This is a genomic window from Corallococcus sp. AB011P, from assembly GCF_003611605.1.
GTDB lineage: Bacteria > Myxococcota > Myxococcia > Myxococcales > Myxococcaceae > Corallococcus > Corallococcus coralloides.
In genome coordinates this window covers 578,694-809,379 of the sequence record NZ_RAVX01000001.1, presented here as the reverse complement: position 1 = coordinate 809,379, position 230,686 = coordinate 578,694, and the positions used below count along the sequence as shown (strand labels likewise).

The window sequence follows — 230,686 nt, the reverse complement described above, 5'->3', positions numbered from 1 at the left end:
CTACGCGGGGGCGCGGCTGTCCGTCTTCGTCTCGGGCGCCTTGCAGCTGCTGCTCTTCGCCACGGTGATGCTCGTGGCCGCCTTCTTCATGTTCCGCAACGGCCGCAAGGAGGCCGCCCTCGCCGCGAGAAAGGAGTCCGCGCCCGTACCCGAGCCCCGCAAGGCGTCCTTCCCCGTCATGGCCCTGGCCGCGCTCGGCGTGGGCGGGCTCACGGGGCTCGTCGGAGTGGGCGGCGGCTTCCTCATCGTCCCGGCGCTGGTTCTCCTGGTGGGCCTCCCGATGAAGCAGGCGGTGGGCACGAGCCTGCTCGTCATCGCCCTCAACTCCTTCGTGGGCTTCGCCGGCTACCTCGGCCACGTCCAGGTGCCCTGGCTCTACCTCGGCATCTTCACGGCCATCGCCGTGGCGGGCATCCTCATCGGCACCTGGGCCACCCACTACGTCTCGCAGGCGGCCCTCAAGCGGGCCTTCTCCCTCTTCCTCGTCGTGATGGGCGCCTTCATCATGTTCAAGAACCGGGAGGCGTTGGCGCGAGGTGGCGATGAGCCCGCGCCCCGCTCCAGCCACACCTCCTCAAAACGAGAGCAGTCAGGGGCGCTCCGGGGAGCGCTTTCCCCGCCGCTCCAGCAGCATCGCCAGGACAAGCAGTAACAGGATGAGGAGGACGGGGCCCAGCACGAGGCCCCCGAGCAGACCCGCCGCCGCCCAGCCGATTCCGGATCCGAAGCCCCAGACCGCCCCCGTCACACCTCCAATGACGGCGCCCACGAGCATGATGGGTTCAATGAGAGTCATTGGGGATTCGCGTCGCAGTACACGTACTTCGTGCCGGGGGAGCAGCCCATGACGGCGCACTGCGGATCCTTCTTCGCCTCCTGGTCCTTCTGGATGAGGGCCTGGAGGTCGTCGCCCTTCGCGCAGGACAGACACTGCACCTCCGGCTCCACTCCGCCGCAGCAGCCGCAACCACAAGCGACGTAGGTGGCGTTGCAGTCCAGGGGCGCCTTCGCTTGCGCCTTATCCCCGGCGGCCTGGCAGCCCCACCCCAGCGCGCCCGCCAGGAACAACCCCATGAGCATTCGCATGGAGTGAAGATAGGCGATGCATGCCACCCTGGCAGCCCGCCTCAGCTCACGCAACCATGATAGACTTTCAATCCCTGAAAGACGGGCCAACTCCAACCGGGGCGGACAATGCGAAAGCGCATCATCGGCGGACTTCTGTCGTTGGGACTGCTGGCGGGCTGCGGCGGTGTCGAAGCGGACGCGGACGTGGGAGAGGAGACCCCACTTTCGACGCGTGAGGATGCGCTGGACCTCTGCGCGGCCACCTACCACGTCAAATACTACAGCGATGCCACCTATACGACGCAGGTGGGCAGGGAGATCTGCCTGGTCTGCAATCGGCAGGTGGGCCGGAGCGGCATCCGGACCCAGTTCCGGGAGTGGATCATGGAGCTGCAGGTGTGCGAGCCGTACGACCCCTAGCCCACCGGAGCGGTAGCCCGGCCGCGATGCTCCGCGGCCGGGTCACTCGCGAAGCTAGACGCGCCCTTCGGCCTTCTGCGCGCGCTCGATGCTCTCGAACAGGGCGCGGAAGTTGCCGCCGCCGAAGCCCTGGTCGCCCTTGCGCTGGATGATTTCGTAGAAGAACGGGCCCGCGTCCGCCTGCTTGTAGAGGCTCGCCGCGTCCTTCATGAAGATCTGGAGCATGTAGCTGCGCTCCTTGTCACCGTCGATGAGCACCTCCAGGTCGCGCAGGACGTTGATGTCCTCGTCGATCTTCTTGATGCCCATGTTCTGGATGCGCTCCGGCAGCGCGTCGTAATACGAGCCCGGCGTGGGCATGAACTGGATGCCCGCGTTCTGCCGCATGTCCTTCACCGAGGACAGGATGTCCTTCACCGTGATGGCCAGGTGCTGCACGCCGTCACCGCGGTGGTCCTCGTTGAAGATGTTGATCTGGCTGGCCTTGAAGAACGGGAACTTGGGCTCGTTGTTCGCGAACTTCACGCCGCTCTTCGGATCCCACATCACCTCCGACTTCAGGCCGCTGCCGTGGTCGCGCTTCTGCTGCGACGCCACGTCGTCCGTGTGGAACTCGATGTGCCAGAACTTCTCGAAGCCCATCACGTGCTCCATCCACAGGAGCATGGGCTTCATCGTCTGGAAGTTCGACGTGACGTGGTCCAGCTTGTCGAAGCCGTACTTGTTCTTGCCGCCCTTGGGCTGCGCGTGCACCTGGAAGCCCGGGTAGATGGACTTGTAGTTGTCCCGCTGCAGGAAGCGGAACGTGGTGTCGCCAAACGGCGTCGTGATGGAGAAGAACGCCAGCTTGCCGCCCGCGTCGTCCGTGAAGCGCTGGATGTCCGTGATGAACGTGGCGCCGCGCTGCTCCAGCAGCTTGAACGCCTTCTCCACGTCCTCCACCTCGAAGTTCAGCGTGCCCACGCCGTCCGGGTGCTTGCGCAGGTAGCGCCACGCGCGGCCGCCCTCGCCCACGGGCTGGCTCACGACGAGGGCAATCTCACCCGCCTGGAACAGCGCGGACTTCTGCTTGCCGTGCGCGTCCAGCTCCGGCCCGGACACCGCCACCTCCGCGAAGTCCAACCCCTTCGTGTAGAACTGGCGGCTGCGCTCCAGGTCATGCACGTACCAGTGGATGCTCTCCAGGGCCTTGATGCCCAGCGATTCCTGCTTGGCCATGTCGCTGACTCCTCGTGGTGATGAAGAAGATATTTCGTGACTACACCGGCTGCGCGTCGGGCTGCCGGTCCGGCTGCGCCGCCTGGAAGGCGGGGAGTTCGTTGCACGCCGCTTCAATCCGCAGCAGCGTGGGATAGGGCTTCAGGTCTACACCGAACCGGCGGGCCCCGTAGAGCTGGGGAACGAGCAGGACGTCCGCGAACGACACTGCGTCTCCCACACAATAACGCCCCGCCGTCGCCTGCACCGCCGCCTCCAGCGCCGTCAGCCCGTGCACGTTCCAGTGCGCCGCCCAGGCCTTCTCGTCCGCCTTCAGCTCGTTCTTGATGCGCAGCGTTACCGACGTGTTCTGCAGGGGCTGCATGCCGGCGTTCACCATCTCCGCCAGCATGCGAGCCTTCGCGCGGAGGTACGCGTCGGTGGGCAGGAGGGCGGGCGAGGGCACGCGCTCCTCCAGGTACTCCAGGATGGCCATGGACTCGGACAGCTTGCGCGCCTGCCCGTCCGCGTCCGTCCACTCCAGGGTGGGCACGCGGGCCATGGGGTTCACCGCGCGGTAGTCCGCGGAGTTCTGCTGGCCGCCGTCCTTGAGCAGGTGCACCGCCAGGTACTCGAAGGGGAGCCCCTTCCAGTTCAGCGCGATGCGCGCGCGCCAGGACGCGGAAGAGCGCCAGTAGCTGTGCAGCTTGAGGTTCTTCATGGCGCCTTCACCACCGTCTGGGAGATGCGGCCGAAGAGGCTGTGCCCCTCGCCATCCAGCATCTCAATCTCGATGGTGTCGCCGGGCTTCATGAAGGACGTCTTCGGCTTGCCCTCGTCGATGGTCTCAATCATCCGGCGCTCGGCGAGGCAGGAGATGCCGCGCGAGCGGTCCTCGTTGGACACCGTGCCGCTGCCCAGGATGGTGCCCGCGGTGAAGGCACGCGTGCGCGCCAGGTGCTGGATGAGGTCGCGGAAGGAGAAGTGCATCTCCGGGCCCGCGTCCGCGTCACCCACGAGCTGGCCGTTGAGCGTGCTGCGCATGCGCAGGTGCACGCGGCCGTCCTTCCACGCCGCGCCCAGTTCATCCGGCGTCAGCGCGAAGGGGCCGAACGCGGTGGCGGGCTTGCTCTGGAAGAAGCCGAAGCCCTTGGCCAGCTCCTCCGGGATGAGGTTCCGCAGGGACACGTCGTTGGCGATCATCACCAGCTTGATGTGCTTGTCCGCGTCCTCGGCCTTCGTGCCCATGGGCGTGTCACCCAGCACGACGCAGACCTCGCTCTCGAAGTCCAGGCCCCACGCCTCGTCGCGCAGCGGGATGTCCTGCGTGGGCGCCAGGAAGTCGCCGGAGCCGCCCTGGTACACCAGCGGATCCGTGCGCAGCGTGGCCGGCGGCTCCGCGTTGCGCGCCTTGCGCACCAGCACCACGTGGTTGATGTACGCGCTGCCGTCCACCCATTCGTAGGCGCGCGGCAGGGGCGCGTGCAGCGCCTTCACGTCCAGCGGGCGGCTCTGCACCGCGCCGGCTTCCAGTTGCTGCGCCAGCGCGCGCAGCTGCGGCTCCTTCACGGCCCAGTCATCCAGGGCCGCTTGCAGCGTGAGGGCCACGTTGGTGGCCAGCGCGTAGGCGGAGTTGTCCCGCTTGACGACGATGAGCCGCCCATCGCGGGTTCCGTCCTTGAGCGTCGCGAGCTTCAATTTCGCGCTCCCTCGGCGGCCTGTGGGGGAGGAAGGGGGAGGCCGCCTGACCCGACGGGCTTTTCCGCCGGGCCACCAGGCGAGTCAAGCACGCCTGTTGAACGCGGCGCGGCATCCTTCCTCCCTCCAGCAACGTTGCTGGCCGCTCGCATTCGCGTGGCTGTCGGCTGAAGGACGAAGCGCGGACCTCCCACGCCGGGGCGTCGTGGAAACCCACGTGTTCGCCTGTCGGGCCGCCTGCTCCACGAACGGACAGGGGGCACCCGGGGACGGGGGCGGGAAGTAGGAGCGTGCCGACTGTTCAAATCCCGAGCAGCGCGCGCACGGCGCGGGCCGCTCCCCCCTGGCAGGGACCCGGGCGGCAACCCAGCTTGTGGAAGAGGGACATCCGGCCGACCACGCCGCCGGGGCGACGCGGTTGGGGGGCTCGCGAGGGCACTGAATGGCGCAAGGCTTCCAACAGGCCGGCGACACCCCAAAGGAGCCACACCCGGGCCAGCGGCTGGGCAACCGCTACGAGCTGCGCCAGCGGGTGAAGGCGGGCCGGGGCATCTCCACGTGGCAGGGGCTGGACCTGCTCACGCACGAGCGCGTGCTCGTGAAGGTCACCGCCCTGTCCGCCTTCGTCCCCACGGCCCGCCACCGGCTGGAGCACGAGGCGGAGGTGCTGTCGCGGCTGCACAGCCCCGCGCTGGTGCCCGTGCGCTACCTGGGCACGTTCGACGAACTGCTCTACCTGGTGACCCCGTGGGTGGAGGGCGAGACGCTGAAGGAGCGCCTGCGGCGCGGCCCCCTGTTGCTGCCGGAAGCCATCGTCCTGGGGCAGCGCCTGCTGAAGGCGCTCTCGGAGGCGCACCGAGAGGGCGTCCTCCACCGCGACGTGAAGCCCTCCAACATCCTGGTGCGCGACTTTCCGCTGTCCGTCGCGTGGCTCACCGACTTCGGCCTGTCGCGCAGCGAGCGGTTGGACCCGTCCCTGCGCGATTTGCCCGTGGGCACCGCGCGCTACATGTCCCCGGAGCAGGCGGGGCTCATCAACCGGCCGGTGGAGGCGCCGTCGGACCTGTACGCCGTGGGCCTGGTCCTCTTCGAGGCGCTGTCCGGCCGCCCCGCCCTGGAGGGCGCGACGGTGGGCGAGGTGCTGCGCCTGCACCTCGCCGCGCACCCGCGCCTGAGGCCCGTGGGCGTGGAGGTGCCGCTGGCGATGGAGGAGCTCATCGCGCGGCTGAGCCAGACGGATCCGGGCGACCGCTACCAGTCCGCGGACGCCGCGCTCGCGGACCTGAACGCGCTGGAGGCCGCGCTGTCCCGGGGTGAAGCGGAGCCCGCGCTCGTCACCGGCGCGCACGACCACCGCCAGAGCCTCACCGAGCCGTCCTTCGTGGGCCGCCGCGAGGAGCTGATGACGCTGGAGCGCGAGCTCGAGCACGCGCGCGAGGACGGCTCGCGCGCGGTGGTGGTGGAGGGCGAGTCCGGCGGCGGCAAGAGCCGGCTGTTGGAGGAGTTCTCCGCCCGGGCCTCGGGCCAGCGCGCGTGGGTGCTGCACGGACAGGCGCAGGACCAGGCCGCGCAGCGCCCCTTCCAGCTCTTCGCGGGCGTGGCGGAGGGCATCGCCGCCCAGGTCCGCGAGGAGCCCGCGCTGGGCGCGCTCCTGCGTGAACGGCTCGCGGGCCAGGAGGCCGGCCTGTGCACGGTGCTGCCCCGGCTCACGGAGGTGCTCCTCCCGGACTCGCGGACGCCGCGGTCGCAGGGGCTGGGGCCGGAGTCCCTGAGCGAGAGCCGCAGCGTGTGGAGCCTCACCGCGCTGTTGAACGCGCTGGGCACGCCGGACGCGCCCGCGGTGGTGGTGCTGGAGGATTGCCAGTGGGCGGACACACTCACGCTGCGCGCGCTGGAGGCGTGGTCGCAGGGCCGCCGCGCCGGAGACGGACGGCTCCTGCTCATCGTGTCCTTCCGCAGCGAGGACATCCACGCGGACCACGTGCTGAAGCGCCTGGCCCCGGGCGCGCACCTGAAGCTGTCCGCCTTTGGCGCGGCGGAGGTGGCGCTGCTGGCGGAGTCCATGGCCGGCGTGCTGCCGCCGGAGGCCGTGGAGCTGGTGACGCGGCTGGCGGAGGGCAATCCGTTCATGGCCTCCGCGGTGCTGCACGGGCTGGTGGAGGACGGCGTCCTCATGCCCGGCCCGGAGGGCTGGTGGGTGCAGCCGGAGGCGATGGCGCACGCGCGCTCGTCGCGCCAGGCGGCCACCTTCCTGGTGCGGCGCCTGCGCCTCTTGCCACCGGAGTCCCTGCACGTGCTCAGCGTGGGCGCCGTGATGGGCAAGTCCTTCGACACGAGGGCGGTGGCGGCCCTCTCCGGCACGCCGCTGGAGGCCGTCAACACCGCGCTGGAGCCCCCGCGCCGCCGGCACATGCTGTGGACGCAAGGAACGCGCTCCACCTTCGTGCACGACAAGCTGCGCGAGGTGCTGTTGGATTTGCTCTCCCCGGAGGAGCGCCGGGAGCTGCACCGGCTGGCCGCGCGGGCCGCCCAGCAGTCCGTGCCCACCGACCCGTTCGAGCTGGCCTACCACTTCGACGCGGCCGGTGAGCGCGCGCAGGCCCTGCCCTACGCGCTGGTGGCCGCGGAGCAGGCGCGCCAGCGCTTCTCATTGGACAGCGCGGAGGTGAACTACCGCATCGCCGAGCGCGGCGCGGAAGGCGCGGACGCGCACACCCGCTACCGCATCGCGTCCGGGCTGGGCACCGCGCTGATGATGCGCGGACGCTACGACGAGGCGCAGCGGCAGCTGGAGGCCGCGCAGGCCCTGGCGCGCGACCGGCTGGAGCAGGGCCGCACGCTGGGCCACCTGGGCGAGCTCGCCTTCAAGCGCGGCCAGACGGTGCAGGCCAACGCCTACCTGGAGCAGGGCCTGAAGCTCCTGGGCCGCTGGGTGCCGCCCGGCATGCTGACCACCGGCGCCAGCGCGGCGTGGGAAATCCTCACGCAGGCCGCGCACACCGTGGCGCCGCGCCTGTGGCTGGGCCGCAAGTCCCTGGCGCGGGGCGAGGAGGACCTGCTCGCGGTCAACCTCTACAGCCGGCTCGCGTACGGCTACTGGTACCAGCGGGGCCGCGCCGCGGTGCTGTGGGCGCACCTGCGTGACATGAACCTGGCGGAGCGCTACCCGCCCACGCCGGAGCTGGCGCAGGCGTACTCCGCGCACTCGCCCGCGCTCACCACCCTGCCCTGGTTCCAGCGCGCGTACGCCTACGCGGAGAAGTCGCTGGCCCTGCGTCAGCAGCTGGGCGACGTGTGGGGCCAGGGCCAGTCGCTGCACTTCTACGGCCTGGCCCTCTATGCGTCATCGCGCTTCAAGGACTGCATCGAGAAGTGCCGGGAAGCGGTGCGCCTGTTGGAGCGCACCGGCGACCCGTGGGAGGTGAACAACGCCACCTTTCAAATCGCCATGTCGCTCTACCGCCTGGGCCGCCTGAAGGAGGCCGCGGCGGTGAGCCAGAAGCTGCACGCGGCGGCGCTCGCGCTGGGGGACCGGTACTCGCTGCGCCTGGGCCTGGAGGCGTGGGCCAAGTCCACCGGAGGCCGCATCCCCGCGGCGCTTCTGGAGACGGAGCTGGCGGCGCCCACCGCCACCGACCCGCAGTCCTTCGCGGGCGTGCTCCAGGCGGAAGGCCTGCGCCTGTTGCGCGAAAACGAACCCGCGCGCGCCGCGGAGGTGCTGGAGCGCGCCGAGCGCGTGGTGGAGGACGCGCACCTGCGTCAGGAGTACGTGGCCCCCATCACCCCGTGGCTCGCCACCGCGCGAAGGCGGCTGGCGCAGCAGGCCAGCCCCCTCAACCCCAGGCAGCGCGAGCGGCTTCTGAAGGAGGCGGATGGCGTGGCGAAGCGCGCCCACGACGTCGCGCGCACCTACCGCAACAACCTGCCCCATGCGCTGCGCGAGCGCGGCCTGATGTGCGCGCTGCGTGGCCGGCCCGCGCGGGCCCGCACGCACCTGGACGAAGCCCTGCGCGTGGCCGAACAGCTGGAGATGCGCCAGGAGCGCGCGCTCACGCTCCAGGCCCGCGGCGAGGTGGGCCGGGTGCAGGGCTGGCCCGGCGCCGCGCGCGACCTGGAGATGGCGGCGCGCGAGCTGGTGGCCATGGAGGACGGCCTGCACCGGGAGGCGGAGCACGCCACGGCCGGCGTGGAGACGCTGTCGTTGGTGGACCGCTTCCCGCGCGTGCTGGAGGTGGGGCGCAGGCTCGCCTCCGCCCTGTCGCGCGAGGCCGTCTTCGAGACCGCGCGCCAGTCCATGCAGGAGCTGCTGCGCGCGGAGCGCTGCGCCGTGGTGGACCCTCGCGCGGTGGTGTCCGAGGAGGACGCGAGGAACCAGGGCCTCAGCCGCACCGCGCTCGCGCGCGCGCTGGAGACAGGCCGCATCACCGTGCTGGGCCAGGGGCTGCCCGGTGGCATCAGCGAGAGCATGGAGCTGCTCGGGGTGCGCTCGCTCCTGTGCGCGCCCCTCCAGGTCCGCGGCAAGACGGTGGCGTGCGTGGTGGCCAGCCACCGCAAGGTGGGCGCGCTCTTCGGCGAGGACGAGGAGCGGCTGGCCTCCTTCGTGGCCATCCTCGCGGGCGCGGCGCTGGAGAACGCGGAGAACTTCGAGCGCGTCGCCGCCCTCTCCGAGGAGCAGGGCCGCCTGTACCGGGAGGAGCAGGAGGCCGTGCGCCGGCGCGACGACTTCCTGTCCATCGCCGCGCACGAACTGAAGACGCCGCTCACGTCGCTGCAGCTGCACATCCAGGGGCTCCAGTCCAAGGCGAAGGGCGCGCCCATGCCTCCGGAGAAGCTGACCGCGAAGCTGGAGTCCGCCTATTCGCAGACGCAGCGGCTGGGGAAGCTGGTCAACGACCTGTTGGACATCTCCCGCATCGCGCAGGGCCAACTGCACATCAAGCGCGAGGACGTGGACCTGGTGGCGCTGGTGCGCGGCCAACTGGAGCGCAGCCGCGAGGCCCTGGTCCGCGCCGAGTGCGAGGTGCGCTTCCACGCCAGCGAGCCACGCCTCATCGGTCACTGGGACGCGCTCCGGATGGAGCAGGTGGTGGGCAACCTCTTGACCAACGCCATGAAGTACGGCGCGGGCAAGCCGGTGGAGGTGACGCTGGACGGGGACGCGACAGGCGTGCGCCTGGAGGTGCGCGACCACGGCATCGGCATCGCGGAGGAGGACCGGGCGCGCATCTTCGAGCGCTTCGAGCGCGCGGTGTCCGTGCGCCACTACGGCGGCTTCGGGCTGGGGCTCTGGATCGTCCGCGAAATCGTCCAGGCGCTGGGCGGCAACATCGACGTCGCCAGCGCCCCGGAGCAGGGCTCCACCTTCACCGTCACCCTGCCCCGCTCCGGCTCACCGATGCACTGACTAGCGGCGCGTCACTTCCAGGTAGATGACGTTGTCCTGCGAGTCGCGGAACAGCCGCACGTTGTCCACCTGCTCCAGCGGCGTCTCCGCCAGGAGGTCGCGCATGCCGTCCTCGTCCCGGTAGGTGAGCCACCAGTCCATGAAGGCCTCCATGTAGCCCGTCTCCGGCGGGTGCACCGCGAAGTTGGCCACCAGCAGGCGTCCGCCCGGGCGCAGCATCTGGAAGAGCAGCGCGGTGAGGCGGGCGGCCACGGAGTCCGACAGGTAGTCGTACAGCCCGGCGGAGTACGCGAAGTCCAGGTCCGCGAACGCCGCCTTGCCTGCGAGCAGCGAGCGGACCGAGCCACACACTGGCCGCACGATGCCGCCCGGATGCAGGCGCGAAATCTCCGCCAGGCTCACCGGATCCTGGTCGAACGCGATGAGCTCCTGGAGCCGGCGCTCCGCCACCGCGCGCGACGCCTCCGCCTCCCGCAGGTGCCCGCACGCCACCGACAGCACGCGCCCGTCCGGCCGCCGCCCCGCCGTCTCGTCCATCATCCGCGCGAGCAGCTCCCGGCGCTCGCGCACGCTCCGCGCGGAGGGCTGCCCGTGCATGTAGCGGTAGATTTCGCGGCCCGCGTGCAGCTCGTCCGCCGCGTGGTCCATGTAGAGGTAGTCGATGAGCGCCGCGTCCCCCGCGTAGCCGCGCGGCCGCTCGAAGGCGTGCCGGGTGAAGGGACACTGATGCAGGAAGGGGCGCATGGGGTGCTTGCGCGCCAGCTCCTGACAGAAGCGCTTCCACACCTCCGGGCTCCACTGCCGCCGCCGCTTGATGAGCCCCCCGTGCAGGGCCGTCATGCCGGCATGCAGCGTGTCGTCCGGGCCCTGCATCATCCGGGAGTGCAGGCTGTCCAGCCACTCCCGCGCCTCCATGAACGATTCCTCGGGTGGAGGCGCCTCTTCCCGGGGGGCATTCACCAGGATGAGGTGGTTGGCTTCAGGCGCGACCGGAAGAGCCGCGCCGTGGACCGACAAGATGGGTTGGCGCATAGGCATCATCCTGACAACCGGGGAGCGGGGGGCATCCACTTCCCGCGCCCCCGCCCTTCGCCAGGCCCGGCTCCAGCCATCCGGCCGAGCCACCCTGCACCACCCGGCCCACACCGGGCGCACGTGGCGTGACGCCCCGGGTCCGCGGGGCCCTCCGGGCGCGGTTCTACCCGCGAGGTCCGACAATCCCCGCTCCGGGGGGAGGGATTGCGGGGGGCGCGGTATCCGGCGACAGGCACTGCGGTTAGGATGGCGCGCCCCGCCTGGAAGAGAGCCGCAAGCCGCGCATGAAGATTGAAATCGCCCACCTGCCCCACGACATCATCGAGATCATCTATCCCTCGGAAGTGACGCCGAAGGACGTGACCGAGTACGTCGAGCAACTGAAGAAGGACATCACCGCCCGCGGGGGCACGGAGTGGTCCGCGCTGGTGGACCAGTCCAAGCTTCGGGTGATGCCCGCCACGGTGGTGGGGGAGATGGCCCGGCTGAACGCCTACGCCCAGCAGCGCGGCATGAAGCGCTCCGCGCGCGTGGTGAGCGACCCCGGCAGCGGCCTGCAGGCGTGGCGCATGACCAAGAACGCCGGCCTCACCATCCCGGCGAAGACCTTCGAGTCCCGCTCCGAGGCCCTGTCCTGGCTCGAAGCCCCCGACGCGGACTGAAAGCAGAACCCCCGGCATCCCCTCCCCCCGGTCCTTCCATGCGACCGCACGGGTCCGCCTACGTCTTCCAGTAACACCCCCTTTCTTCGCTGTGTCTGTCGCCGTACCCGTCAGGAGTCACCCCGCATGTCCGTGCCCGTCCCCGCCCGCCGCGCGAAGCTGCTCGGCACCCTGTTCTGTACCCTCACCGCCCTGGCCTGCGGGCCGGCCCCCGAGTCCGGCGCGCCGGAGCAGCAGCCCGCGCTGACCGAGTCCAGCGCGCCGGTCGTCTACGGCAACGACGACCGCTACGACGTCTACGCGCACCCCAACGCGGCCCTGCGGGACCTGGCGCGTCAGTCCACCGTGATGCTGACGGTCCCGGACTTCCTCGACATGAGGGACCCGAACAACGTCAAGGTGGACCCGCTGACGCTGGGCGAATACGAGGAACTCTGCTCGGACCAGCGCTTCTACGACGACCCCATCCCGGCCCTCTGCTCCGGCACGCTCATCGACGATGACCTGGTGCTCACCGCCGGCCACTGCGTGGGGCCCGCGACGCCCAACGACGACTTCATCGAGTGCAAGGACGCGCGCTTCGTCTTCAACTTCTACAAGACGGCGGACGGCCAGCTGCAGAACATCACCAGCCAGGACGTCTTCTCCTGCAAGAGCATCGTCGCGCGGCACCTGAGCACCGGGAACGAAGCCAGCATCCTGGACTACGCCATCATCCGGCTGGACCGCTCCGCGGCGCCGCGCTTCAAGCCCGCCCCGGTGCGTCCGGGCAACGCGGCCCTGACGACGGGCCAGAACGTGGCCGTCATCGGCAGCGGCAGCGGCGTCCCGTTCAAGATCGACTCGGGCGGCTCCGTGCGTGAGAACAACGCCGAGTACATGGACTTCTTCGTCGCCAGCACGGACACCTTCGCGGGCAACTCCGGCTCCGGCGTGTACGAGACGGCCAACAACACGGTGGCGGGCATCCTGGTGCGCGGCGACGAGGACTACAAGCGGCGCGCGGGCGCCAGCTGCTACGAGGTCAACGTCTGCGCGGAGAATGGCTGCAACGGTGAGGAGATCACCTACGTGCACCACGCCATCCAGGGGCTGTGCACGGCCACCACCAACCTGCGCCTGTGCGGCACCACGCCGCCGAACTTCACCTTCACCGCGACCAACACCTCCAGCGCCACGCGCAACACCGTCAACGGCACGGTGACGCTCAAGGCGGGCGACAAGCTCACCGTGGGCACCTGCGGCGTCAAGGACGCGGCCCTCACCAGCGGTGACTCCTGGGTGCGCCTGCGCGGCCCGTCCGGCACGGAGGTCGCCTCCAACGACGACGGCTGCGGCAGCGGCTTCGGTTCGAAGCTCACCTACACCGCCAGCGTCGCGGGCACCTATGAAGTCCGCGCCGGCTGCTACCAGAACGGCAGCTGCGCCGGCACGGTGGCCTGGGAAATCACCTCGGGCGGCACGACCACGCCCACGGGCGGCACCCAGGCCTTCAGCGTCAGCGACACCGCCAACGCCACGCGCAACACGCAGAACGTGAACGTGGACATCGCGCCCGGCCAGACGCTGACCTTCGGCAGCTGCGGCGTGGGGAGCGCGACGGGCACGGGTGACACGGTGGTGCGCCTGTTCAACGCCGCCGGCCAGCAGGTGACGTTCAACGACGACGCCTCCGGTTGCGGCTCGCTGTCCCGCGCGACCTACACCGCGCCGGCGAGCGCGGGCGGCGCGTATGTGATCCGCGTGGGCTGCTTCGGCGGCGATGCGTGCAGCGGCACGCTGGCCTGGACCCTCCAGTAGCCTTTCGCTTCCCTGTTTCCCTTCCGGGCCCGTCCCTCCCCACCGTGGGGAGTGGCGGGCCCGGTGTCTTTCCGGCTTCCTGCCGCCCCGCCAGGAAGGCAGGCGAGAAAGGCAGGCGGAGGCACGGGCCCCGCGCAGGCAGGGAACAACCGCGGACCTAACTTGAAGGACTCATCCCAGTCCCTTCGAGGCCGCGCGTGCAGTCACCGGACGCCCGACAACAGGAACTCTGGCGCCGGGCACGCCGGCTGTCGTCCGCCGTGGCGGGGCTGACGCTCGTGCTGAGCGCGGCGGTGCTCCTGGGGTGGGCGGTGGGCAGCGTGACGCTGACGCAGCTCGTTCCCGGCCTGCCAGCGATGGTCCCCCTGACGGCCTCGGCCCTGATGCTCACCGCGGGCGCGGAGCTGGCGCTGGGTGGACGGCGGGCCGCGGCGCGGCGGATGGGCGTGCTCATGGCCCTGACGGTCGCGTTGTGGAGCGTGCTGCTGCTGGGCACCTACGTGGGGGATTCCCCCCGCTGGGACGCCCTCTTCCAGGCGCTGGGCGGGCGCACGTCGCCGCAATCCGCGTCGCTGCTGCTGCTGCTCGGCCTGGCCCTGGCGCTCCGGGATGCACGAAGCCGGTGGGGCGCGCGGGCCTTCCAGGGGATGGCGCTGGGGGCCCTGGTCCTGTCCTTCAGCGTGCTGGTGGCCTACTCGTTCCAGGAGCCGCGGTTCTACTGGTTCGCCGGCCGGGGGGGCGTCGGCATCGCGCTGCACACTGATGTGTCCCTGCTGCTGCTCTCCCTGGGAGCGTTGCTCCTGCGTCCGGAGCAGGGCGTGGTGGGTGCGTTCCTGCACGCGGGCGCGGGCGGGATCATGGCCCGGCGGCTGCTGCCCGCGCTGCTCGTGCCCCTGGTGGGCGGCGTGGCGGCGCACCAGATGCTGCGCCACACGCGGATGGAGCCCCACCTGGTCTGGTCGCTGCTGGAGGTGGCACAGGCGGCGGTGCTGACCTGGGTGGTCTGGCGCGCGGCCACGCGCCTCAACGCCCTGCATGCCGAGCAGCTGCGGGCCGAGGAGCGCACCCGGGAGGACGCGCGGGCCCAGCGGCGGCTGGCGGAGGAGAACGCGCGGCTCTACGCGGAGGCGGAGGCGTCCTCCCGCGCGCGCGAGGACGTGCTGGCCATCGTGTCCCACGACCTCAAGAACCCGCTCTCCACGGTGCGGATGGGGACAGGCTTGCTCACGCGGCGGCTGGACACCCTGGCGGGAGGGGCGGCGCTCCAGCGGCAGGTGGACGCCATCGACCGGGCGGCGGCGCACATGCAGGACCTCATCACCCGGCTCCTGGACGCCGCGCGGATGGACGCGGGGCACCTCCTCATGCTGGACCGCCGCTCCGAAGCCGTGGAGCCGCTCGCCCAGGAGGCGCTGGCGATGGTGGAGCCCCAGGCCCGGGACAAGGGCGTCCGCCTGGAGCGCCGGCTCTCCCAGGGGCTGCGCGCCTCCTGCGACCGCCCGCGCATCCTCCAGGTGCTGGCCAACCTGCTGGGCAACGCCGTCAAGTTCACCCCGCCCGGGGGCACCGTGACGGTGAGCACCACGCAGGACGCGGGGACCGTGCGCGTGAGCGTGCGCGACACCGGCCCCGGCATCCCCAAGGCCCACCAGGCCCGGCTCTTCCAGCGCCACTGGCAGGCGAGCGACACCGCCCACCAGGGCAGCGGCCTGGGGCTCTACATCGCCTGCGGCATCGTCACCGCCCACGGGGGCCGCCTCTGGGTGGACAGCGACGAAGGGGCAGGGACGACGTTCACCTTTACCTTGCCGGAGTCTCCCCCCGACCATCCGCCCCTTGACACCTTGGAGGGCGAGGTCTAACGCAAGGCGCCATGAGCACACCCCGCTTCCCGCCGTCGCCCCGCCGCCCCGTGAGCAACGAGGGTCCGCTGCGAGTCCTGCTGCTGGAGAACATCCACGCCTCGGCCCAGGAGATGCTGAAGGCGGAGGGCTTCGAGGTGGAGCGGCTGTCCGCGGCGCTCAAGCCGGAGGACCTGGCGGAGCGGCTCAAGGGCGTGCACCTGCTGGGCATCCGCAGCAAGACGACGGTGCCGGAGGAGTCGCTGAAGTACGCGGAGGACCTGCTGGCGATTGGGGCCTTCTGCATCGGCACCAACCAGGTGGATCTGCTCGCCTCCAGCGTGCACGGCGTGCCGGTGTTCAACGCGCCGTTCAGCAACACGCGCAGCGTGGCGGAGATGGTGCTGGCGGAGGTGGTGGTGCTGACGCGCCAGCTCTTCGACCGCAGCCGGGAGGTGCACACGGGGCAGTGGCGCAAGGTGGCCACGGGCAGCCACGAGGTGCGCGGCAAGACGCTGGGCATCATCGGCTACGGGCACATCGGCTCGCAGCTGGGCGTGCTGGCGGAGGCGCTGGGCATGCGCGTCCTCTACTACGACGTGATGACGAAGCTGCCCCTGGGCAACTCGCGGTCGGTGGCCACGCTGAACGCGCTGCTGGCGGAGTCCGACTTCGTGACGCTGCACGTGCCGGCGCTCGCGTCCACGCACTTGATGATGGGCGCGGAGCAGCTGGCGGCCATGAAGCCGGGCGCGTGCCTCATCAACGCCAGCCGCGGCACGGTGGTGGACATCCCGGCGCTGGCGCAGGCGCTGCGCTCCAAGCACCTGGGCGGCGCGGCGGTGGACGTGTACCCGGAGGAGCCGGAGGGCAACTCGGACGGCTTCGTGACGGAGCTGCAGGGGCTGCCCAACGTGGTGCTCACGCCGCACATCGGCGGCTCCACGGAGGAGGCGCAGGCCTCTATTGGCAAGGAGGTGGCCACGTCGCTGCTCAAGTTCGTGAAGGGCGGCGCGACGACGGGTGCGGTGAACTTCCCCAACGTGGAGACGCCCATCAACCCGGGCACCCACCGCATCATCAACGTGCACCGCAACACGCCGGGCGTGCTGCGTGACATCAACCGCATCGTGTCCGACATGAACGCCAACATCCACGCGCAGGTGCTGAGCACGGACGCGAACGTGGGCTACCTGGTGATGGACCTGGACCAGGACGTGTCCCGCCAGGTGTGCGAGGCCATCGCCGGGCTGGAGACGGACATCAAGACGCGCATCGTGTCCTGATGTGCCCGGCCCAGGCCCGGACGGCCTGGGCAACACCCCATGCGGCCCGCTCCAGGAGCAGGCCCTGGACGAGGAAGCCCAGGGCCCAGAACAGGGGCGCTCCCACGGGATCCCAGTTCACGGCGTACGTGGGGAAGAGCCCGGTGAGGAAGTACAGGACGCGCACGGGGATGCCCAGGAACACCATCCCCCAGCGGTGCTGTCCGAGTCCGGCATCCCCCAGCAGCGTCGCCAGGCCCATCCACAGGAGCAGCGGCAGCACCGCCCACGCACCCACCCGCATCAACCACTTGAAGACCTTCATGTCCCCCGCCTTCCGGCTCCGTGTTTCACCGGACCGAAGCTAGCGGGGACCGCCGCGCGAAGCTGCTCCGGCCCGCCGACACTGTCTGTCGTTGCCGGGCCTGCTCAGGCGTCCAATATCTTTCCCGGGTTGAGGATGCCCGCGGGGTCCAGCGCGCGCTTGAGGGTGCGCAGCAGCTCCAGCTCCCCGGGCGCGCGTGTGTAGTCCAGGTAGTCCTTCTTGAGCAGGCCGATGCCGTGCTCGGCGGAGATGCTGCCGCCGTGCTTGCGCACGAGGTCGAACATGGCGTGGTCGGACTGCTTCGCGTGGGCGAAGAAGTCCGCCTTCTCCACCGCGTCCGGCTTCATCACGTTGACGTGCAGGTTGCCGTCGCCAATGTGGCCGAAGAGGCAGATCTCCCAGCCCGGGTAGCGGCTGGCGAAGATGGCATCCAGCTCCGCGCAGAACGCCTCCAGGTTCGCCACCGGCAGGGAGATGTCGTTCTTGTGCAGCACGCCCGTGGCGGAGAGGCTCTCGCTGATGGACTCGCGCAGCGACCAAAGCTCCTGCGCCTGCGCCGCGCCTTGCGCCTGGGTGCCGTCCGTGACGAGCCCGCGCTCGAAGAGGGAGCCGAGCCACGCCTCCACCGCCGCCGGGTCACCGCCCTCGGACTCCAAGAGGACGTAGCAGCCGCTGGGGGCCTCGAAGGGCGAGCGCAGCTTGCGGTGGCGCTGCACGCGGGCCAGGCACTTGTCGGTGAAGAACTCGTAGGCGGACAGCACCAGCGGCGCCTGGCGCGCGTCGCGGAACAGCCGCAGCACGGCGGCCACGTCCGGCACCGCGAAGAGGAAGACGTCCTGCTTGCCGGGCAGCCGCGTCAGCTTGAGCGTGGCCTCCGTGATGATGCCCAGCGTGCCCTCGCTGCCGATGAAGAGCTGGCGCAGGTCCGCGCCGGTGTTGTTCTTCTCCAGCGCGCCGTTGAGCTCCAGCACCTGCCCCTGCGCCGTCACCACCTGGAGTCCCAGCACCCACTGCCGGGTGAGGCCGTAGCGGATGACCTTCACGCCGCCCGCGTTGGTGGCGATGTTGCCGCCCACGGTGCTGCTGCCCTTGGACGCGAAGTCCACCGGCCACGTAAGCCCGTGCGGCGCGCAGTGCTGGTGCACGGCCTCCGTCACCGCGCCGGCCTGCACGCGCACCGTGTTGCCCAGCAGGTCCACGGGCTCCATGCGGGTCATCCGCTTGAGCGACAGCACCACCTCGCCGCGCATGGCCACCGCCCCGCCCGCCAGGCCCGTGCGCCCGCCGGAGGGCACCACCGCGACGCGGTGCTGGTGGCACAGCGCCACGAAGCGGGCCACCTCCTCCGTGGTGCGAGGGAAGACCACCGCACCCGGAGCAGGGGCGTACACGCGCGTCCAGTCGCGGCCGTACTCCTGGAGCTCCGCAGGCTCCCGGGTGAGGAAGTCGGCGGGGAAGGACTCGGCGATGGCGCGGAGGAAGTCGGCGGGCAGCGCGGCGGTGGACATGGGTCCAAGGCGTATTGCAGCCCCCGGGGCCTGACAAGCCCGGCGGCGGCCCGGCGCACGGCCCCCGACGCATGCCGGGCCGGGAAAGAGCCAAGGGTTCCAGCTCACCCCGTATAGGGCTCGGACGCCGCGCCCCCATCGCGGCCCTGCCCTTTCGAGGAACATCCATCATGTCGTCGCTCCGCGCACTCGCCCTGCTGGCCGCCCTGTCCCTTGCCCCGAGCACCGCCGGGGCCGAACCGGAAGTGCCCGTCTCGGGCGAGACCTATGTCTTCACGTCGGTGGATGCCTACTCCGTGGGCCCCACCACGTTCGACGTCACCGGGACCCTCGTGGGTGAGAGCACACCACGCACCTTCAGGTTCTGGTCCGGGGGCGACTACGCCGTCGAGGCGTCGCGGTGTGATCGGCTGGCGCTGCTCGCCATGACCCGGCCCGGGCGCTATCTGTTCTCGTGGAGCCACGAGATTGCCTACATCACCCCCCCGACCTGCACGCTGACCCGTCAGTAGCCCCGGCTCCTTCCATGAAGACGCGGGTGCGCATGATGCGGGCATGGGTGTGGCTGGCCCTGGGACTCCAGCTGGGCTGCGGTGGCGTGGCCCCCAGGGACCTGGACGGCGACGGCCATCCGGCGGCGCTGGACTGTGATGACACGAACCCCACCTTGTGGCGGTCCGTCACGGGGTACGCGGACACGGACGGGGATGGCCACGGCGACGCGGCCCAGCCCGTCATCTGCGTGGGCGACACGACGAAGGGCTGGACGCAGGAGGCGGGCGACTGCGCCCCCGGGGATGCCACCCGCTGGCGCTCCGTGCCGGGCCTGTACCCGGACGCGGACGGGGACGGGGCCACGGGCAAGGGGCCGGTGACGGGCTGCGTGGGGGACTCGCTCCTGGGCTACCGGGAGCAGGCGGGCCCACCGGACTGCGATGATGGGGACGCCACGGTGTCGGCGCTCGCCCAGGCGTGGGTGGATGCGGACCTGGACGGCGTGGGCGCGGGCGACGCCATCACCTGGTGTCCGAGCCAGGGGCGCTCGCCGCCCCAGGGGCACGTGCTCACTTCGGGCGACTGCGCCCCTCGGGACACCCGCTTCTGGCAACAACTGCCCTTCACGCACCGGGACGAGGACGGGGACGGCTTCACCGTGGCGCAGGAAGGCACCGTGTGCGCGGGCGAGCACCTGCCCGCGGGATACGACACCGTGTCCGGCCCGGCCGACTGCGACGACCACCATGCCCTGCGCACCGTGAGGGTCGAGCGCTGGTGGGATGCGGATGGGGACGGCTACGGCGACGGAGCATCGATGCTTCGCTGCGTGGGTCCGGAGGAGTCCGTGCCGGGAGAGACCTTCCGGGGAGGGGACTGCGCGCCGGGTGACAGCACCCGCTGGCAGCCCCGGGCCTACGCCTCGCGGGATGCTGACGGCGACGGCTACTTCTCCCTGGCGACGGGCGAGGTCTGCAGCGGCTTCTGGCTGCCCCAGGGCTGCTCCCAGGCGGTGTGGAATGACGACTGCGATGACGGGAACCAGACGCGGTTCCGCGCCTGGAGCGTCCACGCGGACGTGGATGGGGACGGCGTGGGTTCCGGCGCGGCGACTTCCGTCTGCGGCACGGCGGCCGTGCCCACGGGCTACTCCACGCAGGCCACCGACTGCGCGCCCCAGGACGCCACCGTGTGGCGGATGCTGGGCTTCACCCGCCGCGACGCCGACGGCGACACGTACACCGTGGCGCAGACGGGCGAGCTGTGCGCGGGCTCCAGCCTCCCCGCGGGCTACGCCTCCCAGCCGCTGTCCGGCGAGGACTGCGACGACACGAACGCCGCCGCCTTCCGGAACGTGGCGGCCTACGAGGACACGGACGGGGACGGAGTGGGGGCGGGAGCATCGACGCTCCTCTGCACCAACGGCCAGGTCCCCAGCCCCTGGTCCGCCAGCGACACGGACTGCGACGCGCAGGACGCGGCGCGCTGGCAGGACCTGGAGGCCACCCACGCGGACCACGACGGGGACGGTTTCACCGCGCCCATCCCCGCGCAGCGCTTCTGCACGGGAAAAGCCCTGCCCCCGCCCTACTTCGCCAAGGCCGTGGGCAACGACTGCGACGACTCGGACGCGGACCGCTACCGGTGGCTCTTCCTCTACCGCGACCAGGACGCCGACGGCGTCGGCGCCCCGCCCCGGCAGATGACGTGTCTGGGCCCGGCGGTACTCGCCGGCTGGTCGCGGTACGGGGATGACGCGGATGACAACGACACCGCCGTCCAGACGGATGAAGCCATGGACGAGGAGCTGAGCCTCATCCTGGACCTGTGAGCCCCTATTCCTCGAGGAAGGCCAGCAGTGCTTCGTTGACGACGTCCTTGTTGACGGAGCACATGCCGTGGCTGAAGCCTGGGAAGACCTGGAGCTTCGCGCCCTTCACGAGCGTGGCGGTGATGCGCGCCGAGCCGTCGATGGGGACGAGCTGATCATCATCGCCGTGCATCACCAGCGTGGGCACGTCGAAGCGGGCCAGGTCGGCTCGGAAGTCCGTCTCGGAGAAGGCCTTGATGCAGTCGTACTCGGCCTTGAGGCTCCCCATCACCCCCTGGAGGCGGTAGCTCTCGAGCAACCCCTCCGACACCCGCGCGCCGGGACGGTTGAAGCCGTAGAACGCCAGGCTCAGCTCCTTGAAGAAGCTGGAGCGATCCCCACGCACTCCAGCGCGAAGGTCGTCGAAGACCTGCATGGGCAGGCCATTGGGGTGCCAGTCCGTCTTGATCAGGATGGGCAGCACGGCGCCGATGAGCACCACCTTGGCCACGCGAGAAGTGCCGTGGCGCCCGATGTAGCGCGCCACCTCGCCGCCGCCCAGGGAGTGGCCCACGTGCACGGCCTTGCGCAGCGCCAGCGCGGAGGTCAGCTCCGACAGGTCGTCCGCATACGTGTCCATGTCGTGGCCGTCCCAGGGTTGCGACGAGCGCCCGTGCCCCCGGCGGTCGTGAGCGATGGTGCGATACCCATGCTCGGACAGAAACAGCATCTGGTCCTCGAACGCATCGGACGTGAGCGCCCAACCGTGTGAGAAGACGACGGGCTGTCCGTCCTTGGGTCCCCAGTCCTTGAAGTAGAGCTGGGTGCCGTCCTTCGTGGTGAGGAAGGTGCCGGAAATCCGTTCCAGGTGCGGGGAGTCCGTCTGCGTTTCGCTGGTCATGCGCCCGTCCTTCGCGATGGGGAGTCCCACCGCTCGCGACGGTGCGCATCACCTCCGGGGCCGGGCATTGCCCCCGGGGGTCAGGTCAACGCTCCTGGAGCGCCGCGCCCTCAGTGCTGTTGGCCAGGCCCCGCGTGGCCGTCATCCCCGATGACGTAGGTCCGCAGCTCGCGCACCCGCTCCGCCTCGCCCGCCAGCCACACGAAGCCATCCCCCGGCGGAGGCGTGAACTTCGCCAGCTCGCGCCGCGGCAGCGCGCCGTCGCCCGGCCCCGGCGCTCCTCGCACCACCCAGGCCGGCTGCCAGGAGGCCTTCGTGACGAAGGTCTGCTTCTCGGACGCGTTGGCCACGACCACCACGGTCGTCACGGGCACGCCCGGACGCAGCAACTCCACCCGGCGGCCGAGCGCGGGCAGCGCGCTCTCGTCGCCCATCATCAGGTACCAGTCGAAGTCATCGGGCACGAGCTGCGAGCCCTTCGGTCCGCCAATCTCCAGCGTGGAGCCGACCTTCGCGCCCGCCGCCCACTCCGTGGCGGGTCCGGAGCCGTGCAGCGCGAAGTCGATGGTCAGCGTCTGGCCTCGGTTGTCGTAGGCGCGAGGCGTGAAGTCGCGCATCACCTGCTCCCCCGCCTGCGGGAAGAACAGCTTGATGTGGTCATCCGTCGACGGGCTGTGGAAGTCCGCCAGGTCCGGCGACGCGAAGTGGATGCGCCGCATGCGAGGCGTCACGGACTCCACGCCGCTGACCAACAGCCTGCGCCGCCGCAGCTCGTGGCGCACGCGAACGATTTTGATGCGGGTCCTGGGTGCTCATGAGCGGAGCCTCTCGATCTTCTGCGCGGCCTCGTCGATCAACGCCGCCACGTCGAGCACGACCTTCTTGTCGACGCCGGGCGACAGCGTGTCGAACAGCACGCTCTTCAGGTTCTGCATCGCGCGACGGGCGGGAGCCGCGTCCGTGCGCTCGCGAATCTCTCCGGCCTCTCCCAGCCGCCGCAGCAGCCCCTCCACCGTCTTCGCGTTCTCCGCGAGCAGCGCCTTGCCCTGCTCCGTGATGGCGAAGAGCTTGCGCTGCGTGTCGGTCGTGTCCGGCTCACCCACCAGCGCCATGTCCTTGAGCAGGGTGAGCGTGGGGTAGATGCCCCCGGGACTGGGGGGCGTACACGCCCCGGCCTGGCTGATTTGTCAGGGCCGGCGGCTATGAACGGGCGCTGCACGCCGCACCGGAGTGCAGCCAGGAGGCACGAGCGATGGGCAACCGCGGGTGGGCGGTGCTGTGGCCGCGGCGCAGTTCCCGGAGCGGTCGGTGAAGGGCCTGGGGGTGGACAATGCGCGCTGACGTCCTGCTCGGGTGCGTGGCACTGCTCCTCACCGGCTGCGCTTCGTTGCCTCCCGGGCCTGGAAGGACGCTGAGCTACACGTCCCGCACGGAGACTGACTCCCCTGGAGTACGAGCGTCGAACGACGAGGCGCCGCGTGCATCCGCCCCGGTACCGGGTGTCACGCCCCGTGAGGAAGCGCCTCCCCTGTACCGCCGCAAGACCGTCCGCGAAGCGGTGACGGGGGCGCGCCCCGTTCGTGCGGTGACCCTGGCGGACGTCACCCGCTCCGACGACGTGCAACCGGATGCCTGGGAGCAGTTGCTGACGAACGCGGGGCTGGAAGCGAGAGACGAACGCCCTCTGGGAGGTGCGCTGACGCCCACGCAAGCGGCGCGGTTGCTGGGAGCTCTTCTGGGCAAGCCCGTCACGTTGAGCACCTTCCCGCCACGCATGGCCGCGGGCTTCATCCTGCGCGAGGTGATGGAGGGAGGCGAAGTCACGCGGGAGGAGCTATCGCGGCGGGTGGAGCGCTTTTCCCGGGAGCGGGTCGCGGTGCTGCGACCCGACGGCTATCTGGCGTGGGCACTCACCGGACGAACCCAGCAGAAGGTGGCACCTGTCGAGTGGAAGGACGGCGCCTTCCGTGCCCATGGCTTCGAGCTGGGCCGCTTCTACAGCGGCAAGGGCGGCGTCTTCCGGACCGTGGACGTGCAGCTCCAGTCCTCGGATTGGCGGCCCCTGGCCGAGGTGTACGACGACGCGGACGTCATCAGCCGCACCCTGGATGGCGCCGAGGATGCCGTCGCGGAGCTGTACCACGCGTTGGGACAACTGCTCACGCGTCCCGTGGACAGCATCGCGGGGCTGAGCCACCTGCCAGCGGGCGTGGCGGCGCTCATCGCGGCATCCCCCATGTACTGGGAACGCTTCCAGTCCATGACCCGTGGCGAGCAGATCCGCGAAGTGTCACGGCTGACGACGGGCCTGTTCATCACCGGGGGCGCGGCCTCGGCCACGACACGGATGATGAAGGGGATGTCCGTGGGCGCGGAGGCCACGGTGCCGGTGCTCTCGCTATCAGCGAAGGGCGCGCTGGCGCTGGAGCGCGTCGCGGTGCCCGCGGGGCGGGCCGCGGCAGTGCTGAGCGGCGGACCTGGGGCAGTCATCATCCTCCAGCGTTCGAATGCTTCCGGTTCAGGACCCGCGCCATCCAATGGGCCCGGACAGTGGGCGCCTGCCAATGAGTCCATGTCCCCGCGCGCCCGGCAATACCAGGAGCAGATCACCGGACACTCGGCGGATGAGGCGTACTGGGTCGGCGGCACGAGCACGAAGGATGGCGGGCTCAAGTTCGATGGATTCAAGGATGACGCGCTACTGGAGGCCAAAGGGCCCGGCTACGCTGAATTCTTTGAAGCCAACCTCGCACCCAAGCGCTGGTTCGACGCATCGGGCAAAGCTCGCGAACTCGTGAATCAAGGCCGGAAGCAACGCGATATCGTCCGTGGAATGGGCATCCGTATTGAATGGCACGTCGCGGAGAAGCATGCGGCAGACTCCATTCGGAAACTGCTGAGGGACAATGACATCCCGGAGATCATCGTCATCCCCACTGCGATGCGCCCGTTGAAACCTTGAGAACATCACCTCATGACACCCCCCGCCGATTCCCAGACCCATCCCGAAACCTACTACGCCGGGGCCTACTGGGGCCCGCGACGGGAATCCCCCGAAGAATGTGCCCAGCGAGCGGCGGCCTTCCTCAACATGCTGGCCACGTGTGACCCCCTGCTGGCGAACTGGAACAAGATTCCCAAGCCGCGCGGCAGGGGACGCAAGACCCCCCTCATGCCTCCCGACCTGCCCACCCTGACGGAGGCGTTCCGGCGTGGCGTCAACCGCGAGCCGGGGGGACCGCCCATTGAGCATCTGGGCTTGAGCGTCTCGGCATACAATGACGGGACCAGCCAGGACCATGCTTCCGTGAACATGAACTGCGGGAGTTACGCGAAGCACCGCTCCGCCAACGTATGCGTCCTGTCACTTCCGTCGAAGGGAGAGGCGGCGGAGCGCATCCTCACGGCCTCCGTGCTGAAGGAAGTGATTCGCAGCATGGCGCTGGCCTGGGAACCAGACTGGGCCGTGGCCATGTCTCACTCACATCGGGACATGGATGAGGGAGGAGACAAGGCTGACATCTGGCTCGGCTGGGTGACCTACCTGTCCCGCCACCGGGGCACGGTGCCGCCACTGCCCGCCCCTGTACGCATCGAGCCCGTGGAGGACAGAGGCACGTTGCTCATCCTGACCCCCGAGCGCTTCACGGTGGCCAACCCCGAGCACGTCGCACTGGCGCGGCAGGTACGTGAGCTGCTGGCCCGGGCAGGGCTCATGCGGTCCGCGGCGCTCTGAAGCGCAGCCCACGGTCTGAAGTCCCGACACTCAGTCCCGGAAGAACTCGGAGGGATGCGAGTCGACATAGCGCAGGAAGCAGGCCTTGAGCTTCACCTCGCCTTCGCATCCTTCCCAGACACCCATGGCGCCTCCCGTTCACGGCCCAGGCCGTACGGGTTCCTCACATATCAGGCGTCCGCGAGCGCTACGACCAGCGGCCCGGACAACAGGTGCCCGGGCCGCCGAGTGTCTTCCGCTACGGGTGGCTGGCGGGGTCCGCCGGGTTGGTGCCCGCGGCCCGCTCATCACCGTCCAGGAAGCCGTCCAGGTCCCGGTCGATGCCCACGCGCTGACCGGAGCCCGGCGGCGTGCAGGTGTACGTCAGCACGCCCTGGTTCGCGGCCACGCCCGAGCGCAGCGACGCGGACGGCACCAGCGGCAGCGCCGCGCGGTCCGCCTTGAACTGCCCGCTGCCCAGGTAGCGGAAGCCCATCTCGTACGTGCCCGCGCGGCCCTTGGCCACCAGGTCGCACTCGCCCGCGTCCGCGCGCGCCATCAAGAGGTCGATGCGCGTCCCCACCACCGTCGCGTTGGTCGCGGTGAGCGTCACCTGCTGCCCGACGATGGGCGCTAGGTTGGTTTCGAAGGCGAACATGTATTCCTCCATGTCCTTCTTCGCCTGGAAGCCCGCGGGCGTGTCCGGGATGCCCACCTGGTTGAAGATGGGGTGGAAGTCGAAGCCGCTGTTGAAGAGGAACAGCGTGGGGATGGCGCCGTCGCTGTTGAAGCCCGTGCCACGCACCTGGTCCCCCAGGAACGGATCCACCGGCGTGTTGCCGAAGGGGAAGCCGGCGCCGAACATGCCGACCTTCTGGTACAGGTTCCGCAGGTGCGGGACCTTGGGGAACAGCGGCTCCGCGTCGAAGGAGCTGCGGCCGTCCGTGCCGAAGAAGCCCTTGAAGGGGCCCTCGCCCGGGTTCGCGTTCACGTCCACGCGGTGGCAGGACTCGCACGACCCCGGGAAGAAGCTGGTGGTGTTCGTGAAGAAGTCCTTGCCCGCCTGCTGCGAAGCCGTGAGCGAGTTGTCCAGCTTGCGGATGGGGTTGGGCGGGTAGACGACCTGGAGGATGAAGTCGGAGAACTTCTGCATCTCCACTTCCGACAGCTGCGAGCTGCGGCCCAGCAGGTCCTTGAACGCGGGGTTGAACTGCTTGAAGGCCGCGACCTCGTCGAAGGTGCCGCTGTTGGGCTGCACGCTGGGCGCGCTGTCGCCGCCGGTGCGGTCCCCGCGCCAGTGCATGGGGCCCTGGTTGGCCATGCCGCGCAGGCTCTGCGTGGACAGGGGGCCCTTCAGCGGGTGGAAGGACGTGTCCTGACCGAACGTGGGGTCCGTGCCGAACTCCGGCAGCACCGGCACGATGGGGTTGTAGCTCGCCTTCACGTCACCGTCCGGGTTGCCCAGGTCCCAGGTCGTGCTGTCGAAGTCGCCGAAGATGTGGCAGCTGCCGCAGGACGAATCGCCGTGGCTGGAGCTGCTGCGCGCGTCGTAGAGGAACGGGCGGCCCTGCACCACGCTGGCCGGCTCCGGGTTGAACATGGGCAGGTGCGCGACCTCCGTCTTCGTCGCGGTGTTGACGACGGAGATGGCGTTGTCGAAGCGGGTGAGCACGTACAGGCGCCCCCGGGCTTCATCCAGCACCAGGCCGGTGGGGCCTCCGCCCGTCAGCGCGACCTGGTTCGCGGTGGAGGGCGTGAAGGTGCCGGACTCCAACTGGGACGTGGCGTACACGCCCAGCTTCGACGAGCCGAACGCGGCGACGTAGAGCGTGGCGCCGTCGGACGTCACGGCCATGCCCGTGGGCTGCGCGAGGCTCTTCTCGCTCTCCGTGTTGGGCGTGGCCGCGCAGCAGGCCGCGTAGTTGATGTGCGTGTTGAGGTGGCGGGGCGTGACGGAGGGAGCGCTGGGGCCGCCCAGCACGGTGATGCGGCTTTCGTGCAGGTGGCCGCGCAGGGTGTTGCCCGTCATGGTGCCGGGGCCCTCGAAGCGCAGGTCGTTTCGCGCTTCGGTGTTGCTCACGTAGACCTTCCCACTCACCGGGTTGACGGCCATGTTGAACAGGATGGTGCCCACGCCAGCGTAGGTGCCCGCCGCGCCGGACACCTGCACGGGCGGGTTGGCGGTGGCGGAGATGGCGAAGACGTCCTTGTCCGGCAGGGAGAAGCGGACGTAATCGGTCCACGGGCGGTTGAGCACGTCCACCCAGTCCTCGCCGTTGTACTTCACGATGACGGAGACCTCCGGGGCGGGGATGCCCTGGTGGTTGACGTTGGGGCCGGGGACACCGCCCACGGACTCGCCGCCGTTGGGGACCAGGCTCTCGTGGACCACGGAGGTGCGGTTGCCGGAGTGGAACGCGGCCGCGTACACCCGGCTGCCGTCCGGCGTGGCCGCGAGCGCGCGAGGCGTATCACCGAACAGGGTGAGGCGGGTGAGCGGCGTGCCGCCCAGCGTCGTGCCCAGGTTGTCCGAGTCGAACACCCAGACGTCCGCGCGGCCTACACCCGGCGTGGTGAGCTGCGGGTCGAACCCGGTGTTCTGGCCACGGTGCGCGGCGGTGATGAACGCGCGCTTCTTGCCGGTGCCCGCGAAGACGATGTCGCGGGGCTCGTCGCCCACGAGCAGCGTCCGCGTCACGCTGCCGCCCTGCCCGTTCGCGTCCACCTTCACGACGCTGACGCTGTCGGACAGGTGGTTGACCACCCAGACCTCGTTGTTGGTGCGCGCGGCCACGGCCACGGGCTCCAGACCCACGGGCACGGAGCCCTTGTGGGTGAGGCCGCTGGTGCCCACCTGGAAGATCTCCAACCGGTTGTCCGGCGTGTTGACGGCGTAGAGCCACTGGCCGTTGGGCGACAGTGCCAGGGGACGCACCTGGCCACTCTCGAAGACGGTGAAGTGCTGCGCGTGCGACGGGCTGCCCATGGCGAGGCCCAACAGCAGCGTCGCCGCGGACGCGGTGCGCTTGAAGACACGGCGCACCACCGGGTGTCTGACTTTCATGGATGTCTCTCGGGAAAGGGGGATGGGGACCCCGGCTTCACTGTAGGTGTGGCGTCTGACATTGAGGAACGGGTGAACCCGGACCCGGTGGAATCGTTGCGCGGCGCAAAGACTCCATCCCTGTGTACGCAGTGAAGGGCGTTCCCTGGTCGGACCGCCGTCAACGAGGCCAGTCGCGCAGGAGCCGTTCGGCGGCGTCCTGCTGGTCCCACTCCACGCGGCCGGTCAGCGTCAGGCCCCCGCGCTCGATACGGATTTGCCGCCACACCGGAGCGCCCGGCACGTAGCGCGCCTCCGAGCGGGCCCATGCCGCGCCGCCGGTGGCCTCCACCATGCGCATCACGCAGGCGTCGAACTCCGCCTCTGGCAGCCAGCGCAGCGCGTCCAGCACCTGGTCGGACTCGAAGTCGCGCAGCGCGGACGGATGGCCGGTGACGGCCCTCAAGGCCTGGGGGCCCCTTCCTTCCGGGATGAAGGAGAGGCCCTGGGGTCCCAGCACGCAGAAGCCCGTGCGCTTGCCGAGCTTCGCGGGAAACACCGCCACGCTGTCCAGGCGCACGCCCGTCCGGGCCGCGCCGCGCAGCGGGGGCTGACGGTGCAGCTCCACGAGCAGGGCGACCGCCGTGACCCCGCGGACGGAGCGTGCATGGAGCCGCCGATCTCCCTCCACCTTGAGGTCCACGTTCTGTTCCAGCCGGAAGCCGTCAGGGGAAATGGTTCCCAACCGCACCTCCTGCGGTTCACCGAACATCGGCACCCAGATGAGCCGCTCGCTGGTGAGCCGGAGCCGGCCAGCGCGCAGGAACTGTGCCGCCAGGATGCCAAGGGTGCCCGATACCAGGCAGGCCACCACCGGGACATCCATCGACCTGGGGACGACGAGCAACAGCAGGGAGCACAGCGCGGTCAGCACTCCCCAGGCGAACACCATGCGCGGCGACACTTCCTGCCGCAGGGACATGGGCACGAGGCTCGGGTCCGACCTTCGCCGGGTGTCGTCCTCGAAGACGAGCACCTCGCCCGGCTTCAGCGCCCAGCTCGCGGGTTGGCGCACCAGCGAATCCAGCCGCGTCAGCGCCTCTTCGAGTGACACGCCCTCGGGAGCCACCGTCAGCACATCCAACCTGCGCCAGGCCAGCCGCGTCAGCCGCTCCCGCCGCGCCGACAACTCCCGGGCCGCCTTCAACACAGGCGTGTCGTCCGGCCAGGCCGCCTGCGCCGCGCGGCGCTGGACGCGCTCCAGCGCCTCCTCCACCGCACGCGCTTCGGCCACGAGCGCGGGCACCAGCTCCGGACGCCGCACCAGTGCGCGCCGCCACCGCCGGCCGGACAGCGCCTTCTCCAGCTCCGCGTACGGCCGCCGCGCCGCCGTGAGGACCTCCGCGCGGCCCTCCAACTGACGCTCGACGTCGGCCACCGTGAGGCCTGGCAGGGCAGTGCTGGGACGTGACCGCTCACGCATCGCGCGGGACAGCATAGCCCCGCGCGCGACAGGCCGCCGGATGCATGCCCCCGCCGTTACTCCACCGGCGGCTCCAGCTCCAATCGCTCACACTGACGCAGCATCTCCGCCGCGTCAGCGGGTTCGTCGGGCGAGGGCGGTACCGCCTCCGACCAGGGCACGGACGGCTGGGCCGGCGTTCCCATCGACTCCTTCAGGAGCGCGATGAGGTCCCTCGCGGGGTCCCTGGGAAACGACGTCACCGCCTGCAACGGCCGAGGCGCGACGGGCGGCAGCTCCGACAGGTCCTCGCAAGGAAGCGCGGCGGCCTGGAGCAACAGCGCGGGCGACGGTGGCGGGGCCACCACCGCCACGGGCTCCGTGGGCAGCAGGTCATCCGGGTCGAAGCCGAAGGGCACCTGGGGCACCACCTGGAGCGACACGGCCTCGCGCTCCACGTCCGGCACGTCCCCCTCCGTCGGGATGCACCGCAGCGTGTTCAAGCGGGGCGTGGGCGCCTCCGCGAGCGTCTCGGTGGACACCGCGTCCGAACGCACCGGCGACAGGGGCTCGCCCCCCCTGGGAGGCCACAGGGGCACCGGCAGCAGCACCACGGCCGGCTCGCGCAGGGGCAGCGAGCGCACCCGCGCGCCTCCCAGCTCCACCGCCGCCTTCGCCACCGCGGCGGCGTGCTCCGCGAGCACCCGCTCCGCCCAGGCCTTCACCCACCGCGCCAGGGACAGCACCCAGGCGAGGTGCCGCCGCGCGCGGGGCCGCGCCACCAGGGCCTCGGCTGGCGGAGCCGCGTGCATCGTCAGTCCTCCTTCACCGGCATCCGGATGATCAACGGCGACGTCCCGGTGGCCAGCCCCTCCGACTCCACCGACAGCAGCTCTCCTTCCGCGCGCACCTCCAGCCGGCCCAGCGACTCTCCCTGCGGCAGACGGGGGAAGTGGAAGTGCCCCTCCGCATCCGTGCGCGTACTCAACTGCAGCGAGGGCAGCGCCACCCACGCGTCCCGGATGGGCACATCACCGGGCCCCACCACCCGACCCAGCAGGGGGGCCGGCGCGGACGCCGCGTCCACCAATGACAGACATCGCCCCTCCGCCTGGGGTTTCTCCTTGCGCACCTGCACCCGCAGGCGGAAGGCCGGACGCGGCACCGAACGCAACCCCGCCCACAGCGCCGCCGGCAACGGACTCAGGTCCACCTCCAATTCCTTGTCGCCCATGGCCGCGAAGACCAGGTCACCCAGCAGCCGGTGCGCGCGCTCGGGCGTCTCCGCGCCCACCGTCACCAGATAGCATACGGTGAACTGCAGGGCGCCCCGCTTCCCCGCCCGGGTCAGGGGCGCCGGACCCAGCTCCAGGAGGTAAAGACAGACACCCCGGTCCAGGGCCTCACGGTCGGGCACGCCCAGGTGCACCGGCGCATCCGTGGCAATGCGTCCCACCCACGCCTTCATGCGCAGATCGACTTCGTCGATCATCCTTGGCCCCCCGGTTCCCGGCCTTGAATGCCACGCCACCGTTTCCCTTCATCATACGCTCTCATTGAGCGGTTTGGCTGGACATCACCCAGGGGATTGAACAGGACGTCCTTGATTTGACAGGCATTGCACGCATTTCCAGGCTCTGAGGGACTACGCAGCGTGTCGGGAACCGGGCAGTCCCTCCACCGCGGGTCGTGGCATCCCGGAAAGCCCGTACGGGTTTCGCGTGAAGCACTTCATTTCCCGCTCGCCTTCCGCGAAGAATGCCCACTGGGCCGGCATTCACCGTGGAACTTTCGTCATGACGATGGACTCTTCTTCCTTGAGACGACGACACCCTTCCCTTCTCTCCTCCGGCATCGCCCTGGGGTGCCTGGCGGTGTTGGGCACCGCCACCCCGGCGCTCGCCCAGGACGACGCGCCCCACAAGGTGGGCCTGCTGCTGGACGCGGGCGCTCCGCACGGCATCGGTCTGTCCGCGGTGGTGCGCCCCACGAACTGGCTGCGGCTGCAAGCGGGCCCCACCACGAACACGCTCAGCATCGGCGTGCGCGGCGGTGTGACCCTCCTGCCGATTGACACCTTCATCGCGCCGACCCTCAACGTGGAGGCCGGGCACTACTTCGGTTCGGAGTACAGCGAGGTGCTGGACTGGCTGGGCCGTGAGCCGAGCGCCGCGTCGGAGGCCATCCGCGACGTCACCTACAACTACGTGACGGGCAGCGTGGGCCTGGAGGTGGGCACCAAGAGCCGCTTCAACTTCTTCCTGAACGTGGGCCTGAGCTACGTGGCGCTCACCGTGCCGGAGCCCACGCCGCTCATCCAGGACGCCTCCGGCGACGACAGCGTCACGTCCGGACCGCTGCACCTGCGCGCCACCATCCCGTCGGTGAAGCTGGGCTTCATCGTCTACTTCTTCTGAGCCAGGAGACCTTCCACCATGCGAACGAAATCCTTCCGCACCCTCCTGCTCGCTGGCGCCGTGACCCTGTTGGGCACGGGCTGTGATTCGCTCTTCACCATCGAGGTGGAGGCCGAGCGCATCTGCAAGACCGAGAACGACCTGTCCTTCCCCGCCTCCCCGCCCATCGCCGGCTCCGTGGAGCAGTCCTTCACGATTCCGCTGGGTGACTTCGCCAGCGCGCTGCCCGAGGACGCCGACGTGGAGACGGAGCTGCGGCTGAAGCTCTTCGACGCCACCGCCAGCACGGACATCAGCGGCATCGAGCGCGCCAGCCTCGCCGTGCGCAAGCCGGGCTCCGCGGAGTACGTGGTGCTGGGCGAGTTCCGGCGCACCGGCAGCGGAGGCTCCACGAACAAGCTGGAGCTCACCAGCAGCGGCGCGGTGGACGTGCTGGACCTGGCCAAGCAGGAGGAGCTGGAGTTCCGCTTCCAGGCCACGGGGTCGCCCCCCACGCAGTCGTGGACCGCGGACGTCGAGGTCTGCGTGGGCGCCAAGGCGAGCGCCAACTACTTCGGCCTGCTGTTCTGATTCCTCCACTCCCGCCCCGGCGCAGGACGCCGCCGGGGCGGCGAGCCGGCCGGAAGCTGGACGGGAACACCTGGCGCCCTTAAGTGGGGAGGGTGGGACGCAAGCGGGCCGTGGGCGGCATCGAGATTCCGGGATGGGCGTGGCTGGTGCCGTGCGCGCTGGTGCCCGTGGTGCTGCTCAACCTGGGCGTGGCGTGGCTGGGCGGGACGCACGTGTCGCCCCTGTCCTTCTCCTTCCTCCAGACGAAGGCGCGCGCGCTGGGGGCCTACGTGGCGCACCGGCCCGAGTGCGTGCTGGATGGACATCCCCCGCTGGAGCCGCTCATCGAGGACACGGAGCGCCGCCACGGGATTCCGCCAGGGCTCTTGAAGGCGCTCATCCAGGTGGAGTCGGAGACGCGGGTGCACCGCATCTCGCCCGCGGGGGCCATGGGGCCCGGGCAGCTCATGCCGGACACGGCGGCGCTGATGCGGGTCGAGGACCCCTTCGACCCGGCGCCGTCCGTCGACGCGAGCGGGCGCTACCTGGCCGAACAGCTGCGCAGGTTCCGCGACGTGCGCCTGGCGGTGGCCGCGTACAACGCGGGCCCGGGGTCGGTGAACGGGCGCGTGCCGCGCAACGGAGAGACGGAGTTCTACGTGGCCAAGGTGCTCGCGGCCTATGAGCACACGCGGCCGAAGGCGCCGGTCGTGGCGAAGCGCCCGGCCGTCTCCGCGACTCCGGTCAAGGCGGCCGCCGTGAAGGCCCCCGTCGCGCGGAAGGCCCGTCCGCCGGATGCGACCGCGAAGCCGGCCGCCGCACCGAAGCGGACGGCCCCCGTGAAGCCCGCGTCCCGTCCGGCGGCGGGCAGCAAGCCTCCCGCGAAGCTCGCCTCCGCGACGCGTTAGGGTCGAAGCCCGGGTGGGCCTTCTGCCTCACGGCGCAGCACGAAGAAGTAGGGCGCCATGTCCCGTGCATCCATCAGCCCCAGCAGCGTGTCCCGGTCCACCTTCCGGAACACGTCGAGGATGGGCCGGTCGTCGTAGACCATCGTCGCGCTGAGCCGCCCCCGGAACTCCAGCATGCGCAGCCGCGCCTTGAACTGCCCGGTCGCCACCGCGGCCCGGTGCGGCGCCACGGGCCCCGGGAGCTCCGGGGATGGCCACTTCCGCGGATCCACCGGGAACACCTCCTTGCGGTCCTCCGTGTAGAAGAGCAACGGGTGCACGCTCTCCGCGTCGATGAACTGCTTGCCGTACCAGCCGGTCGAAGCGAGCAGTCCGTCCAGCGGGTGTCCCGTCTGGAACTCGCGCCCCTGCCACGTGCCGCGCATGAACCCGACGTCCACCGCGGGCAGGCTGTCAAACAACGCGAGCGCATCCTCCACATGGATACGCCCGGCCTTCACTGCTTCGTCGAACATCATGTCGTTCCGCCTCCTGGCATCCGCAGCACCGGTTTGACCGCCACGCGCGCCTCCATGTCGTGAACCGCGTCGTTGATGGCTTCGAAGGGATAGGCGCGGCTCAGCTTCTCCAGCGGGAAGCGCCCCTCCGCGTTCAGCGCGACCAGCCTGGGGATGAAGGCCTTGGGGTCCACGTTGCCTTCCAGGATGCCCACCAGCCTCCGGCCCATGAGCAGCGCCGTCATGGAGAGCGAGACCTCCGCGTCCCGGCCAGGAAGCCCGAGCAACCCGCACGTGCCCAGGGGCCGTGTCACGTCGAACGCCTGCCGCAACACCTGGGGCGACCCGACGCACTCCAGCGCGAAGTCCACGCCTCCCCGGGTGAGCGTCACCATCGTCTTCGTGAGCCCGGGCTCATCCGCCAGGAACGTGTCCGTGGCCCCCAACTCACGTGCGAGCTCCAGCCGCTCCGCGCTGAGGTCCACCGCGAGGATGCGCGCCGCGCCCGCGACCCGGGCCGCCATGATGGCCGCGAGGCCGACGGAGCCCGCCCCGAAGACAGCGAGCTGCTGCCCCCGCTGGAGCCGGAACGCCTCCAGCACCGCGCCCGCTCCCGTCTGGAACCCACAGCCCAGCGGAGCAATCCGCTCGAGCGGCACCGAGCCGTCTACCTTCACCGCGTTGTGCTGATGCGCCAGCACGTGCGTGGCGAACGACGACTGATGGAAGAAGCTCGAACGGACGGGCTCGCCGCGCCAGCGCATGGGGAACGAGCCGTCCGGCCGCGAGCCGGAGAAGTTCCCCGCGTAGCCCCGCTCGCAGTACGGAAAGTGTCCGCCCGCGCACGTGCGGCAGCCACGGCACGAGAAGTAGCTGAGCACCACCGCGTCGCCGGGCTGGAAGCCCGTCACGCCCTCCCCCACCGCCTCCACCACGCCCGCGCCTTCGTGGCCCAACACCACAGGCAGTGGGAAGCGGCCCGCTCCCGCCCGGTACGTGAGGTCGGTGTGGCAGATGCCACTCGCCGCCACCCGCACGCGCAGCTCTCCCTCCCGCGGCGCATCGAGCTCGACCTCGTCGATGACGAAGGGACCACCCACTTCCCGCAACAGCGCGGCTCGCACTGGAAGACCCATGGCCACATACTATTGGCAGTCCGCCAATAAAGTCACATGCCCCGGGCCTTTTGGGGTCGCACATGCCTTTCCGGGTCAGGTCCGGGCTGCTTCCAGCTTGCGCCCGAGCAGGCCGCTGGCCGCGCCCGTGTCCAGCCACAGCTCCACGTCGCGGTGGAGCTGGAGGAACGACGCGGGCCACCGGGGTGTGAGCGGTCCATGCACCATCGCCGTCACCGCCGCGGCCTTGTTCACGCCAAACGCCAGCACCACCACCTTGCGCGCCTGGAGCACCGCCGCCATGCCCATCGTCAGCGCCGCCATGGGCACCTTCGACGGATCATCGCCAAATGCCATCACGTGAGACAGCCGCGTCTCCCGCGACAGGCGCGCGCGGTGGCTCGTGGCCGTCAGCACCTCGCCGGGTTCGTTGAACGCGATGTGCCCGTTGGGCCCCACGCCCAACAGCAGCAGGTCCAGCCCCCCGGCCGCCGCGAGCGCCGCGTCATAGCGCGCGCATTCCGCCTCCGCGTCCGGCGCGCACCCGTCGAAGAAGTGGATCCGTTCCGTTGACAGATTCACATGCCGGAACAGGTGCCGGTCCATGTACGCGCGGAAGCTGCCAGCGTCCTCGGGCGGCAGTCCCAGGAACTCGTCCACGTTGAACGTCGTCGCTCGCGACAGGTCCAGCGCCCCCCGGGCCGCCAGCTCCACGAGGTTCCGGTACACGTTGAGCGGCGAGCGCCCCGTGACGAGCCCCAGCACCAGCTCCGGCGTGTGACGCACCGCCTCGGCGATGCGCGCCGCGCAGGTGGCGGCCGCCTCCTGCTCCGTCTGGAACACCCGTAGGTTCATGTGTTGGCCAGCATATGCCGGCCTCCCCGCCCCGGTCGCCGGTCCCCCAGCCGCCCGGTGCGTGGCGCCGCGCGGCAAGGCCCCACGCTTCCGGGAATGACACGTGAGCGCCGCGGACGATTGACAAGCCCGGTCCCCCGCACGCCCGGGGACCGGGGAAGGTTTCCCACGGGCGTTCCGTGCAATCCGTCCTCACGCGCGGAGGCCGGGTCGCGCTAGAACCGGACTCATGAAAGTCGCCGTGCTCACCGGCGGGGGTGATTGCCCCGGCCTCAATGCGGTCATCCGCGCCATTGTCCGCCGTGCCAGCGAGCACGGCTTCGAGATGATGGGCCTGCGTGATGGATGGAAGGGCCTGCTGGATGACAGCCACTTCCGCCTCACGCGGGAGACCACCTCCGGCATCCTCCACCGGGGTGGCACCATCCTGGGCACCTCGCGCGTCAACCCGTTCAAGGTGGAGAACGGCCTGGAGCGCGTGAAGCGCTCCATGGAGCGCAATGGCATCCACGCCGTCATCGCCATTGGCGGCGAGGGCACCCTGTCCGCCGCCACGCGCATGTCCCAGGAGGGCCTGCGCATCGTCGGTGTGCCGAAGACCATCGACAACGACCTCAACGGCACGGACTTCACCTTCGGCTTCGACACCGCGGTCGCCATCGCGACGGAGGCCGTGGACCGGCTGCACTCCACCGCGGAGTCCCACAAGCGCGTCATCGTCTGCGAGGTAATGGGCCGTCACGTCGGGTGGATCGCCACCTACGCGGGCATCGCCGGCGGCGCGGACGTCATCCTCGTCCCGGAGATTCCCGCGGACCTGGAGGCCGTCGCGCAGCACCTCCAGCGCCGGCACGCGGGCGGGCGCACCTTCTCCATCGTGGTGGTGGCGGAGGGCACGCGCATCAAGATGTCCGCGGAGCAGAACGAGCAGCTCGTCACGACGGGAGCCCTGGACGAAGCGGGCCGTCCGCGCCTGGGCGGCGTGGGCAACATCGTCGCGTCGGAGATTGAGCGGCGCACCGGCTTCGAGACGCGTGTCTCCGTGCTGGGCCACATCCAGCGCGGCGGCGCCCCCACGGCGCACGACCGCGTGCTCGCCACCCGGTTCGGCGTGCATGCGTGCGACATGGTGGCCCGCGGCGAGTTCGGCAAGATGGCCGCCCTGCGCGGCAACGAAATCGTCAGCGAGCACCTGGCGGAGGCCACCCGCGAGCTCAAGCGCGTGCCCAAGGAGTTCTTCGAGGTCGCGCAGGTTTTCTTCGGCTGACATTGACGTAATGCGCCATGCCTGCCCCCACCGGGAGTGGCAGGCATGACGCCGCGCATCCGGTAGCATCCGGCCCTTCCCCCTCTCCCGAAGGGATGGTGCCGATGCTCACCGGTCGCATGATGGACTTCCCGCTCACCCTGACGCACTTCCTGGAGCGGGCGCGCTCCTATTACGGCGCGCAGGAGATCGTCAGCCGCAAGCCGGACAAGTCCCTGCACCGCTACACGTACGCGGACTTCCACAAGCGTGTCTGCCAATTGGCGAACGCGCTCACGCGGCTGGGGGTGAAGCCCGGGGACCGCGTGGCGTCGCTGAGCTGGAACCACCACCAGCACCTGGAGGTGTACTTCGGCGTGCCTGCGATGGGCGCGGTGATGCACACGCTCAACCTGCGGCTGCACCCCAACGACCTGGGCTACATCGCGCGCCACGCCGAGGACACGGTGGTGGTGGTGGACCGCTCGCTGCTGCCTTTGGTGGAGAAGTTCGAGAAGGCCGCCGGCAGCATCAAGCACGTCATCGTCATCCCGGATGACGGGCCGGTGCCGGAGGGGCGGCTGGACTACGAGAAGCTGCTCGCGGCGGAGTCGCCCACGTTCGAGTTCCCGCGCCTGGATGAGAACAGCGCGGCGATGCTCTGCTACACGTCCGGCACGACGGGCAATCCGAAGGGCGTGCTCTTCAGCCACCGCTCCATCGTGTTGCACACGCTGGTGTGCTGCCTGCCAGAGGTGCTGGGGCTGAAGGAGTCCGACACGGTGCTGGCGGTGGTGCCCATGTTCCACGCGGCGGCGTGGGGCCTGCCGTTCGACGCGTTGCTCACGGGCGCGAAGCAGGTGCTGCCGGGGCCACACCTGGATCCGCAGTCACTGCTGGAGCTGATGCAGAACGAGAAGGTCACGGTGGCGGGCGGCGTACCCACCATCTGGCTGGGCATCCTGGCGCAGCTGGACCGCGAGCCGGGCAAGTGGGACCTGAGCCGGATGCGGCACATGGTGATTGGTGGCTCCGCGGCGCCGCCGGCGCTGATTGACGGGTTCCGCAAGCGGCACGGACAGAACGTGCTGCACGCGTGGGGCATGACGGAGATGAACCCGGTGGGCACGCTCGCGCGGCTCAAGGGGGACCTGCACACGGCGTCGTCGGAGACGCAGTTGGATGCGTACGCGTCACAGGGCTACTCCGTGCCGTTCGTGGAGACGCGCCACGTGAGCGACACGGGGGAGATTCTTCCCTGGGACGGCAAGGCCATGGGTGAATTGGAGGTGCGCGGGCCCATGGTGGCGGCGTCGTACTACGGGGACGAGGGCAAGGACCGGTTCACGAAGGACGGGTGGTTCAAGACGGGCGACGTGGTGACCATCGACCCGGCGGGCTACCTGCACATCACCGACCGCAGCAAGGACGTCATCAAGTCCGGCGGCGAGTGGATCAGCTCCGTGGCGCTGGAGAACGCGCTGATGGCGCATCCGTCCGTGCTGGAGGCGGCGGTGTTCGCGGGGCGGCACCCGAAGTGGGACGAGCGACCGCTGGCGGCGGTGGTGTTCAAGCCGGGGCAGGAGGCGACAAAGGCGGAGCTGACGGCGCACCTGGAGAAGCAGTTCGCGAAGTGGTGGCTGCCGGATGACATCCTCTTCGTGACCCAGATTCCGCGCACGTCGACGGGGAAGTTCCTGAAGATGAAGCTGCGAGAGGATTACGGCGACCACCTGATGAAGGCGGCTGTCGCGTCCTGAAGTGGTTGGAGGGACCGCCGGGCAGCTGACACTGGGAGTCCGTGGCTCGCACCGGGGCGGGGCTGGGGGTAACGTGGGGGCGTGATGCCCTCCGTCCAACAGCTCCGCCCGTTCGCCTACGCGCCCGTCCAGGCGTTCCTGCAAGCCTCCGGACCGGTGGTGCTGATCCAACAGCCGCCAGAGCCGGTGTTCCAGCAGGTGGCGCTGCGGTTGGCGGAGGCGCGCACGGTGGGCATGGCGCACCGCTCACGGCTGGTGGACCGGCTGCTGGTGATGCTCCAGGCGTTCGACTCGCTGGAGGTCCACTTCCTGGGGCCGGAGCAGGACGGGCAGGAGCTGCGGGTGGGGCGGATGGAGGGGTGCACGCTGATGGTGCACGACCCGTCCGTGTCGAAGCATCACGCGGTGCTGCGCTGGCACGCGACGCAGGGGACGTGCTCGGTGAAGGACCTGGCGTCCATGAACGGCACCTGGCTGAACGCCGCGGAGCTGGGCGAGGGCGAGGAGCGGATGCTCACGGACGGGGACGCGCTGGCCTTCGGGGATGCGCAGTTCCTGTACCTGCGCGCGGAGACGCTGCACTCGCACCTGCGGCTCGCGAGCCCGGGTGGAGGGATGTGATTACTCCGCGGGGAGTTCGCGGTAGTGCACGTCGCTGGGGCCGAGGCGCTGCACGGTTTCGACGAAGCGCTCGCTGACAACGTGCAGGCATGCGCCTTCGACACCGAAGACGTCGAGCCCTTCGGGCACGGTGGAGCGTAAGAGCCAGCGCTTTGGTGGCAGAGAGAAGGACTCCGGGCGGCCGCAGATGTCGCACGCTGGCGTCTTCCATTCACCGATGCAGTCGGGGTGCAGCTTCGCCAGGGGCCGGTCTTCCAGTTCGTAGAGCGCAGGCATGTTGCTCCGGCGGGACTTGAGCTCCATCCGGACAGCGATGACGCCTTTCAGGCCTTCAGCCTTGAGCAATTCGACCGCGTCCTCGCGGAGGAGCACCACCCAAGAAGGCCAGCAGGTCACAGGGCCGAACTTGCCTTGGGCGGTTCCGACCATGGGACCGAACGAGCCACCTGCATGAACGGGCAGTTCAGGAGGCACAAAGGGACGTACCAGTGCCACCAGCCGCTTGTACTCCTCAAGGGATGTAGGGCCCTTTGGATTCGCGAGCACCGGTTCATCCACGGCTGAGAGGTCCACTGAAGGAAATGCACCTATCCGTGACCAGATGCCGTAACGAGGACAGTCGACGCCAGACAGGTGCCAACGGTGGCGTGCCCGGTATTTCCCGCTCCATTGTCCCGGCTCGTCGAAGTTCGGTTTCTCGATAGAGAAGTAGCGCATGGCTCATTCCTCGACGGATACGGGCGCGAGTTCTACCTGCTGCCAGTACGTCATCGTCAGCCCAAAGAGTCCGTACTTCTGAATCATCCAGGAGGCATGCTCAAAGTACGTCGGTATCGGTACGTCACCTTGGTCCCGCTGGATGAACGCATCCCAATCCTGGTTCCAAGGCCCACCGTCCTTGCCCCGATGGATGCGCGCATGAACTTCCGCATCAATCGCGATGACGTACTTGTGGATGTCGATGCGCTTGTCATCGAAGTGCTCCTTGAACGCCTGCGGGAAGATGTGGTGCCGCTCCTTCGGCCGCCTCGCCCACTCCTGTTGCGCCTTCTCGCGACGAAGCTCGCTGGGCAGCTTTTCCCGTGGATGCCAGCGGAAGACCATGACGGGCACCGCGTCTCGCGGCAGGCCCTGCGCGCTTCCCCACGTCCGCTGCGGCCCACTGCCGGGCGCAACGAAGATGGGTGCCACCGGCAGGGCCCCACGCGTCCGCACGATGCGCTTCGGTGCCAGGTCCTCGCACCGGAACAGCGCGCAGACGTCGTCCTCGCAGACTTGCGTGAGTCACTGGTCCTCGTCGCTGGCCTCGCATTCCCGTGATGACTCCGTCTCTGCCCATGCCTCTTGGGGCGAAGACACTGGCGCTGATGCACACCCTGCCAGCAAGACAACCCAAAGCCACCACCACGCGCGCATTACGCCTCCGGTTTCGCTCCTCTACTTCCTGCCCGCTGACTCCACGTTCTTCAACTGGAAGCCCAGCGGGCCGAGACACGGCACTCGCACCTGCGGCTCGCGAGCCCGGGTGGAGGGATGTGACGCGGTTCAGCCGACGGGTAGCTCCTGGTAGTGCACGTCGCTGGGGCCGAGGCGCTGCACGGTTTCGATGAAGCGCTCGCTGACGACGTGCAGGTTCGCGCCTTCGACCCCGAAGACGTCGAGCCCTTCGGGCACGGTGGAGCGCAAGAGCCAACGCTTCGGCGGTAGGTCGAATGACTCAGGCCGCCCGCAGATGTCGCAGGCGGGTGTCTTGAACTCGCCGATGCAGTCCGGGTGCAGCTTCGCCAGTGGCCGGGCTTCCAACTCGTACAGCGCGGGCATCGTGCTCCGACGAGACTTGAGCTCCATTCGGACCGCGATGACGCCTTTCAGTCCTTCGACCTTGAGCAGTTCGACCGCGTCCTCGCGGAGGACCACTTCCCACGAAGGCCAGCAAGTCACCGGACCGAACTTGCCTTGCGCGGTTCCAACCATGGGGCCGAACGTACAACCCGCGTAGAGGGGAAGTTCAGGGGGAACGAAGGGGCGCACAAGCGCAGTCAATCGTTTGTATTCAGGGAGGGACATGGGTCCCTTCCACTCAGAGAGCGCGGGCTCCGCGACCTCGGCCAAATCCACCGAGGGGAAGGCATCCATCCCCGCCCAGACGCCGAACCTGGGACACTCGACCCCGGAGATGTGCCATCGGTGGCGAGCACGGTACGAACCCGTCCAGTGCCCTGCTTCATCGCCCTTCAGGCTCTCGACAGAAAAGTAGCGCATGGTTCAGTCCTCGGCTGGAAGGGGCAGAAGCTCCACCTGCTGCCAGTACGTCATCGTCATCCCAAAGAGCCCGTACTTCTGAATCATCAGGGAGGCATGCTCAAAGTATTCGGGCATCAGGGCTCGTCCTCGCCGCCGCTGGATGAACGCATCCCAATCCCGGTTCCATGGCCCACCTCGCTCGCCCCGGTGGATGCGCGCATGCACTTCCGCATCAATGGCGATGACGTATTGGTGGATGTTGATCCCTTTTTCCTCGAAATGCGCCTTGAACGCCTGCGGGAAGATGTGGTGCCGCTCCTTCGGCCGCCTCGCCCACTCCTGTTGCGCCTTCTCGCGGCGAAGCTCGCTGGGGAGCTTCTCTCGGGGATGCCAGCGGAACACCATGACGGGCACCGCGTCTCGCGGCAGGCCCTGCGCGCTTCCCCACGTCCGCTGCGGCCCACTGCCGGGCGCGACGAAGATGGGTGCCACCGGCAGGGCCCCACGCGTCCGCACGATGCGCTTCGGTGCCACGTCCTCGCACCGGAACAGCGCGCAGACGTCGTCCTCGCAGACGTGCGTGAGGCACTGGTCCTCGTCGCTGGCCTCGCACTCCCGTGATGATTCCCCCGGTGAGGGCCCGGGTGCGGATGCACACCCCAGCAGCAGCACCAGCCACAGCCACACGACGCGGAGAGCGGATCCGGAGTCTCTTCTAATTTTCCCGTTATTCCACGTTAAGTTCCGTGAAGCCCAGGAGGCGAGCAACCCGGTGACGGGACACGGCGCGCGGTCAGGGGGTCCGTTATCCTGGGGGCTCCTCACGACACCGAGAGCGCGCACACCATGGGAAGGCTGTTGGTCCTGCTGTTCGTCTACCTGGGCGCGTACCTCGTGCTGCGCAGGCTGTTGCCCGCCGTCACCCGGGGCTGGCGCCATGGCGTGCTGGTGGGCCTCTCTGTCTTCGCCTTCGCGGCGTGGACCGTGCCCGCGGTCACCGGCTACGGCCTGCACCACACGCCTCCGGCGCTCGTGCCGGTGAAGCTGTTCGCCGTGGTGTGGAGCATCGCCGCGCTGATGGTGATGCTGATGGGCCCGCCGTTCCTCATCCTCAAGCTGCGCGCGGAACGCCGAAAGCAGGCCGCGCCTCCCGGCGTGGACCTGGGGCGCCGGGACCTCCTGGTGAAGGCCGGTCAGGCCATGCCCGTCCTCGCCATCAGCGCCAGCGGCGTGGGCGTCGTGGGCGGCAGCCTGGGCTTCACCGTTCGCGAGGTGGAGGTGAAGCTGCGCGGCCTCCCCGCGGCGCTCGACGGCTTCCGCATCGGGCAGATCACCGACGTGCACGTGGGCCCCTTCATCTCCCCTGAGTACCTGCGCGGCGCCGTGGAGGTGATGAACACCGCGGGCGTGGATCTCCAGGTGATGACCGGTGACCTCATCGACGACGTGAACCAGGTCGACGAGACGATGGCCGCCCTCGCCTCCACGACGGCCCGCCACGGCATGCTCGCGGTGCTTGGCAACCATGAGCACTGGCGCGGGCTCGAGGAAGTCCTGGGCGGCTACGAGCAACTGTCACAGCGTGGCGCGCCGGTCCGGCTGCTCGTGGATGAAGCCCATGTGTTGGAGCACGGTGGTCAGCGCGTGCGCGTGGTGGGCGTGGACTACCCCATGTCCGGCCCCAGCCGCACCGGGCGCGACCGCCGCTGGCAGCGCTCCGCGGAGACGGCCTTCAAGGACGGGAATCCGGACGACGTGGTGCTCTGCCTATCCCACCACCCGGACTTCTTCCCCTACGCCGCCGAGCGCGGCGCGCGCCTCACGCTCGCGGGCCACACCCACGGCGGACAGGTGGCCTTCCTGGGGATTCCCCTGTTCGGCTTCGCCTTCAAACACATGCTGGGCCGCTACCGCTTCAAAGACAGCCACCTCTACGTCTCCGGCGGCACGGGGCACTGGCTCCCCTTCCGCATCGGCGTCCCGCCCGAGGTGACGCTGCTCACGCTGCGCAGCGCCTGAAGCGCGGGCTACTGCCGCGAGCCCCCTTCGAGCAGCCGCAGCGGCGTATCCCGCCCCATGGCGATGAAGGGCGCCCAGTAGTGCGGATGGGGCTGCGCCCTTCGCAGCTCCCGCATCGCTTCACGCAGCGCCGTGGCCAGACCTTCACCACCGAGCAGGTGGCGATAGTAGGTCTCCATCAACGTGCGCGTGGTCGCGTCGTCCACCTTCCAGAGGCTCATCACCACCGTCTCCGCGCCCGCCACCAGGAAGGCCCGGCGCAGACCGTAGACGCCCTGGCCTCGCCGGACCGCGCCCCGCCCGGTGTCACAGGCCGACAGGACCACCAGCTGCGTGCCCCACAGGTCCAGCCCCGCCAGCTCCAGCGCCGTCACCAGCGCACTGTCGGACGTGCTCTTCTTCTCCGTCTCTCCCGCGAGCAACAGGCCGGAGCGCAGCAGTGGATCCGGCGGGCGCGCGGCCTGCGGATCCTCGCCCAACGCTCCGAAGGTCGCGACGGCTCGCGCGTTCTCCGGCGCGGCGGCGTCCTCCAGGAAGAAGCCGTGGGTCGCCAGATGGAGGATGCCCGGCGTGCGCAGGTGCAGCAGCCGCTCCTTGGTCGCCTTCGGTCCCAGGAACAGCTGCGCCTGCGGGAACAGGCGCTGGATGGCCTCCGCCTCCTCGCGCGAGCCCGGCAGCGGCACCGGCGCCCAGTCGCGCGCCACCAGGTCCTCGCGCCGCAGCGAAGGCGAACGCTCCGCCACCACGGACGCGCCTCCCACAGAGGCTTGCAGCGTCGTGTTGAACGCGGGATCCGCCAGCACCACCACCGAGGATGCCGGCCGCGGCTGCTGGGGCCGGGGCAGCAGGTCCTTCCCGGAGGTGACGTAGGTGAAGTCGTAGCTGTCCACCAGGTACTGACGCCCGTCGTGCAGCGCCGCGAAGGGCACCAGCGCCAGCTGACCATCCGGTGAGAGGAAGAGGCGGCGGGCCTTCCCCAAGAGCGGGAGCAGCGGCTGGAACGCGAGCTGGTAGAGCGCGTGCGCGGAGCCCTCGAAGGCGGCGTCCCGGCGGGCCAGCGCGTCCCGCAGGCTGGAGGCCGCGGCTTCGATGGGCGCCGCGGGCCCCAGGTCCAACGCGCGGATGTCCCCGTCGGGCAGGAGCACCAACGCCAGACAGCGGAGCTGGGCCGTGCCCGTTCCCAGCACGAGGGGACGGTCCTCGTAGGTGATGAACTCCACGAGGGCACTATCGTCCGGCAGGGAGCCAGCGACACGGTCGACGATGTCACCCGGCGCGGGCAGCGCGGCCAACGCGCGCAGCGGCGCGGAACGGCTGGCGAGCGTCGCCTCCAATGCATCGCCCTGCTCGGTCAGCGCCGTGAGCTGCCGCTGATAGGCGGACGGCGTGAGCGCGCCGGGCCCGTGCAGCGAGAGACTGGCCAGCTGGGTGCGCAGCTTGCGCAGCCGCTCGAAGGTGCCGCGCTCCTCCGCGCCCAGGCTCCGGTAGACCGCTCGGGAGATGTCAGCCGTCTCCTCCACGGAGCGGCCCTTGAGCAGCAACGCGGCGCTCAATGCCAGACGCCGGACGTTGACGGAGTCCGGGTGCGTGCGCACGAGCGCGTAGAGCTGCTCCTCGTCCGCGCGCAGGTGCTGGAGGAAGCTGGCCAGCCGCGCTTCGGAGAACTCGAGCGCCTCGCGGCGCAGGCGCTGCTCGGAGACTCCGAAGGCGCGCGTGAACAAGGGCACCGCGTCGTCCAGCCGGTGCTGCGCCAGCCGCAGGAGCGCCAGGTTGTTGAGCGACGCCGCGAGGTCCGGATGGTTCCGGCCCAGCACCGCTTCACGAATCGCCAGCGCGCGCTCATAGAGCGGCTCCGCCTGGCTGTACTTCCCCTGGTCCCGGTAGAGCGTGGCCAGGTTGTTGAGCGAGCCGGCGACGTCCGGATGCCTCTTGCCGAGCACCTCCTCCCAGATGGCCAGCGACCGCGCGTAGAGCGGCTCCGCCTGGCTGTACCTCCCCTGCTTCCGGTACAGGGTGGCCAGGTTGTTGAGCGAAGCCGCCACGTGCGGATGGTGCTTGCCGAACGCCTTCTCCCAGAGCCGGAACGCCCGCGCGTAGAGCGGCTCCGCCCGGTCGTACTTCCCCTGCGCATGATAGAGCGTGGCCAGGTTGTTGAGCGCGGCCGCCAGGTCCGAAGGGCTGCCGTCCGTCGCCGCCTCACGGATGCCCAGCGCCCGCGCGTAGAGCGGCTCCGCCCGGTCGTACAGCCCCTGGTCCTGATAGAGATTGGCCAGGTTGTTGAGCGAGTCCGCGACCAGCGGATGCTCCTTGCCCAGCGCCTCCTCCCGGATGGAGAGCGCGCGCAGCCCCAGCGGCTCCGCCCGGCCGTACTGCCCCTGGTCCTGGTAGAGCGTGGCCAGCGTGTCGAGCGAGTCCGCGACCAGCGGATCCTCCTTGCCCAGCGCCGACTCGCGCAGGGCGAGCGCCCGCACGTAGAGCGGCTCCGCCCGGCCATACAGCCCCTGCTCCCGGTAGAGCAGCGCAAGGTTGTTGAGCGAGTCCGCGACGGTGAGGTGGTGCTTGCCAAGCACCGTCTCCCGCAAATCCAACGCGCGCGAGTAGAGCGGCTCCGCCCGGCTGTAGAGCCCCTGCTGCTGGTAGAGGTTGGCCAGGTTGTTGAGGGACTCGGCGTAGGCGGACTGGTTCTCGCTGAGGGTCACCTCCTGGCTGGCGAACGCGCCCATGCGGCGGCGCTTGTCCAGGCTGAACAGGTTGTTCGTCCGCCGGGACAACGCGTGCCCATGGTCGTAGAAGCCCCCGGCCTGCCGGTCCGTCTCCATGGTGGGGGAGGCGGCGAAGCCGAGCAGCGTGGCCACCGTGACGGCCTTCACCGCGTCGTCGTTCACCACCGCTTCCCGGATGGCCAGCGCGCGCTCGTGGACGACGCCCGCCCGGGCGAAGCTCCCCTGGAGGCGGTACACCTCTCCCAGCAGGTTCAGGCAGTAGGCGACGTCCGGATGCGAGCCCCCGAGCACGGCCTCCCGCAGCGCCAGGGCATGCTCACCGGGCGCCACGGCCTCCGCGTACCGGCCCGCCTCGTAGAGCGTCGCGGACTGCTCATAGGCCTGGAGTGCGTCCGCCAGCCGCGGGTCCGAGGGCTCCCGCCCCACCGGCATGAGCGAGGCACACCCCAGTGCCATCATCACCATGCACCCGAGAACCCACCGCATGCCAACTCCTCCTGGAGACCGAGGCTGACCCAGCCGCCTCCCCCCTGTCCGACTTAGAGGCAGGGACCCCAGGAATCATGCAGGAACGTGTGCGAGGAGCACTTCCTACTGGCCATACCCCCGGAATTGCTGGAACACGTGCTCCATTTCCGCGTCATCCAGCAGCACGGGCTCGCCCAGTTGGAGCGCGCGCCAATACATGGCCGCCAGCGTCTCCACCTCCACCCCCAGCTTCCAGGCCGCTGCCAGGTCCCCGCCCATGGCGACCATGCCGTGGTTGGCCAGCAGGCACGCCTTGCGGCCCTCCAGGGCCACCATCATGTGCCTCGCCAGCTCCGGCGTGCCGAAGGTGGCGTACTCCGCGCACCGGATGTCCGTGCCGCCCGCCGCGGACACCATGTAGTGGAAGGCGGGGATGCCCCGGCGCAGACAGGCCAGCGTGGTGCTGAACATGCTGTGCGCGTGCAGCACCGCGCCCACCTCCGGCCGCGCCTGGAGGATGTCCCGGTGCAGCTGCCACTCGGTGGAGGGCTTGCGGTGGCCCTCGTGCGAGCCGTCGAAGCGCATGAGGACCAGGTCCTCCGGCGTCATCGTCTCGTAGTTCATCCCGGACGGCGTGAGGAGGAAACCGCCCTCCACCCGCTGGCTCAGGTTGCCGGACGTGCCCTGGTTCAGCCCGGACGTGTTCATCCGCCGCGAGGTGGCCACCATCGCCTCGCGCAGTGCCTGGTGGCTCCCCACCCCGCTCACTTCGCCGGACTCCGCGGGGCGCGCCGCTCCGGGAAGAGGGACAGCATCCCCTCCTCCGTCGCCGGACACACGCCGCGCTCCGTGACGAGCGCCGTCACCAGCCGCGCGGGCGTCACGTCGAACGCGTAGTTGGCGGCGGGGCTCCCCGGAGGGGTAATCCGCACCGTGGCGATGTCCCCTGACGGCAGCCGGCCCGTCACGTCGCTGAGCTCCGCGCCGTCGCGCTGCTCGATGGGGATCTCCTTCACGCCGTCCTGGATGGTCCAGTCGATGGTGGGCGACGGCAGCGCCACGTAGAACGGCACGCCGTTGTCCTTCGCGGCCAGCGCCTTCAGGTACGTGCCAATCTTGTTCGCCACGTCCCCGTGCGCCGTCGTGCGGTCCGTGCCGACGATGCACAGGTCCACCTCCCCGTGCTGCATCAGGTGGCCGCCCACGTTGTCCGCGATGACCGTGTGCGGAACGCCGTGCTGCCCCAGCTCCCACGCCGTCAGCACCGCGCCCTGGTTGCGCGGGCGGGTTTCATCCACCCAGACGTGCAGGGGGATCCCCGCGTCGTGCGCCAGGTACATGGGCGCCAGCGCCGTGCCCCAGTCCACCGTGGCCAGCCAGCCGGCGTTGCAGTGCGTGAGCACGTTGAGCCGCCCCTTGCGGCCCTTCTTGTCCCACGCCTCCTGGAACAGCTTCAGCGCGTGCTCGCCGATGGCGCGGTTGATGGCCACGTCCTCGTCGCACAGCGCCGCCGCGTGCCGGTACGCCGCCGCCACGCGCTCCGACGGCTTCAGCGGCGCGAGCACCTGGCGCATCCCATCCAGCGCCCAGTGCAGGTTCACCGCCGTGGGCCTCGTGGCCCGGAGCATGGTCAGCGCCTTCTCCAGCGCTCCATCGGACGCGTCCTGACGCATGGCCAGACACACGCCGTACGCCGCCGTGGCGCCGATGAGCGGCGCGCCGCGCACCAGCATGCTGCGGATGGCATGGCCCGCTTCGTCCGCCGTGGACAGCGTCACCTTCACGAACGCGTGCGGCAGGCGCGTCTGGTCAATGACGCCGACGCTCCAGCCGTCGGACTCGACCCAGATGGAGCGCATCGGAACGCCTTGGACTTTCATCGCCGTGTCTTCCTTGTTCGGCCGTTCAGCGCTTGAGGACGCGGCCCGCCACCGCGGAGAGCTTCTCCACCATGGCCGGGTCGCGAGCGTCGGGCGACGTCATGATGGCGTGCTCCAGCGCCGTCTGGCAGCCGGCGTGGCACGGGGTGGAGTGCTGGCCCACGAGCGGCGCGATGTTCTTCACCAGCCCGCGCGCCTTGCCCGCGTTGCCCAGCAGCACCGCGATCACCTGATCCACCGTCACCGCGTCGTGGTCCGGATGCCAGCAGTCGTAATCCGTGACCATCGACACGCTCGCGTAGCAGATCTCCGCCTCACGGGCGAGCTTGGCCTCCGGCATGTTGGTCATGCCAATCACATCGCAGCCCCACTGCCGGTACATCTTGCTCTCCGCCAGCGTGGAGAACTGCGGGCCCTCCATCACCAGGTACGTGCCGCCGCGCACGATCTTGATGTCCAGGCCCTCGCACGCGGCCATCACCGCGTCGCCCAGGCGCGAGCACGTGGGCTTCGCCATGGACACGTGCGCCACCAGCCCCTGCGAGAAGAAGCTCTTCACGCGCGCGAAGGTGCGGTCCACGAACTGGTCCACCACCACGAAGGTGCCCGGCGGCAAATCCTCCCGCAGGCTGCCCACCGCGGAGACAGAGAGGATGTCCGTCACGCCGCTGCGCTTGAGCGCGTCGATGTTCGCGCGGAAGTTCAGCTCGGACGGCGGGATCTTGTGCCCACGCCCGTGGCGCGGCAGGAACACCACCGGCTGGTCGCCGATGCGCCCGAAGCAGAACTCGTCCGACGTCTCACCGAACGGCGACGACACCCGGCGCCACGAGACATCCGTCAGGCCGTCAATCTGATACAGGCCGCTGCCGCCGATGATGCCCAGCACGGGCGTGTTGGAACTCGACATGGGGGAGGCTCCGCTCCGGGAAAGCTCGGGATGAAGAATCAATTCAGGGCACGTGCGCGAACGGGTCGAGCGACGTGAAGTCGTGGAACACCGGGTGCCCGTGGCCCGGCGGCAGGGCCACCTCGCCCCGGTCCAGGGCCGCGGTGCGCAGGCCCGCCTGCTTCGCCGCGTCCAGCTCCGCCGTGTTGTCGGAGAGGAACAGGATGTCGCCGGGCACAAGCTCCAGCGCCTGGGCAATCTTCGTATACGACAGCGCCTCCACCTTGGGTCCGGTGGTGGTGTCGAAGTAGCCGGAGAACACCGGCGTCAGGTCCCCCTCCATGCTGTAGCCGAAGATGAGCTTCTGCGCGGCGATGCTGCCGGAGGAATAGACATACAGGCGCAGGCCCTTGGCGTGCCATTCGCGCAGGGCCCGGGCCGCGTCCGCGTGGACGTGGCCCTTGATTTCGCCGCGCGCGTAGCCGTCCGCCCAGATGAGCCCCTGGAGCGTCTTGAGCGGCGTGGCCTTGCGGTCCTCGTCCAGCCAGCGCTGGAGCAGGGCGACGGTGCCCACGTCGCCCAATGCCGGCTCACCTGCGAGCGTGCGGGCGTCGGACAGGCACTGGCGCACGGCGGCCTGCTGCCCGTGCGTGGCGACGTACTCCGCCAGGTGCTTCCGGGCGAAGGGGAAGAGCACGTCCTTCACGAAGGCGATGGAGCTGGTGGTGCCTTCGATGTCCGTGACGACAGCCTTGGGGGCACTCACGGCGCGTACTTGGGGAAGCGCTCGGCGATGGTCTCGCCGGTGAAGTGGCCCACCCAACCGTCCGGGCGGATGAAGAAGCGGATGGCGGCGAACCGGGGCGCGGCGCCCATGTCGAACCAGTGCTTCATGCCTTCCGGCACGCTGATGAGGTCACCGCGCGTGCACTCCACCTGGAAGACCTTGTCGCCCGCGTGCAGGTAGAAGCAGCCGCTGCCCTCCACCATGATGCGCGACTCGTCCTCCGTGTGGGCGTGCTCGGAGAGGAACTTCGCGCGGGCGGCCTCCACGTTGGGGACGTCCGGCTTGATGCGCGCCACGTCCACGGTGTTGTAGCCGTGGGCCTTCATCTCCGCGTCCACCACGTGTTTGTAGGCCGCGAGGACCTCGTCCTGGCCCGCGCCATCCGGCAGGTCCACGGACGCGTCCACGCGCTCGAAGCGCACGCCCGCGGGCTTGAGCTCGCGACGGATGTCCTCGGGTTCGGTGAAGACGCCCAGCGGCGCCTCCGGCTGGTGGTCGTTGTAGACAATCAGCTTGCTCATCGCCGCACCTTCATCTTCTCGAGTTCGTACGTCAGCAGGTGTTCCAGCGCCACCACGTGGCGGCGGGCCTCGGCCATGCTCCGGCCCCAGGTGTACAGCCCGTGGCCGGCAATGAGATACGCGACCAGGTCCGTGCGTTTCGCGAGCATCGCGGTCACCTTGTCCGCGAGCCGGGGGATGTCCTGGTCGTTGGGGAAGATGGGGATGGACACCGCCGCCTCGTGCGTGCGCGTGTCGCCCAGGGCCTTGAGCAGCTCGAAGTCCTGGAGCACCAGCTCGCCCTCCGGCAGCCGCAGGTTCGACAGGAGCGCGGCCACCACGGAGTGCGTGTGCAGCACGGCCTGCGCCTCTGGCCGGTCTCTGTACAGCTGCAGGTGAAGGGGCGTCTCCGCGGACGAGCCCTTGGGCGGCGGCGCGTGGATGTCCGCGACCAGGATGTCCGCCTCCACCAGCTCGCCCTTGTCCACGCCGGAGCGGGTGACGGCGGCGGTGCGGGCATCCAGCCTGCGGGAGAAGTTGCCGCTGGTGGCGGGAACGAAGTTGCGCACGCTGAGGAAGCGGCCCACTTCGACGATTTCACGGGCCGCTTCGGACAGGGTCGCGGCGGGGGCCGGGTCGATGCTCATCCATCCCTCGGGGGCGCTTGAGGACGCGACGAAACATCGCGTTGATGACACGGAGCATAATCCGGCGCTCACCGGTAGGCGCAAGGGAACGCAACGCAGGACGTCATGCGTCCTGTCACTCCTGCCGGGCTGCTCAGGTCCCGTCGAGCGCGAACGTGGCCAGCCGCGCGAACTCCTGCTGCCCGTCCCGCTCCAGCACGTCGTTGTGGCCCGCGCCCGGCACGGTCACCACGCGCGCGTGCGGGAAGCGCTGGCCCAGCGTGCGGCCCATGTCCACGGGGACCACTTCGTCCTGCTCACCATGGATGATGAGGACGGGGATGGGGATGTCAGGGGCCTTGTCGAACGACAGGTAGCGGTCGCGCATCAGCAGCGACGCGGGCAGGAAGGGCACGGTGCGCTGGCCCATGGCGACCATGGACGTGTACGGGGACACCAGCACCATGCGCGCACCGTATCCGCGCCGGGCCATCTCCACGGCGACGCCGGTGCCCAGGCTGCGTCCGCTGAGCACGACGTCCTCCGGCTTCACGCCCTGCTCGCGAAGGAACTGGAGCGCGGCCTCCGCGGACGCGTACAGGCCCACCTCCGACGGGCTGCCCGGCGACGCGCCGTAGCCCGGGTACTCCACCGCGAGGAAGCCCAGCCCCGCGTCCCCAAGCGCCTGCCCCAGGCCCTGCTGCCACAGGAGCTGCTCGCCGTTGCCGTGGAAGTGCACCACGGTGGGGGCTCCCGGAGGCGCGGGCAGATAGAAGCGGTCCACGTTGAGACCGGTGGCCAGCGGCACCACGCCGAAGCCGGGCTGGTCACGCAGCTTCGAGGGCTCCGTGTGGGGCGCGGGGTAGATGAGGGAGCGCTGCGCGGCGAAGAGGACCGCGCACAGCGCGAGATACAACATGCCGGTGATGAGGACGAAGGCCATGAGGAGGCGGCGGAGGCGTTGCACGCTGGCACTCCATCACACCGCGCGCTCCCAGGGCGACAGGCTCAGTGCAGCATCGCGCCGAAGAGCGACAGGCCCAGGTTCACCGCCGACGCGATGACCAGGCCCGCGCCCACCAGGCCCGCCGCCATGAGGGCCATGGGGTTGCGGTCCGCGGCGCGCAGGCCCTTGTGCAGGGTCTTCTTCAGCATCGTGCGCTGGCAGTGCACGTGGATGCGGCCCTCCAGCGCGGCCTGCAGCTGCGCCACCATGTCGTCCACGGACTCGAAGCGCTCCTTGGGGTCCTTGCTCATCCCCTTCTTCACGAACCACATCAGCTCCGCGGGCACCGGGCCCTGCGCGCTGTGCTTGTGCATGGACCCCATGCTCAGCTCGCGCGTCTGCACCGCCGTCATGATGTCCGGCACCGACTGGAGGCCCTCCAGGTAGTGCGACAACGACAGGAGCTCGTGGAAGAGGACGGACAGGCTGTAGACGTCGCTGCGCGCGTCCATCGTGTCGTGCTCGCCGCGCGCCTGCTCCGGGGACATGTAGAGCGGCGTGCCCACCACGGAGCCCAGCTCCGTCTGGAGCGGCCGCGCGGAGTGCAGGTCCGTCGGCGTGCCTTCCGGGAGGCTCGGAGTGGAGGACTTGCCCACGCGGCGCGCGAGGCCCCAGTCCAGCACCGTCACCTCGCCGAAGGGGCCCACCATGATGTTCGCGGGCTTGATGTCGCGGTGGATGAAGCCCTTGCCGTGCGCGTACGACACCGCGTGCAGCACGCCCAGGAAGATCTGCACCCGCACCTGGAACGGATAGCGCACCAGCGCGTCCAGCTCCGAGTGGCGCAGCCGGGAGATGATGGACTCCAGCGTCTCTCCCTTCAGGTGCTTCATCAGGAAGTAGTACCGGCCCTGCTCATCCACGCCCACGTCGTGCACGGGCGCGATGTTCGGGTGGTCCAGCATGCCCACCGTGCGGATCTCCTCCACGAAGCGCAGCACGCGGTCCAGGTCCGCGCCCGGAGGCAGCCGCTTGAGCGCGACCTCCCGCTCGATGTCGTGGTCGCGGATGAGCACCACCTCGCCCATGCCGCCCTGCCCCAGCGGGCGCACTTCTTCAAAGCGCTCGCGCTGCAGCGGAATCACGCTGGGCTGCTGCCCCTTCCACTCCACGCGCGGCAACACCGTGTTGCGCCGCTGGGTCGTGGACCCACCGGGCGCCAACGTGGGCGCCAGCGCGGCGGCTCCCGAGTTCGGAGAAATGAGCGTGTTTTCCAGGCCGGCCGCGAGCGATTGACTCATGGGACGCCAGGAATAGCAGGCACTCCCCGCGCGCGCCCACTAACGCGCAGTCCATGACGCAACCACGCGAAACCACTGGGCCAGCAGGCGGCCAGGCATCACCCCGCCGGGGTGAAGGGCACGTCCAGCACCGGCAATTTCGTAGCGCCGGGCAGGTCGTAATGCCACCACTCCATCCGGTTGCGCTGGAACCCGGCGCCCTCCATGGCCTTGCGCAGCACCTCGCGGTGCTTGCGGGAAGCCGGGGTGCCGCCGGTGTAGCCGTGGTGCGCCGCGGGGGTGAAGTCGTCGAAGGCGGTGGGCATCTCCACCTCCGCCCCGTCCTTCGTCACCAGGGTCAGGTCCACCGCCCCGCCCCGGTTGTGGTTGGAGCCCTTGCGCGGGTCCGCCACGTAGCCGGGCTTCGGCAATATCTTCCACATCTCGTACTGCACCGCGCGCGGCCGGTAGCAGTCGTACACCTTCAGCCGGTAGCCCTGGGGGCGCAGCACGTCCGCGGCCTGCGTCAGGCGCTTCACCGAGTCCGGCAACAACAGACACCGCGCGCCGTCCGGGTACACCTGCCGCTTGAGGAAGTTGTCCTTCGTCGCGTAGCGCAGGTCCAGCACCAGGTCCGGGATGACGGTGGTTGCGTCCACCAGCTCCGCCTTCGGCGCGGCGGGCTTCGGCTTCGCGGCCGGCTTCGCATCCTGCGCGAGGACGGGAGTGCTCCCGAGCAGCACCAGGGACAGCGTGAGGCCGGCCGCGGCGCGCATCAGCGCACCCCGTCCGTGTACACGGTGGGGTCCGGCACTCCCGCTTCCTGGAAGCCCTTGGCGCGCAGGAGGCAGCTGTCGCAGCGGCCACACGCGCGGCCCTGGGCGTCCGGGTCGTAGCAGGAGTGCGTCATCCCGTAGTCCACGCCCAGCTTCACGCCGGCCTGGATGATCTGCGCCTTGGTGAGGCCGGAGAGCGGCGCGTGCACCTTGAAGGTCGCGCCCTCCACACCCGCCTTGGTGGCCAGCTGGGCCATGGTCTCGAACGAGCGGATGAACTCCGGGCGGCAGTCCGGGTAGCCGCTGTAGTCCACCGCGTTGACGCCGATGTAGAGGTCCGTGGCGCCCACCACCTCCGCCAGGCCCAGCGCCATGGAGAGGAACAGCGCGTTGCGCGCGGGCACGTAGGTGACGGGCACGTCGTGGGACATGTCGTCCTCCGAGCGGTCCTTGGGCACCGGGATGTCGTCCGTGAGGGCGGAGCCGCCCACCTGCCGCAGGTCCACCGTCACCACGCGCACGTCGCGCACGCCCATGGTGGCCGCGACCTTCTTCGCCCGCTCCAGCTCCACCGAGTGGCGCTGTCCGTAGGCGATAGAGAGGCACACCGGCTCGAAGCCGTCCGCCTTCGCCATCGCCAGGCACGTCGTTGAGTCCAGGCCTCCGGACAGGAGCACCACCGCACGCTTCGCCATTCCATCCTCCACTTCGGGGCGGCGCACGTTACACGACGGGGACAGGCCCCGGGTGTTTCAGTCGATGCGGTCGCCGCTCACCGTGTACACGGTGGTGCAGGTGACCGGGTTGCATTTGCAGCTCGCTCCCTTGCCCGGCAGGAAGACGTCCGTGAGCGAGCCACACGCGAGCGACACGTCGTAGCCGTTCTCCGTGGGCGCGGGGATGTCGCCCTCCGGCACGCCGCCGTCCAGGCGCTTGCAGTCGCGGGCCACGTTGCGCGCCTGGCTGTCGCTCAGGAGCATGACGTTCATGGACTCCTCGATTTCGGAGTCCTCGCAGCCGGTGCCGCACGAGTCGCGGCGCGCGATGGCGCGGTGGGTGGAGGACACGCTCTGGCCGGTGTAGCCCGCGTCGCGTGAGAAGCCCTGCACGGTGAAGAAGCCCGTGCCCGCGTCGGTGTCGCGGGAGAAGGTGCCCTCGAAGTAGAAGCTGCCCGCGTCGTCCAGCTGCGCGAAGTCGCGCGCGCCCGCGTCACACGTGGTGCGCGCCGCGTCCAGCTTCGCCTGGAAGCGGAACGTGCCCATCACCTGGTCGCCCGGGTAGACGGGGTCGGAGAAACAGCCCACCGCCACGGCCAGGGCCGCCGCGGGGAAGAGCGCCACTGCCAGTCGCTTCAGGTGCATGACGCGCTCCAGGTTAGGCGTCCAGCGACGCCAGGGCCAGTTGGCGGAAGGCCTCGCTGCGGGACAGCACCGCACCCACATCCACGCTGGCCGGGTCACCGCCACGCACGTCCGAGTCCAGCCGCGCCAGCACGCGCCCCGCCGCCAGCGACGCGGGCATCGCGCGCCAGGCCGCCACCACCGCGTCCTCCCACGCCAGCACCGCGCCGGGACGGGTGAGCTCCACGCCCTCCAAGCCCAGCGCCAGCGCCAGCGCGCACAGCCAGCCCAGCTCCACCGCGCCGAAGCAGCCGAGCGCGCCCGCTCCCAGCACCAGCGCGTCCGGCGACGTGAGGTACGCCTCCACGCCGCCGCGCGGGTCCACGGACACGCGCACGCCTTGGGCGCCCAGCGACTCGAGCACCGGCTTCAGCGCGACGTGCAGCCGCGCGAGGCTCTGTTCCGTCACCGGCACCAGGCCGTCAGGCTCCGGGTGATGGAAGTCCTGCGCGGGACGCTCCAACCTGGACACGGGCGCGCGCGGCGCGGGGGCTTCACTGCCCACGAGCGCGGCGCCGATGCCGTCCGTGCGCTCCGCCTCCGGACGTCCCAGGGCGTGCAGCGCTTCCGCGTACAGCGTCCAGCCGTCCACGTCCGGCCACTTCTCACGCAGGAGCGCGGGCCAGAAGCGCACCGCGAGCACCGCGCCATCCGGGGACGGAGAGAAGCGCTCGGTCACCCACCGCGTCAGCGCGGGCGTGAGCTGCTGCGCGTCCGCGAGCCGCTCCGCCAGGCGCACCGCCGGGCCCACGAGCTGCGCGTCCAGGTAGCCGCGGAGGATGACCTCCAACTCCGCGGGGTCCTGCGTGAGGCGCTCGCGCAGCCGCAGCGCTTCGCCCACCAGGCCGCGCGCCTCGGCGAACTTCACGCGGCGGGCCAGCCGCTCGTCCGTGTCCGGGAGCTGCTCCAGCTGCGTGGCCGCTTCAGCCCAGCGCTGCTGCGCTTCGTAGGCGTCCGCCAGGCGCTCGCGGTACGGCGCCCACGCTTCGGCGCCCGCGAGCTTCGCGAGGGTGTCCGCCAGCGTGAGGAAAACCGTGGACTCGCGCGCCTCGTCCACCAGCGCGAGCAGCGACTGCACGGCGGCGAGGCTGTCCGCGTCGTCGGTGAGGGCGGCCTCGAAGGCCTCGCGCGCCTCGGCGGGCTGGGCCAGGGGGCCCTGCAAGAGTTCGCCGCGCTCCAGGTGCAGCAGCGCGCGCGCCTTCGCGTCCTTCGTGTCCTGGGCGATGAGCGCCAGCGTGCGCTCCGCGGACTCCAGGCGGCCCAGCTCGCGCTCCAGGGTGTAGCGCTCGCGCAGCAGCTCTTCACGGCGCGCGGGCCAACCATCCGCGGCGAAGGCCAGGGACTCCAGCCTCGCGGGCTCCGGCAGCGCGCGCACGCGGACGAGCACCGCTTCAGCCAGGGCTTCCGGCTCCAGGCCCAGCTCCGGCAGCAGGAGCATCAGGCGCGCGCCGAGGCCGGGCTCTCCGCCCACCTCTTCCAGGGCGCGCAGACGCGCGAACACCGGGGCCGGACGGGCGCGCAGTACTTCGTCGCGCAGCGCCACGGCGAAGGCGGCGTCACGTTCGTAGGACAGTGCCGCCAGCTCCAGCAGGCCTTCCCACTCCGCGTCCTCGCGCAGTCCGTCCGCCAGCGCGGAGGCGTGGGCCGGGTCCGCGTCCGGCATCGCGACCAGGGCCCAGAGGGCCACGCGCGTGCGGGCCACGTCGCCCGCCTGCGCGGCCATGGCCAGCGCGTCGGTGTACTCGCCCGCGGCCATGGCGGGCGCGAAGCCCACGTCCAGGGCGCGCGCGAAGGCACCCAGACGAGCGAAGCGCTCGGCCAGCTCCGACGCGGACAGCATGTCCGGCGCGTCGGTGGCGATGCGCTCGACGACCTCCAGCGCCTCGCCCATCTCGCCCGCCTTCTCCCAGAGGCCGGCGGCCTCCAGCAGCAGCGGGGGACGCTCCTCTGGCGCGGCGAGCCGGGCCGCCTGCAACAGCGCGCGGGCCGCGCGGGGCGCGTCTCCGGAGGCGCGGTGCAGGTGCGCGACGAGCAGCGCGGCGCGCAGGTCCGGCTCCGTGGCGACGGCGGCCTTCGCGGCCTTCAGCGCGTCTTCCAGCAGGCCTGCCTTCTCGAAGGCGCGCGCGGCGGCCACCAGCAGCGACACGCGCTGCTCGCCCGACACGAGCTCCGCGCGGGCCACGCGCACCTCGGCGCGGCGCGCGTGCGCATCACCGAGCAGCGGCTCCAGGGCCTCCAGCGCATCGGCGTAGCCGGCACCGGAAGCACCCCGAGCCACCACGGCCTCCAGCGCGTCGCGAGCGGCTTCCTCGCGGGCCGAGCCCTTCGCCAGCTCCGCGAACTCCAGCCGGAGCACCGCGGACTCGTCCGCGTCGTCCGTGAGCGGAATCAGCCGCTCCAGCGCGGCGAGCAGCTCCGTGGACTCCTTGCGCGCACGCAGGCCGTCCACCAGCGCGCGCAGGGCGGCCGGGCTCTCCGGATCCGCCTCCGCCGCGCGGCGCGTGAGGGCCCACGCCGTGTCCGCGTCCGACAGCGACTCGTTCGCCACGGACGCGGCGGCGAGCAGCAGCTCCGCGGCGCGCGAGCCACCCGCGGCCTCCGCGCCCGCTTCGTAGATGCCCAGCAGGTCGCCGTGGCGGCCCAGGGCGCGCAGGCCCTCCACCGCACGGTCGATGACGCCCGCGTCCGCCGGGCGCAGCCGGGCCAGGGGCACCAGCGCGTCGATGGCCTCGCGAGGGTCGTCGAAGAGGTCGGCCGCGCGGCGCAGCAGCACCTCTTCCGTCGCCGCGTCCTGGGCCCTGCGCGCCAGTTGCAACGACGCCCGGTACAGGCCGGGGCCGTTGCCCGTGCGCGAGTGCACCTCCGCGAGCAGCGACAGCGCCTCACCGCCGCGCGCGCCCTCCGGCTCCAGCGACACCACGGCTTCAAAGGCATCCGCCGCGTCGTGGAACGCGCCCGACGCGAGCGACGCATGGCCCAGGCGCAGCCACGTGCGAACGCGCACCGGCACCGGCAGCGAGTCCCCGCCCAGCGCGAGCACCCGGCGGTCATACGGCTGCGCGGCGGCGGGGCCTCCGCCCTGGGCGGCCAGCTCGGCGCGCGCGCAGAGAGCGTCCACGTCACCGCCCGCGCGGCCCAGGTAGTCGTCGAAGGCCTCCGCGGCCTTGAGCGCTTCGCCTGCGTCCAGCAGGCGCTGGGCCCGCTCACGCAACAGGGGCAACGCGTCCTCGGGGGTCACGGCCTCCGCGCGCTGGCCCAGCAGGTCCGCCAGCCGGCGCACGTCTCCGGCGGCGCGCTCGCGCACGTGCTGGAAGGCCTCCGCGTTGGCGGGATCCAGCTCGAAGGCGCGGTCCTCGCAGAGGATGGCGCGCTCGCGGGCACCTTCTTCGCGGAAGGCGCTCGCGGCGGCGAGGTAGCTCGCGGCGGCCTCGGCGGGCGCCTGGCGCTCGGCGCGGCGGAGCATCAGCTCGGCCAGGGCCTGACGCTCCCCGCTCTCCTCCAGGTAGGCGCGGTGGCGCGTGAAGACGGGCTCCCGGAACGGGTCCGCCTCCAACAGGATGGCGTCGAACTCGGCGGCGTCCGCGGGGCGGCGCACCTGGTGCAGCAGCTCCGCGGCCTGCGCGGTCAGGTTCAGGTCGTCCGGCTTCGCGGCGCGCGCGGCGATGAGCGCGGCGGCGGCGGCCTCCGGCTTGTTCGCGCGGTCGCGGTAGAGGACCGCGGCCTGGTACAGCAGCGCCGCGTGACGGTCGGCGTCGAGCTCCGACTCCGCGCACTCCTCGTACCAGGCGGCCAGCTCCGCGAGCCGGCCGTCGCGCTCCAGCAGCTCCGCGAGCAGACCCTCGGCTTCCGTGAGCCACCGGTCCTGGCGCAGGGCCTGGCGCAGGAAACCCTCCGCCTTCGGCGTGTCCGCGAGCTCGCCCAGGTTCAGGCGCGCGAGGCGCAGCAGCACCGCCGCGCCCTCGCGCGTGCCCGTCATCCGGGGCAGCCCGCGCTCCCACCAGCGCGCCTCGGCGGCCGCGTCGTCACGGCGCTCGGCCAGGGCCGCGCCCATGCGCGCGGTGTCCAGCTCCGCGGCCAATTCGAAGGCACGCTCCAGCGAGGCCTCCGCCGCGTTCAGGTCCAGCTTCACGTCGCGCAGCAGCTCCGCGCGGCGGCGCTCGCACGCGGCGGCCTCGGCGTTGCGTTCACCGGCGGCGAGCAGGTCACGGGCGTTGGCGAGCGAGCGCAACGCTTCGTCCGTGCGGCCCATCGCCTCCGCGAGCCGGGCCTCCTCGTCGTAGGCCGCGAGCGCGGCGTCCACGTCCCCGGCCTGGAGGCTGAGCGCGGCCACCGGCTGGAGCTCCGCCATGAGCTCCGACGTGCGGCCCGTCTCGCGATAGAGGGCGACGAGCCGGCGGCGCAGCGGCAGGGGCTCCTTGGCCATCTGCGCCGCGTGGGACAGCAGCGATGCGGCGATGGCCGCGTCCGCCAGCGCCTCGCGCGCCCGCTCCGCCAGCGACACCAGCCGCGCGACGGTGTCCTCGGACGGCGCCAGCACGCGCGCGTGGGCGACGCGCACCTCGAAGGCACCGCGCGGGTCGTCGCGCTCCAGCAATGCGGAGAGCCGCTCCACTGCGCGCTCGCACAGCGGACGCTGCGTGAGCAGGTACCGGTACGCGGCCACCGCGCGCTTCACGTCGCCGGACTGCTCGGCCAGGTCGCCCAGGCGCAGGCTCGTGGCCTCCGCCGCCTCCGGGGCCGCGCGGAAGTCCGCCGCCTGGACCAGGGCCTCCTGCAACGGCAGGGCTTCGCGCACCGCGCCGCGCAGGTAGAGCAGGTCCGCCAGCGTGGCCAGGTCTTCGCCCTTCGCGGGCACCCGCTCATGCGCGCGACGCGCCAGGGCCAGCGCCCGGTCCAGCTCCTGGGCCTGCCGCGCGTAGGTGACACCCTCGCGCAGCAGCGCAGCGGCCTCGGCGGCGTCGGCGTCCTCCGCCGCGGCCTCCAGCAGGCCCGCGGCCTCCAGCAGCTCTCCGCGACCGGCCACCAGCGACACCAGCCGGCGGCGCACCGCCGCGTCCTCCGGAGCCAGCCGCAGCGCCTGGCGCAGCGCGGCCTCGGCGGGCGCGCCCTGCCCCAACCGGTCGAGGTAGAGGCTCGCGAGCTCCGAGTACAACGACGCGGCGGCGGCGGGCGGCGCGTGGGGCGCCTCGGCGGCGAGCAACTCCGCGAGCCGGGCCCAGTCCTCCAGGTCGCGCAGCACGCGCTGCAACGCGAGCGTGGCTTCCTCGTGGCGCGGTGCCAGGCCGAGCGCGGCTTCCAGGTCGCGCGCGGAGTCCTCGCGGTCCCCCTGGCCTTCGAGCAGCGCGGCGCGCATCAGGAGCGCTTCCACGCGGCGGGCGATGGGCCCCTGGCGCGCGGCCTCGGCCAGCGCGGCGGCTTCGTCCGCGGGCTTGCCGTCGCGGCGGGCCAGCTCGGCGAGTTGGAAGAAGGCATCGCACCGCGCGTCGGCGGGCGGCTCCAGCGCGATGGCGGCGCGCAGCGCGTCTCCGGCGGAGGCGCGCTCGTCCTTCTCCAGCAGCACGGTGGCCAGGGCCAGCAGCCGCTCGCGGGCACGGGCGCCCAGGGTGGCGTCGGCGGCCACGGCGCGGCGCCACGCATCCAGCTCCGCGGGCGCGTCCGACGCTTCACGCGCCAGCTCCGCCAGCATCAGCAGCAACGGCGCGGGCCGGCGCGACAGCTTCGCGGCCTGGGCGCAGTCGTCGCGCGCGGGACCCGTGCGGCCGGCGCTCCGGTGCAGCATGGCCCGGCGCGCGAGCAGTTCGGAACGGGCCTCACCCGACGCGGCGGACACCAGCGTGCCCAGCAGCTCCAGCCGCTCGGACTCTTCTTCCGGGGTGCCCGTGCCGGGCGGAGGCAGCAGCTCCAGCAGCGCCTGCGCCGCCCACGCGTCCTGCGGCTCCTCCGCCAGCAAGCTGCGCAGCGAATCCGCCGCGGCGCTCGCGCGGCCCAGGGAGAGGCACAGCTCGGCCAGCTCGCGACGGGCCTGACGGCGGGCGTCTCCGGCGAGGCGCGGCCACAGCTCCACCAGCAGGTCCGCCAGGGCCTCGCGGGCGCCGGCCTTGCGGTGCAGCGAGGCCAGCTCCAGCCGCGCGTCCAGGTCCTCCGGCGTGCGCGCGGAGAACTCCGCGAGCAGGCGCCGCGCCGCGTCCGTGCGGTTCGCGCGCACGGCGGCGGTGGCGGCCTTGCGCGTGAGGGCCACACGCTCCGCTTCGCGCGGGGCATCCACGTCCGCGGGCGGCAGCGCCAGCACCGCCTCGAAGTCCTCCAGCGCGGCGCGGGCATCCGTGGCCAGCCGCAGCTCGCCCCGGCGGATGCGCGCGGGCGCGAACGTCGCGTCGCGCTCCAGCGCCTCGGCGAGGAAGGCCTCTTCGCGGCTCGTGCCCGCGGCCAGCAGCGACGCGCGGAAGAGCAGCTTCGCGCCCGCCCGCTCATCCAGCACCAACGTGGCCCGCCGCGCGTACAGCCGCGCCGCCTCCAGCTTCTCGCCGCGCTCCAGCTCCAGCTCGGCCAGGGCCTCCAGCACTTCCGCGGCGAGCGGTCCCTCGGGGCTCGCCTCCAGCGCGGAGGCCAGGCGCATCAGCGCGGCGGCCTTCTCTCCGCGCTCCAGCAGGGCACGAGCGCTCTGGAGGAACAGCGGCGCCGCCTCCTCCGCCCGGTCCGCGCCCGCCAGCGCCTGCGCGCGCGTGGCCCACAGCTCGGCCAGCGCCTGCGTCTCGCCGGCCTCCGTGTAGAGGGCCTCCAGCCGCGTGGCGAGCACGTCGTCCAGCCGCCGCAGCGGGAACGCCTGCGCGTACGCGGCGATGGCGCCCTCGCGGTCACCCAACAGCTCACACGCTCGGCCCAGCCGAGCGCGCACGTCCGCCAGCTTCTCCGGCGCCGCGGTGCGCGGCAGCGTGGCCAGCAGCGACTCCAGCGCGCGACGGGCGTGCTCGGGCCGCTCGCAGCGCAGGCTCAGGTCCGCCAGGTCCAGCAGCACCGCCGCGTCCGGAGCGAGCCGCGCCGCCTTCTCCAGCGCCACCAGCGCGTCACCCACGCGACCCAGCCGCGCCTCCAGCACGCCAGCCAGTTCGCGCAACGCCGCCGCCGCCAGCCGCTTGTCGCCCTGCGCTTCCGCCACGCGCGCGCGGTCCTCCAGCGCGGTGGCGAGCCCCGCCAGGTCGGAGCGCTTGCGCTGCAACGCGCACAGCTCGCCCAGCGCCGGCAGGTCGTCCGGCTCCGCGCGCAGCACTTCCTGCAACGCGTGCACGGCGAGATCCAGATCGAAAGCCAGGTCGCGCGCGGCCACCGCGAGGCGGCGGTACTTCTGCGCCCGCTCCTTCTGCTCCGTCGTCAGCCGCGCCAGCGCCGCGAGGCAGCGGGTGAGCTGCGCGCCGTCGCGGCGGGCCTCGGCCAGCGCGAGCAGCGACTCCAGCGCGGGCCGGTGGTCGCCGTCCGCCTCCAGCGCGAGCGTGAGCAGCTTGTCGGCCTTGTCCGCCTGCTGGAGCTTGCCCCGGTACAGCTCGCCCGCTTCGGCCCACAGCGCGGCGCGGGCCTTCGGCTCCTCCTTGAGGGCGGCGGCCTTCTCCAGCGCCTCGGCCAGCTCCTGCGAGCGGCCGGTGACGCGGAAGTACGGAATCAGTTCATCCAGCGCCACCGCGTCGCGCGGATCCAACGCGAGCGCCGCTTCCAGGTGCTCGCGCGCCCGCGCCGGGTCGCCCAGTTTCGTGCGCGACAGGCGCGCCAGCGCGTGGTGGCTCTCGTGCGCGGCGTGACGGACGCTCTCCGAGCGCGGCGCCGGCCCCGCCAGCTCCAGCGCCTGCTGGTAGCCGCTCAGGGCCTCCTGCAACCGGCCCAGGCCTTCGGCCACGCGCGCGGAGGCGAACAGCGGCTCCGGCTCACCGGGCAGCAGCGACACCGCCTCGCGGTAGCGCAGCAGCGCGTTCTCCGGCTGCTTCAGGCCCTCTTCCCACACCCGGCCCGCGAGCAGGTCCGCCTGTCCCACGCGGTCCAGCTCATGGCGCGCCATGGACACTTCGCGCAGCCGGTCCAGCGCCTTCAGCGCGCGCAGGTGCTCACCGCCGCGGTGGCACAGCTCGCCCAACAGCAGCAGCGCGTCCGGCTGATCCGGCGACAGGCGCAGCGCGGCCTCGCAGTGCAGCCGGGCCCCCGCGATGTCGTCCTCCGTCTGCGCGCACAGCCGCGCCAGATGCACGTGCGCGTCCGCGGCCTCCAACGGATCGCGAGCCAGGGCCGCGAGCCGCCGGTACGCCCGCACCGCGCCCGCCCGGTCGCGCGCCTGATCCGACGCGCGCGCCAGTGCCTTCAACGACGGCAGGTGGTCCGGCTTGAGGCCCAGCAGCTCATGCAGCGCCTTCACCGCCACCTGGGGCGCGGTGTCTCGCGAGGAGCGCGCGGCGGCCTCGGCGGCGAAGAACGCGGCGGCCTCTTCCGACGTGCGACGGGCCAGCGCGCACAGCGCCAGGTAGCGCTCCGCCGCGCGGGCACCTTCGCCCCGGCGCTCGCGCACCACGGCCTCGCCCCACAGCGCCGCGGGGCTGCGGTCGCGCCGGCGAGACAGCGTGGCCGCCACGTCCAGGGCCAGGTCGTGCGCCTGCGGATCCGCGACCAGCAGCGCCAGCAACCGCTCCGCCGCGAACGGGTGCGCGTCCTGCGCGTCACCCGCCTGGAGGTACGCCTGCCGCGCCTCCGCGAGCCGTCCCTGCGCGACCAGTCCCTCCGCGTCCGCGAAGGCCCGAGCGCCCTCCAGCGACAGCATCAGCTCCTCGTCCGGCGCGGCGGGCGGCGGCAGCCCTCCGGCGGCGAAGCGTAGGCGCAGGCCGGTGCTGGAGACCTCCGCCGCGGACAGGCGCGCGGTGTCCAGCGTGGGCACCTTGTAGCCCCGGCTCAGCGCGGCCAGCTCACACAGCGCGGGAAGGACGCGGGTGGAGAAGCCGGTGGCGCCGCGCACCTCCACGTCCGGCAGCAGGCCCAGCGCGCCCACGGCCTCGGACAGCAGGCCCGGCAGCTGCACCGACGGCGTGGCGGAGAAGCCATACAGCCGCACGTCGTAGACGTAGACGGCCAGCCGGTCCCCGTCCGCGTCGAAGGCGATCTTGAACGTGAACGGCGTGCGCTCCGGCGCCGGCAGCCGGCCCTGGCCTTCCAGGTAGCCGGGGCGGAAGTGCAGCCGCAGCTCCTCGATGCCCGCGAGCCGCCCGGCCAGCTCCGCCACCTTGCGCGTGATGAGGTCCGCGTCGACCGTCAGCTCCAGGAAGCCGAAGAGCAGCTTCTTGCGCTGGTAGCGCGTGGCGCCCGCACTGACGTTGAACGGGAAGCTGACGTCCGGAATCTGGAGCGCGAAGTCGGCGATGCGCAGCCCTGGCTGGACCTCCAATGCCGGAAAGCCCACGAACGCACGCCGATCCAACAGGCGAAGCTCGGGGGCGGCGCCAGAAGCAGGCGCGACGGGCTTGGGGGACTCGCTATCAGTGGCCATCGGAGGAGGCTGGGGAGGCTACCATGACCCCTAAGCCCTGGAATTTTTAGGCAAACCCCCGCCTGGAAGGCAGGCGGCGGGGCACGGCGTACCCAGGCGTTGCCCAGGTGATTCCGTCCTGGAGGAACGTCATGCGCCCAAAGCGGAAGCCGTGCAAGATGCCGCGCCGTGCTGGCCCCCGACGCACTGGTTCTCGACGGTCGTTTCCGGGTTCTCAAGCCCCTGGGCTCTGGGGGCATGGGTGAGGTGTACCTGGGCGAACAGGTCTCCCTGGGCCGCAAGGTCGCCATCAAGGTCCTCCACCACGATCTGCACGCCCAGGCCGGCATGGCCGAGCGCTTCAAGCGCGAAGCGCGCCTCCTCTCCGCGGTGGAGCACCCGGCGGTGGTGCGCATCGTGGACTTCGGCCAGTCCGGCGACGCCGCGTGCCTCGTCATGGAGTTCGTGGAGGGGCAGAGCCTCTACGACGCGCTCCAGGGCGGCCCGCTGCTCGCGCCCCGCGGGCTGGCGCTGCTCCAGCAACTGGCGGAAGGGCTGGCCGCCATCCACGACAAGGGCATCATCCACCGCGACCTGAAGCCGGAGAACGTCCTCATCTCCCCGTCCGCGCGAGGAGAACAGGCGCGGCTGTTGGACTTCGGCATCGCGCGGCTGGTGGAGCCGGAGGCGGGCAGCGCGCTCAGCCAGGTGGGCGTGGTGCTGGGCACGCCGGAGTACCTGTCCCCGGAGCAGGCCGTGGGCGCGAAGGTGGACACGCGCAGCGACCTGTACTCCTTCGGGGTGCTGGCCTACCGCGTGCTGTCCGGGCGGCTGCCGTTCGACGGACCTTCGCCGCGCCACTTCCTGTCGCAGCACGCCTCGCACGCGCCGCTGCCCCTGGACCGCGCGGCGCCGCAGCTGTCGCGCTACGTGGGGCTGCTGTCGCTGGTGATGCGGCTGTTGGACAAGGATCCGGCGAAGCGTCCGCAGACGGCGAACGAGCTGGCGGACGCGCTGGGACTGGCGCACGCGGCGCTGATGGCGTTCACGCCCAGCCAGGGCACGCCCATCGTCCATGCGAACACGACACCCTCCGCCGGCACTGCGGCCTTCGGGATGAACCCGGCGGCGCCGGCCGGCCCGGGTTCGGGCACGGCGGCGTTTGGTGTGAATCCCGCGCCCGCGGGCCCGGGCGCTGGCACGTCGGCGTTCGGCGTGGCGCAGGCTGCGCCCTCGGTGACGGCGCCTCCAGTGCAGGCACAGCCGCGCACGGGCACGGCGGCGTTCGGCACCACGGGCCTGCTGTCGGGCGCGCTGGGAGCGGTGACGGGCGGCGCGGCGGTGACGAAGGCGCAGAACGTGACGGTGATGCTCACCGACATCCAGGGCTTCACCGACCGGATGAGCCGGCAGACGCACGAGGAGAACGCGCGGATGCTGGACACGCACGACCGGCTGCTGATGCCGCTGGTGCGCGAGCACGACGGGAAGCTGGTGCAGAAGCGCGGAGACGCGCTGGTCGCGGTCTTCCGGGCCCCCAGCGCCTCCATCCGCTGCGGCATGGCGATGCAGCAGGCGCTGTGGCGCTACAACCAGACGGTGTCCGAAGAGCACCAGCTCCACGTCCGCGTGTGCCTGCACGCGGGCGAGGTGCTGGTGACGAACGACGCGGTGCTCGGCGAGCCGATGGAGGTCGTGAAGGCGGTGGAGCACGTGGCCGCCGCGGACGAGGTGACCTTCACCGAAGCCGTGAACATGGTGCGAAACCGCGCCGAGGCCGCCGCCGAGCCCTGCGGCACCATCCCCCTGCCCGGGCGCGATGAGAAGGTGCAGCTGTACCGGGTGACACGCGCGACGGAGGGCTCTCCGTTCGGCGCGGCGCTGGGCATCCCCGACTCCGGGACGAAGGTGTCACCGCTGGACAGGCTGCGCACGAATGTGCGCGAGGGCGTGGCCCTCCTGCGTCAGCGACCACGCGCGATGGCTGGCGCCGTGGGAGCGCTGGTGCTGCTGGGAGCAGGCGTCGCCTGGACGGTGCACGCGATGGATCCGCTGGTGCAGGCGCGCGCGCTGCTGGATGACGGCAAGCCCAAGGAAGCGCTCCAGCGGCTGGATGCGCCAGACGTGCAGAAGGGCGCGGAGACGACGCTGCTGCGCGCGGCGGTGAAGCACGCGTTGAAAGCGCATAAGGACGAGCACAGCCTCATCCAGAGCCTGGGCAAGGAGAGCCAGGAGGAGCCCGAGACGATCCTCCTGGACGGACTGGCGGCGGATTACGGCGACTACGACGCCTCCGCACGCACGGCCCTGGACGTCCTGCCCGCCCCCACGGTGCGTTCCCGCCTGGAGTTCCTGGCCCGGGGAGAACCCTCATCGAAGCAGTGGGGCGCGCTGCGCTACCTGGATGCGCGGGACTCCGAGGGCCTGGACCTGGTGGGGCTCTATTCCAGGTCGTTGGAGTCCAGCGACTGCAATGTGCGCGCGAAGGCCGCCGTGCGACTCGTGAGCCTGGGCAACATCGCCGCCCTCCCCGCCCTCACGCGCGCGGCGGAGCAGGCCTCCCGTGAGAAGCCGTCCGGCGGAGGCAAGGCCTGCGGCACGCAGGTGTTCAACCGGGCCATCGAAGAGCTGAAGAAGAAGTCCGCGCAGTAGCGTGGCTCCACGGACGCGCGTGTGTCATGGAGGCCACGCGATCCACGCGGATCCGCTGTGCATCCATCTTGCACTCGTGGCGGACCTCCCATGCGTTCCCCTCCCTGGAGCCTCATGAATCCACTGCGCCACGGCCCCCTCCTGTTCCTCCTCACGGCCTGTGCCTCCACGCCCTCCGTGCCTCCTCCCCTTTCCCAGGAGGAGTTCGTGCTCGCGAAGGACGTGCGTGTGCGGCGCATGGCACCTGGCGTGTGGATGCATGTCACGGAAGCGGGCGGGGACTGGGCGGGTGTGACCGCGAACGGGCTCCTCGTGGAGGACGGTGACGCGTCCATCCTCGTCGACACCGGCTGGACGCCGGAGCACTCCCAGGCGCTGCTCACCTGGGCCCGCGACACACTCCACCATCCGGTGCGCGCCGCGGTGGTGACGCACTTCCACCTCGACCGGACCGGCGGCATCCCCACGCTCGACGCGCAGGGCATCCCCGTCCACGGCCGGGAAGACACCGCGCTCCGTGCGGGCAAGCAGGGCAACCCCGTTCCCTCGAAGCGGCTGGCGGATGCACAGGACTTCGGACCGCTGTCGGTGTTCTTCCCCGGCGCCGGTCACTCGCCCGACAACCTCGTCGTCATGCACCCGGCGTCAGGCATCCTCTACGGCGGCTGCTTCATCAAGGACGCCCACGCGAAGAGCCTGGGCAACCTGGAGGACGCGGATGTCGCCGCGTGGCCCTCGAGCATCCAGCGCGAGCGCGAGCACTTCCCCAACGCTCGCATCATCATCCCCGGTCACGAGCAGCCCGGCGGACCGGAGCTGCTCGACCACACCGAGGCCCTGCTGAAGCGCTGAAACGCGCGGTGCCTCAGTCGTCCCGGTGCGCGTGGCCCTTCTTCTTGCCACGCCCCGGGCCGTCCCAGTCGTCGTCCCAGTCGCGGCCCTTGTCCTTCACCTTGTCGTTCACCTTGATGAGGTTGCGCGAGTACGCGTCGTAGTCCAGGTGCAGGTGGCCCTTCTCGCCCCGGCCATTCACGCGAAACTTCACCTTCCACACGTTGTTGCCGGTGAGGTGCGCCTCCTGCAGGTCGCAGCGGTAGCCGCGCGAACGGCACTGGTCAAACCCGCGCCGCACGGCTTCGTCGTAGCTCATCGCCACGGGACGTGACGGCGGCGGGGGCCTCGGATGCGGACGCGAAGGACGCGTCTCCGCCACGATGCAGCCGGACGACAGCAACAGGCTTCCCAGGAGCAGGGGCAGTCTCATGCGCGGGATGACGCCACACCCGCGTCTGGATTCAAACGCGCTCGCGGTGCGAGCGAGCCCTTGAGACTGCCGTGAGACTACAAACCTCCAGGTGAAGCGAACGCGACGAACAGCTCCCCCGCGAGGTACGCGCGCATCCCCTTGCTCGCCGGTCGGATGAAATCGTTGAGCAGCGCACCGGAGTTCAGCTTGTGCACCGTGGGGCGCGCCAGGTTCATGCGGCTGCGCGCCACGCCCTTGCCGCCGCGGTGGATGAACGTCACGGTGCCGTCTGGCGCCACGGACTCCACGACCGCGATGTGCGTCATGCCGTCGTTGCGCTTGCCGTCGCGGTTGCGGTCGTACGTCTCCTTGAAGAACGCCAGGTCGCCCGGACGCGGGTTCAGCCGGTGCACCGCGTTCGCGGCCTGCGCGCGACGGAAGATGCCCGTCACCGCGTTCTCGCCCGCGAGGAAGCCGTGCGCCACCAGGTCGATGCCGGCCTGCAGGTACGCCAGCCGCACCAGCCCCGAACAATCATTGGGCACCGAGCGGTCCAACCGCCGCGCGCCCACCAGCTGCGCCGCGCGCGCCACGATGCCGCGCGCCAGCTTCGACGGCGGCAGCAGCTCGTCCCAGAAGGCGCCCGGCCCCTGCGTGGGACCGGTGAAGAGCGCCGCGGCCTCCAGCGCCGCCGCGATGACGCCCGCCTCCTCCGGCACCGGGTGCGGATCCGCCTCCAGCAGCGCCGCCAGTCCCGCGCTGCCCTCCGGCATCACGAAGGCCAGCGGCGGAGGCGCTTCGGCCTTCACGCCGAGTGCACCGGCCGCGCCCACCGACGCGACGCTTGGGGCTTCAACGGAGGGCCGCGCGACGGGCGCGGCCGGCAGTTCCACCGCCATGCGAGGCGCGGCGTCCGGGACGTGCGCACAACCCACCAGGCTGCCCAACGACATCAGGGTGACGAGCGACGAACGGCGCAGCAGCAACAAGTCCTCCGGGGGTGAAAGCGGGCGCATTCAACCCCGGATTCGTTTTACGTCAAACTGGGATCATCCCTCCCAGGTCGCGAGCAGGTCGCGCACCCGGGCGTACTTCTGGAGCAGGGCTGCGCGGTGGGCGCTGAGCACCACCATGAATCCCACCACGAGCAGTCCCAGCATCGACAGGAACAGGGCGCCGATGCGGTGGTCGCGCATGCCGAAGCGCACCAGGTTGGCGGCCACCGCCGTCACCAGGAACGCCGAGCCCAGGTACACGTAGGAGCGGATCCGCAGCGCGATGCCCGCCCCCACGCCCACCAGGCAGAGGAACACGCACAGGAGCATCGCTTCACCGTCGTTGAAGAGCAGCGGCTTCCACGCGCCCGCGACGTAGATGCCCGTCACCGCCAGGGCGCGCAGCTGCGCGTAGGCGTCCCGCGACAGGCTCTTGCGGAAGACACGCAGGAGCAGGAGCAGGGAGAGTCCCGCGGGGATGACGTAGTACTGCGGCTCGCCGGAGCCGGTGCCCAGCCACACGAGGTACAGCGCCGTGTTGAAGGCGGCGACGGACATCGTCGACGCGGCGCCCTTCTGCTTCGTGCACGCCGCGAGCGCCGCGAAGTGCGCCGCGTAGCCCACGAGCAGCGCCATCGCCACGAACGGCTGGCTCCAAGGCACCGTCAAGAGACCCGCCAGAGGGAAGAGCCACGCGCCCGCCACGGCGGGACGGCGGAAGGCCTTGAGGCCCGCGCCCTCGCGCCGCACGAAGAGGTACAGGCCGGTGAAGGCAGCGCCGCCCACGATGGACACCAGGCTGTCCGCGGCGCCGGGGTGCGCGTCCAGGCCGATGAAGCGCACGCAGAAGTAGCCCATTGCCACCACCGCCTGCGCGAGCCACGCCGCGCCTTCGTCCTCCTCGCGCGCCGCGTGGCGCACCAGCGCGAACAGCAGGAACACGAGCCCACCGCACGCCACCCACGCCTCGCGTGCCGCGCCACCGGGCAGGCGCACGGCCAGCACCGCGAACAGCACCTCTGTGAGGGCGATGATGGAGAACGCCCGCCCCATGCGCCCGCGCACCGCCTTGCCCGCCACGGACAGCACCAGCGTGGCGAGCAGCGCCGTCGCCGCGCCGAAGTACGGGAGGAGGAACTGCGCGCCCCGGCCCGTGGAGTGCGTCGCGCCGTAGTTCAGGAGGAAGGCGTGCACGGCGAAGAGGGACGCCAGCCACCCCACCCACTCGCGGTCGCGGCGGCGCAGCACCACCACCCACGCCGTGGCCCACGCGAAGAACACGCACAGCGGCATGCCCGGGTGCGTGAGCGAGCGCAGGCCCGCGAGTGACAGCAGCGCCAGCATCGCGCCACCGTGGTGCAGCGCCGCGCCCACCGTCACGCCGCGCTTGTCCAGCGCGAAGCCCACGACGGCCAGCAGCAGGCCCGTGCCCGCCACCACCGAGGGCGCCCAAAGCGGCGGCACGGCGGCGACCAGCACCAGGCCCAGCAGCGCCGTGGCGGCGTTCATCATCAGGCGCTCGCGCGTCACCATCAGCGTCAGCGACGCGGCGCCCGCGACCAGCGCCACGGACAGGGGCAGCTCGCCCGGCCCCGCGTCCAACAGCCGCAAGCCCACGAGCAGCGCCACGGTGCCGACGCCGCCGGCCCACAGCGGCTCGCTCCAGGTGCCCTCGATGCCGGGCGTCAGGCGCGCGGTGACGTTCGTCAGCGTGCGCTGCACGGCGCCGGACTGGCACAGCGCGGACAGCAGCGCGGAGGCCAGGCCCACGAGTGCGACGAGCACGGCACCTTCCGGACGCCACTCGCCGACCGCGAGGGTTCCCGTCTGGCCCAGCGGCGCCAGCGCGAACGCCGCCACCGCCGCCGTGAGCAGCCAGCGCTGCGACAGCAGGAACGCGGACATCCCCACCACCGCGCCCAGCACGGCCAGCGCGCCAGGAGTCGGAGACATCAGCGTGGACATCGCCGCGATGGCCAGGGCCGACGCCGTGGCGGAGGTGCGCAACGCCATGTCACGCGGGCCACGGAAGAAGGAGGCCAGGGCCTGGGGTACGTGGTGCTCCGCCAGCGCCAGGGCCAGCAACAGGCCGGTGGCCCAGGGCCGCGCCGCCGGGATGAACATCAGGATTCCGGACGCGGCGATGACTCGGACGGAGGGCAGCGGGCCCGTCATGGGCACCAGCGCGATGGCGCAGAAGAGGGCCGTGCGCTGGCTCAGGTCCTGTTCCGGAACCAGCAGCGCCAGTCCGCCCAGGCACGCGAGCGCCACCTGCATGCTCATCGACAGCTCGTGGCGTGGGCGCTCCTCCCGCGAGCGCAGGAGCAGCGAGGCGGCGGCAGGCACGTGCTCCACCACGCGCACCACCAGCAGCGGGAACAGCGGCAGCAGCGCGGTCCACCCGAAGGGAGGGTGCCACGCCATCAAGGTCACCACGCCGTAAGGCACCATCAGCGCCGCGGCGAAGGGCCGGTGCAGCGAGCGCGTCCACAACAGCGGCAGCAGCGCCGGACCGATGAGCGCGAGCTGCGTGGCGCCGCGAATCTCCGACAGCACGTGCCCGTCCCACGACAGAGAGGCGTCCGCCAGCACCACCATCGCGCCCAGCGTGGCGACGATGCGGAAGGACTCGCCGCCCGCGGCGATGCGCCGCACCGCGGGCACGTCCTCCAGGAGGGCCAGGACGCTGAGGAACGTGGCGAGCCCCAGCAGGGCCAGCGGGCCGGACGAGTGCAGCGCGAAGACGGCCTCGATGGAGGCCAGCATCAGCCCCAGCGTCACGGGCAGCGTGCGGGCGGTGAAGAGCGCCGCCAGCGCCGCGCCCATCAGGAACAGGGTCTGATCACTGGAGCGGGCCAGGGCCACCGGCACCAGCGGCAGGATGAGCGCGAGGATGCCCGCGGTGGTGGTGCTCGCGCTCTTGCCCTTGCGCGCGGCGACGATGGAGCCCACGAGCGATCCGGTGACGAGCAGCACCAACGACAGCCCCGGCGACAGACCCCATACGGTGTAGACGTGCGGCACGTCCGGCAGGAGCGCGAAGCCCACGAGCACGACCGCGAACGGCCGCACGCCGGGGAAGCTACGGGAGGCCACCGCCACCGTCGCGGCGGCGGTGAGGAGCACGGGGCCCATGAAGGTCTGGTCGACCAAGCCCCACACCACCGCGAGCCCCGCGTACAGGAGGCCCGGCACGCCGAACCGCTTGAGCAGGCCTCCGCGCTCGCCCAGGAGCGCCAGCACCAGCGAGCCGCCCACCATCGCCGCGACCAGCGCCTGCGTGGAGTGGGCCGCGGCCAGCTTCGGCAGGATGGCGCCCGCGAGGAAGGCGCCGTAGGCCAGGTAGTTCTCGTCGCGCAGCCGGTACGCGGCCAGCAGGACGCCCGCGGCGCCCAGCGTCATGCCCACGACGGGCGCGGCGACGGGGGTCGTGCCCAGCGCGATGGCGAACCCCGCCGTCGCGATGACGCCCACCACGGCGGAGATGAAGCGCCGCGTGCGCTCGTCCGTGAGCCGCCACGTGAGGCCCGCGAGGCCCAGGGCGAGCACGCCGGACACGACGGCCGCGGGGGCCGCGCCGTAGACGCGGAAGGCGCTGTAGGGCAGCAGGCCGAAGAGCACCGCGCCCACGGCGGACAGCGGGAAGCGCTTGAACAGCAGGCCCGCGCCCAGGGACAGCACGGCCAGGGCGAGCGTGGCGAAGAAGGAGGGCCGCGAGTCGGGCCCCAGGTGGGAGTAGATCGCGAACGCGGGCGCGGCCCAGGTGGTGCAACGCAGCAGCACGTCCGCGAGCCCCAGGGAGCGAGCGTCGCCGGTGCGCTCGCCGCGCTTCTGGGCGAAGTACGCGAGCACCAGGCCCGCGAGCACGAACGGGACGGCCGTCAGCGCGCCGTACTGCAAGGGCAGCGGCGCCGCGGGCGGGTAGCCCATGCGCGTCTTGATGGCATTGATGAGGAGCGTGAGGGCGTGCGGGATCAACTGCGCGCTGGACGCATAGCTGAAGTAGGCGCCCGCGTACGCCGGGTAGAGCCACGGCAGGCGGTTCAGCGGGCCGCGCGACAGCGACACGAGCGTGCCGGTGAAGATGGCGGCGGTGAAGAAGAAGGCAGGCTTGGTGCCGACGATGGCGCCCGCGAGGCAGGCCACCTGGAGCGCGATGGTGAGGACCGCGAGCGGATCCGCGGCGCGCTTCTCATCGAGCGTGCGGAAGCGCAGGCAGGTGGCGAGCAGGAACGCCGCGAAGGGCGCGTAGGTGCCAGGAGGAACGGAGGTTCCGGCTGCGCCCAGGGCCAGGTGCAACCGGATGGCGAACATCGCGGTGAGGAACAGGGGCGCGGCGAGCGCGAAGGTGAGCGCACCGCCCTTCCGAGGGGTCTCGGTGGCCTTGCTCGACAGCAGGAAGAAGAGGATGCACGGCAGGGCGTTGAGCCACACCGCCGGGACGCCCACGCGCGCGGCCACGGGGGCCAGGCCCATGATGAGCGTGACGCCGACGAGGCCCAACTGGATGAACGGGCGCGAGGGCGCGTCGAAGGACTCCACGGGCTTGCGGGCGAGCCACGCGGCGACGCCGGACCAGGCGAAGAGGAGCGGCACGAGCAGCAAGGGGCGCACGCCATCGAGATGGAGCGCTTCACCGAAGCCCAGGGGCCCCAGCGCGACGCCGCCGAGCGGGGCTACCGCGGAGCCGATGAGGCCGAGGATGCGGCCCGGCTTGCGCAGGGACTCGCGGCGGGCGAGGTAGCCGCCCCACACGGAGAAGCCGACGGAGTAGCCCACGGTCATGAGGAAGACGGTGAGCGAGCGGGTGACGGACGTCATCCCGTCCCAGGACTCGAAGACGAAGTAGAGCGTGCCGGAGAGGATGAGGAACGCGCCAATGAACCACGCGATGCTCTCGTAGAGGAACGGCCGCCACACGCGGCTCCACGTCGAGGCCTCCTCGACGATGCGGGCGGTGCGGCTGTTCGGAGCGGGAGGCTCCACGAACGGTTCGCCCGGATTCGGAGGCAACTGGCGAGCAGTCCACTGTTCGTTGACGGCCCGCGCGCGGGACTCGGCGGAGGCACGGCCCGCGTTCAACCGGCGAGCCGCGGAGCCATCCGACAGGGAGGCAATGCCCAGGCACGCGATGAGGTCGAGCGAGTTGAAGTGGAAGGAAGCGCCCGTGGAACCAGGGGTCGAGGCGGCGTCGGGGACAGCGGCGGAAGTATCCGAAGCGGTGGCGGCGTCGGTGACAGCGGTATCAGCAGCAGCAACGTGAGCGACGGGGGAATCGACGACAGCCGCGTGATCAGTGGAGGCAGAGACCTCCGCGACGACATTCGCGGCGACCTGCTCGACGGGAGCCACATCGGCGACCGCGTCCACGGTGGGAAGCGTCACGAGGCCGAGGGCGACGGCGCCCTCCCCCATCGGCTGAGACGTCACGGCTTCGTTGTGAAGCTCTACGGGCGCGGACGGCAGCGCGTCGATGGGCGTCTCGGTGAGGACGGAGAGGAGGACGCGGGCCTGGCGCTCGTAGCGCTCGGTGAGGCGGCGGGCGACGTTGGGCGGCACGTCGTGGACGTCCCAGCGGCGCACCTCGTCCAGGAGGAAGTGGACATGCGCGAGCTCGGCCTCGATGGCGGAGCGGGCGCGGGCGGCGAGACGATTGCCACAGACGACGCACTGGGACGCGCTTCCCAGGCGTTCTTGTCGGCAGGCAGGACAGTACATGGAACTCCCCCTCTACAACGACCGTGCCACGGAGAATGCCCTGGAAAGGCGCAGGATTGAAATCCACCGGGGTGCGTCGGGCGAGTGGCGGTTGTGCAGGGCGCTGCACACGTGCACACCCGGCGCCGCTGGCCGGCGGTCATGAGTCATGGGACCGTGGAGGTCATGAGCACGGAACTGACGTTGAGGCCCATTGAGGCCCGGGACGACGCGGCGATGGCGGCGGTCATCCGCGCGGTGATGCCCGAGTTCGGAGCGGACGGCCCGGGGTTCGCGATCCACGACCCGGAAGTGGACGCGATGACCGCGGCCTACGGCCGTCCCCGGCACGTGTATTTCGTGGTGGAGCATGGGGGCCAGGTGGTGGGAGGCGCGGGCATCGCGCCGCTGGACGGAGGAGCACCGGACGTCTGCGAACTGCGCAAGATGTACTTCCTGCCCAAGGCCCGGGGCCACGGCGTGGGCGAGCGCTTGTTGAGACACTGTCTGGACTTCGCGCGAAGCGCCGGCTTCCGGCAGTGCTACCTGGAGACGCTGGCGGGCATGGATCAGGCACAGAAGCTCTACCGCAAGGTCGGCTTCGAACCGCTGAGCGCCCCCATGGGCCGCACCGGCCACTTCGGCTGCGACCGCTGGTACGCGATGAACCTGCCCCAGGGGACGTGAGCGCTACGGCATGAGCGCGCGTCGCCCAAGGACCTTGCCCTCGGGCGACACCGCGTACAGCTCGAACCAGTCGAACTCCAGCTGACTGCCCACGGGCCATCCACACCGGTCGAGCCGCCGGTCGACCCGGACGAAGTAGACGCCGCCCTCCAGGCCCACGACCACGTCCAGCGACCGGGCGGACGACTCACAAGCCCCCGCGTCCTGCTTGGGAAAGCTGGCAAGGACGCGCTGGAGCGCGGCATGGGCCGCGAGGACCGCGGGCCCATCCAGCGTCGCGAGCGGACGCAAATCCGTGGGCCACTGGATGCCTGCGTCCGAAGCTCCGGCCACGACGCCCCCATCCGGCTTCGCAGGAACCCCGGCATCGGGCCGAGAGGGCGTGCTTCCACCGTCCGCCACGAGCGACACCAGCAGCAGGACGTGATGAGGCTTCAGCAAAAGGCACCTCGCCCGTGGAAACGATGAACCTGCATCATCGTGGGTAGCACTTCGGAGGAGAAAGGGTCGAACCGATATTGCTGGGAGGCGCAGGCTCGCAGTGGGCCTCGAGCCGCCAGCTTCGCTCCGGCTCGCTCCAGTGGAAGACATCCCCCTCGAAGTTCCATTTCAGGAATCGAGGCGCGTCCGCACGTCCTGTCGCCAGCCAGGCCCAGGCAGGAATGGGGCGCCCTCGGGAGTCCCGAGCAGGCTTCCCTCCAGGAGACACGGCGTATTCAATCATCGTCCAGCGTGCCTCGCCGAGTCTGACGGCCGGGAACACCCGCAGGTCCGCGCTACTCATGTCCGTTCCACACGGATGGTTGTGAGCGAAGCCAAAGATGGGCAGGTCACTTCCGAAATCCTGGTCCACGACACCGCCCATTGGAGGCTGACAGCCTCCCCGCTCCCCCGTCTGTTTCCGGACGGGCCAGGAGACGCGCCAATCCTTCGGCGTCCGGTATACGGCGAGGCAATACTCGGTGGCATCGGGTCGCGGGCGTCCCGTGTTCGCGTCACACGCATCCGTGGCTCCTGGAAGCGCCATCAAGGTCTTGAGCGCGGGGAGGACCAGGTCATCAGGAACAGCGCCCATGTCCGCGTAGACCACGGGGACATCCGGATGCTCCCAGGGTCCAGGCGCGACAATCAGCTTCGAGTTGTTCTCCAACTGCTGCAGCTCATTGCTCAGGAAATAGAGCCTTGGACTCGCGCAGGCGAGCGCTAGCAGCAGGACGGTCCAGAAGGGATGTGGCCTCATCAGCCTGACAGCCTGACCGCCCGCCCACCGGCCCGGCAAGTATGCCCGGCCAGTCACATCCTCCGGACCCAACTTCCCAGGTCAGGAGGCCCGCATGGCGGTCAAGAAGCAGACGACGACAGGTCCACGGCGGGCGCCGCGCACCCAGAGCACCCGCACCGTGCACGCAGCTCCGTCAGACACGGACAAGCTCCCGTTCGACATCGAAGAGGTCCTCCGCCGCGTGCGCCACGAAGTCCGCTCCTTCGCGGACGCCGCCATGTTCGAGCTCGCCGCGAAAGGCCACGGCTCCCTCTTCGAACAGCTCATCGCGTGCATCCTCTCCATCCGCACGCTCGATGAAGTCAGCCTCCCCGCCTCCCTCCGGCTCCTCTCCCGCGCGCACACGCCCGAAGCCCTCGCGCGCCTCACGCCCGCCGAAATCGACACCCTCATCCGTCCCGTCACCTTCCACGAAGGCAAGGCCCACCAGGTCCACACCATCGCCGTGCGCACGCGTGACGAGTTCCAGGGCCAGCTCCCCGCGGATCCAGACGTGCTCCAGTCCTTCAAGGGCGTGGGCCCCAAGTGCGCGCACCTGGCGCTCGGCATCGCCTGCGGCCATGAAGTCATCAGCGTGGACATCCATGTCCACCGCGTCACCAACCGCTGGGGCTATGTGAAGGCCTCCACTCCGGAACGCACGCTCGCCGCGCTCGAAGCCGTGCTGCCCCGCCCCTACTGGGTGGAGCTCAACCGGCTCCTCGTCCCCTTCGGCAAACACGTGTGCACCGGCACCCGCCCGAAGTGCTCCACCTGCCCCGTGCTCCCCTACTGCCGGCAGGAGGGCGTCACCTCCCACCGCTGAAGCCTACCGGTCGTGCCCCGCCCACTGCGTGGCCCGCCGCGCGAACCTCCGCCACGGGTTCGTCCTGCCGCCGTTCTCCAGCGAGATCTCCTTCGAGTGCCGCACGTCCTTCTCCCAGCACGCCTCCAGCTTCGCGGCGATCTCCCGGTCCTCGAACACCAGCGACCCTTCGCTCAACTTGTTGAGCGACAGTGAATCCAGGTTCGTGGAGCCCACGACACACAACCAGTCGTCCACCAGCATCGTCTTCGAATGCAGCATCGCCGGCTGGTACTCCCAGATGCGCACCCCCGCCGCCAACAGCCGCTCATACGTGGACCGCTGCGACGCGCGCACCACCGGCACGTCGTGCATCGGCCCCGGGCCCATCACCCGCACGTCCACGCCCTGCCGGACCTTCACCTCCAACTGCTCCAGGATGTCGTTGGGCGGCGTGAAGTACGCGTTCGCGATCCACAACCGCTTCGTCGCCGCCGCCACCACCAGCCGCACCATCCGCTCCGCCTCGGTGATGCCCAGCCGCCCGGCGCTGTCGATGAACGCCGCGCACCCGCCTCCGTCCGCCTTCAGCTCCGGGAAGCACTCGCGTGGAAGGAACCCTCCGCCTGACTCAATCCAGTGCTTGGAGAACGTCACCTGGATGCGCCGCACCTCCGGCCCCTCCACCCGGATGTGCGTGTCCCTCCAGTTGTCCTCCTTCAACCCGTCCCCCTCCCACACCTTCCAGATGCCGAAGCCGCCCGTGTACGCGATGCGCCCGTCCACCACGACGATCTTCTGGTGCGACCGGCTCAACAGCCGCCCCAGCACCTTGCCCGCCAGCAGCCGGTAGTAGTGCACCTCCACACCCGCGTCCGTCAGGCGCTTCTCGATCTGCTGATCGAAGTCCTTGTCCCCGGTCGTCTCCTCGCTGCCCACCGGATCCACCACCACGCGGCACTGCACACCCGCGCCGGAGCGCTCAATCAGCGCCTCCACGAACCGGTCCGACAGCTCGCACGGCCGCCAGATGTAGACGAGCATGTGCACGCTGTGCTTCGCGGCGCGGATGTCCTCCAACATCCGGTCGAAGACCTGGCTGTTCTCCAGCAGGTGCATCCGGTGCCCCGGTGACAGCCCCACGCCCGTGGTCTGGTAGAGCGCGAACGAGAAGCCCTCGGGTCCCGGTGGCAGCTCGAACGGGCCCTGCATCTCGTGCTTGCGCGTCTCGTCGCCGCCGTCGAACCCATGCGCCCCCGGCTGGGGCAGCAACTCGTCCGTAAGCTCGCTCATGGTCCCAGCAACGTAGGGACGCCCGCCCTCCCCCGGGAGTCACCGGCTACCTCCCGCTCCGGACGGTGAACAGGACCCCATTCCATCGTTGCCGGAGCCTTTCACCGTGGCGACACTGGCCGGGTTCCGTTCCCTCGTCTGGAGAGTCCGCATGCTCGACGCCCCATCCCGCCCCTCCGCCCGGGAGCTCCTGTCCCTGTCCAGCCTCGCCCCGCTGGTCCCCATGCTGTACGTCGCCTGGACGGACGGCGAGCTGACGGGCGACGAGCTCCGCGCCCTGGGCTCCGCGGCCCGCTCCCAGCCCTGGCTGGACCTCAAGTCCAGCTCCGTCCTGGCCCTCTGGGTGGATCCGCTGCGTCCGCCCCCGCCCCGCGAGCTGGCCCTCGTGCGCGAGCACATCCGCGCCACCGCGGAGCAGCTGGCCACCAGCCAACAGCAGAACCTGGCGGAGCTGGGCGTGCAGCTGGCCCAGGCGCTCGCGGGCGAAGCGCCCCTGAGCATCCCTCCCGCGGAGCTGGCCAGGGCCCTGGCCTCCATCGAGGCCACCCTGGGCGTGGACGGCAAGGAGGCGGTGCGCTCGCTGGTGCCCAGGGCGTCGCGCGTCCCGCACGCGGAGCCCCGCTCGCACACGTCGTCCTTCGACCCGGCGGCGATGACGGCCGTGCTGGACCGCACCTACGCGAACGTGCGCCAGCAGGTGCGCGGTTGGCTGGAGGACGCGGACTTCCGCTACAAGGAAGGGCTCGGCACCACCGCCTACCGCGACCAGGTCTTCGACTGGCTCAAGCACCTGGCCAATGACGGCCTGGGACAGCTCGCCTTCCCCAAGGGCCGCGAGGGCGGCGGCGACCTGGGCGCGTTCATCGCCGCGTTCGAGACGATGGCCTTCTTCGACCTGAGCCTCGTCATCAAGGCGGGTGTGCACTTCGGCCTGTTCGGCTCCAGCATCCTGTTCCTGGGCACGAAGCGGCACCACCAGCAGTACCTGCCCAGGGTCGCCTCGCTGGAGCTGCCCGGCTGCTTCGCGATGAGCGAGCTGGGCCACGGCTCCAACGTGCGCGACTGCGAGACGGTGGCCCGCTACGACGCGGCCACGGGCGAGTTCGTCATCCACACGCCGTCGGAGACCGCGCGCAAGGACTGGATTGGCAACGCCGCCCGCCACGCGCGCATCGCCACCGTGTTCGCGCAGCTGGAGGTGGACGGGGAACGCCTGGGCGTGCACGCGCTGCTCGTCCCGCTGCGCGATGAGCACGGCAAGGTCCTGCCGAACATCCGCATCGAGGACTGCGGCGAGAAGATGGGCCTCAACGGCGTGGACAACGGCCGGCTGTGGTTCGACCACGTGCGCGTCCCGCGCGACAACCTGCTCGACCGCTACGGCCAGGTGACGGAGGCCGGCGAGTACACCTCCTCCATCACCGGCGACTCCAAGCGCTTCTTCACCATGCTGGGCGCGCTGGTGGCGGGCCGCGTGAGCGTGGCGTGCGCGTCCCTGTCCGCAACCAAGAGCGCGCTGACCATCGCCGTGCGCTACGGCGACCTGCGCCGCCAGTTCGGCCCCCAGGGCGCTCCCGAGGTGCGCCTCCTGGACCACCAGGTGCACCAGCTGCGGCTCCTGCCGCTCGTGGCCAAGGCGTACGCGGTGGACTTCGCGCTGGAGTACCTGGTGGACCGCTACGTCCACCGCACGGAGGACGACGCGCGCGAGGTGGAGGCGCTCGCCGCTGGCCTCAAGGCCTACGCGTCGTGGAACGCCACCGCCACCATTCAGGAGTGCCGCGAGGCGTGCGGCGGCCAGGGCTACCTCACCGCGAACCGGTTCGCGTCGCTCAAGGCGGACACGGACGTGTTCACGACGTTCGAGGGCGACAACACCGTGCTCATGCAGCTGGTCGCCAAGGGCCTGCTCACGGGCTACCGCCAGCGCTTCGAGGACGACCGCGTCTTCGCCGTGCTGCGCCTCATCGTCGATCAAGCCGCCACGGTGTTCACGGACAGGAACCCCATCGCCGGCCGGCGCACGGACACGGACCACCTGCGCGACAGCGACTTCCAGCTGCGCGCCCTGCGCTTCCGCGAGGAGGCCCTGCTCGCGTCGGTGTCCAAGCGCATCCGCAAGCGGCTCACCGCGGGCGTGGAGGCCTTCGAGGCCTTCAACCAGGTGCAGGCGCACCTGCTGGCCCTGGCGCACGCGAGCGTGGAGCGCATCGTGCTGGAGCAGTTCCTGCGCGGCGTGGCGGAGGTGAAGGACGAAGCGCTCAAGCCGGTGCTGGGGCGCCTGGCGGACCTCTTCGGCCTGTCCTGCCTGGAGTCCGCCAGCGGCTGGTTCCTGGAGCACGGCTGGCTGACGGCCCCCAAGGCCCAGGCCATCCGCAAGGAGCGCGTGAAGCTGTGCGAGGAGCTGCGGCCGGATGCGGTCGGGCTGGTGGACGCGTTCGGGATTCCCGACACCTGCCTGGCGGCGCCCATCGGCCTGGGGCGGCTGGCGCCCGGCGGTGAACGGTTCGACGACACGGCGGCTGACAGCGCCCGTGCGGGCCCGGCAGATTCCCGCGCGTCATGAGGACCTGTGTGTCGTGGGTGGTGTTGGGGCTCGTGGGGCTCACCGGTTGCGCGACGGTGTCCCCGGCGGAACGGGCCCGTCAGGTGGGCGAATCCAACAAGGAACGCGCCCGCCTGTTCACCGAGGAGATCTACAACCAGAAGCGCCTGGAGCGCCTGCCGGAGTACATCGCGGCCGACTACGTGGACCGCTCCGAGGGCGCCCCCCAGGACCTCCGCGGCCCGGAGGTGGTGCGCACCCAGGCGGAAGCCGGGTTCACCCTCTTCCCGGACCTGAAGTTCGAGCTGCTCCACGTGATGGCGGAGGACGACTGGGTGATGGTGCGCTGGCGCGCGACGGGCACGGACACCCAGGGCCCGCCCACCGTGGACGGTAGGTCCCGCCCGCTCACGTTCCACGGGGACTCGCTGTACCGCCTGCGCGACGGCCGGCTGGTGGAGTCGTGGGACCTCACGGACCGGCTGGACCCGCTGCTCCAGCGCGGGTTCAAGGTCGTGCCGCCCGAGTCCTGAAGTGTCCTGACCCGGGAGCAGGGTGAACGGCCACGGGTCGGGCTCGACGCCGCCGGAGTCAGGAAAAACCGGGGCGTAGCGGGATGTCTCCCCATTGACACCTACGCACCGGACCCATCAGGGTCCGGGGATGAGGATGAACGCGGGACCCATGCGGGCCGCGGACAAGGCCCGACAGAAGGCCTTCCGCACGGCCTTTCCCTCCTACGGCCAGCGGCCGTCCTGGGGCGGCAGGTTGTTGCGCCTGTTCGGATGGGGCCTGCTCCTGCTGGGTGCCGTGATGCTCGTCGTCGTCATCGACGGGTGGCGTGCGTTCGGCAAGGTGCCGGAAGGGGCGCGGCTGGAGCGGATGACGCGCTCGCCGCAGTGGCTGGACGGAGGGTTCGAGAACCCGCAGCCCATCCTGAACAACTGGGAGCGGACGCTGTCGGAGCTGTTCAGCTCGAGCGAGGAGAGCACGCCCCGGATGCCGGTGGTGGTGGACCGCATCGACCCGAAGCGCTTCGCCACGCCGCCCGAGGACGGGCTGCGCGTCACCTGGATGGGACACTCGTCCACGCTGGTGGAGGTGGACGGGCACCGCGTGCTCACCGACCCCGTGTGGGGCGAGCGCACGTCGCCGCTGGGGTGGATTGGCCCGAAGCGCTGGTTCCCCGCGCCCATCGCGCTGGACGCGCTGCCGCCCATCGACGCGGTGGTGATTTCCCACGACCACTACGACCACCTGGACTTCGCCACCATCGAGGCGATGAAGGACTGGGACACCACGTTCGTGGTGCCGCTGGGCGTGGGCGAGCACCTGGAATACTGGGGCGTGCCGGCCAACCGCATCGTGGAGCTGGACTGGTGGGAGCGCACGAAGGTGAAGGGGCTGGACATCGTGTGCACGCCCGCGCGGCACGCGTCGGGCCGGTTCCTCCAGCAGAACAAGACGCTGTGGGCGGGCTGGGCGCTGGTGGGGCCCAAGCACCGCGTCTACTACTCCGGCGACACGGGCCTGTTCCCCGCGATGGAGGAGATTGGCGCGAAGCTGGGGCCGTTCGATTTGACGATGATCGAGACGGGGCAGTACGGCGCGGGCTGGCCGGACTGGCACCTGGGGCCGGAGCAGGCGGTGCTGGCCCACCGGCTGGTGCAGGGCCGGTTGATGCTGCCGGTGCACTGGGGGCTGGTGACGCTGGCGTACCACGGCTGGACGGAGCCGATTGAGCGCTCGCTGGCCGCCGCGAAGCGCGACGGCGTGGGCATCACCGCGCCCCGGCCCGGGCAGGACTTCCTCGCGCTGGCGCCGCCGCCCATGGAGCGCTGGTGGCCCGACCGTCCGTGGAAGACGGCGGAGGAGGCGCCCATCGTGGCCAGCCAGATTCCGCCCAAGCTGCGGGAAGGGCACCCGGCGCTGCCGTTGCTTCCGGTGCCCGCGGCCGCGAGCCCGCAGGCCGCGAAGCCGGCGACCCCGAAGCAACAAGCCGCGCCGAGCGCGAATCCTCCCGCGATGAACGCACCGCCCGCGGCTCCGCAGGGTGCGGGTCCGACCGCCGCGACTCCGCCAGTCGCTCCGGCGAACACGACGCCTCCGTCGCCGGCTCCGCAAGGCGCGGGGACGACGCCCGCTGTCCCCGCGGCCGTGGCCACTCCCATCCCCAATCCACCGGGAGCGGGAGCCGCGGTCGCGACGCCGCATGAGTGACACGCGGCGCGTACCCGGCTCGCAGTCACATGAGTGACGCACGGCGGGCCGCGCTGCACGGGGCCTTCAAGGCCACGGGCTATGTCGTGCGCCCGCATCCACTCGTCGGCGACCGCAAGCACGTGCTGCGCGTGGAGGCCTTGCATCCAGGGCTCGACGCCGCGCTCGCTGCTCACGGCTTCACCACCTGGGCCTTCCTCACCGCGTGGAACCCGCGCGCGCACGCGCGCCCGCTCCGCACCAACGCGCGCCTCCAGCAACGACTGCTCACGCTGCTTGAAGCACAAGGCCACCCGAGCGTGTCCGCAGTGGGCGTGGCGGAGGACCGTCGCTGGTCCGAGGAGAGCCTCTTCGTCCCCGGCTTGTCCCGCGACGAAGCCCTGCGCATGGGCCGCCTGTTCGACCAGGAGGCCGTGCTCTGGGGTGCCGTGGGCGGCGCCGCGGAGCTGGTGATGTGCCGGGAGCCCGCGCGCGCCTGAGCCCGGTATCGGCCACGTCACATCCGACGGGACGACACGGATTCGGAACCCGGCCCTCACCTCGCCGCGAAGAGCTCGGAGGCCGCGCCGCTCCAGGCCCCCGCGCTCGACCGCATCACGCGGCTGCCGTAGCCCTTACTGGGGGCCCGAGCCGCCCGTCGCGGGGCTCGATTCGCTGGGCAGGGAGGTCCTGGGGATGGGCAGCAAGGAGGGGTTGATGTCGATGACCCGCTCCCTCGTCACGCGCTGGGCCAGCTCGTCGAAGTCCAGCTCCAGGAACTTCCCGGAGCCCTCCTCCGGGAGCGCGAAGCGGACCCGCCAGTAGTTGGGGCGGATCCGCACCGCCTGGCCCGCTTCCGCCAGCACCATGCCGTTCTGCCGGGCGTATTCCGCGCCCGCGTCGACGACGTTGCGCTCCCCCAACTCCTCCTGGACCGGCTGGGAGCTGGGGGGCACGGGCAGGCGTCCCGTGGGGCCAGTGGCACAACCCACACCCGCCAGGAAGGCAGGCAACAGAGCGGCGGCGAGGAGGCGGGGCAGCATGTCCAGACGTTGGACACGCTCCCGTCAACCTGCACCGTGGGGCGGCTTGCGAAACCACCACCCGTCGGATGCTCGCCCGGAGCAGCGGCACGGGGCCTGCTCCTCCGGTCCCTGCTGGAATGAAAGCTACTTGGGCGCCGGCACGCCCGAGGCGCGCTCCACGACCTCGTCGATGAGGCCGTACTGCCGGGCCTCCTCGGCGCTCATGAAGTAGTCGCGCTCGGTGTCCTTCTCGATGCGCTCGATGGTGTGGCCCGTGTGCTTCACGAACAGGCCATTGAGGTACGTGCGCAGGCGGAGGATCTCCTTCGCCTGGATGTCGATGTCCGTCGCCTGGCCCTGCGCGCCACCCAGCGGCTGGTGGATCATGATGCGGCTGTTGGGCAGGGCGTAGCGCTTGCCCTTGGAGCCCGCCAAGAGCAGCAGCGCGCCCGCGGAGGCCGCCTGGCCCACGCAGATGGTGGACACGGGGCACTTGACGTACTGCATCGTGTCATACATCGCGAGCGCCGCCGTGACGGAGCCACCGGGCGAGTTGATGTAGAGGTTGATGCCCTTGTCCGGGTCCTCGGACTCCAGGAACAGCAGCTGGGCGACGATGAGGTTGGCCACATCGTCGTTGATGGGCGTGCCCAGGAGGATGATGCGGTCCTTGAGCAGACGGCTGTAGAGGTCGTACGCCCGCTCGCCGCGGTGCGTGGTCTCAATGACGAAGGGGACGTTCATGGCCCCCGTACCCTAATCGTCCCCCTTCCCGCGCGCTCCCCCCTTCTTGCAGGAGCGTGCGCTGTCCCACGCTTGGGCGGGTCGGAGGCGGGCCTACAGGTTGCCAGTCATCTTCTCCGGGCGCACCCACTGGTCGAACTGCTCGGCGGTGACGAGCCCCAGCTCCACCGCCACCTCCTTCAGCGTCTTGCCCTGCTTGTGGGCCGTCTTGGCGATCTTCGCCGCGTTGTCGTAGCCGATGTGCGGGTTGAGCGCGGTGACGAGCATCAGGCTGCGCTGGAGGTTCTCCTGGAGGCGCGGGAGGTTGGGCTCGATGCCCACCGCGCAGTTCAGGCGGAAGCTGCGCATGCCGTCCGCGAGCAGGCGACAGCTCTGCAGGAAGTTCTGGATGATGAGCGGCTTGAAGACGTTGAGCTCGAAGTTGCCGGACGCGCCGCCCAGGGAGATGGCCACGTCGTTGCCCATCACCTGGGCGGACAGCATGGTGAGCGCCTCGCTCTGCGTGGGGTTCACCTTGCCCGGCATGATGGAGCTGCCCGGCTCGTTCTCCGGGATGTTGATTTCCCCAATGCCCGAGCGCGGCCCGGACGACAGCCAGCGGATGTCATTGGCCACCTTGAACAGCACCGCCGCCAGGCCCTTGAGCGCGCCGTGCCCCTGCACCAGCGCGTCGTTGGCGGCCAGCGCCTCGAACTTGTTGGGCGCGGTGACGAAGGCGTGGCCGGTGAGCCTGGCGATTTCGGCCGCCACGCGCTCGGAGTAACCCGGAGGCGCGTTGAGGCCGGTGCCCACGGCGGTGCCGCCCAGCGCCAGCTCCAGCATGTGCGGCAGGGCCGCCTCGATGTGGCCCTTCGCGCGGTCCAGCTGCGCCACGTAGCCGCTGAACTCCTGGCCCAGGGTGAGCGGGGTCGCGTCCTGTAGGTGCGTGCGGCCAATCTTCACGATGGACTGGAAGGCCTGGGACTTCTGGGCGAGCACGTCGCGCAGGGCGACCAGCTCCGGCAGCACGTGCTTCACCACGGCCTCCACGGCGGCCACGTTCATCGCGGTGGGGAACACGTCGTTGGAGCTCTGGCCCTTGTTGACGTCGTCGTTGGCGTGGACCTTCCGGCCTTCGCCGCGCTCGCCACCCAGCAGCTCGGAAGCGCGGTTGGCCAGCACCTCATTGCAGTTCATGTTCGTCTGCGTGCCGCTGCCCGTCTGCCACACCAGCAGGGGGAACTCCTCGTCGTGCTGGCCGGCGAGCACTTCATCCGCGGCCTTCACGATGGCCTGGGCCTTCTCCTTGGAGAGGGAGCCGTTCTCCTGGTTCACGAGCGCGGCGGCCTTCTTCACCAGCACCAGCGCGTGCACGAGCGCCGTCGGCATGCGCTCGGAAGAGATGGCGAAGTTCTGGCGGCTGCGCTGGGTCTGCGCGCCCCAGAGCCGGTCGGCGGGGACTTCGATGGGACCAAAGGTGTCCTTCTCGATGCGAACATTCTTCGTGCTCACGGTGCTGCCTCCGCGGAAAGGAACGATGTCCCGCGCGATTAACACCGCCGGGCCGCCACGGCAGGCCCGAGTGAAGGGCCGCCCCCTCACCGAAGGGGCCCGCCGGCGTTAGTGTCACGTCGTGAGCACCGCAGGCACCATCCGAGCCCTCTTCCTGGCCCAGGAGCGAGGCACCCCCATGCGCCGCGTCCCGGAGGCCCGGGCCGTGGAGCAGCACGGCTTCGAGGGCGACCGTCACCAGCGCAGGGCGGTGGGCCACAAGCGCCAGCTCCTGCTGCTGGACGAAGCGCAGCGCGCGGCGCTGGACGTGCCTGAAGGCGTGCTCAAGGAGAACGTGCTGGTGGAGGGCCTGCCCCTGGACGCGCTGCCACCGGGACAGCGTCTGGCGCTGGGAGGCGAGGTGGTGGTGGAGCTGACCGAACCGTGCGTGCCCTGCTGGAAGCTGGACGCCCTGCGCCCCGGGCTCTTGAAGGACAGCTGGGGCCGCAGGGGTCAGCTCGCGCGAGTGCTGGAGGCAGGCACCGTGCATGAAGGAGACACCGTGCGCCTGCTGGACGTGAACCCGGACGCACCGCGCATCATCCGTCCCAAGCTGCCCTGAATCGTCACCGGCTCCAGAGCCTGCCCAGGTTCAAGGGCACCGCATCGAAGGGAGCGGCGTTCACGGATTCACTTCCCAGGTGTACCTCGTGCAAACGCCACTGGCCGTCCTGGAGGCGGTGGATCTCCAACCCCTCCGCCAGCGGGTCGATGAACCACAGCCACTCCACGCCCGCGCGCGCATAGACGCGCATCTTCGGGCCTCGGTCCCACCGGTAGGTGGACGGCGACAACACCTCGCAAATCCAATCCGGCGCCAGGGAGAAGACAGGCGTGTTTGGCATGCGCGGCATCCGCTCGCGACGCCATCCCGCGAGGTCCGGCACCAGCGCATCCCCCGTCCCCGCGAAGCGCAGCTCCGGCTCATACAGGATGAACCACCCACCGGGCCCATTGCTGCCCTCGTCGAACGGCCCATCCAGCCATCCAGCGAGCTTTGTCGCCGCCCGCGCGTGGGGAGACGCCGGCCTGGGACTGACGACCAGCTCCCCTTCGATGATCTCCCCCACCTTCGTCGGCGGCACGTCCTCCAGGACGGCATACGACACCGACTTCCCCTTCCCACTCCCGTTACCATCGCCCATGCGCGCAAGGATGCCTCCTACCCCTGACATCCTCAAGCCAAGGGCCGACCGGTGCCGGTGTACGGAGGCAGGAAGACAGGCCCGTGCAGTGCTGTCTGCCCTGAACCCGATGAAAACAAGCTTAGCTTGAATTATTCAAATCACGCCTGCCTGGGTGACGCCGCCAGCAGGTCCGTGACACACTTTTCTCAATCGTTCTCACGGCTCCTGGGGGCGCCTGGATGTCCATGCAATGGCTGGGTTTGGCGCTGGCGGCCTGGGGGCAGCTGCCGCCGGACGGCGTCGCGCAGCTCCAGAAGGTGGACAGCGTGATGCCCCACCTGCGGCGCCTGGCCGAGGACCCCGAAGTGGTGCGCGCCCTGCGTGCCCAGAACGCGCGCCGCACGCCGCTCGCCACCATCCAGGGGCTGGACGCGGAATGGGTGGCGACCCCGTCGCTCACGCCCCACAAGCAGCGCGTGCTGGACGGCCCCTGCACGGGCGCGCTCCGCCGCTTGAGGAAGCACCTGGGCCCGGCGATGGCGGAGGCCTTCGCCATGGATGATCAAGGCGCGCTCGTCTGCGCCAGCCGGCGCACGTCCGACTACTGGCAGGGCGACGAGGACAAGTGGCGCCTCACCTACGCCCAGGGCCGCGGCGGCCCCGCGCTGAAGGAGGCCCCCTTCTTCGACGAGTCCTCCCAGGCCTACGTCATCCAGGTGTCCCTCCCCGTCCGCGACGGCGCCCGGGTCATCGGCGCGCTCACCGTGGGCCTGTCCCTGCTCGACCTGTGACACCGACCGTTCCCGTTCCCCACCGGGGTCCTCACGCATGCGACTGCTGTCCGGATTGAAGTTGCGGGGCCGCCTCACGCTGTGGATCTGCCTGCTGCTCGTCGCCGCCCTCGTCCCCGCCGTCGGGGCCGGGGTCCACACCATCCGGCGCAACCTGGAGCAGCAGGTGCACGGCGTCCTCCAGGTGGAGGCGGACGGCCTGCAGGACCTCATCGAAGCCTCGCTGCACGAGCGCGAAGCGAACGCCCGCGCGTGGACCGAGGACGCCATCGTGCGCGGCGCGCTCCTCTTCGACACCTACGCCAAGAGCGACGCGGTGCTCGCCTCGCTCAACGGCCGGCACACCAGCTTCGCCGGACTGGTGCTGTTCACCCCCGACGGGCGCGCCGTCTCCGCGAGCCGGCCAGAGCTGCGCCAGGCCTTCGCCGGCCGCGAACAGGAGGTGCGCGCCTCGCCCTGGTTCCAGACCGCGCTGGAGGACCGGCTGGACCCCGCCACCCTCACGGACACCCTCACGAAGGAGGACCCCTTCCTCGCCCGCCCCGTGATGCCCCTGGCCCTGCCCGTGCTCAGCCCCATCTCCGGCGCACGGGTGGGCGTGCTGCTGGCCGCGTATGACTGGGGCCAGTTGGAGAAGGTGGTCGAGGGCGCGCTCCAGCGGGCCCAGGACCGGGGCCAGAAGAGCTTCACCCTGGCCATCCTCGCTCCGGACGGCGCCAGCCTCTTCAGCGCCCGCGCCGAGGGCACGCCGGTCCTCACGAACCCCGTGCGGGCCGAGGCCCACAACGACGTCACCCATCGCTTCGCCGCGGGCGAGGGCTGGCGCTTCGTGGCGGCGATGGAGGCGGACGAGGCCTTCCTGCCCCTGCGGCGCTTCCTGCAACTCAGCCTGCTCTCGGGGGCCGCGCTCCTGGGGCTGGCCGTCCTGGCCGCCTGGGCCCTGGCGCGCGGGGTGACGCGGCCCATCGCCACGCTGAGCCAGCTGGTGTCCCGCGTGGTGCGCGAGGGCGACCTCACCCAGAAGGTGGAAGCCCACGACCACCAGGACGAAGTGGGCGAGCTGGCCTCCGCTTTCTCCCGGATGATGGACCACCTGCGCGAGTCCACCACCAGCCTCCAGCAGGCCACCCGCGTCCTCGGGCAGACGGTGGGCGAGCTCACCGAGGCCACCGAGCAGCAGGAGCGAAACCTCATCCGGCAGGGCACCGCCATCCAGGAGACGCAGGTCACCGCGAAGGAGATCCAACAGACCTCGCAGCTGGCCGCGGAGCGCTCGCAGGCGGTGCTCGCGCTGGTGGCGCGGGCGCGTGAAGCGGGCGGCTCCGGACAGACGGCGCTCGGCGCCAGCCTGGACGGCTTCGAACAGCTGCGCGACCACGGCGCGCGCCTGGCCGAGGGCATCTCCTCCCTCAACGAGCGCACGCAGCAGATTGGCGGCATCACCCAGACGGTGAAGGACCTGGCGGACCAGTCCAACATGCTCGCGCTCAACGCGGCCATCGAAGCGGCGCGCTCCGGCGAGCACGGCAAGGGCTTTGGCGTGGTGGCGCGCGAAATCCGCAGCCTCGCGGACCAGTCCATCCAGGCCACCGGCCGGGTGCGCGACATCCTGGACGCCATCCGCGGCGGCATCCACGACACCGTGGCGCTGTCAGAAGAGGGCCAGCGCCGCTCCGAGGCGGGCCTGGCCCAGGTGCGCGAGAGCGGTCAGAGCCTGCGCGCGCTGACGGACATCATCCAGGACAACGCGTCCGCGGCCCAGCAGATCGCCGCCGCCGTCATCCAGCAGAACGCCGGCATCGCCCAGATCTTCGCCGCCGTCACGGACCTGTCCCGGATGATGGACGACACCCTCCAGGCCATGCACGGCACCCAACGCATGACACAAGCCCTGCGCGGCGTGGCCGAGCGCATGGAGTCCGTGGCCGGCGTCTGGCGCGTCTAGCAGCGGACGCGCCAGAGGGACGGCAGCAGCTACGTCAGACGCGCTTCTCCCAGCGGGGCGTGTCGTCGTCCACCGGCGTGTTCGCGACCTTGGACACCCAGTCCAGCGTCCCCTGCAACGGCGCCCGGCCGTAGGCCTTCGCCGGGATGAACGCCCAGAGCAGCAGGTAGAGCGCCGCGCTCATCCCCGCGGACGCGAACAGCATCAGCACGAACGCCACCCGCACCAGCGAAACATCCACGCCCAGCTCGCGCGCCAGCGCCGAGCAGACGCCCAGGAGCGCCCGCCCCTCGCCCCGGTGCATCGGCACCGTCCGCGCACGGCAGTGCGGGCAGCGCTGCGCCTCGCCGGACAGCTCCTTCGAACAGGCCCTGCAGCGTGTCGTGACGTCCATGAGGTGACCTCCCAGTCAGGCCCCCGCTTGGCACGATGGGGGTCCCATACCTACCTACGGACCCCACCGCCCGCGATTGCGTCCGCCCCCCAATGTCGTGATTCCGGGGGTTTCTGTCCGGCTGCGTCAGTGGATTTACAGATTTAATCCAGGCGATGTTGACAGCCTTACAGGCAAGCAGCTTCTAATTCACCAAGACTTCCCTTCCCTAGACGGCAGGGACATCTTTCAGCCCGTTGGACCGCTTTTACAACGCATCTCGTCAGGAGCCGACATGGACGCGCGCACCTCCCAGAACCCCCCGGCTTTCGGCCCCGGCGTGACCGTGGAGGGCGACTGGCACCCGGATTACGCGGAGGTGCTGACGCAGGAGGCCATGGCCTTCGTGGCGAAGCTGGTCCGCACCTTCGGTGAACGGCGGGAAGCACTGCTGGAGCGTCGCAAGAAGGTGGCGCAGGGCTGGCGCAAGGGTGAGCGCCCCCACTTCCTCCCGGAGACGGCGGACATCCGGAAGGGTGACTGGACCGTGTCTCCGGTGCCCGCGGACCTGCAGGACCGGCGCGTGGAGATCACCGGTCCGGTGGACCGCAAGATGATCATCAACGCGCTCAACTCCGGCGCCAGCGTCTTCATGGCGGACTTCGAGGACGCCAACAGCCCCACCTGGGACAACGTGGTGCGCGGCCAGCTGAACCTGCGCGACGCCGTGCGGAAGACCATCTCCTTCACGGCGGAGAACGGGAAGCACTACGCGCTGAATGAGAAGCACGCCGTGCTCTTCGTGCGCCCGCGCGGCTGGCACCTGCCGGAGCGCCACGTGCGCATCGACGGCAAGCCCATCTCCGGCTCGCTCTTCGACTTCGGCCTGTTCTTCTTCCACAACGCGCGCGAACAGCTGAAGCGCGGCACGGGCCCCTACTTCTACCTGCCCAAGATGCAGAGCCACCTGGAGGCCCGGCTGTGGAACGACGTGTTCCACCTGGCCCAGAGCGAGCTGGGCATCCCGGGCGGCACCATCAAGGCCACGGTCCTCATCGAGACGCTGCCCGCCGCGTTCGAGATGGACGAAATCCTCTACGAGCTGCGCGAGCACTCGGCCGGCCTCAACTGCGGCCGCTGGGACTACATCTTCAGCTTCATCAAGACGCTCCAGTCGGACGCGTCCGTGGTGCTGCCCGACCGCGGGCAGGTGACCATGGACAAGGGCTTCCTCAACGCCTACTCGCAGCTGCTCATCCAGACCTGTCACCGCCGCGGCGCGCACGCCATGGGCGGCATGGCCGCCTTCATCCCCATCAAGGGGGACACGGCCGCCAACGACGCGGTGATGGCCAAGGTCCGCGCGGACAAGCAGCGGGAGGCGAAGAACGGCCACGACGGCACCTGGGTGGCGCACCCCGGCCTGGTCCCCCTGGCCAAGGAGATCTTCGACGCGCAGATGCAGGGCGCGAACCAGGTGGCCAACAAGCGAGAGGACGTGCGCATCACCGAAGCGGACCTGCTCAAGGTGCCCTCCGGCACACGCACGGAGGAGGGCCTGCGCCACAACATCCGCGTGGGCATCCAGTACACCGCCGCGTGGCTGGGCGGCCTGGGCTGCGTGCCGCTCTACAACCTGATGGAGGACGCGGCCACGGCCGAAATCTCCCGCGCCCAGGTGTGGCAGTGGATCAACCACGAGGCCACGCTGGAGGACGGCCGCAAGGTGACGCCGGAGCTGTTCCGCAAGCTGCTCGCGGAGGAGATGGCGCAAATGGGCCGCGAGGGCGCCGTCGAGCGCTACGGCCAGGCGCACATGGAGAAGTCCCGCGCCCTCTTCGAGCAGCTGTCCACCGCGCCCGCCTTCGAGGACTTCCTCACGCTGCCGGCCTACGAGGCCCTCGACGCGCGGTCCTGACGCTTTTCCAGACGCAGCACCGAAGTCTTTCAACCCTTCACCGCAGTCCGAGGAGTCCTGGCATGTACGACGCGACGCCGACCACTTCCGATGCCTCCCCTCACGCGAAGCTCCATGCGCAGCGCTTCGAGGGAATCAAGCGCAACTACTCCGACAAGGACGTGGAGAAGCTGCGCGGCTCCATCCGCGTGAGCTACACGCTGGCGGAGCTGGGCGCCCGCCGCCTCTGGGAGCTGCTCCACACGGACGAGTACATCAACGCGCTGGGCGCCCTCACCGGCAACCAGGCCGTGCAGATGGTGCGCGCGGGCCTCAAGGCCATCTACCTGTCCGGCTGGCAGGTCGCCGCGGACGCGAACAACGCCGGCCAGATGTACCCGGACCAGAGCCTCTACCCGGCGGACTCCGTCCCCTCCGTGGTGAAGAAGATCAACAACGCCCTGCGCCGCGCGGACCAGATCGACCACGCGGAAGGCCGCAAGGACCGCTACTGGTTCGCGCCCATCATCGCGGACGCGGAGGCCGGCTTCGGCGGTCCGCTCAACGCCTATGAGCTGATGAAGGGGATGATCGAAGCGGGCGCCGCGGGCGTGCACTTCGAGGACCAGCTGGCCAGCGAGAAGAAGTGCGGCCACATGGGCGGCAAGGTGCTGGTGCCCACCAGCCACTTCGTGCGCACGCTGACCGCGGCGCGTCTGGCGGCGGACGTGATGGGCGTGCCCACGCTGCTCGTCGCCCGCACGGACGCGGACAGCGCCAAGCTCCTGATGAGCGACGCGGACGAGTACGACCACGCCTTCATCGACAAGGCGGCGGGCCGCACGGGCGAGGGCTTCTACCGCATCAAGGGCGGCCTGGAGTGCGCCATCGCGCGCGGCCTGGCCTACGCGCCGTACGCGGACCTGGTGTGGTGCGAGACCAGCACCCCGGACCTGGCGCAGGCCAAGGCCTTCGCCGAGGGCATCCGCAAGCAGTTCCCCAACAAGATGCTCGCGTACAACTGCTCGCCGTCCTTCAACTGGAAGAAGAACCTGGACGACAGCACCATCGCGAAGTTCCAGCGTGAGCTGGGCGCCATGGGCTACAAGTTCCAGTTCGTCACCCTGGCGGGCTTCCACGCGCTGAACTTCTCCATGTACGAGCTGGCCCGTCAGTACAAGGACCGCGGCATGGCGGCCTACAGCGAGATGCAGCAGTCGGAGTTCGGCGCGGAGAAGCACGGCTACACCGCCACGCGCCACCAGCGCGAGGTGGGCACCGGCTACTTCGACCAGGTCGCCGAGGTCATCTCCGGCGGCAGCGCCAGCACCCTGGCCCTGCACGAGTCCACCGAGGCCCACCAGTTCTAGGCCCGGCGGATCATCCCGGGGCTCGGACGCCCTGAAAAGGCACGGAAGGCCGCGGCGTCCCAGGGGAAATTCCCTGGGATTTCGCGGCCTTCGCCGTTCGCGCGGCGAAAGAGGCAACTTACCCAGGGCTGGGGCGATAATGGAGAGAACGAACTTGAAGCCCCACAGGCACGCCTCCGCGTGTGCCGCGCAGACCGGGGCCTTTTGACGGGAGCCGCCATGAATCGCATCACGTCTCTCTCCGGTCCTCGGGTGCAGCCGGCCACGACGAACAACGCCTCCTCCGTGTCGGGCAGCCGCTTCGGCTCGCTGATGTCGGGCGCGGCCTCGCAGCCGAAGATGGGCGCGCAGGTGACGGGCGGGTCGGTGGTGGCGTCGGCGCTGGCGCAGATGGGGGCCACGCCGCACGGCGGGCTGGTGAACGCCTACACCGCGGGCGCCACCCCCATGCAGGCGAATCAGACCCAGCAGCAGGCCGCGGCCTCGCAGACGGGCGCGGAGCCCAAGAGCGAGGAGATGCAGGCCATCGAGGACCTGGCCACCATGTCCGCGGTGTCCATGTCCCAGTCCATCCTGCACATGGGCGGAATGAAGCTGACCCTGGACCGCGAGTAGTCCCCGCGCCCCAGGGCCGTCCTTCACAGCATCGGCTTCACGCGAGCCCTGGGGGAGACCTCAGGGCTTTTTCTTGTCGCTGTCGTCGCTGTACTGGTCGCGGATGCCGTCGTGCCGGTGCCGCGTGTCCTTCCAGGGCTTGTCCACGTCGGTGCGCTGTCCGCCGTTCTGCCCGGTGATGTCGTTGAGCTCCTCGGCGCGCCCTTCGGCGGGCACCCGGTCACCGTGCTCTTCCGGGTCCTTCTGCTTGCTGGGGTCCAGCGGGATGCCGGCGCTCTTCTTGAGGTATTCGTCCTTGGGGTCCATGCCGTCATTCCTCCCTTGAGCCCTCAAGGTGGTGACGGAGTGCCGTACCGGGAGCGGCCGGGCGGCCCGGGGGACGCTTCCTCAGTTGAGGTACTTCGGCCTCGCCGGAGCCGTGGGGGCCGCCGGTGCCTGGGCCTTCATCATCTCCAGGCCCTGGCGGGTGAGGACGAAGCGGACGACGCCGGAGCCGCGCTCGGTCTCGATTTCGGCCTCGAAGGCGGGCCCGGCGATGCCGCCCAGGGACACGTCCTTGCGCAGGTTGTTCACGCGGCCGGAGAGCAGATCGCCGGCCACCTCCCGCGAGCCCTCGCCGCGCGTGTACAGCTCGAAGGCGGCCTCGTGCAGCGTCATGGCCAGCGCCGGGGTGAGGGGCTGGGAGCTGAAGAGCACGGAGATGAGGAGCCAGTAGGGCGTCTGTTCAGCCATCGCGGAGCGCAGTGTAACGCCCGCGGCTAGCGGGCGCGCGGCTGTCTGCGAGCGGCGATGGCTTCCGCGAGCACACCCTGCGCCCTCCAGTGACCATACAGGCGGCCCTGGGACGCGAGGAAGTCCAGGCGCTGGCGGGTGCGTTCGTCCAGGCGGCCGGGGGCCGCGTCGCGGTAGGGCGTGCCGGGCAGCGGCATGAAGGTGTGGCCGTGCACGCGGGCGCCCAGGTCGGACAGCCGCTGCATGAGGTCCAGCGTGGCGTCCACGTCCGCGGGCTCCTCGCCGGGCAGGCCCAGGATGAAGTCCACGTTGGGCACGAAGCCGCCCTCCACCGCGAGCCGAGCGGCGCGCACCACGGTCTCCACGTCGTGGCCACGCCGGGTGGCCTGGAGGATGCGCTCGGAGCCGGACTGGCCGCCGATGATGAGGTTGTCGTTGGCCACATAGCGCTTGAGCAGGGCCAGGGACTCCGGCGTGACGTGCTCCGGGCGCACCTCCGAGGGGAAGGTGCCGTAGTAGATGCGCCCGTCCGGGGCCATGGCCTCCGTCACGGCGGCGAGCAGTTCCTCCACGGCGGCCAGGTTCACGGTCTCGTCGGGGGTGCCGTAGGACAGGGACGTGGGGGTGATGAAGCGCAGGTCGCGCCGTCCCGCGCGGCGCAGCTCGCGGGCCCAGTGGGCGATGTTGGCCACGGTGCGGTGCCGGAAGCGCGCCTTGGACATGAAGGGCGTCTGGCAGAAGCGGCAGGCGTAGATGCAGCCGCGGGTGATCTCGATGGCGCCGAACTTCACGTGCTTCGCGGCGAACGGGGGGAAGTCGTCCAGGCGCACGCCCTCGCCGTGGCCGTGCTGCACGAGCTTGCCGTCCTTCAGGTGCGCGGTGCCGTGCGTGGTGCGCGGGTCCTCGCCCTTGAGGACGCGGGCCAGCAGGGCGCGCAGGGTGTGTTCGCCCTCGCCCACGGCGACGAGGTCGAAGCCGGCCTGGAGCGTCTGGAGTGTTTCGGCGGTGGCGTGCACGCCGCCCGCGATGCAGAGGACGCCGCGGCCCTCCAGCCGTTCGCGCACCCAGGTCAGCTCCTCCACGGAGGGACCGAAGCTGGCGGAGTAGAAGGACCACGCGGCGACGACGGTGTCGCCCGCGTCCGAGCGTTCGCGCACGGTGGTCAGCAGGTCCTCGCGGTTGCGAGGGAAGTGCAGTGACACATCCGCGAGCGCGGGGTCCGCCTCCACGGCGCCGGCGAGCACGGTGAAGGCGTACTTGCCGGGGTACTGGTAGCTCAGGACGAGCGAGACCTTGCGAGGCGTCTGCGACATGACGACCGCGGATGATGCCACAGCGCGGTCAGAGGAAGCGGCGCTCCCACTGGCGGACCTCGGCTTCGGTGAAGAAGCCCCATTCTCCCCGGTGCGCGTAGAGCCACGGCTCCAACACGCGGGCCAGCTCGCGGTACGCGGGCAGCGTGTCACCGGCCTCCAGGTCCCCGGCTTCGGGAACCGGGCCCAGGGACACCACGGCGCGGTCCGGGGACAGGGATTCGACCTGGGTTGAAGGTGAGTGCAACCGGGAGCGAAGTGCTTCCGCGCCGCCCAGTTCGTTCAGGACCGGTGGTCCCAGGAAGTTGAGCCACGCGGGGGGACGGAGCTTCGTGCCCAGATACAGGGCAAGTCTGTTCAGCCGGTGCACCAGATCGAAGCCCGGGTGACGCCGGGTCACTTCATGGAGGCGCGGCGTGATCGCCTGGGTCCAGGCATGGGCTTCGAGCGACAGTCCCGCGTGCCCCGAGTTCCACGGCAGTTCGCTCCCCAGGTCGATGGCCAGTGCGCGGATCCACTCCGGCCCGCGTTCGTCCAAGAACTCGGTGGGCAGCCGGAACTCCAGGCAACAGGTGTTCTCAGGGTACGTGTCGTGGAAGTTGGGCGCCGTGGTGCCACGGCCTTCGTACTTGAAGCAGATGCCGGTCGCGGAGTGATACAGCTCGTGCACCTCGGCTGCGCCGAAAACAGACTCAACCATCCGGGACCGAAGAACCACTTCTCCCTTCGCATCAAGCCGTGGCCTATCCCCCGTGTAGATATCCAGGTACGCGTCGAACTGGCGTGGCTCGATGGCCTTTCGATAACGCTCGAAGGCACGCCAGACCGCCGAAGCGATCTCCTCGTGAGGAGCCCGCACGTAGTACGCAATGCTGAGACCCTCTCGAAGCAGGACCACGTTATTGCCCTCGATATCGAGGGTCTCACGGACTCTCGGGACTCGCGTGACCATCACCTGACTCCGTAGTTGGGAGACACTGTCTTCAGCATCAGGTCATTCCCCAGAAGATCCCTGTACACCTCATCCTGCCACCGACCCGCGTAAGGGCTTCCTGGCGGGTATGGAGACCAGGCGGCGGGGCTATCCACCGGGCACGGGAACTTGAAGTCATAGACCCGCTGAATTTGAAGCGGGTTCCCCAAGGCGTGCAGCACCACATCCGGCGCGATGGTCCCCGTCAGTAGGAAGAACTGTCCTGCGGCCAGCCAGCGCGCCACCTCCTCCGGATCCAACCAACGCGTCCGGCCCGTCTTCGCATCACGAAGGTAGCGCGGCTCCAGGCTGAACCGTCCCGCATCCGTGGCGCCCAGTGCCTCCTGCACGCACGCCAGTGCCGCCTCGTGCTTCGCGTTCCCCAACTGCACGGCCCGCGTCGTCTCTCGGCCGTTCGCGTCCACAACCCGCTCCTCGCAAATCTCTCGAGTCGCCCACCGCCCGGGCCCCAACATCCGTTCGTTCACGTCGAAGTTCGCCCGCTTCGCGCACTCCACCAGCACGTGCTCCACGCGGGCCACCTCCGCCGCTTCCCACAGGCGCATCACCGCCGCGGCCTGACCTGCCCGGGCCGCCGCGCGGGTCAGCCACGGCAGGATGGCGTCCTGCCCCACCTGCGACGCACACGCCGGATTGCGCAGGCACCCCGCCGTCGCGGAGTCCATCGTCAACTGGGAGTAGCTCCGGGGCCTGCGAACCTCCGGGCCCGCGCACGCGGTCCACAGAAGGAGGCAGCACAGCCACCACATCCATCGAGGAGGAGTCATTCCGCGCCTCCTCGCATGGAAGCGCGGACTCCTTCAACCCACCTCCCGCCCCGGACGCACCGGAGCGGGAGGGACCTTCATCGACCCGTGCTTCAGCTCCGGCGACGGCGCGCCCGCATCAGGCCCAGCAGGCCCAGCAGCGAGAACGCGGCCAGCGACCCACCGCTCGCGGAGCAGCCGCCCTGGAAGTTCGCGTCGCCTTCACCCTCATCCAGCGGAGCCGGCTTCACGCCCGTGTTCGTGCCCGCGTCCACGGTCGTGCCCGCGTCCACCACGGGAGCCGGATCCTGCGGCGAGCCTGCGTCCACCACGGGGTCCGGATCCACCGGACTGCCCGCGTCGAACACCGGGTCCGGGTCCTGCGGCGAGCCCGCGTCCACGGTCGTGCCCGCGTCCACCGGCGTGCCCGCGTCCACCACGGGGTCCGGGTCGGGCTGCACCACCGGGAACACGTCCTCGCGCTTCGTCGCCTGCATCATGCCGTCGTGGTAGACGACGCCCACCGGCTTGATGGTGTCCGCCCGGTACAGGCCCAGCTTCAGGTAGTTGTTCTGGCCAGAGAACATCGTCTTGGCATACGTCTTCTTCAGCACCTGGACGCCGTTGTGCCACAGCTCCACGTAGCCCACGGACGCGTCCGGGGACCACTTCACGTGGAAGATGAACTCCTGCCACGCGCCACGCTTGAGCGCCGTGCTCCACACCGTGCCGCTGTCGTTCAGCGTCAGGCGGATGAGCTCGCCCTTCACGAAGAACTCAATCGGCGGCGACCCGCAGCACCCGTCGTGGTGCCACTGCGTGAAGAGCTGCCACGCATCCACGCTGGGGAAGTCGTTCGCGAACATCACCTTCCAGCGGTACCAGTACTCCGAACCCACCTTCTCGTTGCTCAGATAGACGAGCTCGTTGCGGTTGCCGCTGGAGTTGATGGGATCATCGCCCTGCTTCACCGTGGCCTTGAGGGCGTACTTTCCTTCCGACACCGGACTCGTCACCACCTGGAGCCGGTCCGAGCTCACCATCTGTTCCTTGCTGTATTGGGAACGGTTTCCCGTCTCGAAATCGCCCCGCCAGACGATTTCCGCCGCAGCGAGGCTCGGGAGCAGACACGCCACGAGCCAGAGGTGCAGTGCTTTCAATGCTGAATCCTTGGGGAGGGGGAAGTGCCGATGCTTTGACGGCAAAGCTTTGACAGACACTACCCCAAACCATTCCCTCACTTCATTCCCCCGCCAAACCATTCCAAGACGCCTGACAACACAGCATGCAACCAGGCAGGCCCCCACCTGGATTGAGACATGTTTCACGTCGGGGCCGGGCCGCCCGCACCCACCGAGCGGACGGCGGAGCGATGTCCTGAACGCAACGCGTCATTGACAGGGGAGCATCCAGGGGGCTGACGGGACGGGGGCGTGGTGTAAGGTCACGGGCCCTTCCGGCGCTCCCTTCCCGGGGCGCTCATGCGTGTGCCCCATGCTCGTACTGCGAGACGTCCAGAAAACCGATTTGCCCGGCCTGAAGCGTCTTGCCGCGGTGCTGAACACGGTCAACCTGCCGAACAACGAAGAGACGCTCGAGGCCATCATCGACAAGTCGGTGAAGAGCTTCGCCGGCAAGGTGAAGGACCCGTTCGAGCGCGAGTACCTCTTCGTACTGGAGGACGTGCGCAACAACCTCATCATCGGCACGTCGATGATCATCGCCCAGCACGGCACGTACGACGCGCCGCACATCTACTATGAGGTGAGCGAGCGCGAGCACTACTCCGCCTCGCTGGAGCGGCACCTGCGGCACAAGGTGCTGTCCATCGCGTACAACTACGAGGGCCCCACGGAGATTGGCGGCCTGGTGGTGGACCCGCCCTACCGCGCGACGCCGGACAAGCCCGGCAAGCAGCTGTCCTTCGTGCGCTTCCTCTTCATCTCCATGCACCGGCGGCTGTTCCGGCCGCGCGTGCTGGCGGAGCTCCTGCCGCCGCTGCTCCCCGACGGGCGCAGCCTCCTGTGGGAAGCCTGCGGCAAGAAGTTCACCGGGCTCACCTACCTGGAGGCCGACCGGCTGAGCCGCCAGAACAAGGAGTTCATCAAGGAGCTGTTCCCCGCGTCGGACATCTACGCGTCGCTGTTCCCGGACCGCGTGCAGAAGGTGCTGGGCGAAGTGGGCCCGGCCACGCGCGGCGTGCAGCGGATGCTGGAGCGGGTGGGCTTCCGGTACGTGGAGCGCATCGACCCGTTCGACGGCGGACCGCACTTCGAAGCGAATACGGAGGACATCTCCCTGGTGCGCCGCTACCGCACGATGAAGCTGGCGGAAGAGGACTTCGAGCTGGTGGGAGACGACGTGCTGGTCGCCGCCGAGCGCGAATCCGGCCGCAACCGCTTCCGCTCCGTGCGCTGCCAGGCCCGGCTGGACAACACCGTCATCCACCTGCCCGCTCGCGCCAAGGAGATTCTGGAAGTGAAGCCCGGCGCGAAGCTGTCTGTCATTCCGTTCGAGTAGCGCGCACCACGCGGAAGTCTCCGCGCAGGAGCGACAGCCAGCGCGCCCCGGCCTCCAGCGCGGGGCCTTCCGGCGGCACCAACGCCAGCGCCAGGTGCGTGTCCGGGCGCACGGGGTCCAGGGACGTGGGATCCAAATCCAACGTCCCGCCACCCCGCAGCGCCACCCGCACCCAGGCGTGCGGCCGGGCGGGGCCGCCATCCACCACCAACAGCCCGTGCACCAACCCCACCCGCTGGCCGCGCGCGCGAGCCAGGGACGCGTAGCGCAGGGCGTGCGCCAGGCAGCCTCCGGCTTCACCCTCCCCTCCCGCGCGCCAGTCCGCCGCGGAGGGCCCCTTGTCCGGGAAGGCCGCGTGCACCTTCGCGGACAGGGCCCGCGCCTCCGCGGGCGTCCACTCCGTCATCTCCGGCAGACGGGTGGGGACCGTGGCCGAGGCAGCCCGTGACGGCCCTCCGGGAACGAGCCTCAGCGCGCCCTCCGTGCCGCCCTCCACGGGCACCCCTTCCGCGAAGAGCTCCGGCGGTGCACGCAGCCGCTCTCCGGGAGCCGCCAGGGTGAAGCGAGAGTCGCCCACCTCCAGCGCCTGGAGCTGTCCCTTTTCGTCGTAGCGGGCGCGGAAGCGTGCGCCCAGCATCGTGCCCTCGGCGCTCGTGGGGCCTCTCGCCGTGACGCAGTGGGGGCCCTCCTGGCCGGACAGCTCCTCGCGGCCCTTCACGCAGCCTTCAGGGGGTGGGCCCCGCCACAACCACAGCGCCTGGGGCACCGCGTCCGCGCCCGTCACGCGCCCTGCCGCGTCCACCCGCAGGGTCACCTCCCGCACACGCTCGCCCGCGTGGCCGTCGCGCACGTGCAGGTGCCGGCTGGTGTACGTGAACCGCCCCGCGTCCAGGGACAGCCCCACCGTGCCCACCGGCACGCCCCGCCACGCGAACACGAACCGGGCCGAACTTCCGGCCCTGGCGGCCTCAGCGCCCGTGCTGGCGGGGTTTACGGGGAGCGCCAGCATGGCGATGGCGAGCAGGGCCTTCATGTCCCATGAAGCATGCGTCGAAATCAGGACCGGCGCGAGAAGGCGGGTTAGCGTCCACCCCGTCCATGGGCGCCAAACGATACCTCTTCTCGTTCGGGCTGGTGGCAGCCCTGGTCTCCGCACTCATCCTGGGCTTCGTGCTGTATTGGGTGACGGGCAAGCCGGATGACACGGCGGGCTGGGCGGTGCTGCTGCTCGGCGTGCCGTTCCTCTGGCTCATCGGCAGCTACCTGTCGTGGTTCCGCTTCGCGGCCATGCGGCGGCGCGAGCGGCGCGACCTGATGTCCCGGCTGGCCGAAGGCGACCTCACCACGCCCATCCACACCGGCTTCGAGGGACAGGAGGACCTGCGCCGCCTCATCCTGTCCCTGCGCCGGGCCATGTCCCAGGTGCAGCGCGTGACGAGCAACCTGCACCGCACCGGCAACGGCGTGAGCGAGCAGGCCCGCATGCTGCTGGAGGCCGCGCGCCGTCAGGGCGGCGCCGTGGAGCGCACGCTCACCGCCGTGGGCGGCAACGGCACCAGCCTCCAGGTGGCCATCAAGCGCGTGCAGCACATTGAAACCTTCGCGCACGAGACGACGGGCGCCCTGCTGGAGATGACCGAGCGGCTGCACCAGGTGGTGGACGGCCTGGAGACCGTCAACGACTTCAGCCAGCGCACCAGCGGCCTCACCCAGGCGATGACGGAGCGGCTGACCCACATCGCCGCGTCCGGCGACGAACTGGGCCGCTTCGCTTCGGAGGCAGAGGACTTCGTCGCGTTGGTGGAGGGCGGCATCGACGCCGTGCGCCGCCGCGCCACGGAGACCAACAGCATGGCCATCGCCGTCACCGCCACCGCCCAGCGCGGCGAGGCGCTGGTGGGCGACAGCGTGCAGGGCATGTACCGGGTGGAGGAGACGGTGCGCAAGGCGGCCGAGCTGATGGAGATGCTCGGCACGCGGTCGCTGGAGATTGGCCGCATCGTGGACGTCATCCAGGAGATCGCCGACCAGACGAACCTCCTGGCCCTCAACGCCGCCATCATCGCCGCGCAGGCGGGCGAGCACGGCCGCCCCTTCGGCGTGGTGGCCAATGAAATCCGCAGCCTCGCCGAGCGCACCACGCGCTCCACGCGCGAGATTGGCACCATGGTCACCGGCATCCGCGACGCGGTGGAGACCGCGGTGGCGCTGGTGCAGGAGGGCCGCGAGCAGGCCACCGCGGGCGTGGCCCTGGGCGACCGCGCCTCCGAGGCCCTGAGCGAAATCCGCTCCATCACCCAGCGCACCTTCGCCGCGGTGGAGGCCACGGTGATGGAGACGCAGCGGCTGGAGGCGCAGGGCGCCACCGTCGTGGAGGCCAGCAAGCGCGTGGCCCGGCGCGTGGAGGACATCACGCGCATGGCCATCGAGCAGTCCGGCAACGCGCGGGACCTGGTGCGCCAGATTCAGGAGATGTCGCGCGTGGGCCAGAGCGCGGGCCAGAAGGCCGAGGCCCAGGCGCGCACCGGCCGCGACCTGTCCGAAGCGGTGATGCGCCTGAGCGCGGCCATCGAGGAGCTGAGGGCCGCGCACCAGGTGCTCACCCGGGGCGACGCGTCCATTCGGGAAGAGGTCGCGCAGGTGCGCGAGGACGCGCGCCGGGTCATCCGCATTGGCGACGGGTTGGACCGCACGGTGGACCAACTGGGCCACGAGACGGCGAGCCTGGAGGCGGAGGTGTTCCGCTTCCAGCTGCCGCGGGCCCGCGTGGGCGGCACGCTGAGGGTGGGCCTGCATCAGTCGGGTTCGCTGCGCGCGCGGCAGACGGTGGATCCGCTGTTCGCCGTGGAGAACCAGATGACGGAGCTGACGGCGTGCCTCTTCTCCTGCCTCGTACGGCTGGAGGACGGCATGCTGGTGCCCGACCTGGCCGAGCGATGGGACGCGGATCCGTCCGCTCGCCGCTACCGCTTCTACCTGCGCCGGGGCGTCACCTTCCACGACGGCGCCCTGCTCACCGCGCAGGACGTGAAGCGCCACCTGGAGCGGCTGATGGACCCGGCGCTGCGCTCGCCGGACCGCAGCCTGCTGGAGGACGTGGAGGGCGCGCGCGAGTACGCCAGCGGGCTGGCTCGCGAGGTGACGGGCATCGAGGTCCTGGACGAGGGCACGCTGGAGATCCGCCTGCGCGAGCCCAAGGCGTTCTTCCTCCAGCTCATGGCGCTGACCGCCACGGCGGTGGCGAAGATGGACCCGGCGGGGAAGCTGGTGGGCACGGGGCCGTTCCGCGTCGTGGGCATGCAGGCGGACCGGATGGTGCTGGAGCGCAACGCCACCTACTGGCGCGGCGGGCTTCCGCTGCTGGACCGGTTGGAGTTCGTCCTCGCGGAGACGCGCCCGCAGGCGGTGCGGCAGTTGTTGGATGGGCAGGTGGACCTCGTGTCGTTCCTGCACGTGGAGCACACGCAGGCGCATGGGCTGGACGCGCATCAGGTGGTGACCAGCACCACGCCCTCCACTGCGTTCCTGGGCCTCAACCTGAACGAGGCGCCGTACAACGACGTGCGCGTGCGGCGGGCGCTGCGCGCGGGCATGGACATCCCGGGCGTGGTGGAGCAGTTCCATCCGGGCGCACGCGTGGCCCGCACCTTCACGCCGCCGGAGCTGCTGGATGGGGCCCAGGAGCTGGGGCCCACGCCGGTGCCGGACCTGACGTTGGCGGAGCGGCTCCTGCGCGAAGCGGGCGTGCGGCGGTTGCAGCTCACCCTGCACCACGCGGTGGGCCGCGACACGTCCGCCGAGGACGCGGTGCTCTTCCGGCCGCTGATCCAGGCGGGGCTCGTGGAGCTGCGGCATGAGCAGATGCCCCCGGAGGAGTACCTGGCGCGCCTGCGCGAGGGGAAGGTCCCGGCGTTCCGCACGCTGTGGCTGGCGGACTTCCCGGACCCCGACGCGTTCCTGCACTTCCTGCTCAACTCCAGCGCGCAGACGGTGTACCCGATGGGCTACCGCAACCCGGAGCTGGACCGGATCACGGCGGAGGCGCGCGTGTCCATCGACCCGGAGCTGCGCTCGCAGCTGTACCGGCGCGCGGAGCTGCTGGCGCGCGAGGACTGCCCGCTCATCCCGCTGTACCACGACCGCACGCACGCGGTGGCGGTGGCCTCCGTACAGAACCTGCGGCTGCACCAGACACCACCGCAGGTGCGCTTCGAGGACCTCTGGGTGGACCCGGCCGCGGGCGGCTAGGGCACGGTCCGGCGCGCTCCGGCGGGGCTGCCGTTGCGCTGGGGCCAGCCCCGGGCTTCGGTGCGCCCCCCGAGGGGGAAGGACTCCAGGAACCAGACCCCGTCGCGGCGCAGGGCCACGTGCAGCAGGTCGCCCGCGAACACCGCGCCCGCTACCTCCACGCGGCCCGGCAGGGAGCACTGGTTGAGCTTGTTGCCGAAGGCGATCCATTCGAGCCACGCCTGGCGCTGACCGTTCGGCAGCTCCGCGTCCGCGAGCACGCCCACGGTGTTCCGCTCCAGCAGCGCGGCTTCGTGGAAGGCACCGGGAAGCAACGGCGAGGGCAGCACGTCCACCTCCGAGAGGACATGGCCGTCGTCGGAGCTGAAGGAGCGCAGCACCGTGCGCAGCTCCGCGCCGGCGCAGGGAGTGCCGTCCGTGTGGTCGCACGCGAACGCGAACGCATGACCGGTCGTGCCTCCGGGAGACATGAGCACGGGTTCAGCCAGGGGCGACAGCGTGCGTGAGCCCGCGTCCCAATCCAGCGCGGTGAGGGTTCCCCCATCCGTGTCCACGAAGGCCTGCGTGCCCACGAGCAACCGTCCCGACGCGAGCGCCAGTGACGGCGCGCCGCCTGGGACACCCGCATCGAGCGGTTCGAGGCTCAGCGATGCGATGCCTCCGTCCGCGCTCGCATCACCGAACGCCATGAGTGTCCCGCCGTCCGTGCTCACTTCAGGCGGTGCCCAGGCCGTGAAGGCCAGCCGTCCATCCCATGGCGTGTAGAGGTACGCGCCGCGCGTGTCGTCCACGGCGAGCCTCGCCGCTCCGCCGCCGTCCTCCTCCGGTCCCATCGCCAGCGGCACGCCCGCGTCCGCGCTCAGCAACATCAGCCGGGAGCGCAGCGGCTCCGTGCCCGCGTCGTCCCTCCACGTGACGTACGTCAGCACGTCCCCTTCCTTCGTGAGCGCCACCCTGCCCGCTCCCGTTGTGCCGGGCACACCCTCCGGCGTCCCTCCATCCAGCGCCGCATCGGCGAACGCCAGTGACGTGCGCCAGCGCAGCTCGCCCACGCCTCGCGGCGCGTATGCCTCCAGCGCTTCCGGCGCGAGCACCACCACGCCCGCATCCGACGCCACGAGCAGTGTCCTCGCGCCTCCGTCGCCATAGGGCGACTCGTAGCGCAGCAGTCCGCTCTCCGTGTACGCGGCGAGCCAGCAGCCCGCGTCCTCACCACACACCGACACATAGACCGTCTCGTCGTCCACCAGCAGCACCGGCCCGCCGTGCTCCGCGACGGGCGCCCCGCCCAGCTCCGCGCTGAAGTCGGGTTCCAGGTCTCCCGCGTCCGGACGCACGCATTCGCCCGCGCTGCACGTGCCCTCGTCCTGGCAGGGCGTGGCTGGCGCGCAGACGAAGCCGTCCGGCGGCGTCACTGACTGGCACGTGCCGCTGAAGCAGACCTGCGCCGCCTTGCAGCTCACCGCGCCGCAGGGGCTGAAGTCCGCTACGTCCACCTCCTGGCAGCCCGAGTTGCGGTCGCACACGCCCACCTTGCAGGGGTTGCTCGGCACCGGGCACGCGACGTTCGCCGTCACGCAGCCCTGCGTCGGCGAACAGCTGTCCACCGTGCACGGGTTGTCGTCATTGCACGTGCGCGGCTGCCCCACGCAGACACCCGCCTGGCAGCGGCCGTTCTCCTGACAGCGGCTGCTGGGGATGCATGACGCTCCGTCCTCCTGCGGGGACTCGATGCACAGGCCGGACTCCAGGTCGAAGCGCGAGTCACGGCACTCGCCCTGCGGCACGCATGGCAGCGGGCGCACGCCCACGCCGGTCAGCTTCACCTTCGCCGTGGTGCGCCCCGCGGTGAGCACCAGCTCCCCCTCCACCGGCGTGCTGCCCGCGGAGAACAAGATGTCCACCGTGCCCGTGCCGCTGCCTCCCACGACAATCTGGGACACGACGACGAAGAAGGGCGCGTCCGTCACCGCGTCCACCGTGACGCCCGCGCGGCCCGTGGCCACCAGCGTCAGCGAACGGCGCACCTGCGTGCCCTCCAGCACCCGGCCGAAGTCCACCACCTCTTGCTGCGGCCGGAAGCTGGCGCTCGCACCGCCCACGTTGGGGTCGTCGCCACAGCGGCACCCTCCCACCAGGACGAGCAACAGGAGCAGCCACCAGCGAGCACGGGCGCGGAACATGCCCCGACTCAACCGCGCCACCCCGGGCCCGCGCAACGTGCGCCCACCCTGGCGGGTCGTCCCCGCACATTTTCCTGCCCGGCCGGGCCCGCTACGGTTCCACGGCCGACTCACGCCGCCGCGTCAGCGCCCGGACGCCGAAGCCCAGCGCCGCCACCACGAGCAGCCCGATGACCGCGTACTGGTAGCGCGACACCAGCACCGTCAGCCGCTCCAGGTTGCCGCCCACCGCCATGCCCAGCGCCAGGATGAGCCCGCTGTGCGCCAGCGCGGAGATGGCGCCCAGCACCAGCGCGTTGAAGCGCGGCATGCGCGCCGCTCCCGCCGCGATGAAGATGACGCCCCGGATGCCCGGCAGGAACCGGTTCACCAAGAGCAGCCACGGCCCCGCGTGCCGCATCCGCGACTGCACCTGCTCCAGCCGCGCGTGCGTGAGCCCGAAGAAGGAGCGCCCCGGCTGCGCCTCGAAGCGCTTCGCCAGCCACTTGCCCACCGAGTAATTGATGAACGCGCCCACCACGCTGCCCACCGTCACCACGGCGAGCACCAGCCACCAGGGCTTCTCCCCGCGCACGGCGTAGACGCCGCCCATGAGCACGATGGTGTCCCCGGGGAATGGCGGCACCACGTACTCCAGCATCGCCGCCACGCCGAGCACCAGGAACCCGAACGGCCCCAGCATCCCAATCAGCTTGTCGACATGCTCGATCCACATCCGCGCGGTGCCCTCCAGGCCCGGAAGCCCTCCGCACGAGACTTAAGTCGCATCCCCGCCCGGCGGAACCCATGTTCTCCACCAGCCGCGCGGCGGTGAACACGGGCGGGCCGGGACGCCCCGGACCCGCCCACCCCTGGCGTCAGCCGAGCGAGACCCCTCCATCGGCCGTGAGGACACTCCGCGCTCCGGTTCTTGCCGTCGAAATCACGAACCCCGCGCGAAGCCGCGAGTCCTCCCACCGCCGGGCACTCAAGCCCAGGCCGGCGGAAGCGGACGTCAGGCCTGCCGGGGCGAAGCAGCAGGCGTCGGCAGCACCGTGCCGCCGTACTGACTCGCCGCCAGCGTGCCGCACGCCGCGCCAATCTCCTTGCCGCCCGAATAGCGCCGCGCGATGGGCGCCTTCAGAATCTGCAGGTGGTCCCGGAACGCGCTCAACTCCTCCGCCGTGGGAGGCAGGTACTTGCCCGTCGGATCCGTCACGTCGATGAGGTCCACCTTGATGGGGATGCCCTCGAACGCCGCCTTCAGCGCCTCCGCGTCCTCGCGCTCCAGGTTGAAGCCCTGGATGGCCACGTAGGCAATCATCGCCCGCTCGCGCCGCGCTTCGCTGTACTCGCGGATGGCCTGGATCAGCTCCGGCAGCGGGTGCGTCTTCTCGATGGGGAGCACCTTCGCGCGCTTCTCCGGGATGGCGCTCGTCACGCTGAACGCCAGACGGAACGGGTGCCCTTCCTTCGTGTAGCGGCGAATCGCGGGCACGTGCCCCGCCGTGGAGAACGTGATGGCCGTGCCGGAGATGGAGAACCCGGCCGGGTGCGACAAAATCTGCGCCGCGCGGATGGTCTCCTTGTAGTTGAGCAGCGGCTCGCCCATCCCCATGAACACCACGCCGCCCACGCGCCGGTCCGCCTCCGCGCGCACCTGCATCACCTGGTCCAGGATCTCCCAGGTCTGGAGGTTGCGCTGGAAGCCCAGCTTGCCCGTCATGCAGAAGTCGCACGCCAGCGCACAACCCACCTGGCTGGACACACAGACGACGTACTTCTCTTCGAAGATGGGGATGCGCACCGCTTCGATGCGGCCGCCCAGCGGCGACTCGAAGAGGTACTTCACGAAGCCGTCTTCCGCCTGCCGCCGCTCGACGATCTTGAGGGACGGCATTTCCGCCTGGGCGCGGAGCAGGTCCGCGACCCGGCGCGGCACCTGGGGCGCCAGCGCGACGGCATCCACCGTGGGACGGGCGTGGGCGAAGACACCCGCGAACACCTTGCGCACCGCGGTCGCGGACGGCTGGGCCGGCGCGAGCGCCGCTTCCAGCTCCGGCAGCGACAGTTGTTTCAGGTTCACGAGCAGGACTTGATCTTCGAGCGCAGGAACTCGGTCAGCTTCGCCGACACTTCCCGAGGCATCTTCAGCGCCATGGCGCGCTTGCACAGGCCGGGAGTCGCCCGATAGGTGCTGAGGAATTCCTCGCAGGGCTTGCAGCCCGACAGGTGTTCCTGCAGGTGCCGCGCCTCCTCCTCGGGCATTTCACCCTCGAGGAACTCGAGCAGGAGGTTGATGGAATCTTTGCAGGTATACATCCGAACCTCGGCTGGCTGCGGCTCCCCTCGTTCCTGTTCGAAGATGCCGAGGCGCCCTGGGGGTTTCACACCCCGCGATTGTCCCGGTTGTAGAACAGGTCGATGGCCTCTCGCAGCGCGAGCCGTGCCCGGTGCAGGCGGCTCTTGATGGCGGGGATGGAAGCCCCCGTCACTTCTGCGATCTGTTCGTAGCTGAGGCCGTCCACGTCTTTCAAGAGGAAGACTTCCCGGTAGCCCTCCGGCAACCGGTCGGCCGCCTGCTGGATGGCCTGCCCCAGCTCCGCGTCCAGCGCCTTCTCCTCGGCGTCCCGGCTCCAGTCCGAGACGGGGTAGTCCGCCAAGGTGCCCCGCTCCGTGAACTCAGGGGTCTGGAGCTCCGCCTCCGCCGCCTGGGCCACCCGGCGGTGACGCAGGCGCATGAGCGCGTGGTTGGCCGCGATGCGGTGCACCCAGGACCCGAAGGCCGCCTCGCCCCGGAAGTCCTTCAGGTGTTGGTAGGCGGACAGGAAGGTGTCCTGGGTGATTTCCGCCGCGTCCGCTTCCGAGCGCGTCATCCGCAGCGCCAGGCCGTACACCCGGTCCTGGTGCAGGCCCACCAGGGCCTCGAAGGCGGACACGTCACCGTCCTGGGCCCGCGTCAGGAGCCGCCGGTCTTCTTCCTGCCGGTCTTCTTCCTGGGGAGCCTCTTGGGACATGACGTTTCCCACCCAACCAGTCGAAAGGTTCCGCGTCAAGGCCGACGGCGAGGCCGCCGGGAGACGAAGCGGCTGACGTGTCCACTGTCCCGGTCCCACAGCCGGAAGGGTTCAGCGGCCCACGCCCCGGCGTACTCCACGCCGATGCGAGGCCCCCGCTCCACCCGCGCGTCCGGCACCGGCGTCCCCGGCAGCAGGTGCAGCCCCTCTGAGTCCAGCGTGAGCCCGTTGTGGTTCAGGTTCAGCCCCATCACCCGGCACAGCCTTCCCGGTCCGTCTGTCCGCTCCCCGGGCGGGATGCCCTCCACCGGCTCCACGCCCCGCACCAGCACCGCCGCAGCCACCCCGGGCGCGTCCGTCACCACGTTGAAGCAGTGGTGCATCCCATAGATGAGGTAGACGTACGAGCGCCCCGCCGGCCCGAACATCACCTCCGTGCGCGGTGTGCGGCCCTTGGACGAGTGACACGCCAGGTCATGCTCGCCCAGGTAGGCCTCCACCTCCACGATGCGACCCACCCGCCGGCCCCGGACGCCGTCCACCACCAGCAAGGAGCCCAGCAGCTCGCGCGCCACCTCCAGGGTGGGCCGCGCGTAGAAGGACAGGGGGAGGAGGCTCATGGGCGAGGGGCTTGTCCGGGCGCGGAGGATGATGGCGGACGGCCTCATGCACAACCCTCCGAAGGGGCTGGTTTCCTTCCGCCGTCCCTGTCCGCACGGCGTCTTCTCCGCGACGCGGCTCCAGGCACGACTGTTGCCTTTCAAACCATCCTTGGAGTACGAACCCACCGACACGCTCAGCGAAACGGGGAGCCATCCCCCCTCGCGCGCATCGGGCCTTGGAGGGGGCAAGCCAGTCCTCGAAGCGCGCCAAGCCACCCGACCCATCGGGCGTCCCCGGCCGCTTGCTGCCCCCTGGGGATGCCTGGCCCCATCGCAAAGGACTCTCCGCAACCATGAAACAGGCGAACCTCCTCCTCGCGACCCTCCTCTCGCTAGGCTTCGGCGACGCGCTCGCGGCAAAGCCGGCACCCAAGGTTGAACCCGCCGCCCCAGCGGAGGCCGTGCCCTCCGGCGCGCCGACCTGGTGCGACGGCGTGACGGAGAAGCTCTCCTCGACGCCTGACTCCCTCGAGCTGGCGTCGGAGTACTTCAACGGGATGACGCTGGGGGAGATGCGCGACCTGGTGCTCTACAGCTGCGAGAACGCTGGCGACGAAGGGCGCCGCGCGTGGGTCCAGGCGGTGCGGCAGAGCCTGAGCAACCAGCACGGCCTCACGCTCGCCGACAACGAGCGGCTGATGAAGCTGGCCGCGAAGACGTATGGACAGGGCGGGCGCTACCAGGCGCCCAGCATGAATGACAACCCCGTCTGCCAGAAGCTGGCCCCCATCACGACCGGCCCCGAGAACCTGCGCCTGATTCGCTCGCTCGAGCGCATCGGCGTGGGCTGTGGCGACTGGAACACGCGGGAGAATCGCTCGGTGCTCGGCTCGCAGCATCGCAGCGAGGAGCCCGCGTTCTGGGTGGTTGACTACGAGGGTGGCTTCGACAGCGAGCTCGCGAAGGCCGTCTTCGTGAAGTCCCAGATGACCAACTTCCGCGCCCTGGGCGAGTCCACTCGGAAGGACCTGCGCTACTACCGCAACTGGGTCAACGCGTCCGGCGTCACCCTGGATGACGCGGCGTTCCGGCGGCAGCTCGCGGCCATGGACCTGCCCGAGGAGGCGGCGATGCAGGCGGTGCTGACCTTCCGCGGCGCCATGGCGGAGTTCGCGGAGCGCCAGCGCTTCATCGAGGACGCCGCGAAGAAGGACAAGGCGGTCGCCGCCATGTTCTTCAAGGGCCCCGAGGCCGCCCGCGCGCAGTGGGCCAAGGAGGCCGCCGCGAACAAGGCCGTCTTCGAGTCGGTGCTGGCCCTGGAGGCGAAGCGGACGGATACGCCCGGAGGGATGACCGGCTGCGCCAGTCAATTGTTCCCGGCCTTCCAGGGCTGGGCGCGAGACCACGCCAAGGCGAACCCCTCCACCTCCGTGCAGGAGATGACGATGGGGGGCTATCTCGGCTCCTCGCTCGCGTACGGCCTCACCCTGTGTGGCCTCAACGACAAGGAGGCGCCCGTGATGGAGCGGGTCTTCGAGTACTACCTGAGTCGGACCCTGGTGCAGCGCGGTCCCATCTCCGCCTCGGTCCAGGGCATGGTCAATGGCGCCAACGAGAGCCGCGGCACGAGCGGCCTCACGGACCTGGCGAGCCCCGCCGTGCAGCTCCCCAGCCTGGGGATGAGCGTGCACACCGAGGACTCGCCGATGGACCCGACCCGGCTGCCCAGCGGCGTCGTGGCGAAGGTGACGCCCAAGGGGAACCAGGTGCTCATCACGTTCAAGAAGGAGACGCGCAAGGAGCCGGTGTACGAGTGCTTCGACACGAAGGAGATCTGGTACGTCACGCCCGGAGGCAACGTGAGGTACCGGAGGGCCTGCAAGAAGGTGAGTGATCAGACGGTGACCGGGGCTCCCGCGCCGCTCACCGTGCCGCGCTTCGCGGCCGGGGGCATCAAGCCGGGCAACCTGATGCGGTTCTGGAAGTACACCAACGGCGAGAGCGCAGGCAGCGGCTGGCCGGTGGAGGTGTTCACCGACGGCAGCCGCAAGCGCCGGGTGAACCTGCTCGGCGCACAGCTCTGAGGTGTTCGCGCCACCCCGTCCGGAGTCCCTGGCGGGGTGGTGCTTCGAGCAGTACCGCCAGGTGGACAGAGGTCCCCCATGACCGAAGAGACCGACTCCACGCCCAACGGCATCCCTCCCGCCTGCACGCCGAAGGAGGCGCCGCTGTTCGTTGGCCCGGAGGGTGTGTTCGGGCTCTTCGCCGGGTACTTCCCGTTCCTGTACGGCCTCGTCCCCCTCATCGGCCTGCTCGAAGGGAACGTGAGCGCCGGGGAGCTCGCCCTGGGCTGCGTCGCGCTCGGGGTCGGCGGGTACGGCATCGTCTGGGATCGCAAACGGGTCCGTCGTTCGAAGCGATTGCGCGCCGCCATCGACGCCGCCATCCCGGACGAAGACCGCATCGCGGAGGACCAGGTTCTGCCCACGCTCGCCCGCGCCTTCTCGGGGGCTGTCGTGCCAGCGACGCCGCAAGGCCTGATGGACTCGCTCCGAGATCCGGAACAGGGGCGCGCGCCCGAGCGCCACGAGCGAGTGTGCGTCACCAGGGATGGCGTCGAGCTCACCATCTACTTGAAGAGCTTCCATGCCTCATCCGGCGAGTTCGATGACCGGGGGCCTGGGATGATTCATCTCCTGGCCTACTGGCGGGTCCAGGCCCGGGTCGCGACGGAAGTGGAGTTCCGCCTGTCGCCGCGCGAGATGGCGGAACCGTTCTCCTTTCGCTGGGACCCAGTCTGGAAACCCGGCCCGCGAACGTTCGAGGCGCTCTTCCAAGTCGAGGACCCCTCGGGATGGGTGCGGACGCAGCTCCCCGCGGAGGTCCGCGCGCTGCTGCTCCAACGAACGGCGTTCGTCGTGCGGTGCACCCACGGCCGCGTGGAGTGCATGTGGCCCCAGACCGTCGTCGGCGTGACGCGCTCCCGCTTCGAGGACGCCGCGCGCATCGTCTCCATGATTGCTCGCCAGTTGGGGGCCGGCACGGTCAGCCAGCGCGACGTGGGGACATGACACACCCGGTCACGCCCCAGCGAGTCCGGGGCGGGGCTCACGGCAGGGGGACGCCGCCGAGGTCGGCCTGGACTTCGCCCCCCCCATCCGAAAGGCGCCGCGCCCCGTCCAACTTTCACCAGCCAACCTCCGCACGCTGGCCAGGCAGGCACGGGTGAACACCCGGGCGACGGCAGTTCACACCGGCCCGGGGCTGGGGCAGATTGCGCCGCATCATGTCCACTCCTGGCCGGCTCTCCGGTCTCCTGCTGCCTCTCTTCTCCCTGCGCTCGCGAACGGACTTCGGCATCGGTGACTTCGGTGCCATGGACGGGCTCTTCTCCTGGATGAAGGCCGCGCGTCAGCGCATGCTGATGGTGCTGCCCCTCCTCCCCACCGCGCCCGGCGACCCCAGCCCGTACGCCACGCGGTCCGCGTTCGGTCTGAACCCGCTCTTCATCGACCTGAACCAGGTGCCGGAGTTCCAGGCCACCGGCGCAGAGGGCGCGCTCAGCGACGCGCAGAAGCAGCAGCTGGCGGAGGCCCGCGCCGCGGCGCGCGTGCGCTACGACCTGGTGTTCCCGCTGAAGGACGCCGCGTTCGCGCGCGCCTTCGACCACTTCGAAAAGCACGAGTGGACCCCGCGCACGCCGCGCGCCCAGGAGTTCCAGAAGTGGCGCGAGGCGCAGGGCGAGTGGCTGGAGAGCTACGCGCTCTTCACCGCCATCAGCGAGAAGGAGGACCGCCGTCCCTGGTGGCAGTGGCCCGAAGGCCTGCGCACGCGCCAGCCGGACGCGCTGCTCGCCATCCAGAAGGAGGGCATGGAGCGCCGCGTGCGCTACCACGCCTGGCTCCAGTGGCTGGCGGAGGCGCAGTGGAACCAGGTCCGCGCGCAGGCGAAGGCGAAGGACGTGCTCTTGTGCGGGGATGAGCCCTTCATCATCGGGCAGGACAGCTCCGACTGCTGGGCCCACCCGGACATCCTGCGCCGCGACGCGCGCCTGGGCGTGCCGCCGGACGACTTCTCCGCCACGGGCCAGGACTGGGGCCTGCCCTACTTCGACTTCGCCGCGATGGAGAAGGACGACTACGCGTGGCTGAAGAAGCGCGCGGCCAAGGCGGCCAGCTACTACGACCTGCGCCGCGTGGACCACGCGGTGGGCTACTTCCGCCAGTGGATCCGCGACGAGAAGAACCCCACCGGCTACTTCGTCCCCGGAGACGAGCCCACCTGGCGCCGCCAGGGTGAGAAGCACTTCCGCCTGCTGTCGGAGGGCGCGGGCATCGTCGCCGAGGACCTGGGCGTGATTCCCCCGTTCGTGCGTCAAATCCTGGCGGACCTGAAGCTGCCCGGCTACCGCGTGCTGCGCTGGGAGCGCGACGACAACACCTACCGCGACCCGCATCAGTTCCCCGCCGTGTCGCTGGTCACCACCGGCACGCACGACACGGAGCCGCAGGCGGAGTGGTGGGAGCAGGCGCGCGAGGACGAGCGCCAGAACGCCGCGCGCACGTGGCCGGAGTTCCAGGGCGTGGCGGTGACGCGCGAGTTCACCCCGGACATCCACCGCGCCACGCTGGCCGCCGCGCTCAACGCGGGCTCGGACCTGTGCGTGCTGCCGTGGCAGGACGTGCTGGGCACGCGCGACCGCATCAACCTGCCCGGCACCATGGGCGACGCCAACTGGGCCTACCGCATCGCGCAGAACACGGACGCGCTGCTCACGGACGCCCAGACGAAGGACGCCGCGGAGCGCCTGGCGTGGCTCACCGCCTCGTCGCGCCGCTAGCCTGAAGGCCTTCCGCCCCGGGGCCGCTACCCGGGGCTCCTGGATGACGGCCTACTGCTGGCCGCCGTCCTCGATGCACTTCACCTGGCCGGGGAAGCCGTTGAACACGGCGCAGCGGCGGCCCTCCTTCGCGCACTCCAGCCGGTCGCAGATGTTGTCCACGACGCACAGGGGCGGCGAGCGGCCGAACTCCAGGAACAGCTCCGCGCAGAGGCGGTACGGATCCGCGCAGCCGAGCGAGCCGCAGTAGGGCGTGTCGGAGAGGTTCTCTCCCTCCTTGAGTTGGACCACTTCGTCTTCGCTCACGCCGCAGCCGGTGGCGAGCACCAGCGTGGCCGACAGCAGGAGTGCGATTCGCCGGACCATAGGGGCCCGAATCTGACGCACCCCGGGCCCGGTTGCACGCGCCACGGCGGAGCCCGGAAGGTTGGCGGACAATGACCCCGTCCCCGAGGTCGTGGAATGCGACACTCTCCGCACAAAGAAACATTGCGAAACGCGTCAGGGGCTGGCCTTCCGGTAAGAAACCTGACGTGGCCGACGTCCGACTCCTCCGATTCCGCTCCGCCGTGCCCCTCGCGCTGACCGTGCTGCTCACGGCGTGCGCCACCACCTCCAATCAGCCCACCGGACCGAAGGTGAAGTCCCTGGACATCGAGGGGGCGAAGCAGGTGGACGACGGGGACATCAAGGACCGCATCCTCACGTCCTCCACGCCCTGGTACGCGTTCTGGCCCTTCGGCAAGGCGCACTACTTCGACACCAACGCGTGGCAGGCGGACCTGCGCCGCATCGAGCGCTTCTACCAGGCGGAGGGCTTCTACCAGGCGCAGGTGGAGTCGAACGAGGTCATCCCCGACGGCGACAAGGCCGTGCGCCTCAAGGTGGTGGTCAACGAGGGCGCGCCCACCGTCATCGACCGCATCGAATCCCACGGCCTGGAGTCCCTGGGCCAGGGAAAGGACCAGCCCTCGCAGCGCGAGCGGGAGCGCATCCTGGAGGAGCTGCCGGTGAAGACCGGCGACGTGTTCCGCGAGGAGACGTGGGCGGCCACCAAGGACCTGGTGCTCCAGCGGCTCAAGGACCTGGGGTACGCGGAAGCCGAGGTGGGCGGCGAGGTGCGCGTGGACGTGGCCACGCAGAAGGCCGTGGTGGACCTGCAGGTCGCACCGGGCCTGCGCTACCGCTTCGGCAACATCTTCATCGCCACGGACGCGAACCCGCAGGTGCCGCCCCGCCGCATCATCGAGCAGGCGCAGGGCGCCGTCATCAAGGGCGCCTACTTCAGCGAAGCGGCGCTGGCGGAGGCGCAGGCGCGCGTCTTCCGCATGGGCGTGTTCGGCGCGGTGAAGGTGAACCGGGGCGCGCCGGACCGGCAGAACGCCACGGTGCCGGTGGTGGTGGACGTGCGCGAGTCGCCCTTCCACTCGCTGCGGTTGGGCGGCGGTATCGGCGTGGACGCCGCGCGGCAGGAAGGCCGCATCCTGGGCGAGTGGACCAACCGCAACTTCCGCGGCGGCCTGCGAAGGCTCACGCTGCGCGGACGCCTGGGCTACGCGTTCATCCCCAACGTGCTGGCGAGCCTCCGCAACGACCCGGGCTCCGATGAGGCCCCCGTCTTCACCTTCACCACGGAGTTCGAGCAGCCGCGCTTCCTCTTCCGCGACCTGGCCCTGCAGGCCTCCGTCACCGCGGAGAAGGGCCTCCAGCAGGCCTACTCATTCTACGGCGGCTACCTCAAGACGGGCGTCATCTGGACACCGCACCCGTCCTTCTCCGTCTTCCCCTCGTACAACCTGCAGCTCTACCGGCTGACGGGACAGGTGAGCCTGGAGGAGAGCGTCCCGCCCATCATCCTGGGCTGTGAAAACACGAACGAGAAGGGGAAGTGCGACCAGGCGCTGAGCTTCCTGGAGGTGGCGTTCGCCTGGGACCGGCGCGACGACCGCACCGAGCCGCGCGACGGCTACTACCTGGGCTTCTCCATCCAGAAGGGCGGCGGCCCCTTCTTCGGGCAGTACCACTACGTCCGCCTGCTGCCGGACCTGCGCTACTACCACTCCATTGGGGACAAGAAGGACCTGACGCTCGCGGTGAAGCTGCGCGCGGGCACGTTGGATCCGGCGGGCGGCGGGCAGAGCTCCATCGTCACCCGCTTCTTCTCCGGCGGCGCCACCGCGATGCGCGGCTTCAACGGCCAGCGGCTGTCGCCCATGACGCCGCTCACGCCGACCTTCAAGAAGGACGACGACGGCAACGTCCTGCTGGACGCGAACGGCAACCCCATCCTGGACTCCTGGGACACGGTGCCCGTGGGCGGCAACAGCCTCTTCGAGAGCTCCGTGGAGCTGCGCTACATGCTCACGGACAGCCTGATGGTCGCCATCTTCTATGACTCCGGCCTCGTGGGCACGGAGGCGCTGTTCGGCAAGAACGCCCCCAAGCTGTTCGGTCCCGAGCACTACCACGCGCTGGGCGCCGGCCTGCGCTACCTGACAGTGGTGGGCCCCATCCGATTGGACCTCGCCAGGCGCTTGAACATCGGGCGGGGATTGCCCGTCAGCGATCCCGGATACATCTATCCGTCCTCTGGTGGATGCCTGGGCTTCGGGCGCAAGTTCGACAAGGCCACGATGTCCGCCGATGCAGCGTACGCGGGTGCCCCGGAAGGGCTCTGCGCGGTCCATATCTCCATCGGAGAGGCGTTTTGAGCGAACCCACGACCCCCGCCTCCAACGCCCCGCCCCACCGGCGCAAGCGCTGGGGACGGCGGATCCTGTGGGGCCTGCTTGGCTTCCTGGGACTCATCGTCCTGCTGGTGGTGGGCGCGCTCGTGTACGCCACCAGTCCCGGCGGGTCCGCCCGCATCGCCCGCTTTGGCGTGGACCTGGCGAACAAGCAGTTCGCCGGCCGGCTGGAGCTGGGCGGGTTCGACCTGGACTTCAACGGCGCGGTCCTCACCGGCATCAAGCTCTACACACCGGAAGGCGACCTGGCGGCGGAGATCGCCCGCGTGGAGGCGCGGCTGAACCTGTCGCCCCTGCTGGGCCAGCAGGTGGACCTGACCAAGGTCCGCATCGAGACGCCCCGCCTGTACCTGGTGCAGGACGAGCGCGGCCTCAACCTGATGCGCGCGCTGGAGCCCCGGGAGCCCAAGCCCGAGGAGCCTCCCACTGAAAGCAAGAGCGCCCTGCGCATCCACCTGAAGGACTTCGAGCTCAGCCACGGCTACGTGGACTTCCAGCAGGAGCTGCCGGACGGCGGCGAGCGTCAGGTGCGCCTGGAGGAGCTCGGCGCGAAGGGCGAGGGCCACTACGCGCTGGCGGACATGGACTTCGCCGCGGACCTGCAGGCCACGGGCGGCCTCACCCGTCCGCTCACCGGTCCGGTGCGACTGGTGCTCAAGGGCCAGGGCAAGGACGTGGTGCGCCAGGTGGACGCGCAGCTGGGGCTCGCGGGCATCGAGGCGGACCTGGGCGCGAAGCAGACCGGTGAGACGGCCGCGGCCGTGGAGCTGCGCAGGCTGGCCGTGCCGCCCGAGCCGGTGAGGGCCTTCGTGCCCGCGTACCCGCTGGTGGTGCCCATTGAAGCGAAGGGCACCGCGTCCATGGACGGCGACCTCGCGAAGGCCCAGCTGGGCGCGTCCGCGGGCAAGGCCACGCTGGACCTGACGGGCGACGTGAACCTCAAGACGTTCCGCACCTCGGAGACCACCGTGAAGGCGCGCGGGGTCAACCTGGCGGAGCTGATGGAGAACGGCATCCCCACCAACATCGCCGCGGACCTCATCGCGCACGGCGGTGGTGACAGCGTGGAGACGCTGGACGGCGACGTGGCCCTCACGGTCACCCCGTCCGAGTTCCGGGGCCAGTCGGTGGGGCCCATCGAGCTGAAGGCCAGCGCCAAGGACGGCCGCTACAACGTGGGCAACCTGCGCGTGATGATGCCCGGCGCGGCGCTCGTCGCGTCCGGCGAAGGCACCGCGAAGGCGCTGGAGGCGCGCGGCAGCCTGTCCGCGGGCAACCTGAAGCTGCTGTCGCAGGCGCTCGACAAGCTGTTGCCCGGCGGCGCCGTGCCGCCCATGTCCGGCAGCGGCTCGCTGGAGCTCCTGGTGAAGGGGCCGCCGCGCTCGCCGGGGGTGAAGGCGGACGGCAACTTCGTGGCGCTGAACTACGGCGACATCGCCATCCAGGACCTGTCGCTGAAGGCGAGCGTGCCGGACGTCACCCGTCCACTCACCACCGACGCCACCGTGCTGGTGAGCGAGCTGAAGACCGCGGGAAAGACGTTCCGCGACCTGTCCCTGGCGCTCACCACCGGCGAGAACCGCGAGCTGAAGGCCAGCGTGCGCGTGGACGGTGACGCGAAGCTCGCGCTGGGCGTGGAGGGCACGGTGGACGAGGACAACGAGGGGCTGGCCATGCGCGCCTTCTCGCTGTCCTGGCCGGAGGCCACCTGGACGCTCCAGCAGCCCACGCACCTGGCCTTCGGTGGCGGGCGCATCGCGCTGCAGCCGCCGCTGGCGCTCGCGTCGGGGCCGCAGACCTTGAAGGTCGCCGCGGTGAAGGACGGCGAGCGCGTGGACGCGCGCATCGACCTGGGCGCCTTTGATTTGTCGAAGCTGCCGCGCATCGCGGTGCCGGAGGACCTGGGCCTGGGTGGCACGCTGTCCGGCCATGTCGCGGCGAAGGGGCGCATGGCTCGGCCGGACGCGGACGTGGACCTCACCCTGGCGGATGGCCGGGCTCGCGGCTACGAGGGCCTGGGGCTCCAGGTGAAGGCGCGATACGTGAAGGACCGCGCCACCGGCACGCTGGGCGCGGAGCTGAACGCGGCGCGTGTGTCCTCGAAGTTCGACGTGCCCGTGCAGGGCGTGCTGCGCCGGCGCAACGAGCCCCTGTCCCTGACGGTGAGCCTGGAGAAGCTGGACGTCGCGGAGGTGCTGAAGCTGGCGAACCAGCCGCCCGGCCCTTCCGGTCAAATCACCGGCACGCTGGTGGTGGACGGCTCCGCGAAGGACCCTCGCCTGGACCTGAAGGTGGTGGGCGAGGACCTGCGCTACCCCGGCCGGCCGGAGGCCCTCTTCGCGCAGGCGCTGGGCTTCGAGCTGCGCGCGAGCTCCGCCGCGAACGACGCCACGCTGAGCGCGCGGCTGGACGTGAAGGGTGTCGCGCCGCGGGCCTACGTCCTGGTGAAGACGCCCTTCACGCTGGGCGGCGTCATCGCGAAGCCGCCCACGCCCGCGCAGGCGCTGGAGGCGCCGCTGCACCTGGAGGCGCTGGTGGCGGAGCTGCCCTTGAAGCTGCTCCAGGGCGCGGAGGGCGTGGACAAGCCGGACGGCACGGTGACGCTGAAGGCGAACGTGAACGGCCCCGCGCTCGCGCCGCAGGGCCGCGTGGAGATGCAGGCCCGGGGCGTCACCGCCAACGGCCTGCCGCCCCTCAACGGCACCGCGCTGGCGCTGGCGGGCAATGAAGACGTGAAGCTGACGCTGGACGTGCAGCGCCCCAACGGGCCGCTGGCCACGCTGGAGGCGCGCGTGATGGCGCCGCTGGCCGCGCTCCAGGACCGCGAGGTGGTCAGCCGCGTGCCCTTCCGGATGAAGGGGCGCGTGGGGCCCGTGCCCCTGAGTGAGATTCCCGGCATGGCGGTGCAGCCGGCGCAGGGCAACCGCGGGCCGCAGGGCGTGCTGTCCATGGAGCTGGTGGCGCGCGGCACGCCGGAGGCCCCGGAGCTGGAGCTGAACGCGGGCATGCAGGGCCTGGGCGTCGCGCAGACGGCGCTGGGCCAGGCGCGGCTGCACTACTCCTATTCCCAGGCGAAGTCCCTCTTCGACGCGATGCTCACCGCGCCCGGCGGCGGGTCGCTGCTGATGGGCGGCACCATGAACCTGGACCTGTCGCTGCCCGCGTTCCAGTCCGCGCAGGGGCCCGCGCAGAAGGCGGAGCGGGCGCCGGTGGAGGTGTCGCTGCGTGCGCGCCGCTTCGACCCGACGTTCCTCTCCGGCATCTCCCCGTACGTGCGCTCGCTGGGCGGCATCATCCAGGCGGACGCGAGCCTGGGCGGCACCGTGGGCGCGCCCACCTTCAAGGGCGACCTGGCGTGGAAGGACGGCCGGCTGGGGCTGATGGGCTTCGGCGAGTACCACGACATCCAGCTCGCGCTGAACGCGTCACAGGAGCGAATCGACCTCAAGAAGCTCACCGCGAAGTCCGGCAACGGCACGCTGGAGCTGACGGCCACCGCGAACCGCCAGGGCAAGAGCGGCGAGTTCGTCCTGCAAGGCAAGGGCAACACCAAGAACCTGCCCATCGTGGTGGAGGACCAGCTCATGGCCCTGCTGACGCTGAACCTGTCCATGAAGGGCAGCCTCAGCGAGCGGCTGGTGAACATCAGCGACCTGTCCATCCCGGAGGCGCACGTCGAGCTTCCGGAGGCCAAGCGCAAGGACCTGCAGCCCCTGGAGCGCCCCGTGGACGTGGTGATGGTCCGCAACGGCGTGCCGGTGGACAAGCGCAAGAAGAAGGAGAAGGCGCCCACGCAGGTGGCCACGTCGCAGAAGGCGCAAGACCCGCGCAACGCGCCGGACTCGCCCGGCATGCCCGGCAACCCGGAGTCGACGCTGGGCAGCGGCGGCGCGGGCGGCCCCACGTCACAGGCGGAGGCGGAGACCCTGGCTGAGGACGGCGAGGAGGAGGAAGGGCCGCCGCAGCGTCAGTTCTGGGTGAACATCAACGCGCCCCGCAACCTGTGGGTGCGCGGCACGGACCTCAACGTCCAGCTGGGTCTGTCCGAGGGCTTCCGCGTCGAGTACGCCAACGAGGCGCGCATGTTCGGCGAGGTGATGGTGCTGCTGGGCCGCGTGGACGTGCTGGGCCGCCGCTTCGACGTGCAGCGCGACAGCCAGGTGCGCTTCACCGGCCCCGTGATGATGCCGTACATCAACGTCACCGCCGAGCACCGCAACGACAACGCGAACGTCACCGTCTTCGTCACCGTGCGCGGCCAGGGCAAGGAGGTGACGCTGAAGACGACGAGCGAGCCGGCCCTGCCGGAGTCGGAAATCTACACGCTGCTCGCCACCGGCCGGCGCACGCTGGAGCGCGGCTCCGGTGCGTCCATGAACGCGGGTGCGCAGGCCGCCTCCGTGGTGGGCTCGTTCGTCGCCAACGAGGCGCGCAAGGCCATCGCCTCGAAGCTGCCCCTGGACGTGCTCTCCATCGAAGCGGGTGACAGCGGCATCGCCGGCACCAAGCTGGAGGTGGGCACGTACGTGACGGATAAAATCTACGTGGGCTACACCGGCCGCGTGGGCGCCAACCTCCAGCGGGGGGAGAACGCCAACGCCGTGCGCTTCCAGTACCTCTTCAGCCCGCGCTGGAGCCTGGAGGGAATGTACGGCGACGCGCGCTCCGGCGGCCTGGACCTCATCTGGACCAAGGAATACTGACCGCCCGGACGTGTAGCGCGTCCCGTCCGGGCGGCGGTGTGATGCCCTACAGCGAGTACGCCGCGTAGCACGTGCCCACGGGCCCCACGCCCGTGCTGCCCGCGCCCGGCGCGTCCCGCCACACGCCCTCCGCGCCGCACTGCTGCCAGAGGGTGCTGCTCACCTGCACGCAGGTGCGCAGGGGCACGCTCCGGCCCAGGCGCGTGGAGGCGCAGTACGGGAAGGACACGTTGCAGTTGGACGGCTTCGCGGTGGTGCCGCCAATGAAGACGCCCTGCGAGCACTGGCGCCACAGCGCGTCCGACGAGCTCTGCACGCACGAGCCCTCCGGCACCGTGGCGTCCACCGTGCCGGAGTAGCAGCCCTCCGCGGTGGTGAGCGTCCACGCGTACGCCGTCTTGTAACGGTTGTAGATGGACGCCATCAGCGACGAGCCGCCCACCGTGGTGCGTCCGCACTGGATGGCGTACGCGCCCACCCAGGGCGTGTACGTGTAGAGCGCGGCGGTGGCGTGGTTCACCGGCTTCACCGAGCACGGGTCCGACGTGGACTTCGTCACGCCCGTCTTCCAGCCGGAGATGGTGGCGCGCCCCGCCTCCAGGTCGGTGAGGTAGCCGCGCATCTTCTTCGCCGCGCACTCCACCTGCTTGCCGAAGCCCACGTATTGCGCGTCACAGCCGCTGCCGTCCGGACAGCCACAGCCCGTGGCCTTGCTCAGGTTGGTGGACGTGCCGCTCTGGATGAGGCTGGACTCACCCTGGATGCGCGCCAGCATGTAGAGCGGGCTGATGTTGGACGCGCGCGAGCGCTCCACGATGAGCGTCGCCGCCGTCTTGCCGTAGGCCGGGTCCGTGTAGCCCGCCAGGTACGAGCCCTGCTGCTGGAGGAACGCCTGCACCTGGGCCGGCGTGATGCCTGTCCCACCCGTGACGTCCGAGTCCTCCAACAGGCGGTGCATGTCGTACTTCGTCGTCGCCTCCTGGAGCACCTGCCCGGTCAGCTCGTCGATGACGGGCTCGGGGGTTTCATCCAGGGGACCGCAGCCGGCCGCCAGCAGCGCCGGCACCAGCAGCACACACCATCGGAGCTTCATCACGCACACCTCGGGGGAAGGCCGGCCGTGGGCCGGTGGGGCGAGCGTGACTCAAGACTTCCAGGCAAGGGAGGGAAAAGCTCCCAGCGGTGAGGGGCATGGGAGGACGGGGCCGGAGTAGAGTTCTGGACATCATGCGGACCCCTGCCCTGTTTCGTCGGAAGTGTTGGCCGTTCCTCGCCGCGGGCCTGCTGGCCGTGGCGGGCTGTTCGGATTCGAGTGAGCCGGGTGAAGAGCCCGGGCCGGGCACGGATGGGCCCGGGGTGACGCCGGGCGAAGGCTCGGAGTGCCTGGGCGCGAAGTTCCTCACCACGCTGGGCAAGAGCACGGTGCTGGTGGGCGCGCAGATGGAGGAGGAGACGTCGGGGAAGGCGCCCTTCGACGTGCGCTACCTCTACGTCGCGGCGGGCCTGTTCGATTCGAAGGACGCATGCCAGTCGTGCACGTCCGGGTGCACGTCCGACGGCAAGTCATGCGTCGGCGGCAGCTGCAATTGGTGGGGCTGCTGGCAGTACGACCAGGACCCGCCCGGTGCCTACGTGCGCGACTTCATCAAGGCCACCCAGGCGAAGGGCCAGCTCCCCTTCATCACCTACTACGAGGCGTTCCAGGCCAGCGGCTACACGGAGGGCGAGGAGCAGCTGAAGGCGCTCAACGACTCGGCGTTCCTGGGTCGCTACCTCGCGGACTGGCGCTTCCTGCTGAAGCAGGTGGGCCAGGAGAAGGCGCTGCTCCAGATTGAGCCGGACATGTGGGCCTACCTCCAGTTCTTCCCCAAGGACGGCAAGGCGCAGTCCACGCCGGTGGCGGTGAAGGCGGCGAACCCCACGGACTGCGGCAGCCAGGAGAACAACGCCGCGGGCCTGGGCAGGTGCATGATCGCCATGGCGCGCAAGTACGCGCCCAACGCGAAGGTGGGCCTGCACGCGAGCGCGTGGGCGACGAAGACGGACGTGTCCGGCAACACGGACGCGTCGTTCGACGTGGCTGGCGAGGCGAACAAGGTCGCGGACTTCCTCCTGTCGGTGGGCGCGGGCGACACGGACTTCGTCACGGTGGAGGCGTCCGACCGCGACGCGGGCTGGTACCAGCAGACGACGGGCAGCGCGGTCTGGTGGGATCCGGAGAACCGCAAGCTGCCGCACTTCCACCAGGCGTTCACCTGGGCGAAGGCGGTGTCCACGCGGCTGAACAAGCCGCACATCTGGTGGCAGCTGCCGGTGGGCAACATGTCCCTGCCCAACATCAAGGAGCAGTGGCGCGACAACCGCGTGGACTACTTCCTCACGCACCCGGGCGAAGTGGCAGCCGCGGGCGGCGTGGGCATGCTCTTCGGCGCGGGCAACTACGAGCAGACCACGCCGGAGTCGGACGGCGGCAACCTGGTGAAGCGCGTGAAGGCGTACAAGGACGCGGGTGGCCAGGCCGCGTGCGTGAAGAACTGAGCCGCTGAGCGGTGCCGTGCGCCCGGGCCGCGTTCAGGCCCGGGCCCGCGTGCGCTTGGAGGCCGCGGGCTTCTTGGCCGCGGTCTTCCTGGCCGGGGCTTTCGCTGCCTTCCGGGCCTGGATCTTCCGGATGTACTGGGTGGCATCCGGCGTCTCGCAGGCCGTGTCGCCGTGGTCCACCTCCACCTTGCCCAGCCGCTTCGCCGTCGCGAGCGCCGCGGTCTGGACCGCGCCTCCGGTGGAGCCCACCGCGATGAGCGCGCCGTTCATCGCCTCGCGGACGCGGTTCTTCGCGCCCGGCAGTTCCTGCTCAATCCGCTTCACCCACGGCAGCAGGTCCTCCCCGGCGAGCACCGCGGTCTTCATGAGCAGCGCGGACAGGCTCTGCCACCCTGCCCGCCCCACCCATTCGGACTTCGACTGTGTCCACGTCAGCGCCTTCGCCGCGTGCGGTGAGCGCAGCACCACGTTCGTCACGAAGACGTCCGTGAGCGTGTGCCAGTCCAGCCCCTTCGCCCAGGCGTCCAGTTCCTTCCAGGGCATCGCGGGCGCGTCCACCACCATCGTCGCCAGCAGCCGCGCCTCCGTGTGGCCCGACGCCCAGAGCGCCCGGGCGAGCACCGCGTCCGTGCCGATGCGCTTCTTCAACGCCGTCAACGGACCGAAGTTCACACCGGACAACGGATGTGGAGCCCCGTGGCGCAGATAGGTCTTCCGCGTCTGCTCCGTGCCCAGCCGCTCCAGCTCCCGCATCGTCTCTTCCAGGGTCATGTCGCGCGGGATTCTGCCAGCACTAGCTCAAACGAGTGACTGTCACTCCCCGTGTCCCTTCTCCAACTTGCGGCCCGTGAAGGGTGGAGGTCTCACCTGCGAGGGGGAAGCGATGACCAGCGCTGAATACCTGTCCGATGTGGAGTCCCTCGACGCCATGGATCCCTGGGAGGGCGCGGATGCCCTCCAGGAGTTGGAGGACCTGGCGGATGAGTTCAGCGAACTGGAGGGCTTCGAGGCGGACCCGTTCGAGCCCTCGGGGTTCGAACCGTCGGGTTTCGAGCCCTCGGGTTTCGAGCCCTCGGGCTTCGAGGATGACGGCTTCGAGGAGCTGTTCGCCGAGGCCGAGGCGGAGGACGCCTTCCTGGAGGAGGACGGCTTCGAGGGGTTCGAGGCGAGCCCGGCCAGCGGTCTGTTCGTGCCGGCCACCAGCAACCGCCTCGTGTCCGGTCCCGCGGCGGTGGCGCTCGCGCGGACGCTCAACCCCTTCGTGCTGGAGTCCATGGACGCGGATGACGCCGAGGCCTTCCTCGGCCGCATCACCCGGCGCATCCGCAGCGCCGCGCGCGGCATCGCCCGGGGCGTGCGGCGGGCGGGCCAGCTGGGGGCCGCGGCGCTGCGCCGCGCGGGACCGCTGCTCGCCCGCGCGCTGCCGGTGGTCCAGCGCGTGGCGGGGCTCGCGGGGCCGTGGGGGCGGGTCGTCGCGGCGGGCGTCGGCGCCGCGCAGGGATTGCTGCGGGGACAGGGATTGCGCGGTGCGCTCGCGGGGGCGGTGGGTGGCCTGATTCCAGGCGTGGGCGGGCGCATCGCGTCCTCTGTCCTGCGCGGCGACGGCGCGGATGACGACGCGTCGCTGGATGCGCTCGCGGACATGGCGGATGCGCGGCAGGTGCCTCCCGCCGTGGCCCTGCCCTTGGGCGCGGGGCTCGCGGCGCGGGTGGTGACGCGGCAGGCGGTGCCCATGAGCACCACGCTCGGTGGCGCCGCGCAGGGCGTCCTGCGAGCGCGCACGCGCGGCGTGGAGCAGCTCCTGATGCGACTCTGCCAGCAGGCGCCGGGCACCGCGGGCCGGCGGCTGCGGCTGATGCGCCTCATCGCCCGGCTGGCGGCGGGGAACCTGCGCCTGCGCGGCACGGGCGGCGCCATCACCGCCCTGCCGAGCGTGGTGCAGGGCGCGGGGCGCCGGGTGCTCACGCGCGCGATCCAGGTGCCCTCGATGGGCGTCGTCCCGCCGCGCCTGGCCGCGCGGCGGGTGCATGCCCGGCGGCATGTGCTGCGCCGCATCCCCATCTCCGCGGTCAGCGCCGCGAGCGTCCGCCGCGCCTAGGTCGATCCACACACGAAGTCTTCAGGACAAGGAGGAGTACCCATGCAACCGCAGCCTTTCGAAGAGGAGTTTTCGAGCCAGGGCGACGAGATGTCCGACCTGTTGGCAGAGGGCGAGGAGGGCTTCGAGGACGAAGGCATGGAGGATCCCTTCGAGGGCGAAGGCTTCGAGGCCGAGGGCATGGAGGAGGGCTTCGAGGAGAACCCCACCACCATGGAGGACCCCTTCGAGGGCGAAGGCTTCGAGGACAACCCCACCCCCATGGACGAGGGCTTCGAGGCCGAGGGCTTCGAGGAGAACCCCACCCCCATGGACGAGGGCTTCGAGGCCGAAGGCTTCGAGATGGACAACCCCACCGCCCTGGAGGACACCTTCGCGGACGCGATGGACGCCCAGGACGAGGACGAGTTCCTCCGCCGCCTGGCGGCCGGCGCGCGAAGGCTTGCCACCGTGGCCGGGCCCACCTTCCAGCGCATCCGCCGCAGGGCCATGCCCATCGCCATGCGGCTCATCCGCCAGGCCGCGCCCCGGCTGGGCGGCATCGCGGGCCAGGAGCTTGGCCGCACCCTGGGAGGGCTGCTCCGCGCGGATGCGATGGACGCCTTCGCGGACGCCGCCGGTGACTACGCCAGCGACGAGGACATGGACGCCTTCAACCGCGTGCTGGGCGGGCTGGCGGCGCGGCACGTGGTCCGCTCCACCATGTCTCCCGCGCGCCGCCGGCAGTCGCCCCAGCAGGCCCGGGCGCTGGGACGCGCGGTGGGCCAGATGACGACGCAGCTCGCCTCGCGCATCAGCCAGCGCTACGGCCCGCGGGCCCTGCCGGCGGTGACGCGCGTGGTGCGCCAGGTGACGCGGCTGGTGCGCCAGCAGGGCGCGAGCCCCCAGGCGGTGCCGCGGATGCTCCGCCGCATCGGCGGGCGCGTCATCTCCAGCCCGCGCGTGGTGCGCCGACTGGCCCGGACGAGCGCCGCCGTGCGGCAGCTCCGGGCGCGCGCGGGCCTGCGCCGGACGGGGCCTCGCGGCCGGCTGAACCCCATGATGGGAGGCCCCGGCCTTCGCCGGCTGCGGACCGTCACGCTGCGGGGGCCGGTGCGCGTCATCGTGCGGTGAACCCGGGGGCGTGGGCGGCAAGGGGGAGGCGGGCACATGGCGGACACGCTTCAGCGGTTCCTGCGGGCCAAGGTCCAGAGCATCACGTTCCGGGCGGGGCGGCTGTCGCGCCTCACGCCGCAGGACGTGGGCATCCGGGCCCGGGACGTCCCCTACGCCCCCTCCGCCGCGCACTTCGCCGCGGCCAACGCGCGCCTGGGCGAAATCGACCGCGACGTGCGCCGCGCCCTGTCGCGGCTGAACGGCCGACTGCGCGACGCTCCTCCCAGCCCCGACGAGGTGCTGGAGCGCAACGCGCTGCTGGAGCGCGAAATCGACCGCGCCCGCCGCGCCTACGGCCTCTTCTTCGACGTCTTCAGCCAGCGGGGCACGCGGTTCGCGCCAGCGCTGGCGGCCTGCGACGCCATCGCGGTGGACTGCTTCCAGGCCGTGAGGCAGGCCGCGCCGGGACTGATGCACAGCCCGATGCTCAAGCCGCTCACCTACCTGGAGCACGGCTTCTCCCCGGCCACCTTCCGGCGCGGCGTGTTGCTGAGCCGGCTGCTCGGGGAGCGCAACCCCTTCCCGCTCATCCGCGTGCCCTACGAGCGCGTGGAGGCCCCGTGGGGCATGGGCGTCATCCTCCACGAAATCGGCCACAACCTGCAGGCGGACCTGAGCATCTGGCAGGAGACGCAGGTGGCACTCCAGCGGCGGGTGCTGCACGCCACCGGCAACCCGTGGCTCACGCGCCTGTGGGGCCGCTGGCACAAGGAGATCTTCGCGGACCTCATCGCGTGCCTGCTCGGGGGGCCCGCGTCGGTGCACTCGATGAAGGACTTCCTCGCGTACCCGTCGTCACGGGTGCTGACGTTCCATCCGCTCAGCGCGCACCCCACGCCCTTCTTACGGGTGTTCATCCAGGCGGAGATGCTCCGGCGCATGGGCTTCCAGCGCCGGGCCTGCGACGTGCGCGACAACTGGGACCGGCTGTACCGCGCGCGGCTGCCCTTCGCGCGCATCCCACGGCTGCTCCTGTCCACGGCGGCGCGGCTCATCCCCCATGTCGTGGATGAGATTGCGTTCCAGCCCCGCCGGGGCCTGGCGCAGCGCGCGTTGGTGGACGTGGTGCCGTTCTGGCCGTCGGATCAGGAGCGCATCGACCGGGCCGCGGAATCATTGGCGCGCGGGCACATCCCGCCGGGGCTTCCGCCGCGCCACGTGGTGAGCGCCAGCCGCGAGGCGCTCGAACGGAGGCTGGCCTCGCCCGAGCGCATCTCTCGGACGGTGCTCAATCATCTGGTGAAGCTCGGCACGCGGAACGCGCGGATGCCGGGCGTGGGCGTCACCCTGGCCGCATGACAGGACCTCAAGGGAGGGACGATGTACGAGAACGTGAAGGGGAGAAGCCCCGCCGCATCCATCGAGCTGGCCTCGAGCGCGAAGTCGAAGTTCGACGAGTTCCTGCGCCGTCAGCTCGGCGTGTCGGACGCGCGTGACCCCAAGGCGGTGGTGTACGCGCTGCGCAAGCTCTACCCGACCACGGCCGCGCGCCTGGACGACGAGAGCAGTGGCCAGCCCATCCGCGTCTCGGCCACGCCCGAGCCGGCCATGGCCCTGATGAACGGCACCCTGGACTCGCCGGGCCAGCGGAGGTTCCGCCAGGAGCGCAAGGCGCTGGTGGACGACCTGGACATCGCGGTGAACCTGGCCTCCAACCGCGACTTCAAGGCGCCGGTGTGCGGCTGGCGCGACTCCATCCTCGCGGAGCTGGGCGAGGGCGAGGCCGCGGCGAACATGGCGGTGGACCCCGTGTCGCGCGACCGGGCCTTCTATTCCATCCGCAAGCTGGGGGACTGCGCGCGCGTGGCGCGCCTGGTGGGCATGGTCAACCCCACGGTGGTCCAGGAGTTCGGCCGGCTCGCGGCGACCATCGACGACAACGCCACGCTCTTGCGCATCCTGGCGGGCGAGGCGCTCTTCCGCGCCGGCTTCGACAAGGGCGGCACGGTGTTCCAGGTGGCGCTCCAGGACCTGCGCCAGCGCCGCGAGGCGCTCATCAACTCGCTGGAGCAGCTCACCGCCACCTCCATCCAGGAGGGCTACGACGACTGGGGTGACGGCCAGGCGTCCTACGGCAAGCTGCTGGATCAGCTGCGCGCCCGGGGGCAATCGGACCTGCGCGCCATCGTCCGGCCGGATGCCATGTCGCGGCTGTTGGACGTGCTCCTGAACCACACGCCCCGGCAGCAGTCGGAGGACCTGCGCGGCATCGCGTCCGCGGTGCCCGTGGAGCTCATCCAACTGCGGCGCCTGCGGGACGTGGCCGGCAGCCTGCTGGACACGTCCATCACCGGCTTCTCCAACTCCGGCGGCACCAGCCGGGGCGTCGCGTTGAACGCGAAGGTCCAGGGAGCCTCCGCGCCCCTGGCCGCCTTCACGGAAGCGCTCACGCTCTTCATCGACGCGTTCGACCGGCCTAACGCCGGGGCGCGGCTGCTCAACCTGGTGCTCCCCGTCCCGCTGACCTTCCGGGACCTGACGGGCAAGGAGCAGGAGCTGAACGACAAGTTCCGGGAGCGCAACGACACCCAGGAGCTCATCGAGGACCTGCTGATGGACCCCAGCACGTCGGTGGAGTTCTGGAAGGAGCTGGCCCGGTTGGATCGCAAGCTCTACCACATCGACCGGATCATCGACCTGTTCCTGCTGGACTACGACGAGGCCACGGTGCCGGGTGGCAACCGCGTGGACCTCCACGAGGAGATGATTGAGCAGCTGGACGACAACGTGGACGTCTTCAACGTGAGCCCGGCGTTCCTCCGGGAGCAATGCGGGCTGGAGGAGGACTCGCTGGAGCTGGCGAAGACGCTGACCCAGGAGGCGCCCGGCCAGGCGGAAGAAATCGAGGACGACCGGAACCACAAGTACGGCTTCCCGGAGGGCGCGCACTGCAACACCGGCGAGCCGTTCACGGTGCCTCCGCCGATCCGCGTCTCGCTGGACCGCATCGAGAAGGACCTGGAGCCGCGCATCAACCCCGGGGCCGTGGAGCACCCGATGGAAGCGGAGCCGGGCGAGCGGGAAGTGCCCGCCTCCGCCACGGCGGGCAACAGGGCCAGCCTGGACGACGTGGCCTCGCTCATCGAGAAGAGCCGGTCGCGCATCATGACGGACGTGAAGCAGCAGCTGGAGGCCCAGGGGCCGGAGCTGGCCCGTCAGCTGGAGCAGGCGTTCTCGGATCAGCTCAAGGCCGTGGAGCGCATCATCGCAGGCAAGGAGCGGCACGGTTCGGACGGCCGGCCCGCGCCGGGCAACGGGCACGCCAAGTCGGGCCACTCGCGCCGCCACGTCCGCCACGCGCGCAAGCCATGAGCGCGCTCGCACGGGCCTGAAACCCTTTCCTTCAACGTCATTGACCCAGGTGGCATGCCATGAGCATCGGTACGGCAGAAGCCCTTCAGCGGCTGTTCTCGCAGTGGAAGCGGGAAGTCCTCTCCAACGTCACGTCGGATGAGCAGCGCACGGAGTTGCAGAAGCAGCTCTCGCTCCGGGAGGAGGAGCTGCTCGCCAGCGCCTCCGACGGCTCGACGGCGTCGCTCTTCTCGGACCTGATGGGGTTGGGCAAGGACGGAGCGCCCTCCTTCGACTCCATCAGCCGGCCGCTGCTCATCCAGGACTTCGATGAGTCCGTCATCGAGACGCAGCTCCACGCGACCGCGGAGCTCTATTACATCTACCAGCACGAACGGATGAAGGTGTTCCAGGTGGCGGGCGTGCTCCTGCGCCTCTTCCACGACGGGCGCATGCGCATCCAGCGGGGCCCCGGCGCGCGGGCGCTGTACCTGATGGAGAAGCACCAGCCGCTGCGTTACAAGCCGCGCGACCGGCAGCTCGCGTACCGGCGCGCGTTCAACTACGGCAGCCTGGCGGCGCCGACGGGCGCGGTGATGTTCCGCAACTTCCACCGCGAGTTCGTCGCCTTCGTGTCCGCCATCGCGCAGTACTTCCGCGACCTGCTCATTGGTGAAGTCATCCGCGGCTCGCAGCAGCTGAACGAGCGGCCCTTCGCGAGCCAGGCCACCATCCAGCGGCTGGGCACGGACATCCGCTGGCAGATTGACCGCGCCACCTACGGCAACATCCTGGCGCTCACGGTGGAGGTGGGCGAGTACCTCAAGACCATCCTCGACGCGATGGAGACGCCGGACATCAAGAAGGCCTTCGACGCGAACACCAAGTGGGACGTGATTGAAGTGGTGTCGCAGCGCTACCTGGGCGGCGCGGGGGAGATTTCGCAGCGCTCGAAGATGGCGGACGCGGGGCGCCTGCTGCTCAACTTCATCGCGGACAACCCGTTCAAGACGCGCGACTTCAGGGACTTCCAGACGGAGGTGATGCCGCTGGGTCCGGTGGCGGAAGAGTGGATCGCCGCGTACCGGATGACGCCGGACGGCCGCTCGTTCCGCGGCGTGTCCCCCACCCTGCGCCAGACGCTGGGCATCACCAGCCCCGCGCCGGCGATGCGCTGAAGGCGGGAGGCACGGCATGGACATCCCGCTGCAACCCCTGATGGAGGCGGGCACGGGGGCCGCCTCGGCGCCGCGCACCAACGTGTCGCGGATGGTGGCCTCGGCGGTGGCGGGCCAGGTGTCCCACCCCGTCGTGCGCGCATCGCCGTACCGCATGGGCCGGGACGGAGTGCCCCGGCTGCTGCCGGGCAGCGGCGGCATCGCGCTCAACCGGCGCGTGGGGGACCGCGCGGTGGGACTGGCGGCGGACCACATGGAGGCAGGGGTGTCGCTGCACAACACGGGGCGCGACGACATTGGCCCGCGTGGCGGCTCCAACCGGGCGTTGATGTTTTATGCGTGCGTGGGCAACCGCGCGCGCGTGACGAGCGGTCCCGCGAGGGGCGCGGTGGGCACCGTGGTGGGAAAGCACGGCGGCATCAACCACGTCATCGTGGACTTCCCGCCCGCGGTGAAGCGCCGGCTGTGCATCGGGGACCGCGTGCAGCTGGATGCGTACGGGCAGGGGCTGGAGCTGCCGGACTTCCCCCAGGTGCGCGCGCTCAACCTGTCGCCCCGGCTGCTGCGGCGCTGGGGCGTGCGGACGGAGCGCGGGCGGCTGGTGGTTCCCGTGACGCACACGGTGCCCGCGGAGCTGATGGGTTCGGGGTTCGGGCGTTCGGAGGGCGTGCTGGGGGACCTGGACATCCAGCTGTCGGATGCGCGGCTGGTGCGCAAGCACCGGCTGAACGCGCTCCGGCTGGGGGACCTGGTGGCGGTGTGTCCGTTGGACTACCGCTTCGGGCCCTCGCGGCGGCCGGGGGTCGTCACGGTGGGCGTGGTGGTGCATTCGGACAGCAAGGTCGCGGGGCATGGGCCCGGGGTGACGCCGCTGCTCATCTGTCCGGGGGAGTGCGTGCGGCTGGTGTGCCGGCCGCAGGCCAACGTGGCGCTCGTGCTGGGGCTGCGCCAGAGCGTGGCGCCGCCGGCGCGCGGTTCGTCATGGGGTCGGGGGTAGCGACACCGCGCCCAGGCAGCGCGACACCATGGCCGCGCGGGTGTCCACGCCCAGCTTGACGAAGATGCGCCGCAGGTGGGCCGCCACGGTCCACGTGCTGATGTTCAGCATCGTGGCGATCTGCTTGTTGCCCCAGCCCGCGCAGACGCACGAGACGACCTGCAGCTCGCGCGAGGTGAGCAGCCGCACGTCGGACGCGGGCGCCGTCGCGGGGCTCGCGGAGGGCTCCGCGGGCACCAGGTGGTAGCGCTGACCGTTGAGGATGAGCTCGCCGGCCAGGGCGCGGTTCTGCTCCTGGGGAGCGGCCGGGGCGCGGGGGTCGGGGACCACGAGCAGGACATGGCTCCCGGGAGGAAGAGGCGTCCGCATGGCGTGCGCTAGGAGGGGTCCGCCAGCTCGGGAGAGGTGAGGATGCGCCAGACCTCGGAGGCTTCGCGCGAGCGTCCGGTGGCGCGCAGGTCCTCCGCGAGGCGTTCACCCGCGTGCTCACCCGCGACGGGAGGCTCCGGCCGTTCGCGTGCGAGCGTCACGAGCCGCGTGACGCCGCGGCGGCTGAAGCGAAGCTCGGAGTGGAAGAGCAGGGCCAGCGCGCGGGCCGAGGCGAAGAGGCCACCGGGTGCGTCCACGGCGGTTTCCGACTGGGCGCAGGAGTCGAGCATGGGGCGGAGCACGTGCGTGACGAGCGTTTCGAGCTGCGCCCGTTGAGCGCCGTGCTCCCGGCCGGCCCGGGCGAGCGCCGCGAGCAGCCGGGGGTCTTCGGCGAACAGGGCCAGGGCCGAGGCTTCGAACCCCAGCTGTCCCAGGCGCGCGTCGAACGCCTCGGGTTCGTGCTGCTTCCAGTGGGCGAGCGCGGTGATGAGCGTGGGCCCTGACAATGGCCAGGCGCCCCAGCGGGGCTCGGCGCCTGACGGGGGCTCGGAGGTGACGGAGTCGAACGGGCGCCCGAACCAGGCGAGGACGAAGTCCAGACCGCGAGCCTGGGGTTCCGTGAGGCCCAGCCCCATGAGTTCCTCGCGCGAAGGCGCGCAAGGGCCACGCACCGCGACGGTGCCGCGATGGATGGGTCTGCCACCCTCGTGGCCCAGGACGATTCGCGCGCCATCCGGGAAGGTGACCACGGGCCCCTGGAGCCGGAGCTCCTCACGGGCCGCGCGGAAGGGCGAGTCCTGCGCTTCCGCTTCGCGGGACCGCGTCTCGGTGAAGAAGTCGGATCCGGAGCGGAGGTGGACGTTCTCCTCCCGGGATGCGCGACCAGGTGCCGGCTCGGGATCCCTGAAGGGGTCTGCTCCGGAGCGCGAGTGATGGTTCGCCTCACGAACCGGGCGACCCAAGGCCGCCTCTGACACCGCGAACGGATCCGCGCCAGCGCCAGGGTGGCGATTTGCCTCACGAACCGAACGAGCTGAGGCCGTCTCTGGCGCAGTCAACGCATCCACGCCAGAGCGAGCGTGGCGGCTTGCCTCATGGTTCGAGCGAGCAGCAGCCGACTCTGGCTCTCTGAATGGATCCGCGCCAGAGCGAGCGTGGCGGCTTGCCTCATGGTTCGAGCGAGCAGCAGCCGACTCTGGCTCTCTGAATGGATCCGCGCCAGAGCGAGCGTGGCGGCTTGCCTCATGGTTCGAGCGAGCAGCAGCCGGCTCTGGCTCTCTGAATGGATCCGCACCCGTGCTCAGATGGCGTCTCGTCTCGCGCTCCGAACGCGCAGCAGCCGGCTCTGACGCAATGAACGGATCCGCGCCGGACCTCAAGTGGCGATTCGCATCACGGGCCGAGCGTTCAGATGTCGCCGGCATTCGCGGCGCCTGTTCGCTGAACGGATCCGCCTCACGGTGATGCTCATCGCGCGCCGCGCGAACGGAATCGACGCGGAGTTCCTGTTCTCCGAACGAAGTCGCTTCGCGGCGGCGCTCCTCACGGGCCGCGCGGGAAGAGGCGGAGGCTCCGCCCTGCGGCATCCGGGCTCGGGGCGAGGGCTCGGCGAGCGAACTGCGGCCGGAGCGTGGAGGGCGCATTCCCTCATCAGGAGCGAAAACTCCGCCCTGCGGCATCCGGGGTCGGGGCGCCGATTCGGCGAGTGTGCTGGGACCGGACCGTGGAGGGCGCGTGCCTTCACGTGCGGCGCCAGGGGCGTCGGGGGCAGCAGTAGTACGGGGCCTCGATTCGGAGAATGGCGCACTGTCAGGACGCGCAGGGCGCCCCTCCCCCCTGGCCGGGCGAGAGGAGGAATGACGGCTGGCCCTCGGTTCAGCGAAACGCTCAGAGTTCTGACGAGGAGGACGCAGCGACGCACTCGCTGTCTCCGACGATTCGCCTTCCCTCGTGTAGGCAAGAGGCCTGGAGCCGCGACGCGACGGACGCATCTCGTCCCGGGCCGCACGGGAGGAAGCAGAGGGCTCCCCCTGCTTCGTCCGGCCACCCGAGCCGGGTGCATCGAGCGGCTCGTCGCCAGAGCGAGCAGCGGCTCCGGGAGTGCGCTCACGTGGCTCCGGCGCATCCTCCCGCGAGAAGGGTGCAGCCCGTTCGAGGTCGGAAACCCAGCGCTCCAGGAGCGACATCACGCCCTGGGAGGCAACGGGCGCACGGTTCCGCTTCCGCCCCGAATCATCACCAGCCACGGCAACCTCCCCTGAGAACCATCCTGCCCACGCACAGTAGGAATCACCCTTGCGCAGGGAAGTTCGACCCCGAGCCGGGCTTCACGGTTGAGTTCAGGATGGAGGCGCCACGGCGGACCGCCAGGACGACAGTGCCGTCATCCCGGAAGGCTGTCCCCACGCCAGCTCGCCTGCTCTCGACGCGTGCTCAAAACAGTCGCGAGTACGTGGACGGTGCCCCCGGCCGTGGCGTCCAGCGCTTCGCGTCGCGGGGCAGCCACAGGAGCTGGAAGGCCTCGGCACGCCCTTCATAGCGGAGGGTGTGCTCGCCCCGGGACAGCGTGAACTCAGGCGCGGTGATGCGCTCGCCATCGATGAACAGCGAGCCGGTGTCGAGAGTGCTCGCGGGCTGGACGAAGTAGCGGTCGGCGCGAACCGCGAGGAAGTGATCCGCCAGAGCGCCTGAGTTCGAGGGCACGCGGTAGCGCTGTCCCCACAGGTACAGGTCACCATCGTAGGGCTGGTAGTGCGCGTCGAGGAAGCGGCGCAGCGCCAGAGGAAGACCGGAGGTCCGCAGGTCATCCACCCGCAGCACACAGCCCTGCTCCACGAGCACACGGGGCATCTCGTCGGACAGCAGGCCCGCGAGTGAGCCGCGCAGATACGCGTCCGTGTAGAAGTAGAAGTGAGCGTGCGGCCGGCTCACATAGCCCCCCGAGTTGTCGTAGACGACATCCTCCGGTCCCGTGAGCGCCGCGATGCGAGCGAGCACCTCACGCTGCCGCGCATTGCCGCCGCCGGCCAGCAAGGCCTCCACCTGGGCCTCCTGGACAACAAACAGGCCGCCCAGCCCGGCAAGCCCCAAGGTCCGCACAGCGGGAGTGCGCAATCCAGAGAGCACCACGATGATGCCGCGCGCGGCAAAGGGCGCGAGCACGCCCAGAAAGGGCAACAGGCTGTACGGGAACGGCGCGCGCTGGAGCGCATAGGCACCGAAGGTCGCGGGCGCGGCCACGAACAGGAGCAGGTCGGGAGTGCGCGGGTGCTTCAGCAAGCGAAGGAACGTGGCGACGAGTCCAACGGCGGCGAGAAGGAAGAACGCGGGTTGTGCCCCCAGGGCCGGCACCAGGTATTCGCGCCATGAGAAGCCCGGGTAGTGGCGCTGGTGTTCGGAAGCCCAGACGAAACACCACCGCCACCATGCGTCCCACGAGCCCGTCACCGTGAGGTAGGCCGCCACCGCGCTCGTCGCAACGACGATGCCCGCGAAGAAGGCGCGAGGCGCGGCGATGAGCGCGGGAGAACCGTTCCCGCGCGGCAGGAGGTCGGCCAGGAGCACCGCACCCACGAGCCCGCCGAAGAAGAGCGCTTTCTGGGAGCCCCACGCGGAGGCGACGAGCAACGCACCCGCCAGGAGCGACGAACGGACGGAGCCGGGCTGCACGGCCAGCGCGGCGAGTGCGCCCAGGAAGAGCGCGGCGGTGAGGGCATCCGGACGCACCTCGGTGGCGAAGTGCAGGAAGCCCGGCGAGCAGAGCAGCAGCACCGGGGCCAGGAGCGCGGCGATGCGTCCTTCCCGCCGGTTGAGGAGGAAGACAGAGACACACGCCCCCGCGAGCGGCACGAGCATCGCGGCACGAAGCGCGAGCACGTTGCGCGGATCATCCCCGAGCAGCCAGAACAGCGGCGCCAGCAACTGGTACACGAGTGGGAAATGCACCTCGAAGAAGTCGCGGTAAGGCACCTGCCCGTGGGCCATGAGCCACGCGGCATGGGCGTACTGGAATTCGTCGATGCTGAATGCCTTGTGCAGTGCGAGGCGCGAGGCCTGGAGCGCGAGCACGCCCAGGACGACACCCAGCCCCCACCGCAAGGCCCGGGGCTCCGTCATCGGCGCCGTCATACCGCGAAAGCAAGCCCGGCTTCAGGGCGTTCAGGGCGCAGGAAGGGGCACGGACTGCCAGCCCCCTGACGACATCCATGAGGTCCCCCCGCCCAGTGAGATTCAAAACCTGTCCGACTGTCGGACAGGTTCCGGCTGCCCAGGTGAACCGGCAGTCCTCCAGCCGGGGGCCTCCAAACTGGTCCGACTGTCGGACCGGTTTCCGCAGCCCAAGTGGACCAACGGCCCCCCGAGCCGGGGGCCTCCAAACCTGTCCGACTGTCGGACAGGTTTTCCACCTGCCCAGGTGGACCAGCGGGCCCCAAGCCGAGGTCCTCCAACTGATCCGGCTGTCGGACAGATTTCTGCGGCCCAAGTGGACCGGCAGGCCTCAAGCCGAGGCCTTCCAAGCCGGTCCGACTGTCGGACAGGTTTCCGCGGCCCAGGTGGACCAGCGGCCCCCCGAGCCGGGGGCCTCCAAACCTGTCCGACTGTCGGACCGGTTTCCGCGGCCCAGGTGGACCAGCGGGCCCCGAGCCGGGGGCCTCCAAACCTGTCCGACTGTCGGACCGGTTTCCGCGGCCCAGGTGGACCGGGAGGCCCCGAGCCGAGTCATTCCAAGCCGGTCCGACTGTCGGACAGGTTCGTGGGGTGCGCCGCTGCCGGGCAGCCCCAGCGGGGTTCTCCCTTCTCCTCCTGTGGACAGCGTGGCGCTCGAGGAACCTGGCGCCGCGCGCGTGCTCGCGCGCCCGAGCACGTCGGATCAGCGCCCCGTGCGACGCCGTGCCCGCGCTCTCGCGGCCTCCAGCGCGGAGTCCACCCCAGCGGGCGGTTTCGGAGGCTCCGGCTTCTGCTCGGCGGGTTCCTCCTGAACAGGCTTGGGCGTCGTCGCGGAGGGCTTCACATCCGTGCGTGGTGCTGGCATGGGCTCACGTGCGCTGGCTTCCTTCACGGGCTTTTCCCGCGCCGCACGCACTCGCGGCGCGGAGAGGAACCTGCGCACCGCGACCTCCGCCAACATCGCCGCCAGCGCGAACGCGACCAGCCAGGGCGCCAACGCCACACGGCCCTCCGACTCCGGCGCCTCCGCGAACAGGCCCGTCATCGACAGTCGCTCCTGGCCTCCGCCCACCGCCGCCAGCGCTCGCAGGAGCTTGAGGCCCTCCTTCGCGCTGCCCGGCTCGAACTCCGGCGCGTACGGCAGCGCCACGGGTGGCGCCCTCAACACGCGCCCACCCCACTTCACCACCGGGTGCCAGGTGCCGCTGCCCGTCAGCGGGTACTCGACCACCAGCCGGTCCTCGTCCTCCCAGTGCAGCGGCTTCTCCACGCCGGAGCGCCCGTCACCCGCCAGCAACACCGCCGTGGGCAGCGCGCCCGGCATCGGCTCACCCGGCGGCAGGTCCAACGTCACACGCAGCACGTTGCCCTGGCGCTCCGAGCGCACCACCGCCTCCTCCTTCGGCGTCGGACGCCCCATCGACCAGCGCACCACCGCCTCCAACGTCGCCCGCAGCGCGCTCCACTCGCGCAACTCGCCCGTGTACCTGCCGTCCACCTCCGCCGTGAGCGCCACCGTGCGCCCCGCGCCATGCGGCCACAGCGCCAGCACCGGCGCGGCGTTCGTGTCCAACGTGCGCAGCGCCACGTTCGCCTGGGGCTTCAGGTAGGTGAGGTTGTAGCCGCCCACCTGCGGCAGGCCCGTCGTCGGCAGCGCCCCCAACAGCGGCAGGTCCGGCGCGGCCTCCAACGACGCGGGCTCGTCCACGAACGTGGCCCTCGCCACCGCGAGCGTCTCCTGGCTGAAGATGCGCGGCAGGCTCATGGCGTCCTCCGCGAAGTAGATGCGCCCGGCGCCGCGCCGGGCTACCTCGCGCAGCAGGTCCGCGTCCGGATCCGTGGGCTTGCCCAGGCCGATGACCGACACCGTCACGTTGGCCGCTCGCAGCGCCGCCAGCGTCTCCTGGTAGTCGCCCGGCTCCTCGGAGTCCGCCGCGTCGGAGAACAGCACCACGTGCCGCGTGGGCTTTTCGCTGCGGAGGATCTCCTTGCTGCCCGCGCGCAGGGCCGTGCCCACGTAGATGCCCCCGCCTCCACTGAAGCCTCGTGCCACCTGGTCGAACGGCAGCCCCTTGCTCACCGGACTCAAGGGAAAGATTTCATGCGGCTCCGTGTCCACCATGTGCACGGAAGCTTCGTCATTCGCGTTGAGCAACGTGAGCGCCGCCGTGACGCCCTCCGCGGCCAGCTCCATCTTCGTGCGCCCGTCCGGCACCTGCATGCCCATGGAGCAGCTCGAATCCATGAGCACGCTCATCGCCACCGACGCGCGCCGCTGCTCCTCGCGCATCTCCAATGACACGGGCAAGAGCGGCTCCAAGGGCGAGCGCCGATAGCCGCCCTCACCGAAGCTCGACCGCCCTCCCGTCATCACCAGCCCGCCACCTGCCTGGTCCACGTAGTTCGCCAGCGCGTTCAAACCCGTCTCGCCCAGAGCATTGGCGTCCACGTTCTCCAGCACCACCACGCCCACCCCGTCGAGCGCCTCCAGCGACAGGTGGAACGGCGCCTTCACCTCCAGCGCCATGCCCGTCGCCGCCAGCGCCTTCGCCAACGTGCCCAACGGCTGCGCGGTGAGCAGCAACACGCGCGGCGGCCCCTCCACGCGCAGCACGCCCACGCCCACGTCGTTCTCCGGGACGCCGTCTCCGGGCACCTCCACCGTGAGCCGGTAGTGCACGAGCCCCGGCTCCTCCAACAGGTCGCGCAGGGGCAGCAGGTTGGGCCCGGGCTTGAAGTCGTACGGCCCCTTCACCAGCACCTTCCCGTCGCGCTCCAGACGCACGGTGCCGGTGACGGCCGAGGTCGCCTGCACCACGGCGGAGAACTGGAAGGGCTCGCGCACGGAGACCGTGGCGGGCACGTCCAGCGACACCACGGCCACGTCCAGCGCGGGCTCCGGCCGGGACACCTGCCGGTAGTCCACCGCGATGCCCCGCGCCGCCAGCCGCCGCGTCGCGCCCCGGGCATCCGCGCCGGTGGATCGGCCGTCGGAGACCACCAGCACCCGGCCCGTGCGCTCGGGGGGAATGAGCGCGCCCGCCGCGTCCAGCGCGGCCGACAGGTCCGAAGCCTCCGCGTCCACCGGCCGAGTGAATCCGCCGAACCGGCCTGACTCCGACAGCGGGGACTCCACCCGCGCCTCGCGGCCGAAGGTGATGACACCCACGCGGTCGCCCGGCCGGCGCTGGGACTCCACCAGAGAAATGAGCTCCTGCGCCACGCGGTCCACGTCCAGCGGCATGGAGCGCGAACGGTCCACCACCACGGCCACGTCGCTGCCCGCGTTCGCCAGCCGCAGCTCCGGCCCGGACAGCGCGCCCACGCCGAGCACCAGCAGCACCCACCGCAGCACCATGGGCGGGCCGGGCCTCCGGCCGTAGCGCCACAGGAAGAGGCCCAGCGGCAACAGCAGCAGCCACGCCTGGGGAAGGGTGAAGGTCATGCCTTCCTCGTGACGTAGAAGTCCGCCAGCAGCGCGGCCAGCAGCACCAGCAGGGGCCAGCGGGCGCGCTCATGGCCGCTGTTCCCTTCCGAGTCCTCGCCCGCTTCCTTCGAGGCCACGTCCGCGCTGCCCCGGCCACGCAGGTCCGACTCCCGCGCGTCCAGCGCCAGCACCTCCAGCGAGTCCACTTCGCGGCCCTCGCGCTCCAGCACGTAGCGGCCGGGACTCGTGGGCGCGGGCAGGCTCAACGAGCCCGCGCCGAACACGGGCTTGCGGCCCGAAGGCCCCTTCAGCGCGTAACGAGCACCGGCCTCCGTCACCACGGAGAGCGCTTCGCCCAGGTTGAGCTGACGCCGGGGGAAACCCTCGCGAAGCCGCCGCGCTTCGCGCACCACATTGCCCAGCAACACGGGCCAGGCGGGGGTCCGCTGGAGGTTGGAGCGAGCCAGGTCCACGTTGAGGTGCAGCCGCCCGCCCTCCTCTTCCGACACGAGCACGGCTTCGCCCGCGGTCATCAACGGACGGCCCGGAGGGTTCGCGCCCGCCGTCCACCGCACGCCTGAGAGCTGAACGTCGTCCATCAGCGTGCTGCCCTTCTCCGTGAAGAACGGCCCCACGAAGGTTCGCAGCGGTCCTTCCGCGCCCAGCGTCACGCGGGCCTCCGCGCGCGAGGGGCCAACAGACAGCACCGGCGCGCCGGGAACAGGAGGGCCGTGCGCCACCTCGGGAGACACCGCCAGGAAGCGCTCCAGCGCCTGCTTCGACGCGGGTGACAGGCCCTCCGTCAGCCCCACGGCCACCGGCATCACGGGGGACGGGGGCAGGCGCACGCGTCCGTCCTCGGGCAGCGCGTCGTCCGGCAGTGACACCTCCACGTCGCCGGCCTCGCGGAACGTGAGGCGCACGGTCGCGGCGCCCTCTTCCGGCAAGGCGATGCGCTCCGTGCGTTCGGTGCCTTCACGCGCGCCCGGCCCGGGAGCCGCGCGCACGCGTGCTTCAATCTCCGAAGGTCCCGGCCCGAAGCGAGCGACCCGCAGCGTCACCGTGGCCCGGCCACCTTCGTCGCGCCGCTGCGCGGAGACCACCGCCACGTTGCCCTGGGAGCGGCCCAGCGCCGTCCAGCGCACGGAGGGCGGCACGGTCGTGTCCTCGGAGGGCGGCGCGTCGGTGAAGAAGTGCACGCGCTTGCCGGGGCCCGCCAGCTCCTGCGCCCACAGGAGTGATGCCGTGACGTCATGGTCCGGACCGCGCGCCTCGAAGGACTCCAGCGCGCCCAGGGCTCGCGACGCATCGGCCTCCGGCCCGGCGAGGACCTGGGGCGCCACGCCACTCGCGAGCACGGTGACGTGCGTCGCGCGTTCCGACTCCACGCGCTTCGCGGCTTCCGTGCGCACGTGCTCCAGCACCGTCATGCCATCCGGAGTCCGCGCGGACATGGACAGGCTTCCATCCACGACGAGCACCAGGTGACGGCGGCGAGCGTTTTCCCCCAGCCGCACGTCCGCGAGGTACAGCGCGGCGGCCAGCACGGCGAGCGCCTCGAGCAACAGTGACGCCTCACGCGTGAAGCGCTCCCACCGGGGCCCGCCCTCCGCTCGAGGACGCGGCGTGCGCCACAGGAACAGCGCGCTCACCACCACCGGCTTCTGCCGGCGGCGCAGGAAGTACGCCGCGACCAGCGGCACCAGCGCGCCCAGAGCCAGCAGCCCCCAGGGAAGTCCGAAGCTCACGCCACGCTCCACACGCGAGTGCGCCCGCCATCGCGCACGTCAGAGCGAAACGCCCCGCGCTCCACGCCGTTCGTCCCCAGGCTCACGCCCCGCCTCCCGCCACGAACAACGCGCGCAGCGGTCCCGCCACCTGCGCCCGCAACCCTTCCGCCGCGTTCATGGTGAGCAGCGTTCCCCGCGCTCGCACCGCCGCGCTTCGCAGCGCACGCTGGTGCTCCGCGAAGCGGCGGGCGTAGGCGGCCAGCACACCGTCCGTCAGCAACTCCTCCAGCGCCACGCCGCTCTCCGCGTCCACCAGCCGCGCGCCCTCGCCGCCCGAGGGCTCCAGGTCCTCCGCGTCCAGCACCTGCACCAGGAACAGCGCCGACGCTCCTCGCGACAGCCGGGCGCACAGCGCCTCCAGGTCCGTCTCGAAGAGGAAGTCGCTCACCACCACCCGCAGGCCACACGGCCGCAACGGCGGCAGCCGCCCCAACGCCGACGCCAGATCATCCCGCGCCTCGAACTCCGCCCCTCGCAGCGCCGCGCGGCACGCCGGCCCCTGCACCCGCTCCGACCGCGCCCCGCTCCACAGCAGCGTCGGCGTCAGCCCCTGCCGCCCGCCCACCTCCACCGTCAGCAGCGCCACCTCCCGCGCCCCCGCCGCCTTGCGAGGCGACAGCCCCATGCTGCGCGAACCGTCCAGCACCACCTCCACACGCGGCGACACCTCGTCCTGCCGCACGCGCAGCACCAGCTCCCCCGTGCGCGCCACCGCGTTCCAGTCCAGTTGCCGCAGGTCATCCCCCGGCTGATACGCGCGGAAGTCGTGCAGCTCCATCGCGCTGCCCGCGGACGTGGCGCGCACCTCGCCCACCCGTCCCCGCTGCGGCAGGCGCGGCAGCGCCAGGCTCAACCCCGGCGACAGGCGCGCCACCTCCGCCTCATCCAACATCGCGCTCACTGCTGGTGGGCCCGCCGCTCGCGCTCAGCGAGCACCCGGTCCGCGGCGAACGCCGACAGGAACGCCACCAGCGCCACGCACAGGAGCAGCTCCGGCGGCATCTTGAGACCGCTCGGGTCGCTGTAGTCGTACCTGCCGAAGTTCACCGTCCCCAGTATCGGGTTGAGCAGGTTGAGCAGCTCATCGCGCCCCTCCAGGTTCAGGAACACCGCCAGCAGCGGCGGCACGCCCGCCCCCAGGATTCCCACCAGGACGTAGAGCAACCGCACCGACACCGGCGACGCGAACCGCCCCGAGCGCGGCATCCGCCCCAACAGCAGCGCCACCGACAGGTACAGCACCCCATAGAGCGCCAGCGCCGCCTGCGACATCCCCATCCGCAGGCTGCTCGTCGACCCATCCGACAGCCACAGCAACACCCCACACCCCACCGCCCACCCCACGAGCAGCAGCACCGACAGCCGGAAGCCGCGCAGCGCCCCGGGCTTGAACAGCGTCCATGCCCGAGTGCCCGCGCGCAGCGGCCGCGACTGACCGTCCACGTCCGTCGCCATGAAGAGGGTGACGAAGATGAGGTGCAGCCCTCCGAGGATGCCCATCACCCCGGGGATGTCGTCATCCCGGTCCAGGAGCCACCACACCGCCGTCATCCCCACGAACGTCAGGAACACCTGCACCACCAACGCCCGCCGGGGATGGCGCGTGTAGTCCTCCGTCACGAGCGACAGCCGCGCCACCGCCGTCTCGAACACCAGCCACCCGTCCGATACGAGGAGCCAGAACGCCGCGCCCAGCCCCAGGAAGAAGTTCCGGTCGAACGAGAACCCGCTGCCACGCTCGTTCGTCACCACGAAGGTGAACGTCAGCGCCTGGAAGAACGTCACCACCAGCACGGCCACCAGCGCGAAACGCACCGCGGCCCGTCCCATCCGGCTGTCCGCCAGCGTCGCCGCGCACACCGACACGAGCGTGAGGAACACCATCCACGCCCCGCCCAACAGCAGCACCATCAGGATGGTGGGCAGGTCGATGCCGTTGAGGAAGTAGCTGAACAGCAGGAACGGCCCCACCGCCGACGCGTACAGCACCGCCTGCACCAGGAAGGACGCCACCTTGCCGCGCAGGATGCGCCGGGGCCCCAGCCCCGTGAGCAAGAGCAGCGACCACGTCTCGTCCTCACGCTCGCGCGCCAGGGAGCGGTACGCGTTGAAGGGGATGAGGCCGAAGTGCACCAGCGCCAGGCACACGAAGAAGGAGAAGAAGTACGACCGCCCCTCGCGCGTGTACGTGCTGTCGTGCGTGTTCGCGAAAGCGATGAGCGACAGCACCAGGCACGCCGCGAGCAGCAACCCGAAGCTCACCCAGAAGATGCGCGTGCGCAGCCCCTGCCGCACCTCCTTCACCACCAGCGGGTTGAGCCGGTCGCCCCACCTCTCCCAACGGTCGGACGCCGCGGCGGGGACACCGGGCGCGGGAGCGGACTCGGCCGCGCCCGACGCGGGACTCGCTTGCGTGCTCACGCCACCCTCCCCTTCGTCACCGTCATGAACGCGTCCTCCAGGTTGCGCTCGCGCGGGCTGAACGCGCACACCGGCAGCCCCTGCGACACCAGCGCCGCGAGCAGCGCCGCCGCGGCCGCTTCCGCCTGCGCCGGCCCCGCGTCCGCCTCCAGCTCCAGCCGCACTCGCAGCGCGCCGCCATCGCGCGCCACGTCCTTCACGCGCGGCTGCTCCAGCAGCGTGCGCTCCGTGCGCGACCAGAGCGCCTCGCCCTCGTCGCCCTGCGCCGCCAGCCGGACCGTCAGCTCCATCACGCGGGACGGGCCCGCGCTCTGGCGCAGCAGGTCCTCCACCTTGCCCTGGGCCAGCAGTCGCCCCTGCTCGATGATGACGCAGCTGTCGCAGATCTCCGCCAGCTCCGTGAGGATGTGGCTGGAGATGATGACCGCCTTGCCCTGATCCGCCAGCGCGCGCAGCAGCTCCCGCAGCTCGATGCGCGCGCGCGGGTCCAACCCGTCCGCCGGTTCGTCCAGCAGCAGCAGCCGCGGGTCATGGAGCAGCGTGCGCCCCAGGGCCACGCGCTGGCGCATGCCCTTGGACAGCTCCGTGGTGAGCTTGTGCGAGAGCGGCCCCAGCCCCGTGAACTCCATCACCGAGTCCACCCGCTGCTTGCGCTGCGCGCCCTTGAGCCCGTACGCACGCGCGAAGAAGTCCAGGAACTCCCTCACGGTGACGTCGTCGTAGGTGCCGTAGCGGTCCGGCATGTAGCCCAGCAGCGGCCGGGCCCTATCCGGCGCGTCCACCAGCGACGTGCCGTCCAGCAGCACCGTGCCCGCGGTGGGCACGTCCAGCGTGGCCAGGATGCGCAGCGTGGTGCTCTTGCCCGCGCCGTTGGGCCCGATGAATCCCAGGATGCCGCCTGCCTCCAGCGTGAACGACACGTCGTCCACCGCGCGCAGCGCCCCGTAGTCGCGCCGCAGCCCCTTCACCTCCAGCAGGCTCATCGTCGTGCCTCCTCGACCTGACCGCGCACCACGTGCAGCGCGGCCTCCAGCTCCACGTCCAGCGCCGCCGTGGGCGAGAAGCCACGCCCGCCCAGCCGCGCCACGAACGTCCCGTCCTCCAGCTCCCGAACCAGGGGCGCCACCGCGTCCTGGAAGCGCATGCGTGGCTCGTGCTCCAGGCCCAACAGGTCCTCGTCTCCGACCTTCGCCTCCCGCGGCGTGGCCAGCCCCTCCGCGCCGTCCGCCAGCTCCGGCAGGTCCCAGAACTGGCCGTCCAGCTTCAACACGCCGCCCTTCAGGGGAGCCCCCAGCGCGTTCTGCACCCGCACGCCGCCGTCGGCCTTGCGCGCCGTCAGTCGCGCACGCGAGGGAACCACCGCGACCTCGCCCCACTCGCGGTAGCTGCGCGAGGGCAGGAAGCTGTTCTTCACCACCAGCCCGTTCGTCCAGTCCAGGAAGCGCGGCGGATCCTCGGGGGCCGTCGGAGCCAGCAGCACGCTGGAGGCGGGCATGCGCACGCTCTCTTCCGCGAGGTTCGCGTACCAGGCGTTGAGCCCCACCGTCACCGCGCGAGACCGCTCGCGGTCCAGCAGCGTGAGGCTGTAGCGCGCGGCGTGCAGGCTGAAGCCATCCACCAGCACGGACCACGCCACCAGCCCCAGGCTCGTGAGGACCGCCAGCGTGGGCACGGCGATGAGCACCGCGAGCGGCCCCTTGCGCCGCGCGAGCACCCACCCGCCAGGCCCCACCGCGAGCACGAAGAGGAAGATGAGCAGCAGGAAGCGGCCCACGGGCGCGCGGGCGCTCGACAGCAGCGGCAGGCGCCCATCGCTGAGCAGGTCGTGGCGCTCCCAGCGGGGCGGCGGGCCCGCGGGCTCCACCACGGCCGGAGACCGCTCCGTGTCCTCCCAGAGTCGGAAGCCGCAGCCCGGGGTCTGCTTCCGGCAGTCGCGGAACTGGCGCACGAAGCCGAAGCCGTAGGGTGACAGCTCCGCCTTCTCATCCTGGAGCAGCGGGAAGCGCAGGCGCGGATTCGCGGGGGGCTGGTCGAGCACCAGCCTTCCGCCGGTCACGGCGAACGTCTCCAGCACCGCCCAGACGTCGTCGGGCACCTGGTCCGCCGGCACCGCCACCAGCACCGCGTCGTAGCCCGCGTAGGCCGCCAGCTCGCGCGGCGCGGTGCGCGGCTCCACGAAGCGCGTGGCGACGAGCGGCTCATTGTTCTCCGGCGCGCGGCTCAGGCCGGTCGCCGCCTCGAAGGACTTCACGTCGCCCAGCACCATCACGCGGGCGCCCCGGTAACCGTCCAGGTAGAAGCCCCGGGACGCGGTGTCCATCCCGGGCGAGTCCAGGTTGAGGGTCCCCGACTGCAGGTCCGCGGGCATCAGCAGCCACGTGACGGTGCGCTCGCGGGGACCCACTTCCAGCGAGCGCTCCATGATGCGCCCCTGCGAGTGGATGGACAGGCGCACCGGGCGCGGCTGGCCGCCGTTGTTGTGCACCGTCACCTGGATGGGCGTGAAGCCCCGGTTCGGCACGAGCGTGACGACGCGCACGGTGGCCTTGAGGTCGCCCTCGGTGGGGAGGTTCTCCGTCGTCTCCACCACCTCGCGGTAGCCGCTGGCTTGAGGCTCCGCCTCCCGCACCTCCACCGCCTTTGGAGGGCTGGTCGCGAACGCCGCCGTCCCACCGGGAATGCCCGGCAGGCCCGTCCAGAGCAGGGCCCCCAGGAGCACGGCGAAGGCCAGGGGCGCGCGACTAGCCACGGGGCACCTCGGGCGTGGCCTTGAGCAGCTCGCGCACCACGTCCGGCGCGGACACCTTCTCCAGCGACGCCTCGTAGGCGAGCACCAGGCGGTGGTTGAGGGCGGCGGGCGCGGCGGCCACCACGTCGTCGAAGCCCACGTTGGGCCGGCCCTCGAGCAGCGCGCGCGCACGGCCCGCGGCGGCCAGGGCCAGCGCCGCGCGAGGGCTCGCGCCGAAGCGCACGAAGCGGCGCACGGGTTCCGGAGCGGAAGGCTGGCGCGGGTCGGACGCCTCCACCAGCCGGCCGATGAAGTCCGCCACCGGGCCGGGCAGGTGCACGCGGTCCACGGCGGCGAACAGGCGCGACAGCCCCTCCGCGTCCAGCACCGGCTCCTGCGCGGGAGGCGCACCGCGCACGCGCGTGGTGAGCAGGGTGCGCAGCGTCTTGGCGCCCACGGGCGGCACGAGGATGCGGAAGAGGAAGCGGTCCAGCTGCGCTTCGGGCAGCGGGTACGTGCCTTCGAGCTCGATGGGGTTCTGAGTGGCGAGCACGAAGAAGGGGTCGGGCAGGGGCCGCGTCTGGCCCAGCACCGTCACGGACCGCTCCTGCATGGCCTCCAGCAGCGCGGACTGCGTCTTGGGGCTGGAGCGGTTGATTTCGTCCGCGAGCACGAGGCTCGCGAAGAGGGGGCCTTCGCGGAAGACGAAGTCGCGGCGCGATTCGCCCTCCAGCACGTAGGTGCCGGTGATGTCGCCGGGCAAGAGGTCGGGGGTGAACTGGATGCGGCGGAAGGGCAGCGACAACAGCCGCGCCAGGGCCTTGCACAGCTCCGTCTTGCCCAGGCCGGGCAGGCCCTCCAGGAGCACGTGGCCCCGGGCGAGCACCGCCGTCACGACCTGCTCGACGACCGTCTCCTGGTCGAGCATCACCTGGTTGAGCCCGGCCTTGAGCCGGGACGCCACGTCCGCCGCGCCCTGCGCTTCGGCGGGACTCAGAAGCTCCGCTGCCACGTCGTTTCCCCCTTCTTACCTACGGACCACCGAAGTACCGCTTCACCAGGTCGCGGTTGCGAGGCAGCAGCGGACCGGAGGTCGGTCCCGCCGTCGCATCGCCCTTCGCGCCCGTGCCCTTCACGCTGGACGGCCCCGCCTGCCCCGTGCGGGCCCGCGGATCCGCGGCGCGAAGGCCCCACAACTCCTCCGCCTCGCCGCCATTGCCTTCCGGCAGCGGCTGGAACGCGAGCCGGTTCGGATCCATCTCCGCCTCGCCACCGAAGACGAGCGGTTGGCTCTCTCCGCCCCGGCTCGTCCCCGCGCCCTCACCCTTGCCCTGCCGCGTGTTCCGGCTCGCGTGCTGACTGCCCTGCTGTCCCTCGCCGTCGCCCTCTTCGCCTTCACCCTCGCCCTGCCCGTCCTCGCCCTGGCCTTGTCCCTTCTGGCCCTTCTGCCCCTGACCGGACTGCTGACGCCGGGTGGGACGCCGGGCCTGGGCGCCGCGGTTCCCTCGCGACGCGTTTTCCTCTCCGAAGCGCTGGGCCAGCGACTGCTGCCGCCGCTCCAGTGTGCGGCGCAGGTCGGAGATCTGATCCGGAGAGCCGGAGGCCTGGGCGCGAGCCGAAGCGCGGGCCTGGGCCTCGCGGGATGAATCACCGGAGCCCTGCTGCTGCTGTGAGCCCTGCTTGTCGCCGCCGTTCTCTCCGTCCGCACCCTGGCCCTGGGAGCTCCGCTCGGATTCGGGGGCATCCTGATCACCGTCGGCGGAGTCCTCGGCGTTCCCGCTGGCACGCGCATCCAGTGCCATCAGCGCCTGCTCCAGCGACTCACGCTCACGGGTGGCGGCTTCCGCACCACCAGCGGCGGCGAGCGCATCCTCCAATTCAGCGGCGGCCTCAGAGGCACGGTTGAGCTCGGCGGCGGCCTCGGAGGCGCGTTCAGCAAGCCGCTGCTCCAGGGCATCCGAGGCTTCCCAATCCGCGGAGTCGAAGCGCCCTTGCGCGACTTCTTCCGACAGCCGGCGCAGTTCCTCCTCGACGTCAGGGCCCAGGGGCTCCTCGCGAGCCAGGGCTTCGGCCTGGGCCTGCACGGCGGCGACCTGGGTCGCGGCGGCGGCGTTGATGTTCGAAGTGCGCAGGGCCGGAAGCGGAACAACGAACCCCACGGCGAGGAACACGAGCGCGCCCAGGAGCGCGCCCACGGGCCGGCGCCAGGGAACCTCCGGAGGCTTCACCTGCTGAGCGAACTGGTTGAGGCTCAGTTCCCACTCGCCAACAGGGCGCTCCAGTCGCGTGAGCAATAGGCCCCCCGCGTTGGCGGAGCGATCCGCGAGCACCGCCGCGTACTCCAGCGACACGCCCCGCGACCGCGCGCGAACGAACCACCACGCCAGCCCCGCGACGACAAGAGGCGGCAGGGCCCACACCACCCGGTCGCGCAAGAGCAGCCGGGACAGCACGCAAGCGGTGGCCAAAGCCCAAAGAGGAGCGATGCCCGCGCCAGCCCAGGCGACCCCATTGAGCCGCCGCTGCACGCGCCGGATGGGCGCGAGCACGAGGGACTGGAAGCGGCGTTCGTCACTGGCGGCCATGCGTGGAAGCCAGTGTCAGCCACCCGGCCCACTGTTCACAAGCCAAGCCCGGGAACAGTCGAATCCCGCCGCGGACGGTCGGGAGAGCAGGGTGACCAGCCTCTCGCGTCATGAGAAACCATGACCGGTTTCCCTGTGCTGAGGGACGGAGCCTGCCTCTGCCGGAGCTTCCCCATGCTGACGTCCCTGCGGATCCAGCACTTCCGCTCCCTCCGAAATCTCAAGGTCGAGGGTCGGACCCGCGTCAGCTCGCTGTAGGTGCCGACAACACGGGCAAGCTCAATGGCCACGTTGCGCCTCATGGTGGACGCACTCTTTGCTCGACTGTCAGCTGCGCCGCACCCAGCCATCCAGCGAGCGGATGACGCTCAACTCGCCGGCGGAGGGGAACCTTCAGGTCTCTACCCGGAGAAACGCTTCAACAAGTCCTCGCCATCGATAATCCAGTACCTCTCAGCATCAGGCAACCGCTCAAAAAAAATCTCCATACTGCCCATGCCATCCATCCGGGACATATTCCTCAAATCTCGGGCTCTCCGCGTAAGCCGAGACAAGCACACGCCCGTCAAAGTCAACCAACAGAGTTGGAAAGCAGGAAGCTACGTCCCACCATTCGCTTGCCGTCCGCGAAGCCTCAACCAGACGCGTTCTCAACTCGTCCCGAAACACCCTAAAAGCTTCCATATGGCTTAGAAACATAAACACGGCCGTCCCATCAGCCACAGCGATGCCAAAACGCTCAGCAAACCCCGTATCAGGTACGGCATGTCCGGCATCCATGAACGCGCGGCGCCACTTTGTTTGGTCCAACACCCAGCAATCCCGCTCGCTCCGGTACCATCTCCATTCGTCGCCAAACCGCACAGCAACAACGATCAGCTGTTCTTCCTCCAAACCAACACCTTGCATCACTGAACCCACCTCCCCTGGGATAGCGGCTTCTTCAAACAACTCCGACCATACAAGAGGCAACCCCGGCGTCGTCGGGTCCACGACTTTCGAGGCCATGCCATTTGAAGGTCCTGGGCCACGACTCGCCCGAAGCTCAACGTTTCGTCGCCTGGTTCCACCGCTGCTTCTCCTGAACCCGTGCGACCCCAACAGACGGCGGTTAGTGTGCCGCCCCCTATGAACTTCCGATTCCTTGGTCGCAGCGGTCTGAAGGTCAGCGAGATTTCTTTCGGCAACTGGCTCACGCACGGCTCCCAGGTGGAGGAGGACGCCGCCATCGCGTGCGTGAAGGCCGCGCTCGACACGGGCATCACCACCTTCGACACCGCCGACGTCTACGCCGGCACCAAGGCAGAGGCCGTGCTCGGCCGCGCCCTCAAGGGCCAGCGCCGTGAAAGCTATGAGCTGTTCACCAAGGTCTACTGGCCCACCGGCCCCGGCCAGAACGACCGCGGCCTGTCGCGCAAGCACATCATCGAGTCCATCCACGGCTCGCTGCGCCGCCTCCAGACGGACTACGTGGACCTCTACCAGGCCCATCGCTTCGACGCGGAGACGCCGCTCGAAGAGACCATGCTCGCGTTCGCGGACATCGTCCGCCAGGGCAAGGCCCTCTACATCGGCGTCTCCGAATGGACCGCCGAGCAGATCGCCGCCGGCGCGAAGCTGGCCCGCGAGTTGCGCGTGCCCTTCATCTCCAACCAGCCTCAGTACTCCATGCTCTGGCGGGTCATCGAGTCCAAGGTCATCCCCACCTCCGACGCCGAAGGCCTGGGCCAGATTGTCTGGTCCCCGATGGCCAAGGGCGTGCTCTCAGGCAAGTACCTCCCCGGCAAGCCCCCGCCCGCGGACACCCGCGCCGCCACCCCGGGCTCGCAGTTCATGACCAGCTTCATGACCGACGACGTGCTCACCCGCGTCCAGCAGCTCAAGCCGCTGGCCCAGGAGGCAGGCCTGTCGATGGCGCAGCTCTCCATCGCCTGGGTGCTCCAGAACAAGAGCGTCTCCTCCGCCATCATCGGTGCGTCCAAGCCGGAGCAGGTGCTCGACAACGTGAAGGCCACCGGCGTGAAGCTGGACGCGGAGCTCCTGCGCCGCATCGACACCATCCTCGGCCCCGTCGTGGAGCGCGACCCCGCGCAGACCAGCAGCCCCAACCGCAGGCCCTGAAAGTCGACGGTCGCCCGCCCGGCGGGGCAGGCATTCCAACGCCCGTCCCTCCCGGTGCCCGAGATATGACATCCGCGCCCTGGTTTCGCCGCGCCCGTCCAATGGCGCGCGACAGCGGGGTGAACTCCACCCCGTTCCATTTGACTTTTGAGTCGGGGGGAACAAGAGACTGCGCCGCGCGTTAGAGCGGTCCCACTCTTGAACCGGGCATTTCCCACATGACGTCCTTCTTCCTCCTGGCCCAGGCGGCCCAACCCGAACTCGGATGGTTGAGCAGCAAGCTGCTCGGGGTGACGTTGGGCAGCGCCGAGTGGGTGCTCTGGCTGCTCGTGTCGCTGTCCATCATCTCCATCGCGGTGATGCTGGAGCGCGCCGTCTACTTCTCGCGCCACCGGCTGCCCAACTCGGAGGCCCTGGCGGTGCGCCTGGCGCGCGGCGAGTTCGACGCCGTGGCCGGTGAGGTGAAGAACCAGAAGGGCATGGAGGCTTCCGTCATCCGCGAGGCCCTGGCCTCCGCGCCGCAGGGCCCCGACACCGTGGAGCAGGTCATCGCGTCCACCGTCGCCCGCGAGCGCCCCCAGTACGAGCGCGGCCTGTCCATCCTGGGCACGCTGGGCAACAACGCCCCGTTCATCGGCCTGTTCGGCACGGTGCTCGGCATCATCAAGGCCTTCAACGACCTGGGCGCCATGAATACCAAGGGCGGCGCCATGCAGCAGACGGTGATGGCCGGCATCTCGGAGGCGCTCGTCGCCACCGCCGTGGGCCTCGCCGTCGCCATCCCCGCCGTGGTCGCCTTCAACATCTTCAACCGCCAGCTGAAGACGCTCACCAGCCGCACCACCGCCCTGGGCCACGCGCTCGTGGGCGCCATGAAGGCGCGCAAGCCGGGCGCCGCGGGGGGCAACTAGCCCATGGCCGGCGGCGCGAACGACAGCGACGAGGAAATCTCAGGCATCAACGTCACCCCGCTGGTGGACGTGGTGCTGGTGCTGCTCATCATCTTCATGGTCACCGCCAACTTCATCGTCCGCGAGACGGTGGAGGTGGACCTGCCCCGCGCCGCCAACGGCGGTGAGACGGTGCAGGGCCTGGTGAACGTCGTCCTCGACAAGGAGGGCAAGCTCTACTTCGACGGCGCGGAGGTGACGGAAGCAGACCTGTCCCGCCGCGTGACGGAGGCCGTGGCCAAGGACAAGGACACGCGCGCCATCATCAGCGCGGACCAGACGCTCGCCTACGGCCGCGTGATGCGCCTCATCGACGTGGTGAAGGGCCAGGGCATCGCGAAGTTCGCCCTCAACATCGAGAAGGACGCCGCCCCTCCCCGGGCCGCGCCCGCCACGCCCTGACACGAGGCTGAGCGACGATGAGCCAGGCGGTCCTCGACCCCTCTTCCCTGCCCCAGCGCGACCGCTCGACGCGGTTCCTGCTCGTGTTCGTCCTCGTGTCGCTCGCGCTGCACGGGGTGGGCTTCGGGCTTCTCTCCACCCTGGAGGGCCGCAAGCTCGCGGCCATCCAGAAGCCGGTGGAGATGGTCATGGTGGAGGTGCAGAAGCCGCCGCCCCCGCCGCCTCCGGAGGAGAAGCCGGAGGAGCCCAAGCCGCCGCCGCCCCCGAAGGTGAAGGTGAAGCCGCCGCCCATCAAGGTCGCGGAGGCGCCCAAGCCCCCGCCCCCGACGGAGGCCCCGCCGCCGCCCAACGACACGCCGCCGCCGGAGCCGTCCGCGAAGCCGCCGCCGCTCGTGGTGGGCATGACCATGTCGTCCACCACCAGCGCGGGCTCCTTCGCCGCGCCCGTGGGCAACACCGCCTACGGCAAGGCCAACGGCACCGCGAAGGCGCCCCAGGACGTGAAGGGCTACTCCGCGCCGAAGTACGTGCCCGTGTACCAGGTGGACTCGGAACCGTCGGTCGCGTCCGAGGTGAAGATTCCCTACCCGGACGAGGCGCGCCGCGCGGGCATCGAGGGCACCGTCACGCTGTCCATCGCCATCGACGCGGAGGGCAAGGTGAGCAACGTGAAGGTCATCTCCGGGCCCGGCTACGGCCTCAACGAGGCCGCGCGCGACGCCATCCGCCGCTTCCGCTTCAAGCCCGCCATCAAGGGCGGCGAAGCGGTGGCCACGGAGATGAAGTACTCGTACACCTTCCTGCTGGACTGACAGTGGCGCCCCGGAGTCTTCCGGCCCGGGGCAGCCCGTCGCCTACTGCGTCTTGAGCGCGCGGCGCATGATGTCGCGCAGCGCCGCCAGGTCCTCGTCCGGCATCGCGGCGATGAGGGGCGGCGGCGCGCTCAGCCGCGCCATCAGCCGGCCGCGCAGCTGCGCGCCGGCCTCCGTCAGCACCAGCATCTTCACGCGGCGGTCCTGCTCGCTGCTCTTGCGCTCCACCAGCCCGCGCGCCTCCAGCCGGTCCACCAGCCCCGTCACGTTGGACGCGTCACACGACAGGTAGTGGGCGAGCGTGCTCATGGCGAGCGCTCCCTCGCCCAGCTGCCTCAACACGTGCGCCTGCACGGGAGACAGGTCGAACTCCGCCGCCAGCGCGGGGAAGTTGCGCATGTGCGTGTGCAGCAGCTCGAAGAGGAGCGTCCACGCCTGCTCCGGCAACCCACTCCCACCTCCCGACAGGTCGGTGGTGGCCGCCGACTGGCGCATCACCTGCTCGCTAGGACCGTCGCTGAAACCGTTCATAGTGAAGTTACGTTAAGTCATCGGGCACACATAAACAATTGACATCATCAACCATTGACGGCTACTACATTCCGCATATTCCAACATCCGACAGTGCGGATTACTTCAACGCCGCGCCAAGGTCGGGTAGAGGACGCAACGCAGTCGTCCCTAGGACGGATCCGCCTCGCGCTCCCGCGGGTCGGTGAGGAGGTCGAGCGGTATGAGTACCCTTCTGGCGCTGTCCCTGTCGGCTACCCTGGCCGCGGCGCCCGTACTGACGCTGGATGAGGCCCTGGAGTCCGCCCGCCAGCAGAACCTCGATTTGAAAATTGCCCAGGAGCGCTTCGAGCAGGCATCGCTCGCGACGCGCAAGGCCTGGTCGGGCTACCTGCCCACCATCACCGCCGGAGCCTCCCTCACGCGCAACAACGTGGCGGCCATCATCCCGGCGGGGCCCATCGCCCCGGTGGACATCACCATCCAGCCGCTCATCCAGAAGGGCGCGCAGTTGGAGGCGCGGCAGGCCATCATCGCGCCGCAGCTGTGGGCGGGCATCGCGGCCTCCTACAAGTCCGTGCAACTGGCGGAGCTGAACACGCAGACGGCGCGCCGGCAGGTGCTCTTCGGCGTGGCGCAGGCGTACTACGGCGCCGCGGCGCAGCAGGAAGCCCTGCGCGCGCAGGAGCGGCTGCTGGAGCTGAACCAGGCGCGGGAGAAGGACACCCAGGCCCGGTTCGACGCGGGCACGGTGACGCGCGTGGCGCTGCTTCGCGCCCAGCTGGACCGCTCGCGCGCGGAGCAGGACCTGGTGCGCGCGAAGAACGCGCTCGCGGGCCTGAAGCTGGCGCTGGGCACGCTCATCCAGCGCGAGCCGGAGTTCGACCTGGCCCCGCCGCCGGAGCCGACGGTGCCCGCGCAGGCGTCGCCGGACGACCTGGTCAACCAGGCCATCCAGGAGCGCTCGGACGTGCAGGCCGCGGAAGTGGGCCTGAAGCTCAGCCGCATCAACAAGACGGGCGTCATCCTGAGCTACCTGCCCACGCTGGGCGTGACGGGCGCCTACCGCATCGCGAACGCGGCGGGCTTCACCGGCCAGAACGAGACCTGGGCCATCACCTTCGGCGCCAGCTGGACGCTGTTCGACGGCGGCCTGCGTGAGGCGAACCTCTCCGAGGCGTCGTCGCGCGTGCGCGAGGCCACCGTCACCCAGGCGCTGGCGCAGGCCCGCGTGAAGGAAGAGGTGCGGCGCTCCAAGCTGGACCTGGAGAACGCGCTGGCCAACCGCTCCAAGGCCGAGGAGGCCCTGGAGCTGGCGCGCGAGTCCAACCGCCTGACGGACGTGAGCTTCAAGGCGGGCGTCGCCACCTACCTGGAGGTCGCGGACGCCAACACCGCGCTCACCAACGCGGAGGTGGGCTTCGTGTCCGAGCGCCTCCAGGCGTCGCTCGCCGCGCTGCGCCTGCTCAACTCGCTGGGCTCCTTCGAGTCCGGTTCGGTGAAGAAGGAAGCGGCCGCCCTGGGCGCGGAGCCCGGCGCGGGCGCGCCGAAGTCCCAGCCGGTCCAGCCGCAGCCCGCCCAGGAGCAGCCGGCCCCGCAGCAGCCCGCGCCCCAGCAGTAGGCGCGGTGTGACGTGGAATTCCCGGCGCCCGCTCCAGGGCGCCGGGTCCCCTGCCCTCCCGGGCGGGAAGCAGGTGCTTCGTTGTGGGGGTCCGGCACCGGCCCCACCCTCCTCTGTAGGACCCGTTTCCACGAGGAGGGAACCATGGCGGATGCATCCTGGGGCAACTGCAAGAACTGTCGGTTCTTCGCGGGCAACAGCGACGAGCCGAGCGACGACGCGACGCAGAGCTGCAACCAGCCGGAGCTCAAGCAGTTCGCGCTCGTGGTCTCCGGCAACAGCGGCTGCAACGCCTACGAGGCCCGCACCGGCGAGACGGTGCCCGTCTACGAAGAGCCCGCGCCGATGCACTGAGGGCGCGCGTGTCCCACCGGTCCTCGCGATGCCACGGCAGTCCTTGTCGTTCAGGTGCCGGTGGCGTCGCGGACCTGGGGCACCGCCGGCTCAGGCTCGTGCGCCGCGTGCGCGTAGTAGATGCGCTCCATGAGCTTGCGCTGGTGCACCAGCGGCTTGTCGTACTTGTCCAGCCGCATGCCCTTGTGGCTGTAGGGCGTGTCCGCCACGGTGGGGATGAAGCGCGCGTCATCGCGCACCTCCCACCAGGTGAGGCCCAGCGCGGCCTTCGCCGCCGCCGGCAGCAGGGGCCGTAGCGCGGGCACCGTCGTGCGCAGGAAGGAGAAGACGTGCAGGCGCGTGGTGCGCACCGTCTCCGGCACGAAGAAGATGTGCGCCTGCGTGATGAAGGGACGCGGCGCTCCAGAGGGCTGGATCCAGCTGACGGTGTAGACGCTGCGCACCGGGTCGAAGCGCGTCACCCAGTCATTGCGGAAGAGGTCCCCCTTGCCCACCGCGAGCAGGCGCATGATGGGCGCGGGCCGCTGCGGGGCGCGGTAGTGCACCTCCGTGTGGTCCTCGTGGTTGTGCGCCTCGAACTGCACCTCGCCCGCCTGCGCGCCGCTCCACCCCAGCCGGGTGTGGACGAAGGGCGTGTGCTCGTCCTCGCTGAAGTTGTCGAGCGCCACGTGCAGCGGCGCCTGGAACAGCGTGGAGAACGTCCCGCCGAAGACGTAGTCCCCGCCGGAGAGCTCCGGCATCGCGGACTCGGGCGTGTCCGCGTGCGCGAGCCAGAGGTAGCCGTGGCGCTCCACCACCTGGAAGCTCTTCGCCTCGCAGTGGCGCAGCTCCGGCTGGCTGGGGTTGGTGCCGTGCCCTCGCGAGTCGAAGCGCCAGCCATGGTACGGGCACTGGAGCTGCCCCTCCTTCGTCACGGTGCCCTTCGACAGCGGCGCGAAGCGGTGCGGACACGCGTCCGACAGCGCCGCGGCCTTGCCGGAGGCGTCCCGGAAGAGCGCGTAGGCGTGGCCCGCCAGCTCCACGCGGACGGGCTGGCGGCGGAGCTGGCGGGAGGGGAGCACCGGATGGAAATGCCTGACGACGTCGGGGGTAGGCTCCATGGCACTGGCAGTATAGCGGCCTGTCGTGGCGGACCCCGGGTGGGTCGCGCGAAGACCTGAAGGTGTGAGAGACCGGACTCGCGGGTGGCATAGACTGCCCGGCCGTGAAAGCTCCCGTCCCTCCCCGCCGCCGTGCGCGCTGGTTCGCCGTGGCGACCATGGCCGTGCTGGTGGTGCTCGCCGCGGGAGCGTGGCTGTACGTGCGCGGCGCACTGCCGGCACCGGTGCCCCCGGCGGCCGGGCCCTTTGGCTACACGGACTACGCGCAGGCGCTGAACCATGTGCGCCCCAGCGGGGACCTGGACTTCGAGGGCCTGAAGCGCGACCGCGCGGCGCTGGAGCGCTTCGTCGCGTCGCTCGCGGCGGTGTCTCCGCACCGGAAGCCGGAGCTCTTCCCGTCGCCCGAGGACGGGATGGCGTACTGGATCAACGCGTACAACGCGCTGGTGCTCATGCAGCTCGTGGAGCGCTACCCGAACGGGGTGGAGGCGTCCTGGTTCGGCCGCTTCTACTGGGGCCGCACGTGGCCGGTGGGCGGCGAGCGGCTGACGCTGTACGCCCTGGAGCAGCGCATCCTCCTGGGTGAGTACGCCGACCCGCGTGTGCACTTCGCCCTCTTCCGGGGGACGCGCGGAGGGCCCCGGTTGGACGGCGCGCCCTATCAGCCGGAGTTCCTGGACGCCCAGCTCAACGACGCCAGCCGCCAGTACGTGGGGGATGCGCGGAACGTGAAGCTGGAGGACAAGACCGTGCGCCTGGCGCACCTGTTCGAGGAGCGGAAGGAGGACTTCCTCAACGCGCTGCCGGAGGGCCGTGGCGGCAACGTGCTCCAGTTCGTCTGGGCCTTCCTGCCGGACACCTGCGAGGAGCGCCCGGGCTGCGACACGCGCGGCGACCTGGACCGCGCCTGCGGCCCCGACCTGGACAAGTGCCGCATCGCCTTCGTCCCCGAGGACACCTCGCTGCCCGACGCCGCGAGCACCGCCGAGCGGCGCTGACGCAGCCCCTTCTCGGCTAGCGTCCCACCTTCGCGGACGAACACGCGGGAGGCACCGGAACATGACGATGGGAGCGGTGTGGCTGGCGGCGTGGCTGGCCCTGGGGAGCGCGGACATGAAGTGGGAGCCGCAGGCGAGCGGGACGACGGTGCGGCTTCGCGGCGTGAGCGCGGTGGACGGCCGCGTCGCGTGGGCCAGCGGAGACAAGGGCACCGTCGTGCGCACCACGGATGGTGGCAAGACGTGGACGCGGGCCCCCGTGCCGGATGCGGAAGCGTTGGACTTCCGCGACGTGGATGCCTTCAGCGACCGCACCGCCTACGTGCTGTCCATTGGCGCGGGTGACAAGTCGCGCATCTACAAGACGACGGACGGCGGCGCGCACTGGACGCTCCAGTTCACCAACACCGTGCCCGGAGCCTTCTTCAACGGGATGGCCTTCTGGGACGAAAAGCACGGCATCGCGTTCAGCGACCCGGTGGACAGGCACTTCGTCGTCATCACCACGGAGGACGGCGGCGCGACGTGGAAGCCCGTGCCGCAAGGGGCACTGCCGGCCGCGCTCGAGGGTGAAGCAGGCTTCGCGGCCAGCGGCACGAGCATCGCGGTGTACGGCAGGTCCCACGTCTGGTTCGGGCTGGGGGGCTCCATCGCGCGCGTGCTCCACTCGGCGGACCGGGGCAAGACCTGGGGCATCGCGCCCACGCCGCTGGCCACGGGCGAAGGCGCGGGCGTGTTCTCGCTCTATTTCTGGAGCTCCATGGCGGGCGTCGCGGTGGGCGGCAACTACAAGCAGCCGGAGGTGGCCACCGGCAACGCGGCGCTCACGCTGGACGCGGGCAAGCGCAAGTGGACCGTGCCGGAGAAGGCGCCCGGAGGCTACCGCTCCTGCGTGGCTCCGTTCACGCCCGAGAAGAAGATGTGGCTCGTCACCGTAGGGCCCACGGGTTCGGACGTGTCGAAGGACGCGGGCAGGACGTGGGAGCCGCTGGACGCCACCGGCTTCCACGCCGTGTCCACGCCGCCTCGCAAACAGGACACGGCCTGGGCCGTGGGTGAGGAGGGGCGCATCGCGAAGCTGGCCTTCACCGCGCCGAAACAGCCGTAGCTTCGGAGAAGGAGAGGCGCGGGGAGCTTCCTCCCCGCGCCCGGTGCTTCACTTCACCAGCAGCGCCGCGCCGATGATGCCGCTGTCGTCGCCCAGCTCCGCGTCGGCGATGAGCAGGCCCTCGCGCGACACGCGGGACGCCCACTGCTGCACGCCGTCCAGCACCAGCCGCTTGATGCCCGGGCAATGCGTCAGCACGCCGCCGCCCAGCACCAGGCGCGAAGGGTTGAGCACCGTCACGTAGTTGGCCACCGCGACCGCCAGGAAGTGCGCCGCACGGTCGTGGATCTCCTTCGCCTTCGGGTCCCCCGCCTCCGCCGCCGTCTCCAGCGTCACCGGGGTGATGGTGTACGGGTCGTCTTGGGTCAGCTGCTCCAGCACGCGCGAGCCGCCGGATGCCAGGAGTTCCTTCGTCTGCGCGATGAGGTTGTGGCCGCCCGCGTACGCCTCCAGACAGCCGTGCTCACCACAGCCGCACAGCCGGCCGCCGGGCACCACCTTGATGTGGCCCAGCTCGCCCGCCACGCCGCCGCCGCCCTGCACCAGCCGCCCGTCCGCGATGATGGCACTGCCCACGCCGGAGCCCACGAACACCACCAGGATGTCCTGGGCGCCGCGACCCGCGCCCGCGTGCAGCTCGCCCCACGCCGCCGCGGACAGGTCGTTCACCACCTTCACGTCGAAGCCCAGCCGCTTCGTCAACATCGCGGCCAGGGGCACGTCGCGCCAGCCCAGGTTGGGCGCCACGGAGATGACGCCCGTGTCCTTGTGGATCTGCCCCGCCGCGCCCACGCCGCAGCCGTCCACCTTCACGCCGGACTGCTTCACCGCCTCTTCCGCCGCCTGGGCGATGGTCTCCACCACACCCTGCGGCTTGCGGTCCTGCACCGCCACCTTGGCGCTCGCGAGGATTTCACCCTTCCCATCCACCACCGCGGCCCGGGCGAACGTCCCGCCCAGGTCGATTCCCAGCGTCGGCATGTCCAGCTCCCTCCCTTACGTGCGTGCGTGTGCTTCGCGTGGAGCGCGAAAGGCTCAGGCGCCGACTTCCTTCTGCGCCTGGGCGACCGTCTTCTCGATGAGCGCCTGGATCTCCTTCACGCGGGCCTCAGTGCTGGCCTCGTAGCGCAGCACCAGGATGGGCTGCGTGTTCGACGCGCGGATGAGGCCCCAGCCGTCCTCGAACGTCACGCGCACGCCGTCCACGTCCACCACCTTGTGGCCCGCGTCGCGCAGGATTTCCGTGGCGCGCTTCACCATGGCGAACTTCTTCTCCTCCGTCGTGTCGAAGCGCAGCTCGGGGCTGGCGAAGGTCTTCGGCACGTCGGAGAGCAGCTGCGACATGGACTGCTTCTCGTGCGTCAGAATCTCCAGCAGGCGCGCGGACGCGTACACCGCGTCGTCGAAGCCGAAGTAGCGGTGCTTGAAGAAGATGTGGCCGCTCATCTCGCCGGCCAGCTCCGCGTGCTCCTCCTTCATCTTCGACTTGATGAGGGAGTGGCCCGCCTTCCACATGATGGGCTTGCCGCCGTGCTTCGCGATGTCGTCGTACATCGTGTAGCTGCACTTCACCTCGCCGATGATGGCCGCGCCCGGGGACTCCTTCAGCACGTAGCGGCTGAAGAGCACCATGAGCTGATCACCCCAGAGCACGTTGCCCTGGTCGTCGATGACGCCGATGCGGTCGCTGTCGCCGTCGTAGGCGATGCCCACCTCCGCCTTGACCTCCTTCACCTTCTTGATGAGGTCCTGGAGGTTCTCCACCACCGTGGGGTCCGGGTGGTGGTTGGGGAAGTCCGCGTCCATCTCGCAGAACAGGGGCACCACGTCGAAGCCCATGCTCTCGAACAGGGGCACCGCGATGGCGCCGCCCGTGCCGTTGCCCGCGTCGATGACGATCTTCATCCCCTTGCGGCCCACCTTCACCGTCTGGCGGATGAAGTGGTTGTAGGGCGTGATGATGTCGAAGGGCGTGACCTTGCCGGGCTTGTTGGAGGTCGCGAAGTCCTTCGCTTCGATGAGGCGGCGCAGCTCCTTGATTTCAGGGCCGTGGAAGGTCGTCTTGCCCGCGCCAATCTTGAAGCCGTTGAACTCCTTCGGGTTGTGGCTGCCGGTGATCATCGCCAGGCCGTCCACGGGCAGCGTGTTCGCCGCGAAGTAGGTCAGCGGCGTCGGCACCACGCCCACGTCGTAGACGTCCAGGCCGGTGGCGGTGAGGCCCTTCGCGAGCGCGTCGCGGAAGCGCGTGGAGGACTCGCGGCAGTCGCGGCCCACCACGATGGAGGTGCCGCCCTTGCGGCGGATCATGGTGCCCAGGCCCAGGCCCAGGAGCTCCACCACCTCGATGGTGAGGTCCTTGTCCACCAGGCCTCGGATGTCGTACTCGCGGAAGATGTGCGCGTTCATGGCAGTGTCCCCACCCTCGACAGGAACCGGGAGGGCGTAACGGAAGGCGTCGGACACTACACGAGCGGGACCGGGGGCTGCACACGCCCGAACGAGCCCGGCTGACTGTTGAACGCCCGGCCCCTCCAGGGAGGGCGGAACCTACCCCTGGCAGGGGCTGATGGCCCCCATCAGGCCATGGCCCCGGGGGCATGGACCCCGACGCCGGCTCCGGAGCCGACTGGCACCCGCCGCAGCAGCGACTGGTAGTGCTTCAGCCAGGACGTGTTCAGCGGGTCCAGCTTGAGGGCCTCCGCGTAGCGCTCCAGCGCGGCCGGGACAGCCCGTTGGACCTCCAACGCATGCCCCTGGGTGAAGAGGGCGCGGGCCTTCTTCTCCACCTCCGGCCGGGCGGCGAGGAAGGCGCTGCGCAGGGCCTCCATGGTGGGCTCCGGGACGCCCGCGGCCACGCAGCGGGCAAGGCCGCCCAGGTTGCCCCGGGTGGCGTCGTAGCCCACTCGGGAGAGCGGATCGCCGAGCATCCGCTGCGCGGCCAGCACGCGCACGCGCAGGGCCTCCAGGGCCTGGCGCTGCACGGTGGGCAGTTGGCGGTGCTGGAAGGCGAGCAGGCGGCGCAGGGCGGCCTGGGCGCGGCGGTGGATGTCGCCGAAGTCGGCGTCGTGCTTCGCGCCCAGCAGCGTGTAGGGGTCCCGGGCGACGGCCTCCGCGCGGGACAGCATGCGGGCAAGCTCCGCGTCCGGCGCGGGCTCCGCGTCCTCCATGAGGGCGCGGGAGAGCAGCCGGCCCAGCGCGGGGAACTCGTCGGAGAAGTGGACGAAGACGCCCGCGGGCACGTTCCAGGTGCGCGCCTCGTCGAAGGTGACGTGGCGGACGACGTCGCAGGCGCCCAGGGCCGTCTCGCCCCGGAAGGACACCTCCACCGTCAGCCGCGCCGCGAGCGGGGGCAGTGAGCCCTGGCACTCGGCGAAGAGGCCTTCTGGGGCGACGTCGCTCACGGAGACGGGCTGGAGGACTTCGCCCGGCGTGAGGCCCAGGCGCACGCGCAGGTCCGCGGGCGCGTCCGTGCGGGGCGCGGAGGCCTCCAGCGGCGGCGCGGGGTTCACCAGCGGAATGGGCGCGTCATCCTGGACGACGTCCACCAACGGAATGGGCGGAGGCGACGGAATGGACACGGGCTCCAGCGACGGCGCCAGGGTCATGAACGGGATGGCCGCGGCGCCCAGCGTGGACGTGGGGTTCACCGCGGGCTGCGCCGTGACGTCCAGGGGCGAGACCGGATCCACCAGCAGGATGGGCGCGGCGGCCTGGAGGGCGTTCGGCGTGACGATGCCGAGCTTCATCGTCTTGGCCGGCGCGTGGGACGCGGGACCCTCGGCCGGCAGCTCCGGCTCAGCGGACTCCAGCAGCGCCACGGCGGAAGCCCAGAACGCGGCCACCTCCGCGCGCATGGCCCCCTCACCGGAGCGGACGCCGGACGGCGCGCCATCCACCGCGCGCAACGCCGCATCCTCCACGGACGAGGCGGCCATGCCCCATTCGGGCACGTCCTCCACGATGTCGAAGTCGTCCGCCGCGTCGTGCGGCTCGGCGGGCTCCTTCGCCGTGGCGACCACCTCCAGCGCATCGGACACATCCTCGGGAGCATCCGCGGACGCGTTCCGCACCGGCACCTTCAGGCCCAGCGTCTCCGCGAGCGCGACGCGGAAGGCCCACGCGCTGTCGAACCGCTCCTCCGGCTTCGCGGCCAGCGCGCGCAACAGCACGGTGGACAGCGCGGGCGGCACGTTCGGGTTGATGGCGTGCGGCGGGAACAGCGTCACATCCGCGGAGCGCCCCAGGCCGAACGGCAGCCGGCCCGTCACCAGCAGGTAGCCCGCCACGCCCATCGCATGCACATCCGCGCGAGGGCTCCGGTTCATCCCCTCGCACTGCTCGGGAGCCATGAACGTGGGCGAGCCCACCGTCACGCCCTGCGTGCGCTCCTCCGGCGACAGCGCCGCTTCCCGCACCGCGCCCGCGCCGAAGTCGCGCACCCGCACGCGCCGCTCGCCCTTCGCGTCGCGAGTGACGAACATCGAATCCAGCGTGAGGTCTCCGTGCACCAGCCCCCGCGAGTGCGCCGCCTCCAGTCCCGCGAGCGCCTGATCCAACACCTCGCCCACCTCGGCCGGCGACAGCGGCAGGGGCATCGCGCTGAGCGACTCGCCCTCCGGCGCCTCCTGCAGCACGCAGGGCAACCCCTGCGGACCGGGGCGCACGTCCAGCACGCGCGCCACGTGGCGGTGCACGACGTTGCGCTGCGCCAGCGCCTCCGCGATGAACCTCGCGCGCACGGCGGGACGGGCCGCCAGGTGCGCGTGCAGCACCTTCACGGAGAAGCGGTGCCCGGTGGGCACGTACTCCGCCAGGTACACCGACGCCACCGCCCCCACCTCCAGCCGGCGCTTCAAGAGCAGCGGCCCGTGCCGCTGACCCTCCAGCGAGTCCCCCGACACCGGAGGCCGGGCAGCGACGGGGCACGCCTCCCCATCCCGGTGTTCGCCCACGCAGCGCTTGCAGCCCATCGCCATCCCCGCCTGTCACCCCGGAAATGGGGCGGACGCGGGGTGGACTTGCAACCCGCGCGCCTCGTGCCCGGGGCCCGCTTTCGTCCGGACCGCGACACTCCAACACCCGCGAGTGCCAGCAAAGCCCGCGAAACGAACCAGGGCCCCCTGTAGAAACGACAGGGAGCCCCGGGAAGAAATGTGTGGGGTGAAACAGGAGGCGAAGTCGCCTCAAGGCCTACAGCAGCCTGGTGCGCTTCCTGGCCTTGAGGGCCTCGACGACCTTCCGGACGTCCTGGCTCTTGTCCTTGGGGACCACGAGCACGGCGTCACCGGAGTCCACCACCACCACGTCGTGCATGCCCACGACGGACAGCGTGCGCTTGTCGGACAGCACCACGCAGTTGGTGCAGTCCACCAGCACCGCGTCTCCGGAGACGACGTTGCCCTGCGCGTCGGCGGGGCGCACTTCGGGGATGGCGGCGAAGGAGCCCACGTCGGACCAGCCGAAGTCGCCGTCCAGCACCGCGATGTTCTCCGCCTTCTCCATCACGCCGTAGTCGATGGAGATGGAGGGCAGCTTGGGGAACACGCGCTTGAGCACGGCCGGGAAGGTGCGCTTGCCCGCGGCCTTCTGGAGCGCGTCCAGGCCCTTCTGCATCTCCGGCATGTGCTTCTTGAAAGCCTCCAGCATCACGTCCGCGCGGAAGACGAAGATGCCGCCGTTCCACAGGTAGTCGCCGCCGGCCAGGTACTCCTGCGCCGTCTTGAGGTCGGGCTTCTCCTTGAACGCCTTCACGCGGCGGCCGCCGCCCGCCAGCGCGTCACCGACCTGGATGTAGCCGTAGCCCGTCTCCGGGCGCGCGGGCTTGATGCCCAGCGTGACGATGTGGCCGCCTTCCGCGATGCGCGCCGCCTCCGCGAGCGTGCGCTGGAAGCCCTTCACGTCCGCGACGTGGTGATCCGACGGCAGCACCGCGAGCACGCCCTTGGGGTCGCGCGCGGCCACCTGGAGCGCGGCGAGCGCGATGGCGGGCGCGGTGTTGCGCGCCACGGGCTCCACCAGGAGGTTGCCCTTGGGCAGCCCCTTCACCAGCTTCGCGGCCGTCTTCGCGTGCACGGGGCCGCACACGATGAAGGTGTTCTTCACCGGGGCGAGGCCCTTGAGGCGCTGGGCGGTGTCGGTGAGCAGCGGCTGCTTGGAGGCCAGCGGGAGGAACTGCTTCGGACGGGCCTGGCGGGACAGCGGCCAGAAGCGGGTGCCGGAGCCTCCGGCCATGATGACGGGGTAGAGGGCCATATGCGGGTGCGAGCTCCTAGGGGCGCACGCCGGCCCATGGCCTGGCGCGCACGGCGGCGCACCATAGCGCGTCGCGCCAGCGGAGGAAGGGGGCTGCTCGCGGTCATGGGTTCCCTTCAACGGGATTCCCATCCCGCTCAGGCTGGCAGGACCGCGATGGCCTCCACCTCGAAGAGCATCGCGTCCAGTGCCAGCCGGGGGACGGGAATCAGCGTGCAGGTCGGCTTCATGCCGCCGTTCCAGGCCGCGTCCAGTTCGGGGCCGATGATGCGCAGCTTCTCCTCCGTGTGGTCCACCACGAGCATCGTGAGCTTGGCGACGTCACCGACGCCCGCTCCCACGGACTCGAGGGCCGTCCGAACGTTCATGAACGCCTGCCTCACCTGGAGGCGGAAGTCGGGCTCGAGCGCGCCCGTCTCACGCTCTCCCCCCTGCCCCGCCAGGAAGACCAGCCGGGTGCCGGGCGCTACCTGCGCCACGTGTGAGAAGCCATAGGGCGCCGGGTCGAACAACCCCTTCGGATTCGTCAGCACCACGGTCGGCGTCTTCAAGGAGTCTGAGCTCTGTCCCATGATTCACCGTCTCCCATCCGGCCCGACGATGTGAAGGGCCTCGCACGTCTTCAATGGAATCTGGACGCGGCGCTGTGCGTGGCGCTGTTGGACGCGCGTCGCGCCAGCGGAGGAAGGGGGCCCGGCCGCCTGCCCTCCGAGGGATGGGGCGCGACAATGTGGGCAGAGTTTTGACCCGCCCCCGAAAAGCCAGTCTCATGCCCCGGCGTTGAGCCTCAAACCCACATCCACCGGATGGACGCTGGCCTTCACCGTGCTGCTGGCGGTGGGGTTGTCCCTGGCGCCATTGCCGGAGAAGTTCCGCCCCCTCCCCAGCCTCCGTCAGGAAGGTTCGCTCGGGCCCAAGCTGGCGGCGATCGCACTGCCCGCGTCGCTGCGCGGCGTGAAGGCCCCGCGCCCGCCCTCGGACACGATGGTCCCGGACGCCCCGCCCGCTGCGGTCGCGGTCGCGGACACCGCCGCCAACGACACGGATCCGAAGGCGGGCCCGCAGGTGGGGGAAGCCCCCGCCGTGCCCGGCATCGGACTGGAGGAACTGAGCGCCCCCACGCGGGCGACCGCGCTGGAGCTGGAAGCGCTGCGCGAGCGCATGGGCGCGAAGCACGTGGACATCGAGCTCAACTGCCGGAAGACGCGCGCGGACGGGACGTGTGAAGAGGACGGACTGGCGCCGTTCATGAAGGCGCTGGGTGATTTGCGCGCGGACGCGCGGCGCACGCCGGTGCGGGTGGTGCACCTGGGCGATTCGCTGATCGCCTCCGACTACATCACGGACGTGGTGCGCGACCGGCTCCAGGAGCGCTTCGGTTCGGGCGGTCCGGGCTTCCTCTACATCCACCGGCTGGCGAGCGCCGGCCGCGCCACGCGCGCGGGCACCGCGAGCACGGATGGCTGGAAGATGGAGCGGCTGGTGGACACGCACTGGCCCAAGGACCGCGTGGGCTGGACGGGCGTGGCCTTCTCCACGAGCGGCCCGGCGCAGGCCACCCGCTACTCCGTGGAGGGCGCGCGCCAGGCGGAGCTGTTCTTCCTGGCCCAGCCCGCGAACGGCTCCGTGCAGGTGGCGGTGGACGGAAAGAATACGCAGCGCATCCAGACGCGCGCGTTTGGATCCAAGGCGGAGGCGGCCTTCGCGCGGCTCAAGCTTCCCGAGGGCGCCAAGACGCTGACGCTCACCGCCAGCGGCAAGACGGAACTGCACGGCGTCTCGGTGGAGTCGGGCACGCCGGGCGTCGTCTACGACACGGTGGGCCTGCTGGGCGGCATGGCGGAGGTGTACCTGCGCGCGCAGCCCCAGGCGTTCCGTGCGCAGCTCAAGCACCGCAAGCCGTCGCTGGTGGTGTTGATGGTGGGCGGCAACGAGGCGTTCTTCCTCTCGCGCGACCGCACCACGCTGGACGAGGTCCGCTCGCAGATAAAGGAGCTGGTGTCACGCGTGCGCACGGCGGTGCCGGACGCGGCGTGCCTCGTCATGTCGCCCATCGACGCGGGCGTGCGCACGCTGAGCGGCGAGGTGATCACCCGCCGGCACTCGGCGGAGGTGGCGGAGGTGTTCCGCGAGGAGGCGCGCGCGGGAGGCTGCGCCTTCTACGACACGCTGGCGGCGATGGGCGGCGAGGGCTCCGCGCTCAAGTGGCTGGAGTCCGGCCTGATGCTGGAGGACCTGGTGCACCCGCGCGTGCGCGGCTCCAACCTGCTGGGCCACCTGTTCGACCTGGCGTTGCAGCGGACCTTCGCGCGCACGCATCCGCCGCGCGTGCCGGGCACGGACACGACCGGCCTGCAGAACGCGACCCCGGCGCTGCGCCGCACGTTCGAATCACTGGCCCGCCGGGAATCCGGCGCGAAGCTGCGTGTGGGCATCGCGCAGCTGGGCGCGTCGCACACGGCGGCGCACTACTTCTCCGACAAGGTCCGCGACGCGCTGACGAAGCGCTTCGGCGACGCGGGCCGGGGCTTCATCGCGGCGGGCAAGCCGTCCTCCCGGCTGGAGGCGGCGCGCGTGACGCGCACGCTGGACGGTGCGTGGACGGTGGAGGACGCGAAGAGCACGCCTGGAGGCCCTTGGGGGCTCACCGGCATCCGCGCGGTGGGCGCGCCCGGCGCGAGCCTGGGCATCTCCTTCTGCGAGGGCTGCGCGGAGGACAAGAACCGCCAGGGCCGGCTGGACCTGTACGCGCTGGACGCGCCGGGGGCCGCGGCGCCTGAAATCACGGTGGACGGCGAGGAGATTCCGCCGGAAGCACCGCCGCCGGAGCCGCTGACGCAGCCCACGGTGCGCATCCGTTCGTTCCCGGTGACGGGCGTGGCGCACTCGGTCCAGGTGAAGGTGCCGGAGGGTGGCGGGAGCGCGACGGTGCTGGGCGCGTCGCTGGAATACGACACGCCGGGACTGGTGTACGACGCGCTGGGGTTGCCCGGGTCCACGGCCTTCACTGCGCGGGACATGGACGCGCCGGCGATGGACGCGCAGCTGACCGCGCGCCGTCCGGACCTGCTGGTGTTCTGGTACGGCACCAACGAGGCGGAGCTGCCGGGCCTGGACGCGAACGGGCTGCGCCAGGACTACGCGGCGTTGATCGCGCGCATGCGCAAGGCGACGAACGCGGAGTGCCTGATCATCGGTCCCACGGACCGGCTCCAGCAGGACGCGAGCGGCCGGTGGGACGAGGCGCCGTCACTGGCGAAGGTGTTGAACACGCTGCCGCAGGTGGCGAAGGACGCGGGCTGCGCGTACTGGTCCGCGCGCGCTGCGATGGGCGGTGAGCGCTCCATGCAGCGCTGGCAGCGGCAGCCGGAGCCGCTGGGCCACGCGGACGGCGTGCACCTGACGCCGCAGGGGTACGCGGTGCTGGCGAACGCGTTCGTGAAGGACCTGATGGCGGCGTACGAGTCCACGAAGAAGGGCGGCGAGCCGACGGCCTCCGCCGCGGGAGCGCCCTGAGCCGTGCTGTCCCACAGCCTCCAGTACGTCGTCTTCGTCATCGCGGTGTTCGCGCTCTACTGGGCGGTGCACCGGCATTACTGGCCGCGGATGCTGTTGCTGTTGGCGGCCAGCCTGCTGGTCTACGTGTCGTTCCTGCAGGTGCCGCTGACGGCGTTCGTGGGCGGGATGCCGCCAGGCGAGCTGGTCGTGAAGCTGGTGCCGCTGTTCATCTTCCTGGCCGGCGTGACGGTGGATCACCTGCTGGTGAAGGGGATGGGGCTCACGGAGCGGCCGGGGCTGCGCAAGCTGCTGGTGGTGCTGTCCATCGTCTCCAACCTGGGGCTGCTGGCGGGATTCAAGTACCTGGAGCTGTTGCGCAGGACGGTGTCGTCGCTGCTGGGGCCATGGGGCGTGGAGGTGCGGCCGGAGCCGTTCCATTTCCTGTTGCCGGTGGGCCTGTCGTTCTTCGTGTTCCAGGCCATCAGCTACACGGTGGACGTGTACCGGGGGAAGGCGAGCTCCGAGCACTCGTTCGTGGAGCACCTGCTCTACATGCTGTTCTTCCCGCGCGTGTTGAGCGGGCCGATTGTCCGCGCGTCGGAGCTGATGGCGCACTTCCGGGAAGTGCCCACGCTGTCGTCGGATGACGGGAACAAGGCGTTGTTCCGCATCGCAGTAGGGCTGGTGAAGAAGCTGGTCATCGCGGACGTGCTGGGCAGCGGCATCGTGGATCCGGTGTTCGGCAGTCCGCACGCGTACTCGTCGGCGGAGTGCGCGGTGGCGGCGGTCGCGTACACGTTGGAGCTGTACTACGACTTCTCGGGGTACTCGGACATCGCGATTGGTGTGGCGTCGCTGTTCGGCTTCAAGTTCCCGGAGAACTTCGCGCGGCCGTACCTGGCGAAGAACCTGTTCGAGTTCTGGAACCGCTGGCACATGAGCCTGTCGTCGTGGCTGCGGGACTACCTGTACATCCCGCTGGGCGGCAACCGGCGGTCGAAGCCGCGGGTGTGCTTCAACCTCATGATGGTGATGGTGCTGGGAGGCCTGTGGCACGGGGCGGACTGGCGCTTCGCGGTCTGGGGCGCGGTGCACGGCGTGGCGTTGTGCGGGGTGCGGTGCTGGTGGTGGTTCAAGGGCAAGCAGCAGGAGCCGGGCCCGGCGCGCGTGGCAATCGGGATGTTGGCCACGTTCACGCTGGTGGTGTTGACGCGAGTGGTGTTCCGAGCGCCGGACATGGCGCACGCGGGTGAGTTCTACGCACGGATGCTGGCGGGAATCCCAGGCCTGGCGAACGTGGGTCCGCTGGTGTGGAGCATGCTGGCCATCGCGGTCCTCGCGCACACGTTGCCGATGAAGCTCTACGACACCGCGGCGCTCGTGTTCCTCAAGATGCCCGCGCCCGCGAGAGCCGTGGTGCTGGTGCTGCTGGGGCTGGGCATCCGCCAGCTGTCCACCCTGGAGACCCGGCCGTACGTGTACTTGCAGTTCTGAGTACGCGCGCTTCGCTCAGGGCATGTACGGATACCGAGCCAGCACCTTGCCCTCGGGTGAGACGGCATACAGCTCGAATTCGTCGAACGCGAGCACCGTGCCCGGCGCCCAACCGCACTTGTCGGGTCGAGGGTTGATGCGGACGAAGTAGATCCCCCGCTCTTCGCCCACGATGACTTCCATCCCCTTCGCGGAGAATGCACAGCTCTTGGCGTACTCCTTGGGATAACGGGAGAGCCTCCGCTGCAATGCGGCGTGAGCGGCAAGGACCGCGGGCCCGTCCAGGGTCGCCAGGGGCTGAAGATCATCGGGCCACTGGATCCCTTCCGCGACAATGGGCTCGCGCGCCGTGCTCGGCGCTCCCGCATCCGCGCCCGGGATGGCGGCAGGAAACGCCGGATTCCTCACGACGGAATGCGCTGGCCTGAGCGTCGGCTCCGTTCCTCCGTCCTGGAGAAGCGACACGAGGAGAAGCAGGGCGTGGGGTCTCAGCATGGGCGTCTCCTCGAATGGAGCCGTGAACCTTCTACCACTCCAACGCGGGGATGCATTCCGGAGGGCCTCCTCGATGGCTGAGAGGTCCGGGTGGCGTTCCCGGCTGGCAGGTCGATGCCAGCTCCCAGTCCCTGCGTTGCTCATGCCACCGGTACATCCGGCCAGCCTGATTCCACTTGTAGAAGCGGGGCGAATCCCGATGCCCTGTCGCAAGCCATCCCCAGGCCGGAACCAATTCACCACGAGAGTCCCTGATCAGCTTCCCGCTGGGGGTCGCGCCGTAGCTCACGACCACCCATCCGCCCTGCTCCAGCCTCATCGCGGGAAAGACCTTCAGGTCGCGGCTGCTGACAGGAGTTCCGCAGGGATGGTTGTGAGCAAACCCGAAGATGGGCACATCGGGTCCGAACTCTTCGTCATCCACGCCGCCATAGGCTGGCTGACAACTGCCTTCCTCCCCCATGAAGCTCCGGATGGGCCAGGAGACACGCCAGTCTTGCGGCGTCTTGTAGATGGAGACGCAGTATTCGACGGCATCCCGGCGCTGGCGCCTCGTGTTCGGATCACAGGCATCCACCGCTCCAGGCAATGCCATCAGCGCCTTCAGGGCCGGAAGCACCAGGTCATCAGGAATGGTCGCCGCATTCGAGAGGACGACCGGAACGTCCGGGTGCTTCCAGGGTCCCGGCACGACCGCCAGGTTGGGGTCGTCATCCAGGAAGGGCAACTCCGTTCGCAGGTAGTACAGCCTGGAACTCGCACAGGCTAGCAACGCGCCAAGAGTCAAAAGAAGCATGCGCCGCACGAGTACCCCCACGGCCCCCCGGCCTGCCTCGGCAAGACGCGCTGTCCCGCCGAGCCTACCCCACCGCTTCAGTTCGCCTGGAGGGTGAGCAGGGTCACCCGGTTGTCCGTGGTCAGCCCCACGCGGTACCGCCACGTCGCGGCGCCGAACTGCACCAGGTACGTGTAGATGCGGTCGTCGCCTCGCGTCTCACGGTTCGCCAGCACCAGCGGCCCCGCGGGCCCCAGCCCCTGCAACATGGACCGGAAGAACGGACCGGCTTCCTCGAAGTACCTGGCCGGTACGTAGGCGAACATCGACGGCTCCCAGGTCCCCTGCCGCGTCTTCTCCAGCAGCTCCGTGAGCCTCGCCGTCACCTCCGGCTCCGCGTCCGGAATGGGCTTGAGCGGCGGCACGGCGAGCGCCGGATTCACGATGGCCGCGATGCCCTCCACGAGCAGCGCCGGGTTCGACTTGTCCAGGTTCGCCAGCACCACGATGGACAGCTCGTCCCCCAGGAAGCGTGAGTAGGCCGTCCGGAATCCCTGCCACGACCCCGTGTGCTTGTGCAGCGGCTGACCGTTGCGCTCCAGCACCTCCCACCCGAAGCCATACGGCCAGGTGACGCCGCTGTTCAGCTTCACCGGTGACACCATCTCCCCCCAGCTGTCCTGCGTCAGGAGGGCCCGCTTCGCCACCGCCTCCTCCCAGGCCAGCATGTCCTTCAGCGAGAAGTAGAGCGCGCCGTCCCCCGTCGTGTTCAACGACTGCGACACCCAGCTCTGGTTCTTCACCACGCCACCCACCAGCTCGTAACCCGCCGCGCGGTTCGGGATGACGTCCGCCTCGCTGATGCCGCGCGCCGTCTTCATGCCCGCGGGCTTGAAGACCTGGCGCGCCAGGACCTCCTGATACGTCATGCCCGCGACGCGGTTCACCAGGATGCCCAGCAGCACGTAGCCGGAGTTGCTGTAGCTCCACCGCAGCCCCACCGGGAACTCCAGTGGGAGTTTGTAGATGAACTCCGCGAACTCCTGCTCCGTGTAGTCCTTGCGCTCGTCGAGCAGCCCCTCCAGGTCCTTGATGCCAGACGTGTGCGTCAGCAGGTGGCGCACCGTGATGGGCTTCCACGTCGCGGGCGCATCCGGGAAGTACTTCGTCACGCTGTCGGACAACGACACGCGCCCCGCCTCCACCTGGAGCATCAGCGCCGTCGCGGTGAACATCTTCCCCACCGAACCCGACTGGAAGAGCGTGTCCGTCCCCACCGGGACCTGGTGCTCCAGGTTCGCGAAGCCATACCCCTTCGCCAGCACCACCCGGCCGTGGCTCACCACCCCCACGGCGAGCCCCGGCACGCCCAGCCGCTTCTGCTCCGCGCGCACGAACGCGTCGATTCGCTCGCGGAGCGAGTCACGGGCCTGGACGGGACGGGCCACCAGCAGGCCCATCAGGAAGACGACAGCCAACGCGAGCGACATCAGGGAATGGCGCATGGGGATTTCCGACATCCGGCCCTGCATGGGCCAGTCGTGGCATCAAATCAGGAGTCCCCGGCCGCGCGAACGATGCACGCCCCGCGATATGAACAGCTCGCCATGCGCCGTGCGCCACCGATGGGCCCTCCCCCGCCTCCGTTCCGCTTCCGCCGACGCCTGCTGGCGGTGATGTTGCTCGCGGGCCTCATCCCGCTGGCGTTGCTGGGCGCTCTCGCCCAGGGCGTGCTGGAGCGCGTGCTCTCCATCTCCATCGCTCCCGTGGAGGGCGTGCTCGACAACGTCTCCAATGAGCTGACCCGCCGGGGACTGCCGCCGGATGCGCTCGACGAGGCCCGGTTGAACCTGGCGCAGGCGGAGCTGGCGCGGCGGGCCCTGGTGCGCCGCGTGCCCGTGTTCATCGCCGGGGTGGGCGCAATCGCCGCCGTCGTGCTGGCCGTGTCCGCCGTGCTCCTGGGCCGTGTCCTCACGCGCCCCATGGCCACGCTCCTGGAAGGCATGCGGGCCTACTCGCGAGGCGACCTGTCCGTCCGCCTCCCCGTCCCCGAACCCGCTCGCGACGAGCTCCAGTTCCTCCTGGGCCAGTTCAACCGCATGGGCCAGGAGCTGCTGGACCAGCGCGAGCACCTCAAGGCCGCCCAGCAGATCGCCGCGTGGCAGGACGTGGCGCGGGCGCTCGCCCACGAGCTGAAGAACCCCCTGACCGCAATGAGGCTGTCGCTCGCGCGTCTGTCTCCGCAGGATGCCGGCACCCTGCCAGACCCGACGCGCCTCGCCGAGGCGGTGGCGCTCCTCCAGGAGGAGGTGGACCTGCTCATGCGTATGACCCAGAGCTTCTCCACCTTCGCGCGCCTGCCAGCCCCCCGCTTCCAGGACGTCGCGCTGCGTCCGCTGCTCGCGGAGGTGTGCGCGCTGTACGCAGGCACTTCGCCGGTGCCCGTGGTGCTGGACCCCGGCGAGGAGGTGTCCTTGCGCGCGGACCCTGACGGGCTGCGCCGACTCTTCGGCAACCTGGTGAAGAACGCCACCGAGGCCTCTCCACCGAACGCCCCACCCGTCCACGTCGCGTTACACGAAGCAGCGGACGGCCGCGTGCACGTCACCGTGAGCGACGGAGGCAGCGGCGTCCCGAGCGTGCTGGAGGGCCCTGTCCTCACCCGGGGCCTGTTCAGCACCAAGCCCGGCGGCAGCGGACTGGGCCTGCCCATCGCGCAGAAGATCGTCCACGAGCACGGCGGCACCTTGAGGTTGGAACCCGGCGCCCAGGGAGGCACCCGGGCCCAGGTGGTGCTGCCTTCCGATGCTTCCCAGGTGACCGCATGAAGACCGGAGCCCGCATCCTCATCGTCGACGACGACCCCGGCGTCCTGCGGGCCGTGCGTGGACTGCTGCAAGACGGAGGCTTCACCCCCGTGGAGGCCCGCTCCACGGCGGAGGCCGCGCGTCTGCTCGAAGCGCCGGACGCGCCCCCCGCGCTGATGCTGCTGGACCTGCGCATGCCGGGCGAGACAGGACTGGAGCTGCTGGCGCGCCTGCCGAAGCCGCTGCCCGTGCCCGTGGTGGTCCTGTCCGGCGAGGCATCTCCTTCCGAAGCCGTGCAGGCCCTGAAGCTGGGGGCCACGGACTTCGTGGAGAAGCCTCCGTCCCCCGAGCGGCTCCTCACTGCGCTGCACAACGCGCTGGCCCTGGGCGCGCTGCGCGAGGAGCGCGAACGCTTGCTGGACGCGCTGGCCCAGCCGGGGAACCTGGTGGGCGAGAGCCCGGCCATGGAGTCCCTGCGCCAGCTCATCGCGCGCGTGGGCCCCAGTGACACGGCGGTGCTGATCACCGGCGAGACAGGCACCGGCAAGGAGCGCGTGGCGCAGGCGCTGCACAAGGCCTCCGGGCGCAAGGGCCGGCTGGTGGCGGTCAACTGCGCGGCCATTCCCTCGACCCTGCTGGAGAGCGAGCTGTTCGGCCACGAGCGCGGCGCCTTCTCCGGCGCGGTGGCGCGGCGCGCGGGCCGCTTCGAACAGGCGCAGGGCGGCACGCTGTTCCTGGATGAATTGGGGGACATGCCGCTGGAGCTCCAGGCCAAGCTGCTGCGCGTCCTGGAAACGCGTCAGGTGGAACGGCTGGGAGGCACGCTGCCGGTACCGGTGGACGTGCGCATCCTCGCGGCCACGCACCAGGACCTGGGCCGCGCGGTGAAGGAAGGCCGCTTCCGGCAGGACCTCTTCTTCCGGCTCAACGTGCTGCCGCTGCACCTGCCGCCGCTGCGCGAGCGCCCCGAGGACCTGCTGCCCCTCGCACGCGTCTTCGCCGCGGAGCTCGCGGGTCCCAAGACACCGCTCATGCTCGCGCCGGGAGCGGAGGCCGCGCTGCGTGCCTACCCGTGGCCCGGCAACGTGCGCGAGCTGCGCAACGTCATCGAACGCCTGAACCTGCTCCGGGGTGACGGTCCGCTGGAGCTGGGACCGGACGCGGTGGCGGCTCCCACGGGCACCGCGCCCGCGCCGCGCACGACGCTGGGGGACAAGAGCTACCGCGAGCACGTGGAGGACTTCGAGCGGGACCTCATCCGCGCAGCGCTCCGCGAGGGCGAAAGCATCGCCGGGGCCGCGCGCATCCTCCAGGTGGACCGCGGCAACCTCTACCGGCGCATCAAGGCCCTGGGGCTGCCCGTCACCTCGTGACCCGCGATGTCACGGCCACAACCGCCCGATACATCCGGATGTGTCCATGACATCCGCCCGTCTGCTCGCCCTCCGTCGTTCCGGGCACTTGCCGCGAGGCCCTGCCTGGAACGGAGCATGCTCCTGCCGCCTTCCATGAACCGTCTCGCACTGGCGCTCTGCTTCATCTCGCTCGCGGCCCTGGGCCAACCCTCACCGGATGCAGGCACCTCCGACGCATCCGTGGCCCTCTCCCCGTCCACCGCACCACCGGAAGGCGAAGCCGCCTCGGAGGACTGGAGCTACCCGACGTGCCCGGAGGGCTTCAACGAGGACGAGGGCGACCTCTCGGACTCCACGGTCCTCGGGGCCCTTCAGGTCGAGGTCGACGGCCGGGGACTCACGCCCACGGGCCTGGAGTTTCGCGGGCTCCAGCGGCTCACGGATGCACAGGTCCGCAAGCTCGTGGGTGCACCTCCCGCGGAAGACGCGCGGCCCCTGACGGCCGCGCAAGTGCAGTCCCTGCTGCATCGCCTGGCACGCACCGGCCTCTTCGCCCGCGTGGAGCCCCGCGTTCGCGTCAGTGACCAGGGTCCGGCCCTGCTCGAAGTGACGTTGCTGGAGAACCCCACGCTCACGTCAGTGGAGTTCGAAGGCCTTCAGGACCTCCGGCCCGACGAACTGTGGGAGGCGCTGTTCGAACTGTCCTCCCCCGCCTCCGACGCGGACGATGCCGAGGACGAGGTCACCACGCTGCGCGTCCACAAGCGCCACGGGACCCTGCGGGTCGTCAGCCCCTGCCCCGCGCCGCGCCCGCCCCGTCCATGGCTGGCGCGACGGGAGGAGGGAGCGTTCCGCCCCGGCATCATGTTGGGAGGCCTGGACGCCGCGCTCGACCGGGTCCTCAAGACCCTGCGCGAGGACGACGGCTACCTGCTCGCGACGGTGTCCGCCACGCTGTCCCCCGAAGGCCGGCTGGTCGTGACCGTGGACGAAGGCCGGCTGGAGTCCGTGGAGGTGCGGGGCGTGGACGAGGCGATGGCCACGCGCGTGCGTGAAGCCCTGGGCCTGGAGCCCGGCGACGTCTTCCTCCGGAGTGATGCCCGCCGCGCCATGGAGCGCATGGAGTCGCGGCTGCCCTTCCTGCGAGCGGTGGACAGCGATGACCTCCAGGACGAACGCACCCGCGTGCGCATCGTCGAGGAGCGCGAATCCGACGGCACGCGGCACTACCGCACGAAGGAGGAACCCCGTCGCAAGTCGCGGCGCCACGAGCGCGTGGAGTTCGAAGTGGGCTGGAGCCGGATGTTCGGAGAGGTCGACGCCGGGAGCGACGGCCTCACGCTGGAGGGGAAGAAGCTGATCGTCCATGTGCGCCCGCGTCCTCCGGACCTGGACGTGGACCTGTTGCCCGTGCACACGCAGGTGACGGGCTTCGCCCCGGGGCTCTCGGCGAGCCTGCGCTTCTTCGACTCGCGGGACCGCGTGCACACGACGCTGGAGGGAGCCTTCTTCATCCCCCTGCGGCTGGGCGGACAGCGCATCCCGGGCGATCCGGAAGGCACCAGCAGTCAGCGCCGCGTCAACCTGCTGGGCGGCGCCAAGGTGCAGCTGCCCGCGCTGGGCATCGAGGAGCTCGGCGCGCAGGTGCATGACTTCATCGACACGCTGGACCGGTGGCGGTTGGGGGACTTCGACTCGTACTTCTACTCGTTCCTCATCAACCGGCCGGACCGGGACTACTTGCGCCGTCAGGGCTTCGCGGCCTTCGCCACCTGGCGCTGGGCGGAGTCGTGGCTCGCGGGCGTGGAGGTGCGCGGTGACACGGAGAGCTCGCTCCAGTCCTTCACGCCGCCGCTCAGCCTCTTCCGGAGCGACGACCCGCCGTTCCCGAACGCGCCGGTGAACGAGGGGCGCTTCCGCTCGGCGGTGGTGCGGCTGGAGTACAGCGGCACCGCGGAGCGTGGCACTCGCGTGGGCTCCCTCTTCCGCACGCCGGAGACGTCCCTCTTCGAGCGCCACAAGAACTGGAAGCTCGAGCCCGCGCTGCGCGGCTTCGTGACGCTGGAGGTGGGTGAAGGCCCGGGCACGGGCGGCGCGGATGCACGCTTCTGGAAGCTGGTGGGCGACGTCGCCATGGACGTGCCCATGAACTGGCACACGGGCCTGAGCCTGCGCCTGCGGGCCGCGGCGGGCCACGACCTGCCGCTCCAGAAGCAGGAGGCGCTGGGAGGTTGGACCGCGCTGCGAGGCTTCGGCTTCAAGGAGTTCCGGGGAGGCGACAGCTCGGTGCTCGCGAGCGCCGAGTACCGCTGGCACGGCCTGGGCATCTTCGCGGACCTGGGTGCGGTGCATGCCGCGAACGCGTGGTCAGACGCGCAGTTGGGCCTGGGCGGCAGCTTCCACTTCGGTGACGCCGTGCGCTTCGAGGCCGCATGGCGCATCGACGACAAGGCCCGGCTCACACCCGAAGCGCGCCTGCTGTTCAACCGGACCTTCTGAGACATGGGAAGGCACGCAACAGAGAGCAGGCATGGCGCGGCGCTCGTCGTCGCGGCAGGCCTGCTCGCGTCCGGAGCACACGCGGAAGAGGCGTCCGCGGCCTGCACCGCGACGCTCTCCGGCAAGCGCGTGATGGTCCGGCCGGAGGCACGCGCCTTCATCTCGCCGGAGCTGGACCGGTTGGTGCGGCTGGGGCTCGCGGGAAAGCTGGAGGTGGAGCTGACGCTCTGGCGGCGCCGTTCCTTCTGGTTCGATGCACACCTGGACAGCGCGCGAGTGACGCAGGTGCTCGCGTTCACCCGCGATGGCTACCGGCTGGACGGACGTGAGCTGACGGGAGGCGTGGGCACGCTGGAGCTGGAGCGCGTGGCCTGGACGCTGGATGCGAAGCCCGAAGCGGGCGAGCACTTCGTCGTGCAGGTGGAGGTGCGGCTCCAGGTCGTGACAGCCGCGAGCCTGGGCCGTATGGCGCGCTGGCTCACCCAAGGTGAGGCCTCGTCCTCCGGCACGCCAGTCCTGGGGAGCCTGCTGCGCACCGTGGCGGAAGACCTCGCGAGACAGGCCACCGGCCGCTGCGACGTGAGCCGCCAGCCCTGATGCGCCGTCAGCGGGTTGGACGGGATCGCAATCATCCAACAACCTGTTGGACAATTGTGTGGGCGAGGCAGCCGCATCCCCGCGTCCCGCCATCTGCCACCGCCTCTATTACCGAAGGCCCTGTCGTCACCCTCAACGACCTTCTGTGTCTAGCTGCTTCAATAGCGTGCTCAGTTGCTCCAAGGTGATGTGATGCGCCCCCGGGGCCATGCCCAATCGGTCTCCCAGGACGAAGGAGAATCCCTTCGCGTGACTCAGCCCCTGGCGCACATCGCTGACGTCTTCAAGTGACAGGGGAAGCGAAAACAGGACAGGAGTTTCCGAGGCAATCACATCAAGATCGTGAGCATCCAATTCACTCTCGTTCGACTCGCGGATGATGCGCCAGCCATCCTCAAGCGATGGGCAGATTTCCACCTGTGCCCATGCTGGCGGAGGCACTCCCGTATCCTCCAGGCGCGCCCGCACCCACGCAGGGTCATCATCCGCATCAGCCGCCACCCGCATGAGTGCCCACTCGACTCCCACCTGCGCGAGTGACTCGCGCCATCCCCTCGGCACCTCCGTCCCCCAGGGCACCTGCACCACACGGGCTCCCATCCGCCGTGCTGCTCGGGCATCCAGGGCCGCGGCATCCCCCAACGGCTCCACGCACAAACTCGCCCGCTTGAGGCTCGCTGCGATCACAGGTACGTCGTCACCGCCAACAACCCGCCCTGCCGTGTGCCCCCCCATCACCACACCAATGAGGTCTACGCCCAACAACTCAAGTTGCTCCGCTTCCTCAGGCGAGGCAACACCGTGCACATGAATAACAATCTTCCGTCTCATCTCTCTCCCCTGCCATCAGCGCCGAGTGCATCAAGAGCATTCTGCATCGCAGCATTCGCCGTGGCCGCTTGCAGCATCCATCCTTGGAGGCCGCCATCCACGAAGATGATGGTCGCCTTCTCGCCCAACGTCGGAACATACGTCGCCCGGTCGACCACTTTGATGATCCCCTTGGATGAGGTGGAAATCTTGTAATAGGAACCACCGTGTCTTCCCCCTCCTGGGTGGACCTGGATGTTCTGGATGTTGGAGTTTTTGATCTGAATTTGCGTGGAGAGCCTCGAGCCTTTGGTTGACTGCGCGATCTTGACTTCATATCCCGCTTGGCGAAAGACCTCCGCGATCTGATCCGGCCCCTTCCCCCAGATTGATTCAGGATTGAGGAGGAGCCGCTCTACCCACTTCTTGGCAGCCGTTGCACTCTCGGCGATTGGCGCGCCCTTGCCCAACGCTCTGGCAACGTTCTGAAAAGCCTTGCTCTCCTTGACCGCCTTGGCGAACTTCTGCACCTGCGGCAGGGCCTTGATGAATTTCGAAGCCTTGGATGCCTTCCCTATCCACTTGATGCCCTGAACAATGCCGCCCGAGCAGAAGAGCATCAGGGCTTCCATGAGCGCATAACCAATCACCCAGCCGCGAAAGTGCCAGCGGCGGAGCAGGTCGGTGGCGTTCCATTGCTCGTCGAAACGAACCACCCAGCCATCCACGAGCGCCTTCCAATCGAGCTTGCTCACATCGCGCCACAGCGCGGAGGCGTCTGAAAGCAGGCTCCCAGTGAATAGGCTGGCAAGGATGTCCCAGAACATCACAGCTAGGTCCTTGAACCCGACCAGGACGTCCCACAATGACTCAAGCGCGCCGTGGATGACCCCTGCAATGAAGGCAGCGGTGCCAATGCTGAAGTCGGCGACCCCTCTCGCTGTCTTCCACGCGTCGTAGGTGAATGACTCGGACGAGACACTTCCGCGAAGCGATTTCAAGTAGGCGAGGCTGGGAATCCAAATCATCCGGCCCTCGACCACGCTCGTGGCATCCCAACCCGCCTCTGGCTCTTCCTTGTAGATGCCTCGCTGCCTGGAGCCCTGGTTGGCGTAGACAAGACCTTCCACGTAATAACGATGGTCGATTCCCCACTGAGCCTTCCCACCGTAGTACTTGTGCGAAATTGAGAGCGCCGACTCGCCGTGCTGAACCCAATGGAGCCGTGCATGGGGATCGGGCAAGTGGGTGTCGAGGTGCGAGGCGACACAGTAGCCGAAGTCACCATCATCGGTCGTGACAAAGAGCCACCCGTTGTCATGCGAGTCGACGAAGACGCGAGTATTGAAACTCAAGCGCCTCAAAACGCGCGCATGGGGCGAGGGCTTCTCGCGCAGATTGACTCCCTCTGGCTTATAGGCAATCCCGAACCGGAGAATTGTTTGCCCTTGGGAGAGAGGGCCTTCATCCGACACATGGGCAGCACCTCCGAAACCGATCCCTGAGGTGACTTGCGTCTTATTTTCGATGACCGTCAAACGACCCGAGAGGAGTGCTTCAGACACGCGGCGTTTGATGAGCTTGTCATCAGGCGGCGCCTGCAAGTACGAGGTCCCTTGCAACCGCCCCTCCTCCAAGCAGTCGTAGATTTCCCCGAGACTTTGCTTGTTCAAGCGGAGCCAATGTTCGAGCGCTGCGCATGCCTGGAGGGGAGAGAGACCCGCCGGCGGGTGCCCCGCGCCACCTCATTCTTGGCCCAGACGACGAGATAGGCATAGTCCGAGGATGGTCCAGACAGTATCCACTGGTTTGACATCACTCCTCCATCGGCAATGGTGGAGGCAGGATAGCCGATCACATCTCCTTGCCGCAGGGCGCCCCCTGCGTCGCCGCATGCCTGGCATCGTGGCCAACCGCGTAAGTTCTTTCTCGTTGAGCACATCCAGTTCCGAGGTCTCATAGGACCACAGTCGCCCTATCTCAACTGAGTTGAGAACTCCTCTGGCGTCGGCACCTCGGCAGACTCAGTGACGACATCGCGGCCGCCAACAGGCTGCCCGACGTGCGCCAACCGACCAGGTCCTGGAACGCGGGCGGAGGATGCAGAAGGAGAAGCACGAGCACGGCCGCTCGTAGGCCGAACCTGGTAACTGTTCGATAGCGCGCCATGCCCACGACAAGGGCTTAGGGACAGACACTGGAGTGGAAGTAATGCCTCCTCAGCCCCGCCGAGCCATCAGCGCCACCAGCGCGATGCGCTCCACACCCGCGTACGGCGCCTTCTCCAGCTCCTCGCCGAACACGTCCGGATCCAGCTCCTCGTAGCGAACCTCCGCGAGCGGCGCTTCCCGCCACACCGGCTCCAGCGCGGTGCGCAGCAGGTCCTCGCCGTCCACCACCGGCGCGCCCGTGTAGAGCACCAGCGTGCCGCCCGGCTCCAGGCGCTCCACGCTTTCACGCACGATGCGCACGGACAGCTCCGTGCCATGCGTGCCGCCGCCATCCCGGTACGTGCGCTTGTCCGTGTCCGCCAGGTACGGCGGATTCGCCATGATCAAGTCAAACCGGCCGGACACGTCCCGCAGCAGGTCCGAGTGCACCACCTGGACCCCGTGCGCGCCGTTCAGCCTCGCGTTCACCCGTGAGTACTCCAGCGCCAACGGGTTCAGGTCCGCGAGCACCACCTCCGCGCTCCTCGCGGCCACCGACAGGCCACCGGCTCCAGAGCCGCACCCCAGGTCCACCACGCGCCGGAAACTGCCCGGCACCCGCTGGAGCAACGCGCAGAACCGGTAGGTGTCCGGTCCGAAGAACACCGCGTCCTGCTCCGACGTGGGCCACGCGGAATGGACATACAGCCCCGCTCCCAGGCAGGAGAACCGCACCCGGCTCCGGTGCGTCCCGTCCTTGCAGTCCACCAGCGCGCCCGCCTCCTCCAGCAGCGCCACCATCCGAGGCTCCAGCACGCCCGGCCCGAAGGGACGGCTCCACCCGAACACGTCCCGGACCGAATGGGCCTGCTTCGCCCCCGGCCGCGCGTTCACCCGCCGGTGCGTCTCCGGAGTCACCGTCGTGAAGGAATACCCCCTGGCGCGCAGGACCTCTCCCAGCGCCACCAGCGCGGCCTCCTTCACCTCCATGCCCCCGGACCCATTGCCACCGTCCACGTCGCGCCCTTTCGAAGGGTTTCCCCCTCAACCTGGGACCGGCCCTCCAGGGCGACAAGGCACCTTCCGCCAGGGCCGCCCGCCAGCACGGGCATTGGGACTCAGCGGCCAGCAGGCGGGGGAGCGTCCAGCAGGCCGTGGAGGCCCGGCGCGTCCACCACGAACTGCAGGAAGTTGCGCACGATGCGCCCCGTGGCGCCCCAGATGACGTGCTCACCGTGCGTGTAGAAGTGCACGTCGTGTTCAATCCCCTCCCACATGTGCCGCTCCACCCGGAGGATGGCGGGGTCCAGCAGGCGCTCCAGCGGCACCTCCAGCACCAGGTCCACCTCCACCGGATTGGGCACGTACTTCCCGTCCCCCGGGATGACACCCACGTAGGGACGGATGCGGTACGCGGACGTGGTGGGCGTCTCGTCCAGCAGGCCCAGCACACGCACGTGGGCGCGCGGGATGCCCAGCTCTTCCTCCGTCTCGCGCAGCGCGGTCTCCAGCGGGGTGACGTCCCGCGCCTCCTGGCCGCCGCCCGGGAACGCGTACTGCCCCGCGTGCGTGCGCAGGGTGGCGGGCCGCCGGGTGAAGACCATGTGCGGCACGCCGTCCCGCTCGAAGAGGGGCACCAGCACCGCGGCCTCTCGCAGCGCCCTGCCCTTCCACTCGAACGTCCGCGCCGGCCTCGCCGTCAGCCGCGTCTCCAGCGCATCGAACAGGGCCTGCACGCGCACGACCTCCCCCTTCCTCAGTCCGTGATCTGCTTCTCCACCGGCGGCTTCGTCGGAGCATCCGGCGTCGACAGGTTCTCCACGCCGGACATCGGCTTGAGGATGTTCGCCTGCAACAGCCCCAGCAGCACCAGCCCCAGCGCGATGCGGTACACCACGAACACCAAGGTGGTGCGCCGCTTCAGGAAGCTCAACAGCCACGCGATGGCCGCCATGCCCGACAGGAAGGCCACCAGCGTCCCCACCACCAGGGCCACCGTCGAAGGCCGCTGCGTAGCCTCCAAGAGGTGCTTCAACTCGAAGATGCCCGCCAGCGTCGTCGCCGGAATGGACAACAGGAACGAGTAGCGCGCCGCGTCCTCGCGCTTGAGCCCCAGCGACAGGCCGCCCGTGAGCGTCGTGCCGGACCGGGACGAACCCGGCACCAGCGCCAGCGCCTGCCACAGGCCAATGAGGATGCCGTCCTTCCAAGTCATGTCCGCCACGGTGCGCTGGTGCGACGCGCGCTTCTCCACGACGAACAGCACCACCGCCAGCACGATGAGGCTGCCCGCGATGACGTAGAGCGAACGGAACTGCGTCTCGATGAGCTTCTTGAACGCCAGCCCGCAGATGCCGATGGGCAGCGTGCCCACGCCCACGAACCACGCGAGCCGCGCCTCCAGCGTGCCGAACGGGTCCCGCTTCACCAGCCCCACGACGAACGCCTTCACCAGCGCGACGATGTCCTTGCGGAAGTAGATGAGCACCGCGGCCACCGTGCCCAACTGGATGATGGCCGAGTACGCCGCACCTGGATCCGGCCAGCCGAACAACTCCGGCGCGATGCGCAGGTGCGCGGTGGAGCTGATGGGCAGGAACTCCGTGAGACCCTGGACCAGACCCAGGACGATGGCTTCGAGCAGGCTCATAGGGGACGTGGCCGCCAGGGATATGCCCTGCCCTCCTGCCCCGCAAGCGCGAAGGTTCCCCACACCGGGGCCCAGGTCCGCCACCCGACCGTCCGGTCTGGGGAAGCCGGGAGGGGAACCCGGGTAGGCTCTCACCCCGCCATGCCCCCCGCCCCCCTGTGCCCCTGCTCCTCCGGCCAGCGCTACAAGCAGTGCTGCGCCCCCTTCCACAAAGGCGAGGCGGAGGCGCCTGACGCGGAGCGCCTCATGCGCAGCCGCTACAGCGCCTTCGCTCAGCGCGACGCCGCCTACCTCTGGAAGACGCTCCACCCCGGCCACCCGATGCGGGCCCGTCCGGAAGCGGACGTCGTGCGCGAGCTGCGCGCCTTCGCCCAGGCCCACCAGTACCCGGGGCTGGCGGTGTTGGGCCACCAGCCCCCGGACGCCTCGGGGCTTTCCCGCGTCCTCTTCTTCGCCAAGGTGTTCGAGAAGGGGAAGGACCAGTCCTTTGTCGAGCGCTCGGACTTCCGCCACGACGGCACCGGCTGGCGCTACCTGGACGGCGTCCTCAAGCTGCCGAGCGAGCTGAAGGTCCCGCCGGAGTCCCTCACGCTCGAGACCTTCCCCGCGGACTGAAAGCACTGCCGCGAAAATCCCCCGTCAGGATTTTCGCGGCATTTGCGTCCCTGGAGGTGCTGCCCGGCCGGAGAGGCCCTACACGCTCTGGTAAGGCTCCACCACAATGGGGCTCGCGGTTCGAATCCGCTCCTGGCCTCATCAGCCACGACACCCTGGCTTCTCCACTCGGGCAGCACCCTTTTCTCCTCACGTCATCCTCGGGACCGCGCGTCCTTGTCGAGTGACGAGAGGTCCCGGTCATCGCCGTCACCGCCCGGTGCGCCATCCGCGCCCAGTGACACGATGGCCGGCACACCCTTGTCCAGCGTGTACACGTAGTCATTGCCCCACGGGTCGCGCGGCAGCTCCGGGAGGATGCGCTCCTCCACCAGCACGCGCAGCCCCGAGGTGGTGTCCGGCAGCCGGCCCTTCTTCATCGCGTACAGCTGGAGTCCCTGCCCCAGCGAACCGAAGTCCAGGCCCACGCGCTGCTGCTTCGCCTGGCCGAACTGGTCCATCACCGACACGCCCACCGCTGCCGCGATGAGGCCCAGGATGGTGATGACGACCATGATCTCCAACAGCGTCATACCGCGCCGACGTCGCTGCTTCTTGTCCATGTCTGTCTTTCCGGCACGCTGACCGGCATGGGCCGTGGCCAGCGTGTCCCTCACGGAAGGCCCCTCTGCCTTCCGGGATGACTGCCATTGCAACCCGCGGGCCCGCTTCACTCCGCCAGGAGGATGCGCGAGGACAGGTCCGCATCCGGGCCTTCGCCGTCCGGGATGCCATCACGCCCATAGGACAAGATGACCGGCGTACCCGCCTCCACGCGGTACACATAGTCATGGCCCCAGGGATCCACGGGGAGCCGCTCCAGGAGGTGTTCCTCCGCGAGCACGGAGAGCCCCGCCGAGGGCGGCAGCACGTGTCCCGTGCGCTCCGTGTACCGCGTCAACACCATCAGGATGTGCCGCATGTCCTGGGCCGTCATCCGTCGCCGCTCCCCACGCTCCAGGGTCAGCACGTACAGCGCCATCGCGGCGTAGCCGAGGAGGACCAGCACCGCGAAGGCCACCCACACGCCATGGGCCCTGAGCCAGGGACGGAGGCCATTTCGGAAGGTCATGTCTGTCTTTCTGGCGCGAACGTCGTGTGCGACGCGCCACCGTGTCGTGTCACCGCGCGCACCGGGCGCGCCGAAGAGGCACGCGGCCTCACGGCGCCCCCCCGTGCAATCGCCGCACCCACTCCCCCCCTTGCGCCCTGGACTCGCGCTGACTCACGTCGTCAGGTGCGGCATGGGCCGCAGGTGGTAGCGGGCCTCGAACGCGTTGAACAAGTCCAGGTACTGCTCCAGGTAGCGCGTGAGCAGGAAGCGGCGGCGCACCGTTTCGTGCGCGTGGTGCCCCAGCTGGTGGCGCAGCTTCGGGTTCCGGAGCAGTTGCACGATGCGCTGGGCGCACTGGTCCACCGAGTCCACCAGGAAGCCGTTGTGCCCGTCCTCTATCTGATGACGGATGCCGCCCACGTTCCCTCCGATGACGGGCGCGCCCTTCCACATCGCCTCCGCCACCGTGAGCCCGAAGCCCTCTCGCAGTGACTTCTGCACCACCACCGCCGCGCGGCGCTGGAGCGCGTTCACCAGCGCCGTGTCCTCGCGGCTGAGGACGATGAGCCGCTCGTCGCGGTGACGCGTCACCTCCTCGTAGACCTGCTGCCCCTCCGGGTCGTCCGATGCCATGTTGCCCAGCAGCACCAGCGTGCACGGCATCTCCTTGCGCGCGAGGCGCCACGCGGCCACCACGCCCTCCGGGTCCTTCCACCGGTCGAAGCGCGACACCTGCACCACCAGCGGCAGGTCCGTGGGGATGCGGTGGTGCTGGAGCCGCTCTTCAATCTCCGAGTCGCGCATCTCCCGGTTCTTGATGGAGAACGGATCGATGGCCGGCATGAAGAACACCTGCGGGATGGACAGCTCGCGCGCGTACTCCGGGATGCTCAACACCGTCGCGTCGTACTGCTCCACGAACGGCTTGAGGTACGCCCACAGCGACGGCTCCGGATTCGACAGGTCCACGTGGCAGCGCCAGATCCACGGCCCGCGCTTGCGGCTGTGCCGCACGATGGGCAGCGGCTGCGGGTCGTGGATGACGACCCGGTCGTGGTCCAACCGGTTGCGCACCGCGTTCTCGTAGACGACCTCTTCGTAGATGGTCGCCTTCATCGACGTCAGGTGGATGTCCGCGCCCTGCAGCGCGTTGTGCATCTTCTTCGTGATGTTGAAGAAGTCCGGCGGCCCCTGGATGGCCCGCCACTCGGTGGCCATGCCCACGCTGTTCATCAGCAGCGTCATCGGCGACAACAGCTCCGCCACCCCGCCGCCGTAGTACGTGGAGTTGACGTGCGCGACCCGCAGGTCCTGCAGCGGACGCGCCTTCTCCAGGATGCGCTCCACCACCTCCGCGCCCACGTAGCGCTCGTAGTGCTCGACCTGGACGAGGGGGTAGGGGTCTCCGGGATTCGTCGCCATACCCTTGTGTGTGTCCGCCCGCCGGCAGGTGCCACCCGGGCGCCTCCATCCGCCCACCCGGCCGCCCCCTGCGCCCCCTCAGGCCTCCTCCAGCACGTGCGACACCACCCAGAGCGGCGTGTCCCCACACTGCACCAGCAGCTCGTCCCCCTGCCGGGCCAGCAACGTGCCCGGCTCCGCGCGAGGGTCTTCGCCCCGCCACGCCCGCGTGCGCTGAACACGAACCCAGCGGCCATCCAGCCGGGCCCGCGCATCCCCCCTCCCCTCACGCCACCCGGCGAAGCGGCACGCGCGCACCTTCAGGTGCACGGAGCGCGCGCTGTCGCGCCAGTCGATGTCCCGGTACGCCGGCTCGAAGAAGGGCGCGAAGGTGGCGTCCACCTCCGCCTGCCGCTCGCCCACGTCTCCCCGCGCCACGCGCTCCACCACGCCGGGCAGCAGCCGGCGCGACGCGAGCATCAGCTTCTCGAAGACCACCTCCTCCGTGTCCTCGTCCTTCACCGGGAACATGCCCTGCGCGAGCACGGGTCCGGTGTCGAAGCTCGCGTCCATGCGGTGGAAGGTGAGCCCCAGCTCGCGAGCGTCCTCGCGCAGCGCCCACCCCAGCGGACAGGGCCCCCGGTACCGAGGCAGGAAGGACGGGTGCACGTTCACCGCCCCCAGGCGAGGCATCGCCAGCGCCTCCGGTGGCAGCCGCCACGGGAAGAAGAAGCACAGGAGGAGGTCCGGCTTCAGGCCCGCCAACCGGGGCGTCAGGTGCGCCCGCTCGCTCACCAGCAGCACGTCCACCGACGGCGGCGCGGCCTCGAAGAGCCGCCCCAGCTCCGCCCACCCCTCCATGTCCAACGGGCGCAGGCCCCGGATGCCCGCCGGAACCACCAGCGCCACCACGTCATGCCCCTGGGCCCTCAGCGCCAACGTGAAGTCGTGCGCCACCGCGGGGGCCACGGTGAGCAGCACGATGCGCCAGCCAGACGCGGCACCCGGAGTCGGCATGGCCGTGTCCTAACAGTTCACCCGCCGTATGCACCCGGCCAACGCACGCGCCATGCCCGGAAATGAAAACGCGCTCGCCCCGGGATGGGACGAGCGCGTGGGCTCAGCCGAAGTGCTTCCGGTGCGTCAGACCGCCTTCAGGCGGGGCGTGCGCGTCTTGGGCGCGGGGGCGGCGACGGCCTCACGGAGCGCGTCCTTCTTGTCCGTGCGCTCCCAGGTGAACTCCTTCTCGGAGCGGCCGAAGTGACCGTACGCGGCGGTCTTCTGGTAGATGGGCCGCAGCAGGTCCAGGTGCTCGGTGATTTCGCGCGGGCGCAGGCCGAACGTCTGGCGCACGGCGCGGGCGATCTGCTCCTCCGGCACGGTGGACGTCCCGAAGGTCTCCACCATCACGCTGACAGGCTCCGCCACGCCGATGGCGTAGGACACCTGCACCTCGCAACGACGGGCCAGGCCCGCCGCCACGACGTTCTTCGCGATGTAGCGGCCCATGTACGCGGCCGAGCGGTCCACCTTGGACGGGTCCTTGCCGCTGAACGCGCCGCCACCGTGACGGCCCATGCCGCCGTAGGTGTCGACGATGATCTTCCGGCCCGTGAGGCCCGAGTCGCCCATGGGGCCGCCGATGACGAAGCGGCCCGTGGGGTTGATGAAGAACTTGGTCTTGTTGTCGATGAGCTTCTTCGGCAGGACCTTCAGGATGACGTCCTCGCGGATGGCCTCCTGGATCTTCTTGTTGGAGACGTCATCCGAGTGCTGCGTGGACAGCACCACCGCGTCGATGCGCAGCGGCTTGCCGTCCTTGTACTCCACCGTGACCTGGCTCTTGCCGTCCGGGCGGATCCACGGGTGGTTCTTGCGGCGCACCTCCGCCAGGCGGCGGGTCAGCGCGTGCGCGTAGTGGATGGGCGCGGGCATCAGCTCCGGCGTCTCGTCGCACGCGAAGCCGAACATCATGCCCTGGTCGCCGGCGCCCTGGTCCTTCTTGTTGTCCACGCCCCGGGCGATGTCCTGGCTCTGGCCTTCGATGGCCACCATGACGCCGCAGGTGTGGCCGTCATAGCCCATGGAGCTATCGGTGTAGCCAATGCGCGTGATGGTCGAGCGGACGATCTTCGGGATGTCCACGTAACAATTCGTCGTCACCTCGCCCGCGACGATGGCGAGGCCCGTCTTCACGAGCGTCTCCACGGCGACGCGCGCCTGCGGATCCTTGGCGATGATGGCATCGAGCACACCGTCGGAGATCTGGTCGGCGATCTTGTCCGGGTGGCCCTCGGTGACGGATTCAGACGTGAACAGGAAGTCGGTAGGCATGTCTTCTCGGGCTTCGCGCTAATTCGGTGACGCAGCGCAGGGGGCGGACACTAAACGTGCGGTCCCAGCAGAGTCAAACCTGTCGCTACGGGGGTTTATTCGACGCAAAGCGCCCTTCGGCCGGGCGGACCTGACGCCACGGGTGTGCCTGCCCGCCGGATGAATTTAATGGTTCGCGCGGCGTTCCCCTGGGCTACAGGACCCGCGCCCTTCTTCTGGAGGTCACAGACCCATATGAACGCCACTGCCCGCATTCGCACCCTTCCCTTCCTGGTTGCCCTCACCTTCGCCGTGCCCGCGCTCGCCGCGCCCAAGGCTTCCGAAGCCATCACCAAGCCGGTGAAGACCGTGGTGCAGTCCGTGCGCTACGAGAAGGACCTCAAGGCCCTGGAGAACCTGGGCAGCGACCAGCAGGGCCTCTTCCTGCTGGGGGACGAGTGGACCAAGGCCACGGACGCCCAGCGCAAGGAGTTCACCCAGCTCTTCCAGAACCTGTTCGCGAAGATCGCCTTCCCCAAGGTGCGTGAGAACTTCAAGAACCTGGACTCCATCACCTACGACGAGCCGCAGGTGACGGGCGACAAGGCGCTCGTGGGCTCCACCATCTTCATCAACCACCCGCTGAAGAAGCAGGAGATGAAGCTCAAGTACGCCGTGGAGAAGGTGGGCGGCGGCTGGAAGGTCGTGGACGTGTCCGTGCTGGGCGACTCCATGCTCACCGGCATCCGCGATGATCAGGTCCGCCCCCTCTTCAAGGAGGGCGGCTGGGAAGGGCTGCTCGGCGCCATGCGTGCGAAGAACAACGAACTGGGTTCGGTGAAGCTGAAGTAATCCAGTCAGCTGCCACCTGGACGGCCAGGCAACCAGGGCCCCGCCGACCCTCCGGGTTCCGGGGGAGGCGCGGTCCGGTTAGGCTAGGGCGTTCCTCCTCCCCCGGAGCGCCTGGCGAATGACTGTTTCGACCCCCGCCCCGCGGCTGCTGCTCCGGGGTGTGCCGTCCGACCGTGAGATGGACGCGTTCTGCGTCCAGTACGCGCCCCGGGCCCCCGGCCACCCCGCTGTCCGGGACCTGCTCCGGCTGCTGTCGGAGGTCCCCGGTGACGGCCTGGAGCCGCGCCTGGAGTGGGTGGAGCGGTGGATCCACTGGATGCGCGACCGCATCCCCGCCCACGGCCTCACGGAAGCGGACGACCGCGCGCTGTCCCCCGCGAACTCCCGGCTGTCCCTGCTGGTGCGCGTGCTGGAGGGCGAGAGCGCCCTGCGCGCGTCCGTCACCCGGCTGGTGGCGGGGGTGTGCGCGGGCAGCCGGGGCCTGAAGCTCTTCGCCCAGGTGGGCCTGAGCGCGGGCAACGGCTTCTTCTCCGAGCTGACGGACCGCTTCGTGCGCGGCGTGCTGCCCGCGCCGCCGGAGCCGGGCGAGCTGTCGGAGCTGCTCCTGCGCCTGTTCCCGGTGCCGGAGGACGCGGAGTGGCTGGGCGCGCTGTCCCCCATGCTGCTGGCGCGGCTGACGGCGCTGGTGGGCGAGCCTCCCCCACCAGAACCCACCCCGTCCTCGCGTGTGCGAGGGGACCTGATGGACGCGCTGATGCTGCTGGGCGTGCAGGTGGCGGGGCTGGGGCTGGCGGAGGACGTGCGCGACCGCACGCCGGACCTGTCCTTCCGCGCGTCCCCCTTCCTGCGGCTGCGGTTGGTGTGCGACGCGGTGCTGGCGCGCGACGGGGCCCAGGAGTCGCTGGCGGACCTGGTCCGCGTGGTGAAGGACTGCCGCGGGGTGGTGCGCACCGTCACCCGGCACCTGGAGGACTCCGGCGTCAGCGTGGACCTGGTGTACCGGCTGGAGCGCATCGGACGCGGCCTGGACCGGATGGAGGCCGTCGCGCGGGTGCTGGGCGCGCCCCGCGGCGAGCCCCGTTGGCGCGAGGCGCTGGCGCTCCTGTCGGACCTGCTGGAGCAAGCGCACGAGGACCGCTCCGTGCGCGCGCTGGTGCGCCGCAACGCGCGGCTGATGGCGCGCAAGATCATCGAGCGCACCGGCAACACGGGTGAGCACTACATCACCTCCACGACGGCCGAGTTCCACCACATGGTGGACTCGGCGGCGGGCGGCGGCCTTGTCGCCGCGGTCGCCGTCGCGCTGAAGTTCCTGCTCACCGGCCTGCCGCTGGCCCCCTTCTTCGCGGGCCTCTTCGTCGCGCTCAACTACGCGGGCGGCTTCGTGGTGATGCAGCTCTTGGGCTTCACGCTGGCCACCAAGCAGCCGTCCATGACGGCCTCCACGCTGGCCGCCGCGGTGAGCGAGGACGCGAGCCCGGACGAAGGCGCCCGGCGCATGGAGCGTCTGGCGGCCCTGGTGCCGCGCATCACCCGCTCGCAGCTCGCGGCCATCCTGGGCAACCTGGGCTGCGTCCTGCCCGTCGCGGTGGCGCTGGCGCTGGGCTTCCAGTTCCTCAGGGGCCACGCCTACCTCACCGCGCAGCAGGCGCAGCACGTGGTGGAGACGCTGCACCCCTGGAAGAGCGCGACGCTCCTCTACGCCGCGATGACCGGCGTGATGCTCTGGGCCTCCAGCGTGGCCGCCGGCTGGTTCGAGAACTTCATCGTCTACCGCCACCTGCCGGAGGCGCTCGCCCACAACCGCGTGCTGCGCGCGGTCTTCGGCGTGACGGGCGCGCGCAAGGTGGCGGACGCGCTGATGCACCACGCGGCGGGCGTGGGCGGCGGCGTCACCCTGGGCGTGCTGCTGGCGGTGATGCCGGGCGTGGGCGGCTTCTTCGGCATCCCGCTGGACGTGCGGCACGTCACCTTCTCCTTCGGCGCGCTGGCCTTCGCCGGGTGCGCGCTGGGCCCCTCCGCCGTGATGGAGCCGGGCTTCCTGGCGGCCGCCGCAGGGGTGCTCGTCGTCGGCGTCGTCAACTTCGGCGTGTCCTTCACGCTGGCCCTGGGCGTGGCCCTGCGAGCACGCGATGTCCCGGTGCGGGAGGGCGCGCGCTTCCTGGGCGCGGTGTTCCTGCGCTTCCTGCGAAACCCGCTCCCCTTCCTTCTCCCGCCCCGCGACGAGCCCGTCCCGGGTGGGACGCAGGCGCAGGTCGTCCCCCTGGGCGGGCCTCCAGGACACTGAAGTCGCGGTTTATTCCCTCGGGATAAGAGGCCCTGTCTCGCGCGGAGGTGGGGCGGACAAGCACCCCGGGCTTTGCTTCCGGGCGGGGACGTTCGGCGGTAGGGTCCCGCGCCCATGAGCGGCAATCCTTCCTCCCATCCCCCGCCCCGCCTCGCGCTGGCCTACGCAGAGATGCTGGTCCGGCGCCCCGGCACCGTCATGCTCGTGCTGCTGTTGCTGCTCGGCATTTCAGTGTGGGGCACGTCGAAGCTGACCATCAATTCGAACCAGCTGGACCTCATCTCCCAGGACCTGCAGGAGGTGAAGGACGTCAAGCGCGTCATCGACATGGTGGGCGGCAGCGGCTTCTTCATGCTCACCTTCCGCGGTGACGACGAGGCCACGCTCAAGAAGGTCGCGGACGACGTGGCCGCGATGGTGGGCAAGGACAAGGAGAACGCGCGCTCCATCACCTACAAGATTCCCGTCGAGTTCGTGCAGAACAACATGGTGCTGTTCGTGAAGACGGAGGACCTGGCCGAGGGCAAGCGCCGCATCATGGCGTTCCTCAAGGATCAGATCCGCCGCGCGAACCCCTTCTACATCGAGATCAAGAAGACGGAGCCGGTGAAGCTGGACCTGCAGGACCTGGTCGACAAGTACTCCAGCGTTGGCAACAAGAGCATCGCGGACGACTACTACATCTCCCAGGACCGCAAGCTGCTGCTGCTCCTCATCAAGCCGATGTGGGACACCAACCAGATTGGCAAGACGAAGGAGTACGTGGACAAGCTGCGTGTGGACCTGGAGCAGTACTCCAAGAGCAACGCCGCGGGCGTGCAGCTGGTGGAGGACTACTACAAGATGGGCGACAAGAAGACGGTCGCCTACGGCTTCACGGGTTCCTACAAGACGGCGGTGGACGACTCGTACGCCATCGAGGACTCGCTCCAGCCGGTCACCATCATCGCGCTCGTCGCCATCTTCGCCATCACCATCGCGTTCTTCCGCAAGTGGGCGCCCACGCTCATCGTGGTGAGCGGCACGGTGGCGGGCACGCTGTACACGCTGGGCTTCACCTACGCGACGCTGGGTGAGCTCAACATGATCACCTCCATCCTGGGCGGCATCCTGATGGGGTTCGGCATCGACTACGGCATCCACTTCATCTTCCGTACGCGCCTGGAGCTGGGCGCGGGCAAGCCCTACGACGTGGCCATCCGCGACGCGGTCATCAACGCGGGCCGTCCGGCGCTGGTGTCCGCGGTGGTGGTGGCCGGTTCGTTCTACGTGCTGATGGTGAGCGAGTTCAAAGGCTTCTCCCAGTTCGGCTTCCTGGCCGGCACGGGCACGCTGATGCTGGGCTTCACGCTGTTCTCCTGGTGCCCGGCGCTGCTGGCCATCGCGGGCCGCAGGAACCCGGAGCTGCCGCAGAAGCTCATTGGCGTGATGAAGCCGCCGCCCACGACCAACGCGTCCGGCAAGGAGCTGCGCATCCCGCGCCCCGGCCTGGTGCTGGCGGTGGGCTGCGTGATTGTCGCGGTGGTGTGCGGCGCGGCCATCCCGTGGAAGAGCGGCGAGCCCCCGGCGGACGCGGGCTTCTTCGCGCGGCTGCCGTACGGCGTGCGCTTCAACTACAACACCCGCGCGCTGATGCCGGCGAACCAGCCGTCCGTGGTGCTGCAGGATGAAATCAACGCGCGCTTCAAGATCGCCAGCGACCCGCTCGCCATCTACACCAAGGACCTGGCGGAGACGGAGGCCCTCTACAAGGAGCTGACGGCGGATCCGAAGAAGCGCCCCGCCATCTCCCAGGTGATGAGCCTCTTCACCTTCGTGCCGCCGGAGGGCATCTCGCAGGCGAACGCCAAGATTCTGGAGGAGTGGCAGGACGAGCTGAAGGAGATCGACGTGAAGGCGCTGCCGCCGGAGACGCAGGAGAAGGCGGCCCTGTTCTTCAAGATGCTGGAGGCGCGTCCCTTCGACGTGCACCAGGTGCCGGAGATCTACGCCTCGCAGTTCCGCCACCTGCCCACCACGAGCCCGGAGAACCACGGCTACCTCACGTTCATCTACCCGAGCGTGGACCTGTGGGACGGCAAGCAGATGCTCCAGTTCGCGGACCAGACCCGCTCCATCAAGGGCATGGTGACGCCGGGCAAGTTCACGGAAGGCGGCCCCACGGGCGCGCCGGTGGAGAAGGATTTCCGCGCCGCGGGCGCCACGCAGCTGTACGCGTCGCTGGCGCGCATGGTGCTCAAGGACGCGAAGCTCACGGTCATCCTCACCGCGCTGTGGATCCTGGTGATGCACTTCGCGGACTTCCGCAACGCGAAGCTGGCGCTGGCGTCCGTGATTCCGCTGACGGTGGGCCTGGCGATGATGATGGGCTTCATGGCGCTGTTCGACCTGCGCCTGAACTTCATGAACATCATCATCCTGCCCATCCTGCTGGGCTTCGGCGTGAGCCACGGCCTGTACCTGCTGCACCGCTTCCTGGAGGGCACGTCCCCGCTGGTGGCGCTGCGCAGCGTGGGCGCGGCGGTGGTGTCCTCCACGCTGACGGCGGTGGCGGGCTTCGCGGCGCTGCTGGTGGCCAGCCACAACGGCCTGCGCTCCATGGGCATCGTCGCCTGCATCGGCCTCATCACCACGCTGCTGGTGTCCTTCACGGTGCTGGCGGCGGTGATGCAGCTCATGCACGACAAGCGGCAGAAGGACGCGGGGCGTTCGTCAGAGGGCGGTTCCGCCTCGGGCGGTGACACGTCCTCCACACGCGCCGCCTGACAGCGCGGAGGAAGCGCTTAATATCCGCGCCGGACCTTTCGGCCCCGCCTTCCCCCAAAGGGAAGCGCGGGGCCGTTCTTTTCTTCGGGAGCTTCAAGCCATGGGGACGTTCAAGCGGGTGGGCGCGGTGCTGGGTCTGATGGTGCTCACGGGTTGCGCGACGGTGAAGAGCCAGCGGCTGCGTCCTGACTACGCGACGGTGGACCGGCTGCAGGTGAAGCGGCTGGCGGTGGTGACGCAGCCGTTCCCGCAGGGCCAGCAGTACATCGGCGACCTGTGGAGCCTCATCGCGCGGCAGTGGCTGAACCAGAACCGGGACTACCTGGTGAAGGCCAACACGTCCCTCCCGGAGCGCCCCACGGACCCCACCTTCAAGGAGCAGTGCGTGGAGGGCATCGAGGGCGTGCTCTGGCTGGCCCCCACGGTGAAGCGCGTGGGCGACGGCGCGGAGGTGGCGGTGAGGGCGCAGCTCATCCGCTGCCGCGACGGCGAGGAGGTCTGGGCCGCGGAGGCGGGCGGCAGCTGGGACTCCGAGGACAAGAAGTACGTGGAGCGCAAGGAGCAGTACGTGACGGAGCTGGGCAAGGACGTGGAGCCCTACGTGGTGCCGTCCTACAAGCTGCTGGTGGCCACGCTGGACACGCTGCCCAGTCCCCAACTGAACGACGCGGACACGGAGGAGAAGATCGAATTGGGCGAGTAGCGTCGCGCCCGGGTGGAACCTCAAGTCCTCATCGGAAGGCTGGTGCTGGCCACGCTGCTGGGCGGCGCGCTGGGCGTGGAGCGCGAGGCGCGCAACCAGGCCGCGGGCCTGCGCACGCACACGCTGGTGGCGCTGGGGGCGTGCTGCTTCACGCTCTCCAGCGTGTACACGGAGGAGTTGCTCCGGATGGGCGCGAACCCCAGCGGCACGCAGACGGACATCAGCCGCATCGCCAGCCAGGTTGTCGTGGGCATCGGCTTCCTGGGCGCGGGGGTCATCCTGCGCCACGGGGAGGCGGTGAGAGGGCTCACCACGGCGGCGAACCTCTGGTTGACGGCGGCGGTGGGCCTGGCCTGCGGGCTGGGCCTCTACCTGGCGGCCGGGGTCACCGTGGCCCTGGCCCTCCTGTCGCTGGTGGTGCTGCGCCCCATCTCCCGGCTGCTGTCGCCCGAGGCAGGACGGCACGGCGGGCGATACAGGAAGCCGCCAGAAGGTGGAAACAGCGAGGACGGGCCCCCCACTGGTGAAGAGGGGTCCCGTCCCGAGTGACGCGCGGGTTCCAAGGCGGCGTCAGACACCACCATTAGCGTCGTGGCATGGCGACACAGCCCGCAGCGCTACGAGCAGCAATCTCTGGATGGGTGCTCCTGGCCCTGTTGCTGGGATGCGCGGGAGGAGGATCTGCGCGGTTCTGGTTCGATACGGAGCGCCGCCTCGTTGTCGCCGGCCCCATGGTGGGTCCTTTCGACAGTCTGATGGCTCTGGCCCCTGAGCTCTGCAAGGTGGTGAGACAGATGCCCGGCGCCACGGCGGGAAACACGCGTGAGGGACAGGAGTACTGCGGGGTCATCTACCAACGGAATTTCGAGTCGTCGTTCTACGCCAGCCATCCGTCGACGCTCAGCCATCCGCTGCCCTTGCCGGGTGGGAGGAAATCCTGCAAGCCACCGGAGCGAGTCGAAGACCCGGACGCACGCACCATCAACATCTACGCGGACTACCACAGCCATCCCGCCATCACGGGGTTCTCGCCGGAGGATCTCCAGGCGCGCACACAGCGCTATTACTTCCGGCTGATGTTCAACCCCGTGTGCGAAGTCCGGCTCTATGACTTCCAGGAGCGAACCGTCTTCCTGCTCGAGGCCGGTCAATTCGTGCCCGTGAAGCGAATCACGGACGATCTGCGCGGGCAGTAACCCTACAGTTCGCGGTGAAAGCCTTTCTGGAGCGAGGACACATGAAGCGTCTGGGCCTGGCACTGCTGCTCTTCACGGCGTCGGGGTGCATGCACCTTCACCGGCCAGCGCCCGTGGCCCCTCCCGAAGTGGCGCAGGGCATCCACTTCCCGGAGTGGCGCAAGGAGGACTCCACCACCGTGCAGGGGCCCCAGCTCAAGGCCCTTCAGATCGCGTTGGATGACTTCATGCCCCCGGGGCGAGGCGCGCCCGGTGGCGCGGACCCCATGACCCGGTGCCTGTTCCGGCTTCCCACCTATGACGCCTGGATCCAGCGTGGCGACAAGGTGACCTTCATCCACTTCACGCCGCTGGAACAGGAGCGCTGCGGCCTCAAGTCGGAGGTCATGGATGCAGGCGCCAGCTACGCCGTCAGCGACGAGGGGGTCATCCTCAAACGCGAATGAGCCGCGAGGAAGCACCTGCTTCCTCACGGCCCCCAGCGCACACCCTCGTCCGGACGCCCGCTACTCCATGGGCACCAGCGCGCCCGTCAGGTCGTGCGTGTAGGCCACCGGCCGGTGCGGCGCATCTCCCATGTCGCGGCGCGCCTCATCGTCCAGGTCCAGCGCGCCCTCGGCCAGCATGGCGCCCGGGAGGCTGGCCAGGTCCCGGCGCAGGTAGACGTCATCCCCGTCCAGGTCCGCGACGTCGGAGAAGCGCACCGGGTATTCCCGCTCGAAGATGCGCCCCTTGCCGATGGTGAAGCCGCGTGGGTCCACCGCGACGATACCGCCGAGCGCTTCGCCGTCCCGGTCCCGCACCGTCATGCCCCGCTGAATGTCCGTTGGCTTGAACACGCTGCTGCCTCCTGCATTCGTGTCCGGCGAACGTGCGCACTCCGCCTGGAAACGGCGACCCCCTCCCCTCGCATTCATGCGAAGGGAACAGGGCCTACACGGACTCAGGCTCGGGATCATGCACCGGCGACAGCAGCGAGCCTTCCTGGCCGCCGAAGCGCCGGTCCATCTCCGTGCGCACGAAGCGCTCGATCTCCTCGGCGGTGGTCAGCTCCATGGCGCCCTGGAGCATCTCCAGCGCTTCGCTCCGGCTCACCCGGCGCATCATCCGCTTCACCACCGGAATCTGCCCGGACGTCATGGACAGCTCGTCGAAGCCCAGCGCCAGGAGCACCAGGGTGAAGAGCGGGTCGCCCGCCATCTCGCCGCACATGGAGACGGGGATGTTGGCGGCCTTCGCCGCGTCCACGATGCCCTGGAGCATGCGCAGCACCGACAGGTGCAGCGGCCGGTAGAGGTACGCGACCTCGCGGTTCTGGCGGTCGATGGCCAGCGAGTACTGGATGAGGTCGTTCGTCCCGATGGAGAAGAAGTCCGCCTCCTGCGCCAGCCGGTCCGCGATGGTCGCCGCGCTGGGCGTCTCCACCATGATGCCCACCGGGAAGCGCTTGCCCACCGGCACTCCCGCGCGCCCCAGCGCCGTGCGGCACGCCTCCAGCTCGCTGCGCGCCTCTCGCAACTCACTGACGCCGCAGATGAGCGGGAACATCAGCCGCAGGTTGCCGTGCACGCTCGCGCGCAACAGGGCGCGCAGCTGGACGCGGAACAGCTCCCGGTTGGACAGGCAGTAGCGGATGGCCCTGAGGCCCATGGCCGGGTTGGGTTCCTTCTCGTGCTTCGTCTTGCCCGGCACCTTGTCGCCGCCCAGGTCCAGCGTGCGGATGGTGACGGGACGCCCGCCCATGGCCTCCAGCACCTGCTTGTAAGCGCGGTAGTGCTCCTCTTCCGTGGGCGCCGTCTTGCGGTCCAGGAACATGAACTCCGTGCGGTACAGGCCAATGCCCTCCGCGCCGTGAGCCAGGAGCGAGGGGATCTCCTCCAGGAACTCCATGTTGCCGTTGAGCCGGATGCGGAAGCCGTCCGTGCTCACCGCGGGCTGATCCTTGGTGGTCAGCGCCAGCTGCTCGCTCTCCAGGTAGCGGCGCTGCTCCTCACGGAACAACGCGAGCTGGTCCTCCGTGGGGTTCACCAGCACCACGCCGCGAGTGCCGTCCATGGCGACCAGGTCGCCCGGGGAAATCTGCTCGCTCGCGCGGCCCGCGCCCACCACCGCGGGCGTCTCCCGCGCGCGGGCGACGATGGCGGTGTGGCTCGTTTGTCCGCCCAGGTCGGTGACGAAGCCCGCCACGCGACCGCTGCGAGCCATCATCGCAGCGTCCGCGGGCGGCAGGTCATGCGCGACGACAATGGCCTCCGCGGGCACCTCCACGTCCTCGTCCACCACCTGGCCCATCAGGTTGCGGATGATGCGGTCGGCCACGTAGTCCACGTCCGAGCGGCGCTCGCGGAAGTACTCGTCCGGGATGTTGTCGAAGAGGTGCTTGATTTTGCGGGCCGTGCGCCGCACCGCCCACTCCGCGTTGATGCGGTCCTCCACGATGAGGCGGTTGACCTCGTCCACGAGCATGGGGTCGTGGAGCATCAGCCGGTGTGCTTCCAGGATGAGGGCGTGGTCGCTGCCCTCCGTGCGCGTAATCTGGTCCTTGAGCTCCGCGAGCTGGCGGTCGGACAGGTCGATGGCGGTCTTCATCCGCATCCGCTCGGGTTCCACCTCCGCGTCCGCCAGGCGCAGCTTGGGCGTGCGGATGCGCTTCCTGTCCAGGATGAAGGCATGGCCCACCGCCACGCCCGGGGAGGCGCCGATGCCCGTCAACCTGAGTGTAGGGGTGGCCTGGCTGCTCACGGTTCTCCTGACCTCATGGGGAGTCTAACTCCCCTTTGGACGCTTACTGCGCTTCGCCAAACCGGTCCTCGATGAGCTTTTTCAATTCGGACAAGCAGGCCTCGGCATCCTCGCCCTTGCAGGTGAGGGTCACCTGGGTGCCCTGGGCCGCCGCGAGCATCAGCACGCCCATGATGGACTTGGCGTTGGCGCGCTGCCCGGAGGCCTTGATGAAGACCTCGCTCTTGAAGCGGTTGGCCACCTTGACCATCTGCGCCGCGGCCCGGGCGTGCAGCCCCAGCGCGTTGATGATCTCGAAGGTTCCCTCGGCTTCACTGGCCATCGTGCGACTCCCGCTTCACTCGACTGTTCGTACTCACAGAAAGGCACCCGCCGCGCAGGCCAATCCCGCCGCGACGTAGAGGACCACGTAGGTGGGGACGCGCCGGTTGACGAGCACGTACGCCAACACGCCCACCGCCAGGCATCCCACCGCCAGGAACGGCGCCCAGGTCCCGCCCGCCGTCGCCCCGAAGCTCAGCGCCAGCCACGCGGCCAGGCCGCCCGCGCTCGCCGCCGCCACGCCCCGAAGCCTCGCGCCCTTGGCGGGCAGGTTCACCCGCGCCACGGCCTCCACCAACCGGTCTCCCAGATTCAGGCCCAGCCAGTACAGCCGGATGCGCAGCAGCAGGTGAACCAGGTTGTACAGCACCAGGAAGAGCGCCACCGCCCAGACGCCCAGGAGCGGCACCATGGCCGCGCACAGCCCGCCCACCGCGGGCTTGAGCGACAGCCAGAAGAACCCGTCCCCCAGCGCCGCGAGCGGCCCCATCAGCGCCGCCTTGAAGCCCACCACCCGGTCCGGCGTCTCCTCCCCCCGGGCAATCTTCTGCTCGTGGTTCACCACGCCGCCCACGATGGCCGCCGCCACGTACGGGTGCGTGTTGAAGAAGACCAGGTGCCGGCGCACCGCCGCCTCGCGCAGCGGGCCCGGCGGGTACAGCTTCGCCAGCGCCGGGTAGACGGCGTACGCGAGCCCCAGGTTCTGCATGCCCTTGGGGTTCCACGACGCCTGGAGGAAGAGCGAGCGCAGGAACACGCGCAAGAGCGTGCCCCGGGACAGCCGCACGGGCGGGGTGAAGGCCGGCGCGGCGGCGGGCTCGGAAGGCACGGGCGTGGGCGTCGTGCTCAAGGCCGCTGCTCCTGCAGCTGCACCAGCACCACCGCCGTGGTGACGGCCGCCGCGGCCAGGCCCGCGTACAGGGGCGCGCGCTTCGCGTGGCTGGACTGCGCGGCGATGGCCGCCGCCACGGACGCCATGGCCGGGTACGCCCACGCCAGGCCCCGCACCATCCCGTGCGGCAGCGCCACCATCAGCGGCTCCAGGAAGTAGCCGGCCAGCGCGCACGCGCCGGTGATGGCGCCGTAGGACACGAAGTGCGGCCACATGCCCCACAGGTTCTGCCGCATGGCGCGGTTGAGGTTGCCGGCCTCCGCGGAAGACAGCGCCACGCGCGCGAGCCGGGCGGAGTAGCCCTCCAGGAGCCGGTCCAGCCTCCGCCCCACCCGCCCCAGCCCGATGAAGAGCAGCACGGCCAGCGACCAGATGGCCGGCGTGGAGCCCGCGCCGGTGGCGGCGGTGAGGGTGGCTGCCGCGGCGGCGGTGCCGGTGGCCGCGAGCGTGTCGTTCTCAGGGAGGGAGGCGCCCAGGTTGGCGGTGCCCAGGTAGAACAGCTCCAGCAGCATGCCGACGGACAGGCCCCCGCCCACGTCACCCAGCAGGGCGCCCATGAACGTGGCGGCCACCAGGGGCCGGGACAGCATGGCCTGGAGGAACGCCTTGCGCTCCACGGCCACCAGCCCCCCCCAGAGACACGCGAGCGCCACCTGGGTCCAACCGACGTTCACCCGCTCACCCGGCCTTCGACCAGCGCTCGGTCAGGTCCGGCAGGTCCACGGACTTCTCCGCGGGCACGGCGCGCGCCTCCACGCGCACGCCCTGCGCGGACAGCTGCTGGAGGGCCTGAAGCTCCCCTTCCGCCAGGAAGACGGACGGCGACACCTGCCGCCTTCCGGTGCCGAAGTGCACGTTGCCCAGGTTGAGCTGGTCCATGACCAGCCCGTGCTGGAAGGCGAAGGGCACGGAGGCGACATCCCTCAGGAGCACCAGCGTGCGCACGCCGTCCTTGGACAGGGCGGCGAAGTCCACCTGGGCGAGGGGGAGGATCAGCACCTCGATGGCGCTCTGCACGGCGAGCGCCATGGCGGCACGGATGAGTGGACTGGAGGCCGCCTCATCGTCCGCCACCACAACTCGGGACACCTTGAGGTGGGGGAGCCAGGCTTCGACGACCTGACCGTGGATGAGGCGGTTGTCGACGCGGACCAGGGTGATCACGGCAGTCTCGAATCGCCGACCCGTACGGGTCCGTCAAGTTCGCGGCTGCTGCTGGGCCTCGCGAAGCAGGGCGGATGCACAGGTGATGTTGCGCTGGCCGTACGACGCCAGCTGGTTGGCCATGTCCGACAGGGCCATCTGCTCCGAACGGAGCGAGTTGGCCTTCAGCAGCATGGGCAGATTGACGCCGGCCAGGACTTCCAGATTCATCCGCTGACACATCATCAGCGATTCCTTACAGGGGGTACCTCCGAAGAGGTCGGCCATGATGATGACACCGTCCCCTTCATCCACGGCCTTCACGGCCTGCTTCATCTTGGCGCGAAGGTCCTCCACTGGGGCCCCCGGCTCGATGTTGCAGGTGGCCACGGCGGGCAGCTTGCCCACGATCTGTTCAGCGGTAGAGACAAGCTCATCCGCGAGACGCCCGTGCGATGCGATGACGAGGCCGACCATTGATCACCCCTGAGCCACTTCCCGGGAGAATTTGCGTCCTACGCTCATCAACGACCGGACGCAACTCCGGTGAAGCATTCCGCCTGCACCTGGGAACCGCTGCCCCAACAACTTCGCTTCGAAGGTAAGGCGACTGCGCCCACCATGCCTGGAATTTCAGGTCCGGGGAAGGGACACGGTGTCGTCTGCCGGACGGGGAGCCGGGCGCGGTCTCCCCACGCTCTAGGAGATGCGCGGTGTGGCCCCGCGGTGCGTGCCCCGCGGGACGAGCCCGGCACCCCCGCTCGGTGGGTAGGAAGGCGACCGTGCCATCGCAGGGGAGCGGCTGTATCACCTGGGAATCCCGGGAGGGCCCGCGAGGTCCAACGATACTCGGGGCGTTCCGGATTCTTGGGACCTGTCGCATCGGGTGTGGTGTCTCAGTGGACGACCAGGCGAGCCCTCTGCTCGGCGGGCCGGATGCGGGCGGTGGCGCCGGCGCCGAAGGTGAGGAAGTCCTCCTCCATGCCGTCGCTGAAGATGACGCCGCCCTGGGGCATGCGGGACTCGAGCACCAGCTCCGCCTGGGCGGTGACGAAGCCGCCGACGATGTCCGCGCTGGAGTGACGGCTGACGAAGGGCTCGCGCACGACGAAGGCGAGCCGCGCGTCCTCCCAGCCGAGCGTCCAGGGCTTCCCCGGCGTGCCGCCCGTGCAGCGGGTGAGGCCCTGCGCGAGCGCGAACACGGATGACAGCCACCCGCTGGAGCCCGCGCCCGTGGACACGAGCACGCCGCTGGAGGACTGCGACTCCTCCTTGCCGCCGTAGCGGACCTGGTAGCGGGCGGACACGTGCGTGCGCGCGCCGATGAACAGGTCGTTGAAGGCGAGCAGCCGCTGGCCGTCCTGGAGCCGCGCCTCCGCCAGCTGCACCTGGCGCATCTTCGCGCGGCCCTCCAGGGTCCGCTGCACCGCGCTCCGGGCGTCGCGAGGGAGGAAGGGCAGGAGCACGCCGTCGAAGCGCTCCGGGTCCGGGTTGACGCCCACGAGCGGCTGGCTGCCCACGTACTTGGCCACGTTGGCGACGAGCCCGTCCTGCCCCACCGCCACCACCACCTCCTTGCCGGTGAAGAGGAAGGTGGGCACGAGCGAGCGGTCCACCTGCTGCACCGGCAGCCCCACGTCCAGCTGCGAGCGAAGGCCGTCCACCGCGCGGCGGTAGGTGTCGTCCTCCGCCTCGAACCCGTTGAAGTCCTGGCCGTTGTGCTCCACGTAGAACTTCGCCTGCTTCTTCGTGTTGAAGCGGACCACCAGGTCCGCCAGCCGCGTCTTGCGCGTGACGAGCACGACTTTCTCGAACATGGCGAGCCTCCTTCCGGGGCCTTCAGCGGTCGAAGTGCTGGACGTCCGCGCGGCCGGGCTTGTTCGGCTTGGGGCCCGAGCGGGGTCCCGAGCTCGGGCCGGAGTCCGAGGGCAGCAGTGAGCGCAGCAGGTCCGGCGACACGTTGAGCTCGCCGATGCGCTGCGCGTTCTCGCCCATCTCGCGGAAGGCCAGGGCGATGTGGAGCGCGGGGTCGCCGCCATTGGCGGACGCGGCCAGGAGCGTCTTCCAATCCACGTTCTTCACCGGCTCCAGCGTCTTCTCCAGGGTGTACGCGCGCGCGTCCGCGGACTGGCGCTCGTTCTGGACCCAGCGCTCCATGAGGGCGGCGCGCTGCTCCTCCACCGCGATGTCCGCGGCCATCTTCGCCTCGCGAATCTGGCGCAGGCGCTCCTCCACCACCAACTCCGTGGCCAGCTCGCTCTCCTTGATGCGCCGCTCCTGCTCCACGGCCGCGTTGCGGCGGGCGTAGATGGCCTCGTCGGCTTCACGCTGGAGCCCTTCGCGCGCGGCGGCTTCCAGCGCGCGGGCCATCTCCGGCGTGGGCTGGATGGAGAGCACGGAGAAGGCCATCACGTGCACGCCCAGCGACTTCACGGACTCCGCCTCCGCCAGCGCCGCGAGCACCCGGGCCTCCAGCATGTCGGACTGCACCAGCACCTCGCGCAGGCTCAGGGACTGCACCACCGCGCGGGCGCGCACCTGCGCGGCCTGCACCAGCCGGTCCGACAGCTTCTCCGGGTCGTCGGAGCGGTGACGCCCCGCCGGGGTGATGGAGTAATCCAACAGCCCCGCCAGCCTCCGCGCGTCCTCCACCCGGTATGTCAGCTGCCCCTGAATCGTCACCGGCTGGAAGTCGCGGGTGACCTCATTGAAGGCGAACGGGACGTCCGCGCTCGACAGGGGCACCGCCACCAGCGTCGTCGCCGGCTTCCAATAGAGGAACGACAGGCCCGCGCCCTCCCGGACCACCTCGCCGTCCCGGTACTGCATCACGTACGTGGTCGGCGTCGACTTCATGTACCCGATGAACATCCGCGCATCCCCCTCACCTGCTGCGTTTGGTTTGTGTAACCTGGACACCATCTTAGTGTCATGCGTACACATTCGCAACAGAGAGTGCGGGAAAGCGGTGTAGGTGGCGTGGATGCCGGTGGACGGGGCGGGGCCGGGCGTCCTTGAATCGGGGGCATGACGCGCAAGCTCGGGGAGCAGTTGATCCTGGATGGAGTGCTGACGCCGGAGGTGCTGTCCCGGGCGCTCGCGCGGCAGAAGGAGACGGGGCTGAAGCTGGGCGAGTGCCTGGTGCGGCTGGGCGTGGACGAGACGCCGGTGTTGCGGCTGTTGGCGCAGGAGTTGAAGACGCGCTTCGTGTCCACGGAGAAGCTGGCGCAGGCGAAGGTGGACGCGGCGCTCTTGGAGCGGGTGCCGGTGCGGCTGGCGGAGGGCTTCGACTTCATGCCGCTGCGGCTGGTGCAGGACGCGCTGTACGTGGCCATCTCCGAGCCGCAGCGGCAGCGGGCGTTGGAGGAGATCGCCAAGACGGTGGGCGTGGAGCAGGTGCTGCCGTTCATCGCGGTGCGCAGGTCCATTCGCGCGGCCATCCGGAAGCACTACTACGCGGACGCGCACGCCTTCGAGCACCCGCCGGAGGACCTGGCGTGTCCGCACTGTGGCGCGTCGTGCAAGCCGGGGGACTTCCAGTGCGCGCGCTGTGAGCTGCTGCTCGTGAGGAGCGTGGAGGACCTGCCGCCCCGGGACAACGTGTCGCTGGTGCGCGCGCTGCTCACGAGGCCGGAGCAGACAGGAGCGAGCGGTGTGCCCCGTCCGCCGCAGCAGGAGGCGACGCGGGTGGTGTCGTTCCAGGCACAGGCCCAGCCGAAGACGAAGGGGCCGCCGGTGCGGCCGGTCATCGTGGCGGGGCTGGACCTGGTGAACCGGCCGCTGAGCCCGTTCGAGGCGTACGTGCTGTCGTTCGTGGACGGGCGCACGGCGCTGTCGGACATGGCGATGATCACCCAGGTAACGGAGCTGGAGCTGCGCGCGGTGTTCGAGTCGCTGTCGGAGCGCGGCGTGACGAAGCTGGTGGGCACGCTAGCGTCGGCGGAGGTGGCGTTCACGGGGGACGGTGTGCCCGCGTTCTCGCGCGAGCCGAAGACCGTGCCTCCGGCTGCGTCCGCGAAGGTGGCGGCGGCGCCGGCGGCCCGTGCACAGGCTCCGCGTCAGGCGCCGATGCCTTCGGTGTCGCTGGCCGCAGCGCTGACGGCGAAGCCTCCTCCCGTGGCGCCGGCTCCGGTGGCCAGGAAGGAGGACGCGCAGGAGGAAGTGCTCCAGCGCGTCGTTCGGCTGGAGCAGGCGGGGAAATTGGCGGAGGCGCTGGACCTGCTGGAGCGCAGCATCGGGCTCTTGCCGAAGCCCGCGCCGCTCTACAACCGCATGGGGATGATCCTCCTGAACCACCAGCGCGATTACGAACGCGCCAGTGCGTTCTTCCAGAAGGCGTCGGACCTGGAGCCGGAGAGCAGCGTCTACACGATGAACCTGTACTCCGTGCTGGCGCTCACTGCTGAGGCCACGAACGCGGGACAGAAGAAGCCCCGGCGCTGAAGGTGCCCATGCCCTCCCCTTCCGAGTTGTACCTGTTGGACTTCCACGCGCGCCTCGCGGGCGTGACGTCGCGATGGTTCGGGCACGCGCCCGTGCAGTGGGATGGTGAGACGGCGCCTTCGACCTATGCGCTGCTGGAGGCAGTCGTGCCTCTCGACGCGCGGCCCCTGGCGGTGCTCGACCTCGCGTGTGGGGATGGCTACCTCCTGGAGCTGCTCGCTCGGAGGAAGCAGCCCGGGCTGTCCTTGATGGGGCTCGACATGAGTGAGCACGAGCTTGCCGCGGCACGGGGGCGGTTGAACGGGGCGGCGACACTGTTCCAGGGACGCGCGCAGTCGCTTCCATTCGGCGACGCCAGTGTCGATGTCGTGTTGAGCCACCTGGCGCTCATGCTGATGGACGACGTGGAGACCGTGCTCGCGGAGCTGCGGCGCGTGCTGAAGCCGGGTGGACGGGTGTCCATCGTCGTCGGTGGAGACCTGGTGCCGGGCAACGCGCTGGAGGTGTTCGCTGGACTCATGAAGAGCGCGGCGGCGGGTCCTCCCACGTGGCTGGGCGACCCTCTGGTCCGATCCAGCGATGGGTTGCGAGAGCTCTTCGCCGAGGGCTTCGTGGAGGTCACGGTGCGGTCCCTCTCCGTGCAGGGGGATGGGCCCCCGCAGGAGGTCTGGGAGTCGCTGCTCACGACATATGACGCGGACCGCTTGTCTCCGGCGGCGCAGGCATCGATCAAGGCCGCTTTCCTCCAGGCCGTGGAACCGCTGCGGCGCGCGGATGGCAGCGTTCCGTTGCGCTGGGGCATGCGGCAACTGACGGCGACACGGGAGGCTCTCGCGACATGACGCTTCCCAAGAAGGGCAGCCGCCGGGTTCGCTTCGGTGAGACCCATTTCTAGTCGCACCAGAGGGCCATCACTCCGGGCCAGGTTCGCGACATGAGCCAGCGGGCACTCTCGGCGGGGTGGAGGCCCCTGGTCGCGGGATTTCCGTTCCGCTTCGAATACAGCGTTCCGCTGGATACTCCCGGAACCCTCTTCCGAGAGCCCGAGCCCAAGAAGACCGCGCCCGCTCCCCGAAGGAAGAGGGCGCGGATGCACAAGCTGAGAAGGAGACGATGTGCAGTGCCTTGTCTGCTTCCGTGGCCGGGCGCTCAGGTGCCGCTCGGCAACAACCGCCGACAGACGAACCCCTCCTGAGTGGGAGTACAGGCCGTTGCTCCGAGCTCCTCGAAGACGTGCCGCAAGGTTGCAGTCAGCTTGACCCCGAAGACCTCGATTTCGGACCACGGGGGATCATGTGCGAACGCACCGTGGTGCTCGTTCACATCACCGGCGATCCGGGCACACATCGCCTCAGGCGGTTCTCCCTCGAGCACGGCGAATGACGTGACGCCCACCGAGAGAGGATCAACTGCCGCATCCGCCAGGCCGCTCTTCCAAACGCTTTGGACGACGGGAGTGTTCTCGCGCGACTCAACGACCCATACGTGAAAGACGCGAGCCAGCTCAGCCACCCGGTATCCAAAGCCCTGATCCACCACGATCCCCACTTTGTGCGGCGGCATTGGCATGGTGCGGTCCCCTATCGCATGCGGCAACTGACAGCGATCCGAAAGCCCTGATCAGCTCCCGCGCGTCCACGGGACGACGTGCAGCGTGTTGCCGTCCTCAACGGGCTTCGTCTCGTGGAGCGTCATCGCGAGGGCGCCTGCCGCGTCGCGCGTGTGATGCACGATGAGCGCAGGGGTGGGAATCCCGGGCATGGCTTCCGTCAGCCATGCGTAGCCCTCCTCGGGGGTCTTCGCCTCCAGGACGCAGATGGTGGCGTGTCCCGTTTGCGCCGCGGTGCAGAGCATCTCCATGTCCTTCAGCGTGCGCACCTCGTCCGCGAAGACGAGGTCCGGGTCCTGCCGTAGGAACGAACGCAGCGCTTGCACCAGCGGCAGCTCTCCGCTCACCTTCACGACACCGATGGCGCCTCCCGGCCCTCCCTTCGGCTCCTCCACGGCCGCCAGCGCGTGCACGTTGTCGGGCAGCGCATCCATCACCGCTCGCAGGGTCGTGCTGCGGCCCGTGTTGGATGCTCCCGTGAGCATCACCAACTGACCGTTGAACAGCGTCTTGTCCAGGCGGTTGAAGAGCCCCTTGAGGAACGCCGCGTGTTCAGCGGAGAGCGAGAGGCTGGTGATGCTCGGGTACGCATGGCGCGTCTCCCGGTCCCTCGCCAGCACCGTGGTCCAGGTGCCCAATTCGTCTTCGCGGAAGGACACGCGGAACTCAACCTCCGGGTCCGACGCGCCCACCGGGAAGGACACGTGGCCCCGGTCGGGCATCACCGGATCCGCGCCCCGCTTCGCGTGCGCCGCCAGCGCCTTCCCCAGCGGCCGATACAGCTCGTACGCCAGGGGCTGACGCACCGGCACCCGCTCGGCGCCCAGCAATCCCACCGTGCCCGGCGTGTCCTTCGCGATGAAGAACAGCGTGATGCCCGCGCTGATCACCCGACCGCCCGTCTCCGCTCGGGCTTCGTCGCTGTCGTCTTCGTCCTCGACGCTCTCCGTGTCGTCCGCCGCCCAGACGGAGAACATCGCCGCGCCCGTCTGTCCCGCGACGACGAAGAGGGCCGCCGCCAACGCTTCCGGCGTCCTCGGGGAGGCGGTCGCTCCGGTGGGGGCCCGGCCCGCTTCCCCCAGCTTCTGGAGCAGGCTTGCGAACACGGCTTCCGGCGTGGCGGGGACTTCGGACTTCGGGCTCGGAGTCGTCATGGGCGCGGACCATGACATGGCCCGTCATGGCCCGACCACGCTGGAAACGGCCCCCGGGAAGCCCCTCCTCCTTGGAAACCGGGACGGCTGCCGGCCTGCCTTGAGAACGGGCGAGGAAGCACGACAGGAAGGGCTGCCCTCCAGCAGGCGCTTGGGTAACATCGCTTGATGTTCAGGCGTCTCACCAACGCGCTGCGACGGCTGTGGCACCGCCCCTCCGAAAGCAGCCTCCCGGACCGGCAGAGTCTGCCCGGCGGTACCGACCCCACCGTCGCCACGCCCCGGCGCTCGCGCGCGTCGGTCGCGGAGGAGGCCTCGCCTCCGGTCCGCACCAGCCGCCCGCGCCGCCCGGCCGTCCGCATCGTCGCGCACGGGGCCGCCCCGCATGTCAGCAACCGCAAGACGTCCCGCCGCACCGGCGTCACGCATCCCCGCTTCTACGACCTGCACGACGACTTCCGCGCCCCCGGCCGCTGGGAACCCGGCGACCCGCTGGACCCGGAGGACAAGGAGGTGGGCGACGTGTGGATGTTCACCGCCGGGCGCCCCGTGAACCCACCCGGCCCCCTCCACATCCCCAATGAGCTGAGGGCCGCCCCGCTGGACTTCAGCCTCGCGGGCGCCAGCCTCACCCCCGTGGTGCACCCGCGCGTCGCCGCCGTGTTCGCGCGCCTGGCGCCGGAGGACGTGCAGCTCATCCCCGTGAACATCGAGGGCCAGCCGGAGCCGTACTTCCTCGTCGTCGCCACGCGCCTCATCCGCTGCGTGGACGAAGCCGCCTGCCTGGAGGTCCTCCGCTACGGCCCCGGCGACGGCGTTCCCGCGCGCGTGGGCCAGTACCGCTCCGTGCGAGGACTCCGCATCGACCCCACCCAGGTGGGCCGCGCCCGCGTGTTCCGCCCCTGGGGCTGGCCCGTCACCCTCGTCGTCTCCGAGGTCGTGAAGGAGGCCCTGGAGAAGGAAGGCATCACCGGCGCTCGCTTCACGCCCATCACGGACACCCAGCACTGAAGACCGGGGTCCGCGAAGGCGGTCCCGCGCCCTACTCCTTCTCGATGTCCCGGTCCCACAGCTGCACACGGCCGTAGTCCGCGGACAGCCGGCGCACCATCTCCGCCGCCAGCGACACCGAGCGGTGCTTGCCGCCCGTGCACCCCAGCGCCACCGTGAGGTACGCCTTGCCCTCCTTCTGGTAGCGGGGGAACAGGAACCGGCAGAGGTCCACGACCTTCTCGAGGAACTGCTGCGTCTCCTCGCGCTCCAGCACGTACCCGGACACCCTCGGGTTCTTGCCCGTGAGCCCCTTGAGCTCCGGCACGAAGTACGGGTTCGGCAGGAAGCGCACGTCGAACACCAGGTCCGCCTGCGGCGGCACGCCGTACCGGTAGCCGAAGGACATGATGGACAGGCTGGGCCCCGTCGTGGGCTCCGGGCTGAAGCGCCCCTGCACCATGCGCTTCAGGTCGTGCACGTTGAGCGCCGACGAGTCGATGACCTGGTCCGCCATCTCCCGCAGGTCCTTCAGCGCCTCGCGCTCCGCGTGGATGCCCTCCGCCACCGTGCCATCCGGGGCCAGCGGGTGGCGGCGGCGCGTCTCGCTGAAGCGGCGCATGAGGCTGTCGTCGCTGGCGTCCAGGAAGAGCACGTCCACCTGGTGGCCCGCGCGGCGCACTTCGTCGAGCACGCGGGGGGCGTCCTTGAGGAAGACGCCCTCGCGCGCGTCTATCACCAGCGCCATGCGCTCGATGTGGCCCCCCCCCGCCAGCTCCGTGAGCTTGGGCAGGAGGAGCACCGGCAGGTTGTCGATGCAGAAGAAACCTGCGTCCTCCAGCGCGCGGATGGCGGTGGACTTACCGGAACCTGACATGCCGGTGATGACGATGATCTGCTTCGCGGGGGCGGTCACTCGACCTCTTCTCCCAAGGTGCGGCGCATCGCCCCCTGGGCGATGGCTCGATTGAGGCGCTCGGCGAACTCTCGCGCCGAATGGTGGCCCTGAAGCTTCAACAGTTGGTTGCGCGCGGCCACCTCCACGATGGTGGCCATGTTGCGTCCAGGACGCACGGGGACGACCGACAGGGGGATGTCCACGCCAACAATCTGCAGGTGCTTGTCCTCCACGCCCAGCCGGTCGTACTCCTGGTGCGGATCCCATTCCTGCAGCTCAATCACAAGCTCAATCTTCTTCTGTTCCCGGACGGCGGACACTCCGAAGAGGTCCTTGATGTTGATGATGCCCAGTCCGCGAATCTCCATGTGGTGCTTGATGACCGGATTGCCCGCGCCGTAGACGGCCCCCTTGCGCCGGGTGACATCCACGATGTCGTCCGCCACCAGCCGGTGGCCGCGCATCACCAGGTCCAGGGCGATTTCGCTCTTGCCGATGCCGCTCTTGCCCAAGAGCAGGATGCCCACGCCGAAGACGTCCATCAGCACGCCGTGCAGGCTGCTGGACTCCGTGAGCGCGTCCTCCAGGAAGCTCTGCACCCGCTGGATGAACTCGCTGGAGAGCAGCGGCGTCTTCATCAGCGAAAGGCCCGCCGCCTCGCAGGCGTCCACCAGCGCGCGCGGCACGTCCAGCGCCTTGGTGACCACCACGCACGCCAGGTCCTCTTCGTTGAAGAGCTTGGCCAGCGAGGCGTGCTGCGCGTCCTCCGGCAGGGTGGCCAGATAGGAGATTTCGGTGTTGCCGAAGACCTGGACGCGGTGCGGGTGGAGGTGCTCGGTGAAGCCCGCCAGCGCCAGGCCCGGCTTCTGGATGCGCGAGGAGTCCACCGTGCGCGCCAGCCCCTGGGTGCCCGCCATCAGGGTCAGCCGCAGGTCGTGGCCCTGGTCCTCGAGGAGCTGGGAGATGCGAATGGATTTCATCGTCGGGACCTGGATATCACCCACCGGCCTCCGGAGGTGAACCGCACCGTGTCCGCCGTCCCCCCCGCCTCCCCTACAGCCGCCAACCCCCGGCCCGGAGCGCTGGTCGGTGTCCCAACGGATGCGTCCCCCGAGGCTCGCGGCGAGGCTCCGACCGAAGACCCCTTCGAGCGCCGGCTGGGCCTCCTCCTGCTGGGGGGCGTGCTCGTCCTGGGCGCGGCCTTCCGCCTGTACTGGGCGCTGAACGACGACGGCATCTACTGGCCGGACGAGGTCTACCAGAGCCTGGAGCCGGCCCACCGCCTGGTCTACGGCTACGGGCTCGTCGCCTGGGAGTTCGTCCAGGGGGCCCGGAACTGGGCCCTGCCCGCGCTGGTGGCGGGGGTGCTGGGGCTGGGGCGGCTGGTGGGGCTGACGGACCCGGCGGGCTACCTGGGGCTGGTGAAGGGCTTCTTCGCGCTGGTGGGCACGGCGACGGCGTGGGCCACGTGGCGGCTGGCCCGCGCGTCCGGGGCCTCCACCCTGGCGGCCTCCGGCGGGGCCGCGCTGTTCGCCCTGGCGTCGGTGCCGCTGTACTTCGCGCCCCGGGCCATGAGCGAGAACGCGTCCGTGCTGCCGGTGGTGCTGGGCCTGGCCCTGGCGCTGCCGAAGGCCGCGTCCCGGCGCTCGCTGCTCACCGGTGCGTCCCTGCTGGGGCTGGCGGTGCTGCTGCGGCTGCAGAACGGCGTGTTCTGCGTGGGCCTGGTGGCGGTGCTCCTCTGCCGTCGCCAGTGGCGTCAGGCGGGCGTGGCGCTGGCGGTGCTGTCCGGGTGGGCGCTGGCCTTTGGCCTGTTGGACAAGCTCACCTGGGGGCGGTGGTTCCACTCCGCCATCGTCTACCTGGACTTCAACGTGGTGCAGGGCAAGGCGGCCCAGTGGGGCACGGAGCCCTTCGAGTACTACCCGCGCATCCTGCGCACCGCGATGCCGGTGCTGACCGTCTTCACGGCCGCGCTGGCCGTGCTGGCCGTGCCCCGGGCGTGGGGGCTGTCCTTCCTGGCCGCGGCGTTCTTCCTCCTGCACGCGAACCAGCCGCACAAGGAGCTGCGCTTCCTGGTGCCGGTGCTGCCCCTGTTCGCGGCGCTCGCGGGCGTGGGGCTGGACTCCGCCCTGCGGGTGCTGCGCGGCGCTCCGGCGAGGGCTACCGCCACGGTGGCGGTGGTGGCGGGGGCGCTGTTGTCCGGCGCGGGCGCGGGGGCGCTCACCTTCGGCGACGTGGGCCAGTACGAACGCGTGCGCCCCAAGGACAGCGCCTGGGACGACCAGGGCTCGGTCAACCGGCTGCTGGAGGCGGCGGGCCGGCGCGACGACGTGTGCGGCCTCAAGGTGGAGGCGGTGCACCTGGCGTGGACGGGGGGCTACAGCTACTTCCACCGGAAGGTGCCGCTGTATCCCCACACCGGCCCCGGGCGGGACTCCCGCCGCTTCAGCCACGTCATCACCCGGGCGGGCTTCGAGGGCGCGGGCACACTGCTGGTCCAGGACGGCCGGCTGGCGCTGGTGCAGCTGCCTATCGCGGACTGCACGCCGGACCCCGGCTATTCGTGGCGACTGCCCTGAGCGGGACAGTTGGGACGCGCAAGACCCTTCCGGCCCCCCCGTCGGGTTGGTAAGCCACGGCCATGCCCGAATCCGACTGCCTCTTCTGCAAGATTCGCGATGGCCTCATCCCGGCGAAGGTCGTCCACCAGGACGAGCACTGCCTGGCCTTCGAGGACATCAACCCCCAGGCCCCTACCCACGTGCTGTTCATCCCGCGCAAGCACATCAACACGGTGAACGACATCACGGCCGAGGACCGGGAGCTGGTGGGCAGCCTCTACATGGCCGCGGCGAAGGTCGCGCGTGAGCGGGGCCACGCGGACACGGGCTACCGCGTGGTGATGAACACCCAGCGCGACGCGGGCCAGACGGTGTTCCACATCCACCTGCACCTGCTCGCGGGCCGCACCCTGCACTGGCCGCCGGGCTAGCCGTCGTCCAGGCCCGCCCGTCATGTTCAGTGCCCAGTCGTCGCCCCAGTCCCGCCGTGCCTACTCCCGCCTCGCCGTGCTGCTGGCCTCCGTGGCCGGCGCGGTCAACGCCATGGGGTTCGTGGCGCTGGGCGCGCACACGTCCCACATGTCCGGGAACATGGCCACGATGGGCGAGTCCCTGGCCCAGGGCCGCTGGGACACGGCGCGGCTGCCCGCGCAGCTGATGGGGCTGTTCGTCGCCGGGGCCTTCTGCGCCACGGCGCTCCTGGATGCCTCTCGGCACCGCACGCGGGGCCGTCACGTGGCCGCGCTGCTGGTGGAGCTGCTCGTGCTGAGCGGCGTGGGCGTGGGTCTGGCGTCCATGCCGGACACGCGCGCGCCGGAGCTGCTCTGGGGCTTCGCCTTCGCCATGGGGATGCAGAACGCGCTCGTCACGCGGGTGTCCGGCGCGGTGGTGCGCACCACGCACGTGACGGGGATGCTCACGGACATCGGCATCCAACTGGTGCAGATGCTGGCGTGGGTGCGCGACGGGGTTCGCGGGGAAAGCGCGACGGGGCTTTGGCAGCGCGTGCGGCACCTGCCCTCCGCCGTGGAGTTCGAGCGCACGCGGCTGCACCTGGGCCTGGTGCTGGCGTTCCTCGTGGGCTGCACGCTGGGCCCCTACCTGTTCCTGCGCCACGGGGCCGTGACGCTGGTGCTGCCGTGCGCGGTGCTGGGCGTGCTGGCGGCGCTGGACGCGCGGCTGACCGTGAAGCCCGCACCGTCCCCCACCGCGCCGGGAAGCTAGGGCGACGCGGGCTGGACCACGGGCTGCGCCGGCTGGACCCGGGCCTGCGCGGGCACGTCCATGACGTTCGCGTTGGCCGCCGCGGGGCCCTGGGCCATGGGGCGCAGCGCCTGGAGCACGCTGCTGCGCTCGTCCGTCCAGACGTATTCCGGCTCGCCGCGCAGCACCAGCCGGCGCACGCGCGCCTTGCTCTTGCTGAAGGTGGAGCCCCAGAAGAACTCCTTGTCCCGGCTCAGCAACATCCACGAGCTGGCCACCGCGTCGCCGTCGCTGTCCCTCGCGACGAGCGCCGCGGACAGGCCGGCGGCCCGCGCGTGCGCCAGGCTGATGGGCACCAGGTCCAGGTGCTGGTTGCTGATGTGCATCGCCAGCACGCCGTGCGGCGCCAGGTGCTGGAGGTAGAGCGCCACCGCCTCCTTCGTCAGCAGGTGCACCGGGATGGCGTCCGAGCTGAAGACGTCCAGCGCCAGCACGTCGAACTGGCGCGAGCCCTGCTCCAGCTCCTTCTCCAGGGAGATGCGCGCGTCGCCCTCGACGACCTCCACGTGCGCGGGCGTGTCCGTCAGCGTGCTGAAGAAGCCGCCCTGGCCCTTGGCGAGGTCGATGATGTCGGGGTTGATTTCATAGAAGCGCACGTCGTCCCCGGCGGCCATCAGCGTCGCGCTGTTGCCCACGCCCAGCCCCAGCATGCCCACGCGCAAGCCGGTGGGCAGCCCCTGCGCCTGACGCGACCGGCGCTGCTCCGCGAGCGCGAGCCCCAGGCCGGCGTCCTTCGTGTAGTACGCCGTGGGGAGGTTGCGGCGCTCCGGGCGGATGTACTGCCAGCCGTGGGTGATGGCGCCGTGGCGCAGGACGTACTGGTGCTGCTGGGGATCGTTCGCGGACAGCTCCAGCACGCGCACCACGCCGAAGAAGTTGCGCGCGGCGAAGCGCACGCGCCCCAGGTCCGTGAGGACGAGCACCGGCAGGTGCACCGCCACACCCACCAGCAGCGCCCCGCGAAACAGGCGCTGCGTGCGCGCCACCGCCGTCTCCTCCTTCGGCTTGCGCATCAGCCCCGCGAAGGCCACCGCGCAGCACGCGGCCAGCGCCAGCGGGTGCTCCCAGTAGGTGGTGAAGAGGGCGGGCGCGACCAGGTTGACGAACACGCCGCCCAGCACGCCGCCCACGGACACCCAGAGGTAGAAGGCGCTCAGGTAGCGCGGCGCCGGACGGCGCCGGTACAGCTCGCCGTGGCACACCATGGCGCCCGTGAAGAGGGTGGACGCGTGGAAGAGCACCTGCCACCCCAGGCCCAGCGCGGGGCCCTCCTTGTGCGCGTACGTCACCAGCACCACGGAGGCGATGAGCCCCACCGAGTACGGCGTGCGCGCGTAGAAGGACTCGCGCGAGAAGGCCAGGATGAAGGTGACCAGGTACACCGCCAGCGGCATCACCCACAGGAAGGGGCCCGCAGCCACGTCCTGGGAGAGCTTGTTCGTCGTGGCCAGCAGCAGCACCGACGCGCACGTGCTCAACGCCAGCCACGTCAGCGTGGGGCCCACGCCCGGACGCTGCGAGGCCGCGGCCGTGGAGGCCTCGGAAGGAGCTTCAGGGGGAGCTTCCGCACCCGGGCTCGTGAAGGACTCGGGGGCGTTCGACGCGGGGGCGCGGCGCAGCAGGTCCCGCGCGCAGGCGAGGACACAGAGGACGAAGAGGACGAAGCCCACGGCCCAGCCCCACGCCTGCGCGCTCCGGCCCACCCAGGGCTCCACGAAGAACGGGTAGCCCAGCAGCGCCAGCAGCGAGCCCGCGTTGGAGAGCGCGTAGAGCACGTACGGCGAGCGCTCCGGCCGCGCGCGCGCGAACCACGACTGGAGCAACGGACCGGTGGTGCTGAGCACGAAGAAGGGCAGGCCCAGCGTGGCGGCCAGCATCCGCATCAACCGGAGCACGGGCAGGTGGTCGTCCACGGGGCGCCAGCCGTCCCCCGGCGCCAGCGGCGAGCCCGTCCACGAGGCCCGCGCCGCGAGCGCCGCCAGCGCCACCACCAACAGGCTCAGGTGCAGGGCGGCCTGCGCGCGCGGGCGCAGCCTTGAGGCCACCGCGTGCGCGTAGGCGTAGCCCGCGAGCAGCACGGCCTGGAAGAACAGCATGCACGCGGTCCACACCGCGGGCGTGCCGCCGTACCATGGCAGGGCGTAGCGGCCCGCCAGCGGCTGGACGCCGAAGAGCAGGAAGGCGCTGGTGAAGATGGCGAGGGCGTAGCGCACCATGCGGCCTCGGGGGCGGGGGGAAGACGCACGGCGTAGGCGTCCCGCGCTCCGGGTGTTTCCCGCCTGGGCGACAGTCTTGTCAACACGGGCACATCCCGGAGCCCGGCGGGCGGCCAGGCGGGCATCCGTCGGGGTGGGTGGGTGGCCCCATGGGACAGCGGTCCTAACTTCCCGGACGGACAGGCGCGGACGTCCTCGCGCCCGAGGGGGAAATCATGACGGGCTTCAAGCGCGCGGTGGGACTGGGATTGCTGGTGGGCGGCGCCCTGGGAGGCTGGGGCTGCGGCAAGGAGGCGCCCCCGGAGGAGACGCGAGGGTTCCAGGACCCCGTCCAGCTCCAGCACCGTTCCCGCGCGGAACCGGCCGGCAGCCCGCTGCGCGAGGAGGGCGGCGGCAAGCCCTACAACAGCGACAGCCGGAGCTCGCTGGGCGGCGGCACCGCGGCCCCCAACCAGATGGAGGGAAACACCCGCCAGCGGACAGGCGGCAGCGGGGAGCTGGGCACGGGGCTCGCGGAGAGCTACCGGGGCACGGCCTCGGAGGGCACGGGAGGCTCCGGGCTCGACGCGGGCACGGGAGGCTCCGGGCTCGACGCGGGCACGGGAGGCTCCGGGCTCGACGCGGGCACGGGAGGCTCCGGGCTCGACGCGGGCACGGGGCGTTGAAGCACGCCCCCGGCGAAGGCGTCCTCGCGGGCGCCTAGTAGTCCTGGCGGCGCTTCACGGTCCTCAGCTGTTCGTGCAGGTCCTTCACCTGCTTGAGGGTCGGCGTCTCACTGCCGCCCACGATGAAGTCGTCCGCCAGCTTGTCGAAGAGGGTGCACTGCATCGACATGGCCTCGCAGCCATGGTTGGTCTTGAGCGTCCGGAAGAGCGTCTTCGTCTGCGCCCATTCCTTTTCCAGCTCCGGGGGGAGGCTGCTCTCCTTGGCGGGAGCGCGGGCCGGCGCGGCGCGCTTGCCGGGGCGTGCCGGCGGCGGCTTCTTCGCGGCGGGAGCGGGAGCGGCCGCGCCCTCCGTCGGCGCATCCGGAGCGAGCAGGTCGTCCGGAGCCAGCTCCTTGGTGCCCGCGGAACCCGGCTCGGTGCGAGCCTGCGCGGGCTCGCCGGACGGCGGCGTGGGCTCAGCCTGCGCTGCGGTGGGCGCCGCGGCCACGTTCTGGGCAGGAGGCGTGTCCTGCGCGGCGGCCGGCGTGTCCTGGTCCGGAGGAGACGCGGGCGGACGCCCCTGGGGGCGCGCGGGCCGCGTGGGAATCTGCTGCACCGGGGTGGGCGGAGGCGGCGTCGACGTCCGCGACTGCTCCAGGCCCACGGCCACGCGCAGCTCGGGGACGAAGTAGAGCCCCGCGCCCACGATGGACAGCGCGACGACCATCAGCAGCACGAACATCAGCGCGGAGCGCAGCGCGCCGCCCTTGCGGACCGGCGCTGATTCGCGCCGCGCGGCACGCGGCGGCTCCGAAGGCTCCGGCCGCACCGGCATGGCCTTGCGCCGGGTCGAGTCGTCGCGCGACGTGCGCGAGGTGGACGACTCGTCCGGCTCCACGGCGGGCGCGGGGGCGCGGGCGACGGCGCGCATGCTCGACGCGGTGCTGGAGCGCGGAGGCGGCGTGCTCGGCGACGACCCGCGCACGGCGCGCCGCGACCCCGTGCGGCCCTTGGCCGGAGCGGTGGGGCCGGTGTCGGCCTCACGCTTGCCGGTGGAAGAGGACGTCTCGCGCAGCAGCTCCTCGTCCAGCATCACGCGGGCCTGAGGCTCCTCGCGGCGCGAGGCCCGGGGCATGGAGATGCGCGGGTGCGTGTCCCCGTCGCCCTCGCGCGCGGCCAGGGCTTCGTCCGGATCCGCGGAGATGTACGGCACGCTGGAGTCCGCCTCCAGGGCGCGGGCATCCACCGAGACCAGGTCCTCCGACGGCCGCGTGTCCTGCATCGTGGGCCGGGGAGTCGGCCCCGAATCGAGCGGCTCGGAGTTCCGCGAGTCCTCTTCGGCTTCGAAGGAGCGCGAAGCACCGGACTGGATGGAGGGCACCTGGATGGTGGGCGCCGCGTACGACGGCAGCGGCACCGGCACCGGCACCGGCGCCGGCCGGTTGCCATTCGACGGCGTCGTCACACCGGGGCGCGAGGACGCCACGGACGGCATCGCGGCCGTGGGGCGCTGGCCTTCCGGGATGCGGGCTTCCACGGCGCGCGCGGGCTCGGGGGCGCGGGGCGCATCGAAGCCGCGGGACGACTCCGAAGCCCGGGGCGAATCGAAGCCACGCGACGGCTCCGACGCGCGCACCGGCTCGTAGCTCGGCAGGGGCTCCGGGGCACGAGCCGCATCGAACGCGGACGGCGGCGCGGGACGGCTGCCGTTCGACGGCGTCGTGACTCCAGGACGCGCCGACGCCAGGGACGGCATCGCGGAGGTGGGGCGCTGCCCCTCCGGGATGCGCGCCTCCGCGGCGCGAAGCTCGGCTCCCGCGGAGCGGCCCCCCTCGGGGATGGGCTCCGGCCACGGATAGGGGCTCTCCGGAAGCTCCTCGTCATCGGCGAACGGGCCGTCCGGAGGAGGCGGCGGCTCCATGAACGGCAGCGACTCACCCGCCGATTCGAACCGCCCCGGCGCGGAGTCGAAGGAAGGCATCGGAGGAGGCGCCACCGGCCGCGACGCATCCACCGGCACGAAGGGAACGGGCCCATCCGCGGGCCGCACGGCGGGAATCGCGGCCATCGGAGGAGGCGGAGGCGGCACACCCCGCGGGCCCACCGAATCGGAGAAGGGCAACGAAGCGCCCCGCCCTCCCGCGTCCGCGAACGGCCGCGACACCGGCACGTCCGGCACGGGAGGCGCGTCACGCGACGGCAGCCCTGGCTCCGCGTGCGGCAGCGACGTGGCGCGCGGCGCGGTGGGCTCTGCCTGCGCCTCGGAGGCCGGCAGCGCGTCCGCCCGGGGCGCGGTGGGCTCTCCCAGCAGCGGGGCCGGAGCCTCCGCCTCCACGGCGCGGTCCGAAGGAAGCCGGATGGCCGGCAGGCCCTCGAGGATGGTGGGCCGGTCCATCGCGTCCTGGCGGACCTCCACCGTGGGCGACGGCTCCGACGACGCGGGGCTGGGCCGCATCTTCGCGCGGGCCGCCTCCTCCAGCGCCTCCACCGGGAACGCGGGGCGCGTGGACTCGTCCACCACCACGCCGGGGCGCGTCTCACCGTCGTCGCGCGCGCCGCCGCCGTCCTCGCGGCTCCGGGGCGTAGGGTGGAAGGACAGGGGCTCCACCGGACCATCCAGGCGGATGGTCTTGGCCGGCAGCGTGGGCGCCTGCATCGTCGCGCGCGGCGCGGGGGCCAGCGACTCGTACGTGCCGCTGCCGCGCACGTCGCGCGACACCTCGCGCAGGGACGTCAGCAGGCGGCGCTCGGACTGGTAGTCCGCGGAGAACAGGTCGCGCATGAACTTGCTGACGCTCTCCGGTCCCGCGCTGGTGTCGATCTCCATCAGGCACGCCTGCAGGCGCACCCGGAAGTCTTCCGCCGTCTGGAAGCGCTGCGCCGAGTCCACCGCCAGCGCCTTCGCCACCAGCTGCGACACCGCCGGCGGCGTCAGCGGCTCCACTTCACTGAGCGGCGCCACCTTCGGGTTCGCCACCGCGGACATCAGTTCGCCCGGCGGCAACGCGTCGAACGGGTTCTTGCCGGAGATGAGCTCGTAGAGGCACAGGCCCACCGCGTACAGGTCGCTGCGGCGGTCCACCGGCTGGTGCCGGGCCTGCTCGGGCGACATGTAGAGGAACTTGCCCAGGATGATGCTGGGGTTCGTCTTCGCCGCCGACAGTCGGCTCTTGGCCAGGCCGAAGTCGATGACCTTCACCTCCCCCTCGTAGGAGATGAGGATGTTCTGCGGAGAGATGTCCCGGTGGACGAGCTTCAGCTCCTTCTCTTCCTCGTCCCGCTTGCGGTGCGCGTACGCCAGCGCGTCCAGCACCCGGCCCATCACGTACAGCACGAAGGTGAGCGGCAGCGGCGTCTGCCTGTCGCGCACGCGCGCGGCCACCTTGCGCAGGTCCTTGCCGTCCACGTACTCGAGGGCCATGTAGGCCTCGCCCTCGTGCACGCCCATGTCCAGCACCTGCGCGATGGAGCCGTGCCCCAGCCGCACCAGCGTGCGTGCCTCACCCACGAAGCGGTCGACGAAGTCCTGGTCCTCCGCGAACTGCGGGAGGATCTTCTTGATGACGCACAGCTTCTCGAAGCCCTGCGCGCCCTCCAGGCGGGCGAGGTAGATCTCCCCCATGCCGCCGGTGGCCAGATGCGACAGGAGCGTGTACCGGCCGAAGGGTTGCGGCCGGAAGGGACGCAATCGGGCGGGCTGGGTCGAAGAGTTCATGCGGTGCGGGGGTCCACCACGGAAACCGCATTGAACCCCGGGCAGGGCCCCCGCTTCAACCCGTCAACCGGCCGCGCCGGCCGCCTCACCGGATACCGGGGTTGGTCAGCATGCCCATGTCCTCTTCAATCACCTCGAAAACCGCCACCTTGTCGCGGGGCGGCCGCACCACCCGCTCTCCCAGGGGCATCACGTCGAAGCGGGCCCCGGTGGCCGCCAGCAGCTTGCCCGTCATCAGCACCTGGCCGGGCGCCGCGGTGGAGACCAGCCAGCCTGCCACCCCCATGCCCTCTCCCACGGCGCTGTACTCCGTGCGGGCCTCCGTGCCGATCATCCCCACCAGCGCCTTGGTGGAGTGCAGGGCGATCCGCAGGTCGCACCGCTCATCCTGGGGCCGGCGGGCCATGCCCCGGTCCCAGTCCGCGCGCAGGGCCAGCGCCGCGCGCACCGCGCGGACCGCGTCGTCGCCCTTGGCGTAGGGCACGCCGAAGAGCGCGCGCATGGACTCGCCCATGAAGCCTTCGACGGTGGCCTCGAAGCTGAAGACGATGCCGCTCATGCGCGCGTGGAAGTCGTTGAGCAGCTGCGTGGCCCGCGCCGCGCCCAGCCGGCCAATGACGGCGCCGAAGTCCGCCAGCTCCGCGTGCAGCACGGTGAGGTTCTTCTCCTCCAGGCCCGGCAGCTTGCCGCCCGTGCGCTGGGCCTCGGCGGCGCGGCGCTCGGCCACCTCCGGCGAGTGGTAGCGCTCCAGGTTGCGCCGCATCCGGTCCGTGCTGGAGCCGTCGCGCACGGCGAAGCGCTGCACGCCGGCGGCCACCAGGTGGGCCACCGCGGTGCACGCGTCCAGCATCAACTCCAGGCTGGTGTCGCCCCCGCCGGGCACGTTGACGTAGAGCACGCCCGCGAAGGGCGGCTCGGTGCCGATGGGGATGCACAGCACCCGGTCCACGCCGTACATGATGACGCTCTCGCGTCCGGCGAAGCGGCGGTCGTCCTTCACGTCGCCCACGGCGATCGCGCGGCCCTGGCGGATGGCCTCGTCCACGATGGCGTCCGACACGGGCACTTCGCCCTTGGCCAGCCGTCCGCGGTGGCGCACCGCCGCGGGCACCAGCGGCCCGGTGGCGTGCTTGAGCAGCACCACCGCCGTGGTGGCGTCCGTGCGCTCCAGGAGCCGGTCCATCGCGGACTCCAGGAACGCGGTCAGCGTGCGCGCGGTGGCCAGCGCCTCCGCGGCGTGCACCAGAAGCACCAGCGTCTCGTAGGACACGCGCGGGCTGGCCACGGCGGAGCTCGCGGGCACGGGCGAGGGACCGGAGAACGCGTCGTCGAACGGCAGCGGCCCCACGTTGTCCAGCAGGCGCAGCACATCCGCGTCCTTGACGTTCTTGGCCATCAGCACGGACGGGCCCACGTCCGTGCCGTGCCCGAAGCGCACGACGCCGCCCGCGCCCAGGTCCATCATCTCCGTGGCGGCGTTCTCCACCGTGTGCGGCTGGCGCACCGCCAGGGTGTTCTCCCCCAGCGCCACGGTGTCGCCCGCGTTCAGGTGCTTGCTGCCCTGGAGCGGCGCGCCGTTGACCCGGCTGCCGTTCCGGCTGCCCAGGTCCTCGATGCGCAGCACGTCACCTTCGACGTAGAGCCGCGCGTGCCGGCGCGACACCAGGTCGCCGCCCAGCACGATGTCGTTCTCGTCCGCCCGGCCGAGGCTGGTGACGCCCTCCGGCAGGTCGTACGACGTGTCGAAGTAGCCGGGCCCGTTGATGATGATCTGCCACATCGGGCGCAAGACATTACACGACCTCCCAATCTTCCGAGAGTCCGAGACGCTTTCCCGTGGAAGACGGGCGTCCAGCCGAGGCCCCGGACGCCCTCCCGCGTCGCGTCATACCCGGAGGCCCCGCCCGATACTGGGGTCGCAGTTCACCTGGGACGGTGGATGAAGAGGAATTCACCCACGCGCAGTGTGCGGAATGCGGTCAACGGACAGGACGCGGGCCCCTGGAGTCCCTCGGAGGCCCCCCACCCGCCTCCGCGTCTTCGGGAGGCAGGTGGGGCGCGCGTGTGCTCACGGCACGCCGCCGTCGGGGAGCTGGCCGTTCACCACCGACAGCGCATCCAGGTCGAAGCCGCCGGACGTGCCGCCGTAGCTGTTGAGTCCCGTGTCGGTGAGGCGCACGAAGCGCGCACGGGGGAGGCCCACGTCCGCCAGGTCGAAGCCGTCCCCGCCCGCCACGGCCGGGTCGGTGGGGGACACGCCGTTGTCCGGGGCCGAGTGCACCGGATGCGTCCCGGCACAGCCCGGGTAGCCGCCGTCCTTGTCGGTGGCGGCGCAGGGGAAGTCGAACCAGGTGACGCCGTCGTCGCTGACGGACACCTGGGCTGTCTCCGCGAAGATGTCGCCGCCGTACTTCTGGAAGGCGTTCTCGAACACGAGCAGGTCCACACCCGGGCCGTCCACCGCGAACAGGTCGGTGAACTCCAGGGTGATGGAGCCGCCCCGCCCCAGCGACAGCACGTCGAGCGAGCCCGTGCTCTGCCCCGCACCCACGGGCGGCCCGAACACGACGTCCGGGAAGCGGTCCTGCCCGAAGCCGGCCGAGTCGCCGAACTGGTACGCCGTCACGCGGTCCGCGAACGGATCCACCGGCCGCGAGCCCGCGTCGACACCGGCATCCGTGTCCGTCCCTGCGTCGACCTCCGAGCCTGCATCGGGGACACCGGCATCCGCGTGGGTGCCGGAATCCACGATGTCATCCCCCGGAAGTGGACCGGGCTCCGAGTCGCCCGTGCACGCACCCAGGGCCAGCAGCGCGCCAAGCGCGAGCAGTGGGTGCTTCATCACTGGCCCTGCTGGATGCGCACGAGGCGGCGGCCGTTGACGTCCTTCACGCCCACGAGCAGGTCCGCGCCCAGCGACGACAGCAGCTCCACGGCCGTGCACGCATCCGCGGTGTTGAGCACCGCCTCACGCGTGCCCACGCTGACGGGCTGACCGCCGCCCAGGCCGGGCGTGAGCGAGAAGCGCGACACGTCCGTGACGCCGAAGCCCGTGGCACCGTAGGCGCCGCGCGCCACCGCCACGCCGTTGCCGAAGCTGGCGGCGGCGTTGAAGTCACTGCCCACGTCCACCTTCGGCTCGTTGGTGAGCACCACCGGCGTTCCCGAAGCCAGCGCCTCGCCCAGCTTCGCGCTGGACACGGCGTGGGCCACGTTCACGTACGTGTCCGCCGCCGCGTAGCCAAACACCCCAATGCCGTTCTGCGCGATGGCGGTGACGCCGCTGGCGCCCACCTGCGCCGGGAAGTCCACCACCTTGAACTTGACGAAGGGCTTGCCGGAGGTCACCAGCGCGTAGACGCCCAGGGAGCCCGACAGCCTTTCCAGGCCGCTGCCATTGACGAAGAACGCGTCCGTGGTGCCCGCGGCGGAGTAGTTGTCCGGCGCATCGAGATAGGTCGTCGCGTCGCGCTTGGACGGATCCACCACCGCGACGGAGCCCGGGGCGGGGAAGCCGCTCTTCGTGTAGCCCGCGAGCAGGCGCGTGCCGTCATGGGCCAGGAAGTAGGACGCGAACGTGGCGGTCGGGTTGGCGCGATCCGCGGGCGCGATCACCGTGTCGATCGCCGTGTCCCCCAGCGCCAGTTCCGGCCAGGTGCCCAGCGAGAAGACGTCACGGCCGGTGGCCGTCTGGCGCA

Annotated in this window: 184 protein-coding genes and 1 pseudogene (2 of these 185 only partly in view); 75 read left to right on the top strand and 110 right to left on the bottom strand. The window is 70.4% G+C overall.

Annotation, left to right across the window (positions count from 1 at the left end; genetic code table 11):
- Positions 1-652: the 3' portion of a sulfite exporter TauE/SafE family protein gene (locus D7X30_RS03450; RefSeq protein WP_120561364.1), read on the top strand. 248 nt of this gene lie to the left of the window's left edge; 652 of the gene's 900 nt are visible here — the last part of the coding sequence; the start codon falls outside the window, past its left edge; the stop codon is at positions 650-652.
- Between the two features lie 140 nt (positions 653-792).
- On the opposite strand, the gene D7X30_RS03440 is transcribed toward D7X30_RS03450, so the two are convergent.
- Complete coding sequence (locus D7X30_RS03440) at positions 793-1,086, bottom strand: hypothetical protein (RefSeq protein ID WP_147443084.1); 294 nt, start codon at positions 1,084-1,086, stop codon at positions 793-795.
- A gap of 108 nt (positions 1,087-1,194) precedes the next feature.
- Here D7X30_RS03440 and D7X30_RS03435 point away from each other — a divergent pair, with 108 nt between their 5' ends.
- Positions 1,195-1,488, top strand: a complete 294-nt coding sequence (locus D7X30_RS03435; protein ID WP_120561361.1) for a hypothetical protein — start codon at positions 1,195-1,197, stop codon at positions 1,486-1,488.
- Positions 1,489-1,542: 54 nt separating this feature from the next.
- Here D7X30_RS03435 and hppD read toward each other — a convergent pair whose 3' ends face one another.
- The 3 genes from hppD to D7X30_RS03420 are packed head-to-tail and all read right to left on the bottom strand — an operon-like array spanning position 1,543 to position 4,383.
- Complete coding sequence (gene hppD, locus D7X30_RS03430; RefSeq protein ID WP_120561360.1) at positions 1,543-2,706, bottom strand: 4-hydroxyphenylpyruvate dioxygenase; 1,164 nt, start codon at positions 2,704-2,706, stop codon at positions 1,543-1,545.
- A 40-nt stretch (positions 2,707-2,746) separates the two neighbouring features.
- On the bottom strand, positions 2,747-3,406 hold the full coding sequence (maiA, locus tag D7X30_RS03425; RefSeq protein ID WP_120561359.1) for a maleylacetoacetate isomerase: 660 nt from the start codon (positions 3,404-3,406) through the stop codon (positions 2,747-2,749).
- Complete coding sequence (locus tag D7X30_RS03420) at positions 3,403-4,383, bottom strand: fumarylacetoacetate hydrolase family protein (RefSeq protein WP_120561358.1); 981 nt, start codon at positions 4,381-4,383, stop codon at positions 3,403-3,405. Before D7X30_RS03420 ends, maiA begins: the two co-directional genes overlap by 4 nt.
- Before the next feature lie 442 nt (positions 4,384-4,825).
- Here D7X30_RS03420 and D7X30_RS03415 point away from each other — a divergent pair, with 442 nt between their 5' ends.
- Positions 4,826-9,787 carry an ATP-binding protein gene (locus D7X30_RS03415; RefSeq protein WP_120561357.1) on the top strand — a complete coding sequence of 1,654 codons (4,962 nt, stop codon included), beginning with the start codon at positions 4,826-4,828 and terminating at the stop codon, positions 9,785-9,787.
- Here D7X30_RS03415 and D7X30_RS03410 read toward each other — a convergent pair whose 3' ends face one another.
- A complete protein-coding gene (locus D7X30_RS03410; RefSeq protein ID WP_120561356.1) occupies positions 9,788-10,819 on the bottom strand; it encodes a class I SAM-dependent methyltransferase in 1,032 nt (343 codons plus the stop codon). It lies immediately after the preceding gene.
- Between the two features lie 287 nt (positions 10,820-11,106).
- Here D7X30_RS03410 and D7X30_RS03405 point away from each other — a divergent pair, with 287 nt between their 5' ends.
- The 4 genes from D7X30_RS03405 (at position 11,107) to serA (ending at position 16,411) form a co-directional block, all read left to right on the top strand.
- Entirely contained in the window at positions 11,107-11,484 is a 378-nt protein-coding gene (locus D7X30_RS03405) for an STAS/SEC14 domain-containing protein (protein ID WP_120561355.1), read from the top strand.
- Positions 11,485-11,610: 126 nt separating this feature from the next.
- Positions 11,611-13,284: a serine protease gene (locus tag D7X30_RS03400; protein ID WP_120561354.1), complete on the top strand. Its 1,674-nt coding sequence runs from the start codon at positions 11,611-11,613 to the stop codon at positions 13,282-13,284.
- Positions 13,285-13,481: 197 nt separating this feature from the next.
- The gene (locus tag D7X30_RS03395) at positions 13,482-15,146 is read left to right on the top strand and encodes a HAMP domain-containing sensor histidine kinase (RefSeq protein ID WP_147443083.1); all 1,665 of its coding nucleotides are present in this window, start codon (positions 13,482-13,484) and stop codon (positions 15,144-15,146) included.
- Between the two features lie 11 nt (positions 15,147-15,157).
- Positions 15,158-16,411: a phosphoglycerate dehydrogenase gene (gene serA / locus D7X30_RS03390; RefSeq protein WP_120561352.1), complete on the top strand. Its 1,254-nt coding sequence runs from the start codon at positions 15,158-15,160 to the stop codon at positions 16,409-16,411.
- Here the strand turns inward: serA and D7X30_RS03385 are convergent.
- Together D7X30_RS03385 and D7X30_RS03380 are read right to left on the bottom strand one after the other, a co-directional pair.
- Entirely contained in the window at positions 16,389-16,715 is a 327-nt protein-coding gene (locus D7X30_RS03385; RefSeq protein ID WP_120561351.1) for a hypothetical protein, read from the bottom strand. The two genes, serA and D7X30_RS03385, sit on opposite strands and share 23 nt — an antisense overlap.
- 104 nt (positions 16,716-16,819) lie before the next feature.
- On the bottom strand, positions 16,820-18,223 hold the full coding sequence (locus tag D7X30_RS03380; protein ID WP_120561350.1) for an FAD-binding oxidoreductase: 1,404 nt from the start codon (positions 18,221-18,223) through the stop codon (positions 16,820-16,822).
- Positions 18,224-18,393: 170 nt separating this feature from the next.
- Between D7X30_RS03380 and D7X30_RS03375 the strand changes: the two genes are divergently transcribed.
- Entirely contained in the window at positions 18,394-18,735 is a 342-nt protein-coding gene (locus D7X30_RS03375) for a hypothetical protein (protein WP_120561349.1), read from the top strand.
- A 32-nt stretch (positions 18,736-18,767) separates the two neighbouring features.
- Entirely contained in the window at positions 18,768-20,549 is a 1,782-nt protein-coding gene (locus tag D7X30_RS03370) for a hypothetical protein (RefSeq protein WP_120561348.1), read from the top strand.
- Between the two features lie 4 nt (positions 20,550-20,553).
- Here D7X30_RS03370 and D7X30_RS03365 read toward each other — a convergent pair whose 3' ends face one another.
- The 3 genes from D7X30_RS03365 to D7X30_RS03355 form a co-directional block, all read right to left on the bottom strand.
- On the bottom strand, positions 20,554-21,429 hold the full coding sequence (locus tag D7X30_RS03365; protein ID WP_120561737.1) for an alpha/beta fold hydrolase: 876 nt from the start codon (positions 21,427-21,429) through the stop codon (positions 20,554-20,556).
- Positions 21,430-21,539: 110 nt separating this feature from the next.
- Positions 21,540-22,211 carry a siderophore-interacting protein gene (locus D7X30_RS03360; RefSeq protein WP_120561347.1) on the bottom strand — a complete coding sequence of 224 codons (672 nt, stop codon included), beginning with the start codon at positions 22,209-22,211 and terminating at the stop codon, positions 21,540-21,542.
- A gap of 30 nt (positions 22,212-22,241) precedes the next feature.
- The gene (locus D7X30_RS03355; RefSeq protein ID WP_233591353.1) at positions 22,242-22,541 is read right to left on the bottom strand and encodes a hypothetical protein; all 300 of its coding nucleotides are present in this window, start codon (positions 22,539-22,541) and stop codon (positions 22,242-22,244) included.
- 218 nt (positions 22,542-22,759) lie between these two features.
- Here D7X30_RS03355 and D7X30_RS43525 point away from each other — a divergent pair, with 218 nt between their 5' ends.
- Both D7X30_RS43525 and D7X30_RS42590 read left to right on the top strand, forming a co-directional pair.
- The gene (locus D7X30_RS43525; RefSeq protein ID WP_120561346.1) at positions 22,760-24,391 is read left to right on the top strand and encodes a Tox-REase-5 domain-containing protein; all 1,632 of its coding nucleotides are present in this window, start codon (positions 22,760-22,762) and stop codon (positions 24,389-24,391) included.
- A 12-nt stretch (positions 24,392-24,403) separates the two neighbouring features.
- Positions 24,404-25,165 (top strand): immunity 52 family protein, encoded by a 762-nt coding sequence (locus D7X30_RS42590; RefSeq protein ID WP_233591352.1) that lies wholly within the window; start codon positions 24,404-24,406, stop codon positions 25,163-25,165.
- A 238-nt stretch (positions 25,166-25,403) separates the two neighbouring features.
- On the opposite strand, the gene D7X30_RS03340 is transcribed toward D7X30_RS42590, so the two are convergent.
- From D7X30_RS03340 to D7X30_RS03325, 4 genes are all read right to left on the bottom strand, one after another.
- Positions 25,404-28,208, bottom strand: a complete 2,805-nt coding sequence (locus D7X30_RS03340) for a beta-propeller fold lactonase family protein (RefSeq protein ID WP_120561345.1) — start codon at positions 28,206-28,208, stop codon at positions 25,404-25,406.
- 160 nt (positions 28,209-28,368) lie between these two features.
- Complete coding sequence (locus tag D7X30_RS03335; protein ID WP_147443082.1) at positions 28,369-29,670, bottom strand: hypothetical protein; 1,302 nt, start codon at positions 29,668-29,670, stop codon at positions 28,369-28,371.
- Between the two features lie 56 nt (positions 29,671-29,726).
- Complete coding sequence (locus tag D7X30_RS03330; protein WP_120561343.1) at positions 29,727-30,461, bottom strand: hypothetical protein; 735 nt, start codon at positions 30,459-30,461, stop codon at positions 29,727-29,729.
- Between the two features lie 2 nt (positions 30,462-30,463).
- On the bottom strand, positions 30,464-31,141 hold the full coding sequence (locus D7X30_RS03325) for a carboxypeptidase-like regulatory domain-containing protein (RefSeq protein ID WP_120561342.1): 678 nt from the start codon (positions 31,139-31,141) through the stop codon (positions 30,464-30,466).
- 325 nt (positions 31,142-31,466) lie between these two features.
- Here D7X30_RS03325 and D7X30_RS03320 point away from each other — a divergent pair, with 325 nt between their 5' ends.
- The 3 genes from D7X30_RS03320 to D7X30_RS03310 all read left to right on the top strand — a co-directional run bounded on the left by D7X30_RS03320 (position 31,467) and on the right by D7X30_RS03310 (position 33,523).
- Entirely contained in the window at positions 31,467-32,066 is a 600-nt protein-coding gene (locus tag D7X30_RS03320) for a hypothetical protein (protein WP_233591351.1), read from the top strand.
- Positions 32,067-32,084: 18 nt separating this feature from the next.
- Entirely contained in the window at positions 32,085-32,636 is a 552-nt protein-coding gene (locus D7X30_RS03315) for a hypothetical protein (RefSeq protein ID WP_120561340.1), read from the top strand.
- 92 nt (positions 32,637-32,728) lie between these two features.
- Positions 32,729-33,523, top strand: coding sequence for a lytic transglycosylase domain-containing protein (locus D7X30_RS03310; RefSeq protein ID WP_120561339.1), 795 nt, complete (start codon positions 32,729-32,731; stop codon positions 33,521-33,523).
- Here the strand turns inward: D7X30_RS03310 and D7X30_RS03305 are convergent.
- The 3 genes from D7X30_RS03305 to D7X30_RS03295 form a co-directional block, all read right to left on the bottom strand.
- Positions 33,520-34,041 (bottom strand): DUF4334 domain-containing protein, encoded by a 522-nt coding sequence (locus tag D7X30_RS03305; RefSeq protein WP_120561338.1) that lies wholly within the window; start codon positions 34,039-34,041, stop codon positions 33,520-33,522. The genes D7X30_RS03310 and D7X30_RS03305 overlap by 4 nt on opposite strands.
- Positions 34,038-35,156, bottom strand: coding sequence for an NAD(P)-dependent alcohol dehydrogenase (locus D7X30_RS03300; RefSeq protein ID WP_120561337.1), 1,119 nt, complete (start codon positions 35,154-35,156; stop codon positions 34,038-34,040). Before D7X30_RS03300 ends, D7X30_RS03305 begins: the two co-directional genes overlap by 4 nt.
- Positions 35,157-35,231: 75 nt before the next feature.
- Entirely contained in the window at positions 35,232-35,990 is a 759-nt protein-coding gene (locus D7X30_RS03295) for a glucosamine-6-phosphate deaminase (RefSeq protein ID WP_120561336.1), read from the bottom strand.
- A gap of 229 nt (positions 35,991-36,219) precedes the next feature.
- Between D7X30_RS03295 and D7X30_RS03290 the strand changes: the two genes are divergently transcribed.
- The 3 genes from D7X30_RS03290 to D7X30_RS03280 all read left to right on the top strand — a co-directional run bounded on the left by D7X30_RS03290 (position 36,220) and on the right by D7X30_RS03280 (position 39,617).
- Positions 36,220-37,257 carry a 6-phosphofructokinase gene (locus D7X30_RS03290; protein ID WP_120561335.1) on the top strand — a complete coding sequence of 346 codons (1,038 nt, stop codon included), beginning with the start codon at positions 36,220-36,222 and terminating at the stop codon, positions 37,255-37,257.
- Positions 37,258-37,361: 104 nt separating this feature from the next.
- Positions 37,362-38,996 (top strand): long-chain fatty acid--CoA ligase, encoded by a 1,635-nt coding sequence (locus D7X30_RS03285; protein ID WP_120561735.1) that lies wholly within the window; start codon positions 37,362-37,364, stop codon positions 38,994-38,996.
- 84 nt (positions 38,997-39,080) lie between these two features.
- The gene (locus D7X30_RS03280) at positions 39,081-39,617 is read left to right on the top strand and encodes an FHA domain-containing protein (RefSeq protein ID WP_120561334.1); all 537 of its coding nucleotides are present in this window, start codon (positions 39,081-39,083) and stop codon (positions 39,615-39,617) included.
- Here the strand turns inward: D7X30_RS03280 and D7X30_RS03275 are convergent, their stop codons facing one another.
- The 4 genes and pseudogenes from D7X30_RS03275 to D7X30_RS03260 form a co-directional block, all read right to left on the bottom strand.
- Entirely contained in the window at positions 39,618-40,334 is a 717-nt protein-coding gene (locus tag D7X30_RS03275) for a double-CXXCG motif protein (protein WP_120561333.1), read from the bottom strand. It lies immediately after the preceding gene.
- Between the two features lie 3 nt (positions 40,335-40,337).
- Positions 40,338-40,886 (bottom strand): annotated as a pseudogene (locus D7X30_RS03270) (TIGR02269 family lipoprotein); the annotation flags it as partial.
- 276 nt (positions 40,887-41,162) lie between these two features.
- The gene (locus D7X30_RS03265) at positions 41,163-41,879 is read right to left on the bottom strand and encodes a double-CXXCG motif protein (RefSeq protein WP_120561331.1); all 717 of its coding nucleotides are present in this window, start codon (positions 41,877-41,879) and stop codon (positions 41,163-41,165) included.
- 3 nt (positions 41,880-41,882) lie between these two features.
- Positions 41,883-42,800 (bottom strand): TIGR02269 family lipoprotein, encoded by a 918-nt coding sequence (locus D7X30_RS03260; protein ID WP_120561734.1) that lies wholly within the window; start codon positions 42,798-42,800, stop codon positions 41,883-41,885.
- Between D7X30_RS03260 and D7X30_RS03255 the strand changes: the two genes are divergently transcribed.
- The gene (locus D7X30_RS03255) at positions 42,708-43,880 is read left to right on the top strand and encodes a metallophosphoesterase (RefSeq protein ID WP_120561330.1); all 1,173 of its coding nucleotides are present in this window, start codon (positions 42,708-42,710) and stop codon (positions 43,878-43,880) included. The two genes, D7X30_RS03260 and D7X30_RS03255, sit on opposite strands and share 93 nt — an antisense overlap.
- A gap of 8 nt (positions 43,881-43,888) precedes the next feature.
- Here the strand turns inward: D7X30_RS03255 and D7X30_RS03250 are convergent, their stop codons facing one another.
- From D7X30_RS03250 to D7X30_RS03190, 13 genes are all read right to left on the bottom strand, one after another.
- Positions 43,889-47,089, bottom strand: coding sequence for a tetratricopeptide repeat protein (locus D7X30_RS03250; RefSeq protein ID WP_120561329.1), 3,201 nt, complete (start codon positions 47,087-47,089; stop codon positions 43,889-43,891).
- Between the two features lie 105 nt (positions 47,090-47,194).
- Positions 47,195-47,839, bottom strand: coding sequence for a class II aldolase/adducin family protein (locus tag D7X30_RS03245; RefSeq protein ID WP_120561328.1), 645 nt, complete (start codon positions 47,837-47,839; stop codon positions 47,195-47,197).
- Positions 47,836-48,951 carry an S-methyl-5-thioribose-1-phosphate isomerase gene (gene mtnA / locus D7X30_RS03240; RefSeq protein WP_120561327.1) on the bottom strand — a complete coding sequence of 372 codons (1,116 nt, stop codon included), beginning with the start codon at positions 48,949-48,951 and terminating at the stop codon, positions 47,836-47,838. Before mtnA ends, D7X30_RS03245 begins: the two co-directional genes overlap by 4 nt.
- A 25-nt stretch (positions 48,952-48,976) precedes the next feature.
- The gene (locus D7X30_RS03235; protein WP_120561326.1) at positions 48,977-49,861 is read right to left on the bottom strand and encodes an S-methyl-5'-thioadenosine phosphorylase; all 885 of its coding nucleotides are present in this window, start codon (positions 49,859-49,861) and stop codon (positions 48,977-48,979) included.
- A 43-nt stretch (positions 49,862-49,904) separates the two neighbouring features.
- Positions 49,905-50,606: an acireductone synthase gene (mtnC, locus tag D7X30_RS03230; RefSeq protein WP_120561325.1), complete on the bottom strand. Its 702-nt coding sequence runs from the start codon at positions 50,604-50,606 to the stop codon at positions 49,905-49,907.
- Entirely contained in the window at positions 50,603-51,148 is a 546-nt protein-coding gene (locus D7X30_RS03225; protein ID WP_120561324.1) for an acireductone dioxygenase, read from the bottom strand. Before D7X30_RS03225 ends, mtnC begins: the two co-directional genes overlap by 4 nt.
- On the bottom strand, positions 51,145-51,774 hold the full coding sequence (locus D7X30_RS03220) for a methylthioribulose 1-phosphate dehydratase (protein ID WP_120561323.1): 630 nt from the start codon (positions 51,772-51,774) through the stop codon (positions 51,145-51,147). The genes D7X30_RS03225 and D7X30_RS03220 overlap by 4 nt, the downstream gene beginning before the upstream one ends.
- A gap of 133 nt (positions 51,775-51,907) precedes the next feature.
- On the bottom strand, positions 51,908-52,720 hold the full coding sequence (locus D7X30_RS03215) for an alpha/beta hydrolase (protein ID WP_120561322.1): 813 nt from the start codon (positions 52,718-52,720) through the stop codon (positions 51,908-51,910).
- A 41-nt stretch (positions 52,721-52,761) separates the two neighbouring features.
- Positions 52,762-54,000 carry a serine/threonine-protein kinase gene (locus D7X30_RS03210; protein ID WP_120561321.1) on the bottom strand — a complete coding sequence of 413 codons (1,239 nt, stop codon included), beginning with the start codon at positions 53,998-54,000 and terminating at the stop codon, positions 52,762-52,764.
- A gap of 98 nt (positions 54,001-54,098) precedes the next feature.
- Positions 54,099-54,755, bottom strand: a complete 657-nt coding sequence (ddpX, locus tag D7X30_RS03205) for a D-alanyl-D-alanine dipeptidase (RefSeq protein WP_199724151.1) — start codon at positions 54,753-54,755, stop codon at positions 54,099-54,101.
- Entirely contained in the window at positions 54,755-55,450 is a 696-nt protein-coding gene (gene queC, locus D7X30_RS03200; protein ID WP_120561320.1) for a 7-cyano-7-deazaguanine synthase QueC, read from the bottom strand. The genes ddpX and queC overlap by 1 nt, the downstream gene beginning before the upstream one ends.
- A gap of 57 nt (positions 55,451-55,507) precedes the next feature.
- A complete protein-coding gene (locus D7X30_RS03195; protein WP_120561319.1) occupies positions 55,508-56,116 on the bottom strand; it encodes a hypothetical protein in 609 nt (202 codons plus the stop codon).
- A gap of 13 nt (positions 56,117-56,129) precedes the next feature.
- Positions 56,130-65,669 carry a flagellar hook-length control protein FliK gene (locus D7X30_RS03190; RefSeq protein WP_120561318.1) on the bottom strand — a complete coding sequence of 3,180 codons (9,540 nt, stop codon included), beginning with the start codon at positions 65,667-65,669 and terminating at the stop codon, positions 56,130-56,132.
- A gap of 168 nt (positions 65,670-65,837) precedes the next feature.
- Between D7X30_RS03190 and D7X30_RS03185 the strand changes: the two genes are divergently transcribed.
- Both D7X30_RS03185 and bla read left to right on the top strand, forming a co-directional pair.
- A complete protein-coding gene (locus D7X30_RS03185) occupies positions 65,838-68,300 on the top strand; it encodes a protein kinase (RefSeq protein ID WP_233591350.1) in 2,463 nt (820 codons plus the stop codon).
- A gap of 114 nt (positions 68,301-68,414) precedes the next feature.
- The gene (bla, locus tag D7X30_RS03180) at positions 68,415-69,152 is read left to right on the top strand and encodes a subclass B1 metallo-beta-lactamase (RefSeq protein WP_233591349.1); all 738 of its coding nucleotides are present in this window, start codon (positions 68,415-68,417) and stop codon (positions 69,150-69,152) included.
- Between the two features lie 13 nt (positions 69,153-69,165).
- Here bla and D7X30_RS03175 read toward each other — a convergent pair whose 3' ends face one another.
- The 3 genes from D7X30_RS03175 to D7X30_RS03165 form a co-directional block, all read right to left on the bottom strand.
- On the bottom strand, positions 69,166-69,564 hold the full coding sequence (locus D7X30_RS03175; protein ID WP_233591348.1) for a hypothetical protein: 399 nt from the start codon (positions 69,562-69,564) through the stop codon (positions 69,166-69,168).
- A 77-nt stretch (positions 69,565-69,641) separates the two neighbouring features.
- Positions 69,642-70,562 carry a CHAP domain-containing protein gene (locus D7X30_RS03170; protein WP_233591347.1) on the bottom strand — a complete coding sequence of 307 codons (921 nt, stop codon included), beginning with the start codon at positions 70,560-70,562 and terminating at the stop codon, positions 69,642-69,644.
- A gap of 33 nt (positions 70,563-70,595) precedes the next feature.
- Complete coding sequence (locus D7X30_RS03165; protein ID WP_120561315.1) at positions 70,596-76,259, bottom strand: hypothetical protein; 5,664 nt, start codon at positions 76,257-76,259, stop codon at positions 70,596-70,598.
- Positions 76,260-76,424: 165 nt separating this feature from the next.
- On the opposite strand from D7X30_RS03165, the gene D7X30_RS03160 reads away from it, so the two are divergent.
- Complete coding sequence (locus D7X30_RS03160) at positions 76,425-76,925, top strand: GNAT family N-acetyltransferase (protein ID WP_120561730.1); 501 nt, start codon at positions 76,425-76,427, stop codon at positions 76,923-76,925.
- A 3-nt stretch (positions 76,926-76,928) separates the two neighbouring features.
- Here D7X30_RS03160 and D7X30_RS42585 read toward each other — a convergent pair whose 3' ends face one another.
- Positions 76,929-77,366 carry a hypothetical protein gene (locus tag D7X30_RS42585; RefSeq protein ID WP_233591346.1) on the bottom strand — a complete coding sequence of 146 codons (438 nt, stop codon included), beginning with the start codon at positions 77,364-77,366 and terminating at the stop codon, positions 76,929-76,931.
- Between the two features lie 893 nt (positions 77,367-78,259).
- On the opposite strand from D7X30_RS42585, the gene nth reads away from it, so the two are divergent.
- The gene (nth, locus tag D7X30_RS03145; RefSeq protein ID WP_233591345.1) at positions 78,260-79,012 is read left to right on the top strand and encodes an endonuclease III; all 753 of its coding nucleotides are present in this window, start codon (positions 78,260-78,262) and stop codon (positions 79,010-79,012) included.
- A 3-nt stretch (positions 79,013-79,015) separates the two neighbouring features.
- On the opposite strand, the gene D7X30_RS03140 is transcribed toward nth, so the two are convergent.
- Positions 79,016-80,284, bottom strand: a complete 1,269-nt coding sequence (locus tag D7X30_RS03140) for a phosphatidylserine/phosphatidylglycerophosphate/cardiolipin synthase family protein (RefSeq protein ID WP_120561314.1) — start codon at positions 80,282-80,284, stop codon at positions 79,016-79,018.
- A gap of 151 nt (positions 80,285-80,435) precedes the next feature.
- On the opposite strand from D7X30_RS03140, the gene D7X30_RS03135 reads away from it, so the two are divergent.
- From D7X30_RS03135 to D7X30_RS03120, 4 genes are all read left to right on the top strand, one after another.
- Positions 80,436-82,850, top strand: coding sequence for an acyl-CoA dehydrogenase (locus D7X30_RS03135; RefSeq protein ID WP_120561313.1), 2,415 nt, complete (start codon positions 80,436-80,438; stop codon positions 82,848-82,850).
- The gene (locus D7X30_RS03130; RefSeq protein WP_120561312.1) at positions 82,847-83,362 is read left to right on the top strand and encodes an ester cyclase; all 516 of its coding nucleotides are present in this window, start codon (positions 82,847-82,849) and stop codon (positions 83,360-83,362) included. Before D7X30_RS03135 ends, D7X30_RS03130 begins: the two co-directional genes overlap by 4 nt.
- A 136-nt stretch (positions 83,363-83,498) precedes the next feature.
- Positions 83,499-85,049 (top strand): MBL fold metallo-hydrolase, encoded by a 1,551-nt coding sequence (locus tag D7X30_RS03125; RefSeq protein ID WP_304984669.1) that lies wholly within the window; start codon positions 83,499-83,501, stop codon positions 85,047-85,049.
- 29 nt (positions 85,050-85,078) lie between these two features.
- Positions 85,079-85,528, top strand: coding sequence for a DUF3293 domain-containing protein (locus D7X30_RS03120; protein WP_120561311.1), 450 nt, complete (start codon positions 85,079-85,081; stop codon positions 85,526-85,528).
- 135 nt (positions 85,529-85,663) lie between these two features.
- On the opposite strand, the gene D7X30_RS03115 is transcribed toward D7X30_RS03120, so the two are convergent.
- From D7X30_RS03115 to fumC, 3 genes are all read right to left on the bottom strand, one after another.
- A complete protein-coding gene (locus D7X30_RS03115) occupies positions 85,664-85,984 on the bottom strand; it encodes a hypothetical protein (protein ID WP_233591344.1) in 321 nt (106 codons plus the stop codon).
- Between the two features lie 213 nt (positions 85,985-86,197).
- Positions 86,198-86,797 (bottom strand): ATP-dependent Clp endopeptidase proteolytic subunit ClpP, encoded by a 600-nt coding sequence (clpP, locus tag D7X30_RS03110; RefSeq protein ID WP_014399808.1) that lies wholly within the window; start codon positions 86,795-86,797, stop codon positions 86,198-86,200.
- A 93-nt stretch (positions 86,798-86,890) separates the two neighbouring features.
- A complete protein-coding gene (fumC, locus tag D7X30_RS03105; protein ID WP_120561309.1) occupies positions 86,891-88,288 on the bottom strand; it encodes a class II fumarate hydratase in 1,398 nt (465 codons plus the stop codon).
- A 121-nt stretch (positions 88,289-88,409) separates the two neighbouring features.
- Between fumC and D7X30_RS03100 the strand changes: the two genes are divergently transcribed.
- Complete coding sequence (locus D7X30_RS03100) at positions 88,410-88,889, top strand: MOSC domain-containing protein (protein WP_233591343.1); 480 nt, start codon at positions 88,410-88,412, stop codon at positions 88,887-88,889.
- A gap of 4 nt (positions 88,890-88,893) precedes the next feature.
- On the opposite strand, the gene D7X30_RS03095 is transcribed toward D7X30_RS03100, so the two are convergent.
- Entirely contained in the window at positions 88,894-89,472 is a 579-nt protein-coding gene (locus D7X30_RS03095; RefSeq protein ID WP_120561308.1) for a Uma2 family endonuclease, read from the bottom strand.
- Positions 89,473-89,693: 221 nt separating this feature from the next.
- On the opposite strand from D7X30_RS03095, the gene D7X30_RS03090 reads away from it, so the two are divergent.
- Both D7X30_RS03090 and D7X30_RS03085 read left to right on the top strand, forming a co-directional pair.
- On the top strand, positions 89,694-90,245 hold the full coding sequence (locus D7X30_RS03090; RefSeq protein WP_199724150.1) for a PDC sensor domain-containing protein: 552 nt from the start codon (positions 89,694-89,696) through the stop codon (positions 90,243-90,245).
- A gap of 37 nt (positions 90,246-90,282) precedes the next feature.
- Entirely contained in the window at positions 90,283-92,190 is a 1,908-nt protein-coding gene (locus D7X30_RS03085; protein WP_120561306.1) for a methyl-accepting chemotaxis protein, read from the top strand.
- 34 nt (positions 92,191-92,224) lie between these two features.
- On the opposite strand, the gene D7X30_RS03080 is transcribed toward D7X30_RS03085, so the two are convergent.
- Positions 92,225-92,584 (bottom strand): PspC domain-containing protein, encoded by a 360-nt coding sequence (locus tag D7X30_RS03080; protein WP_014399816.1) that lies wholly within the window; start codon positions 92,582-92,584, stop codon positions 92,225-92,227.
- A 274-nt stretch (positions 92,585-92,858) separates the two neighbouring features.
- On the opposite strand from D7X30_RS03080, the gene aceB reads away from it, so the two are divergent.
- The 3 genes from aceB (at position 92,859) to D7X30_RS03065 (ending at position 96,445) form a co-directional block, all read left to right on the top strand.
- Positions 92,859-94,481, top strand: coding sequence for a malate synthase A (gene aceB / locus D7X30_RS03075; protein WP_120561305.1), 1,623 nt, complete (start codon positions 92,859-92,861; stop codon positions 94,479-94,481).
- A 62-nt stretch (positions 94,482-94,543) separates the two neighbouring features.
- A complete protein-coding gene (gene aceA, locus D7X30_RS03070; RefSeq protein ID WP_120561304.1) occupies positions 94,544-95,830 on the top strand; it encodes an isocitrate lyase in 1,287 nt (428 codons plus the stop codon).
- Between the two features lie 219 nt (positions 95,831-96,049).
- The gene (locus D7X30_RS03065) at positions 96,050-96,445 is read left to right on the top strand and encodes a hypothetical protein (protein WP_147443081.1); all 396 of its coding nucleotides are present in this window, start codon (positions 96,050-96,052) and stop codon (positions 96,443-96,445) included.
- Positions 96,446-96,505: 60 nt separating this feature from the next.
- On the opposite strand, the gene D7X30_RS03060 is transcribed toward D7X30_RS03065, so the two are convergent.
- The 6 genes from D7X30_RS03060 to D7X30_RS03035 form a co-directional block, all read right to left on the bottom strand.
- Positions 96,506-96,751, bottom strand: coding sequence for a hypothetical protein (locus tag D7X30_RS03060; RefSeq protein WP_120561302.1), 246 nt, complete (start codon positions 96,749-96,751; stop codon positions 96,506-96,508).
- A gap of 81 nt (positions 96,752-96,832) precedes the next feature.
- Positions 96,833-97,177: a hypothetical protein gene (locus D7X30_RS03055; protein WP_120561301.1), complete on the bottom strand. Its 345-nt coding sequence runs from the start codon at positions 97,175-97,177 to the stop codon at positions 96,833-96,835.
- A 26-nt stretch (positions 97,178-97,203) separates the two neighbouring features.
- Positions 97,204-98,490, bottom strand: a complete 1,287-nt coding sequence (locus tag D7X30_RS03050) for a TIGR04013 family B12-binding domain/radical SAM domain-containing protein (protein ID WP_120561300.1) — start codon at positions 98,488-98,490, stop codon at positions 97,204-97,206.
- Between the two features lie 28 nt (positions 98,491-98,518).
- Positions 98,519-99,442: a type VI immunity family protein gene (locus tag D7X30_RS03045; RefSeq protein WP_120561299.1), complete on the bottom strand. Its 924-nt coding sequence runs from the start codon at positions 99,440-99,442 to the stop codon at positions 98,519-98,521.
- Positions 99,442-100,251, bottom strand: coding sequence for a hypothetical protein (locus D7X30_RS03040; protein ID WP_120561298.1), 810 nt, complete (start codon positions 100,249-100,251; stop codon positions 99,442-99,444). Before D7X30_RS03040 ends, D7X30_RS03045 begins: the two co-directional genes overlap by 1 nt.
- A gap of 92 nt (positions 100,252-100,343) precedes the next feature.
- Entirely contained in the window at positions 100,344-101,390 is a 1,047-nt protein-coding gene (locus D7X30_RS03035) for a polysaccharide lyase (RefSeq protein WP_120561297.1), read from the bottom strand.
- 334 nt (positions 101,391-101,724) lie between these two features.
- On the opposite strand from D7X30_RS03035, the gene D7X30_RS03030 reads away from it, so the two are divergent.
- Positions 101,725-102,750: an arginine N-succinyltransferase gene (locus D7X30_RS03030; protein WP_120561296.1), complete on the top strand. Its 1,026-nt coding sequence runs from the start codon at positions 101,725-101,727 to the stop codon at positions 102,748-102,750.
- On the opposite strand, the gene D7X30_RS03025 is transcribed toward D7X30_RS03030, so the two are convergent.
- Positions 102,734-103,783 carry a lasso peptide biosynthesis protein gene (locus D7X30_RS03025; RefSeq protein WP_120561295.1) on the bottom strand — a complete coding sequence of 350 codons (1,050 nt, stop codon included), beginning with the start codon at positions 103,781-103,783 and terminating at the stop codon, positions 102,734-102,736. The two genes, D7X30_RS03030 and D7X30_RS03025, sit on opposite strands and share 17 nt — an antisense overlap.
- Positions 103,784-103,848: 65 nt before the next feature.
- Between D7X30_RS03025 and D7X30_RS03020 the strand changes: the two genes are divergently transcribed.
- Positions 103,849-106,998, top strand: coding sequence for an ABC transporter substrate-binding protein (locus D7X30_RS03020; protein ID WP_120561294.1), 3,150 nt, complete (start codon positions 103,849-103,851; stop codon positions 106,996-106,998).
- On the opposite strand, the gene D7X30_RS03015 is transcribed toward D7X30_RS03020, so the two are convergent.
- The 6 genes from D7X30_RS03015 to D7X30_RS02990 form a co-directional block, all read right to left on the bottom strand.
- On the bottom strand, positions 106,995-109,181 hold the full coding sequence (locus tag D7X30_RS03015) for a hypothetical protein (RefSeq protein ID WP_120561293.1): 2,187 nt from the start codon (positions 109,179-109,181) through the stop codon (positions 106,995-106,997). The genes D7X30_RS03020 and D7X30_RS03015 overlap by 4 nt on opposite strands.
- 91 nt (positions 109,182-109,272) lie before the next feature.
- On the bottom strand, positions 109,273-109,896 hold the full coding sequence (locus D7X30_RS03010) for a DedA family protein (RefSeq protein ID WP_120561292.1): 624 nt from the start codon (positions 109,894-109,896) through the stop codon (positions 109,273-109,275).
- Positions 109,897-110,175: 279 nt separating this feature from the next.
- The gene (locus D7X30_RS03005) at positions 110,176-111,246 is read right to left on the bottom strand and encodes a radical SAM protein (protein WP_120561291.1); all 1,071 of its coding nucleotides are present in this window, start codon (positions 111,244-111,246) and stop codon (positions 110,176-110,178) included.
- Complete coding sequence (locus tag D7X30_RS03000; RefSeq protein WP_014399836.1) at positions 111,243-111,482, bottom strand: anti-sigma factor; 240 nt, start codon at positions 111,480-111,482, stop codon at positions 111,243-111,245. Before D7X30_RS03000 ends, D7X30_RS03005 begins: the two co-directional genes overlap by 4 nt.
- Before the next feature lie 65 nt (positions 111,483-111,547).
- Positions 111,548-112,177: an RNA polymerase sigma factor gene (locus D7X30_RS02995; RefSeq protein WP_120561290.1), complete on the bottom strand. Its 630-nt coding sequence runs from the start codon at positions 112,175-112,177 to the stop codon at positions 111,548-111,550.
- Positions 112,178-112,212: 35 nt separating this feature from the next.
- The gene (locus tag D7X30_RS02990) at positions 112,213-112,797 is read right to left on the bottom strand and encodes a DNA-3-methyladenine glycosylase (RefSeq protein ID WP_120561725.1); all 585 of its coding nucleotides are present in this window, start codon (positions 112,795-112,797) and stop codon (positions 112,213-112,215) included.
- Positions 112,798-113,132: 335 nt separating this feature from the next.
- On the opposite strand from D7X30_RS02990, the gene D7X30_RS02985 reads away from it, so the two are divergent.
- The 3 genes from D7X30_RS02985 (at position 113,133) to D7X30_RS02975 (ending at position 117,619) form a co-directional block, all read left to right on the top strand.
- Positions 113,133-114,863: a hypothetical protein gene (locus D7X30_RS02985; protein WP_120561289.1), complete on the top strand. Its 1,731-nt coding sequence runs from the start codon at positions 113,133-113,135 to the stop codon at positions 114,861-114,863.
- Between the two features lie 78 nt (positions 114,864-114,941).
- Positions 114,942-115,850 (top strand): hypothetical protein, encoded by a 909-nt coding sequence (locus D7X30_RS02980; protein ID WP_120561288.1) that lies wholly within the window; start codon positions 114,942-114,944, stop codon positions 115,848-115,850.
- Positions 115,851-116,065: 215 nt separating this feature from the next.
- Entirely contained in the window at positions 116,066-117,619 is a 1,554-nt protein-coding gene (locus D7X30_RS02975; protein WP_120561724.1) for a 4-alpha-glucanotransferase, read from the top strand.
- A 51-nt stretch (positions 117,620-117,670) separates the two neighbouring features.
- Here the strand turns inward: D7X30_RS02975 and D7X30_RS02970 are convergent, their stop codons facing one another.
- Positions 117,671-117,985: a hypothetical protein gene (locus tag D7X30_RS02970; RefSeq protein ID WP_120561287.1), complete on the bottom strand. Its 315-nt coding sequence runs from the start codon at positions 117,983-117,985 to the stop codon at positions 117,671-117,673.
- 167 nt (positions 117,986-118,152) lie between these two features.
- On the opposite strand from D7X30_RS02970, the gene D7X30_RS02965 reads away from it, so the two are divergent.
- Both D7X30_RS02965 and D7X30_RS02960 read left to right on the top strand, forming a co-directional pair.
- On the top strand, positions 118,153-120,330 hold the full coding sequence (locus D7X30_RS02965; RefSeq protein WP_233591341.1) for an outer membrane protein assembly factor: 2,178 nt from the start codon (positions 118,153-118,155) through the stop codon (positions 120,328-120,330).
- Positions 120,327-125,069, top strand: a complete 4,743-nt coding sequence (locus D7X30_RS02960) for a translocation/assembly module TamB (RefSeq protein WP_120561286.1) — start codon at positions 120,327-120,329, stop codon at positions 125,067-125,069. The genes D7X30_RS02965 and D7X30_RS02960 overlap by 4 nt, the downstream gene beginning before the upstream one ends.
- A 46-nt stretch (positions 125,070-125,115) precedes the next feature.
- On the opposite strand, the gene D7X30_RS02955 is transcribed toward D7X30_RS02960, so the two are convergent.
- On the bottom strand, positions 125,116-126,162 hold the full coding sequence (locus D7X30_RS02955) for a hypothetical protein (protein WP_120561285.1): 1,047 nt from the start codon (positions 126,160-126,162) through the stop codon (positions 125,116-125,118).
- A gap of 134 nt (positions 126,163-126,296) precedes the next feature.
- On the opposite strand from D7X30_RS02955, the gene D7X30_RS02950 reads away from it, so the two are divergent.
- A complete protein-coding gene (locus tag D7X30_RS02950) occupies positions 126,297-127,607 on the top strand; it encodes a hypothetical protein (protein WP_233591340.1) in 1,311 nt (436 codons plus the stop codon).
- A 33-nt stretch (positions 127,608-127,640) separates the two neighbouring features.
- On the opposite strand, the gene D7X30_RS02945 is transcribed toward D7X30_RS02950, so the two are convergent.
- The gene (locus tag D7X30_RS02945; protein WP_120561283.1) at positions 127,641-128,378 is read right to left on the bottom strand and encodes a DNA alkylation repair protein; all 738 of its coding nucleotides are present in this window, start codon (positions 128,376-128,378) and stop codon (positions 127,641-127,643) included.
- 112 nt (positions 128,379-128,490) lie between these two features.
- On the opposite strand from D7X30_RS02945, the gene D7X30_RS02940 reads away from it, so the two are divergent.
- From D7X30_RS02940 to D7X30_RS02915, 6 genes are read left to right on the top strand one after another with little or no spacing between them, the layout of a single operon-like run.
- Positions 128,491-129,705, top strand: a complete 1,215-nt coding sequence (locus D7X30_RS02940) for a hypothetical protein (protein WP_120561282.1) — start codon at positions 128,491-128,493, stop codon at positions 129,703-129,705.
- Between the two features lie 42 nt (positions 129,706-129,747).
- A complete protein-coding gene (locus D7X30_RS02935) occupies positions 129,748-130,818 on the top strand; it encodes a hypothetical protein (RefSeq protein ID WP_120561281.1) in 1,071 nt (356 codons plus the stop codon).
- 36 nt (positions 130,819-130,854) lie between these two features.
- Entirely contained in the window at positions 130,855-132,159 is a 1,305-nt protein-coding gene (locus tag D7X30_RS02930; protein WP_120561280.1) for a hypothetical protein, read from the top strand.
- 21 nt (positions 132,160-132,180) lie between these two features.
- Positions 132,181-134,172: a hypothetical protein gene (locus D7X30_RS02925; RefSeq protein ID WP_120561279.1), complete on the top strand. Its 1,992-nt coding sequence runs from the start codon at positions 132,181-132,183 to the stop codon at positions 134,170-134,172.
- 59 nt (positions 134,173-134,231) lie between these two features.
- Positions 134,232-135,329 carry a hypothetical protein gene (locus D7X30_RS02920; protein ID WP_120561278.1) on the top strand — a complete coding sequence of 366 codons (1,098 nt, stop codon included), beginning with the start codon at positions 134,232-134,234 and terminating at the stop codon, positions 135,327-135,329.
- Positions 135,330-135,345: 16 nt separating this feature from the next.
- Positions 135,346-136,326 (top strand): DUF4438 domain-containing protein, encoded by a 981-nt coding sequence (locus tag D7X30_RS02915; RefSeq protein WP_120561277.1) that lies wholly within the window; start codon positions 135,346-135,348, stop codon positions 136,324-136,326.
- Here D7X30_RS02915 and D7X30_RS02910 read toward each other — a convergent pair.
- The 12 genes from D7X30_RS02910 to D7X30_RS41550 all read right to left on the bottom strand — a co-directional run bounded on the left by D7X30_RS02910 (position 136,309) and on the right by D7X30_RS41550 (position 154,821).
- Entirely contained in the window at positions 136,309-136,656 is a 348-nt protein-coding gene (locus D7X30_RS02910; RefSeq protein WP_233591339.1) for a response regulator transcription factor, read from the bottom strand. The genes D7X30_RS02915 and D7X30_RS02910 overlap by 18 nt on opposite strands.
- 47 nt (positions 136,657-136,703) lie before the next feature.
- A complete protein-coding gene (locus tag D7X30_RS02905) occupies positions 136,704-137,444 on the bottom strand; it encodes a hypothetical protein (RefSeq protein WP_120561722.1) in 741 nt (246 codons plus the stop codon).
- A gap of 1,684 nt (positions 137,445-139,128) precedes the next feature.
- Positions 139,129-140,811 (bottom strand): hypothetical protein, encoded by a 1,683-nt coding sequence (locus tag D7X30_RS02895; protein WP_233591338.1) that lies wholly within the window; start codon positions 140,809-140,811, stop codon positions 139,129-139,131.
- Between the two features lie 754 nt (positions 140,812-141,565).
- A complete protein-coding gene (locus tag D7X30_RS02890) occupies positions 141,566-144,307 on the bottom strand; it encodes a VWA domain-containing protein (RefSeq protein WP_120561273.1) in 2,742 nt (913 codons plus the stop codon).
- Positions 144,304-146,037 carry a BatA and WFA domain-containing protein gene (locus D7X30_RS02885; RefSeq protein ID WP_120561272.1) on the bottom strand — a complete coding sequence of 578 codons (1,734 nt, stop codon included), beginning with the start codon at positions 146,035-146,037 and terminating at the stop codon, positions 144,304-144,306. The genes D7X30_RS02890 and D7X30_RS02885 overlap by 4 nt, the downstream gene beginning before the upstream one ends.
- Positions 146,038-146,119: 82 nt before the next feature.
- Complete coding sequence (locus D7X30_RS02880) at positions 146,120-146,971, bottom strand: DUF58 domain-containing protein (protein ID WP_199724149.1); 852 nt, start codon at positions 146,969-146,971, stop codon at positions 146,120-146,122.
- A 5-nt stretch (positions 146,972-146,976) separates the two neighbouring features.
- Positions 146,977-148,500: an ABC transporter permease gene (locus tag D7X30_RS02875; protein WP_120561270.1), complete on the bottom strand. Its 1,524-nt coding sequence runs from the start codon at positions 148,498-148,500 to the stop codon at positions 146,977-146,979.
- Positions 148,497-149,483: an ABC transporter ATP-binding protein gene (locus D7X30_RS02870; RefSeq protein WP_120561269.1), complete on the bottom strand. Its 987-nt coding sequence runs from the start codon at positions 149,481-149,483 to the stop codon at positions 148,497-148,499. The genes D7X30_RS02875 and D7X30_RS02870 overlap by 4 nt, the downstream gene beginning before the upstream one ends.
- A complete protein-coding gene (locus D7X30_RS02865) occupies positions 149,480-151,249 on the bottom strand; it encodes a hypothetical protein (RefSeq protein WP_120561268.1) in 1,770 nt (589 codons plus the stop codon). Before D7X30_RS02865 ends, D7X30_RS02870 begins: the two co-directional genes overlap by 4 nt.
- Positions 151,242-152,240, bottom strand: coding sequence for a MoxR family ATPase (locus D7X30_RS02860; protein ID WP_199724148.1), 999 nt, complete (start codon positions 152,238-152,240; stop codon positions 151,242-151,244). Before D7X30_RS02860 ends, D7X30_RS02865 begins: the two co-directional genes overlap by 8 nt.
- A gap of 19 nt (positions 152,241-152,259) precedes the next feature.
- Positions 152,260-153,813: a hypothetical protein gene (locus tag D7X30_RS02855; protein WP_120561267.1), complete on the bottom strand. Its 1,554-nt coding sequence runs from the start codon at positions 153,811-153,813 to the stop codon at positions 152,260-152,262.
- 471 nt (positions 153,814-154,284) lie between these two features.
- Entirely contained in the window at positions 154,285-154,821 is a 537-nt protein-coding gene (locus D7X30_RS41550) for a group-specific protein (protein WP_147443080.1), read from the bottom strand.
- A 120-nt stretch (positions 154,822-154,941) separates the two neighbouring features.
- Between D7X30_RS41550 and D7X30_RS02850 the strand changes: the two genes are divergently transcribed.
- From D7X30_RS02850 to D7X30_RS02835, 4 genes are all read left to right on the top strand, one after another.
- Complete coding sequence (locus D7X30_RS02850) at positions 154,942-155,934, top strand: aldo/keto reductase family protein (RefSeq protein WP_120561266.1); 993 nt, start codon at positions 154,942-154,944, stop codon at positions 155,932-155,934.
- A 218-nt stretch (positions 155,935-156,152) separates the two neighbouring features.
- Positions 156,153-156,845, top strand: coding sequence for a MotA/TolQ/ExbB proton channel family protein (locus D7X30_RS02845; protein WP_120561265.1), 693 nt, complete (start codon positions 156,153-156,155; stop codon positions 156,843-156,845).
- Between the two features lie 3 nt (positions 156,846-156,848).
- Positions 156,849-157,286 (top strand): biopolymer transporter ExbD, encoded by a 438-nt coding sequence (locus D7X30_RS02840; protein ID WP_120561264.1) that lies wholly within the window; start codon positions 156,849-156,851, stop codon positions 157,284-157,286.
- Between the two features lie 17 nt (positions 157,287-157,303).
- The gene (locus D7X30_RS02835) at positions 157,304-158,098 is read left to right on the top strand and encodes an energy transducer TonB (RefSeq protein ID WP_120561263.1); all 795 of its coding nucleotides are present in this window, start codon (positions 157,304-157,306) and stop codon (positions 158,096-158,098) included.
- Between the two features lie 42 nt (positions 158,099-158,140).
- Here the strand turns inward: D7X30_RS02835 and D7X30_RS02830 are convergent, their stop codons facing one another.
- Entirely contained in the window at positions 158,141-158,629 is a 489-nt protein-coding gene (locus tag D7X30_RS02830; protein ID WP_120561262.1) for a MarR family winged helix-turn-helix transcriptional regulator, read from the bottom strand.
- A gap of 202 nt (positions 158,630-158,831) precedes the next feature.
- Between D7X30_RS02830 and D7X30_RS02825 the strand changes: the two genes are divergently transcribed.
- Positions 158,832-160,229 (top strand): TolC family protein, encoded by a 1,398-nt coding sequence (locus tag D7X30_RS02825; protein WP_120561261.1) that lies wholly within the window; start codon positions 158,832-158,834, stop codon positions 160,227-160,229.
- Positions 160,230-160,373: 144 nt separating this feature from the next.
- Positions 160,374-160,583, top strand: coding sequence for a hypothetical protein (locus D7X30_RS02820; RefSeq protein ID WP_120561260.1), 210 nt, complete (start codon positions 160,374-160,376; stop codon positions 160,581-160,583).
- Between the two features lie 50 nt (positions 160,584-160,633).
- Here the strand turns inward: D7X30_RS02820 and D7X30_RS02815 are convergent, their stop codons facing one another.
- The gene (locus tag D7X30_RS02815) at positions 160,634-161,683 is read right to left on the bottom strand and encodes a Rieske 2Fe-2S domain-containing protein (protein WP_120561259.1); all 1,050 of its coding nucleotides are present in this window, start codon (positions 161,681-161,683) and stop codon (positions 160,634-160,636) included.
- A gap of 104 nt (positions 161,684-161,787) precedes the next feature.
- Between D7X30_RS02815 and D7X30_RS02810 the strand changes: the two genes are divergently transcribed.
- Both D7X30_RS02810 and D7X30_RS02805 read left to right on the top strand, forming a co-directional pair.
- Entirely contained in the window at positions 161,788-162,681 is an 894-nt protein-coding gene (locus D7X30_RS02810) for a DUF547 domain-containing protein (RefSeq protein WP_233591336.1), read from the top strand.
- A gap of 61 nt (positions 162,682-162,742) precedes the next feature.
- The gene (locus D7X30_RS02805) at positions 162,743-163,789 is read left to right on the top strand and encodes a YCF48-related protein (protein ID WP_120561257.1); all 1,047 of its coding nucleotides are present in this window, start codon (positions 162,743-162,745) and stop codon (positions 163,787-163,789) included.
- A 48-nt stretch (positions 163,790-163,837) separates the two neighbouring features.
- Here D7X30_RS02805 and D7X30_RS02800 read toward each other — a convergent pair whose 3' ends face one another.
- From D7X30_RS02800 to D7X30_RS02780, 5 genes are all read right to left on the bottom strand, one after another.
- Positions 163,838-164,770 carry an ROK family protein gene (locus D7X30_RS02800; RefSeq protein ID WP_120561256.1) on the bottom strand — a complete coding sequence of 311 codons (933 nt, stop codon included), beginning with the start codon at positions 164,768-164,770 and terminating at the stop codon, positions 163,838-163,840.
- A 54-nt stretch (positions 164,771-164,824) separates the two neighbouring features.
- Positions 164,825-166,195 carry a phosphomannomutase/phosphoglucomutase gene (locus tag D7X30_RS02795; RefSeq protein WP_120561255.1) on the bottom strand — a complete coding sequence of 457 codons (1,371 nt, stop codon included), beginning with the start codon at positions 166,193-166,195 and terminating at the stop codon, positions 164,825-164,827.
- Between the two features lie 170 nt (positions 166,196-166,365).
- Positions 166,366-168,759, bottom strand: coding sequence for a serine/threonine-protein kinase (locus D7X30_RS42580; protein WP_233591335.1), 2,394 nt, complete (start codon positions 168,757-168,759; stop codon positions 166,366-166,368).
- Positions 168,760-168,979: 220 nt separating this feature from the next.
- A complete protein-coding gene (locus D7X30_RS02785; protein WP_120561254.1) occupies positions 168,980-170,041 on the bottom strand; it encodes a mannose-1-phosphate guanylyltransferase in 1,062 nt (353 codons plus the stop codon).
- 137 nt (positions 170,042-170,178) lie between these two features.
- Positions 170,179-170,613 carry a RidA family protein gene (locus D7X30_RS02780; RefSeq protein ID WP_120561253.1) on the bottom strand — a complete coding sequence of 145 codons (435 nt, stop codon included), beginning with the start codon at positions 170,611-170,613 and terminating at the stop codon, positions 170,179-170,181.
- Positions 170,614-170,821: 208 nt separating this feature from the next.
- Here D7X30_RS02780 and D7X30_RS02775 point away from each other — a divergent pair, with 208 nt between their 5' ends.
- Together D7X30_RS02775 and D7X30_RS02770 are read left to right on the top strand one after the other, a co-directional pair.
- Positions 170,822-173,557, top strand: a complete 2,736-nt coding sequence (locus D7X30_RS02775) for a GDSL-type esterase/lipase family protein (RefSeq protein ID WP_120561252.1) — start codon at positions 170,822-170,824, stop codon at positions 173,555-173,557.
- 3 nt (positions 173,558-173,560) lie between these two features.
- Positions 173,561-175,033: an MBOAT family protein gene (locus D7X30_RS02770; protein ID WP_120561251.1), complete on the top strand. Its 1,473-nt coding sequence runs from the start codon at positions 173,561-173,563 to the stop codon at positions 175,031-175,033.
- A gap of 15 nt (positions 175,034-175,048) precedes the next feature.
- On the opposite strand, the gene D7X30_RS42575 is transcribed toward D7X30_RS02770, so the two are convergent.
- From D7X30_RS42575 to D7X30_RS02760, 3 genes are all read right to left on the bottom strand, one after another.
- Entirely contained in the window at positions 175,049-175,204 is a 156-nt protein-coding gene (locus D7X30_RS42575) for a hypothetical protein (RefSeq protein WP_233591334.1), read from the bottom strand.
- 355 nt (positions 175,205-175,559) lie between these two features.
- On the bottom strand, positions 175,560-176,324 hold the full coding sequence (locus D7X30_RS41545; protein WP_370051371.1) for a hypothetical protein: 765 nt from the start codon (positions 176,322-176,324) through the stop codon (positions 175,560-175,562).
- 77 nt (positions 176,325-176,401) lie between these two features.
- Positions 176,402-177,808 carry a serine hydrolase gene (locus D7X30_RS02760; protein WP_120561719.1) on the bottom strand — a complete coding sequence of 469 codons (1,407 nt, stop codon included), beginning with the start codon at positions 177,806-177,808 and terminating at the stop codon, positions 176,402-176,404.
- A gap of 102 nt (positions 177,809-177,910) precedes the next feature.
- Here D7X30_RS02760 and D7X30_RS02755 point away from each other — a divergent pair, with 102 nt between their 5' ends.
- The 4 genes from D7X30_RS02755 (at position 177,911) to D7X30_RS02740 (ending at position 183,561) form a co-directional block, all read left to right on the top strand.
- Positions 177,911-179,131 (top strand): ATP-binding protein, encoded by a 1,221-nt coding sequence (locus D7X30_RS02755; protein ID WP_233591333.1) that lies wholly within the window; start codon positions 177,911-177,913, stop codon positions 179,129-179,131.
- A complete protein-coding gene (locus D7X30_RS02750) occupies positions 179,128-180,483 on the top strand; it encodes a sigma-54 dependent transcriptional regulator (RefSeq protein WP_120561249.1) in 1,356 nt (451 codons plus the stop codon). Before D7X30_RS02755 ends, D7X30_RS02750 begins: the two co-directional genes overlap by 4 nt.
- A gap of 117 nt (positions 180,484-180,600) precedes the next feature.
- Positions 180,601-182,964 carry a hypothetical protein gene (locus D7X30_RS02745; RefSeq protein ID WP_120561248.1) on the top strand — a complete coding sequence of 788 codons (2,364 nt, stop codon included), beginning with the start codon at positions 180,601-180,603 and terminating at the stop codon, positions 182,962-182,964.
- Positions 182,965-182,967: 3 nt separating this feature from the next.
- A complete protein-coding gene (locus D7X30_RS02740) occupies positions 182,968-183,561 on the top strand; it encodes a hypothetical protein (RefSeq protein WP_120561247.1) in 594 nt (197 codons plus the stop codon).
- Between the two features lie 132 nt (positions 183,562-183,693).
- Here D7X30_RS02740 and D7X30_RS41865 read toward each other — a convergent pair whose 3' ends face one another.
- The 5 genes from D7X30_RS41865 to D7X30_RS02715 form a co-directional block, all read right to left on the bottom strand.
- Positions 183,694-184,392, bottom strand: a complete 699-nt coding sequence (locus D7X30_RS41865) for a hypothetical protein (protein WP_158619186.1) — start codon at positions 184,390-184,392, stop codon at positions 183,694-183,696.
- On the bottom strand, positions 184,389-186,044 hold the full coding sequence (locus D7X30_RS02730) for an SH3 domain-containing protein (protein WP_120561245.1): 1,656 nt from the start codon (positions 186,042-186,044) through the stop codon (positions 184,389-184,391). The genes D7X30_RS41865 and D7X30_RS02730 overlap by 4 nt, the downstream gene beginning before the upstream one ends.
- Positions 186,045-186,590: 546 nt before the next feature.
- The gene (locus D7X30_RS02725; protein ID WP_233591332.1) at positions 186,591-187,538 is read right to left on the bottom strand and encodes a class I SAM-dependent methyltransferase; all 948 of its coding nucleotides are present in this window, start codon (positions 187,536-187,538) and stop codon (positions 186,591-186,593) included.
- 101 nt (positions 187,539-187,639) lie between these two features.
- Positions 187,640-188,263: a CoA pyrophosphatase gene (locus tag D7X30_RS02720; RefSeq protein WP_120561243.1), complete on the bottom strand. Its 624-nt coding sequence runs from the start codon at positions 188,261-188,263 to the stop codon at positions 187,640-187,642.
- A 14-nt stretch (positions 188,264-188,277) separates the two neighbouring features.
- On the bottom strand, positions 188,278-189,171 hold the full coding sequence (locus D7X30_RS02715) for an undecaprenyl-diphosphate phosphatase (RefSeq protein ID WP_120561242.1): 894 nt from the start codon (positions 189,169-189,171) through the stop codon (positions 188,278-188,280).
- A 141-nt stretch (positions 189,172-189,312) separates the two neighbouring features.
- Between D7X30_RS02715 and D7X30_RS02710 the strand changes: the two genes are divergently transcribed.
- Positions 189,313-189,786 carry a YchJ family protein gene (locus D7X30_RS02710; protein WP_120561241.1) on the top strand — a complete coding sequence of 158 codons (474 nt, stop codon included), beginning with the start codon at positions 189,313-189,315 and terminating at the stop codon, positions 189,784-189,786.
- A 194-nt stretch (positions 189,787-189,980) separates the two neighbouring features.
- Here D7X30_RS02710 and D7X30_RS02705 read toward each other — a convergent pair whose 3' ends face one another.
- The 5 genes from D7X30_RS02705 to metK form a co-directional block, all read right to left on the bottom strand.
- Entirely contained in the window at positions 189,981-190,388 is a 408-nt protein-coding gene (locus D7X30_RS02705) for a type II secretion system protein GspG (protein ID WP_120561240.1), read from the bottom strand.
- 107 nt (positions 190,389-190,495) lie between these two features.
- A complete protein-coding gene (locus D7X30_RS02700; protein WP_120561239.1) occupies positions 190,496-190,897 on the bottom strand; it encodes a type II secretion system protein GspG in 402 nt (133 codons plus the stop codon).
- A 153-nt stretch (positions 190,898-191,050) separates the two neighbouring features.
- Positions 191,051-192,301: a glycosyltransferase gene (locus D7X30_RS02695; RefSeq protein WP_120561238.1), complete on the bottom strand. Its 1,251-nt coding sequence runs from the start codon at positions 192,299-192,301 to the stop codon at positions 191,051-191,053.
- A gap of 78 nt (positions 192,302-192,379) precedes the next feature.
- Entirely contained in the window at positions 192,380-193,297 is a 918-nt protein-coding gene (locus D7X30_RS02690) for a methionyl-tRNA formyltransferase (protein ID WP_120561237.1), read from the bottom strand.
- Between the two features lie 126 nt (positions 193,298-193,423).
- Complete coding sequence (gene metK, locus D7X30_RS02685; RefSeq protein ID WP_120561236.1) at positions 193,424-194,614, bottom strand: methionine adenosyltransferase; 1,191 nt, start codon at positions 194,612-194,614, stop codon at positions 193,424-193,426.
- A 234-nt stretch (positions 194,615-194,848) separates the two neighbouring features.
- Here metK and D7X30_RS02680 point away from each other — a divergent pair, with 234 nt between their 5' ends.
- The 7 genes from D7X30_RS02680 to D7X30_RS02650 all read left to right on the top strand — a co-directional run bounded on the left by D7X30_RS02680 (position 194,849) and on the right by D7X30_RS02650 (position 202,843).
- A complete protein-coding gene (locus D7X30_RS02680) occupies positions 194,849-195,445 on the top strand; it encodes an ABC transporter substrate-binding protein (protein ID WP_120561235.1) in 597 nt (198 codons plus the stop codon).
- A gap of 118 nt (positions 195,446-195,563) precedes the next feature.
- On the top strand, positions 195,564-197,732 hold the full coding sequence (locus D7X30_RS02675) for a site-specific recombinase (RefSeq protein WP_120561234.1): 2,169 nt from the start codon (positions 195,564-195,566) through the stop codon (positions 197,730-197,732).
- A 114-nt stretch (positions 197,733-197,846) separates the two neighbouring features.
- Positions 197,847-200,498 carry an RND family transporter gene (locus tag D7X30_RS02670; protein ID WP_120561233.1) on the top strand — a complete coding sequence of 884 codons (2,652 nt, stop codon included), beginning with the start codon at positions 197,847-197,849 and terminating at the stop codon, positions 200,496-200,498.
- A 100-nt stretch (positions 200,499-200,598) separates the two neighbouring features.
- Positions 200,599-201,201, top strand: a complete 603-nt coding sequence (locus tag D7X30_RS02665; protein WP_120561232.1) for an MXAN_6521/LA_1396 family lipoprotein — start codon at positions 200,599-200,601, stop codon at positions 201,199-201,201.
- 12 nt (positions 201,202-201,213) lie between these two features.
- Positions 201,214-201,750, top strand: coding sequence for an MgtC/SapB family protein (locus tag D7X30_RS02660; protein ID WP_233591331.1), 537 nt, complete (start codon positions 201,214-201,216; stop codon positions 201,748-201,750).
- A gap of 206 nt (positions 201,751-201,956) precedes the next feature.
- On the top strand, positions 201,957-202,397 hold the full coding sequence (locus D7X30_RS02655) for a DUF4329 domain-containing protein (RefSeq protein ID WP_233591330.1): 441 nt from the start codon (positions 201,957-201,959) through the stop codon (positions 202,395-202,397).
- Positions 202,398-202,438: 41 nt separating this feature from the next.
- Positions 202,439-202,843 carry a hypothetical protein gene (locus D7X30_RS02650; protein ID WP_120561230.1) on the top strand — a complete coding sequence of 135 codons (405 nt, stop codon included), beginning with the start codon at positions 202,439-202,441 and terminating at the stop codon, positions 202,841-202,843.
- Positions 202,844-202,903: 60 nt separating this feature from the next.
- On the opposite strand, the gene D7X30_RS02645 is transcribed toward D7X30_RS02650, so the two are convergent.
- The 9 genes from D7X30_RS02645 to D7X30_RS02605 all read right to left on the bottom strand — a co-directional run bounded on the left by D7X30_RS02645 (position 202,904) and on the right by D7X30_RS02605 (position 210,366).
- Complete coding sequence (locus tag D7X30_RS02645; protein ID WP_120561229.1) at positions 202,904-203,236, bottom strand: hypothetical protein; 333 nt, start codon at positions 203,234-203,236, stop codon at positions 202,904-202,906.
- A 94-nt stretch (positions 203,237-203,330) separates the two neighbouring features.
- Positions 203,331-205,139 carry a phosphoenolpyruvate--protein phosphotransferase gene (gene ptsP, locus D7X30_RS02640; RefSeq protein ID WP_120561228.1) on the bottom strand — a complete coding sequence of 603 codons (1,809 nt, stop codon included), beginning with the start codon at positions 205,137-205,139 and terminating at the stop codon, positions 203,331-203,333.
- 43 nt (positions 205,140-205,182) lie between these two features.
- The gene (locus D7X30_RS02635; protein ID WP_120561227.1) at positions 205,183-205,461 is read right to left on the bottom strand and encodes an HPr family phosphocarrier protein; all 279 of its coding nucleotides are present in this window, start codon (positions 205,459-205,461) and stop codon (positions 205,183-205,185) included.
- Positions 205,462-205,494: 33 nt separating this feature from the next.
- A complete protein-coding gene (locus D7X30_RS02630; protein ID WP_370039438.1) occupies positions 205,495-206,289 on the bottom strand; it encodes a PTS system mannose/fructose/sorbose family transporter subunit IID in 795 nt (264 codons plus the stop codon).
- A gap of 17 nt (positions 206,290-206,306) precedes the next feature.
- Positions 206,307-207,026: a PTS sugar transporter subunit IIC gene (locus D7X30_RS02625; RefSeq protein WP_120561226.1), complete on the bottom strand. Its 720-nt coding sequence runs from the start codon at positions 207,024-207,026 to the stop codon at positions 206,307-206,309.
- A 4-nt stretch (positions 207,027-207,030) separates the two neighbouring features.
- A complete protein-coding gene (locus D7X30_RS02620; protein WP_120561225.1) occupies positions 207,031-207,516 on the bottom strand; it encodes a PTS sugar transporter subunit IIB in 486 nt (161 codons plus the stop codon).
- 33 nt (positions 207,517-207,549) lie between these two features.
- A complete protein-coding gene (locus D7X30_RS02615; RefSeq protein ID WP_014399911.1) occupies positions 207,550-207,972 on the bottom strand; it encodes a PTS sugar transporter subunit IIA in 423 nt (140 codons plus the stop codon).
- 419 nt (positions 207,973-208,391) lie between these two features.
- Positions 208,392-209,312 (bottom strand): NAD+ kinase, encoded by a 921-nt coding sequence (locus D7X30_RS02610; protein ID WP_120561224.1) that lies wholly within the window; start codon positions 209,310-209,312, stop codon positions 208,392-208,394.
- 22 nt (positions 209,313-209,334) lie between these two features.
- Positions 209,335-210,366, bottom strand: coding sequence for an SPFH domain-containing protein (locus D7X30_RS02605; RefSeq protein ID WP_120561223.1), 1,032 nt, complete (start codon positions 210,364-210,366; stop codon positions 209,335-209,337).
- Positions 210,367-210,522: 156 nt separating this feature from the next.
- Here D7X30_RS02605 and D7X30_RS02600 point away from each other — a divergent pair, with 156 nt between their 5' ends.
- Complete coding sequence (locus tag D7X30_RS02600; protein ID WP_120561222.1) at positions 210,523-211,938, top strand: general secretion pathway protein GspE; 1,416 nt, start codon at positions 210,523-210,525, stop codon at positions 211,936-211,938.
- Between the two features lie 8 nt (positions 211,939-211,946).
- The gene (locus D7X30_RS02595; RefSeq protein WP_120561221.1) at positions 211,947-212,780 is read left to right on the top strand and encodes a class I SAM-dependent methyltransferase; all 834 of its coding nucleotides are present in this window, start codon (positions 211,947-211,949) and stop codon (positions 212,778-212,780) included.
- Positions 212,781-213,087: 307 nt separating this feature from the next.
- Here D7X30_RS02595 and D7X30_RS02590 read toward each other — a convergent pair whose 3' ends face one another.
- Together D7X30_RS02590 and D7X30_RS02585 are read right to left on the bottom strand one after the other, a co-directional pair.
- Positions 213,088-213,507: a hypothetical protein gene (locus tag D7X30_RS02590; RefSeq protein ID WP_147443077.1), complete on the bottom strand. Its 420-nt coding sequence runs from the start codon at positions 213,505-213,507 to the stop codon at positions 213,088-213,090.
- A 51-nt stretch (positions 213,508-213,558) separates the two neighbouring features.
- A complete protein-coding gene (locus D7X30_RS02585) occupies positions 213,559-214,701 on the bottom strand; it encodes an ATPase, T2SS/T4P/T4SS family (protein WP_147443076.1) in 1,143 nt (380 codons plus the stop codon).
- A 168-nt stretch (positions 214,702-214,869) separates the two neighbouring features.
- Between D7X30_RS02585 and D7X30_RS02580 the strand changes: the two genes are divergently transcribed.
- On the top strand, positions 214,870-215,712 hold the full coding sequence (locus D7X30_RS02580) for an imm11 family protein (protein ID WP_120561716.1): 843 nt from the start codon (positions 214,870-214,872) through the stop codon (positions 215,710-215,712).
- 31 nt (positions 215,713-215,743) lie between these two features.
- On the opposite strand, the gene rapZ is transcribed toward D7X30_RS02580, so the two are convergent.
- Both rapZ and hprK read right to left on the bottom strand, forming a co-directional pair.
- Positions 215,744-216,607 carry an RNase adapter RapZ gene (rapZ, locus tag D7X30_RS02575; RefSeq protein ID WP_120561218.1) on the bottom strand — a complete coding sequence of 288 codons (864 nt, stop codon included), beginning with the start codon at positions 216,605-216,607 and terminating at the stop codon, positions 215,744-215,746.
- Positions 216,604-217,569, bottom strand: coding sequence for an HPr(Ser) kinase/phosphatase (gene hprK, locus D7X30_RS02570; RefSeq protein ID WP_120561217.1), 966 nt, complete (start codon positions 217,567-217,569; stop codon positions 216,604-216,606). Before hprK ends, rapZ begins: the two co-directional genes overlap by 4 nt.
- A gap of 48 nt (positions 217,570-217,617) precedes the next feature.
- Between hprK and D7X30_RS02565 the strand changes: the two genes are divergently transcribed.
- The 3 genes from D7X30_RS02565 (at position 217,618) to D7X30_RS02555 (ending at position 220,374) form a co-directional block, all read left to right on the top strand.
- Positions 217,618-219,168, top strand: coding sequence for a hypothetical protein (locus D7X30_RS02565; protein WP_120561715.1), 1,551 nt, complete (start codon positions 217,618-217,620; stop codon positions 219,166-219,168).
- Positions 219,169-219,230: 62 nt separating this feature from the next.
- On the top strand, positions 219,231-219,581 hold the full coding sequence (locus D7X30_RS02560) for a histidine triad nucleotide-binding protein (RefSeq protein ID WP_120561216.1): 351 nt from the start codon (positions 219,231-219,233) through the stop codon (positions 219,579-219,581).
- A gap of 22 nt (positions 219,582-219,603) precedes the next feature.
- Positions 219,604-220,374, top strand: a complete 771-nt coding sequence (locus D7X30_RS02555) for a YoaK family protein (RefSeq protein ID WP_120561215.1) — start codon at positions 219,604-219,606, stop codon at positions 220,372-220,374.
- Here D7X30_RS02555 and D7X30_RS02550 read toward each other — a convergent pair.
- Complete coding sequence (locus tag D7X30_RS02550; protein ID WP_120561214.1) at positions 220,371-222,629, bottom strand: spermidine synthase; 2,259 nt, start codon at positions 222,627-222,629, stop codon at positions 220,371-220,373. The two genes, D7X30_RS02555 and D7X30_RS02550, sit on opposite strands and share 4 nt — an antisense overlap.
- Before the next feature lie 215 nt (positions 222,630-222,844).
- Here D7X30_RS02550 and D7X30_RS02545 point away from each other — a divergent pair, with 215 nt between their 5' ends.
- Positions 222,845-223,294 (top strand): hypothetical protein, encoded by a 450-nt coding sequence (locus D7X30_RS02545; RefSeq protein ID WP_120561213.1) that lies wholly within the window; start codon positions 222,845-222,847, stop codon positions 223,292-223,294.
- A 34-nt stretch (positions 223,295-223,328) separates the two neighbouring features.
- On the opposite strand, the gene D7X30_RS42200 is transcribed toward D7X30_RS02545, so the two are convergent.
- The 4 genes from D7X30_RS42200 to D7X30_RS02520 form a co-directional block, all read right to left on the bottom strand.
- Positions 223,329-226,988 carry a serine/threonine protein kinase gene (locus D7X30_RS42200; protein WP_199724147.1) on the bottom strand — a complete coding sequence of 1,220 codons (3,660 nt, stop codon included), beginning with the start codon at positions 226,986-226,988 and terminating at the stop codon, positions 223,329-223,331.
- A gap of 85 nt (positions 226,989-227,073) precedes the next feature.
- Positions 227,074-228,768: an FHA domain-containing protein gene (locus D7X30_RS02535; protein ID WP_120561212.1), complete on the bottom strand. Its 1,695-nt coding sequence runs from the start codon at positions 228,766-228,768 to the stop codon at positions 227,074-227,076.
- A 288-nt stretch (positions 228,769-229,056) separates the two neighbouring features.
- Positions 229,057-229,830 (bottom strand): cell surface protein, encoded by a 774-nt coding sequence (locus D7X30_RS02525; RefSeq protein ID WP_120561211.1) that lies wholly within the window; start codon positions 229,828-229,830, stop codon positions 229,057-229,059.
- Positions 229,830-230,686, bottom strand: the 3' portion of a protein-coding gene (locus D7X30_RS02520; RefSeq protein WP_120561210.1) for a hypothetical protein. The gene runs 463 nt beyond the window's last position; the window shows 857 of its 1,320 coding nt (coding positions 464-1,320); the start codon falls outside the window, past its right edge — the gene reads right to left on this strand; it ends in the stop codon at positions 229,830-229,832. Before D7X30_RS02520 ends, D7X30_RS02525 begins: the two co-directional genes overlap by 1 nt.

Coding starts and splice junctions, on each gene's coding strand:
- D7X30_RS41865 (WP_158619186.1), bottom strand. CDS start 184,392: ATGAGACGGAAGATTGTTATTCATGTGCACGGTGTTGCCTCGCCTGAG.
- D7X30_RS02825 (WP_120561261.1), top strand. CDS start 158,832: ATGAGTACCCTTCTGGCGCTGTCCCTGTCGGCTACCCTGGCCGCGGCG.
- maiA (WP_120561359.1), bottom strand. CDS start 3,406: ATGAAGAACCTCAAGCTGCACAGCTACTGGCGCTCTTCCGCGTCCTGG.
- nth (WP_233591345.1), top strand. CDS start 78,260: ATGGCGGTCAAGAAGCAGACGACGACAGGTCCACGGCGGGCGCCGCGC.
- D7X30_RS03290 (WP_120561335.1), top strand. CDS start 36,220: ATGAAAGTCGCCGTGCTCACCGGCGGGGGTGATTGCCCCGGCCTCAAT.
- D7X30_RS02760 (WP_120561719.1), bottom strand. CDS start 177,808: ATGCGCCATTCCCTGATGTCGCTCGCGTTGGCTGTCGTCTTCCTGATG.
- D7X30_RS02870 (WP_120561269.1), bottom strand. CDS start 149,483: ATGAGCCTGCTGGAGGTGAAGGGGCTGCGGCGCGACTACGGGGCGCTG.
- D7X30_RS02745 (WP_120561248.1), top strand. CDS start 180,601: ATGCTCCTGCCGCCTTCCATGAACCGTCTCGCACTGGCGCTCTGCTTC.
- D7X30_RS02780 (WP_120561253.1), bottom strand. CDS start 170,613: ATGGGACAGAGCTCAGACTCCTTGAAGACGCCGACCGTGGTGCTGACG.
- D7X30_RS03410 (WP_120561356.1), bottom strand. CDS start 10,819: ATGCGCCAACCCATCTTGTCGGTCCACGGCGCGGCTCTTCCGGTCGCG.
- D7X30_RS02585 (WP_147443076.1), bottom strand. CDS start 214,701: ATGACGACTCCGAGCCCGAAGTCCGAAGTCCCCGCCACGCCGGAAGCC.
- D7X30_RS02695 (WP_120561238.1), bottom strand. CDS start 192,301: ATGGCGACGAATCCCGGAGACCCCTACCCCCTCGTCCAGGTCGAGCAC.
- D7X30_RS02590 (WP_147443077.1), bottom strand. CDS start 213,507: ATGCCAATGCCGCCGCACAAAGTGGGGATCGTGGTGGATCAGGGCTTT.
- D7X30_RS03020 (WP_120561294.1), top strand. CDS start 103,849: ATGGGCGCCAAACGATACCTCTTCTCGTTCGGGCTGGTGGCAGCCCTG.
- D7X30_RS03375 (WP_120561349.1), top strand. CDS start 18,394: ATGTCGTCGCTCCGCGCACTCGCCCTGCTGGCCGCCCTGTCCCTTGCC.
- D7X30_RS02740 (WP_120561247.1), top strand. CDS start 182,968: ATGGGAAGGCACGCAACAGAGAGCAGGCATGGCGCGGCGCTCGTCGTC.
- D7X30_RS03415 (WP_120561357.1), top strand. CDS start 4,826: ATGGCGCAAGGCTTCCAACAGGCCGGCGACACCCCAAAGGAGCCACAC.
- D7X30_RS43525 (WP_120561346.1), top strand. CDS start 22,760: ATGCGCGCTGACGTCCTGCTCGGGTGCGTGGCACTGCTCCTCACCGGC.
- D7X30_RS02800 (WP_120561256.1), bottom strand. CDS start 164,770: ATGCCGACGCTGGGAATCGACCTGGGCGGGACGTTCGCCCGGGCCGCG.
- metK (WP_120561236.1), bottom strand. CDS start 194,614: ATGCCTACCGACTTCCTGTTCACGTCTGAATCCGTCACCGAGGGCCAC.
- D7X30_RS02805 (WP_120561257.1), top strand. CDS start 162,743: ATGACGATGGGAGCGGTGTGGCTGGCGGCGTGGCTGGCCCTGGGGAGC.
- D7X30_RS02525 (WP_120561211.1), bottom strand. CDS start 229,830: ATGAAGCACCCACTGCTCGCGCTTGGCGCGCTGCTGGCCCTGGGTGCG.
- bla (WP_233591349.1), top strand. CDS start 68,415: ATGAATCCACTGCGCCACGGCCCCCTCCTGTTCCTCCTCACGGCCTGT.
- D7X30_RS03275 (WP_120561333.1), bottom strand. CDS start 40,334: ATGCGCTACTTCTCTATCGAGAAACCGAACTTCGACGAGCCGGGACAA.
- D7X30_RS02665 (WP_120561232.1), top strand. CDS start 200,599: ATGGGGACGTTCAAGCGGGTGGGCGCGGTGCTGGGTCTGATGGTGCTC.
- D7X30_RS42590 (WP_233591352.1), top strand. CDS start 24,404: ATGACACCCCCCGCCGATTCCCAGACCCATCCCGAAACCTACTACGCC.
- D7X30_RS03285 (WP_120561735.1), top strand. CDS start 37,362: ATGCTCACCGGTCGCATGATGGACTTCCCGCTCACCCTGACGCACTTC.
- D7X30_RS02710 (WP_120561241.1), top strand. CDS start 189,313: ATGCCCCCCGCCCCCCTGTGCCCCTGCTCCTCCGGCCAGCGCTACAAG.
- D7X30_RS03235 (WP_120561326.1), bottom strand. CDS start 49,861: ATGTCGAGTTCCAACACGCCCGTGCTGGGCATCATCGGCGGCAGCGGC.
- D7X30_RS02835 (WP_120561263.1), top strand. CDS start 157,304: ATGAGCCAGGCGGTCCTCGACCCCTCTTCCCTGCCCCAGCGCGACCGC.
- D7X30_RS02930 (WP_120561280.1), top strand. CDS start 130,855: ATGGCGGACACGCTTCAGCGGTTCCTGCGGGCCAAGGTCCAGAGCATC.
- D7X30_RS03255 (WP_120561330.1), top strand. CDS start 42,708: ATGGGAAGGCTGTTGGTCCTGCTGTTCGTCTACCTGGGCGCGTACCTC.
- D7X30_RS03355 (WP_233591353.1), bottom strand. CDS start 22,541: ATGGCGCTGGTGGGTGAGCCGGACACGACCGACACGCAGCGCAAGCTC.
- D7X30_RS03080 (WP_014399816.1), bottom strand. CDS start 92,584: ATGGACGTCACGACACGCTGCAGGGCCTGTTCGAAGGAGCTGTCCGGC.
- D7X30_RS03435 (WP_120561361.1), top strand. CDS start 1,195: ATGCGAAAGCGCATCATCGGCGGACTTCTGTCGTTGGGACTGCTGGCG.
- D7X30_RS02750 (WP_120561249.1), top strand. CDS start 179,128: ATGAAGACCGGAGCCCGCATCCTCATCGTCGACGACGACCCCGGCGTC.
- D7X30_RS03335 (WP_147443082.1), bottom strand. CDS start 29,670: ATGCGTGAGCGGTCACGTCCCAGCACTGCCCTGCCAGGCCTCACGGTG.
- D7X30_RS02995 (WP_120561290.1), bottom strand. CDS start 112,177: ATGTCCCAAGAGGCTCCCCAGGAAGAAGACCGGCAGGAAGAAGACCGG.
- D7X30_RS03405 (WP_120561355.1), top strand. CDS start 11,107: ATGAAGATTGAAATCGCCCACCTGCCCCACGACATCATCGAGATCATC.
- D7X30_RS03130 (WP_120561312.1), top strand. CDS start 82,847: ATGAGGACCTGTGTGTCGTGGGTGGTGTTGGGGCTCGTGGGGCTCACC.
- D7X30_RS02955 (WP_120561285.1), bottom strand. CDS start 126,162: ATGAAGCTCCGATGGTGTGTGCTGCTGGTGCCGGCGCTGCTGGCGGCC.
- D7X30_RS03030 (WP_120561296.1), top strand. CDS start 101,725: ATGCTCGTACTGCGAGACGTCCAGAAAACCGATTTGCCCGGCCTGAAG.
- D7X30_RS03060 (WP_120561302.1), bottom strand. CDS start 96,751: ATGGACCCCAAGGACGAATACCTCAAGAAGAGCGCCGGCATCCCGCTG.
- D7X30_RS03385 (WP_120561351.1), bottom strand. CDS start 16,715: ATGAAGGTCTTCAAGTGGTTGATGCGGGTGGGTGCGTGGGCGGTGCTG.
- D7X30_RS02940 (WP_120561282.1), top strand. CDS start 128,491: ATGACCAGCGCTGAATACCTGTCCGATGTGGAGTCCCTCGACGCCATG.
- D7X30_RS03380 (WP_120561350.1), bottom strand. CDS start 18,223: ATGTCCACCGCCGCGCTGCCCGCCGACTTCCTCCGCGCCATCGCCGAG.
- D7X30_RS02815 (WP_120561259.1), bottom strand. CDS start 161,683: ATGGAGCCTACCCCCGACGTCGTCAGGCATTTCCATCCGGTGCTCCCC.
- D7X30_RS03045 (WP_120561299.1), bottom strand. CDS start 99,442: ATGGTCACGCGAGTCCCGAGAGTCCGTGAGACCCTCGATATCGAGGGC.
- D7X30_RS03370 (WP_120561348.1), top strand. CDS start 18,768: ATGATGCGGGCATGGGTGTGGCTGGCCCTGGGACTCCAGCTGGGCTGC.
- D7X30_RS03050 (WP_120561300.1), bottom strand. CDS start 98,490: ATGTCGCAGACGCCTCGCAAGGTCTCGCTCGTCCTGAGCTACCAGTAC.
- D7X30_RS41550 (WP_147443080.1), bottom strand. CDS start 154,821: ATGGCCTCGAAAGTCGTGGACCCGACGACGCCGGGGTTGCCTCTTGTA.
- D7X30_RS03250 (WP_120561329.1), bottom strand. CDS start 47,089: ATGCGGTGGGTTCTCGGGTGCATGGTGATGATGGCACTGGGGTGTGCC.
- aceB (WP_120561305.1), top strand. CDS start 92,859: ATGGACGCGCGCACCTCCCAGAACCCCCCGGCTTTCGGCCCCGGCGTG.
- D7X30_RS02545 (WP_120561213.1), top strand. CDS start 222,845: ATGACGGGCTTCAAGCGCGCGGTGGGACTGGGATTGCTGGTGGGCGGC.
- D7X30_RS03265 (WP_120561331.1), bottom strand. CDS start 41,879: ATGCGCTACTTTTCTGTCGAGAGCCTGAAGGGCGATGAAGCAGGGCAC.
- D7X30_RS03190 (WP_120561318.1), bottom strand. CDS start 65,669: ATGGCCACTGATAGCGAGTCCCCCAAGCCCGTCGCGCCTGCTTCTGGC.
- hppD (WP_120561360.1), bottom strand. CDS start 2,706: ATGGCCAAGCAGGAATCGCTGGGCATCAAGGCCCTGGAGAGCATCCAC.
- D7X30_RS03065 (WP_147443081.1), top strand. CDS start 96,050: ATGAATCGCATCACGTCTCTCTCCGGTCCTCGGGTGCAGCCGGCCACG.
- D7X30_RS02615 (WP_014399911.1), bottom strand. CDS start 207,972: ATGGTCGGCCTCGTCATCGCATCGCACGGGCGTCTCGCGGATGAGCTT.
- D7X30_RS03140 (WP_120561314.1), bottom strand. CDS start 80,284: ATGAGCGAGCTTACGGACGAGTTGCTGCCCCAGCCGGGGGCGCATGGG.
- hprK (WP_120561217.1), bottom strand. CDS start 217,569: ATGAAATCCATTCGCATCTCCCAGCTCCTCGAGGACCAGGGCCACGAC.
- serA (WP_120561352.1), top strand. CDS start 15,158: ATGAGCACACCCCGCTTCCCGCCGTCGCCCCGCCGCCCCGTGAGCAAC.
- D7X30_RS03165 (WP_120561315.1), bottom strand. CDS start 76,259: ATGTACTGTCCTGCCTGCCGACAAGAACGCCTGGGAAGCGCGTCCCAG.
- aceA (WP_120561304.1), top strand. CDS start 94,544: ATGTACGACGCGACGCCGACCACTTCCGATGCCTCCCCTCACGCGAAG.
- D7X30_RS42580 (WP_233591335.1), bottom strand. CDS start 168,759: ATGGGCTGCAAGCGCTGCGTGGGCGAACACCGGGATGGGGAGGCGTGC.
- D7X30_RS02970 (WP_120561287.1), bottom strand. CDS start 117,985: ATGGTCCGGCGAATCGCACTCCTGCTGTCGGCCACGCTGGTGCTCGCC.
- clpP (WP_014399808.1), bottom strand. CDS start 86,797: ATGAACGTCCCCTTCGTCATTGAGACCACGCACCGCGGCGAGCGGGCG.
- D7X30_RS03015 (WP_120561293.1), bottom strand. CDS start 109,181: ATGTTCCGCGCCCGTGCTCGCTGGTGGCTGCTCCTGTTGCTCGTCCTG.
- D7X30_RS03120 (WP_120561311.1), top strand. CDS start 85,079: ATGAGTGACGCACGGCGGGCCGCGCTGCACGGGGCCTTCAAGGCCACG.
- D7X30_RS03225 (WP_120561324.1), bottom strand. CDS start 51,148: ATGAGCAAGCTGATTGTCTACAACGACCACCAGCCGGAGGCGCCGCTG.
- D7X30_RS02795 (WP_120561255.1), bottom strand. CDS start 166,195: ATGAACGCGCACATCTTCCGCGAGTACGACATCCGAGGCCTGGTGGAC.
- D7X30_RS03325 (WP_120561342.1), bottom strand. CDS start 31,141: ATGATCGACGAAGTCGATCTGCGCATGAAGGCGTGGGTGGGACGCATT.
- D7X30_RS03170 (WP_233591347.1), bottom strand. CDS start 70,562: ATGCGCCCGCTTTCACCCCCGGAGGACTTGTTGCTGCTGCGCCGTTCG.
- D7X30_RS03440 (WP_147443084.1), bottom strand. CDS start 1,086: ATGCGAATGCTCATGGGGTTGTTCCTGGCGGGCGCGCTGGGGTGGGGC.
- D7X30_RS02580 (WP_120561716.1), top strand. CDS start 214,870: ATGTTCAGGCGTCTCACCAACGCGCTGCGACGGCTGTGGCACCGCCCC.
- D7X30_RS02855 (WP_120561267.1), bottom strand. CDS start 153,813: ATGGCCGCCAGTGACGAACGCCGCTTCCAGTCCCTCGTGCTCGCGCCC.
- D7X30_RS02915 (WP_120561277.1), top strand. CDS start 135,346: ATGGACATCCCGCTGCAACCCCTGATGGAGGCGGGCACGGGGGCCGCC.
- D7X30_RS02845 (WP_120561265.1), top strand. CDS start 156,153: ATGACGTCCTTCTTCCTCCTGGCCCAGGCGGCCCAACCCGAACTCGGA.
- D7X30_RS03330 (WP_120561343.1), bottom strand. CDS start 30,461: ATGCACGCGGCTCCGCCAGCCGAGGCCCTGGTGGCGCGGCCCCGCGCG.
- D7X30_RS02680 (WP_120561235.1), top strand. CDS start 194,849: ATGAACGCCACTGCCCGCATTCGCACCCTTCCCTTCCTGGTTGCCCTC.
- D7X30_RS02830 (WP_120561262.1), bottom strand. CDS start 158,629: ATGAACGGTTTCAGCGACGGTCCTAGCGAGCAGGTGATGCGCCAGTCG.
- D7X30_RS02595 (WP_120561221.1), top strand. CDS start 211,947: ATGCCCTCCCCTTCCGAGTTGTACCTGTTGGACTTCCACGCGCGCCTC.
- queC (WP_120561320.1), bottom strand. CDS start 55,450: ATGGCGAAGCGTGCGGTGGTGCTCCTGTCCGGAGGCCTGGACTCAACG.
- D7X30_RS03220 (WP_120561323.1), bottom strand. CDS start 51,774: ATGAGCATCGACCCGGCCCCCGCCGCGACCCTGTCCGAAGCGGCCCGT.
- D7X30_RS02890 (WP_120561273.1), bottom strand. CDS start 144,307: ATGACCTTCACCCTTCCCCAGGCGTGGCTGCTGCTGTTGCCGCTGGGC.
- D7X30_RS02650 (WP_120561230.1), top strand. CDS start 202,439: ATGAAGCGTCTGGGCCTGGCACTGCTGCTCTTCACGGCGTCGGGGTGC.
- D7X30_RS03300 (WP_120561337.1), bottom strand. CDS start 35,156: ATGGGTCTTCCAGTGCGAGCCGCGCTGTTGCGGGAAGTGGGTGGTCCC.
- D7X30_RS02820 (WP_120561260.1), top strand. CDS start 160,374: ATGGCGGATGCATCCTGGGGCAACTGCAAGAACTGTCGGTTCTTCGCG.
- D7X30_RS02600 (WP_120561222.1), top strand. CDS start 210,523: ATGACGCGCAAGCTCGGGGAGCAGTTGATCCTGGATGGAGTGCTGACG.
- D7X30_RS02555 (WP_120561215.1), top strand. CDS start 219,604: ATGTTCAGTGCCCAGTCGTCGCCCCAGTCCCGCCGTGCCTACTCCCGC.
- D7X30_RS02925 (WP_120561279.1), top strand. CDS start 132,181: ATGTACGAGAACGTGAAGGGGAGAAGCCCCGCCGCATCCATCGAGCTG.
- D7X30_RS03295 (WP_120561336.1), bottom strand. CDS start 35,990: ATGAACCTACGGGTGTTCCAGACGGAGCAGGAGGCGGCCGCCACCTGC.
- mtnA (WP_120561327.1), bottom strand. CDS start 48,951: ATGAAAGTCCAAGGCGTTCCGATGCGCTCCATCTGGGTCGAGTCCGAC.
- D7X30_RS03090 (WP_199724150.1), top strand. CDS start 89,694: ATGTCCATGCAATGGCTGGGTTTGGCGCTGGCGGCCTGGGGGCAGCTG.
- D7X30_RS03305 (WP_120561338.1), bottom strand. CDS start 34,041: ATGATGTTCGACGAAGCAGTGAAGGCCGGGCGTATCCATGTGGAGGAT.
- D7X30_RS02935 (WP_120561281.1), top strand. CDS start 129,748: ATGCAACCGCAGCCTTTCGAAGAGGAGTTTTCGAGCCAGGGCGACGAG.
- D7X30_RS03040 (WP_120561298.1), bottom strand. CDS start 100,251: ATGACTCCTCCTCGATGGATGTGGTGGCTGTGCTGCCTCCTTCTGTGG.
- D7X30_RS03280 (WP_120561334.1), top strand. CDS start 39,081: ATGCCCTCCGTCCAACAGCTCCGCCCGTTCGCCTACGCGCCCGTCCAG.
- D7X30_RS02880 (WP_199724149.1), bottom strand. CDS start 146,971: ATGTTGGATGAGGCGGAGGTGGCGCGCCTGTCGCCGGGGTTGAGCCTG.
- D7X30_RS03400 (WP_120561354.1), top strand. CDS start 11,611: ATGTCCGTGCCCGTCCCCGCCCGCCGCGCGAAGCTGCTCGGCACCCTG.
- D7X30_RS02700 (WP_120561239.1), bottom strand. CDS start 190,897: ATGACCTTCCGAAATGGCCTCCGTCCCTGGCTCAGGGCCCATGGCGTG.
- D7X30_RS02560 (WP_120561216.1), top strand. CDS start 219,231: ATGCCCGAATCCGACTGCCTCTTCTGCAAGATTCGCGATGGCCTCATC.
- D7X30_RS03000 (WP_014399836.1), bottom strand. CDS start 111,482: ATGTATACCTGCAAAGATTCCATCAACCTCCTGCTCGAGTTCCTCGAG.
- D7X30_RS02755 (WP_233591333.1), top strand. CDS start 177,911: ATGCGCCGTGCGCCACCGATGGGCCCTCCCCCGCCTCCGTTCCGCTTC.
- D7X30_RS03085 (WP_120561306.1), top strand. CDS start 90,283: ATGCGACTGCTGTCCGGATTGAAGTTGCGGGGCCGCCTCACGCTGTGG.
- ddpX (WP_199724151.1), bottom strand. CDS start 54,755: ATGCGCGCCGCGGCCGGCCTCACGCTGTCCCTGGTGCTGCTCGGGAGC.
- D7X30_RS02705 (WP_120561240.1), bottom strand. CDS start 190,388: ATGGACAAGAAGCAGCGACGTCGGCGCGGTATGACGCTGTTGGAGATC.
- D7X30_RS02635 (WP_120561227.1), bottom strand. CDS start 205,461: ATGGCCAGTGAAGCCGAGGGAACCTTCGAGATCATCAACGCGCTGGGG.
- D7X30_RS02850 (WP_120561266.1), top strand. CDS start 154,942: ATGAACTTCCGATTCCTTGGTCGCAGCGGTCTGAAGGTCAGCGAGATT.
- D7X30_RS02920 (WP_120561278.1), top strand. CDS start 134,232: ATGAGCATCGGTACGGCAGAAGCCCTTCAGCGGCTGTTCTCGCAGTGG.
- D7X30_RS02715 (WP_120561242.1), bottom strand. CDS start 189,171: ATGAGCCTGCTCGAAGCCATCGTCCTGGGTCTGGTCCAGGGTCTCACG.
- D7X30_RS03010 (WP_120561292.1), bottom strand. CDS start 109,896: ATGTGGATCGAGCATGTCGACAAGCTGATTGGGATGCTGGGGCCGTTC.
- D7X30_RS03175 (WP_233591348.1), bottom strand. CDS start 69,564: ATGAGACTGCCCCTGCTCCTGGGAAGCCTGTTGCTGTCGTCCGGCTGC.
- D7X30_RS02975 (WP_120561724.1), top strand. CDS start 116,066: ATGTCCACTCCTGGCCGGCTCTCCGGTCTCCTGCTGCCTCTCTTCTCC.
- D7X30_RS02690 (WP_120561237.1), bottom strand. CDS start 193,297: ATGCCGACTCCGGGTGCCGCGTCTGGCTGGCGCATCGTGCTGCTCACC.
- D7X30_RS41545 (WP_370051371.1), bottom strand. CDS start 176,324: ATGCTTCTTTTGACTCTTGGCGCGTTGCTAGCCTGTGCGAGTTCCAGG.
- D7X30_RS02895 (WP_233591338.1), bottom strand. CDS start 140,811: ATGACGGAGCCCCGGGCCTTGCGGTGGGGGCTGGGTGTCGTCCTGGGC.
- D7X30_RS02840 (WP_120561264.1), top strand. CDS start 156,849: ATGGCCGGCGGCGCGAACGACAGCGACGAGGAAATCTCAGGCATCAAC.
- D7X30_RS02550 (WP_120561214.1), bottom strand. CDS start 222,629: ATGGTGCGCTACGCCCTCGCCATCTTCACCAGCGCCTTCCTGCTCTTC.
- D7X30_RS02535 (WP_120561212.1), bottom strand. CDS start 228,768: ATGTGGCAGATCATCATCAACGGGCCCGGCTACTTCGACACGTCGTAC.
- D7X30_RS03315 (WP_120561340.1), top strand. CDS start 32,085: ATGCGAACGAAATCCTTCCGCACCCTCCTGCTCGCTGGCGCCGTGACC.
- D7X30_RS03365 (WP_120561737.1), bottom strand. CDS start 21,429: ATGACCAGCGAAACGCAGACGGACTCCCCGCACCTGGAACGGATTTCC.
- D7X30_RS02945 (WP_120561283.1), bottom strand. CDS start 128,378: ATGACCCTGGAAGAGACGATGCGGGAGCTGGAGCGGCTGGGCACGGAG.
- D7X30_RS02985 (WP_120561289.1), top strand. CDS start 113,133: ATGAAACAGGCGAACCTCCTCCTCGCGACCCTCCTCTCGCTAGGCTTC.
- D7X30_RS03340 (WP_120561345.1), bottom strand. CDS start 28,208: ATGAAAGTCAGACACCCGGTGGTGCGCCGTGTCTTCAAGCGCACCGCG.
- D7X30_RS02950 (WP_233591340.1), top strand. CDS start 126,297: ATGCGGACCCCTGCCCTGTTTCGTCGGAAGTGTTGGCCGTTCCTCGCC.
- D7X30_RS03055 (WP_120561301.1), bottom strand. CDS start 97,177: ATGGCTGAACAGACGCCCTACTGGCTCCTCATCTCCGTGCTCTTCAGC.
- D7X30_RS03025 (WP_120561295.1), bottom strand. CDS start 103,783: ATGAAGGCCCTGCTCGCCATCGCCATGCTGGCGCTCCCCGTAAACCCC.
- D7X30_RS03135 (WP_120561313.1), top strand. CDS start 80,436: ATGCTCGACGCCCCATCCCGCCCCTCCGCCCGGGAGCTCCTGTCCCTG.
- D7X30_RS02655 (WP_233591330.1), top strand. CDS start 201,957: ATGGCTCTGGCCCCTGAGCTCTGCAAGGTGGTGAGACAGATGCCCGGC.
- D7X30_RS03210 (WP_120561321.1), bottom strand. CDS start 54,000: ATGAGTCAATCGCTCGCGGCCGGCCTGGAAAACACGCTCATTTCTCCG.
- D7X30_RS03260 (WP_120561734.1), bottom strand. CDS start 42,800: ATGGCGCCAGCCCCGGGTGACGGCGGGCAACAGCCTGCGCAGCACGAG.
- D7X30_RS02605 (WP_120561223.1), bottom strand. CDS start 210,366: ATGTTCATCGGGTACATGAAGTCGACGCCGACCACGTACGTGATGCAG.
- D7X30_RS02675 (WP_120561234.1), top strand. CDS start 195,564: ATGACTGTTTCGACCCCCGCCCCGCGGCTGCTGCTCCGGGGTGTGCCG.
- D7X30_RS02980 (WP_120561288.1), top strand. CDS start 114,942: ATGACCGAAGAGACCGACTCCACGCCCAACGGCATCCCTCCCGCCTGC.
- D7X30_RS03125 (WP_304984669.1), top strand. CDS start 83,499: ATGAACGCGGGACCCATGCGGGCCGCGGACAAGGCCCGACAGAAGGCC.
- D7X30_RS03195 (WP_120561319.1), bottom strand. CDS start 56,116: ATGCACCTGAAGCGACTGGCAGTGGCGCTCTTCCCCGCGGCGGCCCTG.
- D7X30_RS02785 (WP_120561254.1), bottom strand. CDS start 170,041: ATGGCCCTCTACCCCGTCATCATGGCCGGAGGCTCCGGCACCCGCTTC.
- D7X30_RS02670 (WP_120561233.1), top strand. CDS start 197,847: ATGAGCGGCAATCCTTCCTCCCATCCCCCGCCCCGCCTCGCGCTGGCC.
- D7X30_RS03160 (WP_120561730.1), top strand. CDS start 76,425: ATGAGCACGGAACTGACGTTGAGGCCCATTGAGGCCCGGGACGACGCG.
- D7X30_RS42200 (WP_199724147.1), bottom strand. CDS start 226,988: ATGAACTCTTCGACCCAGCCCGCCCGATTGCGTCCCTTCCGGCCGCAA.
- D7X30_RS02610 (WP_120561224.1), bottom strand. CDS start 209,312: ATGTTCGAGAAAGTCGTGCTCGTCACGCGCAAGACGCGGCTGGCGGAC.
- D7X30_RS02990 (WP_120561725.1), bottom strand. CDS start 112,797: ATGAGCCTCCTCCCCCTGTCCTTCTACGCGCGGCCCACCCTGGAGGTG.
- D7X30_RS03095 (WP_120561308.1), bottom strand. CDS start 89,472: ATGGGCGATGGTAACGGGAGTGGGAAGGGGAAGTCGGTGTCGTATGCC.